General features: G+C 63.2%; 217 protein-coding genes, 2 tRNA genes and 2 pseudogenes (2 of these 221 running past the window's edge). 85 read left to right on the top strand and 136 right to left on the bottom strand.

Annotated features, from left to right (window positions below):
- The 6 genes from PSAL_RS09205 to PSAL_RS09230 form a co-directional block, all read left to right on the top strand.
- Window positions 1-721, top strand: the final stretch of a protein-coding gene (locus PSAL_RS09205) for an ABC transporter ATP-binding protein (protein WP_119837555.1). It extends 941 nt beyond the left edge of the window; the window shows 721 of its 1,662 coding nt (coding positions 942-1,662); the start codon falls outside the window, past its left edge; the stop codon is at window positions 719-721.
- Between the two features lie 543 nt (window positions 722-1,264).
- Entirely contained in the window at window positions 1,265-4,258 is a 2,994-nt protein-coding gene (locus PSAL_RS09210; RefSeq protein WP_147407577.1) for a cytochrome P460 family protein, read from the top strand.
- A 76-nt stretch (window positions 4,259-4,334) separates the two neighbouring features.
- Complete coding sequence (locus tag PSAL_RS09215) at window positions 4,335-5,579, top strand: serine hydrolase domain-containing protein (protein ID WP_231388473.1); 1,245 nt, start codon at window positions 4,335-4,337, stop codon at window positions 5,577-5,579.
- Between the two features lie 542 nt (window positions 5,580-6,121).
- Entirely contained in the window at window positions 6,122-6,538 is a 417-nt protein-coding gene (locus tag PSAL_RS09220) for a CopG family transcriptional regulator (protein WP_119837552.1), read from the top strand.
- Between the two features lie 26 nt (window positions 6,539-6,564).
- A complete protein-coding gene (locus tag PSAL_RS09225) occupies window positions 6,565-7,644 on the top strand; it encodes an extracellular catalytic domain type 1 short-chain-length polyhydroxyalkanoate depolymerase (protein ID WP_119837551.1) in 1,080 nt (359 codons plus the stop codon).
- 384 nt (window positions 7,645-8,028) lie between these two features.
- Window positions 8,029-8,190, top strand: a complete 162-nt coding sequence (locus tag PSAL_RS09230; RefSeq protein ID WP_196222666.1) for a hypothetical protein — start codon at window positions 8,029-8,031, stop codon at window positions 8,188-8,190.
- 373 nt (window positions 8,191-8,563) lie between these two features.
- Here the strand turns inward: PSAL_RS09230 and PSAL_RS09235 are convergent, their stop codons facing one another.
- From PSAL_RS09235 to PSAL_RS09280, 10 genes and pseudogenes are all read right to left on the bottom strand, one after another.
- The gene (locus tag PSAL_RS09235; protein ID WP_119837550.1) at window positions 8,564-9,595 is read right to left on the bottom strand and encodes an ATP-binding protein; all 1,032 of its coding nucleotides are present in this window, start codon (window positions 9,593-9,595) and stop codon (window positions 8,564-8,566) included.
- The gene (locus PSAL_RS09240) at window positions 9,592-11,835 is read right to left on the bottom strand and encodes a Mu transposase C-terminal domain-containing protein (protein ID WP_119837549.1); all 2,244 of its coding nucleotides are present in this window, start codon (window positions 11,833-11,835) and stop codon (window positions 9,592-9,594) included. The genes PSAL_RS09235 and PSAL_RS09240 overlap by 4 nt, the downstream gene beginning before the upstream one ends.
- Window positions 11,832-12,572: a hypothetical protein gene (locus PSAL_RS09245; protein WP_119837548.1), complete on the bottom strand. Its 741-nt coding sequence runs from the start codon at window positions 12,570-12,572 to the stop codon at window positions 11,832-11,834. The genes PSAL_RS09240 and PSAL_RS09245 overlap by 4 nt, the downstream gene beginning before the upstream one ends.
- 341 nt (window positions 12,573-12,913) lie before the next feature.
- Window positions 12,914-13,417, bottom strand: coding sequence for a DUF6634 family protein (locus tag PSAL_RS09250; protein ID WP_196222665.1), 504 nt, complete (start codon window positions 13,415-13,417; stop codon window positions 12,914-12,916).
- A 659-nt stretch (window positions 13,418-14,076) separates the two neighbouring features.
- A pseudogene (locus PSAL_RS09255) lies at window positions 14,077-14,232 on the bottom strand (IS3 family transposase); the annotation flags it as partial.
- Between the two features lie 170 nt (window positions 14,233-14,402).
- Complete coding sequence (locus PSAL_RS09260; RefSeq protein ID WP_231388474.1) at window positions 14,403-14,903, bottom strand: hypothetical protein; 501 nt, start codon at window positions 14,901-14,903, stop codon at window positions 14,403-14,405.
- Window positions 14,900-16,489, bottom strand: coding sequence for a hypothetical protein (locus tag PSAL_RS09265; protein ID WP_196222664.1), 1,590 nt, complete (start codon window positions 16,487-16,489; stop codon window positions 14,900-14,902). The genes PSAL_RS09260 and PSAL_RS09265 overlap by 4 nt, the downstream gene beginning before the upstream one ends.
- Before the next feature lie 230 nt (window positions 16,490-16,719).
- Window positions 16,720-18,042, bottom strand: coding sequence for an AbiJ-related protein (locus PSAL_RS09270; protein ID WP_119837545.1), 1,323 nt, complete (start codon window positions 18,040-18,042; stop codon window positions 16,720-16,722).
- A complete protein-coding gene (locus PSAL_RS09275) occupies window positions 18,032-18,913 on the bottom strand; it encodes a hypothetical protein (RefSeq protein ID WP_119837544.1) in 882 nt (293 codons plus the stop codon). Before PSAL_RS09275 ends, PSAL_RS09270 begins: the two co-directional genes overlap by 11 nt.
- A 538-nt stretch (window positions 18,914-19,451) precedes the next feature.
- Window positions 19,452-20,213, bottom strand: coding sequence for an SDR family NAD(P)-dependent oxidoreductase (locus tag PSAL_RS09280; RefSeq protein WP_119838775.1), 762 nt, complete (start codon window positions 20,211-20,213; stop codon window positions 19,452-19,454).
- A 223-nt stretch (window positions 20,214-20,436) separates the two neighbouring features.
- Between PSAL_RS09280 and PSAL_RS09285 the strand changes: the two are divergent.
- Window positions 20,437-20,640, top strand: a pseudogene (locus tag PSAL_RS09285) (transposase domain-containing protein); the annotation flags it as partial.
- A 293-nt stretch (window positions 20,641-20,933) separates the two neighbouring features.
- On the opposite strand, the gene PSAL_RS09295 reads toward PSAL_RS09285, so the two are convergent.
- The gene (locus PSAL_RS09295; protein ID WP_119838130.1) at window positions 20,934-24,890 is read right to left on the bottom strand and encodes an AAA family ATPase; all 3,957 of its coding nucleotides are present in this window, start codon (window positions 24,888-24,890) and stop codon (window positions 20,934-20,936) included.
- Window positions 24,891-25,616: 726 nt separating this feature from the next.
- Here PSAL_RS09295 and PSAL_RS09300 point away from each other — a divergent pair.
- The 3 genes from PSAL_RS09300 to PSAL_RS09310 all read left to right on the top strand — a co-directional run bounded on the left by PSAL_RS09300 (window position 25,617) and on the right by PSAL_RS09310 (window position 30,013).
- Window positions 25,617-27,014 (top strand): MATE family efflux transporter, encoded by a 1,398-nt coding sequence (locus PSAL_RS09300; RefSeq protein ID WP_119838131.1) that lies wholly within the window; start codon window positions 25,617-25,619, stop codon window positions 27,012-27,014.
- A complete protein-coding gene (locus PSAL_RS09305; protein WP_119838132.1) occupies window positions 27,011-27,439 on the top strand; it encodes a glyoxalase superfamily protein in 429 nt (142 codons plus the stop codon). The genes PSAL_RS09300 and PSAL_RS09305 overlap by 4 nt, the downstream gene beginning before the upstream one ends.
- A gap of 717 nt (window positions 27,440-28,156) precedes the next feature.
- The gene (locus PSAL_RS09310) at window positions 28,157-30,013 is read left to right on the top strand and encodes a TniQ family protein (RefSeq protein WP_119838133.1); all 1,857 of its coding nucleotides are present in this window, start codon (window positions 28,157-28,159) and stop codon (window positions 30,011-30,013) included.
- Window positions 30,014-30,270: 257 nt separating this feature from the next.
- On the opposite strand, the gene PSAL_RS09315 is transcribed toward PSAL_RS09310, so the two are convergent.
- On the bottom strand, window positions 30,271-32,562 hold the full coding sequence (locus PSAL_RS09315; RefSeq protein ID WP_119838134.1) for an adenosylcobalamin-dependent ribonucleoside-diphosphate reductase: 2,292 nt from the start codon (window positions 32,560-32,562) through the stop codon (window positions 30,271-30,273).
- A gap of 135 nt (window positions 32,563-32,697) precedes the next feature.
- Between PSAL_RS09315 and PSAL_RS09320 the strand changes: the two genes are divergently transcribed.
- Both PSAL_RS09320 and PSAL_RS09325 read left to right on the top strand, forming a co-directional pair.
- Window positions 32,698-33,129, top strand: coding sequence for a DUF1489 family protein (locus tag PSAL_RS09320; protein WP_119838135.1), 432 nt, complete (start codon window positions 32,698-32,700; stop codon window positions 33,127-33,129).
- A gap of 180 nt (window positions 33,130-33,309) precedes the next feature.
- The gene (locus PSAL_RS09325) at window positions 33,310-33,558 is read left to right on the top strand and encodes a hypothetical protein (RefSeq protein ID WP_147407602.1); all 249 of its coding nucleotides are present in this window, start codon (window positions 33,310-33,312) and stop codon (window positions 33,556-33,558) included.
- Between the two features lie 9 nt (window positions 33,559-33,567).
- Here PSAL_RS09325 and hisG read toward each other — a convergent pair whose 3' ends face one another.
- From hisG to hisS, 3 genes are read right to left on the bottom strand one after another with little or no spacing between them, the layout of a single operon-like run.
- Entirely contained in the window at window positions 33,568-34,263 is a 696-nt protein-coding gene (gene hisG, locus PSAL_RS09330; protein WP_119838137.1) for an ATP phosphoribosyltransferase, read from the bottom strand.
- Window positions 34,260-35,369 carry an ATP phosphoribosyltransferase regulatory subunit gene (locus PSAL_RS09335; RefSeq protein WP_119838138.1) on the bottom strand — a complete coding sequence of 370 codons (1,110 nt, stop codon included), beginning with the start codon at window positions 35,367-35,369 and terminating at the stop codon, window positions 34,260-34,262. Before PSAL_RS09335 ends, hisG begins: the two co-directional genes overlap by 4 nt.
- Window positions 35,369-36,889, bottom strand: a complete 1,521-nt coding sequence (gene hisS / locus PSAL_RS09340; RefSeq protein WP_119838139.1) for a histidine--tRNA ligase — start codon at window positions 36,887-36,889, stop codon at window positions 35,369-35,371. Before hisS ends, PSAL_RS09335 begins: the two co-directional genes overlap by 1 nt.
- 217 nt (window positions 36,890-37,106) lie before the next feature.
- Between hisS and PSAL_RS09345 the strand changes: the two genes are divergently transcribed.
- Entirely contained in the window at window positions 37,107-37,301 is a 195-nt protein-coding gene (locus PSAL_RS09345; RefSeq protein ID WP_119838140.1) for a SlyX family protein, read from the top strand.
- 56 nt (window positions 37,302-37,357) lie between these two features.
- On the opposite strand, the gene dnaE is transcribed toward PSAL_RS09345, so the two are convergent.
- Complete coding sequence (gene dnaE / locus PSAL_RS09350; protein WP_119838141.1) at window positions 37,358-40,864, bottom strand: DNA polymerase III subunit alpha; 3,507 nt, start codon at window positions 40,862-40,864, stop codon at window positions 37,358-37,360.
- Window positions 40,865-41,038: 174 nt separating this feature from the next.
- Here dnaE and PSAL_RS09355 point away from each other — a divergent pair, with 174 nt between their 5' ends.
- The 9 genes from PSAL_RS09355 to PSAL_RS09395 all read left to right on the top strand — a co-directional run bounded on the left by PSAL_RS09355 (window position 41,039) and on the right by PSAL_RS09395 (window position 51,494).
- A complete protein-coding gene (locus tag PSAL_RS09355) occupies window positions 41,039-41,437 on the top strand; it encodes an ArsR/SmtB family transcription factor (RefSeq protein WP_196222716.1) in 399 nt (132 codons plus the stop codon).
- Window positions 41,434-41,898 (top strand): SRPBCC family protein, encoded by a 465-nt coding sequence (locus PSAL_RS09360; protein ID WP_119838142.1) that lies wholly within the window; start codon window positions 41,434-41,436, stop codon window positions 41,896-41,898. The genes PSAL_RS09355 and PSAL_RS09360 overlap by 4 nt, the downstream gene beginning before the upstream one ends.
- Window positions 41,899-42,050: 152 nt before the next feature.
- A complete protein-coding gene (gene xdhA / locus PSAL_RS09365; RefSeq protein ID WP_119838191.1) occupies window positions 42,051-43,418 on the top strand; it encodes a xanthine dehydrogenase small subunit in 1,368 nt (455 codons plus the stop codon).
- Window positions 43,415-45,841: a xanthine dehydrogenase molybdopterin binding subunit gene (gene xdhB / locus PSAL_RS09370; protein WP_119838143.1), complete on the top strand. Its 2,427-nt coding sequence runs from the start codon at window positions 43,415-43,417 to the stop codon at window positions 45,839-45,841. Before xdhA ends, xdhB begins: the two co-directional genes overlap by 4 nt.
- Window positions 45,783-46,769 (top strand): xanthine dehydrogenase accessory protein XdhC, encoded by a 987-nt coding sequence (gene xdhC / locus PSAL_RS09375; protein ID WP_119838144.1) that lies wholly within the window; start codon window positions 45,783-45,785, stop codon window positions 46,767-46,769. Before xdhB ends, xdhC begins: the two co-directional genes overlap by 59 nt.
- Window positions 46,766-48,286, top strand: coding sequence for an ABC transporter ATP-binding protein (locus PSAL_RS09380; RefSeq protein WP_119838145.1), 1,521 nt, complete (start codon window positions 46,766-46,768; stop codon window positions 48,284-48,286). Before xdhC ends, PSAL_RS09380 begins: the two co-directional genes overlap by 4 nt.
- 78 nt (window positions 48,287-48,364) lie before the next feature.
- Complete coding sequence (locus PSAL_RS09385) at window positions 48,365-49,447, top strand: ABC transporter permease (protein ID WP_119838146.1); 1,083 nt, start codon at window positions 48,365-48,367, stop codon at window positions 49,445-49,447.
- Entirely contained in the window at window positions 49,447-50,367 is a 921-nt protein-coding gene (locus PSAL_RS09390) for an ABC transporter permease (RefSeq protein WP_119838147.1), read from the top strand. The genes PSAL_RS09385 and PSAL_RS09390 overlap by 1 nt, the downstream gene beginning before the upstream one ends.
- A gap of 29 nt (window positions 50,368-50,396) precedes the next feature.
- Window positions 50,397-51,494: a BMP family ABC transporter substrate-binding protein gene (locus PSAL_RS09395; protein WP_119838148.1), complete on the top strand. Its 1,098-nt coding sequence runs from the start codon at window positions 50,397-50,399 to the stop codon at window positions 51,492-51,494.
- 126 nt (window positions 51,495-51,620) lie between these two features.
- Here the strand turns inward: PSAL_RS09395 and PSAL_RS09400 are convergent, their stop codons facing one another.
- Window positions 51,621-54,116, bottom strand: coding sequence for a GcvT family protein (locus tag PSAL_RS09400; RefSeq protein WP_119838192.1), 2,496 nt, complete (start codon window positions 54,114-54,116; stop codon window positions 51,621-51,623).
- Window positions 54,117-54,543: 427 nt separating this feature from the next.
- Between PSAL_RS09400 and PSAL_RS09405 the strand changes: the two genes are divergently transcribed.
- Both PSAL_RS09405 and PSAL_RS09410 read left to right on the top strand, forming a co-directional pair.
- Window positions 54,544-55,302: an electron transfer flavoprotein subunit beta/FixA family protein gene (locus PSAL_RS09405; protein ID WP_119838150.1), complete on the top strand. Its 759-nt coding sequence runs from the start codon at window positions 54,544-54,546 to the stop codon at window positions 55,300-55,302.
- Entirely contained in the window at window positions 55,302-56,228 is a 927-nt protein-coding gene (locus PSAL_RS09410; protein ID WP_119838151.1) for an electron transfer flavoprotein subunit alpha/FixB family protein, read from the top strand. The genes PSAL_RS09405 and PSAL_RS09410 overlap by 1 nt, the downstream gene beginning before the upstream one ends.
- A 191-nt stretch (window positions 56,229-56,419) precedes the next feature.
- On the opposite strand, the gene PSAL_RS09415 is transcribed toward PSAL_RS09410, so the two are convergent.
- On the bottom strand, window positions 56,420-57,343 hold the full coding sequence (locus PSAL_RS09415) for a DUF6473 family protein (protein ID WP_331274425.1): 924 nt from the start codon (window positions 57,341-57,343) through the stop codon (window positions 56,420-56,422).
- A gap of 151 nt (window positions 57,344-57,494) precedes the next feature.
- Here PSAL_RS09415 and PSAL_RS09420 point away from each other — a divergent pair, with 151 nt between their 5' ends.
- Complete coding sequence (locus tag PSAL_RS09420) at window positions 57,495-58,370, top strand: 3-hydroxybutyryl-CoA dehydrogenase (RefSeq protein ID WP_119838153.1); 876 nt, start codon at window positions 57,495-57,497, stop codon at window positions 58,368-58,370.
- A gap of 47 nt (window positions 58,371-58,417) precedes the next feature.
- Here PSAL_RS09420 and PSAL_RS09425 read toward each other — a convergent pair whose 3' ends face one another.
- From PSAL_RS09425 to ccrA, 3 genes are all read right to left on the bottom strand, one after another.
- Window positions 58,418-59,950, bottom strand: a complete 1,533-nt coding sequence (locus PSAL_RS09425; protein ID WP_119838154.1) for an ATP-dependent DNA helicase — start codon at window positions 59,948-59,950, stop codon at window positions 58,418-58,420.
- A gap of 178 nt (window positions 59,951-60,128) precedes the next feature.
- The gene (locus PSAL_RS09430) at window positions 60,129-60,395 is read right to left on the bottom strand and encodes a hypothetical protein (RefSeq protein ID WP_119838155.1); all 267 of its coding nucleotides are present in this window, start codon (window positions 60,393-60,395) and stop codon (window positions 60,129-60,131) included.
- A 101-nt stretch (window positions 60,396-60,496) separates the two neighbouring features.
- Entirely contained in the window at window positions 60,497-61,783 is a 1,287-nt protein-coding gene (gene ccrA, locus PSAL_RS09435; RefSeq protein WP_119838156.1) for a crotonyl-CoA carboxylase/reductase, read from the bottom strand.
- Window positions 61,784-62,121: 338 nt separating this feature from the next.
- Here ccrA and PSAL_RS09440 point away from each other — a divergent pair, with 338 nt between their 5' ends.
- The 3 genes from PSAL_RS09440 (at window position 62,122) to PSAL_RS09450 (ending at window position 65,279) form a co-directional block, all read left to right on the top strand.
- Window positions 62,122-64,104 (top strand): methylmalonyl-CoA mutase family protein, encoded by a 1,983-nt coding sequence (locus PSAL_RS09440; protein ID WP_119838157.1) that lies wholly within the window; start codon window positions 62,122-62,124, stop codon window positions 64,102-64,104.
- A gap of 76 nt (window positions 64,105-64,180) precedes the next feature.
- Window positions 64,181-64,471 carry an acylphosphatase gene (locus PSAL_RS09445; protein ID WP_119838158.1) on the top strand — a complete coding sequence of 97 codons (291 nt, stop codon included), beginning with the start codon at window positions 64,181-64,183 and terminating at the stop codon, window positions 64,469-64,471.
- Window positions 64,449-65,279: an urea carboxylase-associated family protein gene (locus PSAL_RS09450; protein WP_119838159.1), complete on the top strand. Its 831-nt coding sequence runs from the start codon at window positions 64,449-64,451 to the stop codon at window positions 65,277-65,279. The genes PSAL_RS09445 and PSAL_RS09450 overlap by 23 nt, the downstream gene beginning before the upstream one ends.
- A gap of 35 nt (window positions 65,280-65,314) precedes the next feature.
- On the opposite strand, the gene PSAL_RS09455 is transcribed toward PSAL_RS09450, so the two are convergent.
- The 5 genes from PSAL_RS09455 to PSAL_RS09475 form a co-directional block, all read right to left on the bottom strand.
- The gene (locus PSAL_RS09455; RefSeq protein WP_119838160.1) at window positions 65,315-66,307 is read right to left on the bottom strand and encodes an aldo/keto reductase; all 993 of its coding nucleotides are present in this window, start codon (window positions 66,305-66,307) and stop codon (window positions 65,315-65,317) included.
- Window positions 66,304-67,008 (bottom strand): purine-nucleoside phosphorylase, encoded by a 705-nt coding sequence (deoD, locus tag PSAL_RS09460; protein WP_119838161.1) that lies wholly within the window; start codon window positions 67,006-67,008, stop codon window positions 66,304-66,306. The genes PSAL_RS09455 and deoD overlap by 4 nt, the downstream gene beginning before the upstream one ends.
- Before the next feature lie 169 nt (window positions 67,009-67,177).
- Window positions 67,178-68,194 carry a hypothetical protein gene (locus tag PSAL_RS09465; RefSeq protein WP_147407603.1) on the bottom strand — a complete coding sequence of 339 codons (1,017 nt, stop codon included), beginning with the start codon at window positions 68,192-68,194 and terminating at the stop codon, window positions 67,178-67,180.
- A 227-nt stretch (window positions 68,195-68,421) separates the two neighbouring features.
- Window positions 68,422-69,600, bottom strand: a complete 1,179-nt coding sequence (locus PSAL_RS09470) for a type III PLP-dependent enzyme (RefSeq protein ID WP_119838193.1) — start codon at window positions 69,598-69,600, stop codon at window positions 68,422-68,424.
- A 289-nt stretch (window positions 69,601-69,889) separates the two neighbouring features.
- Window positions 69,890-70,108, bottom strand: coding sequence for a hypothetical protein (locus tag PSAL_RS09475; RefSeq protein WP_119838163.1), 219 nt, complete (start codon window positions 70,106-70,108; stop codon window positions 69,890-69,892).
- Between the two features lie 661 nt (window positions 70,109-70,769).
- Between PSAL_RS09475 and PSAL_RS09480 the strand changes: the two genes are divergently transcribed.
- Together PSAL_RS09480 and PSAL_RS09485 are read left to right on the top strand one after the other, a co-directional pair.
- Window positions 70,770-71,600, top strand: coding sequence for an SHOCT domain-containing protein (locus PSAL_RS09480; RefSeq protein ID WP_119838164.1), 831 nt, complete (start codon window positions 70,770-70,772; stop codon window positions 71,598-71,600).
- 160 nt (window positions 71,601-71,760) lie between these two features.
- Entirely contained in the window at window positions 71,761-71,928 is a 168-nt protein-coding gene (locus tag PSAL_RS09485) for a hypothetical protein (RefSeq protein WP_196222717.1), read from the top strand.
- A gap of 94 nt (window positions 71,929-72,022) precedes the next feature.
- On the opposite strand, the gene PSAL_RS09490 is transcribed toward PSAL_RS09485, so the two are convergent.
- The 8 genes from PSAL_RS09490 to PSAL_RS09525 form a co-directional block, all read right to left on the bottom strand.
- Window positions 72,023-72,802: a succinate dehydrogenase iron-sulfur subunit gene (locus PSAL_RS09490; RefSeq protein WP_119838165.1), complete on the bottom strand. Its 780-nt coding sequence runs from the start codon at window positions 72,800-72,802 to the stop codon at window positions 72,023-72,025.
- A 12-nt stretch (window positions 72,803-72,814) separates the two neighbouring features.
- Entirely contained in the window at window positions 72,815-74,620 is a 1,806-nt protein-coding gene (gene sdhA, locus PSAL_RS09495; protein ID WP_119838166.1) for a succinate dehydrogenase flavoprotein subunit, read from the bottom strand.
- A 14-nt stretch (window positions 74,621-74,634) separates the two neighbouring features.
- On the bottom strand, window positions 74,635-75,006 hold the full coding sequence (gene sdhD, locus PSAL_RS09500; RefSeq protein ID WP_119838167.1) for a succinate dehydrogenase, hydrophobic membrane anchor protein: 372 nt from the start codon (window positions 75,004-75,006) through the stop codon (window positions 74,635-74,637).
- Window positions 75,007-75,016: 10 nt separating this feature from the next.
- Window positions 75,017-75,406 carry a succinate dehydrogenase, cytochrome b556 subunit gene (gene sdhC / locus PSAL_RS09505; RefSeq protein WP_119838168.1) on the bottom strand — a complete coding sequence of 130 codons (390 nt, stop codon included), beginning with the start codon at window positions 75,404-75,406 and terminating at the stop codon, window positions 75,017-75,019.
- A 367-nt stretch (window positions 75,407-75,773) separates the two neighbouring features.
- Entirely contained in the window at window positions 75,774-76,805 is a 1,032-nt protein-coding gene (locus tag PSAL_RS09510) for a MaoC family dehydratase (RefSeq protein ID WP_119838169.1), read from the bottom strand.
- A complete protein-coding gene (locus PSAL_RS09515; protein ID WP_119838170.1) occupies window positions 76,802-77,008 on the bottom strand; it encodes a DUF1737 domain-containing protein in 207 nt (68 codons plus the stop codon). The genes PSAL_RS09510 and PSAL_RS09515 overlap by 4 nt, the downstream gene beginning before the upstream one ends.
- Window positions 77,009-77,017: 9 nt before the next feature.
- Window positions 77,018-77,572, bottom strand: a complete 555-nt coding sequence (locus tag PSAL_RS09520; protein ID WP_196222718.1) for an NnrU family protein — start codon at window positions 77,570-77,572, stop codon at window positions 77,018-77,020.
- Between the two features lie 43 nt (window positions 77,573-77,615).
- A complete protein-coding gene (locus PSAL_RS09525; RefSeq protein WP_119838172.1) occupies window positions 77,616-78,464 on the bottom strand; it encodes an HpcH/HpaI aldolase/citrate lyase family protein in 849 nt (282 codons plus the stop codon).
- A gap of 488 nt (window positions 78,465-78,952) precedes the next feature.
- On the opposite strand from PSAL_RS09525, the gene PSAL_RS09530 reads away from it, so the two are divergent.
- The 14 genes from PSAL_RS09530 to PSAL_RS09595 all read left to right on the top strand — a co-directional run bounded on the left by PSAL_RS09530 (window position 78,953) and on the right by PSAL_RS09595 (window position 92,980).
- Window positions 78,953-79,258, top strand: coding sequence for a hypothetical protein (locus tag PSAL_RS09530; protein WP_119838194.1), 306 nt, complete (start codon window positions 78,953-78,955; stop codon window positions 79,256-79,258).
- Window positions 79,259-79,552: 294 nt separating this feature from the next.
- Window positions 79,553-80,515, top strand: coding sequence for a malate dehydrogenase (gene mdh / locus PSAL_RS09535; RefSeq protein WP_119838173.1), 963 nt, complete (start codon window positions 79,553-79,555; stop codon window positions 80,513-80,515).
- 397 nt (window positions 80,516-80,912) lie between these two features.
- Window positions 80,913-82,106, top strand: coding sequence for an ADP-forming succinate--CoA ligase subunit beta (gene sucC, locus PSAL_RS09540; protein WP_119838174.1), 1,194 nt, complete (start codon window positions 80,913-80,915; stop codon window positions 82,104-82,106).
- 13 nt (window positions 82,107-82,119) lie between these two features.
- Window positions 82,120-82,635, top strand: coding sequence for a hypothetical protein (locus tag PSAL_RS09545; RefSeq protein WP_119838175.1), 516 nt, complete (start codon window positions 82,120-82,122; stop codon window positions 82,633-82,635).
- 80 nt (window positions 82,636-82,715) lie between these two features.
- Window positions 82,716-83,597 carry a succinate--CoA ligase subunit alpha gene (sucD, locus tag PSAL_RS09550; RefSeq protein ID WP_119838176.1) on the top strand — a complete coding sequence of 294 codons (882 nt, stop codon included), beginning with the start codon at window positions 82,716-82,718 and terminating at the stop codon, window positions 83,595-83,597.
- A 48-nt stretch (window positions 83,598-83,645) separates the two neighbouring features.
- Complete coding sequence (locus PSAL_RS09555) at window positions 83,646-84,221, top strand: DUF805 domain-containing protein (protein ID WP_119838177.1); 576 nt, start codon at window positions 83,646-83,648, stop codon at window positions 84,219-84,221.
- 121 nt (window positions 84,222-84,342) lie between these two features.
- Window positions 84,343-87,303, top strand: a complete 2,961-nt coding sequence (locus PSAL_RS09560) for a 2-oxoglutarate dehydrogenase E1 component (RefSeq protein WP_119838178.1) — start codon at window positions 84,343-84,345, stop codon at window positions 87,301-87,303.
- 6 nt (window positions 87,304-87,309) lie between these two features.
- The gene (odhB, locus tag PSAL_RS09565; protein ID WP_119838179.1) at window positions 87,310-88,827 is read left to right on the top strand and encodes a 2-oxoglutarate dehydrogenase complex dihydrolipoyllysine-residue succinyltransferase; all 1,518 of its coding nucleotides are present in this window, start codon (window positions 87,310-87,312) and stop codon (window positions 88,825-88,827) included.
- A 99-nt stretch (window positions 88,828-88,926) separates the two neighbouring features.
- On the top strand, window positions 88,927-89,301 hold the full coding sequence (locus PSAL_RS09570) for a cupin domain-containing protein (protein WP_119838180.1): 375 nt from the start codon (window positions 88,927-88,929) through the stop codon (window positions 89,299-89,301).
- 15 nt (window positions 89,302-89,316) lie between these two features.
- The gene (locus PSAL_RS09575) at window positions 89,317-89,550 is read left to right on the top strand and encodes a hypothetical protein (RefSeq protein WP_119838181.1); all 234 of its coding nucleotides are present in this window, start codon (window positions 89,317-89,319) and stop codon (window positions 89,548-89,550) included.
- Window positions 89,551-89,552: 2 nt separating this feature from the next.
- The gene (locus PSAL_RS09580; RefSeq protein WP_331274401.1) at window positions 89,553-89,948 is read left to right on the top strand and encodes an MAPEG family protein; all 396 of its coding nucleotides are present in this window, start codon (window positions 89,553-89,555) and stop codon (window positions 89,946-89,948) included.
- On the top strand, window positions 89,948-90,376 hold the full coding sequence (locus PSAL_RS09585) for an MAPEG family protein (RefSeq protein ID WP_119838182.1): 429 nt from the start codon (window positions 89,948-89,950) through the stop codon (window positions 90,374-90,376). Before PSAL_RS09580 ends, PSAL_RS09585 begins: the two co-directional genes overlap by 1 nt.
- A 169-nt stretch (window positions 90,377-90,545) precedes the next feature.
- Window positions 90,546-91,940, top strand: coding sequence for a dihydrolipoyl dehydrogenase (gene lpdA / locus PSAL_RS09590; protein WP_119838183.1), 1,395 nt, complete (start codon window positions 90,546-90,548; stop codon window positions 91,938-91,940).
- 203 nt (window positions 91,941-92,143) lie between these two features.
- Window positions 92,144-92,980, top strand: a complete 837-nt coding sequence (locus PSAL_RS09595; RefSeq protein ID WP_119838184.1) for a glycosyltransferase family 2 protein — start codon at window positions 92,144-92,146, stop codon at window positions 92,978-92,980.
- Here the strand turns inward: PSAL_RS09595 and PSAL_RS09600 are convergent, their stop codons facing one another.
- The 4 genes from PSAL_RS09600 to PSAL_RS09615 are packed head-to-tail and all read right to left on the bottom strand — an operon-like array spanning window position 92,981 to window position 95,889.
- The gene (locus PSAL_RS09600) at window positions 92,981-93,586 is read right to left on the bottom strand and encodes a pyridoxamine 5'-phosphate oxidase family protein (RefSeq protein WP_119838185.1); all 606 of its coding nucleotides are present in this window, start codon (window positions 93,584-93,586) and stop codon (window positions 92,981-92,983) included.
- Entirely contained in the window at window positions 93,555-94,310 is a 756-nt protein-coding gene (locus PSAL_RS09605) for a lysophospholipid acyltransferase family protein (protein WP_196222719.1), read from the bottom strand. Before PSAL_RS09605 ends, PSAL_RS09600 begins: the two co-directional genes overlap by 32 nt.
- Window positions 94,310-95,215: a cell division protein FtsX gene (locus PSAL_RS09610; RefSeq protein ID WP_119838187.1), complete on the bottom strand. Its 906-nt coding sequence runs from the start codon at window positions 95,213-95,215 to the stop codon at window positions 94,310-94,312. The genes PSAL_RS09605 and PSAL_RS09610 overlap by 1 nt, the downstream gene beginning before the upstream one ends.
- A complete protein-coding gene (locus PSAL_RS09615; protein ID WP_119838188.1) occupies window positions 95,212-95,889 on the bottom strand; it encodes a cell division ATP-binding protein FtsE in 678 nt (225 codons plus the stop codon). Before PSAL_RS09615 ends, PSAL_RS09610 begins: the two co-directional genes overlap by 4 nt.
- Before the next feature lie 269 nt (window positions 95,890-96,158).
- On the opposite strand from PSAL_RS09615, the gene PSAL_RS09620 reads away from it, so the two are divergent.
- On the top strand, window positions 96,159-97,028 hold the full coding sequence (locus tag PSAL_RS09620) for a zinc-ribbon domain-containing protein (RefSeq protein WP_196941840.1): 870 nt from the start codon (window positions 96,159-96,161) through the stop codon (window positions 97,026-97,028).
- A 102-nt stretch (window positions 97,029-97,130) separates the two neighbouring features.
- On the opposite strand, the gene PSAL_RS09625 is transcribed toward PSAL_RS09620, so the two are convergent.
- From PSAL_RS09625 to argH, 5 genes are read right to left on the bottom strand one after another with little or no spacing between them, the layout of a single operon-like run.
- Window positions 97,131-99,728: a TIGR02302 family protein gene (locus tag PSAL_RS09625; protein WP_119837838.1), complete on the bottom strand. Its 2,598-nt coding sequence runs from the start codon at window positions 99,726-99,728 to the stop codon at window positions 97,131-97,133.
- 33 nt (window positions 99,729-99,761) lie between these two features.
- Window positions 99,762-101,027, bottom strand: coding sequence for a diaminopimelate decarboxylase (gene lysA, locus PSAL_RS09630; RefSeq protein WP_119837839.1), 1,266 nt, complete (start codon window positions 101,025-101,027; stop codon window positions 99,762-99,764).
- Between the two features lie 47 nt (window positions 101,028-101,074).
- Entirely contained in the window at window positions 101,075-101,389 is a 315-nt protein-coding gene (locus PSAL_RS09635) for a DUF2834 domain-containing protein (protein WP_119837840.1), read from the bottom strand.
- Window positions 101,389-101,580, bottom strand: coding sequence for an argininosuccinate lyase (locus PSAL_RS09640; protein WP_196222696.1), 192 nt, complete (start codon window positions 101,578-101,580; stop codon window positions 101,389-101,391). Before PSAL_RS09640 ends, PSAL_RS09635 begins: the two co-directional genes overlap by 1 nt.
- Complete coding sequence (gene argH, locus PSAL_RS09645) at window positions 101,559-102,950, bottom strand: argininosuccinate lyase (protein WP_119837841.1); 1,392 nt, start codon at window positions 102,948-102,950, stop codon at window positions 101,559-101,561. The genes PSAL_RS09640 and argH overlap by 22 nt, the downstream gene beginning before the upstream one ends.
- A gap of 160 nt (window positions 102,951-103,110) precedes the next feature.
- Here argH and PSAL_RS09650 point away from each other — a divergent pair, with 160 nt between their 5' ends.
- A complete protein-coding gene (locus tag PSAL_RS09650; protein ID WP_231388476.1) occupies window positions 103,111-103,566 on the top strand; it encodes a TlpA disulfide reductase family protein in 456 nt (151 codons plus the stop codon).
- A gap of 29 nt (window positions 103,567-103,595) precedes the next feature.
- On the opposite strand, the gene PSAL_RS09655 is transcribed toward PSAL_RS09650, so the two are convergent.
- A complete protein-coding gene (locus PSAL_RS09655; protein WP_231388477.1) occupies window positions 103,596-104,183 on the bottom strand; it encodes a DNA-3-methyladenine glycosylase I in 588 nt (195 codons plus the stop codon).
- 62 nt (window positions 104,184-104,245) lie between these two features.
- Here PSAL_RS09655 and PSAL_RS09660 point away from each other — a divergent pair, with 62 nt between their 5' ends.
- From PSAL_RS09660 to yddG, 4 genes are all read left to right on the top strand, one after another.
- Window positions 104,246-105,067: an EAL domain-containing protein gene (locus tag PSAL_RS09660; RefSeq protein ID WP_196222697.1), complete on the top strand. Its 822-nt coding sequence runs from the start codon at window positions 104,246-104,248 to the stop codon at window positions 105,065-105,067.
- Window positions 105,068-105,245: 178 nt separating this feature from the next.
- On the top strand, window positions 105,246-106,421 hold the full coding sequence (locus PSAL_RS09665; RefSeq protein ID WP_119837909.1) for an acetyl-CoA C-acetyltransferase: 1,176 nt from the start codon (window positions 105,246-105,248) through the stop codon (window positions 106,419-106,421).
- 145 nt (window positions 106,422-106,566) lie between these two features.
- Window positions 106,567-107,289 carry an acetoacetyl-CoA reductase gene (gene phbB / locus PSAL_RS09670; protein WP_119837844.1) on the top strand — a complete coding sequence of 241 codons (723 nt, stop codon included), beginning with the start codon at window positions 106,567-106,569 and terminating at the stop codon, window positions 107,287-107,289.
- A 129-nt stretch (window positions 107,290-107,418) separates the two neighbouring features.
- Window positions 107,419-108,300 (top strand): aromatic amino acid exporter YddG, encoded by an 882-nt coding sequence (gene yddG, locus PSAL_RS09675; RefSeq protein WP_119837845.1) that lies wholly within the window; start codon window positions 107,419-107,421, stop codon window positions 108,298-108,300.
- A 195-nt stretch (window positions 108,301-108,495) separates the two neighbouring features.
- On the opposite strand, the gene PSAL_RS09680 is transcribed toward yddG, so the two are convergent.
- The 3 genes from PSAL_RS09680 to PSAL_RS09690 form a co-directional block, all read right to left on the bottom strand.
- Window positions 108,496-108,666 (bottom strand): YdcH family protein, encoded by a 171-nt coding sequence (locus PSAL_RS09680; protein ID WP_119837846.1) that lies wholly within the window; start codon window positions 108,664-108,666, stop codon window positions 108,496-108,498.
- Between the two features lie 158 nt (window positions 108,667-108,824).
- Window positions 108,825-109,613 (bottom strand): tRNA1(Val) (adenine(37)-N6)-methyltransferase, encoded by a 789-nt coding sequence (locus PSAL_RS09685; RefSeq protein ID WP_196222698.1) that lies wholly within the window; start codon window positions 109,611-109,613, stop codon window positions 108,825-108,827.
- Entirely contained in the window at window positions 109,594-109,806 is a 213-nt protein-coding gene (locus PSAL_RS09690; RefSeq protein WP_119837847.1) for a putative signal transducing protein, read from the bottom strand. The genes PSAL_RS09685 and PSAL_RS09690 overlap by 20 nt, the downstream gene beginning before the upstream one ends.
- A gap of 59 nt (window positions 109,807-109,865) precedes the next feature.
- Between PSAL_RS09690 and PSAL_RS09695 the strand changes: the two genes are divergently transcribed.
- The gene (locus tag PSAL_RS09695; protein ID WP_231388478.1) at window positions 109,866-110,861 is read left to right on the top strand and encodes a polyprenyl synthetase family protein; all 996 of its coding nucleotides are present in this window, start codon (window positions 109,866-109,868) and stop codon (window positions 110,859-110,861) included.
- A 61-nt stretch (window positions 110,862-110,922) separates the two neighbouring features.
- Here PSAL_RS09695 and PSAL_RS09700 read toward each other — a convergent pair whose 3' ends face one another.
- Both PSAL_RS09700 and greA read right to left on the bottom strand, forming a co-directional pair.
- Window positions 110,923-111,822 carry a hypothetical protein gene (locus PSAL_RS09700; RefSeq protein WP_119837848.1) on the bottom strand — a complete coding sequence of 300 codons (900 nt, stop codon included), beginning with the start codon at window positions 111,820-111,822 and terminating at the stop codon, window positions 110,923-110,925.
- Between the two features lie 113 nt (window positions 111,823-111,935).
- Window positions 111,936-112,406, bottom strand: a complete 471-nt coding sequence (gene greA / locus PSAL_RS09705; RefSeq protein WP_119837849.1) for a transcription elongation factor GreA — start codon at window positions 112,404-112,406, stop codon at window positions 111,936-111,938.
- Window positions 112,407-112,761: 355 nt separating this feature from the next.
- Here greA and PSAL_RS09710 point away from each other — a divergent pair, with 355 nt between their 5' ends.
- The 4 genes from PSAL_RS09710 to PSAL_RS09725 all read left to right on the top strand — a co-directional run bounded on the left by PSAL_RS09710 (window position 112,762) and on the right by PSAL_RS09725 (window position 117,717).
- Window positions 112,762-114,408 carry an electron transfer flavoprotein-ubiquinone oxidoreductase gene (locus PSAL_RS09710; RefSeq protein WP_119837850.1) on the top strand — a complete coding sequence of 549 codons (1,647 nt, stop codon included), beginning with the start codon at window positions 112,762-112,764 and terminating at the stop codon, window positions 114,406-114,408.
- A gap of 109 nt (window positions 114,409-114,517) precedes the next feature.
- A complete protein-coding gene (locus PSAL_RS09715; protein WP_119837851.1) occupies window positions 114,518-116,227 on the top strand; it encodes a tetratricopeptide repeat protein in 1,710 nt (569 codons plus the stop codon).
- A 31-nt stretch (window positions 116,228-116,258) separates the two neighbouring features.
- Window positions 116,259-117,131, top strand: coding sequence for a 4-(cytidine 5'-diphospho)-2-C-methyl-D-erythritol kinase (locus tag PSAL_RS09720; RefSeq protein ID WP_119837852.1), 873 nt, complete (start codon window positions 116,259-116,261; stop codon window positions 117,129-117,131).
- A 94-nt stretch (window positions 117,132-117,225) separates the two neighbouring features.
- Window positions 117,226-117,717: a lytic transglycosylase domain-containing protein gene (locus tag PSAL_RS09725; protein ID WP_119837853.1), complete on the top strand. Its 492-nt coding sequence runs from the start codon at window positions 117,226-117,228 to the stop codon at window positions 117,715-117,717.
- Here the strand turns inward: PSAL_RS09725 and mobA are convergent.
- Complete coding sequence (mobA, locus tag PSAL_RS09730; protein WP_408004180.1) at window positions 117,709-118,335, bottom strand: molybdenum cofactor guanylyltransferase MobA; 627 nt, start codon at window positions 118,333-118,335, stop codon at window positions 117,709-117,711. The genes PSAL_RS09725 and mobA overlap by 9 nt on opposite strands.
- Window positions 118,336-118,474: 139 nt before the next feature.
- On the opposite strand from mobA, the gene PSAL_RS09735 reads away from it, so the two are divergent.
- The gene (locus tag PSAL_RS09735; protein WP_119837912.1) at window positions 118,475-119,203 is read left to right on the top strand and encodes an AzlC family ABC transporter permease; all 729 of its coding nucleotides are present in this window, start codon (window positions 118,475-118,477) and stop codon (window positions 119,201-119,203) included.
- Window positions 119,200-119,526, top strand: coding sequence for an AzlD domain-containing protein (locus PSAL_RS09740; RefSeq protein WP_119837855.1), 327 nt, complete (start codon window positions 119,200-119,202; stop codon window positions 119,524-119,526). Before PSAL_RS09735 ends, PSAL_RS09740 begins: the two co-directional genes overlap by 4 nt.
- Before the next feature lies 1 nt (window position 119,527).
- Here the strand turns inward: PSAL_RS09740 and PSAL_RS09745 are convergent, their stop codons facing one another.
- The 5 genes from PSAL_RS09745 to PSAL_RS09765 all read right to left on the bottom strand — a co-directional run bounded on the left by PSAL_RS09745 (window position 119,528) and on the right by PSAL_RS09765 (window position 123,886).
- Window positions 119,528-120,154: a hypothetical protein gene (locus PSAL_RS09745; protein WP_119837856.1), complete on the bottom strand. Its 627-nt coding sequence runs from the start codon at window positions 120,152-120,154 to the stop codon at window positions 119,528-119,530.
- Window positions 120,155-120,376: 222 nt separating this feature from the next.
- Window positions 120,377-120,511, bottom strand: a complete 135-nt coding sequence (locus PSAL_RS09750; RefSeq protein WP_119837857.1) for an aa3-type cytochrome c oxidase subunit IV — start codon at window positions 120,509-120,511, stop codon at window positions 120,377-120,379.
- An 88-nt stretch (window positions 120,512-120,599) separates the two neighbouring features.
- Window positions 120,600-121,055 carry a hypothetical protein gene (locus PSAL_RS09755; protein ID WP_119837858.1) on the bottom strand — a complete coding sequence of 152 codons (456 nt, stop codon included), beginning with the start codon at window positions 121,053-121,055 and terminating at the stop codon, window positions 120,600-120,602.
- Window positions 121,056-121,118: 63 nt separating this feature from the next.
- Window positions 121,119-122,162, bottom strand: a complete 1,044-nt coding sequence (locus tag PSAL_RS09760) for an MBL fold metallo-hydrolase (RefSeq protein WP_231388480.1) — start codon at window positions 122,160-122,162, stop codon at window positions 121,119-121,121.
- A complete protein-coding gene (locus tag PSAL_RS09765; RefSeq protein ID WP_119837859.1) occupies window positions 122,159-123,886 on the bottom strand; it encodes an acyl-CoA dehydrogenase in 1,728 nt (575 codons plus the stop codon). Before PSAL_RS09765 ends, PSAL_RS09760 begins: the two co-directional genes overlap by 4 nt.
- Before the next feature lie 293 nt (window positions 123,887-124,179).
- Between PSAL_RS09765 and PSAL_RS09770 the strand changes: the two genes are divergently transcribed.
- On the top strand, window positions 124,180-125,154 hold the full coding sequence (locus tag PSAL_RS09770; RefSeq protein WP_119837860.1) for an L-threonylcarbamoyladenylate synthase: 975 nt from the start codon (window positions 124,180-124,182) through the stop codon (window positions 125,152-125,154).
- Between the two features lie 21 nt (window positions 125,155-125,175).
- Here the strand turns inward: PSAL_RS09770 and PSAL_RS09775 are convergent, their stop codons facing one another.
- A complete protein-coding gene (locus PSAL_RS09775; protein WP_231388683.1) occupies window positions 125,176-125,706 on the bottom strand; it encodes a YqgE/AlgH family protein in 531 nt (176 codons plus the stop codon).
- 201 nt (window positions 125,707-125,907) lie between these two features.
- Between PSAL_RS09775 and PSAL_RS09780 the strand changes: the two genes are divergently transcribed.
- A complete protein-coding gene (locus PSAL_RS09780) occupies window positions 125,908-126,714 on the top strand; it encodes a protein-disulfide reductase DsbD domain-containing protein (RefSeq protein WP_119837862.1) in 807 nt (268 codons plus the stop codon).
- An 82-nt stretch (window positions 126,715-126,796) separates the two neighbouring features.
- Here PSAL_RS09780 and PSAL_RS09785 read toward each other — a convergent pair whose 3' ends face one another.
- The 5 genes from PSAL_RS09785 to PSAL_RS09805 form a co-directional block, all read right to left on the bottom strand.
- Window positions 126,797-130,198 (bottom strand): efflux RND transporter permease subunit, encoded by a 3,402-nt coding sequence (locus tag PSAL_RS09785; RefSeq protein WP_119837863.1) that lies wholly within the window; start codon window positions 130,196-130,198, stop codon window positions 126,797-126,799.
- Window positions 130,199-130,201: 3 nt separating this feature from the next.
- Window positions 130,202-131,662: an efflux RND transporter periplasmic adaptor subunit gene (locus PSAL_RS09790; RefSeq protein ID WP_119837864.1), complete on the bottom strand. Its 1,461-nt coding sequence runs from the start codon at window positions 131,660-131,662 to the stop codon at window positions 130,202-130,204.
- Window positions 131,663-131,767: 105 nt separating this feature from the next.
- On the bottom strand, window positions 131,768-132,328 hold the full coding sequence (gene moaB / locus PSAL_RS09795) for a molybdenum cofactor biosynthesis protein B (protein WP_119837865.1): 561 nt from the start codon (window positions 132,326-132,328) through the stop codon (window positions 131,768-131,770).
- An 18-nt stretch (window positions 132,329-132,346) separates the two neighbouring features.
- Entirely contained in the window at window positions 132,347-132,973 is a 627-nt protein-coding gene (locus PSAL_RS09800; RefSeq protein ID WP_119837914.1) for a LysE family translocator, read from the bottom strand.
- Between the two features lie 8 nt (window positions 132,974-132,981).
- Window positions 132,982-133,800, bottom strand: coding sequence for a uracil-DNA glycosylase (locus PSAL_RS09805; RefSeq protein ID WP_119837915.1), 819 nt, complete (start codon window positions 133,798-133,800; stop codon window positions 132,982-132,984).
- Between the two features lie 112 nt (window positions 133,801-133,912).
- Here PSAL_RS09805 and PSAL_RS09810 point away from each other — a divergent pair, with 112 nt between their 5' ends.
- From PSAL_RS09810 to PSAL_RS09830, 5 genes are all read left to right on the top strand, one after another.
- Window positions 133,913-134,860 (top strand): aspartate carbamoyltransferase catalytic subunit, encoded by a 948-nt coding sequence (locus PSAL_RS09810; protein WP_119837866.1) that lies wholly within the window; start codon window positions 133,913-133,915, stop codon window positions 134,858-134,860.
- A gap of 204 nt (window positions 134,861-135,064) precedes the next feature.
- The gene (locus tag PSAL_RS09815; RefSeq protein WP_119837867.1) at window positions 135,065-135,646 is read left to right on the top strand and encodes a hypothetical protein; all 582 of its coding nucleotides are present in this window, start codon (window positions 135,065-135,067) and stop codon (window positions 135,644-135,646) included.
- Window positions 135,647-135,744: 98 nt separating this feature from the next.
- A complete protein-coding gene (gene pyrC / locus PSAL_RS09820) occupies window positions 135,745-137,040 on the top strand; it encodes a dihydroorotase (RefSeq protein ID WP_408004181.1) in 1,296 nt (431 codons plus the stop codon).
- 5 nt (window positions 137,041-137,045) lie between these two features.
- A complete protein-coding gene (plsY, locus tag PSAL_RS09825; RefSeq protein WP_408004211.1) occupies window positions 137,046-137,651 on the top strand; it encodes a glycerol-3-phosphate 1-O-acyltransferase PlsY in 606 nt (201 codons plus the stop codon).
- A 34-nt stretch (window positions 137,652-137,685) separates the two neighbouring features.
- Window positions 137,686-138,078, top strand: coding sequence for a DUF805 domain-containing protein (locus PSAL_RS09830; RefSeq protein WP_119837869.1), 393 nt, complete (start codon window positions 137,686-137,688; stop codon window positions 138,076-138,078).
- A gap of 86 nt (window positions 138,079-138,164) precedes the next feature.
- Here PSAL_RS09830 and PSAL_RS09835 read toward each other — a convergent pair whose 3' ends face one another.
- The 3 genes from PSAL_RS09835 to PSAL_RS09845 all read right to left on the bottom strand — a co-directional run bounded on the left by PSAL_RS09835 (window position 138,165) and on the right by PSAL_RS09845 (window position 141,003).
- Window positions 138,165-139,535, bottom strand: a complete 1,371-nt coding sequence (locus PSAL_RS09835) for a glutamate--cysteine ligase (RefSeq protein WP_119837870.1) — start codon at window positions 139,533-139,535, stop codon at window positions 138,165-138,167.
- 112 nt (window positions 139,536-139,647) lie between these two features.
- Complete coding sequence (locus PSAL_RS09840) at window positions 139,648-140,196, bottom strand: hypothetical protein (RefSeq protein WP_119837871.1); 549 nt, start codon at window positions 140,194-140,196, stop codon at window positions 139,648-139,650.
- Between the two features lie 60 nt (window positions 140,197-140,256).
- Entirely contained in the window at window positions 140,257-141,003 is a 747-nt protein-coding gene (locus tag PSAL_RS09845) for a 16S rRNA (uracil(1498)-N(3))-methyltransferase (RefSeq protein ID WP_119837872.1), read from the bottom strand.
- Between the two features lie 11 nt (window positions 141,004-141,014).
- Here PSAL_RS09845 and ubiA point away from each other — a divergent pair, with 11 nt between their 5' ends.
- The 3 genes from ubiA to PSAL_RS09860 all read left to right on the top strand — a co-directional run bounded on the left by ubiA (window position 141,015) and on the right by PSAL_RS09860 (window position 144,579).
- Window positions 141,015-142,016 (top strand): 4-hydroxybenzoate octaprenyltransferase, encoded by a 1,002-nt coding sequence (ubiA, locus tag PSAL_RS09850; RefSeq protein ID WP_119837873.1) that lies wholly within the window; start codon window positions 141,015-141,017, stop codon window positions 142,014-142,016.
- A gap of 61 nt (window positions 142,017-142,077) precedes the next feature.
- A complete protein-coding gene (locus PSAL_RS09855) occupies window positions 142,078-144,108 on the top strand; it encodes an OmpA family protein (RefSeq protein ID WP_119837874.1) in 2,031 nt (676 codons plus the stop codon).
- 141 nt (window positions 144,109-144,249) lie between these two features.
- A complete protein-coding gene (locus PSAL_RS09860) occupies window positions 144,250-144,579 on the top strand; it encodes a hypothetical protein (RefSeq protein WP_119837875.1) in 330 nt (109 codons plus the stop codon).
- Between the two features lie 46 nt (window positions 144,580-144,625).
- Here the strand turns inward: PSAL_RS09860 and PSAL_RS09865 are convergent, their stop codons facing one another.
- Genes PSAL_RS09865 through pgsA form a run of 3 tightly spaced genes read right to left on the bottom strand, consistent with a single transcriptional unit; the run spans window position 144,626 to window position 146,024 of the window.
- On the bottom strand, window positions 144,626-145,105 hold the full coding sequence (locus PSAL_RS09865; protein WP_119837917.1) for a molybdenum cofactor biosynthesis protein MoaE: 480 nt from the start codon (window positions 145,103-145,105) through the stop codon (window positions 144,626-144,628).
- 11 nt (window positions 145,106-145,116) lie between these two features.
- Window positions 145,117-145,362 (bottom strand): molybdopterin converting factor subunit 1, encoded by a 246-nt coding sequence (gene moaD, locus PSAL_RS09870; protein ID WP_119837876.1) that lies wholly within the window; start codon window positions 145,360-145,362, stop codon window positions 145,117-145,119.
- A complete protein-coding gene (gene pgsA / locus PSAL_RS09875) occupies window positions 145,362-146,024 on the bottom strand; it encodes a CDP-diacylglycerol--glycerol-3-phosphate 3-phosphatidyltransferase (RefSeq protein ID WP_119837877.1) in 663 nt (220 codons plus the stop codon). Before pgsA ends, moaD begins: the two co-directional genes overlap by 1 nt.
- Before the next feature lie 211 nt (window positions 146,025-146,235).
- Between pgsA and PSAL_RS09880 the strand changes: the two genes are divergently transcribed.
- The 4 genes from PSAL_RS09880 (at window position 146,236) to uvrC (ending at window position 151,133) form a co-directional block, all read left to right on the top strand.
- Entirely contained in the window at window positions 146,236-147,036 is an 801-nt protein-coding gene (locus PSAL_RS09880) for a S49 family peptidase (RefSeq protein WP_119837878.1), read from the top strand.
- A gap of 168 nt (window positions 147,037-147,204) precedes the next feature.
- Entirely contained in the window at window positions 147,205-148,152 is a 948-nt protein-coding gene (locus PSAL_RS09885; protein ID WP_196222699.1) for a calcium/sodium antiporter, read from the top strand.
- Between the two features lie 12 nt (window positions 148,153-148,164).
- Complete coding sequence (locus PSAL_RS09890; RefSeq protein WP_119837879.1) at window positions 148,165-148,944, top strand: SDR family oxidoreductase; 780 nt, start codon at window positions 148,165-148,167, stop codon at window positions 148,942-148,944.
- Between the two features lie 311 nt (window positions 148,945-149,255).
- Window positions 149,256-151,133: an excinuclease ABC subunit UvrC gene (gene uvrC / locus PSAL_RS09895; RefSeq protein WP_119837880.1), complete on the top strand. Its 1,878-nt coding sequence runs from the start codon at window positions 149,256-149,258 to the stop codon at window positions 151,131-151,133.
- A gap of 141 nt (window positions 151,134-151,274) precedes the next feature.
- On the opposite strand, the gene PSAL_RS09900 is transcribed toward uvrC, so the two are convergent.
- From PSAL_RS09900 to PSAL_RS09935, 8 genes are all read right to left on the bottom strand, one after another.
- Entirely contained in the window at window positions 151,275-152,036 is a 762-nt protein-coding gene (locus tag PSAL_RS09900) for an ABC transporter permease (RefSeq protein WP_119837881.1), read from the bottom strand.
- Window positions 152,033-152,971, bottom strand: coding sequence for an ABC transporter ATP-binding protein (locus PSAL_RS09905; protein WP_119837882.1), 939 nt, complete (start codon window positions 152,969-152,971; stop codon window positions 152,033-152,035). The genes PSAL_RS09900 and PSAL_RS09905 overlap by 4 nt, the downstream gene beginning before the upstream one ends.
- Window positions 152,972-153,190: 219 nt before the next feature.
- Window positions 153,191-153,646, bottom strand: coding sequence for a CoxG family protein (locus tag PSAL_RS09910; RefSeq protein ID WP_119837883.1), 456 nt, complete (start codon window positions 153,644-153,646; stop codon window positions 153,191-153,193).
- Window positions 153,647-153,815: 169 nt separating this feature from the next.
- Window positions 153,816-155,240 (bottom strand): alanine/glycine:cation symporter family protein, encoded by a 1,425-nt coding sequence (locus PSAL_RS09915; protein ID WP_119837884.1) that lies wholly within the window; start codon window positions 155,238-155,240, stop codon window positions 153,816-153,818.
- Window positions 155,241-155,376: 136 nt separating this feature from the next.
- Window positions 155,377-155,754 (bottom strand): hypothetical protein, encoded by a 378-nt coding sequence (locus tag PSAL_RS09920; RefSeq protein ID WP_119837885.1) that lies wholly within the window; start codon window positions 155,752-155,754, stop codon window positions 155,377-155,379.
- A gap of 205 nt (window positions 155,755-155,959) precedes the next feature.
- Entirely contained in the window at window positions 155,960-156,715 is a 756-nt protein-coding gene (locus tag PSAL_RS09925; protein ID WP_119837886.1) for a hypothetical protein, read from the bottom strand.
- A gap of 605 nt (window positions 156,716-157,320) precedes the next feature.
- Window positions 157,321-157,397, bottom strand: a tRNA-Arg gene (locus PSAL_RS09930).
- A gap of 72 nt (window positions 157,398-157,469) precedes the next feature.
- Window positions 157,470-158,870, bottom strand: a complete 1,401-nt coding sequence (locus PSAL_RS09935) for a sensor histidine kinase (protein ID WP_119837887.1) — start codon at window positions 158,868-158,870, stop codon at window positions 157,470-157,472.
- Window positions 158,871-159,444: 574 nt separating this feature from the next.
- On the opposite strand from PSAL_RS09935, the gene rpmH reads away from it, so the two are divergent.
- From rpmH to yidD, 3 genes are read left to right on the top strand one after another with little or no spacing between them, the layout of a single operon-like run.
- A complete protein-coding gene (rpmH, locus tag PSAL_RS09940; protein WP_048599009.1) occupies window positions 159,445-159,579 on the top strand; it encodes a 50S ribosomal protein L34 in 135 nt (44 codons plus the stop codon).
- Between the two features lie 37 nt (window positions 159,580-159,616).
- Window positions 159,617-160,132 (top strand): ribonuclease P protein component, encoded by a 516-nt coding sequence (gene rnpA, locus PSAL_RS09945; RefSeq protein ID WP_119837919.1) that lies wholly within the window; start codon window positions 159,617-159,619, stop codon window positions 160,130-160,132.
- Complete coding sequence (gene yidD / locus PSAL_RS09950) at window positions 160,129-160,350, top strand: membrane protein insertion efficiency factor YidD (RefSeq protein WP_119837888.1); 222 nt, start codon at window positions 160,129-160,131, stop codon at window positions 160,348-160,350. The genes rnpA and yidD overlap by 4 nt, the downstream gene beginning before the upstream one ends.
- 19 nt (window positions 160,351-160,369) lie before the next feature.
- Here yidD and PSAL_RS09955 read toward each other — a convergent pair whose 3' ends face one another.
- Complete coding sequence (locus PSAL_RS09955) at window positions 160,370-160,528, bottom strand: hypothetical protein (RefSeq protein WP_196222700.1); 159 nt, start codon at window positions 160,526-160,528, stop codon at window positions 160,370-160,372.
- Between the two features lie 286 nt (window positions 160,529-160,814).
- Between PSAL_RS09955 and ttcA the strand changes: the two genes are divergently transcribed.
- The 5 genes from ttcA (at window position 160,815) to yihA (ending at window position 166,860) form a co-directional block, all read left to right on the top strand.
- The gene (ttcA, locus tag PSAL_RS09960; protein ID WP_119837889.1) at window positions 160,815-161,693 is read left to right on the top strand and encodes a tRNA 2-thiocytidine(32) synthetase TtcA; all 879 of its coding nucleotides are present in this window, start codon (window positions 160,815-160,817) and stop codon (window positions 161,691-161,693) included.
- Window positions 161,694-161,750: 57 nt separating this feature from the next.
- Entirely contained in the window at window positions 161,751-163,313 is a 1,563-nt protein-coding gene (locus PSAL_RS09965; RefSeq protein ID WP_119837890.1) for a putative bifunctional diguanylate cyclase/phosphodiesterase, read from the top strand.
- A 305-nt stretch (window positions 163,314-163,618) separates the two neighbouring features.
- The gene (gene yidC, locus PSAL_RS09970; RefSeq protein WP_119837891.1) at window positions 163,619-165,472 is read left to right on the top strand and encodes a membrane protein insertase YidC; all 1,854 of its coding nucleotides are present in this window, start codon (window positions 163,619-163,621) and stop codon (window positions 165,470-165,472) included.
- Window positions 165,473-166,210 carry an MOSC domain-containing protein gene (locus tag PSAL_RS09975; protein ID WP_119837892.1) on the top strand — a complete coding sequence of 246 codons (738 nt, stop codon included), beginning with the start codon at window positions 165,473-165,475 and terminating at the stop codon, window positions 166,208-166,210. It abuts the gene before it with no gap.
- Complete coding sequence (gene yihA, locus PSAL_RS09980) at window positions 166,207-166,860, top strand: ribosome biogenesis GTP-binding protein YihA/YsxC (protein WP_119837893.1); 654 nt, start codon at window positions 166,207-166,209, stop codon at window positions 166,858-166,860. The genes PSAL_RS09975 and yihA overlap by 4 nt, the downstream gene beginning before the upstream one ends.
- Before the next feature lie 87 nt (window positions 166,861-166,947).
- Here the strand turns inward: yihA and PSAL_RS09985 are convergent, their stop codons facing one another.
- Window positions 166,948-167,478, bottom strand: a complete 531-nt coding sequence (locus PSAL_RS09985; protein ID WP_119837894.1) for an outer membrane protein — start codon at window positions 167,476-167,478, stop codon at window positions 166,948-166,950.
- A 154-nt stretch (window positions 167,479-167,632) separates the two neighbouring features.
- Entirely contained in the window at window positions 167,633-168,220 is a 588-nt protein-coding gene (locus PSAL_RS09990; RefSeq protein ID WP_231388481.1) for an outer membrane protein, read from the bottom strand.
- A 322-nt stretch (window positions 168,221-168,542) separates the two neighbouring features.
- Between PSAL_RS09990 and argB the strand changes: the two genes are divergently transcribed.
- From argB to PSAL_RS10005, 3 genes are read left to right on the top strand one after another with little or no spacing between them, the layout of a single operon-like run.
- On the top strand, window positions 168,543-169,409 hold the full coding sequence (gene argB, locus PSAL_RS09995) for an acetylglutamate kinase (RefSeq protein WP_119837896.1): 867 nt from the start codon (window positions 168,543-168,545) through the stop codon (window positions 169,407-169,409).
- Window positions 169,399-170,064 carry a ferredoxin gene (locus PSAL_RS10000; protein WP_119837897.1) on the top strand — a complete coding sequence of 222 codons (666 nt, stop codon included), beginning with the start codon at window positions 169,399-169,401 and terminating at the stop codon, window positions 170,062-170,064. The genes argB and PSAL_RS10000 overlap by 11 nt, the downstream gene beginning before the upstream one ends.
- Complete coding sequence (locus PSAL_RS10005) at window positions 170,064-170,576, top strand: SixA phosphatase family protein (protein ID WP_119837898.1); 513 nt, start codon at window positions 170,064-170,066, stop codon at window positions 170,574-170,576. The genes PSAL_RS10000 and PSAL_RS10005 overlap by 1 nt, the downstream gene beginning before the upstream one ends.
- A gap of 51 nt (window positions 170,577-170,627) precedes the next feature.
- Here PSAL_RS10005 and PSAL_RS10010 read toward each other — a convergent pair whose 3' ends face one another.
- From PSAL_RS10010 to crcB, 8 genes are all read right to left on the bottom strand, one after another.
- Entirely contained in the window at window positions 170,628-171,425 is a 798-nt protein-coding gene (locus PSAL_RS10010; protein WP_119837899.1) for an amino acid ABC transporter ATP-binding protein, read from the bottom strand.
- Between the two features lie 14 nt (window positions 171,426-171,439).
- On the bottom strand, window positions 171,440-172,756 hold the full coding sequence (locus PSAL_RS10015) for an amino acid ABC transporter permease (RefSeq protein ID WP_119837900.1): 1,317 nt from the start codon (window positions 172,754-172,756) through the stop codon (window positions 171,440-171,442).
- A gap of 1 nt (window position 172,757) precedes the next feature.
- Entirely contained in the window at window positions 172,758-174,014 is a 1,257-nt protein-coding gene (locus PSAL_RS10020) for an amino acid ABC transporter permease (protein WP_119837901.1), read from the bottom strand.
- Window positions 174,015-174,137: 123 nt separating this feature from the next.
- Entirely contained in the window at window positions 174,138-175,157 is a 1,020-nt protein-coding gene (locus PSAL_RS10025) for an amino acid ABC transporter substrate-binding protein (RefSeq protein WP_119837902.1), read from the bottom strand.
- Window positions 175,158-175,427: 270 nt separating this feature from the next.
- Window positions 175,428-176,138: an ATP12 family chaperone protein gene (locus tag PSAL_RS10030; protein ID WP_119837903.1), complete on the bottom strand. Its 711-nt coding sequence runs from the start codon at window positions 176,136-176,138 to the stop codon at window positions 175,428-175,430.
- The gene (locus PSAL_RS10035) at window positions 176,135-176,827 is read right to left on the bottom strand and encodes an HAD-IA family hydrolase (RefSeq protein WP_119837904.1); all 693 of its coding nucleotides are present in this window, start codon (window positions 176,825-176,827) and stop codon (window positions 176,135-176,137) included. The genes PSAL_RS10030 and PSAL_RS10035 overlap by 4 nt, the downstream gene beginning before the upstream one ends.
- Window positions 176,824-177,879, bottom strand: a complete 1,056-nt coding sequence (locus PSAL_RS10040; protein ID WP_119837905.1) for an RluA family pseudouridine synthase — start codon at window positions 177,877-177,879, stop codon at window positions 176,824-176,826. The genes PSAL_RS10035 and PSAL_RS10040 overlap by 4 nt, the downstream gene beginning before the upstream one ends.
- Window positions 177,876-178,259 carry a fluoride efflux transporter CrcB gene (gene crcB, locus PSAL_RS10045; RefSeq protein WP_119837906.1) on the bottom strand — a complete coding sequence of 128 codons (384 nt, stop codon included), beginning with the start codon at window positions 178,257-178,259 and terminating at the stop codon, window positions 177,876-177,878. Before crcB ends, PSAL_RS10040 begins: the two co-directional genes overlap by 4 nt.
- Before the next feature lie 335 nt (window positions 178,260-178,594).
- Here crcB and PSAL_RS10050 point away from each other — a divergent pair, with 335 nt between their 5' ends.
- Complete coding sequence (locus tag PSAL_RS10050) at window positions 178,595-179,818, top strand: replication-associated recombination protein A (protein WP_231388482.1); 1,224 nt, start codon at window positions 178,595-178,597, stop codon at window positions 179,816-179,818.
- Between the two features lie 22 nt (window positions 179,819-179,840).
- On the opposite strand, the gene PSAL_RS10055 is transcribed toward PSAL_RS10050, so the two are convergent.
- From PSAL_RS10055 to rplJ, 41 genes are all read right to left on the bottom strand, one after another.
- Entirely contained in the window at window positions 179,841-181,250 is a 1,410-nt protein-coding gene (locus tag PSAL_RS10055) for a trypsin-like peptidase domain-containing protein (RefSeq protein ID WP_119839490.1), read from the bottom strand.
- Window positions 181,251-181,396: 146 nt separating this feature from the next.
- A complete protein-coding gene (rplQ, locus tag PSAL_RS10060; RefSeq protein WP_119839487.1) occupies window positions 181,397-181,807 on the bottom strand; it encodes a 50S ribosomal protein L17 in 411 nt (136 codons plus the stop codon).
- A 244-nt stretch (window positions 181,808-182,051) separates the two neighbouring features.
- Window positions 182,052-183,068: a DNA-directed RNA polymerase subunit alpha gene (locus PSAL_RS10065; RefSeq protein WP_119839489.1), complete on the bottom strand. Its 1,017-nt coding sequence runs from the start codon at window positions 183,066-183,068 to the stop codon at window positions 182,052-182,054.
- Window positions 183,069-183,183: 115 nt separating this feature from the next.
- Window positions 183,184-183,576 (bottom strand): 30S ribosomal protein S11, encoded by a 393-nt coding sequence (gene rpsK, locus PSAL_RS10070; RefSeq protein WP_068289152.1) that lies wholly within the window; start codon window positions 183,574-183,576, stop codon window positions 183,184-183,186.
- 15 nt (window positions 183,577-183,591) lie between these two features.
- Window positions 183,592-183,960: a 30S ribosomal protein S13 gene (gene rpsM, locus PSAL_RS10075; protein ID WP_119839486.1), complete on the bottom strand. Its 369-nt coding sequence runs from the start codon at window positions 183,958-183,960 to the stop codon at window positions 183,592-183,594.
- Window positions 183,961-184,313: 353 nt separating this feature from the next.
- Window positions 184,314-184,958, bottom strand: a complete 645-nt coding sequence (locus PSAL_RS10080) for an adenylate kinase (protein ID WP_119839485.1) — start codon at window positions 184,956-184,958, stop codon at window positions 184,314-184,316.
- Window positions 184,955-186,316, bottom strand: coding sequence for a preprotein translocase subunit SecY (gene secY, locus PSAL_RS10085; RefSeq protein ID WP_119839484.1), 1,362 nt, complete (start codon window positions 186,314-186,316; stop codon window positions 184,955-184,957). The genes PSAL_RS10080 and secY overlap by 4 nt, the downstream gene beginning before the upstream one ends.
- 105 nt (window positions 186,317-186,421) lie before the next feature.
- Window positions 186,422-186,898 (bottom strand): 50S ribosomal protein L15, encoded by a 477-nt coding sequence (rplO, locus tag PSAL_RS10090; protein ID WP_119839483.1) that lies wholly within the window; start codon window positions 186,896-186,898, stop codon window positions 186,422-186,424.
- Window positions 186,899-187,093: 195 nt separating this feature from the next.
- Complete coding sequence (locus PSAL_RS10095) at window positions 187,094-187,351, bottom strand: hypothetical protein (RefSeq protein WP_196222804.1); 258 nt, start codon at window positions 187,349-187,351, stop codon at window positions 187,094-187,096.
- 245 nt (window positions 187,352-187,596) lie between these two features.
- Entirely contained in the window at window positions 187,597-187,782 is a 186-nt protein-coding gene (gene rpmD / locus PSAL_RS10100) for a 50S ribosomal protein L30 (RefSeq protein ID WP_119839481.1), read from the bottom strand.
- A gap of 12 nt (window positions 187,783-187,794) precedes the next feature.
- On the bottom strand, window positions 187,795-188,367 hold the full coding sequence (rpsE, locus tag PSAL_RS10105; RefSeq protein WP_119839480.1) for a 30S ribosomal protein S5: 573 nt from the start codon (window positions 188,365-188,367) through the stop codon (window positions 187,795-187,797).
- Window positions 188,368-188,576: 209 nt separating this feature from the next.
- Window positions 188,577-188,936, bottom strand: a complete 360-nt coding sequence (rplR, locus tag PSAL_RS10110; protein WP_119839479.1) for a 50S ribosomal protein L18 — start codon at window positions 188,934-188,936, stop codon at window positions 188,577-188,579.
- 11 nt (window positions 188,937-188,947) lie between these two features.
- Window positions 188,948-189,481 carry a 50S ribosomal protein L6 gene (gene rplF / locus PSAL_RS10115; protein ID WP_119839478.1) on the bottom strand — a complete coding sequence of 178 codons (534 nt, stop codon included), beginning with the start codon at window positions 189,479-189,481 and terminating at the stop codon, window positions 188,948-188,950.
- 10 nt (window positions 189,482-189,491) lie between these two features.
- On the bottom strand, window positions 189,492-189,884 hold the full coding sequence (rpsH, locus tag PSAL_RS10120) for a 30S ribosomal protein S8 (RefSeq protein WP_119839477.1): 393 nt from the start codon (window positions 189,882-189,884) through the stop codon (window positions 189,492-189,494).
- Window positions 189,885-189,897: 13 nt separating this feature from the next.
- Complete coding sequence (gene rpsN, locus PSAL_RS10125) at window positions 189,898-190,203, bottom strand: 30S ribosomal protein S14 (RefSeq protein ID WP_119839476.1); 306 nt, start codon at window positions 190,201-190,203, stop codon at window positions 189,898-189,900.
- Between the two features lie 21 nt (window positions 190,204-190,224).
- Window positions 190,225-190,788: a 50S ribosomal protein L5 gene (gene rplE, locus PSAL_RS10130; protein ID WP_119839475.1), complete on the bottom strand. Its 564-nt coding sequence runs from the start codon at window positions 190,786-190,788 to the stop codon at window positions 190,225-190,227.
- On the bottom strand, window positions 190,781-191,092 hold the full coding sequence (gene rplX, locus PSAL_RS10135; RefSeq protein ID WP_119839474.1) for a 50S ribosomal protein L24: 312 nt from the start codon (window positions 191,090-191,092) through the stop codon (window positions 190,781-190,783). Before rplX ends, rplE begins: the two co-directional genes overlap by 8 nt.
- Window positions 191,092-191,460, bottom strand: a complete 369-nt coding sequence (gene rplN, locus PSAL_RS10140) for a 50S ribosomal protein L14 (protein WP_007118848.1) — start codon at window positions 191,458-191,460, stop codon at window positions 191,092-191,094. The genes rplX and rplN overlap by 1 nt, the downstream gene beginning before the upstream one ends.
- A gap of 119 nt (window positions 191,461-191,579) precedes the next feature.
- Complete coding sequence (gene rpsQ, locus PSAL_RS10145; RefSeq protein ID WP_119839473.1) at window positions 191,580-191,810, bottom strand: 30S ribosomal protein S17; 231 nt, start codon at window positions 191,808-191,810, stop codon at window positions 191,580-191,582.
- A gap of 12 nt (window positions 191,811-191,822) precedes the next feature.
- A complete protein-coding gene (gene rpmC, locus PSAL_RS10150; RefSeq protein WP_119839472.1) occupies window positions 191,823-192,029 on the bottom strand; it encodes a 50S ribosomal protein L29 in 207 nt (68 codons plus the stop codon).
- A gap of 216 nt (window positions 192,030-192,245) precedes the next feature.
- Window positions 192,246-192,866 carry a TIGR02466 family protein gene (locus PSAL_RS10155; protein WP_119839488.1) on the bottom strand — a complete coding sequence of 207 codons (621 nt, stop codon included), beginning with the start codon at window positions 192,864-192,866 and terminating at the stop codon, window positions 192,246-192,248.
- Window positions 192,867-193,068: 202 nt separating this feature from the next.
- A complete protein-coding gene (rplP, locus tag PSAL_RS10160; protein WP_119839471.1) occupies window positions 193,069-193,482 on the bottom strand; it encodes a 50S ribosomal protein L16 in 414 nt (137 codons plus the stop codon).
- 12 nt (window positions 193,483-193,494) lie between these two features.
- Window positions 193,495-194,208 carry a 30S ribosomal protein S3 gene (gene rpsC / locus PSAL_RS10165; protein WP_119839470.1) on the bottom strand — a complete coding sequence of 238 codons (714 nt, stop codon included), beginning with the start codon at window positions 194,206-194,208 and terminating at the stop codon, window positions 193,495-193,497.
- Window positions 194,208-194,588, bottom strand: a complete 381-nt coding sequence (gene rplV, locus PSAL_RS10170; protein WP_119839469.1) for a 50S ribosomal protein L22 — start codon at window positions 194,586-194,588, stop codon at window positions 194,208-194,210. The genes rpsC and rplV overlap by 1 nt, the downstream gene beginning before the upstream one ends.
- A 3-nt stretch (window positions 194,589-194,591) precedes the next feature.
- Window positions 194,592-194,870 carry a 30S ribosomal protein S19 gene (gene rpsS / locus PSAL_RS10175; RefSeq protein ID WP_119839468.1) on the bottom strand — a complete coding sequence of 93 codons (279 nt, stop codon included), beginning with the start codon at window positions 194,868-194,870 and terminating at the stop codon, window positions 194,592-194,594.
- Between the two features lie 3 nt (window positions 194,871-194,873).
- Complete coding sequence (rplB, locus tag PSAL_RS10180) at window positions 194,874-195,713, bottom strand: 50S ribosomal protein L2 (RefSeq protein ID WP_119839467.1); 840 nt, start codon at window positions 195,711-195,713, stop codon at window positions 194,874-194,876.
- 233 nt (window positions 195,714-195,946) lie between these two features.
- Window positions 195,947-196,501: a Swt1 family HEPN domain-containing protein gene (locus tag PSAL_RS10185; protein WP_119839466.1), complete on the bottom strand. Its 555-nt coding sequence runs from the start codon at window positions 196,499-196,501 to the stop codon at window positions 195,947-195,949.
- A 31-nt stretch (window positions 196,502-196,532) separates the two neighbouring features.
- Window positions 196,533-197,186: a DUF5343 domain-containing protein gene (locus PSAL_RS10190; protein ID WP_119839465.1), complete on the bottom strand. Its 654-nt coding sequence runs from the start codon at window positions 197,184-197,186 to the stop codon at window positions 196,533-196,535.
- A gap of 62 nt (window positions 197,187-197,248) precedes the next feature.
- Window positions 197,249-197,929, bottom strand: coding sequence for a spermidine synthase (locus PSAL_RS10195; RefSeq protein ID WP_119839464.1), 681 nt, complete (start codon window positions 197,927-197,929; stop codon window positions 197,249-197,251).
- 130 nt (window positions 197,930-198,059) lie between these two features.
- The gene (locus PSAL_RS10200; RefSeq protein WP_119839463.1) at window positions 198,060-198,356 is read right to left on the bottom strand and encodes a 50S ribosomal protein L23; all 297 of its coding nucleotides are present in this window, start codon (window positions 198,354-198,356) and stop codon (window positions 198,060-198,062) included.
- Entirely contained in the window at window positions 198,353-198,970 is a 618-nt protein-coding gene (gene rplD / locus PSAL_RS10205) for a 50S ribosomal protein L4 (RefSeq protein WP_119839462.1), read from the bottom strand. The genes PSAL_RS10200 and rplD overlap by 4 nt, the downstream gene beginning before the upstream one ends.
- On the bottom strand, window positions 198,967-199,809 hold the full coding sequence (rplC, locus tag PSAL_RS10210; RefSeq protein ID WP_119839461.1) for a 50S ribosomal protein L3: 843 nt from the start codon (window positions 199,807-199,809) through the stop codon (window positions 198,967-198,969). The genes rplD and rplC overlap by 4 nt, the downstream gene beginning before the upstream one ends.
- Window positions 199,810-199,823: 14 nt before the next feature.
- A complete protein-coding gene (gene rpsJ, locus PSAL_RS10215; RefSeq protein ID WP_010137465.1) occupies window positions 199,824-200,129 on the bottom strand; it encodes a 30S ribosomal protein S10 in 306 nt (101 codons plus the stop codon).
- A 293-nt stretch (window positions 200,130-200,422) separates the two neighbouring features.
- Window positions 200,423-201,598, bottom strand: a complete 1,176-nt coding sequence (tuf, locus tag PSAL_RS10220; protein ID WP_196941842.1) for an elongation factor Tu — start codon at window positions 201,596-201,598, stop codon at window positions 200,423-200,425.
- An 86-nt stretch (window positions 201,599-201,684) separates the two neighbouring features.
- Window positions 201,685-203,808, bottom strand: a complete 2,124-nt coding sequence (gene fusA / locus PSAL_RS10225) for an elongation factor G (RefSeq protein WP_119840825.1) — start codon at window positions 203,806-203,808, stop codon at window positions 201,685-201,687.
- Between the two features lie 30 nt (window positions 203,809-203,838).
- Window positions 203,839-204,309 carry a 30S ribosomal protein S7 gene (gene rpsG, locus PSAL_RS10230; RefSeq protein ID WP_119840826.1) on the bottom strand — a complete coding sequence of 157 codons (471 nt, stop codon included), beginning with the start codon at window positions 204,307-204,309 and terminating at the stop codon, window positions 203,839-203,841.
- Window positions 204,310-204,321: 12 nt separating this feature from the next.
- Window positions 204,322-204,693 (bottom strand): 30S ribosomal protein S12, encoded by a 372-nt coding sequence (rpsL, locus tag PSAL_RS10235; RefSeq protein ID WP_097145475.1) that lies wholly within the window; start codon window positions 204,691-204,693, stop codon window positions 204,322-204,324.
- Between the two features lie 701 nt (window positions 204,694-205,394).
- On the bottom strand, window positions 205,395-209,618 hold the full coding sequence (gene rpoC, locus PSAL_RS10240; protein WP_119840827.1) for a DNA-directed RNA polymerase subunit beta': 4,224 nt from the start codon (window positions 209,616-209,618) through the stop codon (window positions 205,395-205,397).
- 73 nt (window positions 209,619-209,691) lie between these two features.
- Window positions 209,692-213,828, bottom strand: a complete 4,137-nt coding sequence (gene rpoB, locus PSAL_RS10245; RefSeq protein WP_119840828.1) for a DNA-directed RNA polymerase subunit beta — start codon at window positions 213,826-213,828, stop codon at window positions 209,692-209,694.
- Window positions 213,829-214,120: 292 nt separating this feature from the next.
- Window positions 214,121-214,498: a 50S ribosomal protein L7/L12 gene (gene rplL / locus PSAL_RS10250; RefSeq protein ID WP_119840829.1), complete on the bottom strand. Its 378-nt coding sequence runs from the start codon at window positions 214,496-214,498 to the stop codon at window positions 214,121-214,123.
- A 72-nt stretch (window positions 214,499-214,570) separates the two neighbouring features.
- Complete coding sequence (gene rplJ, locus PSAL_RS10255) at window positions 214,571-215,086, bottom strand: 50S ribosomal protein L10 (RefSeq protein WP_119840830.1); 516 nt, start codon at window positions 215,084-215,086, stop codon at window positions 214,571-214,573.
- A 477-nt stretch (window positions 215,087-215,563) separates the two neighbouring features.
- Here rplJ and PSAL_RS10260 point away from each other — a divergent pair, with 477 nt between their 5' ends.
- On the top strand, window positions 215,564-216,322 hold the full coding sequence (locus PSAL_RS10260; RefSeq protein WP_119840831.1) for a YkgJ family cysteine cluster protein: 759 nt from the start codon (window positions 215,564-215,566) through the stop codon (window positions 216,320-216,322).
- A gap of 842 nt (window positions 216,323-217,164) precedes the next feature.
- Here the strand turns inward: PSAL_RS10260 and rplA are convergent.
- The 8 genes from rplA to PSAL_RS10300 all read right to left on the bottom strand — a co-directional run bounded on the left by rplA (window position 217,165) and on the right by PSAL_RS10300 (window position 223,365).
- The gene (rplA, locus tag PSAL_RS10265; RefSeq protein WP_119840832.1) at window positions 217,165-217,863 is read right to left on the bottom strand and encodes a 50S ribosomal protein L1; all 699 of its coding nucleotides are present in this window, start codon (window positions 217,861-217,863) and stop codon (window positions 217,165-217,167) included.
- A gap of 1 nt (window position 217,864) precedes the next feature.
- Window positions 217,865-218,290, bottom strand: coding sequence for a 50S ribosomal protein L11 (gene rplK / locus PSAL_RS10270; RefSeq protein WP_119840833.1), 426 nt, complete (start codon window positions 218,288-218,290; stop codon window positions 217,865-217,867).
- Window positions 218,291-218,464: 174 nt separating this feature from the next.
- Window positions 218,465-218,995: a transcription termination/antitermination protein NusG gene (nusG, locus tag PSAL_RS10275; protein WP_119840834.1), complete on the bottom strand. Its 531-nt coding sequence runs from the start codon at window positions 218,993-218,995 to the stop codon at window positions 218,465-218,467.
- Between the two features lie 250 nt (window positions 218,996-219,245).
- Window positions 219,246-219,437, bottom strand: a complete 192-nt coding sequence (secE, locus tag PSAL_RS10280) for a preprotein translocase subunit SecE (RefSeq protein WP_196222895.1) — start codon at window positions 219,435-219,437, stop codon at window positions 219,246-219,248.
- Window positions 219,438-219,654: 217 nt separating this feature from the next.
- Window positions 219,655-219,730 (bottom strand) — tRNA-Trp (locus PSAL_RS10285).
- Between the two features lie 92 nt (window positions 219,731-219,822).
- A complete protein-coding gene (locus PSAL_RS10290; protein WP_119840836.1) occupies window positions 219,823-220,935 on the bottom strand; it encodes a CorA family divalent cation transporter in 1,113 nt (370 codons plus the stop codon).
- Between the two features lie 267 nt (window positions 220,936-221,202).
- Complete coding sequence (gene tuf, locus PSAL_RS10295) at window positions 221,203-222,378, bottom strand: elongation factor Tu (protein ID WP_196941842.1); 1,176 nt, start codon at window positions 222,376-222,378, stop codon at window positions 221,203-221,205.
- A 192-nt stretch (window positions 222,379-222,570) separates the two neighbouring features.
- On the bottom strand, window positions 222,571-223,365 hold the full coding sequence (locus PSAL_RS10300; protein ID WP_196222692.1) for a hypothetical protein: 795 nt from the start codon (window positions 223,363-223,365) through the stop codon (window positions 222,571-222,573).
- Window positions 223,366-223,682: 317 nt separating this feature from the next.
- Between PSAL_RS10300 and PSAL_RS10305 the strand changes: the two genes are divergently transcribed.
- Window positions 223,683-225,044, top strand: coding sequence for a cytochrome P450 (locus PSAL_RS10305; RefSeq protein WP_196222695.1), 1,362 nt, complete (start codon window positions 223,683-223,685; stop codon window positions 225,042-225,044).
- Between the two features lie 146 nt (window positions 225,045-225,190).
- On the opposite strand, the gene PSAL_RS10310 is transcribed toward PSAL_RS10305, so the two are convergent.
- Window positions 225,191-226,713, bottom strand: partial view of a DNA topoisomerase IV subunit A gene (locus PSAL_RS10310; RefSeq protein WP_119837809.1) — the 3' portion only. 847 nt of this gene lie beyond the right edge of the window; the window shows 1,523 of its 2,370 coding nt (coding positions 848-2,370); its start codon lies beyond the right edge, outside the window — the gene reads right to left on this strand; the stop codon is at window positions 225,191-225,193.

Raw genomic sequence — 226,713 nt, forward strand, 5'->3', positions numbered from 1 at the left:
CCGTGGCGAGACGCTTGGGCTGGTCGGGGAATCGGGCTGCGGCAAATCCACCCTCGCGCGCTCGATCCTGCGGCTGATCGAACCGACCTCGGGCGTGATCGACCTTGAGGGCACGCCGATCACCGGCCTGTCGCCCCAGGCGCTGAAGCCCTACCGGGCCCGCATTCAGATGGTGTTCCAGGATCCCTATGCCTCGCTCAATCCGCGCATGAGCATTCGCGACCTGGTCACCGAACCCGCCTTCCTGCACGGCGTGGCGCGCGGCGCCGACCGCAGCGCCCTTGCCGCCAATCTGCTTGCCCGTGTCGGTCTGCCCCCGGACGCCGCGGACCGCTATCCGCACCAGTTCTCCGGCGGTCAGCGACAGCGGATCTGCATCGCGCGCGCCCTGTCCGTGCGCCCGGCGATCATCGTTGCGGACGAAGCCGTCTCGGCGCTCGATGTGTCCAACGCCCGGCGGATCACCGACCTGATGGCGGATATCCAGCGCCGCGAGGGCCTTTCGTTCCTGTTCATCAGCCACGATATCGCCGTGGTCGAACGCGTCAGCCATCGCATCGCCGTGATGTACAAGGGCGAAATCGTCGAAACCGGGCCGACCAACGAAGTGCTCGGCGCACCGCAGCATCCCTACACCCGCCGTCTGCTGGCCGCCGTGCCCAAAGGCGCGCCCGAACGCCTGATCCAAGCGCCATCCCCGGAGCTGGTCGATGCCTCTTGAGGGGTATCGGCTAACCTCATCCACGGCCCCTCCGGGCCAGTCTTGGGCAGACCGCCCCCATCCTGCAGCATAGTTTCACGAACTGCGCGCAGGTCCGGCGGATGGCCGGGCCGTTGTCACGCCGGAAGTCGGCGATGGTTTCATGGTCGGGCGCCAGGCGACCCCAGGGGCGACAAGCTATCGTTGACCCCGGAGCGGCATCGCCGAATATGCCGATCGAGGAGCGTAAATCATTTCCGGCCGAAGGCCCGAGCGCAGGGCAGCGAACCTGCTGCCTGCGGATCAGTCCACTTGTCAGCGTGATCCGCACTGCATGCTGGCGGAATTGGTCCACCGGTTTCAGCCCCATAGGTCACCTCCCTTGTTGCATAAAACGCTACCAAAGGAGAGGCGTCAAACCGCGGCAGGTCCAGACCAGGGCCCGGCGTGTGCGGGAAGAAAAGTGACAGGATCGTGCGAAATTTGCCAATCCTGTGCTATGCCGGACCCGTTCAGGGCCCGACGGCCCGGATGAACGATGCCAGGCTGGGAGGGGAGCTTATCATGCGTCATCACATCGGGGCCTTCGGCCTATGTCTGTGTCTTTTGCCCTTCGCGGCCACGGCGCGGGACGATGCGCTGCCGCTGCCGTCCTCCCTGCCGCTGCTGGATTACCAGTCGCAGCTTTACCCCTTCATCGCCGGGCGCGCGTTTGCTGCCCAAGGCTGGACCCGGGACAAGCGCTGGCGCGATACCGGGCCTTTCGTCATGGGCACCTCCTATGGCATCCACCCGGCCGTGCGGATCTATTATTCGCCCGAGGTGATCGCCTGGCTTGAAGGTGGGCGGCTGGGGACGGTGCCGGACGGCGCGATGGTGGTCAAGGAAATGGCGACCCCTCCGGCGGCTCGTTACATAACCTACCGCGAGATGCTGGAATACCTGCATCCCGACGATCCCGAGGCGGTCGAGGCCGAGATGCTCGACTTCCTGCGCAAGGACGGGGGCCTGAACTGGACCGTCATGGTCAAGGACAGCGCGGTGTCCTACGGCGGGTGGTTCTTTGCCTCGGTCGACGCCTCGGCCAAGGTCGACGATTTCGCGCCTCCCTTTGCGCCGGCCTCGGGGCAGGCCGGGGATGGCATGTGCATGCGCTGCCACGCCTCCGCCGCCGAAGAACTGGTCTTCTCGGCGCTCGACAATGTCGAAGGCTATCCCGGCGAGCCGCTGAACTTTCGTGTGGACGAGACCTGGCGGAACATGACGGACCAGCCGCCCGGCAGAATGAACCTGCCGATCCAGCAACGCCCCGCCCGAGGACAGTCCGAGGCGGCATTGATCGAGGACTACTTTCACAACGATAACGCCTTCGACAAATCCAACGCGGAGGCAGGGGGCGATCCTGTCCGGCGACCCACCGCGAACCCGGATTTCGTTCGGACGTTCCCGCCCGTGGACGGGATCGCGGTCGAGGCAAGCGCGGTACATCCCATGCCCAGCCAGTGGCTTGACCATGTGCCGTCGCGCCCGGATGGTCCGCAACATTTCCTGACCTCGGACAATTGCCTTGGCTGTCATGGTGGCCTTGGCGGCGCGCCTTCGGGGATCGCCATGTTCCTGCAGACGGGGCCGGACTATGGCGAAGGCTACGACATCTCGGAATATAGCGAATGGCGCTGGTCCCCTATGGGTCTCGCGGGGCGCGATCCGGTCTTCTTCGCGCAGCTTGAAAGCGAATTTGCCCTGCTGGAGAAGGCAGGCACGGGCGATTTGTCCGATGCGCTTGGCACGACCTGTCTGTCCTGCCATGGCGCGATGGGGCAGCGGCAGTTGCAGATCGACGCAAAGGCCAGCCCCGAGGCCGGCCTGGATCCGAATGCCTTCAAGCTTGATTACATGGCGCTGCATGCACCGCTGACCAAGGCCGAGGAAGCCCGGCAGAAGGCCGAGGGCACCTTTGACTATCACCAATACGGCAACCTTGCCCGCGAAGGGGTGTCCTGCGCGGTCTGTCACCATATCGCCCCGCCTGAGCGGGCCGAAGGGCAGCCGGATTACAACACGCTCGACACCTACCTGATGAACGGCACCACCGGTCGCTTTCGCATGACCGAGGCCGACCGCCTGATCGGGCCCTATTCCGACGTGCGCACGACGCCGATGGAACATGCCATGGGGATCACCCCGGTGCAGGACGACTACATCAAGGACAGCGAGCTTTGCGGGGCCTGTCACACGATCAACCTGCCCAACGTCGATGCCGATACAGCGGTGCCGCTGGACGGCTATACCGAGGCCGATCAGAAGGTCTTCAACCAGGCGGCCGGCAATGGCGCGAATTTCCTGAAGGACAGCTATGGGGTGACCTACCCCGAGGGGCTGACGGACTTCCAGCATTCGGTGGAACAGGCGACCTATCTTGAATGGGTCAACAGCAGCTACAGCGAAGACGCGACCGCGCAGTCCTGCCAGGATTGCCACATGAAATCCGACTTCCGCAGCGCGGATGGCACGGTGTCGCTGGACGGGATCACCACGCAGATCGCCACCATCCAGGACACGACCCTGCCGGAGGTGGCCAACCTCCTGCCGCAGGACGAGGTCAACGTGCCGATGCGCGACGGCTATCGCAGACACAGCTTCGTCGGGCTGAACGTCTTCATGGTCGAGATGATGCGCCAGTTCCGCACCGAAATGGGCCTGGCCCAGACCCAGCCCATGACCTACGCCACGAATGGCGCGCAGCTTTCGATCGACACCATGGCACAGCAGGCGCGCGAGGAAACGGCAGATATCGGGCTGTCGCTCAGCACGGGCGGCGACGGGATCGTGGCCGATGTCACCGTGACCAACCTCACGGGGCACCGGCTGCCCTCGGGTGTGGGGTTCCGGCGCGCCTTTCTCGAACTGCGCGCGCTTGATGGGGCGGGCAAGACGCTCTGGTGCTCTGGCTGCACCGACGGTGCAGGGGTGATCGTGGATGGCGATCAGATGCAGCTCAGCACCGAATTCCTGGACCAGCAGCCCGAAGGGGCGGAGACCCCGCTGTTCCAGCCGCACCACCGGGTGGTCACGTCACAGGACCAGGTGCAGATCTACGAGGAACTGACCCGCAACGCCGAAGGGGCCTTTACCACAAGCTTCGTGCATCGTGTCTCGCACCCCAAGGACAACCGCCTGTTGCCCCATGGCGCGCTGACACCGGGCACGCCTGCCTTCGCCGCCAAGTTCGGCGAGAGCGAGGTCACATCCGCTTTCATGAAGGCCACCCTTCCTGAAGGCGGTGCCGTCGAAGATCCGGATTTCACTGCCGGGTCGGATCGGATCGAATATCGCATTCCCCTCGGCGCGGGCATTGATCCGACCGATGTCACAGTGACAGCGACGCTCTATTCGCAGGCTATCCCACCCTATTACCTCAAGCAGCGGTTCGAGACGGCGCCCGAGGGACCCGCCACCCGGCGTCTCTATTACCTTGCCAGCCACCTTCAGACCGAGGGCACGCTGATCGAGGACTGGAAACTGGCCACCGGCAGCGCCACGGCAAAGCTGCCCTGATGTGCCGCCGTGCGTCCGCCGGGCACTCAAGGCAAGGCGCTGTTCGGCCTACTATTCGTCCCGGAGGATCACTACATTGAACCTCTTTCGATTTCCGACGTTCCTCGCGGCAGCCCTTGGGGGCGCGGCGCTGACCTTTGCCTCCATCGCGATTGCCGATACCGGGGCCTGCATTCCGGATCCTGCAGCCCTGATGAAGATCCCCCGCGGACCGGATGCGCCGCTGCCGGATGCGTTGGCCGCGCGATTGGATGCGGTCGTACGCGCGGTCCTGCCACTGGCCGCCGCGCCGGGGATCATCGCCGGTGTGCAGACCCCCGAGGGCCGGTGGAGCGCGGCATACGGCATGGCGGATCCCGCGGTGGGGACGGCGATGCAGACAGGCCTGCACACCCGGATCGGCTCGCTTACCAAGACCTTCACCGCCACCTTGCTGATGAAGCTCGCGGACAACAGCGCACTGTCGTTGGACGACCCGATCTCGGCCTATGTCGAGGATATCCCGAACGGAGAGCACATTTCCCTGCGCATGCTGGCCAACATGACCAGCGGGCTGCCGAACTACACGCTGACCGAGGCTTTCTGGACCGATTTTGCTTCCGACTCCGGGCGCGTCTATGCGCCGGAGGACCTGCTTTCCTACATCGCTACCGAGCCGCCGCTGTTCGAACCGGGCACGCAGTTCGATTATTCCAACACCAACACCGTGCTGCTGGGGATGGTGATCGAACAGGTCAGCGGACAGCCCATCGGCGATACCCTGCGGGCCGAGATCATCGAGCCGCTCGGCCTTGGCGCGACGGTCTGGCCGGGCCGGTCGGCCAGGATGCCCGAGCCGCTGGCGCATGGCTTCACCCTGCAGGGCGAGAATGTTTCGCCCGACGCGCCGTTGGATGCGACCTTCTGGAACCCGTCCTGGGGCTGGACGGCGGGCGAGATGATCTCGACCCTCGACGACCTGATGATCTACGGTCAGGCGCTGGCCAGCGGGCAGGGTCTGCTGCGCGAGCCGGCGCAGGCAGCGCGGCTGTCCTCGATACCCGAGCACGGCGGCTACGGCATCGGGCTGGTCTGCGCAGGCGGCTGGATCGGCCATACCGGCGCATTGCCCGGCTACAACACGACGCTTTACCACGACGCCAACAGCGCCACGACGGTGGTGGTCCAGGCCAACAGCGACATCCCCGCAAGCGATTGCGGCGACATGGATGTGCTGCCCGACAACCCGGAAGGCGTCGTTTGCGCCTTGCCGGCGACACGGGTTTTCACCGCGCTCTCGGCAGCACTAGGTAATGAATTCGTCCAGTCCTCGGCAGACTAGGCCGACGACAGGGTGCGGCGGCAGCCCCCCACCCGCGAAGCATCGGCAAGCGGCGCGGACGGCAATGAAGAACGCCGGACGACGCCCTGCCCTGCCCTGCGGACTGCGGACTGCGGACTGCGGACTGCGGACTGCGGACTGCGGACTGCGGACTGCGAGAACTTTTCCTGAACAAACTCAGTTGAATACATGAAAGGTTTGTCAGACGACGTGCTTTGTAGAAGACCTGCTTCGGCTGACGCGCCTCGATTGGGACGTGCCTGCCTCCACCACCATCTGCCGACGTCACAGGACGCTTGCGCTCTGTGCAGCGAACCCTCCTCCCTGCCGGCCCGACGAACCATCATGCCCGGACAGATTGCAAATTCCTGCACAGATATTTGGCTCAGGCTCAGGCTCAGGCTCAGGCTCAGGCTCAGGCTCAGGCTCAGGCTCAGGCTCAGGCTCACGGAAGTGTGGCAAGTTCGAGGCAAGTCCGTCAATCGGTCTTGAATAACCCCGTATACCATCCATATAACATCCATATAGATGGAGAAAAGATAATGGCCGAAGTAAGACAGTTCCGGGAGAAGCAACCCGACAACGAGAAAATCACCATAAATCTCGGATTTGTTGACCTCGGCCGCATCGATCTGCTGGTGCAGGAGGGGTTCTATTCGAACCGTAGCGACTTCATCCGCACCTCGATACGCAAACAACTCGACACGCATGGAGAGGCCGTCGACCGCTCCATCGAGCGCCATACTATGGAGCTCGGCCTCCGGGACTTCGGCCGGGCTGAACTCGAGCAGCTTCGCGCGGCCGGCGAGGTTCTGCATATCAAGGTTGTGGGCCTTGCCCGCATCCACTCAGACGTCACGCCCGACCTTGCCCGGGCGACCATCGGCTCGATCACCGTTCTCGGCAGCCTTCAGGCTTCCCCGGACATCAAGAAGGCCCTGGCCGACCGCATACGGTAGCGCCCCCTCTCACAAGGACAGAACAGATGATCAACTTCAACGCCGGCGCCTGGCGCCGGGCGGCGGGGCAAACGCGCGCTGCGCAGCTTGCATCCGCCAACGACCTGGTAAACCGCACCCTGGCCCAGCATGGCCTCACGGCTGGGCCGGTGGCCGCGCCGCCCGCCGGTGATGGCGGTGAAACGCTGACCTCGGCGCTTTCCGGGCTGATGGCGCGCCTTCAACCCGAAGCCCGCCCCGCAACGCGGCCCGCCGATCTTCCGGAAGGCGCGCGATTTGACGAGGGCAGCTTCTCTTGCGCTGCCGGCACGCGCCGCTATCGCACCTATGTCCCGGCCTCGGCGCAGGAGGGGGTCACCGGTCTCGTGGTCATGCTGCATGGCTGCACTCAGACGCCCGAAGACTTTGCCACTGGAACAGGCATGAACGCCCTCGCCGAAAAGCACCGCTTCGTCGTCGTTTACCCACAGCAGGCGCGCGGCGACAACGCCCAGTCCTGCTGGAACTGGTTCAGCCGTGGTGACCAGAAGCGTGATCGCGGCGAACCCGCGATCCTTGCCGGCCTGACGCGAGAGGTCATCGCGCGCCATGGCGCCCCCGAGGACAGCGTCTTCGTCGCGGGCCTGTCGGCCGGGGCGGCCATGGCTGTTATCCTTGGCGGAACCTATCCGGACCTCTTCAAGGCCGTGGGCGCCCATTCGGGTTTGCCTGCCGGCGCGGCGAACGATATCCCCTCCGCCTTCGCGGCCATGGCCGGACACGCGGCCGACAGCGCCACGCGCAGGGAAACCACGCGCACGATCGTCTTCCATGGCACTGCCGATTCCACCGTTCACCCCTCCAACGGTGAGCGCATCATCCGGCAGGCGCTTGAAGGCGGACCGGTGCAGAGCGTTCAGAGCGAGAGTGCAGGCACTGCGGGCGATCGATCATACCGGCGCTGCACGACCTATGACGAGGCCGGTGTGGAAGCGGTCACACACTGGGTCGTAGAGGGCTTGGGGCACGCATGGTCCGGCGGACATCCGGCGGGAAGCTACACCGATCCGAAAGGCCCCGATGCGAGCGCGGAGATGGTCCGCTTCTTCTTCAGACCATCTACCTGATCGTCAGGTTGCCCAGTCCCGTTGCTGACATCGCCCGCAGCAATCGTCGTTCTGAAGATTGCTGCGCGGATCTGGCAGGGGAACAGGCTTCAGCAACAAGCCCTTCTCTTGCCGGGCGCAAGCACAGGGCAACCTGATCGGCGGCCTCTTCAGAATGAAGGTTCCATTCTACGCCGTCTCGCAGCGCCGATTGCGACAGGTTCGAACTTCCCACGATTGCGGCGCCCCGTTGATCCGCAGCGCGGAACAGCCAGGCTTTCGGGTGGAAGCTGAGCCCCTTGATCTCAAAGACATGGAGTTCCGCGCCATCGAGGTCGTACAGTCTGGCCAGCGCGGTTGGGTCCGTTGTATCGAGGTAATCCCCAAGATCCAGAGGTCATCGTCATGGCCGACGTAGCCCTGGAAATGCCGGATGAGCGCAGCATTCATCTCGTCCGTCGAGACGAATGGACGCTTGCAGAACCCGATGATGCGTTGGTGACCAAGGTGAAGGTCAGCCGAATACCAGTTGGCCATGACCCTCCCTTTCCGGCCGTTTCCCTTTGATAGGAAGCCGGTGCGTCAAATGCAATCAGCGGGGCAAGAACCCCGCTGATCCAATGCCGATGGCAGCTCTTTCAGGCCAGAGTGGCAGTTTTCAGTGCCAAAATGGCAGAACTATGGGTGCCCCCACAACAGTCAGAGAAAGCAGATGAATGCGCAAAATCAATCGCTTCCGATTCGGCGCAAAGAATCCATAAACATTTTCAATAACTTGCCGCGCATGGCTTTCAGGTTGAAAGCATAAGCTTGCGCAGAAACCAAAAACCTGCGCAGCATCGAAGGCTTATCTCATGAGGTCATCCAGGCGGCAGCATCCGGGCATGAAAAAACCCGCGCCGAAGCGCGGGTTTCTCGAAGACTGAATTGCCCAGGAAGGTCAGGTGCCGATGGCGGCCCGGAACGGCTTGTCCCTCCGGAACATTCGCTCGTAGCTGCCGTGGGTAAAGGGCGTCGCCAGTTCGTTCATTCCGGTTTTGTCACACCATGCCTCCACGAAATCCAAGCGCTCTAGCGACCCTTCCCCCCTGACAACCGCAAGTGCCACCGCATCGACAACCATGTCGATGACGAGGCCCCATCGATATGCCCCTGCTGTCGCCAGGCGGTGCAGGAAATCTCCCGTCGGCAGGTCAGCATCGACATCGAGGCCTGCGCTGACCGCGTAACTGCCAACGATCTCGTTGAGGGTTTCGTAATCCTGCGCCGGATGCCCGCCCGTGCTGTTCAGATCGATTTCACCGAACTCGATCCTGGCCATCAACCGATCAAGCTGCTCCTCGCGTTGCACATAGTCACCAAGTTCCGGGACTCCGGACAAGATCGGCATGAGCGGCCAGTCGTGGGACGGCATAAAAGTTTCGCCACTCTTCGTGTCACGCTTGTCTACCTTCATGAGGCCCTTGAAGGCGTCCAAGACAGCTTCAACCTCCTTATCCGATTTGCCCCGCATGATGTGCTGAGCCTCATCGTAGTGGATTCCAACAATGCCCTGGAGCTTCGCCTGCTTGATCACGAGATCCCAGATTTCGAACTGTGTTCGGCGCGTATTGCTGGTGATCGGATAGCCCAGAGCCTGCAGCGTTTTGCGGCCAAGATCCTTCCAGGTACCCTTCGCGCCGAGTACGCAACATGCAAAGCGCGCCGGCTTGCCATCAGGCAAGAGAACGGCGCTTTCGTTGAACTGGTCCAGCATGTCCGAGATCTCGGCAGTCTTACCGGAGCCGGACAGCCCTGTGATCAAGAGGCTGCGCCCCTCAAAGCTCTTCCCGGACCGAAGGCGGCCAAGGTGACGGCTGAAGAGCTTAGAGAATTTGCGCTGGAGCTTCTCGCCCCTGGCGAGCGGGAAATGCCGCTGGGCGAGATCCGCATTCAGATCTGCCAACGAGGGAATGATGAAGGGGTTGGTCACAGTTTACTATCCTTTATGGCGTCGAAGGTCATGGTCTTGATGTCGTCAGGGTCTGTCGCGGAAGTGCTCCCCTTCCTTGGGGGTGCATCCATCGGTCCAGCGGACTGTGGCGGAGGTGCGCTTGCCCTGGGAGGCGTCGCTGCGGACGGCGGTTTGGACGGAGCCGCACCGGCCGGGCGTGCCGGCACCACACCCGACATGCGCCCCCTGCTCATGAGATGGCCGGGTGCAGCAGCCGCGCCGACATAGGCGGCAGGTCGCGTTTCGACCCGAAGCAGTTTGCTCGCGCGAGCCTCGAGCTGTGCGAGCGTCTGGTAGCTCGACGGATCGCGGGAATCCGGAAAGAAACCGGATTCAAGCGCACGGCGCTTCATCGCTTCGCCCAGGTGCCGATCATGGAGTTCCCGCAAGCTCGGATTGGACTTCGTCGCAGCCTCCATGATCTCGATGGCTTCTTCGAGCGTCTGGTCCTTGAAGACCGTCATGGTCAAACGGGCCTCGATCACGGCTTCCAAGCCCTCCGCGGTGACATAGACCTTGCGAAGGTCATCGGGGTCGAGATGAACGGTCACCGCCTTCGAAGCCCCCCCGGCAAAGCGCTGAAGCTCCGTGGAATTGAAAGGAATGTTGAAAGCCCTGACGCCTTCCGACGTCGTGGTCACCCGGGCTTTTGCACCAAGATGCAGACACCTGTCCCGCTGCGAGGGCGGATCGATGGCGCCATAACGCTTCAGCGCTTCGTCTCGCTTCTGACGAGGGGTCGCCCCGGACATCCCGGTGCCACGATGCGGCCGGAAAGGATACTCGTCGACGAAGTACCGCGTGATCATGCCGTAGAGCTCGTCATGGCTAATCCTGGCGGCGGTCTTCGGATCGTAGCCGGTAAGCTCACCCGGGCGGCTACCGGTATACCCTGGCCGGAAGTTCAGAACCTGCCATTGCAGCGTCCCGAAGACCCGCTCGACCACTTGCTTGTCCAGAGGCTGATAGGCACGTGCAGTCATCACGGTCATGCCCATTCCGAGCTGAGAGGCGTAGACGGCCGCATTCCGGGTGGCTGTACCATTATCCGCCAGTGACAGCCCGAGCCGGACCGGGGGTACCGGCTCCTGCTTGCACCCGTAGCGGACCTTCTCCTTCGTCTTGTCACGCGTCGCCATGCGCAGCAGCGCTTTGGTATGGTCGGCGTCTGCTGTCTCGGAAATAACCCAGCCAAGCACCTCGCGGGTCGCCACGTCGATAATCAGGTGAAGCCAGCAGCGTCGGACCTCGTTGTCCGCAAGCTCTTGTGGTGCCTGTTTGGGATCGATCACCTTCGCTCTGACGACGCCGTCGCCGGAAGTGAAGATCGACAGCAGGCACTGATCAGTTTCGAACTTTTCACCGAACGCCAGGGCGCGCACGTCCGTTGACCCAGGCCCCTTAACATTCATGGCGTATCGTTTCCCGCCACGGCCAATCGTTCGCACGACTTCCGAAATTGCCTTGATCCGGCTCCTTATGGTCGTGATGCTGGGGAAGTCGACACATTGCGCGATCTCTTGCGGTGAACGTTCGAACACCTCCTTCGCATGGTTCACAATGGTGGTGAGCTTTGCTTTCTGAGGCTTCATCCACTTTTCAATCACGTACGAGATGTACACTTCCTGCCACTCGCAGAGTCTCGGGGACCGACGCCCCTTCTTGTGATCACGGTCAGCCAGAACGACGGGGTTCTGGGCGAAACGATGGTAGACCTCATGATAGCTGGCGAGAGTGCGCCCCTGCGGAACATCGAAGCCGGATGCCAGCTTGCCGCCCCGCCGCGTTCCAAGAAAATTGAACCCAGGTGCAATCCCTTCCGCCCGCGTCAACAGAAGGCGGCGATGCTTGCCGGCCTTGTCCATACTGCGTTGCGTGAGCTTTTCACCTTCCTGGCGCAGGGTGTCCTGGGCCAGCACAAGGGCAAGACGACCCTGAATAATGCTCCGCGTTTCCTCGCAAAGCTGCTCGACGCGCTCGATACCGCCGGTGTGCGCCAGCAAGGCCCGCCGCTTTTCAGCATCTGCCGGATTGGTGACTTCGCAATCCCGCGACCGGATCGCGTCATCGACCCGCTTGGTGGGCAGCGTGAAGCACTCACCCGACTCCAGACATTCCACCGCATAGCCGCTCTCTTCGCGAACCGACACCATCAGTTCACGGCCATCCAGCTTGAGGATGGATCCCTTGGGGATATTGTAGAGCGGCTGCGTGGTCATACGTTCAGCCCGACACGCGAGGGATAGTCAATGACGCCGTGCATGTCCGTCCAGAGCACATTCTGGCCGATGAGCCGCATCGCAGCCTTGTAGCAGCGCCACGGCTCCATGTCGCAATTCGCGATCAGGTCGTTCAGATACCAATAGCTGGAATTGCGTGCGGCATCCTCGACGAGCGCATCCGCCTCGTCGTCCTTTACCTGCAGGTAATCCCAGATACGGCGGAGGTTATCGCGGTACGCACGCGTGTAGTCATCCGTGCAGACGACCATGGCGTCGTCAGCGAAGTCCTCGGTAACTGCGGCGAAGATGTCGTCGATTTCATCCTGGGTTTCGCGCCTCGCCAAGCTCGTCGCGTTGCGGACGAAGACCGCGCGCCGGTACCCGTCCCGGAAGGTCAGCCGCAAGTCGAACCGATGGGTCCGCACCTTGCGCTTCTGCCGACAGTAGAAGCTGAGTGGATGAAGCTGCACCTCCAGCCCATAGAGCTCGGGGCTGCGAAGCGCATCCAGGGCGACGGCGTATTCGGACTCGCCATCGAAATGATAAACCTGCCGGATACCGCCCGTCATCGGAGTTGCGATCGCGGCCGAAACACGCTTGACCGTGTCGCTGCGCGTCAGGGGATTTCGGTCACCTGCATAGGGGAGCACCCCGTGGATCGGCGAGACTCCCAGGGCGGGCTGCTTCTTCGTGACAGCCGGTTGATCCTGCAACCAGTCTTCATAATTCGACATGACGTCTCCGTTCCCGGAACACACAATGTTTCCGGGTTGGCCTCTTGTTCTCTTGAAGATCAGACCGTGCTTACCTGGCCATTTCCGGCCTTTTCGCGGCAAGTGATCCACGGGCGATCCTGTCCCCACCTTCCAGTGGCGCATCTGCGGGGCACCGTGGCGCCTTCCAAGGCGCCACGGTCGGTCGGATCGATATCAGGGGATCCCGGTATTCATTGCAGTCCGCTCCTCTTGTTCCTGTCTTCCTGATCAAGAGGTAAGAGGAGGTCGTGAAAGTTCTGAGCGAAAATCTTCAAGAAATTTCACTCTTTATTTCTTACCTTCTTTCAATCAGTTACAAGTCACCTTCTCTGCGGCGGCCAGCTTTCGGCGATCGCGGATAGGCTCTCCGACAGTTCGATCAAGCCCTTCTCCATGGCGCTTCGTGACAAACCTGTCGGACCCTGCTCCATAAGGCGACGCGCCAGATGAAGCGGAATACTGAAGCCATCCGGGGTCATCGGGACGCAATACCCCGCGAGCTCGATATCCGGTGAAAGCTGCGAGGTATCGAGCCGTTGAGGCCGCCCCAGACGATACCAGCGGGACAGCGTCCTTGCCCATCTTCGGTCAGGGGTCACATGGATCAGCTGCGATGTCGTGACGAAGGCCGCGCCAAGCCTCGGGTGACCAGACGCCCAGCCATGGAGCTTCATCCGCCGCCCCTGCAGGACAGTCAGGTAATCATTCAGGATCGGCGCATCTCGATCATCGCCATCAGGATCCGGTCCAATCAGCGCAGCCCGGAACGCGGTGACGCTGCGCATGAGAAACTCTTGGTTCAGATAGTCGTGTGTCATGTTCATCTTGCCATACAGGGCGTCGCCTGGTCTCAGGTATGCTCTGAGACCAGGCGACATTTAAGGTTCCCAGGATGAACGCGCGTGTTCGGAGGCGGCTCTAACGGCGGCGCCCAACAGGCCGCAACCAGAAAGCCTTGCGAAAAAGACCGCAGCGGAATCAGTCAGTTGCATGAATCCCAAGGGTCGACGGGGCAAAGGCAGGAATATGATGGTATTCTCGCAAGTCGTTTTGCGACCCTGAGCGGCGCAGAAGGGCTTGCAACTCGCGCTCACCCCCTACCCCTTCCATAGAGAACATTGGGAAAAGTTGGGCATACCGCGATCCGATCGCCTGATGACGATTCGCGAGGAGCGCCCATGGAGGTGTTAGACGCTTACCTCGCGGGCGGAAGACGGCTTACTCATGCAGCCTTTGAAAGCGCATGGGTTCGCGACGTGAATCCTCAGACGTCAGAGTTCTGCAACGACGCAGCATCCGAGGGCAAATCACCGAGCATCGCGCCTCGAGCTGGCCGCACCAGGATCTGGGAGATCTGTGAATATGAAAACCCAACCAGGGCTTCGGCGATCTCCGGTCGGATCATTATTCCGTCCTAGCTCGAAGGAATTCTTACTGTACAACAAACAGGTGGCATGACCACAACTGACCTGCCACGGAACTTTCATCCAGTCCTGACCGGAGCCCAGTTGGTTGTTACGCCAATCGGCGCAGGTTGAACCATCGCCCGAAGCGCAGAGCTTTCATCTCGTGCAGCGGGGCGGGCGGTTGCGGTGGTCAGGGTTCGGGCGTAGCCGGCCGGCGTATGGTAATCCAAGGCCGGAAGTGCAGATCGACATCAAGGGCGGGAAGCCGACATTCGCCTCCAGTGCGAAATTCCTCTTGCCAAGCTCAGTATGCAGACGTTCATCGACGGTGGGAAACTTCGCTTTTGGTTGCGAATTCCTAGGCGGACGAACCAATCTGGCGGAAGCCGAGTCTTTGGTGCCGTCAAGCTCCTAACTGCCCATGCCTTTCGAGGAGCCGTATCAAAACGGCATTAGCGTGGGTGAAATTGGAGTGCTGGCCCTGGAGCTGATACGCCCACTTCTCACCGTGGAATAGATTGTTGCGAAAGCGCCAAACGATCATCAGCACGGTCAGCAGCCGGTCGCGCGGGTCGTTTCTGCGCCCGTCGAGGACCGACCGAACGAGGTCGGGCTGATCTGCCGGGCGCAGATGCAGGTGGGCGAAGTGGTGGGTAAAGTCCCCGTTGGCGTAGTAGCGCTCCCGAAAATAGGCCAGCTCCCCATCGTACTGGTCAGCATCGAGCGTTCCGGCGTCACTCCATTTGTCAACTTTCGCACGGATCAGATCGGCGCGTGCGAAATTTCCCATAACTTGGGCCTCGAAAAGGCTCCATAAGAAAGTGAAATTGAAGATCGCCGCTCGATCCGCTTCGGGTAGCACCTGAAATCCCGGCGCTTTTGCCAATAGCCATTGTATACTCATTTGGCCAGGGTTCCTGAGGCGCTGCTGGGCCGCTCGGGGGTGTCGCTCCGAGGCACTAATATTATGTTATTCGGGTCGATTAAGAGCTTCAAATCGTATGCGGTGGCCTGTTCCGTTCCATACTCTTTAAGATCGTCGACCTTCGGTTGAACATCGAGCGCTTTGAAGCCCACCGACCGATACCGCCATTCCGGATCGTCGGTTTTCTCAAAGAAAACCTTCGCACTGAAAGTCAGGCTGGTGTCGGCAAACGATGAGCTGTTGAAATAAAGGCCTTCTGGCAACGGCGACGATTCTTCAATTTCGAGCGTCTGGAACTCGAAGCGAGCCTGTGATTTCGGATTAAGCAGGATGTTCACGGCCATACGTGCCTCGTTTGCCTCCCAGAACGCATCGAACTTGAATACATCGGTGGAGCGGAGACCTGCGTTAGTAAGAAGCTGCAGCCACCCATCCGCAAATGCGGAGATGAGCGGTAGCTCCTCTAGGTATGGTCCGGTGATGGGTTGATCGACCGGAAAGGTAATCGGTGGAATCCATTCGTTGCCAGCGATCGTTAGCGTTGATCGGCCGGTTGCCATGAGCGTGAGCGCACGCAGCAGCTCCGCCCACTCCTCTAGGGAATGCTCCATGTCATCGATCGAACTGACACTCTCGAACTTGAGCGCCGGGGGCGTCAGCCGGATGTTGAAATCTGCGGTGCGGATGAGAAGCTCCGTGCCATGCGGCCCGGCCATCTGCGGTCCGATAAACATTTCGCCTTGGAACCGCGCCGCTTGTCCAAAACCAGGTCCGCGGATCGAGATCTCGCAGGAGCCCAGCGTAGGGGGCGTGAGATGTAAGTCATTGAGGTCGTCGAACAAAGTGCCTTGGTAGGGAAGTCGTATGCCAAACCGGCTATCGAACACGCGAAGTTGGTGCGGTTTCAGGGGCGACAGGCCAAGCAATAGATTGCTGAAATGCTCCGGACCCTCGATCTGGATGAGTGCCTCGACCTCAAATTGGCCGCTCTCATAGCCAAGTTCGGCGAGCTGTCGTTGCTTCTCGATCGTGTAGGCGCCGGGGTTCTGTCCGCAAGCCGCAATCAGGGCTGCCAATAGGCCAGCTGGCGTGGGCTCGAAGCGCACCCCGCTCTTCACATAGTCGTAGCTTATATCAGTGTGGTTGATGTCGCGAGCCTTGCGGGCCTCCGCCAGTCTCAATCGCTTAAGAACGCGCGCCAGCTCACTCCCGACAAGATGGACAAGATATGCGGATTGCAATTCGCCATCAGCGAGCAGCCGAAACACGACGATGAGCGCCGGCCGAGGGTCTTTCGCCAGGCGGTCGATCGCGGACAAACTGAGACGAATGCGATTGCCGCCGTGACCGAGTGTCGATTTCAACTGCACCTTCGCGGCATTGGTCGGCCGCTGATCGAGTGGTAGCGCCGGACCGGCAGACGTTACCGGGAACTCCACGATGAAATCCCATCCCATCACGTCGATGACGCTCTTGTTGCAATAGAAGCCTGCGCGCTCACAGAGCAATTTGAACTGGTCTTCGCCGATGCGGCCGATGCGATCGGGATCTAGTTTGCCATTCATCTCGCCGTCTGACCTTGCCTGCCTGCCAATCATTCCGCCACCTGTTTCGAGAACCGAGCTTCCACAGCAGCCCGCTCAAAGTCTGTAGTGTAGCATGCAGGCGGTCGACTGTAGGTACCCTTCAGCGCATCGCAGACAAAATATTGGTGCAGCTTGGAGTCGCGATCAGTTTACGATGACCAGGACAATGCTGCCGTCAAGCTTTACTTCCTAAAGAGCGCGTTTCAAGTTCACTGCCGAATATTATGCAGACGAATAAGTTTGTCGAAGAAATCCGTGATCCTCGCCTCGGCGTTGTCACCAACGAGTTCATTCGCCCCGAACCGATAGACTTCATATCCAGAAAGTCGCAATTCGCGGTCAGCCGACACCATGTCGGCATAGACCTTCAACGATGGGCGGCCATTCTCCGAGAAGTGGTGTTTGCCATCGACCTCGATCACAATGCGCTGACGGTTGGGAAGCAGCAAAAGGAAGTCCATGCGCTGACGGGGAAGCGGAAGCCGGTGGCGCAGGGTTTTCACGATGGCAGGATCATAGTGAAGGTAGACCTGCGGCAGGAGCGCAGGCAGCGCCTCACCGAGAGCTGAGCGATAGGCCTTGAAGTAGGTCGCGAAAAGCTTGCGTTCAGCGTCCGAAGCCAGGGATTCCTGGAGGCGAGCGCCGAGATCTGCAGCATCGGCTCCCGGCGTAGCCTCTCCCCACCAAGCAACGAGTTCGGACCACACCAGGCCGCTTGCGCCGATCGGTCGGTCGTAGACCAGACAGCTTTCTTCTCCGGACAGGATGACAAGGTCGTTGTTGATCGCGTCGGCGAAACCGATCTCCGGCTTTGGCCCCCGCGAGGCGAAGATCAGGTTCTTCGGTCGACCACTGACACCGCGCGCCAAGGATCGAAAACTGAATAGCGGATGACCGGAGATTTCGCCTTCCTGCGCCAGCTCGTAGCCGTCCCGCGCGAGGACTGCGTTCAGGGCAGCGACCGTTTTCGTCTGATCATCGCCCGATCGAGTAAGAGGGTGAACAGTTTCTTCCAGCAAGGCGCCGAACCTAGCTTTGGAACAATCGAAGGCCCCGATTTCTCCGAACAGATGCTCCACCGACCAATCGCCCTGATTGTGATCCATGTACCGGGTGATTTGGTTGCGCAGGCTTTCGCCACCGCTTCCGAGGAAGTCTTCAAGTGGCGAGGAAAGCGGGAAGTAGCCCTCGACCACCTCTACGGTGCTGCGCTCGCCAGCAAGATCGTCTCCGAGGATCCGCGCAACGTCTCGTCTTGTGATCTGTGTCAACGGCGGGTCGCCAGCCTCGAGCACCTTGCGACCCGCCTCATCGAGTAGGATGTCGTGGCGAACTGCAGCGAATTTGAGCGCCAGCTGTGCCAGGTCCTCCTGCGTGAGGTTCTCGAGCACAGCTTCGATACGCTGCCGCTTCGAGAAACCCTCCCGGGCAGGCACGACCAGCCCGGCGACCCGCTCGGGCTCTTGGCTCAATTGGGCGTGGCTCATTCCCTGCAGAATCCCGGAGAGAAGCCGGTAAAGCTCATCCGCCACGCCCGGTCCCCTTTAGGATCACGCGCACGAATGCAAACATCCGCGTAAACAGATAGTCGATCTGATCCAGAGAGGTCAGCGCTTCCTGCGTTGTCTCGGAATGACGAATGCGAAGGCTGTTGCCTATAGTGGTCAGCTCAGAGGCCTCCCGCCCAAGGGCTTTCCGAAATCCAGAGCCCGGCGGTGCGACGTGGTCCAGCAGCGCATCAGCCTGCACGCGCTTATTGGCGCCGGGCTCCAGCGTCTTAAGTCGTTCAAAAGCGTCCCACAGCTTCTCGAGTGCGTCCTGACGATCTTCAGGCTTTGGCGAAAGAAATCGTTGGCGCGCGGCTTCAAGAAACCGGTCCGTCTCCGCATCTCCGGTCTGAAACAAGGCCCCAAAAATTGTATTAGCGATTGCCTCCGGAAGAAGGCGGCGGGCCTGTCCGGCCGCTGTCAGCTCGTATGCGACGGCGTTCCGGCGCAACAGGAGGTTCACATCCCCTACAAATCGCGCAAGTCCGGCGTCTCGGTTCCAACTCAGGTGATGATGACGGTGGAAGGAATGATAAGCGCCTTGAATCGGCTCCCCTACGGCCTTTGCACAAAACTCGAGTAAATCGAGGATCACTGGCGTGTCGGGCACTTCACCCGCAGAGAGTGGCCATTCGATCCACGGCACCTCGGCGCCAAGCATCTGGCGAAAGGCCTTTTCGTCGCATCCGCACGGCCCGTTTCCGTCGGGGCACTGTTCGGGGAAGCGCCACCCGAATGAATCGTCGCCTATTCCTGTCTGGATCAAGCTGTAGAGGCCAGCCCACAAGCGCTCATCGATGACTTCGATTGTTTGAGGTCGTGCCCCATGCTTACGATCTGTAAAATAATCGGACACCCTTTATCCCCACCATAAATTAAAAAAAACGGCTCAACCTCTTGGCGATTCGAAGCACGCTCGGTTGTCGCCGCGACAAGGTTCGGATTAGAAGGTGCTGTCAATAAACTCCAAGTTTTTTGAAGAATTTCTCATTCCTACTTCCCGAATAATCTTCGACCAGCTTAAAACCTCCATATCGAGATTATTGTTCCCAAACCACCGGGACCATCCGAGATCATCTAGCATAGGTGTGCAATCCTCTCCACATGACCGGCGATCAGGATACTAAGAAATGCTGCGGCGGGGATGAATGGCCGCTTCGGTGACGCTGCGTTGCCGCACCATCGGTCGCATCGAACGACCGGAGTGGGCCGTCCATGTCGATCAGTTGCCTAGTTCGGGCGAGAACGTGGCGGCGCCGCCGCGTGACGTCCTGGAGCCGGTAGTGTTAGCAGCACTAGGGGCGGAGAGCGGCCGTTCGCTGCGTTTTCCAGCAAGGACCGCTTCGCGGGACCAAGCTGCCGTCCGTGCCTCTGTAATCAAGGTCTGCTTTTATTCATCTGACGTAGCTTGCACCGTTCACGTCCAAGGTCGCGCCACTTAGCGATTTTTGTTCAGGGCGAAGGGCAAAGCACACAAGTTCTGCAACTTCGCTTGGCGCAACCATTTCTCCGATAGGAACATCTCCAACGGCAGCATCTTTGCCTTTTGCGCGGATAAATTCCTCAGCCATCTCCGTCCGCACAAAGCCCGGCGCAATCGCGATGGCGATAATCCCATCAGCACCAAAAGAACGAGCAATCGTCTTGGTTAGATTGATAAGCCCAGCTTTGGACGCGCCATAAGGCATGTGATCTTCTGTGTATCCCCGCTGCGCCGCGCGGCTGGCAATATTCACAATTCTCCCCCCGTCAAAGGCGCAGAAGTGCTGGATTGCCATGCGACATAGATCAGCAGGAGCCCGGAGATTGACACGCAAATCAGCCTCCCATGCGGCTGACCAAACGTTGAAATCATCCTCAATCCGTGCAGTGGCGCGGATCCCTGCGTTATTCACGAGCGAGTGGATCCGACCTACACGATCCTCTGCCGCCTCCCAAAGCCGCTGCGCACCGTCATTCTCTGTTAAATCGGCCTGAACGAGCGTTCCTTGACCACCCATCGTTTCCAGAAGTGCCTGTGCCTCGTCTTCATGGCTGCGGTAATGTAGGATTGGGTGTCCGCCCAATTCTGCGAGGCGCAGGGCTATGGATCGTCCGATCCCTCCGGTAGCACCGGTGACAAGAACAGTTTGGCCACTTAAGGGCAAATCAACCATATCTTTAAAGCCCTTTAGTATTTGTCCAACGCGATGGTGTGATTTGCGACTGAAGTTCTGTCATTATCTGACTGCCTTTTGTGAGGTAACGTTTCCCTATTGCCGATTTTCGCTGCAATGCAGAAACCTGTCAATGAGGGCTCGAACCGGTCATTCGCCGCACCCCGCGCGAACGGCCGCAGTCGGCTTAGCGTAGGATTCCACACTCTCCCGCAAACGACCCCTCAATCGCAAAAACGCATTGTTCGCCGGTCATGACGAAGGTGGTGGCACGTGGGGCCGCATCGCCTCGCTGATCGAGACATGCAAGATCAACGGCGTGGAGCCCTTTGCCTACCTGAAATCTACACTCGAAGCGATAGCGGCAGGTCATCCAAACAACCGCATCGACGACCTGCTCCCCTGGAACTTCAAGCCCTCAAGCTGAAAGCCACGCGCTGCCCAGACAGCGCTTACGATCGACGAGCTGATGCCTTGGAACTTCACCACGTCAAGCTGATCCCGCGTGGGGCGCAGACAGCGCTTACGTCCGTCCGAACTATCTTGTGGTTTATAGTGAGAACCCGGAAGTCGTAACAGTGCTGCGCGTGCTGCACGCTGCTCAGTTGTGGCCATGAGAATGGGTGGTGAGCTACACTATCATCTGGGATATCATCACTAATACTAATGATTTGGGCAATATTTGCCGCTCTAAAGACCTTGGCTTGATCTATCGGTACGCTAGAAAAGCGTTCCTAGGACTTTCCACGTCTGATCGACCATCGGAACCGCAGCAACCGGCGCGACACCCTGTACGGGGAACTGAACGAACCCACCTTCACCTGTCTGGCCGACGTTTTCGAGGTAATAAATGCTTCGCGATCCGGGCATCGGTTTACCAAGCCGCTTTAGGTAGGCGAAGTGCTCGCTTGAAAACTCGTCGGCACGCGTCACGACCGCGAGAATTCGCCCATCTAGAAGGGATAAGTCAGAAGCGGCGCCGAGCAACACATGGCCGCGGTCGAGCGCGACGGGATAGGCGCTGTCGCCAACGACCTCAGCCGCCGCAACAACCTGTTCGAAGATCGGTGAGTGGTCTGTCTCGACAGCTTCATCTCGTGATTTCGAGGCGGCAGTTTTGTCGAAAAGGACACCGATTACCTTGCTTAAATGCGAGCTGCTACGCTGGACGAAATGAGATTGCGGCACTCGAGGATTGGTCGACGGTATTGTCTCAAGCGAAATTCGCGACAGGTCCGCTCTATCAATGCCGATGCGGCGCGCGTAGACCTTTCCTGGCGTACGCACGATTGCGAGGTCGCCATTCCGTACTTCGGCGGTGGCGGACACGATTAGAGTTTGACCTGGGAAGGCTACCAATCCCATTGTCGGCGCGCGCAAGGTGAAGAGCGACACGTCACCCAGCGAGGCAAGGTCCAGGCGATCGGTCGCCTCTTCGATCGTTGTTAAGGGAGCCCCGGACGCGCGGGCTGCCAAACGACCTACGACACAGATTGGCGTACTCGGAAGCGCCACCAGTTTGAGGCTTGGGGCCGCCCTTTGCGCCTCCGACAACGCCTGTTCGGACGGGAGGCGTCCCATGAACCGCGCGTATGCGAGCCAGCAGGCATCGATAGCGGAGAATACCTCCTCATAACCTTGCCGAACGGTCTCGGCCTCGATTGGGGTGATTTGATCGGCGCGTCCGTGATGCGCCTTGTTGATGACGTCGCGAAACGCCGCGCCGGCCTTTAGTGCAGGCAGGTCGAGCAGCCGCCGGAACGGTTCTTCGTTGAAGGGACGCTCACCACGGTTTCGGGCATTGGCAATCTTGCCAAGCAGGTCGCCCATCGTCGGGTCATGGAGGACTGCCGGATCGGAGGCGAGGAGATCCCATAGTTTGATCTCGATTCGGACGCGAACGGGATGGACGAATGCCCGCGCGAGGTTCGTGTCGTTGGGATCGGTCCTTTGCCACTCTGCACAGCGGAGATGGACCTCATCCGCCACCGGCGCGAGGCTCACGGTGCATTTCGACGTCGAGATTGCTGAAAATTCCCAGGTTTCGGTCCGTGGGACACTTGATGGTGAGTTGGCAGCAACGAATGATTCGATAGTTGGGATAAAACCGAAATCGTTGCTGACGATGACCGGATTCATGCCCTCAGCAATCAGCGTCGGCACGGTCGCCGCGAGGTTCGCGACATTTCCCGGATCTAGGAGATCTTGTGGGTCATCCATAAGAAAGGCTGAAATGCCGCCTGAACGCGCCCATACTTGTTGCCAAAGGGCCAGCACAAACGCCGACAGAAAGGCGCGCAGTGCGGACGCGTTCATTACATGATGCGCTTCGACAAGATGCTTTCCCTGCGCCGCTAGGAATGTGAACCCGTCGCTTTTTCCGGAATCAAGACCTGCATATTCTGGTGCCTGGATGAAGTGAGCTCGATACATGCGACGCGACCACGCGGTCGCCTTTTCCTGCAAATCCGTGACCAAGCCCGCGACCTGATTATGGACGAGGTCGGGAAACTCTTTGAACGGCTCGACGGCTTTCGCCGCGCGAGCGAGTTTCTCAATCCTTGTACGGGCTTTGGACCAACGCTCGCAGCTATCCTTAATCTGCGCCAGCTGCCGCCGGATGCCGACGAAAGTAGTCGCGACCTCCAAGTGGCTACGCAACACTACTAGCTGGCCTTTGATGGTTCGCTCATTTGCGGCGTTCGCTGTCTCGTCGTCATCGGTGCGCAGCACCGTGAGGATCGCGGCACGTGCAAACTCAGCATGCGTGGCACGATAACGCGCCAGCGCTATTGCCCTCCGCACACCACGGATGGCGGCACGCAGACTTTCGTTGTCTGGAATTTCCTCCGGCAGCGTTACGCCTGGCAGTGGCTCGCGGATGGGGGCCTTGCTCCAAGCTGCCTTGCAGAGTCCATCGACGGAAATCGCCATTGGTTTCAGCAAATGTGGGAAATCGGACAATTGGAACACTTCGAGAGCTAACGCCGATTCGTACACTGACGCGAGATCATCAGGCACTACTTCGTCTATGAACCTTCGCAGCTTCACCGGAATTCGGCTGCGTAAGCTATGTTTAGTGTCTCGCTCCCATTCTGCTGCGGTCTTCAGCATTGCCTTGTCCGATTGGCGAGCGTCCTCTAGGGCTTGCGCCACCGACTTGTCCAGCAAGGCATCCGTGGGGACTGCGCCGGGCGGAGTTAGATCGCGCTCGCAAACGGGGCAGGCGGTGAAGGCTTGACCGGGGTGCGATGCTTCGTGCCATTGCGCCACCAAGCCATACAGGCGAAGACGGGCGGCGCGTCCGGCATTGGCCAATTGCGTAACTAAGGTCGATGCCTCACGTTCGATATCGTCCAATATCGCTTCCGCATCGGTAAGCTCCGCCTCGCTCATCTCCCCGAGCGTTTGGGCAAGCTGCATCGACGGCAAACCTTTGAGCGCCGCATTGCTGAAGCAATTTTCGGCCGCTTTGATCGCTGCTTCGAAACGCTTGATGTCGGCTTCACCGGTCAGCGGCGGCAGCGCTCCCAAGATTGACCGCGCATCGGCCGCAGCTTGATCCTCGGCCGCTTTGAGAAGTGTCTCTGCGCTGGTTAGACCGTCCCGCCAGGCGTCCGGCGTCGCTTCCTCTGGCAACACCACACAACCAAGATCTGGGAGACCTTCACTATCCTTCAAAAGGTCCTGTAGTGTCTGCAGCTGTCGGAATGCGTTGGTTTCGCAGACCTTTTTCTCGTCGCTGGCAGCCTTTGGATATTTGTTCGTCAAGCGCTCGTGCAGACGCACGCTTCGCGCGCCAAAATGCGCGAGAGGGCGTAGGCCCGTTAGAGTCGAGACTGCTTGGGAGAGCGTTGTTTTGTCATCGAAGCGCGTCGCCGCTGCGATCCCAGGCATCAATGTGCCGACTTGCAGAGCAAGGTCCGACAGGCCAAGATTTTCCAACCCGCTTGCGCTTGCCTTGTAGTTTTTCTTACCGTCCCGTTCGAGGCGACGTTCGACCTCCACCTCGCTACCATCAACAAGCGACCGAAACCTGAGGCGGACCCATGTGTCGACCTTTGGCTGTCCATCGACCGCGAGTAGTTCCGTCTCGGTTGGGATCGGCACGATAGGCGGCAATTCGAATCCGGCATTGGTGCCAGTGTCGTCGTCGCTAGGGACTTGAATATTGATCGGAATATGTAGGGGAGATGGAAGCCCTTGGGAACGATGTCCATATCCAGTTAGGCACCAGCAGATCGCGCTGATTAGAGACGTTTTTCCCGCGCCATTGAAACCCCGGAACAGTATCGCGTCGCGTGAAAAATCCAGTGTGAATGCGACCGGATCGCCGCCGGCCTCGTCGCAGTGACGATGGAGGCCGCGAAATCGATGGGCGGAGATACCAATCAATCGCCAGAGCTTGTGCGAAGAGGACGGTCGCACTGGCGGTGGAGTTGCGACGACCGATTTGTCCAGCGTATCGAGCAGCCGATCAATTTCCCCGTCCAAGATGTTGGTGTCTTTGTCCGGGTTCCAGTAGCCTTGGCGATTTTGATTGTAGAAGTCGAGGACGGTTCTGCTGTCCGGCAGTGGCAACGAGAACTCGACACCGCCAGCGACCTGCAAAGCGTCACCTGCAATCAGATGCCTAACGACTTCGTCCAAAGTTAGATCTGCGATATCAATTGCCACGAGCTACCTCTTCTGAAACCTGCCGACTTGTTCGTTGCGTACTGGATAAGGCCTGCATTCCTCGCTCGGCAGCTTAGACACGAATGTTTCCCGCGTCCGCTAATTATTTATGGGGTTCGCCTAGGATTGCGCTGGAAATGGGGCGGTCGTTGAATGCCTGCTTTTGCCATGTTCGAAGTTGTAAGCAGACTGACTTCTGACGGCCGCGAAGCCGTCATTGCCTCGCGTACGACGGATGGCCGCTTGGTCACCCAGCTGACGCGCGCGTCCGTGTCGAACGTCGCGCATCTTTGACTCTAGGATGCGGATTTTCTGAATCCTGTCAGTGAGCCGCGTCAAGCAATCTTGACCCAATCGTCAAGCATTTCCGACCCGAACCGGCCCTTCGACGCGGGACGCGCGAGGGGCCGCTGTGCGGACAAAGTGAGCTTTCGCTGCGGTTGCGCCAATGACCGGTTCGGTGAACTGTTCATCAAACGGTAGCATTTGAAGCGGCCTGTGTGGGTGCCGGGAAAGCAAGATGTTGGTCGATGGTCGCGTGTCAGGTCCTGCTTGACACTTTCAATACCAAAACCGTAAGACGAGGGCAGGTATTGGGCACCTGCCGCCTGCGGACGCAAGTCTCGGTGAAGCTCAAATTGACAAAGACATACGCCCTCGAAGCATTTCGCAGGTGGCAACGCAGGCTCCCATCCCATCAGAAATGCCTCATATGAGGAGTGAATGATGTCGTCTCAAAACGCATCCGAGAATCGATTTTTAACGACTACGCCGAAGCGGCTTTTTGTCGCCAATGCTCTGCCTATGATGCTTATCATGGTGATGAGCGGTCTTTTGACCGTCGTAGATGCTGTGTTTCTGGGCCACTTCGTCGGGGCTGATGCCCTTGCGGCCGTCAGCGTCGTATTCCCTGTTATCATGATCACAATAGCACTCTCGACCCTTGTCGGCGGGGGAATGTCCAGCCTTCTCGCACGCCATTTGGGGGCAGGAAACCACAGTGATGCGGTTGCTGTATTCGCGCAAGCGCATGGTCTGGCGCTGTTTCTGTCACTTTTGCTCATATCGGCCTTTGGTGTCTTCGGCGGGGTCGTCATAGACGCGCTTGCGGACGGCCAGCCTGACATTGGACACATGGCTTATACCTATCTGGCTATCATGATCTTTGCGACGCCTGGGCAACTGCTCTTGAGCGTCCATGCAGACGCGGGGCGCAACGAAGGGCGTGCGGGCCTGATGGCGTTGATGTCAGTCGGCGTCACACTCGCCAATATCGCATTGAATTACGTGTTGATCGTGCGCCTCGACATGGGCGTTGCGGGGTCAGCTTGGGGAACGGCAATTGCACAGGGGGTAGGTCTTGCACTTCTTTTAGGCTTGCGTTTGCCCAAGCAAGAAATCTTGTCCCTTCCGGCCCTTAGAAACGCACGTTGGGTTGGGAAATGGAAAGCGATATTGGCCCTTGGAGCCCCTGTCAGTCTTAGCTTCATCGGGATAGCGCTGGTTTCAGGAACGGTGATCTCGACGCTGCGACTGACGTCCGACACCGGCTATGTCGAGGCGGTTGCCGCTTACGGCATAGTGACCCGAATTTTTAGTTTCACATTCATGCCGCTTATGGCCATTGCATTGGCAACCCAAAGTATTGTCGGAAACAACGTGGGCGCAAAGCTTTACCACCGCTCAAATGCTGTCCTGCGGATCGCACTCACTGTTGCCGTTCTTTATTGTGCTGTCATTGAGGTGATCTTGCTTGCCGGAAGTGGTTGGATTGGTCGAGGCTTTGTCAGCGATCTGGACGTGATCTCACAGGTTGGGGTCATTTTGCACCCAATGTCGTCCCTTTATCTGTTTTCTGGTCCGGTTCTTGTGCTCGCCCTCTATTTTCAAGCTATTGGAAAACCCGTACATACCGCCGCTCTAACGTTGATTAAGCCCTTTGTGTTCAGCCCTCTGCTGATCGCCATTTTGGGCATTTTTTATGGCGCACAAGCGATCTGGCTTGCCTTCCCAATTGCTGACGGGATCGTGGTTAGTATCGCCATTTGGATTGTGATCGCGTCCCAAAGGACGGGCAAAGGCAACATTGGTTTTGGATTGTCGGGTCAGGAGGTAGCACGATGAACCTACAATCTGTGATAGAGGCTAAATCCCAAGCTAAGGCCTTGCGCGCATCACTCGCCGCGCAAGGCACAACCATCACCCATGCGCGGGCACTGGAACTCGTCGCCCATCAGAATGGTGCCCGAGATTGGAATACGCTTCAAGCCAAGCTGTCACGGGCAGAGCCGCAGCTTTTTCATCTCAATGACCAAGTTAGCGGGCACTATCTGGGGCAGGCCTTCACTGGGCGGATCGTAGCTCTTTCAAAAGTGGGCGCAAACACGCAGGTTTCGCTTCAGCTGAACGAACCTGTTGATACGGTGCAGTTCGAAAGCTTCTCAAACATGCGCCGACATATCAGAGGCATGGTTGGGCCCAACGGCCGATCACCCCGCAAAACGTCAGACGGCACGCCGCACTTGGTCATAGATATTCCGAGCAGGTGATCTGAAATTTCTGAACGGCAACCAATTTCGGGTGGTTGCCGTTCATGCGCGCAACCTAAATCGGACTTTCGCGCAGCTTGCAGCATCGGTGAGTATGGGCTCGAAGCCGACCTTAGCTGCGCAGCGTGTGAAGGTCCGGTCCGGGCCGTTCGTGCTCTTGACTTGTCAGGCCAAGCGCCTTGAAGAAACGACATTCCCGCGCCCTTCGATCCGGGAGGGCAGATGACACTGATCCGGGCGCAGATCGAGCTCCCATTCGAGCGCAGCCTCGCGCCAGAGTCACGCCGGCGCAGAGCCGCCATGGAAAACTGCCCGGGGTCCTGTCGCGCATCGAAAAGATCGTCGAACCAGAAAGCCTCGAATGCCCGGTGTGACTGCGGGAGATCGCCACCATCCACCCGAAATACGCTTGTCGCATCTGCATCGACTGCGTCAGTCAGGCACCTGTGCCGACGGCCTTCATCGAAGGCGGCCCGACCGCCGAGGGCGCCATCGTCCATGGTCTGGTCAGCAAGTACCCTTCCCGCCCTTAGATCATGAAAGATCCCGCACGCCCCGCACACGCTTTGCCAATAGCGGACCCGTTTCCGGCCAGGCAGGTTGGGGCAGCTTGTCCGCTCACTCCCCCCAGCTACAACTTCGGATTGCTCGGATGACCCCTTGCAGGATTTGCGCAGCAGCGCCTATCGTCATCCCAGAACCTGCATTTCGAGGCCCATGATCACCAGCATCCCCCTCCGCCCGAGAGAAACTCTGGCCTCTTTCATATCCCGGAAAGCGGCGTCCTTCGAAGTGAACGCTTCCAACTTCGCAGTTGATATAGGCACGTCGTTCCAGAAGCTGATTGCAGGAAAATCGGAGGCGATTGAAACTCTTTCGGATGTCAGGATCATCATTCCTGAAGAGGTCATCGCCTGGTCGCCGACATCCGATGAGACCCCAAGGGGGCACCGCTTCCTGCGTCAGCACCTGTTTCCCACGAAGGCTTTGCAGGGGGCTGCGATGCGTGGATGCCCGGCATGCCTTCGCGACGACCTGGCGGATTGTCATGACCCTGGAACCAGCATGGCAATGCGCGGCCACTGGATGGTCCCCCATTTGATGCTCTGTCTCAAGCATCAAATGCCTCTGGTCACCCTCTGGAAAGAGAGCGCCGCCCTGAGCCGGTTCGACTCCGCCGTTCACTTCTCGAAACTCGCCGACGACATCGTCGCCGGGACTCTCGATGCAGAGCTACGGGAAGAGACCGATTTCGAAATTTGGCTCGATGCCCGGCTCGAGGACCCGCAGGGCGGCCTGCCGGAACAGCACTGGCTGGACCAGTTCTCCCTGCATGCAGCCTGCAACTATTGCCTGATGCTGGGCACCTCGCTGCTGCGGCATGAAATGAGCGCGCCGTCGTCAGTCCTTCCCGAAGACAATTGGGCCGTTTATCAGATGGGCTTCGAGATCGCGCGAGGCGGAGAGGCTGCCATTCGCGACGCCCTCATGGGCCTCCAGATGCTGCCGGGCTCGCCGCAGGACGGCCCCAGGAAGATCTTCCCGAAGATGTACGACCGGCTGGCCTACGACAGCATGGACGACCCCGACTACGATGTTTTCCGGTACATTCTGCGGTCACACATGGCCGCGACATGGCCGCTCGGTATCGGAGACGAACTGCTCGGAGAACCGATCACCGCGCGCCGCCTTCACTCTGTCCGAACCGCGGCCCGGGCAACCGGGATCGACCAGCGCCGGCTTCGCAAGATTCTCGCCGCAGAAGGCATCGTTCCCGAAGAGGGCCTGCCCGATGCATGGGAAGTCTTCGATGCGGAACGCGCGGACACAGTTCTGAGATCCGCAACCACCCTGATCACCGCCAAGGATTTCGCCGAAGCGATTGGCGCGTCGAGATCCCAGTTCGATCTGCTCGTCGCAGGCGGCATCCTCGCACCACATCTGTCATCCTCCGGGGATGCGGCTGGAACCAGGACAATCTGGGACCCCGCCGATGGCGTCCGGTTCCTCGACAGCGTGTTCGTCGGGGCGTCTCCCCTCCGCCAGGCGCAGCACGGATGGGAGCACATCTCGAAGTCGGCGGCGCGTTTGATGGTCGGCCCTGAAACCCTCATCGAGGCGATCCGGGACCGGCGCATCGTCAGGATCGGCAATCACGCCGACTTCGACGGCTACGCCGCCCTCTATGTTTACCATGACGAAGTCTGCTCGGTTTTGTCGCCGGAGCCGTCGTCCAACCAGACCATCGAGCTGTTCTCGAAGTCGGTTGGCCTCGCGCAGCCCATCCGCATGCGACGTCTCGTAATGAACGGCCACACCCCTGCGACAGAGATGATCCACCCCAAGCTGAAGAAGAAACAGTTCTACATCACGCGGGACGATGCCGATGCGTTTCACCAGCGCTTCTACACCTTGCGCACCATGGCACAGGCCCATGGCAAGAGCTGGCAGTCCATGACGGCAAGGCTGCGGGCGGCCGGGGTGGAGGTGTTCTCACCCGATGGTGAGGACTACGGCACCCTCTACGAACGGGACCGCGTGGACCACGTGCTATCGCAAGTCACTGAGATCTAGCTAAATAGTGAGGGGCCGCGCAATTGCGCGGCCCCTGCTTTCTGTCTCCAGGAAATCGTCAGGTTACCAATCCGGAAATCCGATGAGGTAGCCGACACCGCCGTACTTATTGCACCGGCATCCGTTCACATTGCTCAGATGTCAGGTGTCAGCCCCAGAAGCGCCGCGACGAGTTTTTACCCTTGACACCCCTTGCGCAGACTTATGCTTTCGTTTGCGCATTCATCTGCTTTCTCTGACTATTTACACCCAGTCCCTCACCCACACTTACTATGACCGCAGCTCGTGCAGGTCATGCATCCTTCGACCATCTGCAGGGAGTATTGCCCACAGCTGGGGCAGGCCTTGCCGCGGTTCATGCCGGTCGAGCCACCAGAGGAGGCCTCCAGCCCGACGACCTTGGCCGCGGGGTCTGTCTTCAGTCCCAGGCCTTCGCTTTCCATGAAGCCGGTCGCCACCATGTGACGCTCGATAACGCCGCCGATAGCCGCCAGGATCGACGGAATGTACTTGCCCTGGATCCAGGCCCCGCCACGCGGGTCGAAGACGGCTTTCAGCTCCTCGACCACGAAGGACACATCGCCCCCGCGCCGGAACACGGCCGAGATCATCCGCGTCAGCGCGACGGTCCAGGCGAAATGCTCCATGTTCTTAGAATTGATGAAGACTTCGAAGGGCCGCCGGTGACCGCCCATGACGATATCGTTGATCGTGATATAGATCGCGTGCTCGGAATCCGGCCATTTCAGCTTGTAGGTGTTCCCCTCAAGCGCCTGCGGCCGGTCGAGCGGTTCGGACATGTAGACGATTTCTCCGCCCTCTTCCGGGATCGGCGCCTTGGCCTCTTCCTTCTCGTCCGAAACGCTCAGGACCGAACCGGTGACATCGTTCGGGCGATAGGTCGTGCAGCCCTTGCAGCCCGTGTCCCAGGCTTCCATGTAGACTTCCTTGAAATCGTCAAAGCCGATGTCCTCGGGGCAGTTGATGGTCTTGGAAATGCTCGAGTCGATCCATTTCTGCGCCGCGGCCTGCATCTTGACATGCTCCAGCGGGGCCAGGGTCTGGGCGTTGACGAAGTGATCCGGCAGGGGCGCGTCGCCCTTCAGGTCTTTCCACATCTTCACCGCGTAATCGACAACCTTCTCCTCGGTCCGCGAGCCGTCCTTCTGAAGCACCTTGCGGGTGTATTCATAGGCAAAGACCGGCTCGATCCCGGACGAGACATTGCCTGCGAACAGGCTGATCGTCCCAGTGGGCGCGATCGAGGTCAGCAAGGCGTTGCGGATACCATGTTCGGCCACGGCGGCCCGCACGTCCTCGTCCATCGTCTGCATGGTACCGGAGGCCAGGTAGGCGTCCTTGTCGAACAGCGGGAAAGCGCCCTTCTCCTTCGCCAGGTCGACCGAGGCGAGGTAGGAGGACCGCGCGATGGCCCGCAGCCAATCTTCGGTCTGCTGGGCGGCCTCGTCGCTGCCATAGCGCAGACCCAGCATCAGCAGCGCATCGGCCAGACCCGTAACCCCGAGGCCGATCCGGCGCTTGGCCTCGGCTTCACGCGCCTGCGCTTCCAGCGGGAAGCCAGAGGCATCAACGGTGTTGTCCATCATCCGGATCGCCATGCGCACCAGCTTGTCCAGCGCGGTCAGGTCCAGTTCGGCGCCCTCGCCAAAGGGATCGCTGACCAACCGGGCCAGGTTGACGCTGCCCAGCAGGCAGGCGCCATAGGGCGGAAGGGGCTGTTCACCGCAGGGGTTGGTGGCCGCGATGGTCTCGCAGTAGTTCAGGTTGTTGGCCTTGTTGATGCGGTCGATGAAGATCACGCCCGGTTCGGCGTAATCATAGGTCGCCTGCATGATCTTGTTCCACAGATCGCGCGCCGGAAGGGTGTGATAGACCTTGCCGTCGAACAGCAGTTCCCAGGGGCCATCGGCCTTGACCGCTTCCATGAAGGGATCGGTGACGAGAACAGACATGTTGAACATGCGCAGACGGGCCGGATCGGACTTCGCCTCGATGAATTTCTCGATATCGGGGTGATCGCACCGCATGGTCGCCATCATCGCACCACGTCGCGAGCCAGCGGACATGATGGTCCGGCACATGGCGTCCCAGACATCCATGAAGCTCAGCGGGCCGGAGGCATCGGCCGCCACGCCCTTCACATCCGCGCCGCGCGGCCGGATGGTGCTGAAATCGTAGCCGATCCCCCCGCCCTGCTGCATGGTCAGCGCGGCCTCCTTCAGCATGTCGAAGATGCCGCCCATGCTGTCGGGCACGGTGCCCATGACAAAGCAGTTGAACAGGGTCACCCGGCGGGCGGTTCCGGCCCCGGCGGTGATCCGGCCTGCAGGCAGGAACTTGAAATCCTCGAGCGCGCCGTAGAACTGCTCTTCCCAATGAGCGGGGTCCTTTTCGACGACGGCCAGGGCGCGGGCGATTCGCCGCCAGCTGTCCTCGACAGATCGGTCAATGGGGGTGCCATCCGCCTCTTTCAGGCGGTATTTCATGTCCCAGACCTGTTCGGCGATCGGGGCGGCAAAGCGGCTCATGGCAAATCCTTTGGCAGAAGGGGCGGGTTGAAGCTGACAGAGAACAGTCTACTATTGTCGACAGGCGCGAGGGGCAAGCCCTCACACCACATTTAGCGCACATTGCGACACACACTACCGCACCTAGAGATTTAAATGCCTCAGACCCATCTTATCAAGCTAAGCGTCGGCACCGAAAAAGTCGAGGATCTTGAAGCCTGGCAGGCCTCGGGCGCACAGCGCACACAGGATGGTTTCCCGGTCCACGTAACGCGGATGTGGCCCCGCCGCGAAGCTGATCTGCTTGCCGGTGAAGGCTCTATCTATTGGGTGATCAAGGGCCAAATCCAGGCCCGCCAACGCATCCTCCGGCTGGACGAAGCTGATCGTGGCGATGGCGTCCGGCGCTGCGCCATCGTCCTGGAACCGAAAATTCACCGGGTCGCGCCGACGCAGAAACGCCCCTTCCAGGGCTGGCGCTATCTTGCCCCGGAAGACGCCCCCCGCGATCTTGCCCGCACCCGCGCGTCGGATGACGCGCTGCCTCCCGAACTGAATGCGGCCCTCTCGGAGCTCGGCCTGATCTGAGACGCGCCGGGCAAGGGGGCGCTGCCCCCGCCTCCTGCGGAGACTCCCCCGGAGTATTTGCGGCCAGATGACAGGGAGCGACGCTCTTCATCATCTGGCCCAAAATACTCCCGCCGGAGGCATCCAAGATCCCAAATTCTTGCACCCAGCCGATCACCGGACACTGATCGTTCCGCGGGAATGACAGAACCTGCTTCGCTCCGGCTGACTGGGACAAGCCAGCAAGAGGTCGCGATGTTCCCCTCGCCCAATCTTTTCGCGCTTTGGAAAGCGCCGTTTTCCGGCGATGTCTCGCAGCAAATCGAGCCCCGGCTCTTGTCCGACGATATCGCCGGAGAGCCGGAGGTCGAGGAACTTATCCACTGCCATGTTGCGAGCTATGAGACGCTGCCGGCGGCGCGGCGGGCAGAACAGGACGCGCCGCGCTGAAGTCCTGGCTCAGTCGAGACCGAGCTTGCGGATCAGCAAGCTCAGAGTCTGGCGATCGGTATCCGACATCTCGGCTGTGCGGGCGCGGAACAGGGTCGCCTGGCTTTTCAGCATCAGACCGTCGCGCAGGATCTTCAGGTGGTTGGCCTTCAGCGTTTCCCCGGTCGAGGTGATATCGGCTATTGCCTCGGCGGTGCCGTTCTTCACCGTGCCTTCGGTCGCGCCCTGACTGTCGACCAGCTGGTAATCGGCCACGTCCTTTTCCCGCAGGAATTCCCGCACCAGACGGTGATATTTTGTCGCAATCCGCAGGCGGAACCCGTGTCGCGCCCGAAAGGCCGCCGCCGCCGCGTCGAGATCATCGAGCCCGTCCACATCGACCCAGGCCGCCGGAACCGCAAGGATCAGGTCCGCGAAACCGAAACCGAGTTCGGCCAGAGTTTCGACCCGCTGTTCCCATTGCCCCAGCTTTTCCCGCACGAGGTCCGTGCCCGTGACGCCCAGATGAATGCGGCCGGCATTCAGTTCGCGCGGGATCTCTCCGGCGCTCAGAAGCACCAGTTCGACGCCCTCGATCCCTTCGACCTTGCCGGCGTATTCACGCTCCGACCCGGTGCGGCTAAGACCGACACCATGCTGGCCAAACCAATCGAAGGTTTTTTCCATCAAACGGCCCTTGGAGGGCACACCCAGCTTGATGCTCATGCCCAGCCTCCCAACTCGATCACCATGCCCGGGCGGATCACGCCGCCGACGGCAGGGATGCCTTCGGGGCGGCCCTGGGTCGCACCGAGGACGCGGGTCAGCGCGTCATAGCGCCCCCCCGAGGCCACCGCCGGAAGATCGGGCCGGTTTTCGACCACGAAGCCGAAGACGAAACCGTCGTAGTATTCCATATGCGTGCGCCCGTAGGTGGCTTCGAATTCCAGCGCCCAGGTGTTGACGCCCCGCGTGGCCAGCGCCTCGTTCCGGGCGGCAAGGCGTTCGACGGCGAGGTTGATTGCGGGCAAATCCACCGCGATGTCGCGCAGCCGCTCCAGCGCATTGGGCAGCGTCGCGCGGACCTGCAGGATGGCCTCGATCAATTGCACGTCGCGTTCGGGGATCAACGGTTCGGCCAGATCGGCGCGCAGCGCCTCGATCCGGGCCGAGACCTCTTCGCGGCTGCGCAGCCCGATTTCGGGGGCCGCACCGGCAAAGGGATCCGCAGCGTTCAGCAGCGCAAGCCGCGCCGGCGGCGCAGGCACCCGGCCCGCATAGCGATCAAGCAGCGCCTTGAACCGGGTCGGGCGCCAGATATGACGGCGCAGCGCAGCCTTGCGGACCTCGCTGGTGCGCAGCCCGTCGACAGCTGCCATCAGTATGCCGATATCGCCGGTCATCGCCTTCAGGTTCAGCGGCAGGACCGCGGACTGGATGCGGGCGAAGACCTCGGCATCGGCGCCGACAGGGTCGCTGCCATCGAAGATCTCGAACCCGACCTGGACGTATTCGTTGGCCCGGTCCTCATCTTCTTCCTGGCGGCGAAAGACCTCGCCCGAATAGGTATAGCGCGCTGGCTCTGCGGCTTCGGACATGTGCATCTGCACCACCGGAACAGTAAAGTCCGGGCGCAGCATCTGTTCGCCGCGCAGCGTGTCGCTGGTTGTATAGGCCCGCGCGCGCAGGTCTTCGCCATAAAGATCCAGCAGCGCGGCGGCCGAGACCAGCACCGGGGTTTCCACCGGCAGGGCGCCGGCGGCTTCGAACTGGCCACGCAGGGCGGCCGCACAGGCCTTGATCCGGGCCTTGTCGGGACTGCGATAGGCCATCAGTCCGCGCCTTGCCCCAAAGGAGCCTGCCCCGACGTGTCGTGGCTCGCAATGATCTCGCGGATCTTCGCGACCAGTTCGGACCTGGGGACTTCGTACTGCGAAGGGCGGTCCTTCCACTCTTCCAGCGTCGCGTTTTCGGCGATCTGCGCACCCAGCACCAGGTCCTTGACCTGGACCACGCCATTGGCCTTTTCCTCGGCCCCTTCGATCACGGCCACCGGGCTGCCGCGCTTGTCGGCGTATTTCAACTGGTTGCCGAAGTTCTTCGGATTGCCCAGGTAGACCTCGGCGCGGATGCCGGCCTGACGCAGGTCGGACACGATGGCCTGATAGTCGGCCATGCGGTCGCGATCCATCACGGTCACGACCACCGGCCCTTCGGCCTTGCCACCCAGCCGTCCCTTGGCGTGCAGCGCCGCCAGCAGGCGGTCGACACCGATGGAGACCCCGGTTGCCGGCACTTCCTGCCCGGTAAAGCGTTTGACCAGCCCGTCGTAACGTCCGCCGCCCGCAACCGAGCCGAACTGCCGCTTGCGGCCCTTTTCGTCCAGGATTTCGAAGGTCAACTCGGCCTCGAAGACCGGGCCGGTGTAATAGCCCAAGCCGCGCACGACCGAGGGGTCGATGACGATGCGGTCCGGGCCATAGCCCTGAGCCAGCAGCAGCGACGAAATCGTTTCCAGCTCATCGACGCCTTCTGCACCGATCTCGGACCCGCCCACGGCGGCGCGCAGGTTGGCCAGCGTCTCGGCCGCATCCGCGCCTTGGGAGGTCAGGAAGGCGATCACCGGCTCTGCCTGCGCCTCCTCCAGGCCCACACCGTCGATATAGGCGCCCGAGGCGTCCAGCCGCCCCTTGCCCAGAAGCTGGCGCACGCCCGCTTCGCCAACCTTGTCGAACTTGTCGATGGTGCGCAGGACATCGGCCTGCTGGGTTTCGTCCGCGACACCCATCGCCTCGAGCACGCCATTGAGCACCTTGCGATTATTGACCCGGATCAGGTAATCGCCGCGCGGAATGCCGACCACCTCGAGGCAATCGGACAGCATGGCGCAGATTTCCGCGTCCGCCGCCACCGAAGGCGCGCCGGCCGTATCCGCATCGCATTGATAGAACTGGCGAAACCGCCCCGGTCCGGGCTTTTCGTTGCGCCAGACCGGGCCCATGGCATAGCGCCGGTAGGGAGTCGGCAGGTCGTTGCGGTGCTGGGCATAGACGCGGGCCAGCGGCGCCGTCAGGTCATAGCGCAGGGCCAGCCAGTCGCCCTTGCCCTCTTCCTCGCCGTCCTGCCAGCCAAAGACCCCGGCATTGGGGCGATCCACATCCGGAAGGAACTTGCCAAGCGCCTCGACCGTCTCGACCGCGCTGCTTTCCAGCGCGTCAAAGCCGTAGCGATGGTAGACGGCGGCGATCTTCGACAACATCTCCGTCCGTTCCGTCACCTCTGCGCCGAAGTAGTCGCGGAACCCCTTGGGGGTCTCCGCCTTCGGGCGAGGCGCTTTCTTTACCTTGGCCATCGCTTCATCCTTGCCATTTGGATTGCGACCGGGGCATAGCCCATGGGGCCCGAGGGGGCAAGCGCGGCAACGGGCCGATGCCGCCGACCACCGCCCCCGGGGATCGGCGCAGACAATCGGCGGTGCCCCGCCTTCCCTGGTGCCGAGCGGCCGAAACGACACAGATGGCCGGGTCCGGAACCGGATCAGGGCGACCGAACCCCAGACGGAGGCGGTGATGCAGGAATACGAAGAACGGATTGCCCATCTGACGCGGGCCGTCGATGACCTGTCCGAAGCGGTGGCGCGTCAGCAGGGCGAGATCATGATGCTGACCCGCCGGGTCCAGATGCTGATGGAACGCGAAGCCGCGCGCGAGGCCGAAGGCGGCGATGGCATTTACCTTGGTGACGACCAGCCGCCGCATTACTGATCCCGGCCTCGGAGCCGCGCCCGGCTCAGGCCCGATACAGGCCCGGCACGGCCGCTTCAGATTTCTTCGACCGCCAGGATACCGGGCAGACTTTTCAGCGCGCCCTTGATTTCCGGCGTGACAGGGTAGCCTTCGTTCGCCTTCATCTCGACCTCGCCCCCGCCGGGCAGCGAGGCATTGACCAGGCAGAAATGGATCGGCCCCTTCTGCACACCGCGGACGGTGTCGTTGGCGCGTTTCAACACTTCTTGCACGGCGCTGACCCCGTCGGTTTCCGACAGGAAGATCTTCAGCCCGATGGCACCCGCATCCGCGACAACCCCGTCCATCGGCACGATGCCACGCGCCAGCAGGCGCAACTGGTCGCTTTCCATCGTCGCCTCGACCGTCAGCACCACCTTTTCGCCGTTTTCCAGGAAGTCGCGGCACTGGTCGAGCGTGTCCGAAAAGATCGTGACCTCGTAGGCGCCGGTGGGATCGGACAATTGCGCAAAGGCGAAACGGTTGCCGCGCGCCGACTTGCGCTCCTGCTTGCCGGTGACGATGCCCGACAGCTTGGCGACCAGCGCGCCGCCCTCGGCCAGCTTGGCGACCTCGTCCAGGGTCTTCACCTGCTTGCGGCGCAGCGCGCCCATGTAGTCGTCCAGCGGGTGGCCCGACAGGTAGAAACCGATCGCCTTGAATTCCTCGGCCAGGCGTTCGGCGGGCAGCCAGTCGTTCACCGGGCTCAGCCGCGGTTCGGGCAGGTCGTCGCCCGCCTCGCCGAACAGGCTGACCTGGTTTGAGTTCTTCTGCTCCCAGATCGCCGCCGAATAGGCGACCAGCGCATCGAGGCTGTCAAAGACCCGACGGCGGTTGCGGTCGAGTTCATCAAAGGCCCCTGCCCGGGCCAGCATCTCGAGCGGGCGCTTGCCGACCTTCTTCAGCTCGACCCGGCGCGCGACATCGTAAAGCGTCGCGAAGGGTCGGCCATCGCGCCCCTCGACCACCAGCTTCATCGCCTCGACGCCGACGTTCTTCAGCGCCCCGAGCGCATAGACCAGCGCCCCGTCGCGCACCTTGAAGGTCGCATCCGAACGGTTCACGCAGGGCGGCGTATAGGGCAGGTCCAGCGCCTTCTTCACTTCCTGGAAATAGATGCCCAGCTTGTCCGTCAGGTGGATATCGCAGTTCATCACGCCGGCCATGAATTCGACCGGGTGGTTCGCCTTCAGCCAGGCGGTCTGGTAGCTGACCACCGCATAGGCCGCCGCGTGGGACTTGTTGAAACCGTAGTTGGCGAATTTCTCCAGAAGGTCGAAGACCTCGGTCGCCTTCTTCTTGTCGACGCCATTGGCCGCCGCACCCTTCTCGAATTTCGGGCGTTCGGCGTCCATCGCCTCCTTGATCTTCTTGCCCATGGCGCGACGCAACAGGTCGGCGCCGCCAAGCGAATAGCCCCCCATGACCTGGGCAATCTGCATCACCTGTTCCTGGTAGACGATGATGCCCTGGGTTTCCTCCAGGATGTGGTCGATGGTGGGGTGAACCGAGGTGATCTCGCGCTTGCCGTTCTTGACCTCGCAATAGACCGGGATGTTTTCCATCGGGCCGGGCCGGTAAAGCGCCACAAGCGCCACGATATCCTCGATGCAGGTGGGCTTCATCTGCTTCAGCGCATCCATCATGCCGGTGGATTCCACCTGGAACACGGCGACGGTCTTGGCGCGGGCGTAAAGGTCGTAGGTCTTTTCATCCTCCAGCGGGATGAGGTTGATCTGGTTCTCCGCCCCCGGCGCGGGTTCGTAAAGCTGGGTACCGTCTGCGGCGACATGCAGCGGGCGCCCGCTTGCGTGGATCTGTTCGATCGCGTTCTGGATCACGGTCAGGGTCTTCAGGCCAAGGAAGTCGAACTTCACCAGACCGGCCTGTTCGACCCATTTCATGTTGAACTGCGTCGCCGGCATGTCGGATCGCGGATCCTGGTAAAGCGGCACCAGGTGGTCCAGAGGGCGGTCCCCGATCACCACCCCGGCCGCGTGGGTCGAGGCGTTGCGCAACAGCCCCTCGACCTGCATGCCGTACTTCAGCAGCCGGTCGACGACCTCTTCGTTGCGGGCCTCTTCGGCCAGGCGCGGTTCGTCCAGCAGGGCCTTTTCGATGGAAACGGGTTTCACGCCCTCCACCGGGATCAACTTGGACAGCCGGTCGACCTGGCCGTAGGGCATCTGCAACACGCGCCCGATGTCACGCACGGCGGCCTTGGACAGCAGCGCACCGAAGGTGATGATCTGACCGACCTTGTCGCGGCCGTACTTCTCCTGCACGTAGCGGATCACCTCTTCGCGGCGGTCCATGCAGAAGTCGATGTCGAAGTCGGGCATCGAGACCCGTTCGGGGTTCAGGAACCGCTCGAACAGCAGGCTGTAGCGCAGCGGGTCAAGGTCGGTGATCGTCAGCGCATAGGCGACCAGCGAGCCCGCACCCGACCCCCGCCCCGGCCCGACGGGAATGTCGTGATCCTTGGCCCATTGGATGAAATCCGCAACGATCAGGAAGTAGCCGGGAAAGCCCATGCCCTCGATGATGCCCAGTTCGAAATCGAGGCGTTTCTGATAGTCCTCGACCGAAACCGCATGGGGGATCACGGCCAGGCGCTTTTGCAGGCCCTCGTTGGCCATGCGGCGCAATTCAGCCACCTCGTCATCGGCAAACTTCGGCAGGATCGGGTCGCGGCGATAGGCCATGAAGGCGCAGCGTCTGGCGATCTCGACCGTGTTCTCGATGGCTTCGGGCAGATCGGCGAACAGGGTCGCCATTTCCTGCGGACTCTTGAAATAATGCTGCGCGGTCAAGCGGCGGCGCGGCTGCTGCTGGTCGACATAGGCGCCATCCGCGATGCAGATCAGCGCATCATGGGCCTCGTACATCGCGGGTTTGGGGAAATAGACATCGTTGGTCGCCACCAGCGGCAGATCCATCGCATAGGCCATTTCGACGAAACCGCGTTCGGTCTGGCGTTCCGCCAGCGGCAACCCGTCTTCTTCGGGGTGGCGCTGCAATTCGACATAAAGCCGATCCGGGAAGGCGGCGGCAAGGCGGCTCATAAGCGCCTGCGCCTCGGGGCGGTTGCCGTTCTGCAGCAATTGCCCCACCGGGCCCAGCGCCCCGCCCGACAGGCAGATCAGCCCGCCCGCGTGGGCTTCAAGCTCTTCCAGCGTGACATGGGGCAGCTCTCCGCGATGCGCGATATAGAGGCAGGAGTTCAGCTTCATCAGGTTTTCGTAACCGGATTCGTCCTGGGCCAGCAGAACCACCGGCGCGGGGGGCCTGGGACGTTCGCCCGGCTCGGGGCGGTGCCATTGCAGATCGACCTGGCAGCCGATGATCGGCTGCACCCCGGCCCCGGCAAGGGTGACGGAAAACTCAAGGGCCGCGAACATGTTGTTCGTGTCGGTCATGGCAAGGGCCGGCATCCCGGAGGCTTCGCAAAGCGCCGGCAGCTTCTTCAGCCGCAGGGCGCCTTCCAGCAGGGAATATTCGGTATGGGTGCGGAGGTGGATGAATCGGGGGGCGCTGCTCATCGCGCGACCCTATGCCCGGCCCGGCAGCGCGGCAAGATCGCAGACCGGCGTTTTCGGCGCGCCCTTGTGGCGGGCCAGGGTCACCGTTAACTCAACCCCTTGAAAACAAGTATGCCTACCTTTCGGGCTAAGTTTTCCTTGCGGCATGTCCGCGCCGGGGGCAAGGTCGGTCGCATGGCCAATCTCGACCTGACCTTACTCTTGTCCGCGCTTTCCGATCCGACCCGCCGGGCGGTGGTTGAACGGCTGACCCACGGGCCGGCAGCGATCAAGGAACTGGCCGCCCCGTTCGACATGGCCCTGCCGTCATTTCTGAAGCATATCGATGCGCTGGAACGCGCCGGGCTGCTGACCAGCTGGAAGGAAGGGCGGCAAAGGTTCTGCCGTCTGAACCGCCTGTCGCTGGATCCGGTCAGCGACTGGCTGGCCGATCAGCAGGGCCGTGTACGTCCCTATGACCGGGAAGGCATGGAAATGCCGGAAGGCGACAGCCCGGCCCCGGATGCCGATTCCGCCCACGATGCAAACCCGCCCCCCCCGAACCGCCGCAACCCAAGGAGGGCCCTGCCATGACTTCGGATCTCGACCTCACGCTGACCCGCATCATCCCGGCCCCGCCGCTGACGGTCTGGCGCTGTTGGATCGAAGCCCCTTTGTTGATGAAATGGTTCACCCCGGCCCCGGTGCGGACCCTGGCGGCGGATGTCGATCCGCGCCCCGGCGGGCGGTTCCACACCCGGATGGGCCTGCCCGACGGCACCGAGGTGGATTCCGAAGGCTGCATCCTGACTGCCGAACCGGGCCGCAGCCTGATCTTCACCGATACCATGTCGCAGGATTACCGCCCCAATACCCAGCCCTTCATGTCCGCGCGCCTGTCCTTCCGCCCCGCCCCCGGCGGCACCATCTACGAAGCGCTGATCCTGCATGCCGATGCCGAAACCCGGCAGCGGCACGAGGAGATGGGCTTTCATGAAGGCTGGAGCCAGGCCACGGACCAGTTGAGCGACCTGGCAGCATCGCTTAACAATTAGGCCATTTCCCGGCGTCAGATCAAAAATTCGCCACATCAGACCTTGCAAGGACAGGGTTGCATGTCTTTGATGGGTCGAACTGTTTCGCCGCCCCCCTTCCGCCGCATCGGGGGGGCCTTGCTGGCTGGGGTAACGCGGTGGATGATATCTGCATGACACTCTCCTTTCACCTGAACGGAGACCGGGTGGACCTTCGGGACGTTCCGCCCACGACAACGCTTCTGGACTGGCTACGGATCGATCGGGGGCTGACCGGGACAAAGGAAGGCTGCAACGAAGGCGATTGCGGCGCCTGCACGGTGATGGTCACCGGCGAGGACGGGCCGAAGGCGCTGAACGCCTGCATCCTGTTCCTGCCGCAACTTCAGGGCAAATCCGTGACCACCGTCGAAGGGCTGACACCGGCCGAGGGCGGCCTGCATCCCGTCCAGCAGGCCATGGTCGACGAACATGGTTCGCAATGCGGGTTCTGTACCCCCGGTTTCGTCATGTCGATGGCCACGGCGCAGATCACCGGCGAAGCCGATCACGACCTGACGCTGGCGGGCAACCTGTGCCGCTGCACGGGCTATGCCCCGATCATCCGCGCCGCGGACAAGGCCGTGACGGCGCCGGTGCCCGCCCATCTGCCCGCCACCTTCCGCATGCCGGTCGAGCCCGAGGGCACGGCGTTCCAGCCCGAAACCGCAGACGATCTGGCAGCCTGGTACGCCATGCACCCGCAGGCGACGCTGGTCGCCGGGGCCACCGACCTTGGCCTGCATGTCACCAAGGCCATGCGGGACCTGGGCGAGGTCGCCTTCCTGAACCGCTGCGCCGATCTGAAAGGGATCGAGGTCACCGAGACCGAGATCCGCATCGGTGCCATGGTCACCTTTTCCGAGCTTCTGCCGGTCATCACGCCCATCCACCCCGGTTTCGCGACCATGCTGAAACGCTTTGCCTCCGTTCAGGTGCGCAATGCCGCGACCGTGGGTGGAAATATCGCCAATGGTTCGCCCATCGGGGACAGCCCGCCGGCCTTCATCGCGCTTGGCGCGCAGGTGCATCTGCGCAAGGGCGAGGAAAGGCGCAGCCTGCTGGTCGAGGAGTTCTTCCTTGAATACGGCAAGCAGGACCGGGCGCCCGGCGAATTCGTCGAGGCGATCAGCATTCCGCGCCAGCCCGACCGGCTGGCCTGCTACAAGCTGTCCAAACGCGCCGATCAGGATATCTCGGCCGTCTGCGGCTGCTTCAACATTACGGTCGAGGACGGCGTGGTCACCGACGCGAAAATCGCCTTTGGCGGCATGGCGGGCGTGCCCAAGCGCGCGACGGCGGTCGAGGCCGCCATCACCGGCCAGCTCTGGAACGAGACGATCCTTGCCACCGCCGCCCCCGCCTGGGCGCAGGATTTCCAGCCGCTCAGCGACATGCGGGCTTCGGCGGACTACCGGCTGACCTCGGCGGCCAACATGCTGGAACGCTACCTGCTGACCGACATGGGACAGATGACGACCCTTGCGGAGGTTTCGGCATGAACGATCAGGTTCGCAAACCCCTGCCCCATGACGCCGCCCCCCTGCATGTGACGGGCGAGGCGCGCTATGTCGACGACATCCCGATGCCGGCGAATTGCCTGCACCTGGCCTTCGGCACCTCGCCCGTGGCGCGGGGCGTGCTGAAATCCATCGACCTCGCCCCGGTGCGCGCCGCGCCGGGTGTCGTCCGGGTGATGCTGGCCGAGGATCTGCCCTTTGCCAACGACACTGCCTCGGCCCCGGTGCATGACGAGCCCCTGCTGTCGACCGGCAGCCTGAATTTCGTCGGTCAGCCGGTCTTTGTCGTAGCCGCCACCAGCCACCACGCGGCGCGCTTCGCGGCCCGGCAGGCGGTGATGGAGATCGAGGAAGAGACCCCGATCCTGACCGTGGACGCGGCGCTGGCCGCCGAAAGCTATATCGAACATCCGCCGCTGACCTGGACCAAGGGCGATGCGAGCGCCGCGATTGCCGCGGCGCCGCTGCGCCTTGAGGGGCGCTGCGAGATGGGCGGGCAGGAGCATTTCTACCTGGAAGGCCAGGCCGCGCTGGCCCTGCCGCAGGAGGGGGGCGACATGATCGTCAATTCCTCGACCCAGCATCCAACCGAGATCCAGCACAAGGTGGCCGAGGCGCTTGGCCTGCCGATGAATGCCGTGCGGGTCGAAAGCCGCCGTATGGGCGGCGGGTTCGGTGGCAAGGAAAGCCAGGGCAATGGCCTGGCGGTGGCCTGCGCGGTGATGGCGCGGGCGACCGGACGTCCCTGCAAGATGCGCTATGATCGCGACGACGACATGCAGATCACCGGCAAGCGACACGATTTCCGCATCGATTACGAGGTCGGCTACGACGAGACGGGGCGCATCCTGGGTGTGGATTTCCGTCAGTACACCCGCTGCGGCTGGTCACAGGATCTGAGCCTTGCGGTGGCAGACCGGGCGATGCTGCATGCGGATAACGCCTATTTGCTGGAAAACGTGCGGATCGAAAGCCATCGCCTGCGGACCAACATGTGTTCGGCCACTGCCTATCGCGGGTTCGGCGGGCCGCAGGGGGTCGTGGGGATCGAGCGGGTGCTGGATCATCTGGCCCATGCCCTCGGGATGGATCCGGTGGCGGTGCGGCAGGTGAATTACTATGCCGATTACACGCCGGAGAGCGCAATTGGGGGCGCTGCCCCCGCGCCTGCGGCGCCCCCCCGGGATATTGTCGACAGGGAAACGGATCTGACGTCTCGCGGCGCGGTCGGCGCCTTGTCCGAGGGCGCGGCCGTGGCGCCACCGCCGGGGGCGCAGACAACGCCCTATGGGATGCCGATCGAGGATTTCTGTCTTGGGCGGCTGACGGAGGCCCTGCTGGAGAGCAGCGAATACGCCGCGCGCAAGAGGGCGATTGCGGAATGGAACGAAGCCAACCCGGTCCTGAAGCGCGGTCTTGGGTTTTCGCCGGTGAAGTTCGGGATTTCCTTCACACTGAGCCATCTCAACCAGGCCGGGGCATTGGTGCATGTCTATCAGGATGGCTCGGTCCATCTGAACCATGGCGGGACCGAGATGGGACAGGGTCTGTTCCAGAAGGTCGCTCAGGTCGCCGCAAGCCGGTTCGGTATTTCGATGGAGATGGTGAAGATCACCGCCACGGATACCGCCAAGGTGCCCAATACTTCGGCCACGGCGGCCTCGAGCGGGTCGGATCTGAACGGCATGGCCGTGAAGGCCGCCTGCGACACCCTGCGCGACCGGATCGCGGGCGTGGTGGCCGAGTTGCACCAGGTGCGTGTTGAAGAGGTCGTTTTTCAGGGTGGTGAGGTTCTGGCGGGTGGCAATGCCCTGAGCTTTGCCGAGGCGGCGCAGCTGACCTATCAGGCGCAGGTCAGCCTGAGCGCCACGGGGCATTACCGCACCCCGGATCTGAGCTGGGACCGGATGAAGGGGGCGGGCAAGCCGTTCTTCTATTTCGCCCATGGCGCGGCCCTGACCGAGGTGGTCGTTGACCGGCTGACCGGCGAATACCGCATCCTGCGCGCTGATATGCTGCATGAAGCGGGCGAAAGCCTGAACCCCGCGCTGGATCTCGGTCAGGTCGAGGGCGCCTATGTGCAGGGCGCCGGCTGGCTGACCACCGAGGAGCTGGTCTGGGACGGCAAGGGCCGGCTGCGCACCCATGCGCCTTCGACCTACAAGATCCCGGCCGTGTCGGACCGACCGAAGATCTTCAACGTCGCCCTGTGGGACGAACCGAACCCGGCCGCGACGATCTATCGGTCGAAAGCGGTGGGGGAGCCGCCCTTCATGCTGGGGATCTCGGCCTGGCTGGCGTTGTCGGATGCGGTCGCGGCCTTTGGGACCGCCTATCCGGTGCTGGATGCGCCGGCGACGCCCGAGCGCGTGTTGGCTGCGATCAATCGGGTGCGCGGTGTTTGACCGCGATGCCCTGGCCGATGCGCTGACCCGCGCGCCGCGCGTGGTGCGGGTGGTCGTCGCCTCGGCTCGTGGATCGGTGCCACGCGGGGCGGGGACGGCGATGATCGTCGGCCCCGATTTCCTGATCGGCACCATTGGTGGCGGCACGCTGGAACACGAGGCCATGGGGCGGGCGCGTGGCCTTGTCACCGATCTGCTGGAAAAGCGCGCGCTTGGCCCGGACCTTGGCCAGTGCTGTGGCGGGGCGGTGAGCCTGCTGTACGAAATCTACGATGCCGCGCGGCTGGCGACCCTGCCCGAGACGGTGATCGCGCGGCCCCTGCCCGGGGGCAGCGACGCGATGCCCTTTGCGGTCAAGCGGGTGTTGGCGGGCGCACGCGGCGCGGGTGATCTGCCGCACCCCGGGATCATCGCGGGCTGGATGGTCGAATCTGTTCTGCGCCCGACGCGCCAGATCTGGGTCTGGGGCGCGGGCCACGTTGGTCGGGCTGTGGTTTCCGTACTGGCGCCCCTGCCCGGCTTCGCCCTGACCTGGGTTGATACGGGGGCGGAGCGGTTTCCGGCGTCTGTCCCGGCTGGTGTCACCGCCCTGCCCGCCGCCGATCCGGTGGTGCTGGCGCAGCATGCGCCACCGCAGGCAGAGCATCTGATCCTGACCTATAGCCATAGCCTTGACCTTGCGCTGTGCGATGCGCTGCTGACACGCGGCTTTTCGGCCTGCGGGCTGATCGGCTCGGCCAGCAAATGGGTGCGGTTTCAGCGCCGGTTGCGGGACCTCGGCCATGCCCCTGCCCGGATAGCGCGCATTTCCTGCCCGATCGGCGATCCGTCCATCGGCAAACATCCGCAAGAGATTGCCGTAAGCGTCGCGGCAGAGATACTTGGACGACAGGCGCATCAAGACGCCATCAGGGAACGGGAAGCGTGACGCGAAGTCTTCTTTCAATCAGGGGCCTGACCAAGGCCTATCCGGGGGTCGTCGCCAACGACGATGTCTCCTTCGAGATCCAGCCGGGCGAGGTACACGCGTTGCTGGGGGAAAATGGCGCTGGCAAGTCCACGCTGGTCAAGATGATCTATGGGCTGGTGAAACCCGATCAGGGCGAGATGGTCCTGGGCGGCACGGTCTACAGCCCCGGCGAACCGCAGGAAGCGCGGGCGCGGGGCGTGGCCATGGTGTTTCAGCATTTCAGCCTGTTCAACGCGCTGAACGTGGCCGAGAATGTCGCGCTTGGCATGGCCGAACCGCCCGGGACGCGGGAGCTGGCGGAAAGGATCCGCACCGTTTCGGAACAATACGGGCTGCCGCTGGATCCGTGGAAGCTGGTCGGTGATCTGTCAGCCGGAGAACGCCAGCGGGTCGAGATCATCCGCTGCCTTCTGCAGGATCCCAAGCTGCTGATCATGGACGAGCCGACCAGCGTTCTGACCCCGCAGGAAGTCGAGATCCTGTTTGCCACCCTGCGCAAGCTGAAGGCCGAGGGGACCTCGATCCTGTACATCTCGCACAAGCTCGAGGAAATCCGCACGTTGTGTGACGAGGCGACGATCCTGCGGCTGGGCCGCAAGGTGGCGACCTGCACACCGCGCGAAGTGACGGCGGCGCAGATGGCCGAACTGATGGTGGGCTCCGAATTGCACCGCCCCGAACGCGCGGCAACCACGGTGCCCGGTGAGGTACGGCTGGCGCTGAATGGGCTGTCGGTCGCCTCTCCGGGCCAATTCGGCACCGCATTGAAAGATGTTACCCTGACGGTGCGCGCCGGTGAGGTCCTGGGCCTTGCCGGGGTTGCAGGCAACGGGCAGGACGAACTGCTGGCCGCCCTGTCGGGCGAGATCATCGCGAAACCCGGCATGGTCGTGCTGGACGGGCGGGAAATTGGCAACAAGGGGCCGGGGCAGCGCCGCCGTCTGGGATTGCTGACCGCGCCCGAGGAACGGCTGGGACATGCGGCCGCCCCGGACATGAGCCTGACGGAAAATGCCCTGCTGACCGGGGCCGAACGCGAAGGGCTGATGTCCAACGGGTTCCTCAACTGGCCCAAGGCGCGGGATTTCGCGGCGCGGATCATCGAGCGGTTCGATGTGCGCACACCGGGCACCGAAACCGCCGCGCGGGCCCTTTCGGGGGGGAACCTGCAGAAATTCGTCATTGGCCGGGAAGTCATGCAGCGCCCGGACGTCCTGGTGGTGAACCAGCCGACCTGGGGTGTGGATGCCGCCGCAGCGGCGACGATCCGGCAGGCATTGCTGGACCTCGCCGCTGGTGGCGCCGCCGTGGTGGTGATCAGTCAGGATCTGGACGAACTGATGGAGGTCTCGGACAACTTCGGCGCGCTCAACGAGGGCCGTCTGTCCGAGATCCTGCCGGCGGCGGGTCTGACAATGGAGAAGATCGGGCTGATGATGGGCGGGGCCCACGGAATGGAGGTGGCCCATGTCTGAATTTGATCGGGCCGTATCGCGGGTGGAAAACTGCGCCTCCGGCGGGAGTATTTCCGGCCAGATGACAGGGAACCGCGCATGCTGAGGCTGGAGAAGCGGCCGCAGCCGTCGCGCACGCTGAGCTATGTGACACCGGTGCTGGCGGTGCTGATCACCATGGTCGCCGGGGGGCTGCTGTTTGCGCTGCTCGGCAAGGATCCGGTGGCGGCGATCCGCACGATCTTCTGGGATCCGTTGTTCGGGGAGTTTGCCTTTTACTATCGCCCGCAGTTGCTGGTGAAGGGCGGGCCTTTGATCCTGATCGCGCTTGGGCTGAGCCTTGGGTTCAAGGCCGGGATCTGGAACATCGGCGCAGAGGGGCAGTATATCATGGGCGCCATTGCCGGCGCCGGGGTCGGGCTGGCCTTCTACCCGCTGGAAGCGTGGTGGCTGTTCCCGCTGATGGTGATTGCCGGGGCGCTTGGCGGATGGGCCTGGGCGATGATCCCGGCCCTTCTGAAGGTGCGGTTCGGGACCAACGAGATCCTGGTGAGCCTGATGCTGGTCTACGTGGCCGAGAATTTTCTGGCGTCGATGGCGATCGGGGCGATGAAGAACCCCGAGGGCTTCGGGTTTCCGGGGTCGCGCAATCTTCAGCAGTATCCGTCGGCCCATAACGCCGAAATCATCGCCGGGACCGGCATGCACTGGGGGGTGGCTGCGGCCTTCATCGCCGCGATCATGGCCTATGTGCTGATGAACCGGCACATCCTTGGCTACCAGATCCGGCTGACCGGGGACGCGCCACGGGCTGCGAAGTTTTCCGGCGTGAAGCCGGCGAGGCTGGTACTGTTCTGCTTGGGGACCGCCGGGGCGCTGGCCGGGCTCGCGGGGTTCTTCGAGGTTGCGGGGCCGGCGGGCCAGATCACCACCGGGTTCAATGTCGGCTACGGGTTCACGGCAATCATCGTCGCCTTTCTTGGCCGGCTGCATCCCTTCGGGATCGTGCTGGCCGGGCTGCTGATGGCGCTGACCTATATCGGCGGCGAAGCGGCACAAAGCACGATGCAGCTGCCGGCGGCGGCAATCCAGGTTTTCCAGGGCATGTTGCTGTTCTTCCTGCTGGCCGTCGATCTGCTGACCAATTTCCGGGTGCGCCTGGACAAGAGAGAGGCCGCCTGATGGACCTGGGTGCAATCAATCCGCTGCTGCTGGCGGCCTCGCTGATGGTTGCGGCCACGGCCGTGATGATCGCGGCCGTGGGCGAACTTGTGGTCGAGAAGGCCGGTGTGCTGAACCTTGGCGTCGAGGGCATGATGATCACCGGGGCGATCTGCGGCTTTGCCGCTGCGGCCACCACCGGGTCGCCGATGATCGGCTTTGCCGCGGCGGCCGGGGGCGGCGCGCTGCTGGCGCTGCTGTTCGCGCTGCTGACCCAGGTTGCCCTCGCCAACCAGGTTGCCAGCGGGCTGGCGCTGACCCTGTTCGGGCTGGGCATGTCGTCGCTGATCGGGCAGAGCTATGTCGGGGTCAAACCTCCGCCGACGCCCGATCTTGACATCCCGCTGCTGTCGGACATCCCGGTTCTGGGACCCGTGCTGTTCAGCCATGACCTGATGGTCTATTTCGGGCTGGCGCTGGTTGCGGCCGTCTGGGCATTCCTGAAGTACACGCGCGGCGGGCTGATCCTGAAAGCCGTGGGCGAGAACCACGCCGCGGCCCATGCGCTTGGCTACAAGGTAGTGCGGATCCGGGTGCTGGCGATCCTGTTCGGCGGCGCCTGCGCCGGTCTGGGCGGCGCTTACATCAGCCTGATCCGCGTGCCGCAATGGACCGAGGGCATGACCGGCGGCGCCGGCTGGATCGCCCTTGCACTGGTCGTCTTCGCCAGCTGGAAACCCTGGCGGGTCCTGCTGGGCGCCTACCTGTTCGGCGGCGTCACCGTGCTGCAGCTGAACCTGCAGGCTGCAGGACTTGCGATTCCCGCAGAATACCTTTCCATGTCACCATACCTGATCACCATCCTCGTGCTGGTCATCATGTCGGCAGACCGCAGCGCAGCCCCGGCTTCGCTCGGGCGCACTTTCCACGCCTCGCAATGACGCGGCGACAAAACCAAGGGGAGCAAGTAATGCTTATCAAGAAAAGAACCTTCCTGACCGGGGCGGCAACCGCGCTCGGGATGACGGCACTGGCCAGCGGCGCGGCCTTTGCGCAGGACGACAAGACGAAGGTCGGCTTCATCTACGTCGGCCCGATCAACGACGGCGGCTGGTCCCAGCACCACCACGAAAGCGCGCTGAAGATGATCGAGGAGATCGGCGCCGACAAGGTCGAGATGGTCTACCAGGAAAACGTGCCCGAGGGCCCGGATTCCGAACGGGCCATGACCCAGATGGCGCTGAACGGGGCGGATATCATCTTTTCCACCTCCTTCGGCTACATGGACCCGACGCTGAACGTCGCGACCAAGTTCCCGGACGTGAAGTTCGAGCACGCCACCGGTTACAAGACCGCGCCGAACATGTCCGCCTATTCCGCCCGCTTCTATGAAGGGCGCGCCGTCCAGGGCACCATCGCGGGCAGCATGACCAAGAGCAACACTATCGGCTACATCGCCTCGGTGCCGATTCCCGAAGTCGTGCGCGGCATCAACTCGTCCTACATCCACGCCAAGAAGGTGAACCCGGATGTCGAGTTCAAGATCATCTGGCTCTACACCTGGATGGACCCGGCGAAAGAGGCGGACGCCGCCCGGACCCTGATCGAACAGGGCGCAGACGTGATCCTGCAGCACACCGATTCCACCGCCCCCCTGGCTGCGGCACAGGCGGCTGGCGACGTTATCGGCTTCGGCCAGGCGGGCGACATGGCGGAATACGCCCCCTCGCCCCGGGTCTCTTCCATCATCGACAACTGGGCGCCCTACTACACCGCGCGCGTGCAGGCGGTCATGGACGGCACCTGGGAAACCCATTCGGTCTGGGAAGGCATCAACACCGGCATGGTCGGCATCGGCGAGATCTCCGACGTGGTGCCCGAGGACGTGAAAGCCGCCGCGCTGGAGATGAAGGACGCGATCTCGGCCGGGGAATACCATCCCTTCACCGGTCCGCTGAACAAACAGGACGGCACGCCCTGGCTGGCCGAAGGCGAAGTGGCGGATGACGGCACCCTCGCCGGCATGAGCTTCTACGTTGAAGGCCTGGAAGGCGACATCCCGCAATAAGCGCGGCGTCTTTCACAAGATTTAGCCCCGTCGGAGAGATCCGGCGGGGCTTTTTCATTCCCGGCAAAGGTGCCGCGCGCGTGGGCTGCGCGGTCACCGGACCCCGAAGGGTCCGGTTCGGGGCGCTCAGGCGTCCAGGCGGATGGTGGTGTTCTTCGGATCATAAGGGCTGTCTTCGGTGATCTCCGCATCCCAAAGCTCATTGAACATCTTCACCTTCAGCTTCGTCCCCGGCACCGCAAGCGCAGGCGCGACATAGCCCATGCCGATACTTTTCCCGAAGGCCACCGAATAGCCGCCCGAAGTCAGGCGCCCGACCTTGGTCGCACCGTCGTAAAGCGCCTCGCGGCCCCAGGGATCGGCGTCGTCGGGGCCGTCGATCAGCAGGGTGACGCATTTCGACCGCACGCCCAGCGCTTCCATCGCCGCCTTGCCGTGGAAATCCTTGGACAGGTCGATGAAGCGCGGCAGGTCAGCTTCGGCCGGTGTCGCGTCGCGGCCAAGCTCGTTGCCGAAGGCGCGGTAGGATTTCTCCTGACGCAGCCAGTTCTGAGCGCGGGCGCCGACCAGCTTCAGGCCCAGCGGCTCACCGGCCTTCATCAGCGCATCCCATAGATGGTTCTGCATTTCCATCGGGTGGTGCAGTTCCCAGCCCAGTTCGCCTGTGTAGGCCACGCGGATGGCGTTGACGGGCACCATGCCCAGTTCGATCTGGCGGGCCGACAGCCAGGGGAAGCGCTTGTTCGACAGGGCCGTTTCCGGGTCCGCATCCCGGATAAGGGTCTTCAGCAGGTCGCGGGATTTCGGCCCGGCGATGGCGAAGACGCCCCATTGGGTGGTGACATCCTGCACGATGACCAGCTTGCCGGTCTTCGCCATGAAATCCTCCGCCGACTTCAGCAGGTAATCCTGGTCATAGGCGGTCCAGGCCCCGGCGGAAACAAGGTAATAGCTGTCTTCGGCGTTGCGCACGATGGTGTATTCCGTGCGCGTGGTGCCGGCGCTGGTCAGCGCATAGGTCAAGTTGATGCGGCCCACCTTGGGCAGCTTGTTGCAGGTGAACCAGTCCAGGAATTCGGTCGCGCCGTTGCCCTTGACCGTGTGCTTGGTGAAGGCCGTGGCATCCACCAGCCCGACGCCTTCGCGGATCGCCTTGGCTTCCTCCACCGCATATTGCCACCAGCCGCCGCGGCGGAAACTGCGCGCGGCGTGGTCGTCGAAGCCTTCGGGCGCATAGTAGTTCGGGCGTTCCCAGCCGTTGACGTGGCCGAACTGCGCCCCGGCCGCCTTCTGGCGATCATAGGCCGGCGAGGTGCGCAGGGGGCGGGCCGCCGGGCGTTCCTCGTCCGGGTGGTGCAGGATGAAGACATGCTCGTAGGCTTCTTCGTTCTTGGCCACGGCGTACTCCGTGGTCATCCAGTTGCCGTAGCGCTTGGGGTCAAGGCTGGCCATGTCGATCTCGGCTTCGCCGTCCACCATCATCTGCGCCAGGTAATAGCCCGTGCCGCCCGCCGCCGTGATCCCGAACGAGAACCCTTCGGCCAGCCACATGTTGCGCAGGCCCGGCGCGGGGCCGACCAGCGGGTTGCCATCCGGCGTGTAGCAGATCGGACCGTTGAAATCGTCCTTCAGGCCCACGGTTTCGGAACTGGGCAGACGGTGGATCATCGACATGTATTCCTCTTCGATCCGGTCCAGATCGAGCGGGAAGAGGTCGGCGCGGAAACTGTCGGGCACACCATAGGCAAAGCGCGCCGGGGCGTTGCGTTCATAGGGGCCAAGGATCCAGCCGCCGCGTTCCTCGCGCACGTACCATTTCGCATCGGCATCGCGCAGAACCGGGTGCTCTGCCCCGCCCTGCTGGCGGTAGGCGACCAGCGCGGGGTCGGGTTCAGTGACAATGAACTGGTGTTCGACCGGGATCGCCGGGGTCTTGATCCCCAGCAGCTTTGCGGTGCGCTGCGCATGGTTGCCGGTGGCAGTGACGACGTGCTCGGCAGTGATGACGGCGGTTTCCTCGGAGGGCACCAGGTTGCCGCCCTTCTCGACCATCTTCGTGACGCCGACCTGCCATTCCGACCCGGTCCATGTGTAGCTGTCGACCTGCCATTTGCGTTCGATCACCACACCGCGCTGACGCGCGCCCTTGGCCATGGCCATGGTGACATCGGCAGGGTTGATATAGCCATCGGTCGGGTGGAAGATCGCGCCCTGCAGCCCCTCGACATTGACCAGCGGCCAGCGCTCCCTGATCTGCGCCGGGGTCATCCATTCATAGGGCACACCAGCAGTTTCGGCAGTGCTGGCATATAGCCTGTATTCGTCCATCCGCGACGTGGTCTGGGCCATGCGCAGGTTCCCGACCACGGAAAAGCCCGCGTTCAGCCCCGTTTCCGCCTCGAGCGTCTTGTAGAAATCGACCGAGTACTTGTGGATATGGGTGGTCGCGTAGCTCATGTTGAACAGCGGCAACAGTCCGGCCGCATGCCAGGTCGATCCGCTGGTCAGCTCGTCCCGTTCCAGCAGCATGACATCCTGCCAACCCGCCTTTGCAAGATGATAGGCGATCGAGGTCCCGACGGCACCGCCGCCGACAACCAGGGCCTTGACGTGGGTTTTGATGGCGGAATTCATGGCGCACCTTTCCTGATGGAGGCCGGATCCTGTTGCAGGCCCGAGACTATGAGACATCCCGGTCGTGCCGGGTTCAGGAAAGAGGTTTAGCAGCAATTGCAGACGGCGCAGGGTCCAGCCGACCAAATCCACGCCGAAACCGACCTTGGCAAAGATTCCGCCCCGGACACCGGAGATGCCGGCGGATCGACGTCGGATTTCCCGCGCGATGCGGTGAAAAAAGCCGCCTTGCGCGCGGTTTGCCCCGGTCTTCGTGCAAGGACGGCGGATCTGTGGATCAAAACGTGACGTTGCCCGGCTGTAGAAAGTCTGTTTTGGGCTGTCATGCCGGCGATCAGGATTATATCAAGCTCCGGAGTGGATGCGCGCGGCCCAAATCCGCCGCGGCACCGGACAACAGAGGGAGTGACCGCCAATGAAGGTACTTGTACCTGTCAAGCGCGTGATCGATTACAACGTGAAAGTCCGCGTCAAGGCGGATGGAACGGGCGTCGATCTTGCCAATGTGAAAATGTCGATGAACCCGTTTGACGAGATAGCCGTCGAAGAGGCCATCCGTCTGAAAGAAGCCGGCAAGGCCGATGAGGTCATCGCGGTTTCCATCGGTGTGAAACAGGCGCAGGAAACCCTGCGCACGGCCCTGGCCATGGGTGCGGATCGCGCGATCCTGATCGTGGCCGCCGACGATGTGCATCAGGATATCGAGCCGCTCTCCGTGGCCAAGATCCTGAAAGGCGTCATCGAAGCCGAAGAGCCGGGCCTGGTGATTGCCGGGAAACAGGCGATCGACAACGACATGAATGCCACCGGCCAGATGCTGGCCGCGCTGACCGGCTGGGCCCAGGCGACCTTTGCCAACAAGCTGGACATCGATGGCGACAGCGCCGTCGTGACCCGCGAAGTGGACGGCGGCCTGCAGACCATCAAGGTCAAGCTGCCCGCCATCGTGACGGCCGACCTGCGCCTGAACGAACCGCGCTATGCCAGCCTGCCCAACATCATGAAGGCCAAGAAGAAGCCACTGGATGAAAAGACGCCCGCCGACTATGGCGTGGACGTCACGCCGCGGCTTCAGGTGGTCAAGACCTCTGAACCCGAAACCCGCCAGGCCGGCGAGATGGTTGGGTCGGTCGATGAACTGGTGGCGAAACTCAAAGAGAAGGGGATCGTCTGATGGCCGTTCTTCTGCTTGCTGAAATCAACGATGGCGTCCTGGCGATGGATGCCACTGCCAAGACCGTCACCGCAGCCCAGAAGCTGGGCGAAGTGACGCTGCTTTGTGCCGGTGCCAAGGTGGCGGATGCCGCAGCCGAAGCTGCGGGCATTGCCGGTGTCGCCAAGGTGCTGGTGGCCGAGGATGCGCTGTACGGTCACCGTCTGGCCGAACCCGTGTCGTCGCTGCTGGCCAAGCTGGGCGCGGACTACGATCACATCGTGGCACCGGCGACCACCGACGCCAAGAACATCCTGCCGCGCGTCGCCGCGCTGCTGGACGTGATGATCCTGAGCGACGTGACCGGGGTCGTCGATGGCGATACCTTCGAACGCCCGATCTATGCCGGCAACGCGATACAGACGGTCAAGTCGCTGGATCCCAAGAAGGTGATCACCTTCCGGACCTCGACCTTCGACGCGGCCGGCACCGGTGGCTCCGCCCCGGTTGAAAGCGTGGAAAGCGCCGAAGATCCCGCACTGTCGGAATGGGTCGAGGACAAGGTTGCGACCAGCGACCGCCCCGAGCTGACCAGCGCCGGTGTTGTCGTTTCGGGTGGCCGTGGCGTCGGATCCCAGGAAGATTTCGCGCTGATCGAGAAGCTGGCCGACAAGCTGGGGGCCGCTGTCGGTGCCTCGCGTGCGGCGGTGGATTCGGGCTTTGCGCCGAACGACTGGCAGGTGGGCCAGACCGGCAAGGTCGTGGCGCCCGAGCTCTACGTGGCCGTCGGCATCTCCGGTGCGATCCAGCACCTTGCAGGGATGAAGGACAGCAAGGTCATCGTGGCGATCAACAAGGACGAAGAGGCGCCGATTTTCCAGGTGGCCGATTTCGGCCTGGTCGCTGACCTGTTCGAAGCCGTGCCTGAGCTTATCGAGAAGCTTTGAGGCCCGCCAAGGCCTGAGCCAAGATTGAAAGGGTCCGCCGGTATGGCGGGCCTTTTTTCGTTGTCCTCTGAGGGACCGAGGGCAATGCGGTCGGGTTTGGCGCCGGGGGCTCTGCCCCCACGCCCGGTGACCGCTCGAGGCGGTCGCCGGGCGTTCCCCCGGGATATTTTCAACAGGGAAACCATGGGGAACTAGCGGGCACGGCGCGTGCGTTTGTCGGACAGGATCGCAGTCAGGGGGTCGATCAGCATTTCGGCCGCCAGTTCGTGTGCTGCGGGGGGAAAGTGGCGGGCCGCCGTGGCGGCTTCGTCCGGGGCGAAGAACATGCCCTGGGTGCCACGTTCAAGGAGCGCGGAACTGGGGATCGTATAGGCGAAGCCTTTGGTCAGGGTGGAAATCCGGGTCAGCATGGCTTCGGTGACAAGTGCGGCTGACAGGCTGGGAAGGAGATCAGGCCGGGGTTCTGGCAACGCCGCCGATTGTTTCCGAGGGGCCTGCGCGGCGAACCAGAAGCCGAGGACCGGTGGGGCTATCCGGTCGAGGAGCATTTCCATCTTGAGCACCCATGTCTCCTGCAATTCTCGGCGCAGGCTGGCAAAGGCGTCGGCGTCGCAGGCGCACAAGGTGGTCAGCATCTGCCCGACATGGTGGAAGCCGGTGAAGTCGAAGTTCGGGAACAGGCCCTGCAACAGGCCGGTCGCATTCAGAAAGCGGTCATTGCGCATAGGATGGACCGAATAGTACCTGTTTGACATATTCAGCGCCCCGGGCATGCGCAGCACCACCGCCCGCGCGCAATTGACGATTTCCAGCAACGCCGGATCCGACAGGAAGACATCCGGGCCGGCATTGGCGATGCCGAGGTTCACCACAGGCAGACCGAAGTCTTCTTCCAGCATCCCCGGGAAGGGCCGCGCGATGTAGCGGCCATATGTCTCGTCTCCGCCAAGGCAGGCCAGGTAATCGCCCTTGAGCGCCCGCGCCGGACCGCGAAACATCTGTCGCGATGCCCCGTAGCGACAGGGAAAGTAAGCAAGCCCGCCATGGCCCGGCTGTTCGATCGCGATGATGCACCCCCCGACATGCTGTCTGAGGCCAAAGGGTGACCGAGAAATCTTGCTCTTTGCCTAAACGCTGCATTTTAAGGGTTTACGCCGCGCTCCGACCGTTGGTGCCAGTCAAGACTGAGGCTGCGCATGCGGTGAAGGCTTGCGGGGGGCGACGCATTTCTCCACATTGCGCGCAAGGCAGCAGCAGGAGAGCCCGATGGAAATCAACAGGATCGGTGTGATCGGCGCGGGGCAGATGGGCAATGGCATTGCCCATGTCATGGCGCTTGCAGGCTATGAAGTGCTTTTGAACGACATCAGCCAGGAGGCGCTGGATCGCGCCGTGGCAACGATTTCGCGCAACCTGGACCGTCAGGTCAGTCGCGAGAAGATCTCTCAGGAGGCAAAAGACGCCGCCATGGGGAGAATCTCGGTGACGAAGGTGCTGGCGGACCTCGGGCCCACCGACCTGGTGATCGAGGCGGCCACGGAACGCGAAACCGTCAAGGAAGCGATCTTTCAGGATCTCTTGCCGCACCTCGCACCGCATACGATCCTGACCTCGAACACCTCTTCGATCTCGATCACGCGGCTGGCCAGCCGCACGGACCGGCCCGAGAAATTCATGGGGTTCCATTTCATGAATCCCGTGCCGGTGATGCAGCTGGTCGAGCTGATCCGGGGTATTGCCACGGATGCAGAGACCTTTGAGGCCTGCCGAAAAGTCGTCGAAAAGCTGGGGAAATCGGCCGCGAGCGCCGAAGATTTCCCGGCTTTTATCGTCAACCGCATCCTGATGCCGATGATCAACGAAGCGGTCTATACGCTTTATGAGGGCGTCGGCTCGGTCCAATCCATCGACCTGTCCCTGAAATTGGGGGCGAACCACCCGATGGGTCCATTGGAGCTGGCAGATTTCATTGGTCTTGATACCTGCCTGGCGATCATGAACGTGCTGCATGACGGGCTGGCGGATACCAAGTATCGCCCCTGCCCCCTGCTGACGAAATATGTCGAAGCCGGCTGGCTGGGACGCAAGACTGGGCGTGGGTTCTATGATTATCGGGGCGAGACCCCGGTGCCGACGCGCTGACGCTTTTCCGCCGGGGCCCCTGACGACAGGGCGCCCGGTGGCCTTTGCTATTCTTCTTGCGCGGACAACTCCAACGGCGCGCTCTTGCGCAAGGCGCGCAGATCCTCGACCCCAAGGGGGCCTGCGGGTTTCGCCAGCCGCGCCCTGGTGACCCAAAGCAGCCGCTGTTCGGCCCGGGTGATCGCCACATAGGCCAGCCGTTTCCACATCGGTTGCCCGGCTTCGGTCCGACCGGCCCGGAAGGCGGCGTAGATGTCCGGGGCAAAAACCTGCACGTCGGACCACTGCGAGCCCTGCGCCTTGTGGATCGTCACGGCCGCCCCGTGCAGGAAAGTGGCGCCCATTCGGGCGGCAAAGGGGATGAAGGGTTCTTCCTCCTCGGGGCGTTCGATCTTGACGATCGAAGCCGCCGAGACCTGCGGATTCTCTGCTCCGACCACGTGAAGACGTGAAAAGCCGGGCTTTGATCCCGGGCCGAGGTAGATCACCTGAGCGCCCTTGATCAGCCCGCGCGCCTCGAGGTCCAGACGTTTCTTGCGGTGCTTCAGCGGCAGTTCGATCCCGTCGCAGATCAGCGGCTCGCCCGGCAGCAAGGCGTCTTCGGGGGCGCCATGGACATTGCGGAAGGCGTGGATCAGGCGGATGCGCGTCGCATTGCGCCAGACCAGCACCGGAGAGCGCGCCATCAGGTCGGATTCCACCCGCGAGGCCCAGACCACGCGCTCGTCCCGCGCGGCGGCCTCTTCGATCATCCGTTCGAAACGGTAGAAATCGACCTGCGGATCGGCCAGCGCATGGGCCAGGTCCAGGATCGGGTTGTCGGCGTCCTGCCGGTGCACCCGGCTCAGTTCCAGCCGCGCCGGTTCGGGCAGGCTTTCAAAGACCATCTGGCCCGATTGCCCAACCGGGGCCAGCTGCGCCGGGTCCCCGAACAGGACCAGATTGGGAAAGATCTCTCGCAGGTCGTTGAACTGCTTTTCGTCCAGCATCGAGGCTTCGTCGACGAAACCAAGGTCCAGCGGGTCATCGCGGCGCTTCCAGCCGGTTATGAAATCTGACCCGCGCAGCCCCGCCATCGCCAGCGCCGCGGGGACCGAACGGTGCGTCTCGTAGCTGAGCTTGGCGCGATCCAGTGCCTCTTCGGTCAGGCCCTCGATCTCGGGCTTTTCACCGCGGCCTTCCAGCCATTCGGCGATCTTTTCGTATTCCGGATCGTAGACCGGCGTGTAGAGAATGCGGTGGATCGTCGTCGCCGGAACGCCGCGCAGCCGCAAGACCGAGGCGGCCTTGTTGGTCGGGGCAAGGATGGCGATGCTGCGTGCGTCCTTGGCCCGTTTAGGCTCGTAGTCGCCCGAGACCAGCGCGAGGCCCGCAGCCTCGGCGGCGCGGGCAAGTTCGCTCAGCAACAGGGTCTTGCCGGAGCCCGCCTTGCCGATAACCGCCAGCACGCGCGAGCGGCCCTCCTGCAAAGGCTGGGTCGTGCCGTTTTCCAGATCGATACCGGCCCCGCGCAGGGTTTCGGCGATCCGGTCGAAGGCTTCGGCCTGGTCATGGGAAAAGGTCACGGCGGGCAGCGTCATGGTCGGACGCTACAACCTGCCGCCCAAAAGCGCCAGAGAGCCGGGGGGCTGTCCGGGCAGGTTCTGACGGCTTCCGTCCCGGACAAGAGCGCTCCCTTGCGCGCGCGGCGAAGGGCGCAGGCCAAGCGACCGTTCAACGCGCGGGGAATTGCCCCCCCCGCGCGGCGTCACTCATCGGTCAGTGTTTGCGATACCCCGCCGGAGGGGAAGACGGATAATACTCGGGTACAGTGCGCCGCGAACCGCTGGCTTCGGTTCGTTTGCGCAGGATCTCTTCCTGCGTGACCCGCGTCGCGATGGCCAACTGGTCCACCACCCGCGTCATGCCGCGATCCTTGGCCGCCTCCTGAAGATCCGCCAGCACATCGACCATCCATTGATCCAGCGCCACCCTGGGAAAGGGAGACGGATTGATGTCGATCCCGTAGTCATTGCCAAGTCCCATAACATCTCTCCACCATGTCGGGGAAACGGCCCCCTGCCCTGCAGCCCGTGCAGTATCCCCGACTCGGCCATCAGTCTTGGCCCCTCCGGCTTAACAAAAAGTTAGGACCGGGCCTCCAGAACGTCTTCAACTGTTCTCAACCCGGCGCGGGGGGCCTGGACCAGAACCGCCATGTTGCCCGGTTTATGCTGATTCTGGCGCATCTTGGTATGGGCACGCGGGATGTCGTCCCAGGAAAAGACCTCGGACATGGCCGGGTCGATCCGGCGTTCGATCATCAGCCTGTTGGCGGCGGCGGCCTGTTTCAGATGGGCGAAATGGCTGCCCTGAACGCGCTTCTGATGCATCCAGAGGTAGCGCACGTCGAAGGTGCAGTTGAACCCCGAAGTCCCGGCGCAGATGACGATCATGCCGCCCTTCTTGCAGACCAGGGTCGAAACCGGGAAGGTCGCCTCGCCCGGATGCTCGAACACGATATCGACATTATTGCCCTTGCCGGTGATGTCCCAGATCGCCTTGCCGAACTTGCGCGCCTCGGTGAACCAGGCCTTGTACTCGGGCGTATTGACCGTGGGCAATTGCCCCCAGCAGGAAAAATCCTTGCGGTTGATGACGCCCTTGGCCCCCATCCCCATGACGAAATCACGCTTGTCCTCTTCCGAGATCACGCCGATCGCATTGCCCCCCGCCGCGTTGATCAACTGGATCGCGAAGGACCCGAGCCCGCCGGACGCCCCCCAGACCAGGACGTTCTGGCCCGGCTTCAGCTCATGCGGGTGATGGCCGAACAACATCCGGTAGGCGGTCGCCAGGGTCAGCGTGTAACAGGCACTTTCCTCCCAGGTCAGGTGCCTGGGGCGCGGCAGAAGCTGCTGCGCCTGGACGCGGGTGAATTGCGCGAAACTGCCATCGGGGGTTTCGTAGCCCCAGATCCGCTGGCTGGGCGAATACATCGGATCGCCGCCATTGCATTCCTCGTCGTCGCCATCGTCCTGATTGCAATGGATGACGACCTCGTCCCCGACCTTCCAGGTCCTGACGCTGGACCCGACCGCCCAGACCACGCCGGACGCATCGGAACCCGCGATATGATAGTCCGCGCCATGCCCGTCGAAGGGAGAGATCGGTTCCCCGAGACCCGCCCAGATGCCGTTGTAATTGACCCCTGCAGCCATGACGAGCACCAGCACTTCGTGGCTGTCGAGGCTTGGCGTATCGACGACCTCTTCCTGAAACGAGGTTTCGGGTTCGCCGTGACGGTCGCGCCGGATTGCCCATGCGTACATCTTTGCCGGCACATAGCCGAGCGGCGGCAGTTCCCCCACCGGGTAAAGATCCTTTTCCGGTGCGTCATAGGGCGCGATGCCCCGATCCGTATCCAGTGCCATGGGCCTCTCTCCTCAAGCTCAGAATGCCGCGATGCAGAATCGGCGGATTAACTTGGGGATATTATCCTACACGCAACTTTGCAATAAATTTTTATACTATTACGAAATATTGTGTCTTGTCTAATTTCCCTGTCGGGGCGGTTTTGCCTTTTTTCATGGCTTGCCACGGCTTCACTGACCACCGTATGTCTGCCGGCTGGCCAAACTGCGCCGCAGGATATGGTATGCTTTCCCGACCCAGCCGCTGCCGCGCCGCAGCGAATTGACAGGGGTCTTTTCTTTCCTGTATGTGCCATAATTGATAATTAAGTTTCACGCATAATAGGGCGAGGCACGACATGACTGAGACATCGCAGCGGGATCGTCCCTGGCTGATCCGCACCTATTCCGGCCATTCCACGGCCGCGGCCTCCAACGCGCTCTACCGGGGCAACCTGGCACGCGGACAAACCGGGCTTTCGGTGGCCTTCGACCTGCCGACCCAGACCGGCTATGACAGCGATCACGTGCTGGCCCGGGGCGAGGTCGGCAAGGTCGGGGTGCCGATCTGCCACCTCGGCGACATGCGCGCGCTTTTCGATCAGATCCCGCTGGCAGAGATGAATACCTCTATGACGATCAATGCCACGGCGCCCTGGCTGCTGGCGCTCTACATCGCCGTCGCCGAGGAACAAGGCGCCGATCCCGCCGCGCTTCAGGGCACCGTCCAGAACGACCTGATCAAGGAATACCTCAGCCGGGGTACCTATATCTGCCCGCCCGAACCCAGCCTGAAGATGATCGCCGACGTGGCCGAATACTGCTATGCCCATGTGCCCAAGTGGAACCCGATGAACGTCTGTTCCTACCACCTGCAAGAGGCCGGCGCGACGCCCGAGCAGGAGCTGGCCTATGCCCTGGCCACCGCCATCGCGGTGCTGGATGCGCTGCGCCCCCGCGTGGCCGAAAAGGACTTTCCCGGCGTCGTCGGGCGCATCAGCTTCTTCGTCAATGCCGGCATCCGCTTTGTCACCGAGATCTGCAAGATGCGCGCCTTCGTCGATCTCTGGGACGAGATCACCGCCGAACGCTATGGCATCGAGGATCCGAAATTCCGCCGCTTCCGCTATGGCGTGCAGGTCAATTCCCTTGGGCTGACCGAACAGCAGCCGGAAAACAACGTCCCCCGCATCCTGATCGAGATGCTGGCCGTGGTGCTGTCCAAGAACGCCCGCGCCCGCGCCGTGCAGCTTCCGGCCTGGAACGAGGCGCTTGGCCTGCCGCGTCCCTGGGATCAGCAATGGTCGCTGCGGATGCAGCAGATCCTGGCCTATGAAACCGACCTGCTGGAATACGAGGACCTCTTTGACGGCAACCCGGCGGTGGACGCCAAGGTCGCGGCGCTGAAACAGGCCGCCCGCGCCGAGCTTGCCAATCTGGGCGCCATGGGCGGGGCCATCGGGGCGATTCCCTACATGAAGGCGCGGCTGGTCGAAGCCAACGCCGAACGGATCGCCCGGATCGAATCCGGCGAAACCACGGTCGTCGGCGTCAACCGCTGGCAAGAAGCCGAGCCTTCGCCGCTTCTCGGCAGCGATGGCGGCATCCTGACCGTGGACCCCGCGGCAGAGGCCGATCAACTGCACCGTCTGGCAGGGTGGCGCCGTCAGCGGGACGCTGACGCGCTGCGGGCAGCGCTCGATGCGCTGCGCGCAGCGGCTGAGGCGGGTGAAAACATCATGCCGGCCTCGATCGCCGCCGCCAAGGCAGGTGCCACGACCGGCGAATGGGCCGCCACCATGCGTGCCGTGCATGGCGAATACCGCGGCCCCACCGGGGTGGCAGCCGGCCAGTCCAACCGCACCGAGGGCCTCGAAGACATCCGCGCCGAAGTCGACGCGGTCAGCGACCGCCTGGGCCGCCGCCTCAGCTTCGTGATCGGCAAGCCGGGACTCGACGGCCATTCCAACGGTGCCGAACAGATCGCCTCGCGGGCGCGTGATTGCGGGATGGAGATCGGCTATGACGGCATCCGCCTGACGCCTGAGGAAATCGTGGCCCGCGCCCGCAACGCCCATGTGCTGGGACTGTCGGTCCTGTCCGGCTCGCATCTGCCCCTGGTCGAAGAGGTCCTGACCCGCCTGCGTGCCGAGGACCTTCAGATCCCGGTCGTCCTCGGCGGGATCATACCGGAGGCGGACGTGGCACGGCTGACCGCGCTTGGTGTCGCGGCAATCTACACGCCGAAGGATTTCGAGCTGAACCGCATCATGCGCGATGTCATCACCCTGGCCGACCCGGACGCCGGCCCCGATCTCAACCCGGTCAAGGCCTCGGCCTGACCCTCCCCGCCGGAATAGCGCACCCGGCTGGAAGGCCCTGCTATCCGTGCTATCCTTGCGGATGGGAGGAACCGGGATGAAGCACCAACCAGGCGGCCCGAGCAGCCGACAGATCCGCGTGACCGGCCGGGTGCAGGGCGTCGCCTTTCGCGCCTGGACCCGTGGGCAGGCCCGCAAGCTCGGCCTTGCGGGCTGGGTCCGCAACGACGCCGACGGTTCGGTCACTGCCCTGCTGCACGGCGAGGCCGCTGCCGTCGAAAACATGATCAACGCCTGCTGGACGGGCCCCGGCGCGGCCGAAGTCCGTGACGTGCAGGCCACCCCCGCCACGCCGCCCGAATGGGATGATTTCCGCATCCTGCGCTAAGGCACCTTGCATCCGGCCCCCGGTCACGCTTCCCTTGCCGCAGCCCGAACTTGCGCTCTACCGCGCCGCGCTGGTCACGGCGCAGGTCACCGGCACCACCCGCGTTCCCCCGCGCGATGCGGCCACATTCCGGATTCCGGCAGGCAGCTTCTTTCGCATTTCCAGCATCGAAGGGGCGCAGGTCGGGGATCTGAACCTGTGGAACGCCAACGACCTGTCAGAGCGGTTCTATTCCGGCAAGACCCGCGCCCTGCACGGCACCCATGTCGGAACCGGAGACCGGCTCTGGACCAGCTTTCCGGCGTTGCGCCCCATGGCGACCATCGTCGAGGACAGCCTTGGGTGGTACGGGATCGACCCACATGGCGGTTCGGTGCATGACGTGATCGGCACCCGCTGCGATCCCTATACCGGCGCGCTGCTGTCAGGCGGACACTACCATCATTGCTGCCATTCCAACCTGACCCGTGCGCTGGCACAAGCGCTCGGGCTGCCGCTGGCCGAGGCGGAACAGCATGTGCATGATGTGCTGAATGTCTTCATGTGCACCGGCTTTACCCGCGACACCGGTCAATATTTCATGAAGGCCAGCCCGGTGCGCCCCGGCGACCAGATCACCTTTTTCGCGGAAATCGACTTGCTGGGGGCCCTGTCGGCCTGTCCGGGGGGCGATTGTTCGGCCGAACATTCCAGCGACAGCGCGCCCTGTTACCCGCTTCAGGTGGACTGCCTGACGCCAGATCCCACCGCGCTGGAAGGATGGACCAGCCCCGCGCCGTCAAGCTATGATCGCAGCCACGGGGTCTGATGCGACGCCCCAGCAAGCGGGGCGCCGCGATGGCGTCAGCAGTACCGTTCGACCGCCACAAGCTGGCCATCGCCATAGCGGTCGCCATGGGCGAAACCGGCGGGCAGCAGGCGGTCTATTTCAGCCAGGTCTTCGGCGCTCAGCGTAATGCGCGCGGCATCAAGCCATTCCGCCAGGTGCGCCGCCGTCCGGGTCCCCGGGATCGGCACCACGTGGTCGCCCTGCGCCAGAACCCAGGCCAGCGCGGCACCGGCCACGGACCAGCCCTTGCCCTGCGCCCAGTCGCGGAAGCCGTCGATTGCCGCAAGGTTGGCGGCGTAATTGGGCGGGGTAAAGCGCGGGTTGGAGAGGCGGAATTCGCCCTCCTTCATCTGCGCGGGATCGACCGAAGCCTCGCCGAACATGCCCCGCGCCAGCGGCGAGAAGGCGACGAAGGTCACGCCCAGCCGGGCGCAGGCCTGAATGACACCCAATTCCGGCTGGCGCGACCAGAGCGAATATTCGTTCTGCACCGCCGTGACGGGATGCACCGCATGGGCGCGGGCCAGCGTATAGGGGGCGATTTCCGACAGGCCGTAGCCTTTCGTCAGACCTTCCTCGATCAACCGGGCCATGGTCTCGGCCAGTTCCTCGGGCGGGGTCTCGGGGTCGTGACGATGAGCGTAGAACAGGTCCACGCTGTCCAGCCCCAGCCGTTCAAGCGAGCTTTCCAGTTCGGCCCGCAGGTAATCGTAGCTGTTGTCGATCCGGCGCGGCGGACCGGGGACGATCGACGCCTTGGTCGCGATCACCAGATCCTCGGGCCGCTTGCCCCCAAGGAACCGCCCGATGATGTTTTCCGAGATCCCCATGCCATAGATATTGGCCGTGTCCCAAAAGGTGATCCCGGCGTCGAGCGCGGCCTGAAGCGTCGCCTGCGCGGTCTCTTCATCGGTGGGCCCGAACATGCCGGAAATCGACATGGCGCCGAAACCGACGCGGGGGATCATCAGGCCCGTGCGGCCCAGTTCGATCTTGTCAAAGCTCATGCGAATGCGGCCTCCAGGGCGATTTCGACCATGTCGCCAAAGGTCTTTTCGCGATCCTCGGACGGCAGGGCCTCGTGGGTCAGAAGGTGGTCGGACACGGTCAGCACGGCCAGCGCGCGGCAGCCGTGACGGGCGGCCAGATTGTAAAGCTCGGCCGCTTCCATTTCGACGCCGAGGATACCGTGGCGGGTCATCTGTTCGTTCAGGTCGGGGCGTTCGTCATAGAAGACATCCGCCGAATAGATCCCGCCGGCATGGACGGCGACATCCCGCGCCGTGGCCGCGCGGTGAGCCGCCGCCAACAGGCTGTAATCGGCGCAGGGGGCAAAGTTCATTTCCTTGAAGATGCCGCGCGACGGGGTCGACAGGGTAGTCGCGGTCATCCCAAGGATGATGTCGCGCACCTTGACGCTATGCTGCATGCCGCCACAGGACCCGATACGGATCAGGGTCTTGGCGCCATAGTCGCGGATCATCTCGTTGACGTAGATCGACAGCGACGGCATCCCCATGCCGGTGCCATGAATGGTGACGCGATTGCCCTTCCAGGTCCCGGTAAAGCCCAGCATACCACGCACTTCGTTGACCAGTTCGACATCGTCCAGAAAGGTCTCGGCGGCCCAGCGGGCGCGATAGGGGTCGCCGGGCAGCAACACGGTTTCGGCGATCTGGCCGGGGGCGGCTCCGATATGGATGGTCATGACTTGGCCTCTCAAAACGAATAGACGCGCCAATGCGCGCCGGGATCTGCCGCGCAGAGTAAGGCCTTTGACCGGAGGCGCAAGAGAGGGGGCGCTGGCTGCGCCGGCTTTTCCTGCGCCCTCGGGAGCCCACACTGGCCAGAGGTCCGCAGGGCGAGACTGAGAGGGTTCAGGGCACGTAGAAACCGCCATAGCCAAGGCGGCGTTCCGGCGCGGGGACCGAAACCGTGGCTTCCGGTTTTACACCTTCCGTCTCGTAGACCTCGTGCTTGGCCGGGGCGCGGTAGCGGGCGCGACCGCAGTTCAGCCGCTCGAGCCGGGTTTCCCCCTCGACGATGCGGCAATTGCGCGACGGGCTCTGCGTGCCGGTGGTGATCTTTCCCTGCGCCGGGGGCGGCACGAGGTCCTGTCGGTAGGCCAGTTCGAACCGCGGCGCGAGGTCTTCGCCCGGCGTGTAGCGTCCCGTCAGATCGGCCGTCACGGCGGATCCGGTCGGCAGGCCACGGGTCACCTCTCCGGTCAGGGAAAAGGTCCCGATCCCCTGCGCCGGGCGGCTTTCGCTGGCCGGGTAGTGGAAAATACTGAACCGCGTGCCGTAGCTGAAGCCCATCCGCCCGCGTCGTGTCCAGGAAACATAGCTGTCCATGCCGGGACGCGGCACGGAGGTATCGTCCAACCCAAAGCGTGTCGCGGTATAATCGGCGAACGGCAGGTAGAGGTTGCTGCCAAAGACAAGGTCCCCGTTGCCGAGGCCACTATTGGCAGCGCGTTCGTATTCCACCCCGAGGCTGACCTGGCTCAGCACCTGGTCCGAGGCTGCCTTGCGCCCGAAATCGAGATAGGCGTTCAGCCCGAAAACGCTTTGCCCCGACAACGCGCTGCGCCAGGCCTGCCCGAGGCTGAGCGTCACGTCGTTGCTTTGGGTGTTGCCGCTATAGCCGAGACTGACATGGGTGAACCCCTGCCCCAGCCCGAGGCCGCCCAGCCGGGTCCGCCCCTGCGGCGCCAGCAGATCAAGGTTGAGGCTGGCCCAGTCGCGCTGCATCACCAGCGAGGAACTGCCGCTTGGCGCATAGGAGATGGCTCCGGGCCGCAGCAGGATCGTCCCGGTCTCCTGGGACAGCGCCGCAGAGCCGAGGAACATCGCGCAACAGCTGGCCAGAAGGGAGGAGGCTTTTGGCAGCATGGGACAGTAGATGGGGCACGAGATGCAAAAGCCAAATGAACGGCCGCACTTTCCCGTGCAATTTTGGCAGGGAATTGCTGAATCCCCGCCGGGCTGGGGGCGCTGCCCCCGGCGCGCGGGGCGCGCGCCATCCCCCGAAGTATTTCCGACAGGGTGAAGCCCGACATGCAAAGGGCCCGCGCCTTTTGACAGGTGCGGGCCCTTTCATGTCGGAGTGCCGGTATCAGTCAGTCGCCCAGGACGACCACATCCAGCGGCGGGAAACCGTTGAAGCCGATCGAGGCATAGGTCGAGGTATAGGCGCCGCAATTGCGGATGATGAACCGGTCGCCTGCGCGCAGCCCCAGCGGCAGATCGACCGGGCGCTTTTCGTAAAGCACATCGGCGCTGTCGCAGGATGGGCCGGCCAGGATGCAAGGGCCGGACAGCTCGTGGTCTCGCTCCGTCAGGAACTGGTAGCGGATTGCTTCGTCCATGGTTTCGGCGAGGCCCGAGAACTTGCCGATATCGAGGTAAACCCAGCGGTGCATGTCGTTGTCGGACTTGCGTGACACCAGCAGCACTTCGGCTGCGATGGCACCAGCTTCGGCAACCAGACCCCGGCCGGGTTCAGCCATGATTTCAGGCACATCGCCGAAACGCTCGGCGATCAACTGCATGACGCGGGCAGCGTAAGAGGTCGGGCCCTGGATTTCCTCGCCATAGAAGGCCGGGAAACCGCCGCCAATGTTGAGCAGGCGCAGGTCGTGGCCAGCGTCGCGGGCAGCCTGCCAGACAGCGGCAACCTGATCGAGCGTGGCGGTCCACATCTCGGCGCGCTTGGTTTGCGAACCGACGTGGAAGGACAGGCCGACCGGCGCGAGACCAAGCGAAACCGCGTAATCCATCAGGCGGATGGCGCCTTCACGGGCCACGCCGAACTTGCGCGACAGCGGCCAGTCGGCCTCGGAGGCATCGACGATCAGGCGGATGTAGACGTCGGCGCCGGGGGCGTGCTCGGCGATCTTTTCCAGCTCCTGCTCGGCATCGGCGGCGAACAGGGTGACACCGGCATTCCAGGCAAAAGCGATGTCGCGGGCCTTCTTGACGGTATTGCCGAAGGAAATGTGGTCCGGATGCGCGCCAAGGCTGAGGCAAAGCTCGATTTCCGCCCGCGAAGCGGCGTCAAAGCCCGAGCCAAGGTGGACCAGACGTTCGATGATCTCGCGCTGCGGGTTGGCTTTCACGGCATAGTGGATACGCGCGCGGCCCAGGCCTGCTTTCAGCGCGTGGAACTGATCGGCCACACGATCAATGTCGAGCACCAGCGTGGGGCGATCGAAGTCGTTCTGACGGATGAAGGTTTCGACACGGGACTCGCGGCGCACGGAGTCGCGAGCCGGGAATTCGGCTACGTAGGCGTTCATGGTCATCTCCAATAGACCCGGCCATATATGACCGCTCACTTCCAAGGGAGACGTTACCGTCGCTACGTAACCGCAGGGGAGTTGAAACCCCTCTCGCCAGAGGCGCGTGCGTTGGCGTCTTGGAGCCGCATATCAGGCCAATCGCGGATTCGATCAAGAGGGAATTTTGCCGGACGGCGAATTTTTTCCGACAGTTTGCCGGAATGCGCGAACACCTGCTCGACAGGGATGCCCTGCGGGTCACCGCGCGGTCTCCCCCTGCCCGGTTCAGCGGTCCGGTCTGGTCGCTTCAGTCTTGCGGTTCCGCTTGACCCGCAAGGCAGACCTTGGGCGGCGCGCCGTCTTCGGTCATGACTTCGACCCCGCAGGTGACACAGCGCTGATACGTCTTGCCGTCCTTGTTCAACGCCCGGTTCAGGCGCCAGCGGCAATTGCGGGTCGAGGGGCTGTACATCTTCCAGGCGACGAACAGGAAGAGCACGATGAAGATCGGGGCGAAAATGACCATGCCTCGTCCTGCCTTTCGTTGGCCCAAATGGCAACCGGCCGAACAGGCCCCCTGCCTGTGCAAATGCACACAGCCCTGAACGACGCCGCGCCATGAGCGCCCTTGAAGAAAGGAAAACCGCGCAGCCGAGGGACTGCGCGGCCGACGGCTCCGGATGGGACAGCAAGCGAACCGCGGTTGGGGACAGCGGTCAAATCGCCGGGGGAGAATGGCCGGGGCCGACGAGACTTTCCTGTAGGAGACCAACCGCGGGGAGACGGTGGCCTTGGGCGGGTCAAGCGGCCGCGGGACTGACGGCCAGGTCGATCAGACCGGAATCCGCCCGGACAGCGGGGGCCTTTGGTTCAGGGAGCCGAGCGCTGCCTCAAGGCCGCGCAACGACAGTCGTCCAGTTGGTCTTTCGGGCAGCACCCTGACGCTGTCCTTGACTGATTCTAATCGATGCTTGCGGCAATGAGGCGTCTGAATACCTCAAGGGCGCTATGCCCGACGTGCAACGTTACCCGCAGATTCCCTTATGGGGAGAGCCAGATAGCAGGAGGAGCGGCCAGAGAATCATGAAACATTGATGTTTTTGAAACGGACTGGTGGCGGCGAGACACCGGTCGTGGTAGCTGCCGCGCGACGACTGCACGATGCAACCCCGCGAAAGGGGACATTCATGAATACTTTGACAGACCACGGCGCCGCCCTTCAGGCCGATCTAAGCCAGCGTTATGGCGTCAGCCAGGACGCGGTTCGCTGCCTCATGGATGCGGTCAGCCGCGGTGGCGGAACCCAGGCGCAATTCAGCCATAACGAACTTGGCGGCATGGGCCAATGGTCTTCTGGCGGCATGACCATGGTTGGCGACATGTTCAACTCCGGTCTGCAGGCGCTGGTGTCGAACCTCTGCGGCGAAATCTCCAACGGGTATTTCCAGGGCGCCTTCTACCCCCCTGCCCCGCAGCGCAGCGGATCCTACCAGGGTCAGCAGCAGGGTGGCCCGTCGATGAGCTTCGGCAATGGGTTCGGTGGCGGCAACTGGTGGCCGGACGAGCTTGGCTCGCCGTCTTCCTCGGGGTCACAGAACAACCTCAGCTACGCGATTTTCCCGAACATGCGCCGCCTTGCGGTCAACCTGAACGGTCAGGTCACGGTCTATGACACCGGCGATCACATGATCGGTGGCGTCGGCCAGCAACAATCGGGTGGGGCCGACTGGACCTTTACCAGCCAGTTCGGAACTGTCTACGTCAGCCAGCTGCGCGTGGTCAGCGGCGGCGATCAGCAGCAACCCGAACCTGCCCCCGCCCCGATGCAGCAGCAGCCGGTGATGCCGGCCCCGGAACCGATGCAGGAACCGGCCCGCGCTCAGCAGGCCTACGGCGCTTCCGGTGACTCGGACGCGATCTTTGCCGCGCTGGAAAAGCTCGGCTCGCTACGCGACATGGGTATCCTCAGCGACGATGAATTCTCGGCCAAGAAATCCGAGCTGCTCGCCCGCCTCTGACCCCGGCACCCCCCAAGCGGGGCCGCGCGCGCCTCAAGCAATACTTGTGCGCGTGACCCAGCCGGGGTAATGGCTCGGCCCTTGGCTGCCGCACCGGACCCGCACGGGGTCCGGTCAGGGCGGCATCAGCGGCGCCGATGCGCCATACGGGAGACCACCCATGGATTACGGCAAGCACGGCGCGCCCAAGGTCGGCAAGAACACCCCCCGCTTCAAGGGCGACACGTCGCGCGACACGGACAAGATCCCCGGCGGGCGCGAAACCAAGGCCGCGCTGCTGGCGCGCATGAAGGCGACCGCCGAAGCCAAGAAGGCCGACAAGGACTGACCTTCGCGCGGCGGTACCGGCCCGCCACCGACCGAAACGCAGAAGGCCCCGGAGGTTTCCCTCCGGGGCCTTTTCGTATCCATGCGGCAAAGCCTCAGACGGTGCGTTCGACCATCATCTGCTTGATGTGCGAAATCGCCGCCGCCGGGTTCAGACCCTTGGGGCAGGTCTTGGCGCAGTTCATGATCGTGTGGCAGCGATACAGCTTGAAGGGATCCTCCAGCTCGTCCAGACGCTCGCCCGTGGCTTCATCGCGGCTGTCGATGATCCAGCGGTAGGCGTGCAGCAGGGCGGCCGGGCCGAGGTAGCGATCGCCGTTCCACCAGTAGCTTGGGCAGGAAGTCGAGCAGGATGCGCACATGACGCATTCGTAAAGACCATCAAGCTTCTTGCGGTCCTCGATGGACTGCTTCCATTCCTTGGCCGGCTTGTTGGTCTTGGTTTCCAGCCAGGGCATGATGCTGGCGTGCTGCGCGTAGAAGTGCGTCAGATCCGGGATCAGGTCGCGGATGACCGGCATGTGCGGCAACGGGTAGATCGTGACATCGCCCTTGATCTCGTCGAGACCGAAGATGCAGGCCAGCGTATTGGCCCCGTCGACGTTCATCGCGCAGGACCCGCAGATCCCTTCGCGGCAGGACCGGCGGAAGGTCAGCGTGGGGTCGATCTCGTTCTTGATCTTGATCAGCGCGTCCAGAACCATGGGACCGCATTTGTCCATGTCCAGGAAATAGGTGTCGACCGTCGGGTTGGCTTCGTCATCCGGCGACCAGCGATAGATCTTGAACTTGCGGACGTTGGTGGCACCCTGGGGTTTGGGCCAGGTCTTGCCGGTCTTGATCCGGGAGTTCTTGGGGAGTGTAAGCTGTACCATATGGCGTCCTCCTTAGAACGTCCGCGCCTTGGGCGCGATTTTCTTGAGCGAGATGCCGCCCTCGTCTTCGGTGGTGAGCGGGTCCAGGACCACCGGACGATAGCTCAGTTCCACCTTCGGGCCGTCGATGCGCGAAATGGTGTGAACGCGCCAGTTGTCGTCGTCGCGGGTCGGGAAATCTTCGTGCGCATGGGCGCCACGGCTTTCATGACGGGCCTCGGCGCCGACGATGGTCGCCATGGCGTTCGGCATCAGGTTGGCCAGTTCCAGCGTTTCCATCAGGTCCGAGTTCCAGACAAGGCTGCGGTCGGTGACATGGACATCCGGAAGCTTGGCCGCGATGGCTTCCATCTTGTCGACACCCTCCTTGAGCGTCTCGGAGGTCCGGAAAACCGCCGCGTCGCTTTGCATGGTGCGCTGCATTTCCAGCCGCAGTTCCGCGGTGGGAATGCCACCCTTGGCGTTGCGGTAGTAATCGAAACGATCAAACGCCGCGTCCACCGAGGCCTGGTTGAGCACAGGGTTGGGCGCTTCGGGATCGACGACCTTGCCGGCCTTGATCGCGGCGGCGCGGCCGAAGACCACGAGGTCGATGAGCGAGTTGGACCCGAGGCGGTTCGCACCGTGAACACTGGCACAGCCCGCTTCGCCCACGGCCATCAGGCCGGGCACGACGGCATTGGGATCGCCTTCGGAGGGGTTCAGAACCTCGCCCCAGTAATTCGTCGGGATGCCGCCCATGTTGTAGTGAACCGTCGGCAGAACCGGGATCGGTTCCTTGGTCACATCGACACCGGCAAAGATCTTGGCGCTTTCCGAGATCCCCGGCAGGCGTTCAGCCAGGGCTTCGGCCGGCAGGTGGCTGAGGTTCAGGAAGATGTGATCCTTGTGCTCGCCCACGCCGCGGCCTTCGCGGATCTCCATGGTCATGGAGCGCGAGACATAGTCGCGCGGCGCCAGGTCCTTGTACTGGGGCGCGTAGCGCTCCATGAACCGTTCGCCTTCGGAGTTGGTCAGGTAACCGCCCTCGCCCCGCGCGCCCTCGGTGATCAGGCAGCCCGAGCCGTAGATGCCGGTCGGGTGGAACTGCACGAACTCCATGTCCTGCATCGCCAGACCTGCGCGCGCCACCATGCCGCCACCGTCACCGGTGCAGGTATGGGCGGAGGTCGCGCTGAAGAAGGCGCGCCCGTAGCCGCCGGTGGCCAGGACGACCATCTTGGCGTTGAAAATATGCATCGTGCCATCGTCGAGTTTCCAGCAGACGACGCCCTGGCATTGCCCGTCTTCCGACATGATCAGGTCGATGGCGAAATATTCGATGTAGAATTCCGCGTTGTTCTTCAGCGACTGACCATAAAGCGTGTGCAGGATCGCGTGGCCGGTCCTATCGGCGGCGGCACAGGTCCGCTGCACGGCGGGACCTTCGCCGAATTCGGTGGTGTGACCGCCGAAGGGCCGTTGGTAGATCTTGCCCTCTTCGGTACGCGAGAACGGCACGCCGTAGTGTTCAAGCTCGTAGACCGCCTTGGGGGCGGAACGGGCGAGGTATTCCATCGCATCCGTATCACCCAGCCAGTCCGAGCCCTTGACGGTGTCGTACATGTGCCACTGCCAGTTGTCCGGGCCCATGTTGGACAGCGATGCCGCGATACCGCCCTGTGCGGCCACGGTGTGGGACCGCGTCGGGAAGACCTTGGTCACGCAGGCGGTGCGCAGGCCCTGTTCGGCCATGCCGAGCGTGGCGCGCAGACCCGCGCCTCCGGCTCCGACAACGACCACGTCATAATCATGCGTTTCGTATTCGTAAGCAGCCATGGGAACCTCGGGTCTTAAAGGGCGATGCGGACCAGCGCGAAGACGCTGACCGCGGCGATGGCATAGGAAAGGCAGGTGACGAAAATCACCAGCAGACGACCGGTAAGGCCGTGCACGTAATCTTCCAGCGCCATCTGGCAGCCATTCTTGAAGTGCATCATGCCGACCACCATGGTCAGCGCCGCGATCACCGCAGGCAGGGGACGCGAATAATAGGCGACGATCTCTTCATAGGTGCCGCCAAGGATGGGGCCAAAGGTGAAGACGAACAGCGGCACCAGGAAGATCAGGGCCACGGAAGACACCTGCATGAACCAGTGATGCTGGGTCCCGGTCTTCGAGGCCCCCATGCCCACGGCGCGCTTGCGGTCGGTCAGATAACGCATGGCTGGCTCCTCAGACGAAGATGATGGTGATGAAGGACAGCACGCCGGTGCCGATGATCACGGCCCAGCCCAGCTTGTCGGCGGATTCGACATCCAGGCAATAGCCGTTGTCCCAGAGCAGATGCCGGACACCCGAAAGCGAGTGAAACCAGAGACCGATCATCGAGAAGAACAGGATCAGGTCACCGATCCAGCTTGTGATCACGTAATCCGCGGTGGCGAAATACTGGGGTCCTGCGGCGGCGGCCAGCAGCCACCATGCGATCAGGAAAGCTTCCACGACCAGCGCATTCCCGGTGATCCGGGTCAGGATGGATGTGACGGAGTTGAGCTGGAACTTGTAGTACTTCCCCAGCATGAAGGGAGAAAGCGGGCGGCTGCCCCGATTCACATCGGCCATGACATGTCCTTTCGGTTTGCCTTGGACAAAACTTCTACCAAAGTTTTCCCCGGTGTCATCCTTTCACGGCGTCGCACCGGCCATTTTCTGCCCCTGAATAGGAGGCATTCTTCCCATCTGTGATCACAAGCCCAAAAGCCGTGATCACAAAACCCGCGAAGGTTAAATCCGACTGATTTGCTTGGTTTTGCCATTGATTCTGCATCCTTTTCGCCTTCGGCAAAAACCGCGCGCCTCCGGTGGGAGTATCTGAAACAGGATGTAGCCGCGCAGGTTGTGCCTTCTCCCGCCCGCTCCAAGCCGGGCCCGAAAGGCGCGACCTCCGCCCATTTCACCCTGTCGAAAATGCTCCTGCCGGAGTCACCCGTCAGAGCGGCATGAGCGCCCAATAATCGAGATCGAGCAGGACGTCCGGCAGGTACTTCCCGTTTTCGCCTTTCAGGGCAAAGGCTTCGCCCCTGCTGATGGCCACCAGGCGCAGCCGGATCGCGCCGACACCCGGCGCATCCACCTCGGCCTTGTCGAGGACCTCGGACCAGGCCCGGATCGTCGTGCCCGCGAAACAGGGGTTGGCATGGGCACCCGCATTCAGCCCCACCACCATCTGCGCATTTGCCAGCCCATTGAAGCTGAGCGCACGCGCCATCGAGATCACATGGCCGCCATAGATCAGCCGTCGCCCGTCCTCGCGCAGGGTGGCGTCGAAATGCACCTTGGCAGTGTTCTGCCACAGGCGGGTGGCCAGCATGTGTTCGGCCTCTTCTACTGTGACGCCATCGACATGGTCGATCTGCTCACCGATCTCGTAGTCCTTCCAGCGATGCGCCTCGCCCGACAGGGTGAAATCATAGCCGGTGAAGTCGATCCCCGGTGGCAACACCAGATCATCGGCGCCAAGGGCCGGCGCCAGATCCGGCACCACGGCCTGGGGCGCGGGGGCATCGGGGTCGCGCTTGCGCAGCATGACCCAACGCACATAGCTCAGCACCGCCTCGCCGTGCTGGTTGCGCCCGGTAGTGCGGACCCAGACCACCCCGGTCCGCCCGTTGGAGTTCTGCTTCAGACCGATCACCTCGGAGGTCGCCCTTAGCGTATCGCCGGCCCAGACCGGCTTCAGCCAGCGCCCCTCGGCATATCCAAGGTTGGCAACCGCGTTCAGCGACACATCCGGCACAGTCTTGCCGAAGACCATGTGAAAGGCTGCCCAGTCTTCCAGGGGCGCCTGGGACAATCCGCAACTGCGCGCGAACTCATCCGAGGAATACAGCGCGTGCCGGGCCGGGTAGAGCGCCTGATAAAGCGCCCTTTCCCCGCCCGAGACAGTGCGCGGAACCGCATGGGCAAGCACTTCGCCCAGTTGGTAATCTTCGAAAAAACGGCCCGGATTGGTTTTCATCAATAGCTGCCGAGCTTGATGTCGGGGGAATAGGTTTCTCCCGCGACATCCTTCACCACGGCCTGGCCACAGCGCATGGTGCCATTGGCCGCGTCAAAGGCATAGGTCGGGTCGCCATGCAGCGCCCAGCCCGCGTTCAGCGCCTTGGTGACCTTGTGGCAGAAGGCCGAGGTGTCGTCTTCGGAGAGGAATCGGTAAAGTTTCATCTGGGGTCCTCAGGATATCTGAAAGGGTTGCGGCCCGAGCCAGCCGTGGATCAGCACGATGACGACGAACAGCACCAGGGTGATCACCGCAAGGCGCAGATCGCCGGCCATCGATCCGCCTGTGGGCGGGCTGTATTCGGGGTGGCGCGCATTGGTCACCACCCAACCGGCAACGGCCCAAAGGATCATGCCACCGAACAGCAGAACCGAGGCAAGGTCGCCGCGCACAAGAAGGTGGGCGGTTCCCCAGAGGATGGCGCCGGTGAACATCGGATGCCGGATCCAGCGTTTCAGCCGCGATTTCGAATGCCCCAGCCCCATCGCCGCCACGGCAAGCACCATCAGAAGGTAGGTCGCGTGGCGCGCGCCAGCCGGCGGGTCGTAGACGGGGATATAGTCGGCGCCCCGGTAGCCGATCACCATCAACACGATGGCCAGAAGGGCGATGATCGCCACCAGTGGGCGCGCCTTCTTTTCGCTGAGGCCGGCGCGCAGGCCGGGGGTATATTCCGACATCAGATGCGGCCAGGTCCAGAGGACGAGGCCAAGGACGATCAGTGCCATCTCGGTGCCTTTCGCAAAGTGGGTCGGACGCAGGTTGATCGCTTCAGCCGCGCGCCGCAATGGCTTCGGCCCGCGCGAGGGTCTTTTTCGCCGTTTCGACATGAAGGTTCTCGACGATCTTGCCGTCGACGACCGCGACCCCCTGCCCGGCGGCTTGGCTTTCGGCAAAGGCAGCGATCTGGCGGCGGGCCAGCGCAATCTCTGCTTGCGCCGGGGCGAAGACCGCATTGGCGATGGCGATCTGCGCCGGGTGGATCAGCGTCTTGCCATCAAACCCAAGGTCGCGGCCCTGTTCGCATTCGGCCCGCAGACCATCTTCGTCCTTGAACTGGTTATAGACTCCATCTGCGGCGATCACCCCATGGGCCCGCGCGGCCATCAGCATGGTCTGCAGCGCCATCTGCATCGGCAGGCGGTCGGAACGGGACCGGCACCCAAGCTCCTTTGCCAGGTCGTTGGTCCCGGCGACGAAGCCTTCAAGCCGCGGATGCGCGGCGATTTCCAGCGCATTGAAGATGGACAGAGGCGTTTCCATCATCGCCCAGATCGGCAGGTCGCACAGCGCCGCCAGGGCGTCGATATCCGCCGCACTGTCGACCTTGGGCAACAGCAGCGCCTCGGCTCCGCAGTCCTTCAGGGCCGCCACATCGTCCGCGCCCCATTCCGTCGCCAAGCCATTGATGCGCACGATCCGCGCGCGATTGCCATACCCGCCCTCGGTCAGCGCCGCGGCCAGGGTTGCGCGGGCCTCGACCTTGGCGTCGGGCGATACCGCGTCCTCAAGGTCGAACAGGATCGCATCCACGTCCAGCCCACGCGCCTTGTCCAGCGCGCGCGGTTTGGAGCCGGGAATATATAGCAAAGAGCGGTAGGGCCGGGTCAACGGATCCATATCACCATCCATCAGGTAAGAATATGTCGGATAGATGGATCAATTTGAGGGAAAAGTACAACCGGAATTCCGCGGTGCCGGGGAATTTCCGGAATCCGACTGGCGCGCGCGGAATAGGGCGGCACTTGGGAACTGATCTTGAAGGAAATTCCGGCTCGCATTCGAGCTGCCCTCAGGAACCTGCCTTGCGTTAACCGGATTTCAGGCTCTGACAGCGCAGACTTGTCCTGCCGGGGTGCCCCGGACCGACAGCTCCGGCGACGGCACGGCATCCCCGACACCTGAACTGCGACCAATGGGCGGACTGTTCCCGAAACCCTGACTACCCGAACAGCAGACCCGTCCCAAAACACCGGCACGCGCGGCGCCGCACCTGAACGGGGAATGACATGGACCTGACGACCCTCTTTTGCCTCCGCCTCAAGTCCATGAAACCGCTTGGCAACCCGAGCCCCCTTCCTGTCCCCCGCCGGGGTCGCGCCGCCCCAATGGCCACCGCGATTGGGGCGCTTGCCCTGGTCCTGATCGGAGCCCCTGCCCTGCGGGCGGAAGACAGCCGCGCCTGCGCGCCCCGGGATGTGGTCCTGAAACGTCTGGCCAGCGGCTATGGCGAGACCCGGCAATCCATCGGTATCGGCAGCAACAATTCGATGATGGAGGTCTTTGCCTCACCGGAAAGCGGAAGCTGGACCATCACCGTCACCTCGGCCAAGGGCATCACCTGCCTGATCGCAAGCGGCCAAAGCTTCGAAACCCTTGCCGAAGCCTTGCCCAACCTCGATCAGGACGCCTGACTCGCGCACACTTGACAGGATACGCGGTCAGCCGACCAGCCCCCTGCCAGAATCGCGGCGCGTCAGATCCCGACGGTCAAAAGGGGCCATGGTTGCCCAACCTCACCCCGGATGTCTGGGCCGGGATTGCCGGGCAAACAGGCGGCTATCCCCATAATTTTGATGAAAAATCAGCCTTATCAGCGGTCTCTGCTGTCCGCTCATAAGGCCATCCGCGCTCTGCAGACTTGCGTCCGCCCGGCAAAAGACCTACGCCTGCCGGCGACGTTTCATAACCGGACCGGAGACATATTCATGGCCAGACCCAAGATTGCTTTGATCGGCGCAGGCCAGATCGGCGGCACGCTCGCCCATCTCGCAGCCCTGAAGGAACTCGGGGACGTCGTCCTTTTCGACATCGCTGAAGGCACCCCCGAGGGCAAGGCGCTCGACATCGCCGAATCCGGCCCCTCGGCCAAATTCGATGCCTCGCTGAAGGGCACGCAATCCTATGCCGACATCGCGGGCGCCGACGTGTGCATCGTGACCGCCGGCGTCCCCCGCAAGCCGGGGATGAGCCGCGACGACCTGCTGGGCATCAACCTGAAGGTCATGAAGTCCGTTGGCGAAGGCATCCGCGACAACGCTCCCAACGCTTTCGTCATCTGCATCACCAACCCGCTCGACGCGATGGTCTGGGCGCTGCGTGAATTCTCGGGCCTCCCGCACGAGAAAGTCTGCGGCATGGCCGGTGTGCTGGATTCCGCACGCTTCCGCCATTTCCTGGCCGAAGAATTCGCCGTTTCCATGAAGGACGTCACCGCCTTCGTGTTGGGCGGCCACGGCGACACCATGGTGCCGCTGTCGCGCTATTCCACCGTCGCCGGCATCCCCCTGCCCGATCTGGTGGAAATGGGCTGGACCACGCAGGAAAAACTGGACGCGATCATCCAGCGCACCCGTGATGGCGGCGCCGAGATCGTCGGCCTGCTGAAGACCGGCTCTGCCTTCTACGCCCCCGCCACATCGGCGATCGAGATGGCCGAAGCCTATCTGAAAGACCAGAAGCGCGTCCTGCCCTGCGCCGCCTACGTGGAAAACGCGCTTGGCCTTAAGGGCATGTATGTCGGCGTGCCGACCGTCATCGGCGCCGGTGGTGTCGAAAAGGTGGTCGAGATCAAGATGACCAAGGACGAGCAGGCGATGTTCGACAAATCCGTCGACGCCGTCAAAGGTCTGGTCGAAGCCTGCAAGGGTATCGACTCCACTCTGGCGTAAGACCGGCAAGCCGGGTGCCCCTGCGGGCGGCGAGCGGTAGCACGGATCAGACAGAACAGAAGGGCCGGAGGTTTCTCCGGCCCTTTTTGCATGTCGGGGCCAGCGACGCGGAAACGACTCGGATTGTCGCCATTTGACACAAGTGCCTTCACCTGATCTTCAAAATCCCCTGAAATTCTGCGGGCCTACCCCCCTTGCTGCCTTTGGCAAGGGCGCCGCCTGCCTGTTTGGGTCGCTGCCCTGCAGCGATTTGACGAAATGTGATCACACGAAATCAGCGTGTGATCACAAACCGAAGAAAATCGGCAAAATTTGTCTTACCGGGGCAAAAATCAGTTCATCGGTCATGAAACCTGTGCCAAACCCGATGGCAATCGTAGCAACGAGGGATGGATTCATGAATATCCATGAGTATCAGGCGAAGGCTATTCTTCGCGAATATGGCGCTCCGGTGTCGGACGGTCGTCCGGTCACCAAGGCCGACGAGGCCAAGACCGCCGCTGGAGAACTGGACGGGCCGCTCTGGGTCGTCAAGGCGCAGATCCATGCCGGTGGTCGCGGCAAAGGCTCCTTCAAGGAAGCCACGGCTGGCGAAAAGGGCGGTGTCCGTCTGGCTAAGTCGGTCGAGGAAGCCGCCGAGGAAGCCAAGAAGATGCTTGGCAAGACCCTGGTGACGCACCAGACCGGTCCGGCCGGCAAGCAGGTCAACCGGATCTACATCGAAGCCGGCTCCGACATCTCGACCGAACTCTACCTGGCGCTGCTGGTCGATCGTCAGACCTCGGCCGTTTCCATCGTCTGCTCCACCGAGGGCGGCATGGACATCGAGGAAGTCGCGGCATCGACCCCCGAGAAGATCATCAGCTTCTCCGTTGATCCGGCAACCGGCTTTGCGCCCTTCCACGGCCGTCGCGTTGCCTTTGCCCTCGGCCTTGAAGGCCAGGCGGTGAAGCAATGCGTCAAGCTGATCGGTGATCTCTACCGTGCCTTCATCGAGAAGGACATGGAGATGCTGGAGATCAATCCGCTGATCGTCATGCCCGACGGCAACCTCAAGGTTCTCGATGCCAAGCTGAGCTTTGACGGCAACGCGATGTATCGCCACGCCGACATCGCCGCCCTGCGCGACGAGACGGAAGAGGATTCCAAGGAACTGGAAGCCTCCAAGTACGACCTGAACTATATCGCGCTCGACGGTGAAATCGGCTGCATGGTGAACGGCGCAGGCCTGGCCATGGCGACGATGGACATCATCAAGCTCTACGGTGCGGAACCGGCGAACTTCCTCGACGTTGGCGGCGGCGCCACCAAGGAGAAAGTCACCGAAGCCTTCAAGATCATCACATCGGATCCCAACGTCAAAGGCATCCTGGTGAACATCTTTGGCGGCATCATGCGCTGTGACGTCATCGCCGAAGGCGTGATCGCCGCGGTGAAGGAAGTCGGCCTGCAGGTCCCGCTGGTCGTCCGCCTGGAAGGCACCAATGTCGAGAAGGGCAAGGAGATCATCGCGACCTCCGGTCTGAACGTCATTGCCGCCGACAATCTCAGCGACGGCGCCGAGAAGATCGTGAAAGCGGTCAAGGGCTGACGGAGACAGCGGCGTGGAAAGCAAGGTCATCAAGACAAAAGGCATCGGATGGCAGCCCATCATCTTCGGATTGGTGGTCTGCTGCATCTCCGGTCTTTTCGCTTCCGGTCTCATCAGCCTCCGTGGACGCGGAGGCGATGAGGCCGCGATGATCGTCGGATCGGCCTTCATGGTCATCGGGCTGCTGCCCATCCTCTGGGGCCTTCGGCTTTTGTTGATCCGCCCGAAGGGGCTTTATCTGACGCAAACCGGCTTTTCGGATCGTCAGCTCTTTCGGAATGAAATCCCCTGGACCGCGCTCAGCGCCGTCCGCTCGGGCAAGGCGGTCGACGGCAGGAATGCCGCCGTCTGGCTTGATGTCCCGCCAGAGGCGCTTGCCTCTGCGCGTGCCACCGGGGCGGGCCGTCTGCTGAGTATCCGCAAGGGCCAGGGGGTCTCCTACACGACCAAGATGATCGACATCCCTCTGAAGGACTTCGCGGACACCGTCCACGCCTATGCCAACGCCGCCTTGCGCCAAGGCCGATAAGAAATCACGCGGGCCGCACCGCCCGCGCCTCTCAGTTCACGCGGGACATGCCCGCGAAACCAGCAAGGAGAACGCCGCCAATGGCCGTACTCGTAGATGAAAACACCAAGGTGATCTGCCAGGGCTTCACCGGCTCGCAAGGCACCTTCCACTCTGAACAGGCCATCGCCTACGGCACCAAGATGGTTGGCGGCGTGACGCCCGGCAAGGGTGGCATGACCCACCTGGACCTGCCGGTCTTCAACTCGGTCCACGAAGCACGTGAGATCACCGCAGCCAATGCGACCGTGATCTACGTTCCGCCCCCCTTCGCGGCCGATTCCATCCTGGAAGCCATCGACGCCGAGATGGAACTGATCATCTGCATCACCGAAGGCATTCCCGTGCTCGACATGATGAAGGTGAAGAAGGCGCTGCAAGGCTCCAAATCGCGCCTGATCGGCCCGAACTGCCCCGGTGTGATCACGCCGGACGCCTGCAAGATCGGCATCATGCCCGGCCATATCCACAAGCGTGGGTCCGTCGGCGTCGTGTCGCGTTCCGGCACGCTGACCTATGAAGCGGTGAAGCAGACCTCGGACGCGGGCCTTGGCCAGTCGACCGCCGTCGGCATCGGCGGTGACCCGATCAAGGGCACCGAACACATCGACGTGCTCGAAATGTTCCTGGCCGATCCCGAAACCCAGTCTATCATCATGATCGGCGAGATCGGCGGGTCCGCCGAAGAAGAGGCCGCGCAATTCCTCGCGGACGAGAAGAAAAAAGGCCGCTGGAAGCCCACTGCGGGCTTCATCGCCGGCCGTACGGCGCCTCCGGGCCGCCGCATGGGTCACGCCGGTGCTATCGTTGCCGGCGGCAAGGGCGGCGCGGAAGACAAGATCGAGGCCATGAAGTCGGCCGGAATCGTCGTTGCCGACAGCCCTGCGGGCCTTGGCGAAGCGGTGCTTAAAGCCATCGGTTAACCGGGTTGGGGGATCTTTTCCCCCGCCCCCTTCGGAGCAAGCAGGATCATGGGATTCGCTGAATCGATCAAAACCTGCTTTCGCAATTACGTGACCTTTTCGGGGCGGGCCGCCCGCCCCGAATACTGGTACTTCATGCTTTTCGTCATCCTGTGCAGCGCCATCCTTGGCATGCTGGACAATGCGCTGTTCGGATCCGGCGGGTTCCGGACCAGCAGCCAGACCAGCCCCGGCAGCCTCAGCGCGACGGCAGGCTATGGCAACGGCCCGCTTGGCAGCCTGTTCAACATCGTGACCCTGTTTCCGATCCTTGCCGCAGGCTGGCGCCGGATGCATGACACCGGCCGCTCGGGCATCTTCCTGTTCTATCCTATGATCGTCATGTTCGGCACCCTGACCTTCGGCGTGCTGTTCGGCGGCCTGGTCGGCGCGACCGACGCGCTGTTGTCCGGCGACATCGTGACGGCGCTGTTCGGCGGGCTTGGCGGCCTGATGCTGGCGCTCTGCATCCTGGTGCTGCTGGTCTCTCCGCTGGTGGTGATCTGGTGGCTCTCGCGCCCCAGCCAGCCCGGACCCAACCGCTGGGGCCCTGCCCCACTTCAGACGGAGGTCCCCCCGGCATGAGACCAGACCGCGCCCATCCGCCCCCTGTTTGCCGCCCGCGCCTATCCGCCGCCGCCCGTCCGATTTCCCTCTTTCAACCCGGCCCCGCCCCATTTGGCCACAGCCCCAACGAGGTCTCGCAATGACCGAACAAAGCCCGAATGACATTTTCCATGCTTCCAGCTTCATGCAGGGGCATAATGCCGAATACCTCGAACAGCTGCAGGCCCGTTGGGCTGCCGACCCCTCTTCGGTCGATGAAGGCTGGGCCGAGTTCTTCCGCCAGTTGGGTGTCAGCGAAACCGACGCCCGCGCCGAGGCGGCGGGCCCGTCCTGGGCGCGCGCCGACTGGCCGCCGGCAGCAGACGATGACCTGACCGCAGCGCTGGACGGCATGTGGCCGGCCCCCGCAGAGGCCAAATCCACCGGGAAGAAGATCCAGGACAAGGCCGCCGAAAAGGGCGTCGCCGTTTCCGACGAGGCGCTGAAACGCGCGGTGCTGGATTCGATCCGCGCGCTGATGCTGATCCGCGCCTACCGGGTGCGCGGCCATCTGGTTGCCGATCTAGACCCGCTTGGCAGCCGGGACGAGAAACCCCACCCCGAGCTTGATCCGGCCACCTACGGATTTACCTCGGCGGACATGGACCGGCCGATCTTCATCGACAATGTCCTTGGCCTTCAGGTCGCATCGATGCGCCAGATCGTCGACATCGTGAAACGCACCTATTGCGGCACCTTTGCGCTGCAATACATGCATATTTCCGACCCGGAGCAATCGGCCTGGCTGAAGGAGCGGATCGAAGGCTTCGGCAAGGAGATCACCTTTACCCGCGAAGGCCGCCGCGCCATCCTGAACAAGCTGGTCGAGGCCGAAGGCTTTGAAAAGTTCCTGCATGTCAAGTACATGGGCACCAAGCGTTTCGGTCTGGACGGGGGCGAGGCACTGATCCCCGCGATGGAACAGATCATCAAGCGGGGCGGCAACCTGGGCGCACAGGAAGTCGTCATCGGCATGCCCCACCGGGGCCGTCTGTCGGTGCTGGCCAACGTGATGTCCAAACCCTATCGCGCGATCTTCAATGAATTCCAGGGCGGTTCCTACAAGCCCGAGGATGTCGATGGATCGGGCGACGTGAAATACCACCTCGGGGCGTCTTCGGACCGGACCTTCGATGACAATCAGGTCCACCTGTCGCTGACCGCCAACCCCAGCCACCTTGAGGCCGTCAACCCGGTCGTCCTGGGCAAGGCCCGCGCCAAACAGAACCAGTTGAACGACGCAGAGCGGATTTCGGTCATCCCGATCCTGCTGCACGGCGATGCGGCCTTTGCCGGTCAAGGCGTCGTGGCAGAATGCTTTGGCCTGTCGGGGCTGGTCGGTCACCGCACCGGAGGCACGATCCATATCATCGTGAACAACCAGATCGGCTTTACCACCGCGCCGCACTTCTCGCGCTCCAGCCCCTATCCCACCGATCTTGCCCTGATGGTCGAGGCGCCGATCTTCCACGTCAACGGCGACGATCCCGAAGCCGTGGTGCATGCCGCAAAGGTGGCGACGGAGTACCGCCAGAAGTTCCACAAGGACGTGGTCATCGACATCTTCTGTTATCGCCGCTTCGGCCATAACGAAGGCGATGAGCCGATGTTCACCAACCCGATCATGTACAAGAAGATCAAGGGTCACAAGACGACCCTGTCTCTCTACACCGAACGGCTGGTCAAGGACGGTCTCATCCCCGAGGGCGAGATCGAGGACATGAAGGCCGCCTTCCAGTCCCACCTCAACGAGGAATTCGAGGCCGGCAAGGAATACAAGCCCAACAAGGCCGACTGGCTGGATGGCAAGTGGTCCGGTTTCGAGCGCGAGAAGGAAGACTACCAGCGCGGAGAAACCGCCATCTCGAAAGAGATGATGGCAGAGGTCGGCAAGGCGCTGGTCACGGCCCCCGACGGTTTCCCGCTACACCGCACCGTGGGCCGGCTGCTGGACTCCAAGCAGAAGATGCTGGACAGCGGCGAAGGCTTCGACTGGGCAACGGGCGAGGCACTGGCCTTCGGATCCCTGCTGGCCGAAGGCTACCCTGTCCGTCTGGCGGGTCAGGATTCGACCCGCGGCACCTTCTCTCAGCGCCACTCGGCTTTCATCAACCAGGAAACGGAAGAGCGGTACTATCCGCTCAACAACGTCAAACCCGGTCAGCCCCGCTACGAAGTCATCGACTCGATGCTGTCGGAATACGCGGTGCTGGGCTTTGAATACGGCTATTCGCTGGCCGAGCCCAATGCCCTGGTGATGTGGGAAGCGCAGTTCGGCGATTTCGCCAATGGCGCCCAGATCATGTTCGATCAGTTCATCAGTTCGGGTGAAAGCAAATGGCTGCGGATGTCGGGCCTGGTGATGCTGCTGCCGCATGGCTACGAAGGCCAGGGGCCGGAGCACTCCTCGGCGCGTCTGGAACGCTTCCTGCAGCAATGCGGGCAGGACAACTGGATCGTCGCCAATTGCACCACCCCGGCGAACTACTTCCACATCCTGCGCCGCCAGATGCACCGGACCTTCCGCAAGCCGCTGGTGCTGATGACCCCGAAATCCCTGCTGCGCCACAAGCTGGCCGTCAGCCGGGCCGAGGAATTCACCACCGGCTCCAGCTTCCACCGGGTTCTGTGGGATGACGCCCAGCAAGGCAATTCCGACACCACCCTGGTGGCGGACGACAAGATCAAGCGCGTCGTCATTTCTTCGGGCAAGGTCTACTATGACCTTCTGGAAGAACGCGATTCCCGCGGGATCGACGACGTGTACCTGATGCGTCTCGAACAATTCTATCCTTTCCCGGCGATCACGCTGGTCAAGGAACTTGAACGTTTCAAGGGCGCCGAAGTCATCTGGTGCCAGGAAGAACCGAAGAACCAGGGCGCCTGGACCTTCGTCGAACCCAATCTCGAATGGGTGCTCGGCCGCATCGGTGCCAAGCATTCCCGCCCGCGCTACGTGGGCCGTTCCGCCTCGGCCTCTCCGGCCACCGGCCTGGCCTCCCAGCACAAAGCACAGCAAGCCGCCCTCGTCGACGAGGCGCTGACCATCGAAGGAAACTAAGGACCCATGAGCACCGAAATCCGTGTCCCCACCCTGGGCGAAAGCGTCACCGAAGCCACCGTCGCAACCTGGTTCAAGAAACCCGGTGACACCGTGGCCGTCGATGAAATGCTGTGCGAGCTGGAAACCGACAAGGTGACCGTCGAGGTCCCCGCACCGGCCGCTGGCACCCTTGCAGAAATCGTCGCCAAGGAAGGCGATACCGTCGGCGTCGATGCCCTGCTCGGCAATATCTCGGAAGCCGGCAACGCCGGCCCCGAAGAAGTGAAACCCAAATCCTCGGCCCAGGCCGAAACCTCCGAAGCGCCTGCCGCGTCGGGCGGGGAAACCATGCCCATCATGGTCCCCACCTTGGGTGAGTCCGTGACCGAAGCCACCGTGGCCACCTGGTTCAAGAAAGAAGGCGAAAGCTTTGCCGCAGACGAGATGCTGTGCGAGCTGGAAACCGACAAGGTCTCCGTCGAAGTCCCGGCACCGGCCGCCGGCACCATGACCAAGATCCTCGCCGCCGAAGGCTCTACCGTCGAAGCCGGCGGGCAACTGGCCGAAATGACCACCGGCGAGGGTGGTGCAGCCACCGCGCCCAAGGAAGACGCCCCCAAGGCCGAGGCCACCCCTGCCAAGAGCGGCGGCAAGGACGTGGAAGACGCGCCCTCGGCCAAGAAGGCGATGGCCGAAGCGGGTCTTTCCGCGGATCAGGTCACCGGCACCGGCAAGGACGGTCGCATCATGAAGGACGACGTGGCCAAGGCGCTGTCGGCGGCGAAATCCGCTCCTGCTCCCGCCGCCGCCGCCCCGCGCGCGCCGGTCTCTGCCGACGATGCCTCGCGCGAAGAACGGGTGAAGATGACCCGCCTGCGCCAGACCATCGCGCGCCGCCTGAAGGAAAGCCAGAACACCGCGGCCATGCTGACGACCTACAACGAGGTCGACATGACCGAGGTCATGGCCCTGCGGAACGAATACAAGGACCTGTTCCTGAAGAAACACGGCGTAAAGCTCGGCTTCATGTCCTTCTTCACCAAGGCCTGTATCCACGCCCTGAAAGAGGTCCCGGACGTCAACGCCGAAATCGACGGCACCGATGTGGTTTACAAGAACTTCGTCCACATGGGCATTGCCGCCGGCACGCCCACTGGCCTTGTGGTTCCCGTTATCCGCGACGCCGACCAGATGTCCTTCGCCGAAATCGAAAAGGCCATTGCCGAAAAAGGCGCCCGCGCCCGTGACGGCAAGCTGTCGATGGCGGAAATGCAGGGCGGCACCTTCACCATCTCCAACGGTGGTGTCTACGGCTCGCTGATGTCCTCGCCGATCCTGAACCCGCCGCAGTCGGGCATCCTCGGCATGCACAAGATCCAGGACCGTCCGATGGCCATCAAGGGGCAGGTCGTGATCCGCCCGATGATGTACCTCGCGCTCAGCTACGATCACCGCATCGTCGACGGCAAGGGCGCCGTGACCTTCCTCGTGCGCGTCAAGGAAGCGCTGGAAGACCCCCGTCGCCTGCTGATGGACCTGTAAGAACCGACCGGTCGGCCCGATACGGGCCGACCACCCCACCGCCTGCGGCAGATCCATCCACGCCCCGGCGGCCCATCACCGCCAGAGAGTTTCCGGCCAATGTCCCAGAGCCCCACGCATATCACCGACCGCTCGACCGATCTTCTCGACATGCCCGGCGTCCCGGGCATGCAATACCGGTTGCTGATCGACGCCGACACCGTGCCCTCTGCCAATCTGTGCCATGGGATCTTCTACATGGCCCCGGACAGCGAAGAGGCCCCCCATACCCACCAGGTCGCGGAAACGATCTACGTTCTTTCCGGGTGCGGTCATGTGCAACTGGGCGACGAGGAACTGAAACTGGAAACCGGCGACATGGTCTTCATCCCCGCAGGCTGCCCGCATGGCTTTCACGCGGTGGACAGGATGGAAGTCCACTTTACCTTTCCGGTCGACCGCTTCGAAGACGTCACCTACCATGACGCAAGCTGACCGGAGGCCACGCCCATGACCCAGCAACTGCTTTTGCGATACGACACTTTCGATCCCGCCGCCCATGACGCCGGGGCCGAATCCCGCGCCGCTGCCGGGTTGACCCAGCTGCAACTGTGGCGCGAAGGCGCCGGCAGCCACTGGGCCTTGTTTTCGCTGAGCGATACAGCGCGGGCCAAGGCCTGGCTTGCTACGTCCGGCAGCCTCGGACAGGCCCCTTGCGAACATCACCTGCTGGAGACGCTCTGAGCATGGCCATGCCCCCCGAACTCATCGCCCTCGCCCTTGTGGCGCTGGAACATGTCGCCCTCGTCGGCTGGTCCCAGGCCCTGCTGACAAAGGACGTCGGCCCGGATGGCAATGCCTCGCCCCGGGATGACTTGCCGCCGCTCTCGCAGCGGACCAGCCGGCTGCGCCGCGCGCTCGCCAATCATACCGAAAATTTCCCGCTGTTCATCGGTGCCGTGGTCGTCGTCCTGCTCTCGGGCAACGCCAACGGCTTCTCGGCTGCCTGCGCCTTCCTCTATGTCGCGGCGCGCGCGCTCTATATCCCGGCCTACGCCTACGGCTGGGCCCCCTGGCGGTCGCTGATCTACACGGTCGGCTTCATCTCGACGATCGCCATGTACCTGGCGGCCTTCATCTGATGACCGACCTCGTCTCCCTACCCCAGGAAATCCGCGTCCTCGCACTCGCCGGCCTGCTCCAGGTCCTGCAGATCGCCGCCATGGCGATCCCAGCCAACCTCGAACTCGGTCCGGGCAAGACCCTCTCGCCCCGCGACCCGGACCGCCTCGGCAAACCGCTGATGGAACAGGTCCGCCCGATCACCGGCCGCCTTCACCGCGCCATGTCGAACCATTTCGAAGGCCTGATCCTCTTCACCCTCGCGGTCGTCACGGTCACGCTTTCGGGCAACAGCTCGGTCTTCACCCAGACCTGCGCCTGGACCTACCTCGCCGCCCGCATCCTCTACGTGCCCGCCTATGCCTTCGGCTGGATGCCCTGGCGCTCGTTCATCTGGCTCATCGGCCTTCTCGCCACCGCCCTGATGATCCTGGCCAGCCTGACATGACCCAGCCCCACCAAACGATGCCCCACCAATCGTTTCCCTGTTTCAAATATCCCGGGGGAGAGCGGCCTGCCGCTCGGGGGCAGCGCCCCAATACCTTCGCCCGCCCTGAAGCCTCATCCCGACACAACCCGACGTGCTAGAGACGCCGAACAAGACCAAGGAGACCCCAATGTCCCAATATGATGTGATCGTCATCGGCGCAGGCCCCGGCGGCTATGTTGCCGCTATCCGCTGTGCCCAGCTCGGCCTCAAGACCGCCTGCGTCGAAGGCCGCGAAACCCTCGGCGGCACTTGCCTCAACGTGGGCTGCATCCCCTCCAAGGCACTGCTGCATGCCACCCACCAACTACATGAGGCGGAACACAACTTCGCAACCATGGGCCTCAAGGGCAAATCCCCCTCTGTCGACTGGCCGGTGATGAAGGAATTCAAGCAGTCGGTGGTGGATTCCAATACCAAGGGCATCGAATTTCTGTTCAAGAAGAACAAGATCGACTGGATCAAGGGCTGGGCCTCCATCCCCGAAGCCGGCAAGGTCAAGGTCGGTGAGGACACCTACGACGCCAAGAACATCATCGTCGCCTCCGGCTCCGTCCCCTCGTCCCTGCCGGGGATCGAGATCGACAACGCCGCCGGGATCGTCGTCGATTCTACCGGCGCCCTTGAACTGCCGAAAATCCCCAAGAAAATGATCGTTGTCGGTGCCGGCGTCATCGGCCTTGAAATGGGATCGGTCTATGCCCGCCTCGGCGCCGAGGTGACGGTGATCGAATTCCTCGACAAGATCACCCCCGGCATGGACGGCGAAGTGCAGAAGAACCTGCAGAAAATCCTCGCGAAACAAGGCATGAACTTCATCATGGGCGCCGCCGTGCAGGGTGTCGAAACCACAAGGACCAAGGCCAAGCTGACCTACAAGGCCCGCAAGGACGACAGTGAACACCAGCTTGACGCCGATGTCGTCCTGGTCGCCACCGGCCGGCGCGCCTATACCGACGGCCTCGGCCTTGCCGATCTTGGCGTCGAACTGACCGAACGCGGCGTCATCAAGACCGATGGTCACTGGGCGACCTCAGTCAAAGGCATCTATGCCATCGGCGACGCGATCCCCGGCCCGATGCTGGCCCACAAGGCCGAAGATGAAGGCATGGCCGTCGCCGAGGTCATCGCCGGCAAGGCGGGTCACGTGAACTACGACGTGATCCCCGGCGTGATCTATACCCACCCCGAGGTCGCCTCGGTCGGCAAGACCGAAGAGCAGCTCAAGGAAGAGGGCCGCGCCTACAAGGTCGGCAAGTTCTCGTGGATGGGCAATGCCCGCGCCAAGGCGGTCCTCTCCACCGACGGGTTCGTCAAGATCCTCGCTGACAAGGAAACCGACCGCATTCTGGGCTGCTCGATCATCGGCCCCTCGGCAGGCGATCTCATCCACGAGATCTGTGTCACCATGGAATACGGAGGTTCCGCCGAGGATCTGGCCCTGACATGCCACGCCCACCCGACCTTCTCCGAAGCGGTGCGTGAAGCCGCCCTCGCCTGCGGAGACGGCCCGATCCACATGTGATCTTGGCGAAGGCTGCCCCCGACGCCTTCGGCGAGAGAGTATTTTTGGCCAGATGAGAGAGCCCGCTCTTTATCATCTGGCCGGAAATACTCCGGGGGAGCCTCCTGAAAGGAGGCGGGGGCAGAGCCCCCTCCTTATCTGTCGCAACAGTCCCCAGGCCCCGCATCCCTTGCGGGGCCTTTTCCCTGGGGATAGAAATAATCATGAACCAACCGCTCGTCTCCGTGATCCTGCCGGCTTTCCGTGCCGAGGCGACCCTGCCCGAGGCACTGGTGTCTATCCGGGCCGCAATGCTGGATGCGGGGATGCCCGACGAGGCGCTGGAAGTCATCATCGCCTCTGATGACGGGCGGGACTATGCATTGGCTCAGGTCCGGAACATGCCGTTCCTGCGTTTCACGCCGCCGGGTCCGATCCGCAGCGGTGCAGGGGCGGCGCGCAATCGGGGTCTGGCCATGGCCGGTGGGCAGTTCATTGCTTTCCTCGACGCCGATGACACCTGGGCGCCCAATTACCTGGCCGCCACGTTGCCGCTCGTGCGGCGCCATGGCGCTGTCTTCACTCACAGCCGTGTTCTTGATGGTGTGCGTCCGGTGTTGACCCTGCCCCGACACAAGGGTCCGCTCACGCTCGAGGATTTCGGAGTCACCGGGGCCAGCTTTCACCCCGTGCTCGTGCGGGACCAGTCGCGCATCTTCACCGATCATCTGAGCCAGGACGTCCGCCATGCGGCCGAAGTGCTGGCCCGGTTCGGTGGCACGGCCCCGCTGGCCGATACATTCTATGAAATCCGCCTGAACCGCGGCAGCACAACCGCGGGGGCGCACTTTGCGCCCCGTGTCGCCCTCGCCTATGACGCCCACGAAGCGGAAATCCTTGCTGGTCAGGGCGACATGCCCGAGGTGATGCGGGCGCGGGTCGCGCAGCTGTTCCGGGACAAGGCCGCCTTGAACGCCGCCTTTGCCGCTGGGGCTCCCCCCGGACAAGGGTTTTACGATTTTGTGGCCGACCGTCTTGGGGCAGGACACACGACTGCCTGATCACCACATGGTGCGGGCCGCACGAGCGTCCCAAGTAGAATCGTAGGAGGCACCGCCTTCTTCGCCATCGGTCATCGCGGCAAGGATCTCGCCCGCGGTGGGAAGGTCGGCGCTTTCGTCTTCTCCCGACCAGATCCGGGCGCGGGCCATGGCGCGGGCGCATTGAAAATAGACTTCGTGTATCTTGATGACAATGACCGTCGCGGGCTGTCGGCCATCCTTTTCAAAGCGGGCGCGCAGGGCGGCATCATCGCTTACACGCGCTTCGCCGTTCACCCGCACCACGTTATGCGATCCCGGTATCATGAACATCAGCGCAATGCGCGGATCCCGCAGGATGTTGCGCAGGGTATCAAGCCGGTTGTTCCCGCGCCAGTCCGGCAGGGCCAGCGTGTTTTCATCCAGTTCCGTCACCACGGGGCCGTCATCCCCGCGCGGCGAGCCATCCGCGCCCTCGGGGCCGATGGTCGAGACCACACAGAACCGGCTGGCCCCGATCCAACGCCGGTATTCCGGCGTCAGTTGCGATGCCACCTTCCGCAACGAGGGCGCACCGGCCTTTCCATAGAGCGCCTCAAGCGCCTCGATCGAGGTCAGGTAATTCATCTTCGGGAAACCCTCCTTCCAGCATGAGCTTGTTGGAGGCCGTCTCGACCTCGCTTTCCAGCCGGGCGCGGAAGGATTCGCGGGTCAGGCCGGGCGGGATTGGGTCAAGGAACTCGACGATGGCCTTTCCCGGCTTGCGCAGCAGCCCCTGACGCGGCCAGAACAGCCCGACATTGACCGCGACCGGGTGGCAGGTCTGGCCCGTTTCCTCATAGATCACCGCCGCGCCGACCTTGTAGGGCAAGGCGGCACCGGGGGCGGTCCGGGTGCCCTGAGGATATATGATCAGCTGGCCGGGTGCCGCAGACCCCGCAGTCACATCCCGCATCATCCGGCGGATCGCCTCGGCTCCGCGGCCCCGATCGACCGGCACGCAGCCCATGCGCAGGGCATACCAGCCCAGGAACGGAGCATGGCGCAGGCTGGCCTTCATGATGAATTTCGGTCGCGGCAACTGGCTGACCATGATGATGATGTCGAGAAAGCTTTGATGCTTGGCGCAGATCAGCACCGCGCCTTCGGGCACCCTGCCGCGCAATTCCGTGTCGAGCCCGCAGATCAGGCGCAGCGACCAGCGCACATAACGGCAATAGACCCGCGCCCCCTGAGATGCACCATCCTTGCGGAGCACGGCCCAGGGCAGGAACAGAACGCCGAGGATGGCCATGACCAGATACATCTGGATCACGAAAATCAGCGATCTGAGGTATTGCAAGGCCAGCATCACGCCAATCCCCGCAGGTTGCGCCGGGCCGCCGCGCGAGTGGCAAAGAAGGCCGCCGTCGCGGCCGTGACCGGCAGGGTCAGACACCAGAGCCAGTTGGCCCCGTCAAAGCCGATCCCGCTCAGCAGGTTGCCATCACTGGGCGTGCCCGGCAGCATCAGGATCGCGCCGACGCCGACCAGGGTCCCGATCACCGCCCCCCAGAAGGCACGCAGGGTAAACCGGCGCACGAAGGCACGGGCGATGAAGGCATCCCGCGCGCCCACCAGCCGCAAAACAGTGACAACCTGGGCATTGGCCGAAAGCGCGGCATGGGCGGCCAGGGTGATCATCGCGGCCATGACCCCGCCGATCAACACCAGCGACAACAACCCGAGCGCCCGGATCCGTTGCGCGGCCTGCACCACGGGGCGGCGCCAGCGGGCGTGATCGTCCAGCACCGCGCCCGGCACCTCGGCGCCAAGGCGCAGACGCAGGCCTTCGGCATCGAAACCACTGCGGGCCTCGCGAACCTCGATCAACTGGGGCACCGGCAGGACATCCAGCGGCAGGTCGCTGCCGAACCAGGGCTCAAGCAGCGCCTGTTGTTCTTCAGTGCTGAGGGCGCGCGCGCTGGCCACGCCTTCGGTGCTGTTCAGGACCCGCAGGGCAGCTTCGGTCAGCGCGGCCAGTTCATCGACCGGGGCGGAAATGCGGACGGTCGCGGTTTCGGCCAGTTCTTTGCTCCAGTCGCTGGCGATGCGGCCCGTGGCAAGGGACAGGGCCAGTGCAAAGACCGCCAGAAAGGCCATGGCCGCCGCCGCGATCAGCGTCAGCCGCGCAGCCATGCCCGAGGGCGGGACGACCCGGTCGGCCCGCACGTCGCCGCGCAGCAGGTCGGTAACCTGTTCGGAAAACCGGCTCACAAATCGGCCCCGGCAAGCTGCAGGCGGCGATTGGCGATGCGTAACACGCGCGCCTGCACCCGCGTCTTGGCCATGCGGATCAGCGCCAGGTCATGGGTCGCGATCATCACGGCCTTGCCCATGCGGTTCAACTCGGTCAGCAGGGCCAGCAGGCGCTGCGACATTTCCCAATCGACATTGCCTGTCGGCTCATCCGCCAGGATGATGTCCGGGCTCATGATCAGCGCCCGCGCAAGGGCGGCGCGTTGACGTTCGCCCCCCGAAAGCTCAGGCGGCAAGGCATCAGCGCGATGGGTCAGCCCGCACCAGCCCATAAGATCCGCAAGGTTCTGGGATTCCGCCGCCGGGCTGCGCCCCGAAACGGTCAGCGGCAAGGCGATATTCTCGGCCAGGCTGAGGTGATCCAGAAAGCGGCAATCCTGATGCACCACGCCGATGCGGCGGCGCAGCATGGCGATGTCGTCGCGGGTCATCTGCGCCAGATCGCGCCCGTACAGACGGGCCTGGCCCTCGGTCGGGATCAGCTCTCCGTAGCAGAGCTTCAGGAAGGTCGTCTTGCCCGCGCCCGACGGGCCGGTCAGGAAATGGAAGCTGCCCGGAGACAGAGAAAGGGAGACATCGCTCAGCAAGTCTCCGCCGCCATAGGAATAGGCGATGTTTTCCAGTTCGATCACTCGGGGCCCCGCTTTGCTCGGCTCTTTTTGCACAGGCCAGACCTGCGTTGCAATCGCCGCGAGAGGCCGAAATAGCGCTTTTCCGCTTGATCCGCAGCCCTTATGTTTGCGCGAAACGGGCCATGGGATATGGATCGGGCCAGCCGGCGGCGGCGGGCGGTTCCGGACCCGGCAAGCGGAGGTATCGGCTTGGGCCTTGGGCCTGCCAAGCGCAGCACGGATCGGGGGCCGCCAGCGGCGGTCGCGGCCGGGAAGGAAATGGGGACGGAATGCGGCTGACTTGCCCGAATTGCGGTGCACAATATGACGTGCCGGGGGATGCGATCCCTTCGGCAGGGCGCGATGTGGAATGCTCCAACTGCGAAGAGATCTGGTATCAGACCGGCCCCGGTCAGGCGACACCGGGCTTTGCCGAAGCCGCCGCCGCCCTTGCCGTACCGGCGCCACGCCGTGAAATTGATCCGGCCGTACGCGATGTGCTGATGCAGGAAGCCGCCCGCGAAGCCGAGGCACGGGCAGAGGAACTGGCCGCGCAGGCCTTTGCCCAGGCCAGCCTTCCGACAGCCGGTGATGTCCCACCCGCGCCCGAAAACCTTGCGCCTGCGGATCTACTGCCGGACGAGGACGCCTTGTATGAACCGCCCTCGGTTCCGGAAACGGCGCATATCACGGCGCCTGAAACGCCGCCCGTCCCCGACGCCCCGCCCCCGCCGGTTGCCGAACCGGCATTGCCGCAGCCACGACCCGAGCGGATTGCGCAAAACGAAGCCGATCGTCGCCGCGCCGAGGCCGCGTTGCGCGCCGCGCGTCTGCCTGCCCGCGATGAGCTTGCGTCCGCGACGAAAACACCCGCCCGCGCCGCCCCGGCGCGCGCCCCGTCACGGACGCCCCTTGCACCGACCGGGATGCGGCGCAAGCAGGCCCGTGAGCGCAAGGCGCGCGGCTACGCCATGGCCCTGCCGATTGCTGCCGCCCTCGGCGCGATCTTTGTCTATGGTCAGGCCGCCCGCATCACCCAGTCGGTACCGGTGATCACCTCGGAAATCACCGAATATGTCGAAACGATGGACGCCCTCCGGGACAGCGTGACGGTCAATGGACGCGCCTTCGTGACCTGGATGACAGGCCGCACCGGATAATCTTTTCCCCGTTGATGATGAAAAAGGCCTCTCGTAATCCGAGAGGCCTTTTTCGGGGTCGAACATGGCGATCGTCAAAGACAGCCGCGGCGGAAAAGAGCGTCAGAACCGGTCCAGCAGACGTTTCAGGTAATCCCGCTCGGCTTCGCTGCGACGGTTCTCGCCAGAGCGGCGGCGGATTTCGTCGAGCAGGTTTTGCGCCCGGCGGTAGACGTCGTCGCCCTGAAGCATGTCACGTGAATTCCCCAGATCCCCGTTGGTGCCCGTACTGCGCCCCAACGGATCATTCTGCTGACCGGGGTTTTCTCCTTCGCTCTGACCTTGCTGGCCAGCCATCTGATTTTCCTGCTGCGCCATCGCATCGCCCATCTGGCGCATGCCTTCGCGCAGGGCTTCCATGGCCTGGGACTGTCTGTCGATCGCTTCAGCAAGGTCTCCGTCGCGCAGCGCCTCTTCGGCACCGCCCATGGCGCGGTCCGCATCCTCGAGGGACTCCCGGGCGGCACGCCCCTCGGCACTGCCCGCACCGGGCAGGTTCCCGCGCTGGCGCTCAAGCTCGCGGCGCAACTCCTGCTGGCGCTGCGCCAGGGACCCGGCATCTGGGCCGGTCTGATCACCGCTGCCCGGCTGTCCCTGCCCGGGTTGGTTTCCCTGCCCCTGTTGGCCGGGCTGCTGACCCTGGCCCGGCTGTTGCTGACCTTGTTGCTGGCCCTGCCCTTGCGGCTGCTGACCCTGACCTTGCTGGCCGTTGAATTGTTCCTGCAATTCGCGGAAGGCTTCGTCGGACAGGCCCTGCTGATCGCGCAGCGTCTCGGCGAGCCCTTCCATGGCCTGCTGGCCGGGGCTTTGCTGACCCTCGCCACCCTGGCCTTGGGTGACCTGCATGTTTTCCATCAGGCGTTGCAGTTCTTCCAGCGCCTGCTGTGCCTCGGCCATGCGACCTTGTTCCATCAACTCCTGAATGCGGTCCATCATCCGCTGCAGGTCGCCCTGGTTCATCTGCATGGCGTTATCCATGCTCATGTTGGGCTGATCCGGATTGGCCTCGGAGTCGCGCGCCGCCTGCTGACTAAGCTGGCGCATGTAATCTTCGGTCGCGTCGCGCAGCTCTTGCATAAGCCGGGCGATTTCCTGATCGGAGGCCCCATTGCGCATCGCCTCGCTCAGCCGTTCCTGGGCGCGGTCCATGCGTGCCTTCGCATCGTCAAGGTCGCCATCCTCGATCTCGATGGCAAGGTCCCAGAGGGCCTGCGTGATTTCGGCGACCTGATCGTCGGTCATCCGGGTGAATTCCGAAATCGCCCCGATCCGCCGCATCAGCACACGGGCCCGCAGATAGGTCGTCTCGGTATCGAAAAGCCCCTGCCCCTGCCAGGTGATCGCCCGCATGACCTGCGCGACCCGAGGCGCATTGTCGCGATTCCAAAGCAGATCGCGCCGCATCTCGATCAGCGCCGTGGCAACCGGATCAAAGAAGCGCCGCGCGTCCAGCAGCATCTTGTAGGGGTCGCTATGTCCCTCCTGTCCGATTGAATCCGTGACCGTCAGCGAGACGGTGACCGGCATGTTCGCCCAGGGGTGCTGCGAGAAGTTCTCGATCATCACCTCGGAAAACGCCTCCCGCGACCCCGAGATCGGCATTGGCAGCGGCACTTCGATGGCCTCCCGCGCCTCCGGCTCGAGCGTCAGTCCATAGCGGCGGTCCACGGCTTCGAGATCCAGCGAGATCCGCGCGATCCCGCGTTCCACGCCGTAGTCATCCGTCACCGAGAAGGGGATCGAGATATCGCCATCGACGCTGGCCTCGCCGGGGCCGTCGATCGTGGCGGTGGGGGCAAGATCGGGCACCATTGCCACCTGCCAAACCCGACCGCCTGGCCCGTCGATGGAAATTTCTCCGTCACGACGGATGCTGAATTCCTGTGCAGGATCAGTGGCGGCAGGCAGCTCCCCGACCCGGCCAGAGACCGATTCCGCGACGTTCAGCCGCCCTTCGGGACCGTAAAGACGCAAGGTGACCTCGGCGCCTTCGGGGGCGGAAAGGGCCCCGGCACCGATATCGGGCAGGTAGAGAGTCGGCAGGCCGGTGTGCGGCGGCGGCGATACCCAGCCTTCCCAACTGGGGCCCGCAGCGGCATTCGCCGCGCCGCCGGGCGCCATGCCCCCGACCGACCCGACACGCCAGAAAGACCCGAACAGCAGCGCCACCATCAGCCCCAGAAGCGCGACGTAGCGCAGGCCAAAGGGATCGCGCGCCGAGAGCTTCAGATCAGGCTGAACAGGGCGTGCGGCGCCTGCACGGTCCGCCATGCGGGCCTGATGCGCAGCCCAAAGCGCCGAGGATCCGGCATCCTGCGCGCCAATCGCCTGATCATCCGCAAGGGATTGAATCGGGTTGCCTTTCAGCGACCCGTCAAGACGGCGGATGGCCTCTTCACGGCGGGGGAAACGGAACCGCAGCGCCCCGAACACGAGGCAGAAGATGATCCCCAGCCCTGCCGCCGCGGCCAGCGCCCAGACCAATTCGATGGAGGTCGAATCCTGCACCCCCAGCATCAGCAGGGCCAGCACCGCAATGCAAAGGGTCCAGAGCGGCCAGAAGGCGCGCGCCATGCGTTCTGCCAGCATGCCCGTGCGGGTCAGGAAAAGAGGCCACCTGAGGCGGCGCAAGAGGGCGTCGTATCTGGTCGTATCAGCCATGCGCTTTCCAATGGGCGCAGCACGTGGGTCGCACTACAGCCATGGGGGTATCGTATCGCGGTTAATGATCTCCTCATAGGAGGGTCTTTTTCGGATGACGGCAAATTGATCGCCATTCACCAGGACTTCGGGGATCAGGGGCCGGGTATTGTATTCACTCGACATCGCCGCGCCGTAAGCCCCGGCAGAGCGGAAGGCGACCAGATCGCCCTCGGCAAGGGGCGGCATCATGCGCTGGCGGGCGAATGTATCGCCGCTTTCACAGACAGGGCCGACGATGTCATAGGCGGATTGCTCGACACCCGGAGCGGCCTCGGTCACCGGGACGATATCGTGCCATGCTTCGTACATCGCGGGGCGGACAAGATCGTTCATCGCCGCGTCGAGGATCAGGAAATCCCGCCCCTCGCCCTGTTTCAGGTAGACGACTTCGCTGACCATCAACCCGGCATTGCCGGCGATCAGGCGGCCTGGCTCGATCTCGATCTCGCAGCCCTTGTCGCCAAGGACCTCCTGCACGACGGCGCCATATTCCAGCGGCAGAGGTGGCGCCTGATTGTCACGCGCGTAGGGAATCCCGAGGCCGCCGCCCAGATCCAGTCGCGTGATTTCGTGACCATCGGCGCGCAGGGTGTCGACCAGTTCCCCGACCTTGGCGAAAGCCAGCCGATAGGGTTCGAGGTCGGTCAGCTGGGACCCGATATGCACGTCGATCCCCACCGCCTTCAGCCCCGGCATCCGGGCGATGCGGGCATAGACCTCGCGGGCGCGGGAAATCGGAATGCCGAACTTGTTCTCGCTCTTGCCCGTGGCGATCTTGGCATGGGTCTTGGCGTCCACATCCGGGTTGACCCGCACGGTGACCGGCGCGATCAGACCCATGGAGAGCGCCACGTCGTTCAGGCGCGCCATCTCGGGTTCGGATTCAAGGTTGAACTGGCGCACCCCCCCGGACAGGGCGTCGCGCATTTCTTCGCGGGTCTTCCCGACGCCGGAAAAGACGATCTTTTCCCCCGGCACACCGGCGGCGATCGCACGCGCGTATTCGCCGCCCGACACCACGTCCATCCCCGCGCCAAGATCCGCCATCACCTTCAGGATCGCCTGATTGCTGGCGGCCTTCATCGCGTAGCAGATCACGTGATCCATGCCGGAAAGCGCCTCCTGAAACAGCTTGAAATGCCGGGTCAGGGTCGCGGTGGAATAGACGTAGAAAGGGGTGCCGACAGCCGCCGCAATCTCTGCAACGGGCACGTCTTCGGCGTAAAGGGCACCGTCACGGTACAGGAAATGGTCCACGGGCAAGTCTCCGGTAAGGGCGCGGCTCCGGCAGGGAGCGCCCCGACTTACACCGGACGGCTGCGAAGGAAAAGATAGAGCGGCAGCCCGAACCCCGGCCCCAGGACCCATGCCCCCGCCACAGCCCAGAGCGCGGACCAGTTGCGCCGCGCCCAGGTCTCGGCAAGCGCCCAGAGGGTCAGCGCGGCAGAGACCGCCACGAGATCCCAGAACAGCCCCGCAGCGGCGGGACCGTCGCGAAAGGCACCCAGCAACCCGGCCAGCCCCCCGTCAAGTCGCGCCAGCCACAGGCCGAACAGCCCCAGAGGATGCACCAGCCCCCAGAGCGCCAACGCCAGGTAGCCGACGCGCAGGGCGGACATCAGACCGAAAGCCCGTAAAGCTCGTCATCCGGTCCGATACTGGAGCCATCCGTCGGGCTGATATCCAACCCTGGGGCCGGCAGGGTGTTGTCCTGCGGTGTGATCGGTTCGCCGTCGATGCCACAGGCCGCCAGCAGCGCCATCAACGCCGCGCCGGCCAGGACCGCAATCAGCCGAGCTTTTCTTTCCATGCCGCCACCTGTTCACGCACGCGCTGCGGTGCCGTGCCACCATAAGACATACGGGAAGCCACTGAATTATGCACCCCCAGAACCCCGAAGACCGCGTCGGTGATACGGGGTTCGACCTGCTGCATGTCGGCCAGCGAAAGTTCAGGCAGGTCGCAGTTCTTGCTCTCGGCCATTGCGACAAGGCTGCCCGTGACGTGGTGCGCGTCACGGAAGGGCATGCCCAGCACCCGCACCAGCCAGTCGGCCAGATCGGTCGCCGTGGAAAAGCCCGCGCCGGCGGCGGCTTCCAGTGCCGGGACATTGGCGCTCATGTCGCTGACCATGCCGGTCATCGCGGCCAGGGCCAGCATCAGGTTGTCGGCGGCGTCAAAGACCTGTTCCTTGTCTTCCTGCATGTCCTTGGAATAGGCCAGCGGCAGCCCCTTCATCACCATCATCAGCGCCACGTTGGCCCCGAAGATGCGCCCGATCTTGGCGCGGATCAGCTCGGCCGCATCGGGGTTCTTCTTCTGCGGCATGATGCTGGATCCGGTGCTGAAGCGATCCGACAGCACGACGAAACGGAACTGGGCACTGGACCAGATCACCAGCTCTTCGGCGAACCGGCTAAGGTGCATGGCACAGATGCTGGCCGCGCCAAGGAACTCCAGCGCGAAATCCCGGTCACTGACCGCATCGAGGCTATTGGCGCAGGGCCGATCGAAGCCAAGCGCCTCTGCCGTCATCTGCCGGTCGATGGGAAAGCTGGTGCCGGCAAGGGCGGCGGCGCCAAGCGGGCTTTCGTTCATCCGGGCACGGGCATCACGGAAACGGCCCAGATCGCGGCTGAACATTTCCACATAGGCCATCATGTGATGGCCCCAGGTGACCGGTTGGGCGGTTTGCAAATGGGTGAAGCCGGGCATGACCCAATCGGCACCGGCCTCCGCCTGCACCAGAAGCGCCTTCATCAGCGCCTCGAGCCCACCGATGGCGGCATCGGCCTGATCGCGCACCCAAAGCCGGAAGTCGGTCGCCACCTGGTCATTGCGCGACCGGCCGGTGTGCAGACGGCCTGCGGGTTCACCGATGACCTCCTTCAGGCGGGCCTCGACGTTCATGTGGATGTCCTCGAGTGCTGCCGAAAAGGCGAAATCCCCACGCTCGATCTCTGACAAGATCGTGAGCAGGCCTTCCCTGATCGTCCCGGCATCGTTATCCGAGATGATACCCTGCGCGGCCAGCATCGCCGCGTGGGCACGCGAACCTGCGATATCCTGGGCTGCCATACGCTTGTCGAAGCTGATCGAGGCGTTGATGGCCTCCATGATCGCATCGGGGCCTTCGGCAAAACGGCCGCCCCACATCTGGTTTGCGTTGTTCTCGGTCATCGGGCCACCTGTCACGGAATCATCAGAGGGGATCATGAGGGAAAGACTGCAAAAGCGCCTTCGGTCCGCGCTCGTTTATACGGCGCTCGGCATCAGTGCAATCTCTGCCCCGGTCGCGGCATGGGCAGAACCGTTGAGTCCGGGCCTGATTACCGGGGAAATGCGAAAGCTGACCCTGTCGGACCCGGCCAAACCGCTGGCGACCGATCTGGTCTGGGAGTCCGACAGCGGCCCCGGCAGCCTGGCGGATTACGCGGGCAAATGGGTCGTGCTGAATTTCTGGGCCGTCTGGTGCGGCCCCTGCAAGGAGGAAATGCCGACCCTCGCCGCGCTGGAAACCGCCCGCGGGGGGGATGATTTCGCCGTGGTGACCCTTGCCACCGGGCCGAACCCGCCCGTCGCGGTGGCGCATTTTCTGGAAAGCAACGGCGGCGCCAACCTGCCCCGCTGGCGCGATCCCAAAAGTGCGCAGGGCCGGCAGGCCGCCGTTCTGGCCATGCCGGTAACACTGATCGTGAACCCGGAAGGAGCCGAGGTCGCCCGCCTGATCGGTGGTGCGGACTGGAACGCCCCCGAAGCCCATGCGGTGCTCGACGCCCTGGCCGCCGGCCGCTAACCCGGCCCGCGCCGCAACGGATCGGCGTCTCAGGCCGTTTTCAATGCCGCCACCCTGTCGTGACAATGACAGGAAGTCAGGTGATCGTTGACCAGCCCCGTTGCCTCCATGAAGGCATAGACGATGGTTGGCCCGACAAAGCGGAAGCCCGCTTTCTTCAGGTCCTTGGACACCTGAAGCGACAGGGCGGTCTGCGTCGGGACCTCGACATGGGTGGCATATCGCGGCTGCAACGCCTCGCCATCGACATAATTCCACAGAAACTGATCGAAACCACCATTCGCCTCGATTTCCAGATAGGCGCGGGCATTGCCGATCACCGCTTCGATCTTGCCGCGATGGCGTATGATCCCGGCATCGGTCAATAGGGTCGCGACCTCGTCTTCGCCCCAGGTGGCGATGACGGCGGGGTTGAAATCGCAAAAGGCGCGCCGGAAATTACCCCTTTTCTTCAGGATGGTAAGCCAGCTTAATCCAGCCTGGAAACCATCCAGGATCAGCTTTTCCCACAGCGCCTGGCTGTCGCGTTCCGGCACGCCCCATTCGGTATCGTGGTAGGCCAAGTATAACGGATCGGCCGAGACCCAGGAACAGCGCGGCAAGTCGGTCGAATGCAAGATTTATCCCCCTGTTAAGATGCGGGCCCTATGCCTCGATGGCAGTCAGGAGGCACGAAGACATGGTGGGTATCAAGGCCAATTGGTCCGATCTCGAACCGGGATTCGAGGATCCCTTGCGCTCGGCCCTGACCCTGGATGCCGAAAGCATGCCGAACGAGATCGCCAAAGCCCTCTACAAGGGCAATGTCGCCATGGCGTTCCAGCCGGTCAGCCGCTGCGACGACCCGTCTCGGATCGCCTACTACGAAGGTCAGTTGCGCCTGTTCGACGAAAGCGACCGGGTTCTGCCCCTGCGCGACTACAAGGCCCCGGTCGCGGGAACGCTGACGGCCCGGCAGCTGGATTGCAAGGCATTGGAAATCGGCCTGGCGGCATTGCGCGACAACAGCGACATCCGCCTGTCCATCAACATGTCCGCGCGCTCCGTCGGTTTCCGGGAATGGATAGCGACCCTTCAGTCCCATTTTACCGCCTCGCCGCATATCGGCGAGCGGCTGATCTTCGAGGTGACGGAAAGATCGGCCATGCTGGTCCCGGAACTGACCGCCGCTTTCATGCATGACCTGCAGAACGAGGGCGTCTGCTTTGCCCTGGACGAATTCGGCTCTGGCGCGGCCGAATTGCGCCACATGCGGGATTTCTATTTCGACATCGTAAAGCTGTGCGGGGCCTATGTGCCGAACATCTACAACGATGCGGATAACAAGGTCCTGGTCCGCGCGCTGGTGATGATCGCTCAGCAATTCGAGATGGTTATGGTGGCCGATCAGGTTTCGGACCCGCGGGAATCCGCCTGGCTGGCGGCGAATGGCGTGGATTACATCCAGGGTAATCTGGTCGGACCGGCCACGCTCTATCCGCCCTGGGCGCCGCGCAAATAGGCAGGGGCGCAGGCCACCCCTGCTGCCTGCGCCCCTGCCCGAAGCAAAGGCAGGCCCGAGCGCATAGACGCGCGCCAAAGCGGTTTGACGCAGGCGGCCTTGTTGAGACGCCCCGGGGAATCCTATATCCACCATAGGGAAGGGCGGTGAGTGAGCGCCCAAAATGGTGGAGGACCCCATGACCAATGTCGTAATTGCATCCGCAGCGCGCACGCCTGTCGGATCCTTTCTGGGCGCCTTCGCGTCCACCCCGGCCCATGACCTGGGCACCGCGGTTCTGAAGGAACTCGTGGCGCGTGCCGGGATCGAGGGGACCGAGGTCTCCGAAACCATTCTCGGCCAGGTTCTGACGGCCGGCCAGGGCCAGAACCCGGCGCGCCAGGCCCATGTGAACGCGGGCTTTCCCATTGAGTCCGCGGCCTGGGGTCTGAACCAGGTCTGCGGGTCGGGCCTGCGGGCCGTCGCGCTTGGCGCACAACAGATCCTGCTGGGGGATGCCTCCATCGTCGCGGCCGGTGGCCAGGAAAACATGTCACTCAGCCCGCATGTGGCGCATCTGCGCAACGGCACCAAGATGGGCGATGTGAAATACATCGATTCGATGATCCGCGACGGTCTCTGGGATGCCTTCAACGGCTACCACATGGGTCAGACGGCCGAAAACGTCGCCGCCAAATGGCAGATCAGCCGCGACATGCAGGACGAATTCGCCGTCGCCTCGCAAAACAAGGCCGAAGCCGCCCAGAAGGCCGGCAAGTTCCAGGACGAGATCATTCCCTTCGTGGTCAAGACCCGCAAGGGCGACATCTCGGTCGATGCGGATGAATACATTCGCCACGGCGCCACCATCGAAGCCATGCAGAAACTGCGCCCCGCCTTCGTGAAGGACGGCACGGTCACGGCGGCCAATGCCTCGGGTCTCAACGATGGCGCCGCCGGTGTCCTGCTGATGAGCGCGGATGAAGCCGAAAAGCGCGGTATCGAGCCGCTGGCGCGCATCGCCTCTTACGCGACCATCGGGCTGGACCCGTCGATCATGGGCGCAGGCCCGATCTATGCCAGCCGCAAGGCGCTGGAAAAGGCGGGCTGGAAGGCCAGCGACCTGGACCTGGTCGAAGCCAACGAAGCCTTTGCCGCTCAGGCCTGCGCGGTCAACAAGGACATGGGCTGGGACCCCGAGATCGTGAACGTGAACGGCGGCGCGATCGCCATCGGCCACCCGATCGGCGCCTCCGGCGCAAGGGTCCTGAACACGCTGCTGTTCGAGATGAAGCGGCGCGGCGCCAAGAAGGGCCTCGCCACGCTTTGCATCGGTGGCGGTATGGGCGTCGCGATGTGTATCGAGCGCCCCTGATCACGGATCTGGAAAAGGCACCTTCGGGTGCCTTTTTCGTATTCCGCAAAAGATGTGCTTTCAAATCACGTACGAAATATTGTTGCGAGTGCAAATACGATTGTGCAATAGTATTTCAAAATATACAGATGGCTGGGAGAAGAGAATGGCACGGACAGCTCTCGTGACAGGAGGGTCCCGCGGGATCGGCGCTGCAATTTCCAAGGCGTTGAAGGCAGCAGGTCACACTGTGGCAGCCACCTACGCGGGCAATGACGAGGCAGCTGCGAAATTCACTGAAGAAACAGGGATTTCGACTTACAAATGGAACGTGGCGGATTACGCCGAATCCAAGGCCGGCATCGAAAAGGTCGAAGCCGATATCGGCCCGATCGAGATCGTCGTTGCCAATGCCGGGATCACGCGTGACGCGCCGTTTCACAAGATGACGCCCGAACAATGGCATCAGGTGATCGACACCAACCTGACCGGCGTCTTCAACACCATTCACCCGGTCTGGCCGGGGATGCGCGAACGCAAGTTCGGGCGCGTCATCGTGATCTCCTCGATCAATGGTCAGAAGGGCCAGTTCGCGCAGACGAATTATGCCGCCACCAAGGCCGGGGACATCGGCATCGTCAAATCCCTGGCCCAGGAGGGCGCGCGCTACAACATCACCGCCAATGCAATCTGTCCGGGTTATATCGCTACGGAAATGGTCATGGCCGTGCCTGAAAAGGTGCGCGATTCGATCATCGCACAGATCCCCACGGGCCGCCTTGGCGAACCCGAAGAGATCGCCCGCTCCGTGGTCTTCCTGGCCTCGGACGATGCGGCCTTCCTCAACGGCTCGACACTGTCGGTCAACGGCGGCCAGCATTTCGCCTGACGATTGCGTCGCTGGCGATTGCGCTGCTGCCGGCGTGGCCTGAAGCCTCTGCCTTATCACGAAGGGCCGCTGCCATCCGGCGCGGCCCTTTCCGGTTGACGCCACCGCAGCCCTGTTCCAACAGAGTGCATGACGCGCAGCCAATCCACTACGATCGGTTTTTCGGCCATCCTGCTTTGGGCATTGCTGGCGTTGTTCACGGTCGGAACCCTGCCGGTTCCGCCCCTGCAACTGAACGCGATCTGCTTTGCCATTGGCGGAACGATTGGGCTGATCTGGACCGGGGCGACCGGACAGTTTTCGGCGCTGCGGGGGCTTCCGCCTGCAGCCTGGTTACTGGGGGTGGTGGGGCTTTGCGGCTATCACGCGCTGTATTTCGCGGCCCTGCGTCGGGCCCCGGCGGCCGAAGCCGGGTTGATCGCCTATCTATGGCCGCTGCTGATCGTGTTGTTTTCCGGTCTGCTGCCAGGCGAACGGCTGCGCGCCGGACATCTATTGGGTGCCTTCATGGGCTTTGCCGGGGCGGCGCTGATCATCCTCGGGGGACGGGGTGGCTATGACCCCGCCTATCTGGATGGTTATCTTCTGGCACTGGCCTGCGCGCTGGCCTGGTCGGGGTATTCGGTGCTGTCGCGTCGGTTTTCCGAGGTGCCGACAGCGGCCGTCACCGTCTTCTGCCTTGCGACATCGGTGATCTCGGCATTGCTGCATCTGGCGTTTGAGGCAACTGCCTGGCCTGCGCAAACCAGCGGCTGGCTGTCGATCCTGGCCCTTGGGCTGGGGCCTGTGGGCCTTGCCTTCTACACTTGGGACATCGGGGTAAAGCGGGGCGACATTCAGCTATTGGGCGTGGCATCCTATGCCGCCCCGCTTCTGTCCACGCTGGCGCTGGTCCTGGCCGGGATCACTGATCCCAGCTGGAAAATCGCCCTCGCGGCGGCTTTGGTGACAGGCGGCGCGGCCATCGCCGCACGCGCCAGTTTTCGCAAGTCAGATCGCCCGAACAGCTAAGACTGCTGGCTGCGCGGTCGCCCTTTACCGGTGGGTGCAGGCCGGCCTACATCGACCGACATTCCTTGAATGTCAGAGGCTTGCGGTGGTTCTGGACGGGACGTCGCAGGTTGACTGTCCTGTGCTCTTTCACGGGGGTCTGCGGAATCAGGGTGCGAATTCTCCGCCCCTCATCCCGGTGTTATGCGGTGGGTATCAGTTGACTTCGGCCAGTCGGGAAATTTCTTCCTTCAGGCGCAGCTTCTGTTTCTTCATCGCAGTAATTTCCAGGTCGGACATGCCGGGCGATCGCTGTGCTCTGTCTACAGCGACCGAGAGAGATTCGTGTTTCTTCTTCAGTTCAGCAACATGGGAACTCAAGCTCATGATCGTCTCCTCTCTGGGGTTAGAGTAGCTTCAGTGCAGCACATTTTTACATTCCTGTCACCGTGCTGATACAAGGCTCTCGCTAAGACGTTACCGAAACGTAAAAATTTGGCCGTCAGAGGCCCCCGGCGCGGCCCATCACGCGGAAACCCGCCGCCTCACCCCGTGAAAATGAGCGATTCTCCGTCACGTAGAATGCGACTCGCTTCCCGCGTGTAGTCGCTGTGGTCGCTGGTATGGCTGGCATTCTCATGCAGCAGCAGGCCCGCATGCAGGCGAAAGGCCCCGCGACCCTCCTTGCGGCCCCGTAACAGAATCAGCTGCGATTCCCGCCCCCGGCGCGGGATCAGCGGTTTCAGTTCCAGCGACCCCAGCCGGGCATCGAAGGCGGCCATCAGTTCCGGCAGGCGTTCGGCGCGGTGGATGAAGGTCACGAAACCGCCGGGCGCACAACGCCGCGAGGCCGCATCGACCCACAGGTCCAGCGGAGTTTCCTCGCCCAGGGCGCCTTCGCGGTCGCGAATATGGGAGGGGATCGAGGCGTTGCGGCGGAAATAGGGCGGATTGGCGATGACATGGTCAAAGCGTTCCTGCCGCAGGTCCGGCGGCATCCGGGTCAGGTCGCCTTCGTGAATTACCATTTCCAGACCGTTCTCGCGGGCGTTGCGGCGGGCCAGCGCGGCATAGGGCGCCTGACGTTCCAACCCCGACAGGCGCAGCCCCGGCACCCGTGTGCCCGCACATAGCGCCGCCGTGCCGATACCGCAGCCGATGTCGAGCAGGCTTTGTCCCGCACTGGCAGGAATGGAGGCGGCCAGCAACACCGGGTCGACCCCGGCCCGATAGCCGGCACGCGGCTGGTTCAACCACAGCTTGCCGCCCAGGAACCGATCGCGGCTGAGGCCCTCAGGGGATTGCAGGCCCAGGTCAGTCCAGTTCGAATCCATTGTCCAGCAGCACCTTCCGGGCCGCGTCCAGATCCCTGTCCAGCACCATGAGCCTGCGCGGCAGGATCCCGATCGATCCTTCGAGCACGCTCATATTTACGTCCATTTCAAAGCAGTCTATATCCTCGCCCTGAAGCAAAGCCTGAGCAAAGGCGAGGCGGGTCGGATCGGTTGTGCGCATAAGCTGTCTCATCGTTCTGCAGATAAGAGCAGCCTGCCCGCTTTGTCGAGGCCGTATACGGGAGAGACGGTTTGGATCAGTTCGCCACCAAGCCCCATGACGCATTGGCCGGGGCCCTGCACAGCGAGCTTGACGCGGTCAATGCCCTGATCCGCGAAAAGATGGTGTCGCAGCATGCGCCGCGCATCCCCGAAGTGACCGCGCATCTGATCGAGGCCGGCGGCAAGCGCCTGCGCCCGATGCTGACCCTGGCTGCGGCCAGGCTCTGTGGCTACGAGGGCGGATTTCACATCCATCTCGCCGCGACAGTGGAGTTCATCCATACCGCGACGCTGCTGCATGACGACGTGGTGGACGAAAGCGAACAACGCCGCGGGCGCCCCACGGCCAATCTGCTCTGGGACAACCAGAGCTCGGTTCTGGTCGGGGACTACCTGTTCGCCCGCGCCTTCCAGCTCATGGTGGAACCGGGCAACCTGCGGGTTCTGAAGATCCTTGCAGGAGCCTCTGCCACCATCGCCGAAGGCGAAGTGCTGCAACTGACCGTGGCGCAGGATGTCAGCACCTCGGAAGACACCTATCTGCAAGTGATCCGGGGCAAGACCGCGGCGCTGTTTTCCGCCGCAACCGAATCCGGAGCCGTCCTTGCCGGCGCGCCCGAAGACCATGTCCGCGCGCTGACCGAATACGGCGACGCGCTTGGCATCGCCTTCCAGATGGCCGATGATCTGTTGGATTACCTCGGGGATTCCGGCCAGACCGGCAAGAACATCGGCGACGACTTCCGCGAACGCAAACTGACCCTGCCGGTCATCCGTGCCATCGCCAAGGCCGACGAGGCCGAGCGCAGCTTCTGGGAACGCACCATCGGGCGGGGCAGGCAGCAGGACGGCGACCTGGACACGGCCCTGTCGATCCTTGCCCGACACAAGGCGCTCGAAAGCACGCGCGACAGCGCCTACGCCTGGTCCGACAAGGCCCGCGCCGCGCTCGAAATCCTGCCGGAAAGCGAATTGCGCGACATCCTGTCCGATCTCGCCAGCTACGTGGTTTCGCGCCTCAAGTAAGCCCGGCGCCCCCTGCCCTGTTCCGCCTGATTGATCGTGATTTCGCCTGAACCGACCCGGTTCAGGCGGGCGCCACTGCGCGCTGCGCCTGCCGGGGGGTCTGCGGCGCGGTGCCGAAGCTGTCGAAGGCCTTGCCAAGCAGCATGAAGGCCCGCGCGGTCCGTGTCTGGGCCAGAGCGGCGAAATCGGCTTCGCCCGCCTCTTCCGAGAAATCCGGCAGCATCTTGTCGAAACGGCGTTGGAAATGATGCGCCGTGTCACGGAACACCGGATCCTTGCGCAGGCGCTCCTGAATCCTGGCTTCGGCCTCGGGGGCCGAGATCGCCGCCAGAGCCTCCACGGCGGGGCCGCGCTGCCCGGCGGCATAGGCGCGCCAGGCCTCGGCCGGGGTGGTGACCGGTGTCAGGTCGTCTGTATAGATACCGTCCTGGCTCAGCAGGGTCAGGATGTCCTGTGCGGCCTGGATCAGCAGGGCAATGCCCGGCTCTTTCAGCATCTTGCGCAGGGCGGCAAAGCCTTCGGTATCGTCAGCGGTTTCGGGGAAGTTCAGCGCGCGCACGAAATCGCCCCGAGTCGGCGGCGCATTGGAATCCACCAGCGGCAGATCCAGTTGCGGCGCCTCGCTGTTGCCACGCGCGGCGGGAGAGGCATCCTCTTCGGTCTCGTCTGGTTCGGCCCGCATCACGCTGCGTTCGCGAATCGCGGTCAGCGTCATCAGGGCCACCTCGGAGCGGCGCTGCGTCTCGGCCAGATCGTCGAGCTTGCGCAACACCGCCCCGGACAAGGAATCACCGCCTGTCTGTGCGGCCGGCATCTGCTGCGCCTTGCGCAGGGCCTCGACCGCCAGTGTCAGTTGCGCCATTTCCCGGCGCATCTCGGATCGGCTTCGGGCCGCCACCAGCGCAAGGGCGACCAGTACCAGAAGCAGACATCCTGCAATTCCGGCGAAAATCATGTCCATTCCGGAATCCTCCTTTTCGTCACGACTCAGTCAGGCCGCGGGGCAGCGGACAAACGCCCGTCGGCCCGCGACGCAAAGCGGCGCAGGCCCAGTGAAGGCGCGTCAGCCGCCCCCTATTGGTAAACGATTTTCAGGACTTCGTAAGACCGTTCCCCACCGGGTGTGCGGACTTCCACCGAGTCGCCCTCTTCCTTGCCGATCAGGGCACGGGCGATCGGCGACTTGATATTGAGCAAGCCGCCTTCGATGCTGGCCTCGTGTTCCCCGACGATCTGCCAGGTTTTCTCTTCGTCGGTGTCCTCGTCGACAAGGGTCACCGTGGCGCCGAACTTGATCGCGCCGCGCAGCGTCTTGGGGTCGATCACCTCGGCCAGCCCCAGCACGCCCTCCAGTTCCTTGATCCGTCCCTCGATGAAGCTCTGCTTTTCGCGGGCGGAGTGATATTCGGCGTTTTCCGAAAGGTCACCGTGTTCGCGTGCTTCGGCAATCGCCTTGATGATCTCGGGGCGTTCGACGGATTTCAGCTGCTTCAACTCGGCTTCCAGCTTTCGAGCGCCGGTGCGGGTCATCGGTATCTTTTCCATTGCAGCCCTCCTCGGCATGCAGAAAGGGGCCGCATGGCCCCTCTCGTTCGGTCTTCAGTCGGGATACCTGACCCAAAGCCGGGCCCAAATGCAAGCGATTTGCCGAACAAGCCGCGAACGTTCGCTCGCCGCCATGTCCCGCCCGATCGGAACGCCGATCTGCGCCCAATCCCCGAATTGAGCGTACCTCTGCGTCCCCCGATCACCAGGGTACCGTCAAACTGACTCCCCCTTCAGCCTATCGCCCCGCCATGTCAAAAAGCCGCTGACGTATCGTTGCAATTGCCTCTGGGACAGATAGAACGTTACGCTGTACGCAACAAAATTACCCGTCCCGCCACCGGAGAAGCCAGACATGTCCGAGACGCAGCGTGAAACCATGGAATACGATGTGGTCATCGTCGGTGCAGGCCCCGCTGGCCTGTCGGCCGCGATCCGCCTCAAGCAGCTTGACCCCGATCTGGAGGTCGTGGTGCTGGAAAAGGGCTCGGAAGTCGGGGCGCATATCCTGTCGGGCGCGGTTCTGGACCCTTGCGGGCTGGACGCTCTGATCCCGGACTGGAAGGCAAAGGGCGCGCCGCTGAACGTGCCGGTCAAGCACGACAATTTCTACCTGATGGGCGAAGCCGGCGAAATCCGCATCCCCAACTGGCCGATGCCCCCGCTGATGCACAACCATGGCAATTACATCGTCTCGATGGGCAATGTCTGCCGCTGGATGGCCGAACAGGCCGAGGAACTGGGTGTCGAGGTCTTTCCCGGCATGGCCTGTTCCGAACTGGTCTACGGAGAAAAAGGTGCGATCAAGGGCGTGGTGGCCGGTGAGTTCGGCAAGAACCCCGATGGCACCCCCGGACCCGGCTATGAACCCGGGATGGAGCTGCACGGCAAATATGTCTTCCTCGGCGAAGGCGTGCGCGGCAGCCTGTCCAAGGAAGTGATCGAACGCTACGGCCTGTCGGACGACAAGCAGCCGCAGAAATTCGGCCTTGGCATGAAGGAAATCTGGGAGATCGACCCGGCCAAGCACAAGCTCGGCACGGTCACTCACACGATGGGTTGGCCGCTGGGGTCGAACGCCGGCGGCGGCAGCTTCATCTATCACCTTGAAAACAATCAGGTCTATGTCGGCTTCGTGGTGCACCTGAACTACAAAAACCCGCATCTTTTCCCTTACATGGAATTTCAGCGGTTCAAGCATCACCCGATGGTGGCTGAGCTTCTGAAAGGCGGCAAGCGCGTGGCCTACGGCGCGCGGGCAATTTCCGAAGGCGGGTATCAGTCGATGCCGCAGATGGTGGCGCCGGGCGTCGCGCTGCTTGGCTGCTCGGTCGGCATGGTCAACGTGCCCCGCATCAAGGGCAACCACAACGCCATGCTGTCGGGCATCGCCGCAGCCGAAGCCGCCCATGCCGCCATCGGTGCGGGGCGCGCCGGGGACGAACTGCATGCCTACGAAGATGAGGTCCGCTCGGGCCCCATCGGCAAGGATCTGAAGAAGGTCCGCAACGTGAAGCCGCTCTGGTCGAAATTCGGCCTCGCCGCCTCGCTGGCGTTTGGGGGTCTCGACATGTGGACCAACAGCTTCGGCTTCTCGCTGCTCGGCACGCTTAAACACGGCAAGACCGATGCCGCTGCCACCGAGCCCGCCCATAAACACAAGCCGATCGACTATCCCAAGCCCGACGGCAAACTCAGCTTCGACCGGTTGACCAACGTGTCCTTCTCGATGACCAATCACGAGGAAAGCCAGCCCTGCCACCTGAAGCTGGCCGATCCGGATGTCCCCGTCGAAGTCGGCCTGCGCGACTATGCCGGGCCCTCGGCCCGCTATTGCCCTGCCGGAGTCTATGAATTCGTCGGTGAAGGCGTGGATGCGAAATTCCAGATCAATTTCCAGAACTGCGTCCATTGCAAGACCTGCGACATCAAGGATCCGGCGCAGAACATCACCTGGACAACCCCGCAGGGTGGGGACGGTCCGAATTATCCCAATATGTAAACTTCGCGAAGAATTTATGTTGCCGGCCCTCCGGGGCCGGGGACGTTGCATTGCTTTCGTAAGGACTGCCCCCTAGGCTCGGTGCACATACGCAGTCCGGGAACACGCCATGAACTTTCTGAAAGCCTCCGCACTGGCCCTCGCGACCTTGGCGCCCCTTGGTGCCATGGCCCCCCTGCCGGCCCTGGCCGACAGTGCCGCCGGGGACTACCTTGCCGGCCGACAGGCGCGTGCGACCGACGATTTCGACAATGCAGCCTATTATTACCGCCGGGCGATGCAGAGCTTGCCGGACGATCCCCGCGTTCTGGAAGGCCTCGTGCAATCCGAGGTTTCGGTTGGTCGCTTTGCCGATGCGATCCCGGCTGCGCAACGGCTGGAGGATCTGGGCGGCGAAAGCCAGCTGGCCCGCATGGTCCTGGTGGTCGATGCCCTGAAACATGAAGACTACGACGGGTTGCTCACCCGGATTTCAGCGCAGGAAGGCGCCGGGCCGCTGGCCGATGGGCTGCTGACCGCCTGGATCCGCCTTGGCCAGGGCAACATGGACGCCGCGCTTGCCGCCTTCGACAAGGTCGCCTCGGAAGACGGGTTGGCCTATTTCGCGCGCTATCACAAGGCGCTGGCGCTCGCCTATGTCGGTGATTTCGCCGCCGCAGAGGCGATCTATGCCGACCCCGAAGGCGGTCAGCTGGAAATGACCCGACGCGGTGCCCTTGCCCGGATAGAGGCGTTGTCGCAACTGGATCGCGATGAAGAGGCGCTGACGCTTCTGCGGTCCCTGTTCGGCAGCGATCTGAACCCAGAATTGCAGCAGATCAAGGCCCGCCTCGACGCGGGCGAGACGCTGGACAATACCCATGTGACCTCGATCACGGACGGCGCAGCCGAAGTCTTCTATTCCATCGCCGCCGCGCTGCAAAGCGAAGCCAGTCCGCAATACACGCTGCTGTTCACCCGTCTGGCCAGCGCCCTGCGGCCCGACCACGTGGATGCTCAGCTTCTGGCGGGCCAGCTGCTGGAATCCCTCGACCAGCCGGAATTGGCAACCGCGGCCTACCGGTCCGTGTCGCGGGATGACCCGAACTTCTACCTTGCCGAACTGGGGCGTGCCGACACGCTGTTCCAGTCCGAACGCGATGATGCCGCGCTCGAGGTGCTGAATTCCCTGGCCGTGACCTATCCCGACCTTTCCGAGGTGCAGGCAGCACTTGGCAGCATGCAGCGGCGGCTTGGCAATCACCGCGCTGCGGTAGAGGCCTATTCCCGCGCCCTTGACCTGCGCACCCCGGATGACCGGGGCAATTGGCTGCTGCTCTACAACCGCGCCATGTCGCGCGAACGCCTGAACGACTGGCCCGGCGCCGAGGCTGATTTCCGCGCCGCGCTTGACCGCAACCCGAACCAACCCAACGTGCTGAATTACTTCGGCTATTCCCTTGTCGAGCAGAATGAAAACCTTGACGAGGCGCTCGAGATGATCGAACGGGCCGTCGATCTTAGCCCGGATTCGGGCTATATCGTGGACAGCCTCGGCTGGGTCCTATTCCAGCTCGGTCGCGTCCAGGAGGCCGTGCCGCAGATGGAACGCGCAGCCGAACTGATGCCGGTGGATTCGGTGGTGAACGATCATCTTGGTGATGTCTACTGGAGCGTCGGACGCAAGCTTGAGGCGCAGTTCCAATGGACCCGCGCCCTGTCCCTTGATCCCGAAGACGACGAGGCGGACCGGATCAGGCGCAAGCTGAAGGTCGGCCTTGATGCGGTTCTGGCCGATGAAAAGGCCGTATCCGGTCAGGTCGCCAGCGACGACGGCTAAACCCCGGCGCGCGAATTTCAGGATGACAGCCATGGCTTCTTCGACCGCGCAGTCCCGCGCCGTTTTCCCGGATGCGCAGGCCGGGCTGACCCTGCTGGCTCCGGCCAAGGTCAATTTGGCACTGCATGTGACCGGGCAGCGGGCAGACGGCTATCACAGCCTCGACAGCCTGGTGGTCTTTGCCGATGCAGGTGATCAGGTCTCGCTGGCCCCCGCCCCGGACTTCAGCCTGCGTGTCACTGGCCCCCGCCGTGCGGGCGTCCCCGAGGATGACCGAAACCTTTGCCTGCGCGCGGCGCGGGCGGCGGGTATTCCGGTCGCGATCACGCTGGAAAAGCACCTGCCAAATGCCGCCGGTCTGGGTGGGGGCACGGCGGATGCCGCCGCCGTCCTGCGTGGACTTCAGCAGATGACCGGCGCGGCCCCGCTGGAAAACCCGGAACGCATCGGCGCCGATCTGCCCGTCTGCCTGTTCAACCGCCCCGCCCGCATGCAGGGCGTCGGAGAGCGTATTTCCCCGGTCCCGCCCCTGCCGCCCCTGCCCGCGCTTTTGATCAATCCCGGCGTCGCCCTGTCCACGCCTCAGGTCTTTTCCGCCCTGAAACGCCGCCACAACGGGGCGATGGACGACATCCCCCGAGGCCTGCAAACCCCGGCGGAAACCGCCACCTGGCTCAGGGAACAGCGCAACGATCTGCAATCCGCCGCGCTGTCCTGTGCCCCCGAAATAGGCACGGCCCTCGCGGCCCTCGACGCGCTGCCGGGGTGCCTTCTGGCGCGCATGTCGGGATCGGGCGCCAGTTGCTTTGCCCTGTTCCCGGACCGCGAAATGGCGGAAAAAGCGGCAGGTATCCTTGCCGCGCGGCACCCGGCGTGGTGGATCTGCCCTGTAACCCTTGGTTGACCGGCAGTCTTCTGCCGATCGCGGAATCCGTTCATTTGCCGAAAAGGCTTTTTCGCATAAGGCAATTGCAGCGAAACAGTTCCGGAGATGGTCCATGCGGTGGACACGGCTTGCAGCATTGGCATTGTGCTTTCCCATCCTCGCCTGTTCCGGCGGACAGGGAAGCGAACCTTCGGCAAGCCGCGCCTCGATGGCCTTCGTCGACCCCGCACCGCTCTATCCGAATGAGACACCTCAGCTGCGCCATCTTATCGAGAGATACTCCGCGCTGTATCAGGTGCCTGTGAAGCTGGTCCAGAAGGTGGTGATCCGCGAAAGCACCCATCGCCCCACCGCCCGCAACGGTCCCTATTACGGGCTGATGCAGATCCTGCCGGCCACGGCCCGCTCGATGGGCTTTCAGGGGCAATCGACGGATCTTCTGGATGCCGAGACCAACCTGAAATACGCGGTCAAGTACCTGCGCGGCGCCTGGCTGGTGTCGGATGGCGACCTTGATACGGCAGTCGGATGGTACGCCAAGGGCTATTACTACGAGGCCAAGAACCGCGACATGCTGGTCGAGACCGGGCTTCGGTCACATTGACGGTTCCCGGCCCGCCAGAAGGGTCCGCGCCCGGTCAAGGTCTTCGGGCCGGTTGATATTGAAGAACGGGTCCCCCCGGTCGGAGGGAAACACCGCCCGCGCTGTCCGTTCCGGCAAGGCCCAATCCCGCATCCGGCGCAAACCGCCCTCCAGTGCCGCACGCAGGGCGTCGCGCTGTGACACGGGCCAGAGGCCAAAGGTCGGATGGTCCCGGATCTCGCCGCCTGCATCCGCACTGGCGGCAATGGCGCAATCGCAGCCCGCCATTTCGGCCGCCAGAAACAGTTGCGGCACCAGGTCCGCGGGCAGGAACGGCGTGTCGGCGGCGACTGTCACCACCCTGTCGCCCCCTGTCGCCGCCGCCCAGTCCAATGCCGCCAGAACCCCACCGAGTGGTCCCGCCGGCTGCGCCGTGCTGTCGGCCAGCACCGGCAAGCCGAAACGTGCCAGACGGGTCGCATCGCCATTGGCGTTGATCGCCAGATCCGCCACCTGCGGGTCAAACCGCGCGATCACCGCATCCAGCAGGCAACCGGAGCCGAAACTCAGCAGCCCCTTGTCGCCGCCGCCCATGCGACGGGCCTCGCCCCCCGCAAGGATGACACCCCGGATTTCCATCAGGTTCCTCCTGTTTCAGGACGCATCGGCCGCGCCCCCGGACAATCTCGAAAGGCCGCTTGCACCCTTGCATGTTTGCAGTCCGGGCTGTGCGCAGGACCCGATTGCCACCGCCATGGCTTGGCGGTAGATGCGCTACATGACAACTTACGCAGACACCCCGGCCGAGGCCAGCGAGAAACCGACCTATTGGCGCGGCGTCCGGGATGGCGCGCCCTTCCTGCTGGTCGTCGTGCCCTTCGCCATGCTCTTCGGCGTGGTGGCGACCGAAGCCGGGCTGAATGTATTCGAGTCGCTTTTCTATTCCGTGGCCGTGATCGCGGGCGCCGCGCAATTCGCGTCTCTTTCGCTGCTTCAGGATGGGGCGCCGGTGTTCATCGCCCTGGCCTCGGCGCTGGCGGTCAATCTGCGGATGGCGATGTATTCGGCTTCTCTGACGCCCTACATGGGGGCTGCGCCGCTGTGGCAGCGGGCGCTGGCCGCCTATCTGATTATCGACCAAAGCTATGGTTGCGCAGTCCAGGCATACGAACAGAACCCCGCCTGGAGCATCCGCCAGAGGATGAGCTATTTCTTTGGCGTGGTCTCTCCTATCATCGTGCCCTGGTATATCGCGACGGTGGTCGGCGCCCTTGTGGGCAGCGCGATCCCCCCTGCCCTGGCGCTGGATTTCGCCGCTCCGATCACCTTCATCGCCATGGTGGCCCCGATGATGCGCAGCCTGGCGCATATCATGGCCTGCCTGGTCGCCGTCATCCTGTCCCTGGCGCTGGCCTGGGTGCCCTATAACGGCGGGCTGATCCTGGCCGCGATTGCCGGGATGATGACCGGGGCCCAGGTCGAGGTCATGATGGAGAAGCGCAAATGATCGACCGCAGCGATCTCTGGATTGTCATCATCGGGCTTGGCATCGGCAGCTACCTGCTGCGCTTCGTCTTTCTCGGCATCATAGGCAGCCGGCCAATGCCGGTATGGCTGATGCGGCACCTGCGTTACACCGCCGTGGCCGTGCTGCCGGCGCTGGTCACCCCGATGGTGGTCTGGCCCGCCGGCACCGACGGCAGCTTCGACATGGCGCGCCTGCTGGCGGCGCTTACCACCTTCGGCATCGGGTTGTGGTTCCGAAACACCCTGGCCGCCATCATCGGCGGGGCCGCGACGCTGTATCTGATGCTTTGGGTGCTGGGCTGACCTAGCTGCCAGTGGCCGGCGAAGGGGTCTCCGCGACAGAGCCGGGCGGCGTGAAATCTTCGTAGAGCACCGTTCCCTCGACCCCGGTCAGGTCGGCGAATTCATCCGACAGGGTGACCGGAAAGAAGGTCACGCCGATGGATTCAAACCCCGGCAACTGGCGCAGGATGCTGGACGTCGAATTGGCGCAATAGGCCGAGCCGACCCGCCCCCGCGCCTTTGCCAGTGCCAGTGCGCGAGAGGCAACTTCGGGTGACACCTCGACCCGCTGGGTCAGGACGTTGAAGGTCTCGCGGGCATGCATGCTCTTGTAGGCCTCCCACCAGGTGGGATCGATACCGATCAGCACATCGCCTTCGCGGCGGATCTGTTCATGGTGAAAGGATCCGGCCGGATCAAAGATCACGGTTTCCTCAGCGACGATCTTCAGCGCCGTATGACCGCCATTGCCCGTGCTGTTGTTGCGCACGGTCACCAGCGTCAGCGACGGTGCCTCGTCATCATGCCAGGGCCCCCGCGTAACCGCATCGCCAGAGGTCGGCACATCGACAGGTGCAGGACCGGGGGCGCAGGCCGACAGGGTGATGCCCAGTGTCAGCGCTGCGAGAATCGTGAACAGGCGTGGCATGGGAACCTCCGCAGGGGCCGGGCCGGGCAGACAGCTTGTGCCACCCCGGCTTGAAAACGTGACGGATTGTCAGGAAAACTGCGTCGCCGGATCGGGCCATCGGGCGAATGCGATGCTACCGGATGGGATGGTCCTTCTGCACAGGATCAGCGGACAGCAGCCCGCCCGCATTCACCTGCGCCATGTTCGGGCAAACACCGGCGATACCGGGGTCGTCCGCGGTCAACTGTTGAAGATCGCCAGGAAGACCAGAACGAAGATCGACACTCCGGCCACGATTGCCGAGGCGCGGATGAACCCGTCAAAGGTCGATTCCTGGGTCGAGATATCCATTTCGCCGTGCTTGTGCTCAGCCATGCTGCCTGTCCTTCAACAACGTTGGGTTTCCCTGCAAATACCGGATCGAAACAGCCATGTCACCCGGTTACACGCACCTTGCGACCATTCATCCCTGGCTGCGTTCCAGGTCGGCGCGCAACTGGAAGCCGATGCGGCGCGGGGCGGCCTGTTCGGGCTGCTTGGGCAGGGCGCGCAGCATCACCGACAATTGGGTCACGTGCTGGATCAGTTGGGTTTTGCGCCCCTCGGTGTCGGTGCCGTAGAAGGTCACGATATCCGGGTCGAAAAAGCCCATGCCTTCGATCTTCAGTACGCCCGCATCGCCCCCGGCAAAGCCCATGGCGACCTCTTGTTCGCTATCAAGGGTCTCTTCGAAGCTCTGGATATACAGCACCAAGCGTTCATAGGCCCAGGCGGCCGGGCTCTTGGTGGCCAGCGGTCGGTCGATGACCTGTTCAGGTTCCTCGCCCGTGGGGGCGCCATCGGTGCGCACCTCGTGGCGGCGACAGGACAGGACCGCGTTTTCGGCGTGCTCCGCGCTGGTGTCGACCTTGTTATCCATCATCGCGTCTTCCCCTCGTCGCGGTGCCCCGGAACGGTTTGTCCGTCCGGGCCGGGGGATCTGCTATGCCCCGTCCGCTATCTGCCAAAGCCAGGCGCCATCGGCGCGCAGGCGACGGGTGATCTGCCCGCGCCTGTAAAGATAATTTAGGTGCGCGACGGTTTCGGCAAGGGCCAGGCCGAAGGTTCCGGCATTTATGCGCCGCTTGAACAACACCGGAAAGCAATCGACAGCCACCTGCGGCTCGGTCAGCAGGGCGCGCAGGCGGTCCAGCGCGGAATGGTGGTTCTCCGCCATCTGGCGCAGCCGGATCGGCAGCCCCGTGAAAGGCAGGTTGTGACCGCCCAGCACAAGCTGGTCTTCCCGCGCCACCTCGGCAAACCGCGCCGTCGCCGTCAGCCATTCGCCCAGCGGATCGGCCCCCGGTTCGGTGGGGTGGACCCCGATATTGGGGCTGATGCCGGGCAAAAGCTGATCCCCGCCCAGCACCAGATTGTCGTCGCGGGACCACAGGGTCAGATGTTCGGGCGCATGGCCGTGGCCGACCCGCACGTCCCAATCCCGCCCCCCGGCGTGAAAGCTGTCACCATCCTGCAAGCGGGTGAAACCGACCGGGATCGGCTGCACAACATCCGCGAAATTGAACGGACGTTCCCCGGCGCGCTTTGCGATCTGCTCGGGGCTCATCCCGGCGCGTTCCCAGAAGCGCAGCGCCTCGGGCACCGGGCGGTCCTGTTCGTCCAGCAGCAGCATCCGCGCCATCAGCCATGCCGTGCGAGAGGTGACAAGCTCGGCCCCGCGCTGCTGGAACCAGCCGACCATCCCGCAGTGGTCCGGATGATGATGGGTCAGCAGGATGCGACGCACAGGCTTGGCGGCCAGCGGACCATCCAGCAGATCCTGCCAGATCTCGATCGTCTGCGGCGTGTTCAGCCCGGTGTCGACCAGCGTCCAGCCGTCCCCGTCATCCAGCGCGTAGACATTGACGTGATCCAGCGCCATCGGCATCGGCAGGCGGATCCACAGCAGGCCCGGCGCAACCTCGACAGGGGTCCCAAAGGCGGGCGGGACTTCCCATGGAAAGCGGATCGGGCCCAACTGGGTCACGCCCCGAGATCCTCGAGGCTGAGCGCGTAAAGATCCGCGTCCCCGACGACCGCATGGCTCAGCAGGCCGACATGTTCAGGCAGCAGACGCGCGATGTAGAAGGCCGCAAGACGCGAGCGCGGCCCATTGCCGCCCTCGGCCATCGCGGCCTTGAGGTGGGCAAAACCACCAAAGACACGGGCAAAGCCCATCAGGTAGGGCATCGATCCGGCAAAACGGCGGTTCACGTCGTCTTGCGAGACCATCCATTCCGTCGCCTCGCGCAGGGTCTCGACTCCCTGCCAGAGCGGCTCTGCCAGGGCGTCGAAATCGCCGCGCCCGGCTTCGGCCAGGGCCTGCATCTCGTCTATCAGGGCAAAGGCGGCCTCGCCCCCATCGGCCAGCTTGCGGCCCACAAGGTCCATCGACTGGATGCCATTGGTGCCCTCGTAGATCGCCGTGACCCGCACGTCGCGGTAGAATTGCGAGGCTCCGGTTTCCTCGATGAAGCCCATGCCCCCATGGACCTGAACACCGGTTTCCGACACCCGCATCCCGGTTTCGGTGCCAAAGGCCTTGGCGATCGGCGTCAGGAAGGCGGCGCGGGCAGACCAAGCGGCCTCGCCCGTGGCCTCGGCCATGTCGATGGCTGCGGCACAGCTCAGGGCGATGGCGCGGGCGGTAAAGATATCGGCGCGCATGGTAGCCAGCATCCGGCGCACGTCGGCGTGGTCCGCGATGGCCCCGGTGGCCCCCGGCTTGCCCTCCAGCACGGTGCGGCCCTGAGTGCGCTCCTGCGCAAAGGCCAGCGCCTGCTGATAGGCGCCCTCGGCGGCGCCGATGCCCTGGATGCCGACACCGAGCCGGGCGTTGTTCATCATCGTGAACATCGCCGCCATGCCCTTGTGCGGGGCCCCGACCAGCCAGCCGGTTGCGCGGTCGTATTCCATCACCGCCGTGGGCGATCCGTGCAGGCCCGTCTTGTGCTCGAGGCTTACCACCCGCAGGCTGTTGGCCGCCCCAAGCGAGCCATCTTCGTTCGGCAGGTATTTCGGCACCAGAAACAGGCTGATCCCACGGGTCCCCGCCGGGGCCTCCGGCAACCGCGCCAGCACCAGGTGGCAGACATTGCCGCCGAAATCGTGATCCCCCCAGGAAATATAGATCTTCTGCCCCGAAACCGCGTAGGTTCCATCCTCCAGCGGTTCGGCGCGGCTGCGCAAAGCCCCCACGTCGGACCCGGCCTGCGGTTCGGTCAGGTTCATCGTCCCGGTCCACTCCCCCGAGATCAGGCGCGGCAGGTACATCGCCCGGATGTCATCCGAGGCATGATGCGCCAACGCTTCGACCTGGCCCTGGGTCAGCAGCGGGTTCAGCCCCAGCGACAGGCAGGCCGCCGACAGCATGTCGTTCATCGCGCTGGTCAGGGTGACGGGCAGGTCCATGCCGCCATGGGCTTCGGGTGCGGACAGGCCCAGCCAGCCACCATCGGCCAGGGCGCGGAACCCTTCGGCAAAGCCCTTTGAGCAGCGCACCGCACCGTTTTCCATCCGCGCCGGATCAAGATCGCCGGAGCGTTGCAGGGGCGCCCATACATCCTGGGCCAGGCGGCCGATCTCGACCAGGATGGCATCGACCGTGTCGGGCGAGGCTTCGGCAAAGCGGTCCGAGGCGGCGATGCCGTCAAACCCGATCACATGGTCGAAAAGAAAGCGGAATTCCCCAATGGGCGCGCGAAACGGCATGGTCTTGTCTCCTCCGTGGCCATGGCAGGTCAGCTGGGCCGGGTCGTTTGAGCCCTTGTCCCGGGCCGGTGCGGGCAATGCCCGCCTGGCCGCCGGTGGGGCGAATGCAATCTGTCGCGCCAGTCCCGCGCTGGCCCCTTGCGGTCGTTCAGGGGCCGGCCAGCTTGGCAAGACGGGGCCGCCGCGCTATGGCACCCCCATCCGAAGTGATACCGTACCCCGGTCGCTTCGCCTATCAACCTGAACGCCGCGTCACGAATTTCCGACGGGGCGACGTCACGCGGAAAGACGATATGGTCCAGACCCGCCTTCTTGACGCCAGCGACGCCGCGCTGGACGCGGCCGCCGCGATGCTGCGCGCCGGGCAACTTGTCGCGATGCCGACCGAAACCGTCTATGGCCTGGCCGGGGACGCCACTGATGACCATGCGGTCGCCGCGATCTACGCCGCCAAGGGCCGCCCCTCCTTCAACCCGCTGATCGCCCATGTCGTGGACCTCGACATGGCGCGCAGCCTCGTGGAAATGCCGGGCCCTGCCGGGGATCTGGCCGCCGCCTTCTGGCCCGGTCCCCTGACCCTTGTATTGCCGCTGAAACCGGGCGCGCGGGTCTCGGCGCTGGTGACGGCCGGGTTGCCGACCCTGGCGATCCGCATTCCCGCCCATCCACTGGCGCGCGGGCTGATCGCCCGCGTCGGCAGACCGCTTGCGGCGCCCTCCGCCAACCCGTCGGGTCGGATCAGCCCGACAGAGGCGCAGCATGTGGTCGATGGCCTGGGTGGCCGGATCGCGGCCGTGCTGGATGGCGGACCGTGCCGTGTCGGCGTGGAATCGACCATCGTCGCGGTGGATGCAGCGGGCGCGGCACGGTTGTTGCGCCCGGGCGGCATCCCCGCCGCACAGATCGCCGCGTGCCTTGGGCAGGACAGCCTGACGCAGACCGAAGCGGATGGCTCCGGCATCGAATCCCCCGGCCAGATGCTGTCCCACTACGCACCGCGCGGGACCCTGCGCTTGAATGCATCTGCGCCGCGCCCCGGCGAAACCTACCTTGGTTTCGGCCCTGATTCGGGGCGGACATCTGAAGAAACCGGGCTGAACCTGTCCCCCGCCGGTGACCTGACCGAAGCGGCGGCCAACCTGTTTCGCCTGATGCATGTGCTGGATGACAGGGGTGCCGACTCCATCGCCGTGGCGCCGATCCCCGAAACCGGACTTGGGCAGGCGATCAACGATCGGCTACGCCGGGCCGCCGCACCGCGCGACTAGCCCGCCCGCGGCCCAAGGACGTCACGCCCGGCCGGCAACCCCGGACAGGACCAGCGGATCCAACCCTTCTTCGGCCAGCGCACGGGTCCATTTGCGGGCATCATCGACGCCGAATATCGTCTCGGTGTCCGCCGCGCCGATCAGCCAGCCATTCTGGCCGATCTCGGCCTCCAGTTGCCCCGGGCCCCAGCCGCAATAGCCAAGCGCAAACAGCACCCGACGCGGGCCGTCGCCCATGGCGATGTCTTCGAGGATATCCAGCGTCGCGGTCATCCTCAGGTCTTCGCTCACGTCGAGGCTGGACAGGGCGGAATCGTAATCGGCGGAATGCAGGACGAAACCGCGCTCGCGTTCCACCGGGCCACCGGAATGGACCCGGCCGGCCAGTGCCTCGGCGCAACCTTCCACGCCAAGCTGCTCGAACAGGTCGGCCTTCACCATGCGGTCCACCGGCTTGTTGACCATCAACCCCATGGCCCCGTCGTCGGAATGGGCACAGAGCAGGATGACCGAATTGGCAAAGCGGGGATCCTCCATGGCCGGCATGGCCATCAGGATCTTGCCTGTGAGATCGAAGGGTTCCGCCAAAATGGAGCTCCGGAGGTTGCTGCATGTTTCGGACAGGGACAGAGTGATGCGCATTTGCGGCGCAATCAACCTGAAAGATGCAACCGCGCGTCAGCGAGGGTAAATCGCGCAGCCATCGCCGCTTTGTGAATTGGATTTTTACCGGCAGGGGGGCATCAGTAAGCCATGACATTCCCCTTCCGCATGGTGGCGCTTGCCACGGCCCTGTCCCTTTCGGCGCTTTCGGCGGCGGCCAATCCCTATGCCGAGTATATCTCTGCCCGGCTGCTTCCCGGCTGGCGGGCCGCAGACGGCACCCATATGGCCGGGCTGGAACTTGACCTCGCCGATGGCTGGAAGACCTACTGGCGCCAACCCGGCAGTGCCGGCATCCCGCCCAGTTTCGACTGGACCCGTTCGGGCAACACCCAAATGGTCGAAGTCATCTGGCCCAACCCCGAGATCTTCGAGCTCAGCGGCATGCGCTCCATCGGGTACAAGCATCGCGTCGTGCTGCCGCTGAAGATAACGCCCGGCGATCCGTCGGAAGATGTGCACCTGTCGGGCCAGATCCACCTTGGTATCTGCGAAACGGTCTGTGTGCCGCTGAGCCTTGAGGTTTCGGCCGATCTGTCGCGCCAGAAATCCGGCCGTGATCCGGCCATCGTCGCCGCCCTTGCCTCCCGTCCCTTTACCGCCAAGGAAGCCCGCCTGACCCGCGCCACCTGCCGGTTCGAGCCGCAGCAGAACGGCGTCGGGATCGAAGCACGGCTGACCCTGCCTTCTGCCGGACAGGATGAAACGGCTGTTTTCGAGCTGCCGCAGCCGGAAATGTTCATCACCGATGCGGTCACCCGGCGGGAAGGCGACACGCTGATCGCCCGTGCGACGCTGCTGAACGGTGGGCCGATGCTGCTGGACCGCTCGCAATTGCGCATCACGGTACTGGGCGGCGATCACGCAGTGGAAATCACCGGATGCAGCGCCGGCTGACTGCGACCCTAAGCGGTTTGGCAGGCTGGTCTGACCGCCCTGCCCCCGATTTCAAGACGGCCCCCGGACGGCGCGCCTCCTGTCAGCCCTGTGGCGCAGGCCGGGCGCGCATCTGCATGACGATCCCGATTGCGAGCAGCAGGCCGATCACCAGCAGCATACCCGTCAGGAAGGCCAGCAGGGCCGCGCTCATCACCGGCAGCGCGGCAAGGGCGGGCAGCGCGCCAATCAGCGCCGACCAGAGCGCGCCTTGCCAGATCGCCACCCCCAGCGTTGCCGCGAACCAGACCAGCATCAGTGCCAGCCCGGCGCGCGACAACCGCCGCATGCCGATGGCCCGACGACTGCGCAGCGCCCGGCGCAGGGCCAGTTGCATCCGCGACAGATCGTTCTGCATCGCGACCAGCGCGGGGACCACCAGCAGCACCAGCACCATGCCGAAGCCCAGCCCGTAGACCAGTGTGATCACTGTCGGCTTCAGGAACTGCGCCTGGCTGGAGCGTTCGTAGAGCAGCGGCGCCAGCCCCAGCACCGTGGTCAGCGTGGTCAGCACAACCGGGCGCAGCCGGTCCGCCGCCCCGTCGATGATCGACGGGACAAGACCCCGTTCGGCGGCATATTCGTCGATGGTCGTCACCAGCACGATGGAATCGTTGATGATGATCCCGGTCATGCCCAGCATGCCGACCACCGTGAACATCGACAGCGGTACATCCCAGATCGCATGGCCATAGAAGGTGCCGACCAGCCCGAAGGGGATGATCGCCATGACCACCAGCGGCCGCGTCCAGCTGGAAAACACCCAGGCCAGCACAAGATAGATCCCGGCCAGCACCATCACCATGCCGCGCAGCGCATCGTTCAGGAAATCATCCTCCTGTTCGGCAAGACCGGAGAGGCGGAATTCGATCTGCATTTCGCTGGCGATGGTCGGCAGGATCTCGGTCTCCAGCGCATGGATGATCTCCTGCGCGCGGGCCGGATCGTCTTCTGAAATGTCGCCGGTGACCGAGATAACCCGCAACCCGTTTTCCCGCCGCACGGTGGAAAACCCGCTGCGCTGCTGGACCCGGACGATATCGGCCAGCGGGACATAGGTGCCGCTGGGGCTGCGCAGCAACATCCGTTCCAGGAAATCCGCCGTCAGTTCGGCTTCGGGCAGTTCGACCCGGATCTCGGCGCTGCGCGGCCCGTCGGGATAGGTCGCGGCCTCGAGCCCGTTCAGACGGTGGCGCAGCACCCGGCCAAGCTGGTCGATGGTGAAGCCAAGCGCCTGGCCCTGCGGGGTCAGGTCCAGGATCAGCTCTTCCTTGTCGTAGGACAGGTTGTCCTCGACCGCCGAAACCTCCGGATAGCGCAGCAATTCCGATTTCAGCCGTTCCGAGGCCGCCTTCAGCGTATCGGCCGTGCCCCCGTGGAACTGCACGTCCAGGGCATCTCCGCCCGGTCCCGACCGCCAGCCCCGGAAGGAAACGACCTCGGCCATCGGATGGGCCTGCACGGCCTCTTGCAGGTCGGCGACGAAAGCGAAGCTGGAATAGGGGCGCAGATCCGCATCGACCATCTCGATGGTGACGGACCCAAGCTGCTCGGGGTCCTTGCTGTCCGATCCGGCAAGGTCGGCGCCGGAATTACCCCCGATCTCGGCGATCACATAGGCGATCGGATTGACCCCGTAGCGGGCCTCGTAATCAGCGGCGACCGCATCCGTGGCGCGCTGGATCTCGCGCATCATGGCAAGGGATTCGGCCCGCCCGGCGCCCGGCGCCATCATGAAGTTGCCGGTCACCGATCCCTGTTCGGGCGCGTTGAAGAAGCGCCATTGCAGATCGCCCCGGATGAACAGCGCCACCTGGCTGGCCAGCACCACGACGACCAGCGCCAGCACCGGATAGCGCGCCCGGATCACCCCGGCCATCATGGGGCGGAACAGGCGGCGACGCACCATGTCGAACCCGAGGTTGAAATAATACGACGGCTGGTCGTACCAGCGCCGCCCGCCCGCGTGGGCCAGGGCGTGGCTCATGTGATTGGGCAGGATCAGGAAGCATTCCACCAGCGAGGCGATCAGCACGGTGATGACCGTAAAGGGAATGTCGGCGATCATGTCACCGAATCGCCCTTCGATGACCGTCAGACCGAAGAAGGCGATCACCGTGGTCAGGGTGGCAGAAAACACCGGCATGGCCATGCGTCCGGCAGCGGATTCAGCGGCCTCGATCGGACCGAAGCCCCGGCGCCGCACCTGGCTGTCGGCATATTCCGCGACCACGATGGCATCATCGACAACGATCCCAAGGGTGATGATCAGCGCGAAGATCGAAATCATGTTCAGCGTCAGCCCGAAGGCATACATCAGCGCGATGGCCGTCAGCATAGACACCGGAATACCGACGGCGACCCAGATCGCTGCGCGGGCGTTCAGGAACAGGAACAGCAGCCCCACCACCAGCAACAGCCCCGTTGCGCCATTGGCCAGCAACAGGTCGATCCGCCCGGAAATACTTTCGGCCCGCGTGCGGATCAGGTCCAGCGTGGTGCCCGCCGGCAAGGTCGCCTGCATCTCGGCCGCGACCTTTTCGACCTGTTCCTGAATTCGGATCGCATCGCCCTTGTCCGAGCGGTCCACCCGGATCGAGATCGCCGGGTTTTCGCCCACGAAATAGGTGCGCTCGCGGTCGACACCCTCGACACGGATACGCGCCACGTCCCCGACCATCAGGGCCGAGCCGTCGTCGTTCGAGCGCAGCACGATCCTCGAAATCTCGTCAGCGGTCCGTTTCGCCGTGCCCGTTCGGACCCGCGCATTGGCCCCCGCCACGTCGCCAGCCGGATTGCCATCGACCTCGGCCCCGATGGCCGTGGCGATCTGTTCCAGCGTCACGTCATGGGTCACGAGGCTGAGCGAGGGGACCTCGATCACCGTGCGCGGGGCGGCCAACCCGCGAATGGTGCTGCGGGTGACGCCTTCGGCGAAAAGGCGGGCGGTGAATTCATCGGCAAAGCGGGCCAGCTGGTCGACCCCCACCGGGCCGGTCAGGATCACATCCGTTACCCGGTCGCGCCAGGCGGTGCGGCGGATCTCGGGCAGATCGGCGTCTTCGGGCAGGTTGGTGACCCCGTCGATTGCGGCCTGCACGTCATCCCCGGCGCGGCCCATGTCCCAGCCAGGTTCGAACTCCAGCTCTATCCGGGCGCGGCCTTCGATGGAATTGGCCTCGGATTCCGCCACGCCTTCGACCGTCAGCAGTGCCGGTTCCAGAAGCTGCACGATGGCGCGGTCGACGTCTTCAGCCCCTGCCCCGTCCCAGTTTACGGTGACGCGGATGTCGTCGACGATCACGTCCGGGAAATACTGCGCCCGCATCTGCGGCAGGGCGGCGATCCCGGCGCCCAGCATCAGCACCAGCAGCAGATTGGCCGCCGTGCGATGCCGGGTGAAATAGCTCAGCAGGCCCGTGGCCCGTCCCGGAACGCCGCGCATGTCCTACCCCCCCATCCGGCTTTCCAGCCGCTGCACCATCTCGGCCGGGACCTCGGCCTGTTCAAGCTGACCCAGCATCCGGGTCTTTACCGCGTCGGGAAGAAAGCTGTTGGCCTCGACAAAGGCGACCAGCCGGGCGCGTTGTTCGGGCGACAGCGCAATAACCTCGGTCGCAACCGACGCGGCCTCGGCGGCTTCGGCGCGGTTGGGACGCACGAGGATACCTGCACCCAGAAGCGGGGTGCGTTCGGTCACGACCTCTTGACCGTCAAGGTCAGGCCCGCGCACCAGCACCGCGTCGCCCTGACGCCGTTCAATGGTGACGGGCATCACCGACAGGCGGTTGTCGGGGCCGACCACCAGCACGGTGCCGGCGGCGTCAATGGCGGTGGCGGGCAGGCTGATCACATCCGAAATCGGGTTTTCCTGCACCCGCACGGTGACGAAATCGCCGGGCTTCAGCCCCTGGGCGCGACCCAAGGTGGCCAGGATCAACCGCCCGGTCAGCCCTTCGCCCACGGCGGCACTGTCGCGGCTGATCTCTCCGACGGCGGTCAGGGCCGAGCCGAAGCTTTCCAGCGCCACCTCGACGGGCAGGCGCAGCAGGCGGCCATCCGGGTCCAGCAGCCGGGTGTATTGCCCGGTCGAAACGCGGAAGGCGACCTCCAGCGCGTCGGGGTCGACCAGTTGGGCGAGGACTTCGTTTTCCGAAAGCAGGCGGCCCTGGACAAGGGTGACACCCGACAGCGTGCCGTCAAAGCCCGCGCGGATCACCGTATCGGCCAGATCCCGTGCCGCGTCTTCGCGCACGATCCGGGCGCGGGACAGGGCAGTGGCGGCGCTGTCGATCCGCGCCTCGGCCTGGGCCAGATCACTGCGCGCCGACAGCACCGACTGGCGGGCCGCGGCGGCGGCAAGCTCGGCGATCTCGACCGATGTGGCGGACCCGATGCCGCGTTCGACCAGTTGCGTCTGGCGATCAAAGGCGCGTTCCCGGATACCGGCCTGATCCCGCGACGCCGTCAGCGTATCCATCGCGATGACAAGACCGCGCTCGGCATCCCGCGCCTCGGCCAGGGCGTCGGCCAGATCGGCCTCGGCCCGGTCAAGCGCGCTTTGGGCCTGGGTGGGGTCGATTTCCAGCAGCACCTGCCCCTGTTTCACGTCTCCGCCTTCGCGGAAATCCGGAGCCAGCGTCACCAGCGTTCCGGCGGCCGAGGCGCGGATGTCCAGCGTGCGGCGGCTGCGGATTTCGCCGAAGACAGTCAGCACCGGGGCGATCTGCTGGGCGCGCGCCGTGATCACGTTGACTGCAAAGACCCGTTCGCGCGCCGGGGGCACGAAAGGTGCCCGCGCCAGGCGATCCTGCACGGCGCGCTGCACCAGGCTGCCGGCAAGCGCCAGCAGGCCAAGCGTCACCGACAGCAACAACAGGCCGGAAAGGCTTCTGGCAAGAAATCTCATCCGCAATACATCCGTTCGGTCCCCGATGGGATGATACATCCAAAGATCGCATCATCGTGGCGTGCATTCATCCAGCCAAGCCACAAAACCGTTATGATAGCGGTATCATTTGCGCCGCAGATGCTCATCGAGACGCGGCATGATCTCGACGAAATTACAGGGCGCGTGGCGGTAGTCGAGCTGCTTGACCAGGATTTCATCCCAGCCATCCTTGCAGGCGCCGGTGCTTCCGGGAAGGGCAAAAAGGTAGGTACCCCCCGCAACCCCACCGGTTGCACGACTTTGCACCGCCGAGGTGCCGATCTTCTGCATCGAGACGATGGTAAAGACCGTCCCGAAGGCGTCGATTTCCTTTTCGTAGACATCGCGATGCGCCTCAACGGTGACATCGCGTCCCGTCAGCCCCGTCCCCCCGGTCGAGATCACCACGTCGACGCCCGGATCGGCCACCCAGGCACGCAACTGATCCGCGATTTCGGCCCGGTCATCGGGCAGCAACCGGCGGTCCGCCAGCAGGTGCCCGGCCGCCGCGATCCGCGCCACCAGCGTATCGCCGGAGCGATCCTCAGCCAGGCTGCGGCTGTCGCTGACCGTCAGAACCGCGATGCGCACGGGCACGAAGGCGCGGTGATTGGTCGCTGTCGGCTGGGGCGTTTTCTGGGTCATGGCGGGCTCCGGCAAGGGTCAGCTACGGTCGATCAGGACCAGGCGCAGGGCAAGGGTGGCAAAGATTCCGGCCGAAATGCGGACAATCCAGCGTCCGGCCTTGCCGCTGCCGTCGCGTCGGGCAAGCCGGGTCTGCAATCGTCCGGCCAGCGCCCCGGCCAGCCCGTTGATGAAAAAGCCCCCGGCGGCCAGAACGGCCCCGAAGGCCAGGAATTGCGCCAGCACGGGGCGGGCGGGGTCAATGAACTGCGGCACGAAGGCCAGGATGAACAGGATCACCTTGGGGTTGGTCAGATTGACCAGCAGCCCGTCGCGAAAGGGTTTCGCGGGTTTGGCCGCCGGTCCTTCGCCGCCAACGCCCGCGCGCAGGATCTGCACCGCCAACCACAGCAGGTAGCCCGCGCCGAACCAGCGAATGACCTCGAAGGCGACAGGGTGGGTCGCGACCAGCGCGCCGACGCCCAGCCCGGCGATCAGCGCATGGGTCATCCCGCCGACCGCCACGCCCGCACTGGCACGCCAGCCTGCGGCAGGCCCGGCGCGCAGCCCCTGCCCGGCGCAGAACATCATGTCCGCCCCCGGTGTCAGGTTCAGCGCCAGCGCCGCCGGGATAAATGTCAGCAGGACCAGCAGATCGACCGGCATCAGATCCATCAGCCGGCCTTTCCCGTTCCGGAAGCAGGCGCGCCGGCAGACCGCGAGCCCAATTTGGCGCGCAACGACAGCAGGTCGGCCCAGGCCTCGCGCTTGGACTCGGGCTGGCCCAGCAGGCTGGCGGGATGTGCCATCGGCAGCACCGGCAGGCCAAAGGCCTCGCCCCACTGACCACGCAGCTTCAGGATGCCGCGTTTGCCCAGCACCGCCTGACAGGGGGTATTGCCCATCAACACCAGAACCTCGGGCCGGGCCAGCGCCACGTGTTTTTGCAGAAACGGTTGCAGCATCGCGATTTCCTCGGGGCGGGGATCGCGGTTTTGCGGCGGGCGCCAAGGCAGCACATTGGCGATATAGACTGCGTCGCGCAGGTCTTCGGCGTCCCGCGACAGGCCGATCGCCGCGAGCATCTTGTTCAGCAGCGCGCCCTCAGGACCGACAAAGGGTGTCCCTTCGCGGTCTTCTTCGCGGCCCGGCGCCTCGCCCAGGATCATCACCCGCGCGCCGGGCTGGCCATCGCTGAACACCAGATTGCGCGCGCCATTGCGCAACTCGCAATGCTCATAGGTCGCCAGGGCCTCGCGCAGTGCATCGAGGCTGCGGGCGCCTTCGGCGGCGATGCGCGCGACGTCGACCGCATCGACCTCAACCCGTTCGCGGGGGGGATCGCCGGGCTTGTGCGCCGCGACCTTGCGGCTGGGTTCGGGCGTGACCTCGAACCGGTTCACCGGGGCATCCCCAATGGCTTCGTCCACGCCCATCTCGACCTGCCATTCCAGCAGGCTGCGCGCCAGATCCCAGTCGAGTGCCGATTCCATGCCCGTATCCATGGCCGCACCCTAACGCCCGCCGCGCCGGGGCGGAAGCGCCGCTTGTGGCCTGCCCCCGCCCGCGCCTATAAGCGGGGCCAGGACGAACCGGAGGCATGTCATGAGTTTTCGCCAGAACCACCTGCTGGGCATAGAGCCCCTCGCCCCGGACGAGATCACCGCGATCCTGGACCTGGCGGATGATTACGTGACGCTGAACCGGTCAGAAGCCAAGGATGCCGATGCCCTGAAGGGGCTGACCCAGGTCAACATGTTCTTCGAAAACTCGACCCGCACGCAGTCGAGCTTCGAGATCGCGGGCAAGCGTCTTGGCGCCCATGTGATGAACATGGCGATGGAGGCGTCTTCCATCAAGAAAGGCGAGACGCTGATCGACACGGCCCTGACGATCAACGCCATGCACCCGGATCTTCTGGTGGTGCGCCATCCCCATTCCGGCGCCGCCGACCTGCTGAGCCAGAAGGTCAATTGCGCGGTACTGAACGCGGGCGACGGGCGGCATGAACACCCGACGCAGGCGCTTCTGGACGCGCTGACCATCCGGCGCAGGAAGGGGCGGCTGCACCGGCTGACCGTGGCGATCTGCGGCGACATCGCCCATAGCCGGGTCGCGCGGTCCAACATGATGCTGCTGCACAAGATGGAAAACCGCGTGCGTCTGATCGGGCCGCCGACCCTTGTGCCCTCGGCCTTTGGGGAACTCGGCTGCGAGGTCTACGAGGACATGCAGGAAGGCCTGCAAGGTGCCGATGTGGTTATGATGCTGCGACTTCAGAAGGAACGCATGGACGGCGGCTTCATCCCGTCGGAGCGCGAATATTACCACCGCTACGGGCTCGACGAGGCCAAGCTGGCCTGCGCCGCCGAAGATGCCATCGTCATGCACCCCGGCCCGATGAATCGCGGGGTCGAGATCGACGGGACCATCGCCGACGACATCAACCGGTCGGTCATTCAGGACCAGGTGGAAATGGGTGTCGCCGTGCGCATGGCGGCGATGGAACTGCTGGCCCGCAACCTGAAAGCCCGCCGCACCGAAGCCGCCTGAGGCCCGCGCGCTGCCGGCGGCCCCTGATCGGGCGGCCTCTGATCGGGCGGCCTCTGATCGGGCGAGGCATGACTGGGCAAGGCATGATCGGGTAAGGCATGACTGGGCAAGGCCGGGCCTGCCAGGGGAACCGGGATGCCCCCTGAACGGTTGATCCCCTGACGGCCTGCCGCGGGAACGGCAGCGTCCAGGAAAGGACTCACCATGGCCACCCGTGACCCCAACATCGAAAAGCTGGGCCTTCAGCCCGCCGACCGCGACGCGGTCTTCGTGCTGGCCGCCGATCCCGAAGCCCCCGCCATGGCCGCCCTGCTGGCGCCCGAGCGGCTGGAGGGCGGCACCGGCCCCACCCTCGCCCGCCTGCTGGGCCTGCCGGAAACCGAAGCCGGCGCGGTGGATCTGATCAACCCGAGCGACCTCGAAGGCGTCGGGCTGGCCACCTACCTGATCGACGGCATGGGTCTGGAGGCAAAATCCGTGAACGCCGACCGCGCCACACTGGAAGCCCTGCAAGGGCCTGTCGTGCTGCTGCGTCCCCGCTTCCTTGAGGGGGAGCCGCGTATCCTGCAGATGTCGCGCGGGCTCTCCCTTGTGGGGCGCTACGATGCGCCGCGCCAGCCCATAGGGCTGACACCGCTTAGGGCTGTCGCGGCCTCGGGCATCGGAGGGCCGACATCGGTGCCCCCCGCAGGACCGACGCCGCGCAGCATGGCCTGGCTGGCCATGCTGGTGCTGGGGATCGGGATGGTGCTGGCGCTTCTGGCTCTGGGGCTCTGGCTGCTCTAGGCGGGGCCCTGGCTGTCAGGGGCCGTTATTTCGCGCCTACCAGAGGCGGAAATCTTGGTTTATAGCGGGCAGGTAGAGCATCCCGACGAAGGCCCCCCATGACCCAACCGCTGACGACCTTCCTTCTGAGCAATGCGCGCCTGATCGACCCCGAAGCCGGGACCGAAGAGCCGGGCAGCCTGCTGATCGGGGGCGGAAAGATCCTGGCAACCGGGGCCGAGGCCGAAGCCACCCTCGCCGGGGAGGTCATCGATTGCCGGGGGCTGTGCCTGGCACCGGGGATCGTCGATATCGGGGTGAAGGTCTGCGAGCCCGGCGAACGCCACAAGGAAAGCTTTGGTACCGCCGGGGCCTCGGCTGCGGCAGGCGGGGTAACCACCATCGTCACCCGTCCCGACACCGACCCGCCAATCGACAACCCCGAAACCCTGGAATTCGTCTCGCGCCGCGCGCGCGAGGATTCTCCGGTCAAGGTGCTGCACATGGCCGCCCTGACGCGGGGCCGCGAAGGCCGCGTGATGACCGAGATCGGGTTCCTGCTGGATGCTGGCGCGGTCGCCTTTTCCGATTGCGACCACGTCATCACCGACACCAAGGTCCTGAGCCGCGCCCTGACCTATGCCCGCGCCCGTGGCGCGCTGGTCATCGGGCATATCCAGGAGCCGGGCCTGTCCGCAGGCGCCTGCGCCACCACGGGCAAGTTCGCCGCGCTGCGCGCCCTGCCCGCGGCCTCGCCCATGGCGGAGCGGATGGGGATCGACCGCGATATCTCGTTGCTGGAAATGACCGGGGCCAGCTATCATTTCGACCAGGTGACCACCGCCCGCGCCCTGCCGCCGCTGGAACGGGCCAAGGCCAACGGGCTGGACATCACGGCGGGCGTGTCGATCCACCACCTGACGCTGAACGAATACGACGTGGCCGACTACCGCACCTTCTTCAAGGTGAAGCCGCCCCTGCGCGCCGAAGAGGACCGCAAGGCCGTGGTCGCCGCCGTCGCCAGCGGGTTGATCGACATCATCTCGTCCATGCACACGCCGCAGGACGAGGAAAGCAAGCGCCTGCCGTTTGAAGAAGCTGCCTCCGGCGCGGTGGCGCTGGAAACCCTGCTGCCGGCGGCGATGCGCCTGGTTCATGCCGGAGATCTGAGCCTGCCGGTGCTGTTCCGCGCCCTGTCGCTGAACCCCGCCAAGCGGCTCGGCCTTGATTGCGGGCGGCTGGCAAAAGGCGCCCCGGCGGATCTGGTGCTGTTCGACCCGGATGCGCCCTTCGTGCTGGACCGCTTCAAGATGAAGTCGAAATCCAAGAACACCCCCTTTGATTCCGCCCGGATGCAGGGCCGCGTCCGCGCCACCTGGGTCAACGGGGTGCAGGTCTTTGGGGACAAGCCATGAGCCTGCTGCCCGCGCTGACCTCGGCGCCCCTGATCCTTGGGCTGGCGGCGGTGCTGGGCTATCTTCTGGGCTCGGTGCCCTTCGGGATTGTCATCACCCGTGCGCTCGGGCTGGGCGATCTGCGTCAGATCGGGTCCGGCAATATCGGCGCCACCAATGTGCTGCGCACCGGCAACAAGCCTGCGGCGCTGGCAACCCTGATCCTCGATAGCGGCAAGGGGGCGGCGGCGGTTCTGATTGCACGGGCCGTGGCGCCCGAGGACGCGGTGCAACTGGCCGGTTTCGCCGCATTCCTGGGGCATTGTTTTCCGGTCTGGCTGCGCTTTCAGGGCGGCAAGGGCGTTGCGACCTACATCGGTACGCTGCTGGCCCTGTTCTGGCCGCTTGGCCTGGCCTGCTGCGCGACCTGGGCCGTGACGGCGGCACTGCTGCGCTATTCCTCTCTTTCGGCGCTGGTGGCGGCGGCACTCAGCCCCGTCTGGGCCGTTCTGCTTGGCCGGGAAGAGACCGTCGTGCTCTGCATCCTGCTTGCCCTGTTGATTTTTATTCGCCACCGGACGAACATCTCGCGGTTGATCGCGGGCCAGGAACCCAAGATCGGCAAGAAGTAAGAGCCTTCAGAACCGGTCCAGGGAGATACCGTCCATGACTTTCGCCGACTCCATCCGCACCGTCTTTTCCAAATATGCCACCATATCGGGCCGCGCCGCGCGGTCGGAATATTGGTGGTTTCTCCTGTTTACATGGGGTGTGAACGTCCTGTTCGCGATCCTGGGTGCGGAGGCCTCGGGGTTCAGCCTGATCGATATCCTGAGCATCATCTTCGGGCTGGTCGTATTGTTGCCGGCGATCTGCGTCGGCGGGCGGCGCCTGCATGACCGCGACAAGTCCGCATGGTGGCTGCTGCTTGCGGTGATCCCCGTGATCGGCACGATCATCCTTCTCATCTGGATGGCAATGAAGGGCACCGACGGCCCGAACCGCTTTGGCGCCGACCCGCTTGGCGGCAAGGGCGTTCCCGAACCCGCGCCGGTCTGATTTCATTCACCACCGCAAGCAAAAGGGGCAGAGACCATCACCGGTCCCTGCCCCATTTTTTCTGCCTCACCTCACCCGACCATGGGTCAGTAGCTGTAATCGCCGAAGATCCGTGTCACGTCGCCACCCCAGGGACCGGCGTATTGCTCCATCAGCTCGTCGGACAGGACCTTGCCGCTGTCGACGCTTTCATGCAGGGCGTTCAGGAAATGGGTCTCGTCCGGGATCAGGCCACCGGCACCGGGGCGGGCGCGCGCCTTCAGGCCCGCTTCGGCGATGCTCAGAACCTCGCGCGCAAGGTCGTGCATCTTCAGCCCGTCGATGCTGGCCTGCAGGCCCTGATCGGCGGCGGCAACCCGCATGGCTTCGCGCTGCGCCGGGGTCCAGCCCTTCACCAGGTCCCATGCCGCGTCGAGCGCCCCTTGGTCGTAGGTGAGCCCGACCCAGAAGGCCGGCAGGGCGCAAAGACGTCGCCAGGGGCCGCCATCGGCGCCGCGCATCTCGATGAATTTCTTCAGGCGGGCTTCGGGGAACAGGGTCGTCAGGTGGTCCGCCCAATCGCTGAGCGTCGGATATTCCCCCGGCAGCGCAGGCAGCTGACCCTTCAGGAAATCACGGAAAGACTGGCCGAGCGCGTCGATGTATTTGCCATCGCGGTAAACGAAATACATCGGCACATCGAGCGCATATTCAACCCAGCGTTCAAACCCGAAGCCCTCGTCGAAGACAAAGGGCACCATGCCGGTGCGCGCGTCGTCCAGGTGCCGCCAGACCCAACTGCGATAGCTTTTCATGCCATTGGGCTTGCCCTCGAAGAAGGGTGAATTGGCAAACAGCGCCGTCGCCACGGGTTGCAGGGCGATGGCCACCCGCATCTTCTGCACCATGTCCGCCTCGGACCCGAAGTCGAGGTTGACCTGCACCGTGCAGGTGCGCCGCATCATGGTCTGGCCAGCCGTGCCGACCTTCTGCATGTAGCTGTCCATCAGCTTGTAGCGGCCCTTGGGCATCAGCGGCATCTCGTCGTGCTGCCAGATCGGCGCAGCCCCAAGACCGATGAAGCCGACGCCGATCTCGTCGGCGATGTCCTTCACTTCGCGCAGGTGGATGTTCACCTCGTCACAGGTCTGGTGAATGGTCTCCAGCGGCGCACCGGACAATTCCAGCGCCCCGCCCGGTTCAAGGCTGACGTTGGCGTCGTCCTTGGTCAGGCCGATCAGCTTGCCGCCCTCTGTCACCGGCGCCCAGCCATAGCGGTCGCGCAGCCCTTCCAGCACGGCCTCGATCGACCGCGCGCCCTCGTAGGGCAGCGGCTTCAGGCTGTCCTTGCAATAGCCGAACTTCTCGTGCTCGGTGCCGATCCGCCAGTCTTCCTTGGGCTTGCAGCCCTCGGCGAGGTATTCCGCCATTTGCTCATGGCGTTCGATCGGACCGCCGCCGGTTTGGGGAATGGACATGAGGGGAGCTCCGCGTCTTGTTCTGGATCAGCGACCGCAGGGCCACATGAAGAACCAACGATCAAAACCGAATTGCGGGCGGTGTCAATGCACAGTGCCCGCGCGCCGGTGATCAGTTCAGCCGCAATTGCGACCGGTCCCAGATCACCACCGGAGCGGTGTCGAGGGGGGCCTGCGTGCCCACCTCGGCGGCATCATGGGCGATGACGCGCTGCACCTCGGAAACCAGCCGCCCGGTGCGGATGCCCGGCAGGGCGGCGAAGATGTCGAACAGGCCATCCGCGCCTTCCGCCGTCAGCGGTATCATCAGATCGTCCTGGCCATATTGGCTGAGCCGCCAGCAGGGCGGGTCCTGACCCGGGTCAAGCGCAAGGCGGGTCATCTCGCTCAGGGCGACAGCGCCCCCGGTGAAGGGACCGAAATAGCCGATCTGGCCTTCGCGGATCTCGACCACGCCGGGACCACCGGAATCGCCGCGAAAGCGCCCGCGCTGCACCCCGGCAAAGACCATGGCCGCACCGGCCAGCGTCACTACAAGGCCGATCCAGCGCAGCAGCCCGAAGCTGGTCATCAGCCACCACAGCCCCGGCAGCATCACGGCCAGACCCACCAGCGCCTCGCGCCAGCGGCGGATCTGCTGTTCAATTTCCGGGCGGATCATCGGGCCACCCGCGGGGCGGGGCGATCTGCCCCTGTCGCCAAAAATCTCATCTGCTTCCCCCTACCAATCGCCAAGGTGCAATTGCCACAGGGTCAGCGCCGCCACCGCCGCCGTATCGGCACGCAGGATGCGCGGACCCAGTTGCACCGGCCAGGCGAAGGGCAAGGCGTGCAACCGCTTGCGCTCTGCCTCGGAAAACCCGCCTTCGGGGCCGATCAGCACCGCCCAGGGCCCGCGCGGCGCATCGCCCAGCGGGCGCGGCGCACCGTCGGGCGTGCCGTAGGAGGCCTCGGCAAAGGCTTCGTCGCAGAACATCAACTGGCGTTCTGCGGGCCAATTGGCCAGCAGCCGGTCCAGACGGGCAAGGTCGTTGACCTCGGTCACATAGGTGCTGCCGCATTGCTCTGCCGCCTCGACCGCATGGGCCTGCAACCGGTCGCGGCGGATGCGTTCGGCATTGGTGAAATCGGTCTGGACGGGCTGAATGCGCGCCACGCCGATCTCGGCCGCCTTTTCGACGATGAAATCGGTCCGCGTCTTCTTGATCGGCGCGAACAGCAGCCACAGGTCCGGCGGCGCCGCCTGAGGCCGTGACTGGCTGCGGCAGGTCAGTTCACCGCCGCGTTTGCCCGCCGATGTCACCTCGGCCTGCCATTCGCCGTCGTGTCCGTTGAACAGGGCCACGGCGCTGCCTTCGGTCAGTCGCATGACGCCGAAAAGGTAATGCGCCTGGTCGCGCTCCAGCGGAACGGTTTGCCCTGAGGCCAAGGGGTGCTCTACACAGAGCCTGATCTTTGCTGCATCCATGGGGACTACATATGACCGACCGTGACACGACACCAGAGGCGAGACCCGCTGCGGGCGCGACAGCTTCGGCCGGGACATCGGATGGTCAGGTCTCGGATGCGGTCCGCGGCAATTGGGTCGACACCCATGCGCCGGCGGCGACGCGGCCCTACCTGCGGCTGGCACGGGCAGACCGGCCCATCGGCACATGGCTGCTGCTGCTGCCCTGCTGGTGGGGGCTGCTTCTGGCCATGGCGTCGGACGGCCAGCCGCGCTGGCAGGATCTGTGGATCTTTGTCGGCTGCGGTCTTGGGGCCTGGCTGATGCGCGGCGCGGGCTGTACCTGGAACGACATCACCGACCGCCATATCGACGGCGCGGTCGAACGCACCCGGTCGCGGCCCATCCCATCGGGGCAGGTCACGACCAAACAGGCCGCCGGCTGGATGGTGGCGCAGGCGCTGGTCGCCTTCCTGATCCTGCTCACCTTCCCGCCCATGGCGATCCTGCTGGGGGTGCTGTCGCTGGTCACCGTGGCGATCTATCCCTTCGCCAAGCGCTTTACCTGGTGGCCGCAGATCTTCCTGGGCCTTGCCTTCAACTGGGGCGCCCTGCTGGCCTGGACCGCCCATACCGGCAGCCTTGGATGGCCCGCCGTGCTGCTTTACGTGGCCGGGATCTGCTGGACGCTGTTCTACGACACGATCTATGCCCACCAGGACAAGGAAGACGATGCGCTGATCGGGGTGAAATCCACCGCCCGCCTGTTCATGGACGCCACGCCGGCCTGGCTGGCGCGCTTCCTGATCGGGACGATGGTCCTGCTCGGCATCGCCGTGCTGGCCGCCCTGCCCGGCGCGCCGCTGGCCGCCCTCGTCGCGCTGGCCGGTGTCTATGTCATGGGGGCGCATATGCTTTGGCAACTGCGGACCTATGACGGCGCAGACAACGATATCCTGCTGATGCTGTTCCGCGCCAACCGCAATGCCGGCCTGCTGCCCCTGCCGTTTTTCGCCTGCGCCATCCTGCTTTGATTGCAACAATGCCCCCGGCGCTCTAGACACGATCCGATCAACAACGACCAGGGCCTCAAGTATGCGCCTCGTAACGTTCGCCGTTCTTACCGGAACCTTCGCTCTTGCCGCCGTCGGAAGCCTGGTTGCTGCCGGCTTTGCCGTGACGCAGGTCGAGGACGCCTCGGAAATCGGGATTCGCACCGCCCTGGACAAGGCGGATCTGGACTGGGCCGAGGTGCAGGCCAATGGGTTGCAGGCGATCCTGTCGGGCACCGCCCCCAACGAAGCGCAAAGGTTCCGGGCCAAGACCGCCGCCAGCACGGTTGTCGATGCCTCGCGGGTCATCGACGATATGAACGTCGAGGCCCGCACCGCCCTGAGCCCGCCGCATTTCTCGATCGAGATCCTGCGCAACGACAGCGATATTTCCCTGATCGGGCTGATCCCGGCGGAGATGGACCGCGAGGCGCTGCTGCGCAGCATCGCCCGGCTGCGCGGCGTCAGCGAGGTCTCGGACCTGTTGCAGACCGCCGATTACCCGGTGCCCCGCGGCTGGAAGGACACCATCGCCTTTGCCGTCGCCGCACTGAACGATCTGCCCCGCTCCAAGGTGTCGATTTCCGCCAACGAGGTCGCGATCACCGCGATGAGCGAATCGATCCCCGAAAAGCGCCAGCTTGAAAGCAGCCTGAAGGCCAAGGCCGGCCCCGACATCCGGCTGACCACCGAAATCTCGGCCCCCCGCCCCATCATCGCACCGTTTACCCTGCGCTATGTCAGTGACGCGGGCGGCGCGCGCTTCGATGCCTGTTCCGTCGACACCGAGGCCGCGCGCAGCCAGATCCTGGCCGCCGCGCGCGACTCCGGCTTGCCCGAAGGCACGACGCCGCGCTGCACCATCGGCCTTGGCGTACCCTCCTCGGAATGGGGCCGCGCCACGGCCCTGGCGATCCGCGCCGTGGGCAAGCTGGGCGGCGGCAGCGTGACCTTCTCGGATGCCGATATCAGCCTGCTGGCGCTGGAAGGCACATCGCAGTCGACCTTTGACGAGGTGCTGGGAGAGCTGGAGAACCGCCTGCCGGATGTCTACGCGCTGCATGCGGTGCTGCCCGAGACCCCGGATCGGGACGAAGAAGAAGGCCCACCGGAATTCATTGCCACCCTCAGTCCCGAGGGTCTGGTGCAATTGCGCGGCCGGATCTCCGACGAGGTCATGCGCAATGCGGCCGAGGCGCTGGCCAAGGCGCGCTTTGGCGCCGAGCGGGTCTATACCTCGGCGCGACTGGACGAAGATTTGCCCGAAGGCTGGTCCCTGCGCGTGCTGACCGCGCTCGACGCCTTGTCGCGGTTGTCCAACGGGGCCGTCACCGTGACCCCGAGCAGCGTCGGCATCCGGGGCAATACCGGCGACCAGAACGCCAATGCCGACATCGCCCGGCTGTTCGGCGACAAGCTGGGCCAGACGGCGGATTTCGACATCGACGTGACCTATCATGAAAAGCTCGATCCGGTCGCCGCCCTGCCCAGCCCCGCGGAGTGCATCAGCCAGATCAACGCGCTTCAGGAGGATGCCAAGATCAACTTCGACCCCGGATCGACCAATGTCGAAACCGGCAGCCGCAAGATCCTGGATTCGATCGCCGAAGTGCTCAAGACCTGCCCGGAACTGCCGCTCGAGATCGCCGGCTATACCGACAGCCAGGGGCGCGAGGAAATGAACCTGGCGCTGTCCAAGAACCGCGCCCAGACGATCCTGGACGAATTGCGCATGCGCCGGGTGCTGACCCGGACCTTCCAGGCCGACGGCTTTGGCGAGGATGACCCGATTGCCGACAATGGCACCGCCGAGGGCCGCGAAGCCAACCGCCGGATCGAATTCCGGCTGATCACCGAAGCCCCCGCAGAAGACGCATCTGCCCAAGGCGATGGCGAGGGCGATGGCGATGGCGGTGGCGAGGATCCGGCTGCGGAAGAGGCCGACAACGGCAGCGGGGCAGAGGATGAACCCGTCGAAGGCGCGGGCGACGACACCGTCTCAGAAGAAGCCGGGCCAGAGGAGACTGGGCCAGAGGAAACCGGGAACATCGAAGAAGGCTCCGGCGACGAATAGGCATACCTTTTGCCAGGGCAGCCGGTTCCGTGGGGACAGGACCGGCAAACGACGGGCAATCGGGACGAACCCCTTGCATCATGGCACCGGGTCAGGGAAATACTCCGGCGAAGACCGGACAGATGTCAGGGGACGGCATAGGTGAACAGAAACGAATTTATCATTGCCACGGCGATCATCCTGTTCGTGGCCTTCTGCATGGGCTGGTTTGCCTACTGGCTGATCCATCGCTTCACCCGCGTCGATGTCGGCGAGGTCGCGGAGCTGGACCGGATGGCGCAGGAACTGCATGACGCCGAAGAGACCCGCGATCAGGCGATCAGCTATCTGCAACAACGTGAAGCCGAGTTGAACAGCCAGTTGGGCCAGTCGGAGGCCGAATTGCGCGCCACCATGGACGGGCTGCGTGAAGCCCGCACGGAAGCCGAGGAACTGCGCGCCTATATCGACCGGGCGAACCCTTCGGATTGATCGGTTCAGGCAGGATGGGGGCCAAAGCGGCCGTCACCAGACCCTGTCACCCCTTGGTCCAGCGCTCCAGTGCCGCTTCGTCGCTGTCTTTTGCCGCTACCCAGTCTTCGCCGCGGCTGGTCTTTTCCTTCTTCCAGAAGGGTGCACGGCTTTTCAGGTAATCCATCAGGAAGTCGGCCGCCTCGAAGGCGTCCTGCCGGTGTGCCGAAGCGGTCGCCACCATCATGATCGGCTCTTCGGGGCGCAGCGCGCCGAACCGGTGCAGGATCAGGACCGGCCCCAGCGACCAGCGCTGCGCGGCCTCGGCGCCAATGGCTGCCAGCGCCTTTTCGGTCATGCCCGGATAGTGCTCGATCTCCATGCAGGACAGACGGTCGGCGCCGGGAAGGTCGCGCACGAGGCCGGTGAATGTGACCATTGCCCCGGCGCCGGAATGGGCGGCGCGGGCGGTGAATTCCGACAGGACCGCGCCGGGATCGAAGGGTGCAGGCTGTACCCGGATCTCTACAGCGGTGTCTCCGGTCATGGCCATGCCCCTCAGCCCCCGGTCATCGGCGGAAAGAACGCCACTTCGCGCACGCCAGCCAGGGGCGCGTCGAATTCGGCAAGCTCCTGGTCCAAGGCCACGCGCAGGGCCGTCAGATCGGAAAAGGCCAGGTCATAGCGGTCTTCGCGGGCGCGCAGTTCTGCCACCAGATCGGCAACTGTCGCGGCCTCGGTCTCGACCCGTTCGCGCGGCAGGCCAATGCGTTCGCGAACCCAGGCGAAATAGAGGACATCCATCACGAATCCTTCAGGTGCGGCCGGGCCTTGAGGAAATAATCCATCCCGGTAATCACGGTCAGCACCGCCGCCAGCCAAAGCAACAGGATCCCCCCGACAGAGGCCCATTCGCTGAGATGGATCATCAGGCCAAGGTGGCCCTGATCCTCGATCGCGCCGCTCAGCACGCCCTGGACCATGTGGTTGTCCATGCCGAAGATCGCGGCACCCAACTGGTTCTCCAGGATGCCTTGCGCGAACAGCACGGCGATGGCGACCATCTGCGACGTTGTCTTCCACTTTGCCAGCTTGGTGACCTTCAGCAATCCGGCCGTGTCCCCGAGGAATTCGCGCAGCCCCGAGACAAAGACTTCGCGGAACAGGATCAGCGCCGTGGGCAGCACCAGCCATTCGGCGACCGAGGAATAATGCATCAATACCGCCAGCGCGATCACCACCATCGCCTTGTCGGCGATCGGGTCCAGCATCGTGCCCAGGCGGGTCACCAGATTGAGGGACCGCGCAAGGTAGCCATCGACGTAATCGGTCAGCGAGGCAATAACGAACAGCGCCATCGCGCAGCTGTCGGCAAAGGGGCGCGGCAGCAGCAGGAAGCAAAGCGCGATTCCGGGGGCGGCGAGAAGCCGCAGGAGCGTCAGCATATTCGGCAAGGTGATGGTCATGACCTCTATCTATCCTTCCTCGGCGTCGCGGGAAAGCGGGATTCCTGCGCGAAAGCGCCGGACCGCCGGGCCGGATTTCGGGGTCGGCGCAGGCCCGACAGCCCGGTTCCGGGGCAGGCCCGGACCCCCACCTGCCGCGACCGGCGCTTTCTGCCCGGTTTGGGCCGTCGTGGCCTTGCTAGGCCCCATGGCGCGGCTTACATGCAAGGGCATGAAAAGCTGGCTTCCCTTCAAATCCCGCAAGAAACCCTGTGTCGCCGTCATCCGTCTGAACGGCATGATCGCCGCAGGCAAACGTGGCGCGCTTAGCGACGAATCCCTGGCGCCGGTCATCGAGCGGGCCTTCAGCAAGGGCAAGCCGAGCATGGTGGCCCTGCGGATCAATTCGCCCGGCGGCTCGCCCGTGCAGAGTTCGCTGATCGCGGCGCGGATCCGGCGCCTGTCCGAGGAAAAGCAGATCCCCGTGATCGCCTTTGTCGAAGATGTCGCGGCCTCGGGCGGCTATTGGCTGGCCTGCGCGGCGGACGAGATCTATGCCGACGAAAGTTCGATCCTCGGCTCGATCGGGGTGATCTCGGCGGGCTTCGGGGCGCATGTCTTCCTGGCGCGGCAGGGGATCGAGCGTCGCGTCCATACGGCCGGCGAAAGCAAGAGCATGCTCGACCCCTTCCGCCCCGAGGACGAAGAGGACGTGGCCCGACTGCGTGGCCATCTGGGCGAGATCCACAAGGCCTTCATCGCCTATGTGAAACAGCGGCGCGGCGACAAGCTGGCCCCTGAACCACGGCTATTCACCGGCGAGATATTTCTTGGCGCCCAGGCCCCTGAAATGGGGCTGAGCGACGGCATCGGCCACCTGGTTCCGATGATGAAAGAACGCTTTGGCGACAAGGTGCGGTTCCGCGATTATGGGACCAAGCGCAGCCTCCTGACCCGCTTCGGCGCGTCCGTGCTGAACGAAAGCCTTGCCGGGATCGAGGAACGCGCCGCCTTCGCGCGCTTCGGCCTCTGACGTGATCCTGAAAGTCGTCATTCTGTTTCTTGTCGTCATGGCGGGGCTTTCCATGATCGGAAAGCTGCGCCTGCCGGGCATCAAACCCAAGAAGACCGTGACCTGCCGGTCCTGCGGCCGCCACCTGATCGGCAAGGGCCCCTGCCCTTGTCGCGGAAAGCGCCGGACATGATGCCATGGCTTATGGCCGTCGCGGGCCTCGTGCTGTTGATCGTTGCCGGAGACCTGCTGGTCCGGGGGGCGGTCAACCTGTCGCTGCGCCTTGGCGTACCGGCCCTGGTGGTCAGCCTGACGGTAATCGCCTTCGGGACCTCGGCGCCGGAACTGCTGATTTCCATCTCGGCGGTGTTTGACGGCAAGCCGGGGCTGGCGCTTGGCAATGTCGTCGGCTCGAACGTGGCCAATGTCCTGCTGGTGCTCGGCCTGCCGGCGATCCTGGCCGGGTTGCAGACGCGGGATCACGATGTCCGGGAAAGCTATCTGGCGATGCTGGCGGCTTCGGCGGTCTTCGTTACCCTGGCCTTCCGGGGGGATTTCGACCTGATTTCTGGTGTGATCCTGCTGGGGATGCTGGCAACTATTCTGACATGGCAGACCCTCGGCGCGCTGAAACACCGCCGCGAAGGAATGGCCACCGAAGAGGATCTTCCCGAAGGCGCCGACCCCGGCATGCGCGGGCTCTGGATCCTGCTGTTCCTGGCCCTTGGCCTGATCGGCCTGCCCATCGGCGCCGACCTTCTGGTCCGGGGTGCGTCGATCATCGCCCGCGATGCCGGGGTCAGCGATACGGTCATCGGCCTGACACTGGTTGCAATCGGCACGTCGCTTCCCGAACTGGCCACAACGGTCATGGCCGCGCTGCGGAGGCAAGCCGATGTGGCGCTTGGCAATGTCATCGGGTCGAACATGTTCAACCTGCTGGGGATCATCGGCATCACCGCGCTTTTCGGCGATCTGCCGGTCGAACTTGGCCTGCTGCGCTTTGACCTTTGGGTGATGCTGGGGGCCAGCCTGCTGCTGATCCCCTTCGTTTACCTGAAAAGGAACATCACCCGGTATACGGGTTTGGGGCTTGCCGCGCTCTATGTGCTCTATATCGGACTCGTTCTCAGCTAGGGAGGAATGGCCATGCGCCGCGCACTCGTAACAGGAGCCGCCCATCGGCTTGGTCGGGCCATGGCCCTGGCCCTTGCGGAAAACGGCCACGACGTGGCGCTCCACTACAACGGCTCCGAAGAGGCGGCCGAGGATCTGGCCCAGATCATCCGAGCCCAGGGCGGCAGTGCCATCACCCTGCAGGCCGATCTGACCGTGGAGGCCGAGGTCAACACCCTGATCCCCCGCGCGGTCGATGGCCTTGGCGGGGCGCTGACCTGTCTGGTCAACAATGCCTCGGTGTTTGAATACGACAATATCCGCAGCGCCAGCCGCGAAACCTGGGACATGCATATGGAGGCCAACCTGCGCGCGCCCTTCGTGCTGACCCAGGCCTTTGCCGCACAGGCCCCCGAGCCGGACATGGATGCGCGCGGCGAACCAGAGGCGCGCGGATTGGTGGTGCAGCTCCTTGACCAGAGAGTGCACAAGCTGACGCCCGAATTCATGAGCTACACGATCTCGAAAATGGGCCTCTGGGCCTTTACCCAGACTGCCGCCCGCGCACTGGCCCCCAAGGTTCGGGTCAATGCCATCGGTCCCGGCCCGACCCTGCAGGGCGCCCGGCAAAGCCGCGACCATTTCCAGATGCAGCGCGACAATTCCGTGCTTGAGCGGGGTTCCAACCCCGAGGACATCACCGGCGCACTGCTGTATTTCCTCGCCGCCCCTTCGGTCACCGGGCAACTGATCTGCACCGACGGCGGCCAGCATCTGGCATGGCAGACCCCCGATATACAAGGGCCGGAATAGGCCCAATCGCCCCGTGAACCGCACGTCATGTTCAAAGTTTTGCACCCGTCTCCCGCGCGTTACATTTTCGTTACTAAATTCTCAATGTTTTCAGATGTTTGCCGGAGCTTATTTAAATTCCGTTTGTTTTCAATGCATTACAAATTCGCTCAATTTTTGGACAGGCCAAGGAAAGCGCCATGAAACAAGGGTTTTTTCGCGTTCCCCATTTACTACCCACAAGGTTATCCACAAATAACGGGGACAGCTTTCTTCTTGTACAAGAGGGTGGAACTTTGCAGCCAAGGCAAAGAATCGGGCAAAGATAACGCATGGCCGAAAACGAAGATTCCGAATCGCAGCCCACACTGACCGGGCATGCCCTGATCCAGTCCTACCTGCGGCGGCTCGAGACCTCCCCGGGGGTCTACCGGATGCTCGATGCCCAGGCGCGGGTGCTCTATGTCGGCAAGGCCCGCAACCTTCGGGCCCGGGTGTCGAATTATGCCCGCCCCTCGGGGCATTCGGCGCGGATCGCGCGAATGATCCGGGAAACCGCGTCGATGATGTTCCTGACCACCGTCACGGAAACCGAAGCGCTGCTGCTGGAACAGAACCTGATCAAGCAACTGAAGCCGCGCTACAACGTGCTGCTGCGCGACGACAAGAGCTTTCCCAATATCCTGGTGGCCAAGGATCACCCCTTTCCCCAGATCCGCAAGCATCGCGGCGCCAAGAAGACGCCCGGTGATTACTACGGACCCTTCGCCAGCGCCGGGGCGGTCAACCGGACGCTGAACCAGTTGCAGAAGGTGTTCCTGCTGCGCAATTGCTCTGACGCGATGTTCTCGGGGCGGACGCGGCCCTGCCTGCTGCACCAGATCAAGCGCTGCTCGGCTCCCTGTACCGGCGAGATCTCCGAGGCGGATTACGCCAGTTCGGTCCGGGACGCGGAGCGGTTCCTTCAGGGGCGCTCGACCGGGGTGCAGGAAAAGCTGGCCTCCGAAATGGCGCTGGCCTCAGAGGCGATGGAATTCGAACGCGCCGCTGCCCTGCGCGACCGCATCCGCGCGCTGACACAGGTGCAATCCACCCAAGGCATCAATCCCCGCATCACCGCCGAGGCGGATGTGGTCGGCCTGCACATGGACCACGGCCAGGCCTGCGTGCAGGTCTTCTTCATCCGCGCCCATCAGAACTGGGGCAACCAGGACTTCTACCCCCGCGCCGGGGTGGATGTGGAAGAGGCCGAGGTGCTGGAGGCCTTCCTCGGCCAGTTCTACGACGGCAAGCAACCGCCGCGGCAGATCCTGCTGTCCCACCCTATCGAGAACGCCGACCTGATGGCCGAGGCCCTGTCGGACAAGGCAGGGCGCAAGGTCGACCTGCTGGTGCCCCAGCGCAGCGAGAAAGCCGAGCTTGTCGCCGGTGCGGTCCGCAATGCCCGCGAAAGCCTTGGCCGCCGCATGTCGGAAAGCGCGACCCAGACCAAGCTGCTGAAGGGCCTCGCAGAGGCCTTCTCCCTCGACGCCCCGCCGACCCGGATCGAGGTCTACGACAACTCGCACATCCAGGGCACCAATGCGGTCGGGGCGATGATCGTCGCCGGTCAGGAAGGCTTCCTGAAGAACCAGTATCGCAAGTACAACATCCGTGGCGATGACCTGACGCCGGGCGACGACTTCGGCATGATGAAAGAGGTCCTGACCCGGCGCATCGCCCGCCTTCAAAAAGACGACCCCGACGGCGACAAGGGCCTCTGGCCGGACCTTCTGCTGATCGACGGTGGGGCCGGTCAGGTCTCGGCCGTGCAACAGATCCTCGACGAAATGGGCGTGCCGGGTCTACCGATGGTCGGCGTCGCCAAGGGCGTCGACCGCGATCACGGCAAGGAGGAATTCCACCGCCCCGGCCAGCGCCCCTTTGCCCTGCGCATGAATGATCCGGTACTTTACTTCATCCAGCGCCTGCGCGACGAGGCGCATAGATTTGCAATCGGCACCCACCGGGCGCGGCGTTCAAAACAGATATCGGCCAATCCGCTGGATGATGTCGCCGGCGTCGGTGCCACCCGTAAACGCGCGTTGCTGTCCCACTTCGGCTCGGCCAAGGCCGTGAGCCGAGCGAATCTGGCCGACTTGAAAGCCGTGGAAGGTATCTCGGACAGTCTGGCGGAAACGATCTACAATCATTTCCACGCCAGCGCCTGACACCCCGGTCGGAGCCTCCGGCGGGAGTATTTACGGCCAGATGATAAAGAGCCGCAGCTCCCTGTCATCTGGCCAGAAATACTCCGGGGGATGAATTGGGCCCCAAGGGCCCAAGAGGGGGGCAGCGCCCCCCGCCCGGCCTCAGTCGCGGATCCGCCAGCCAGTCCGGAAGATCCACCAGATGATGGTCAGACAAACCACGAAGAACAGACAGATCGCCCCGAGGCTGATCCCGATCGGCACATCTGCCACGCCGAAGAAGGCCCAGCGGAAGCCCGAGATCAGGTAGAGCACCGGGTTCAGGTGGGTGACGCCCTGCCAGAACGGCGGCAGCATGGTGACCGAGTAGAAGGACCCGCCGAGGAAGACCAGCGGGGTCACGATCAACAAAGGCACCAGTTGCAGTTGTTCGAAGTTCTTCGCCCAGATCCCGATGATGAACCCCATCAGCGAGAAACTGAGGCAGGTGAGCACGAGAAAGGCCATCATCGCCAGTGGGTGCTGGATACTGAGGTCGACAAACAGCGATGCCGTCCCGAGGATCACCAGCCCGATGAAAAGCGATTTCGTCGCCGCCGCCCCAACGTAGCCCAGCACGATCTCCAGGTAGTTGACCGGAGCGGAGAGCACCTCGAATACCGTGCCGATGAATTTCGGGAAGTAGATCCCGAAGGACGCGTTGGAAATCGACTGCATGATCACCGACAGCATGATCAGCCCCGGCACGATGAAGGCGCCGTAGGGCACGCCTTCGACCTCTTGGATGCGGGAACCGATGGCGGCGCCGAAGACCACGAAATAAAGCGAGGTGGAGATCACCGGCGAGATGAAGCTTTGCCCGATGGTGCGGAAAAAGCGCGACATTTCGTTCAGATAGATCGCCTTCACGGCCATAACGTTCATGCGTCTTCTCCTTCTTCTTCGGCCACCAGATCCACGAAGATATCCTCGAGCGAGCTTTGCCGGGTCTGGATGTCCTTCAGGACGATGCCATTGTCCGACAGCGCCCGCATCAGCCCGGCAATCCCGGTCCGTTCAGCCTGCGTGTCATAGCTGTAGGTCAGGGCCAGACCGTCCGCCGCAAGGGCAAGGTCGTATGCGCCCAGCGCCTCGGGCACAGCGGCAAGGGGTTCGCGCAGATCGATGCGCAATTCCTTGCGCCCCAGGCGCCGCATCAGTTCGGCCTTGGGTTCGACCATCAGGATCTCTCCCTTGCGGATCACCGCGACCCGGTCGGCCATGGCTTCGGCCTCTTCGATGTAGTGGGTGGTCAGGATGATCGTCACCCCATCCGCCTTCAGCTGGTCGACAGTTTCCCACATGTCCTTGCGCAGGGCGACATCGACCCCGGCGGTGGGTTCATCCAGGAACAGCACCCGCGGCTCATGCGCCAGCGCCTTACCGATCAGCACCCGGCGTTTCATGCCGCCGGACAACTCATGCACCCGACTGCGCCGCTTGTCCCAGAGCGACAGTTGCTTCAGCACCTTCTCGACCACGGCGGGGTCACGCGGCTTGCCGAACAGCCCGCGCGAGAAATGCAGGTTGTCTTCAACGATCGAGAATGGCTCCAGGTTGATTTCCTGCGGCACCAGCCCGATTTCCATCCGCGCCTGCCTGAAATCCCGCAGAATATCGTGTCCCGAGACCGAAGCACTGCCCGATGTCGGCACGGTGATGCCGCAGATGGTCGAAATAAGCGTGGTCTTGCCAGCCCCGTTGGGGCCGAGCAGAGCAAGGATCTCGCCCTCTTCGATGTCGAGGGTCACGCCTTTCAGCGCCTGGAACCCTCCGTCATAGGTCTTTTTCAGATCGCGGATCTGCAGAATGGCAGCCATGGTGCCCCCCTCGGGTTCAGGCCGGCAGTGGCGGACCGGCGCGTTCAGGCAAGGCGCCCGCGCGGCGCCGATAATGCACTTATGCCGCGAGCGGCCGGATTGCATTGCGCAAATCCACACAGCCGGGTCGGCGCCCTTGCAGAATTAGCGGATTGCCAGGGTCTTCCGGACCGTTGCCTTGCCTGCACCCCTGCCGCCCTCGGGCGATAAGTGCGACCATCAGGCGGCCGGGTTTTCGCCTTCGACCGCTTCCTGGAAGCGGGTAAAGAACTGGTCCGCCATCTTGCGGGCAAAACCGTCGATGATCCGGCTGCCCAGTTGCGCCAGCTTGCCGCCGACCTTGGCCTGCACGTCATAGCTTAGCTCGGTGCCTTCGGGATGATCGGCCAGCCGGACAGACGCGCTGCCCTTGGCAAAACCGGCCGCGCCGCCCTTGCCTTCGCCAGTCAGGGTCAGGGCCTCGTTTTCGACCATGTCCGACACGGTCACCACCCCCTTGAAGGTCGCCTTCACCGGGCCGACCTTCTGCACCACGGTGGCGCCGAACCCGTCTTCGGGCGTTCCCGTCACCTCTTGTGCGCCGGGCACGCTGGCCTGCAGGGTCTCGGGCGACAGCAGGGCGGCAAAGACGGTGGCACGGTCGGCGCGGATCACGCGGCTGTCGGTCATCTCCATGAAGGGTCCTTTCTGGGATCAAATGTCGAGCCGGACGCTAGACCATCGCAACGCCCGCGCCAAGCGCGCGCCAACAAGAAGGCCCCCGTCGCGACCGGACGTGGACCAGCGGCAACGGGGGCCTTTCAGGCAGCACCGCACCAGCACGGCGCGGCGCTGTCAAGCGAGCTTACTTCGCATCCGGCCAGGCCGTGGGATCGGTGTCGAGATCCGGAAACTTCCTGGGATCGAAGATCGGTTTCTCCACCCCCGCGGCAAGCTGTTCGCGGAAATCCCGGATCAGGCGCATGGCCACCGGGAACAACATCATCAGCGCCAGCAGGTTGACCACCGCCAGGATGCCCATCATCGGATCCGAGAAGGAGAACACCACCGTTGCCCCCGGCGCCACCGCCCCGAGGAAGACGATGCAGATGATCACCACGCGCAGCACATGGATCGCCAGCGGGTTGGAGGTCATGAAGTCCAGCGCGTTCTCACCGAGGTAGTAGTTGTACATGATCGACGAGAAGGCAAAGAGCAGGATCGCCGCCGTCAGGAAATACTGCGCCCATTCGCCAAGATGCCCGACAATGCTTTGCTGGGTCAGGACCACGCCATCGACCCCTTCGGCGCCCGGTTGATAGACATCGCCGAGCAGGATGACGAAGGCGGTGCAGGAACAGATCAGGATCGTGTCGATGAAGACCGAGAAGCTTTGCGTGATGCCTTGGCTGACCGGGTGGCGCACATAGGCCGTTGCGGCCACGTTCGGGGCGGACCCCAGCCCCGCTTCGTTCGAGAACAGGCCGCGCCGCAGACCCTGGGCGATTGCCGCGCCCATACCGCCTGCCACCGCTTCGCGGAAACCAAAGGCGTTGGCGACGATATCGATCAGGACGCCGGGCAGTGAGGTCAGGTTCAGCACCATGATCAGCAGCGCCATGCCGATATAGCCGATCGCCATGACCGGGATGATGACATCCGCCGCCTTGGCGATCCGGTGAATTCCGCCGTAGACGATAAAGCCGGTCGCGATTGCCAGCACGATGCCGGTGTAGATGCGCGGGATCGCAAGGCTGTCCAGCGCCGCCCCGGCCACGGTATTGCCCTGAAAGGCATTGAAACCGATGGCGAAGGAGGCGATCAGGCAGATCGCATAGACGACAGCCAGCCAGCGGTATTGTTCGCCCAGGCCATGGGTGATGGCGCGCGCCGGGCCGCCCCGGTAGTCGCCGTTCGGCTCGGTCCGCTTGTAAAGCTGGGCCACCGTGGCCTCGATCAGGGCCGAGCACATACCGATCATCGCAATCGCCCACATCCAGAAGACCGCGCCCGGCCCGCCCGCCGTGATCGCCACCGCGACGCCGGCGATATTGCCGCCGCCGACCCGGCCGCCGACGGAAACCAGAAGCGCCTCTCGGGCGCTGATCTTGCTGGGGTCGGCATTTTCGTCGCGGCCTGTCAGCACGCCGAACATGCGCTTGAAGAAGCGGAACTGGACGAAGCCGCTGGCGATGGTGAAGAAGACCCCGAGCACAACCAGGAACGGGACAAGCGCCCAGCCCCATGTCAGGTCATTGATCAAGTTGAAGATTGAGTCGATGAAGCCCATGAATCGTCCCCGAAATCTGATGTTTCATATTCAACGGGGCGCTTCGGAAAGGCCCCTAGGTCACAGTGACAAAAGGCCTGGCCGCAAGACACCAAAAATTAACGTATATTTGTCACGGCGCGGCTGAAATGCCACGTCACGCCGGCTTCTGCGCATGGCTGGGGCAAAAAACCGACCGCCTCCCCCGCCTCGACGAGGTTCTTGGCGGGGGGAAGCACGTGGCGCGTTGCAGGGCAGTCATGCCATTGTCCAGTTCGGCTCCGATAGCGAGCCGGGCCAGGAAGGTGTTTTCATCCAGCGCTGAAATCAGGTCGCCGCCTGAGGATGGCACCACGGGCACCGTCAGATCAGAAGGGTCGAAGGCATGCCCATAGGTCACCTCTGCGAAACCGAAGACCAGGCCCTCCGCGGTCTGCTTGCGCAGGGTGCTGCGCACCCCAAGACGGGCCGAAACGATATCCTCTTCGAAATCGGAAACGACGGCGCCGCCACTGTCCTCGGAGAAGTCCGACACGGCGCGCTGAACGGCGCCACGATGCGCCCCTGGTTCAGGATCACCACCTGTTGCACGTCGCGGTACACATTCAGGAACAGGTCATGCCCCGAGCTACCGCCCGAGGGCAGCGGCGCCACCGCGGCGGCCTGAACGCATTGCAGGAAATCACCGACAAGGCCGTCGCGGCATCCTCGCCCGAGCGCAGGAGATCCAGATCCGCGGCTCAGCCCGCCTGGGCGGCCAAAGCCAGAGCCACGTAGTCCGCAACAGTCATATCGGAAGAAACGACGGTGTCGAAAGGTACCGCTGTAAATGTAGTACCCGATTGCACCAATACATCCGTACCATCGGCCGAAAGCCCGGCGACCCCACTGAGCGCCAGGATATGCGCCTCCGTCAATGCGACGAGAGAAATGTTCTGACTTTGCAGATCCGCCAGGACTGAACTGTAGTCCAATGACGCATTTCCATTATCCCGATCTTCATCCGTGACCAGCACCTGTGTAACTGACGCCCCCGGCGTGAAGCTATAGGTGCCAAGCGCGTAGTTTATTGCCGAGTAACCATCTTCGAATGACCCGGATCGTCGCAGCCCCCCTGCCGCACTGCCGAATTCAGCGGCCGTACCCGACAGACCGCTTCCTATGGCAAAGGCGTGGCCAAGGTTGTCGGTGCCCCCGCCCCCATATCCTGTCAGCCCGAAACCGGGCGTGAACCCCGAAGACATCAGAAAGGTTTGCACGTTCGAGACAGAGCCCGGAAGAAATCCGTGCTCTTGCGCCATTGAACCGGATTCATCGACCACAAAGACGATATCGGCAAAGGACCGGGCCGTGCCATTCGTCGGGATACTTGCTGCACCGACGCCGGACACAATAGCCGTCACCGCAGCGTCAAATGTTCTCTGGACTTTCATGGGGATCGCCCTGAAATGAGAAATTAAAATCGCCTTCGGGAAGGGGATCGAAATTGCCTCCACCTTACCCCTGGTCCTCGGCGAGGACCCCGATCAAAACGACCGGCGCCAATTCCATACGAACAAGACCGGAATATTTTTGCCTATTGGGATGGAGTTGCCTTAAGTTGACTATCGCATATTAGATTACCCAAATCAGATGAACGCGATCAATAAACCTCTTCGTATTAAAGATTTATTTTTGTCCCATCCCAAATTGCAGGGGGCACCCCGAAGCTCCAACCCGATCAGACGGCTTCGGGTGCGGACGACACAAAAAATGCGCTCAACCTAAAGAAAGCATTCGATAAATCGTTTATCGCAAAAGGTGTTACCCGCAAGAAGACTGCAGGACCGTCCGGCTGGTGCTGGACACATCTGACGCAGACCGGCGAAGCGGCAGCTTTCCTCCGACCCAAAGGGGAAGTCGCGCAAAGACCCCCGATCAGACGCCAAGAAACGTCAATTGCCGTGTCGTTCAGGCCACTCAAGACAGTGATATCTTCTGGAAAGCGGCCCGGCCCCGCCCGGTTGATCAAATCGAAACCGTTCGAGCGCACGGGAAAAGACCAGGCAAACAGCCGACGTCGTGGCGTCGTCTTACTGCTGCAAAGCTGGATATGGGAAAGTGGTGCACCGAGGAGGATTCGAACCCCCGACCCCTTGATTCGTAGTCAAGTACTCTATCCAGCTGAGCTATCGGTGCATCTGAGGGGCGATTTAGCCCGTGGCCGAAGCCGATGCAAGGGCAAAAACGACATTTCCGTAACGTGACTTTTCAGCGATCCGCAATGCCGAGATGTGTGATCTCCTTGGGCAGGCGGACCAGAAAGACGGTGCCATCGGCATCGGTACGTTCCAGCTCGATCTGGCCCCCATGACCGCGCACCAGTTCGGCCGAGATCACCAGACCAAGGCCGGTGCCGCCCTTGCGCGCACCGCCCTGGAACGGCGTGAACAGGTTCTCCCGCGCCTTGGGCGGCAGGCCCGGTCCGGTGTCGCAGACCCGGATCAGCCAGTCGCAATCGCTCTCCTCGGCCGCGACTGAGATCTCGCCGGCCGCGCCGCTGATTTCGATGGCCTGGCGGGCATTGCGCACCAGGTTGAAGATCACGCGGAACAATTGCTCGGGGTCGGCCCGCAGGCGCAGGGTGGCGGGGATATCCTCGGCAAAGGAGATATCGTAGTCGCCCACCGCCAGGCGTTCGCTGTCGATCACGTCGCCGACCAGTTCAATCAGTGCGACCTGGGTCAGACGCGGCGCGGGTTCTTCGGCACGCCCGAAGGCCAGCGTCGCTTCGCACAGATTGACGGCGCGGGCGACCGAGGCCACGACCTTGGGCGCCAGACGCTTGACCGTGGGGTCGTCGCTACCCTCAAGACGGTCGGAGAACAGCTGCGCCGAGGTCAGGATATTGCGCAGGTCGTGGCTGATCTTGGCCACGGCAGAGCCAAGCTGCGCCAGCCGGTCCTTCTGACGCAGGGCCGCCGTCAGCTGGGTTTGCAGATCGTGCAGCGCGACCTCGGCCTCGCGCAGATCCCGGACGGAAGCCGAGGGTTCGATGATCCGCCGGGCGTCCTCGGGGTCTTGCGCATAGGTCTGCATATGGCCGATGACCCCCTTGATCGGCTTCAGGATCACCCCGCGCACGGCAAAGAACAGCAGCAGCGCGGTCACCACGGAAAAGATCGCCGACAGCAGAAAGATACTGCCCGCGTTCTCTATCATGGCGGTGCGCAGCGGGCCGGTGGACATCGTGACCTCGATTACCAGCCCGGCTTCGCGGACCGGGTTGCCGATCACCCGGATGACGCGGTTTTCGGGTTGAAACAGCTGACGGATGGAATCGCGGATCAGCTCCACCGCTGCCGGGTCGCGCAGATCATAGGTGGCGGCCACGGGTCCCGGCACCTCGGAAGACAGCACAAGCTGACGCGCCTCGTCCCGGCGCAGCACGACGTTGTAGACGCCCGCGTTGCGCAACAGTTCCGTTTCCAGGTCCGGGCCGATCATGTCATCCGCCAGCAGCGCGAGCGAGGCAATCTGTGCCCGTTCCAGCCGCGACAGCAGGTAGTCTTCACGATACCGGGCAACCGAGGGCACGAGAATCAGCAATTCGGCCAGGATCACGAAGATCGCCGTAAGGATCAGGAACCGGCCGGAGAGAGAGCGAAGCATCTTGCGCAGCCTAGCGAAGCGAGGGGGCCGCACCGTCCCGAAGTCCCCCTTTGCGGCGGCTCGAAGCGGATTTTGACGGCATATCGTTTCGGAACTTAGTGGTTCCTCACGACTTTGCCAATTTCCGTGAGGCCTGCCTAGGGCAATATACCGCCGGAAAGATGCGGTTTTTCCGCTGGAACCGGGCAGGCTTAGCTGAAAACCTCGATTTCGCGACCTGAGCAAAAAAATCCGCGCATGCATCATGATCCCGCGGGAAATCTGAGCGAGGGGCTTTCGAACCGGTCCCGATGGGGCTAAGTCCGCCCTGCCCGCGCGGGTCATGCGCCGGGATCGCCGCCTGCTGTCCGACCTTGGCAAAAAACTCCGCCCCGGTGGCCTCTCGGGTTTGACAAGGGCGCGGGGTCTACTTATAGAGCGGACTTCTAATACGCGCGGGCCTCGGGGCGATTCCCGGATTGCTCCCGCTTTGCCCATTGCCCCGCTGCGCAGGCCGATCCGAAAGGGTCACTGCATGTCGGGGTGGAGATCAATCCGCGGGACAGCCCTGCGGCAATGAAACGGAGACGGAGCGATGAAACGCACCTATCAACCTTCGAACCTGGTCCGCAAACGGCGCCACGGGTTCCGCTCGCGCATGGCAACCAAAGCCGGTCGCAAGATCCTGAACGCCCGTCGCGCACGCGGCCGGAAGTCGCTGAGCGCGTAAGCACGCCTTGGCCCTCTTCCCCGAAGAGGCAGAGATGATGACACCGCCGAACGCCCCACCTCTGACCGCACCTGCGGAAATGACGGTGACGGCATCGGCGGTTTCTTCATGTCCGAACGACGATGTGCTGCCCGGCAGTCGCCGGTCGGGTGTGTTGAACATTCTGACCAAGCGGGCCGATTTCCTGGCAGCGGCCCGGGCCAAACGGCAGGCCTGCCCGTCGATGATGGTGCAGGCGCGCCAGCGCGACCGGAATGCGCCCGCCGATACGGACAGCGGAGACCCGGTCCGGGTCGGTTTTACCTGCTCCAAGAAGGTCGGCAATGCCGTCGCCCGCAACCGCGCCAAGCGCCGGTTGCGCGAAGCCGCGCGCGCGGTGTTGCCGCAGCATGGCCAGCCCGGCTGGGATTACGTGCTTATCGGGCGCAACGGCGTGACCGCCGCGCGGGATTTCGCCCTGCTCAAGGCAGATCTGGAACAGGCCCTGCGCCGCATCCATGCCCCGAAGGGCGATGCGCCAGCAAGACCGTCAGTGGCAAAGCCCACCCCATGAGATTTCTCGCATGGCTCCTGTCGCTGCCAATCCGGGCCTATCGGCTGATATTTTCGCCCTGGGTCGGATATAACTGCCGGTATGATCCGACCTGCTCGGCCTATATCCTCGAGGCGCTGAACCGGCATGGCCCGATCCGGGGCAGCTGGCTGTCGATCCGCCGGGTTGCCCGCTGCCACCCCTGGGGCGGCATGGGCGTGGACGACGTTCCGGACTGACCCCTGACCGCCCGAGCCTTCAGATCATCACCGGGTTGACCAGATCCCCCTGCGAGCGCCCCGGCATGTCATGGCGGTCGATCTCTCCTCTCACGGTGTGCAGCAGATCCTGCATGAAGCGCTCGTCGGGAAAATACCAAATATGCGAGGCATTCGGCAGGTCCGTGAACCGCGCCATATTGGCCTTGAAGCAAATGCCGACGCTGACCTTGACCGCCCTGCCCGGCCCCCCCCCGACAGGCAGGGCGATCCGACCGGCCCGCGGCCGGCGTCTTTCTGGACCTCGCGAAATCAGTCCGTCTTTGGGATCGCATCGCCAGGGTCCGGGGCGAAGGCGCCCTTGCGCACCGATCAGACGCAGAAGATATAGTCCACTGTCTCTCTCCAATCCAATTTGCTAAATAGGCACGACCATACAGGCACCGCAGCCTGCCTTCCCAAGGATTATTCGAGGATCCCGGCCCATGCTGGACGACGGCGACGATATTCATCCGCTATTTCACGGGGCCCCGGCCACGACCGAGTTCCGCAAGCTGCGCAAGCGGATCGTGCGCCAGACCCGCGAGGCGATCGAGCAATACGGCATGATCGAACGCGACGCCCGCTGGCTGGTCTGCCTGTCGGGCGGCAAGGACAGCTACACCCTGCTTGCCGTCTTGCACGAGCTGAAATGGCGCGGCCTGCTGCCGGTCGATATCCTCGCCTGCAACCTCGACCAGGGTCAGCCCGGCTTTCCGGCGACGGTATTGCCCGAGTTTCTGGAAAAGATGGGGGTGCCGCACCGGATCGAATACCAGGACACCTATTCCATCGTGATGGACAAGGTGCCCGCCGGACGGACCTATTGCGCACTGTGTTCTCGGCTGCGGCGCGGCAACCTCTACCGGATCGCGCGCGAAGAAGGTTGCAGCGCCGTGGTGCTGGGCCATCATCGCGACGACATCCTGGAAACCTTCATGATGAACCTGTTCCATGGCGGCCGGCTGGCGACCATGCCGCCCAAACTGGTGAACGAGGAGGGCGATCTGTTCCTCTACCGCCCGCTGGCCCATGTCGCCGAAGAAGACTGCGACCGCTTTGCCCGCGCCATGCGCTATCCGATCATCCCCTGCGATCTTTGCGGCAGCCAGGATGGGCTGCAACGTCAGCAGGTCAAGCAGATCCTCGACGGCTGGGAACGCAATGCGCCGGGCCGCCGGCAGGTCATGTTCCGCGCGCTGATGAATGCCCGCCCCTCGCATCTGCTGGATCCGCAACTGTTTGATTTCGCCGGTCTGACGCGGGCACCGGAAAAGACCGGCGCGGGAACCGACAATGACGGGGATATTCCGAAGCTGCGTTAAACCGGTGTTGAACTTCTTTCCCTAGCGTCCCCCTCGACTGGATTGGGACAGGCTTAGATGTTCAGACTGTGGCGCAAGGATCTTTCAAGCTTTCTGACCAGCCTGCGACGGGTCCTGTCGCGACCAAGGATGCTGGCCCTGCTGCCGGCGCTTTGCCTGCTGGCCTATTTTCTGGCCGGAGAGCTGGCGCTGATCCTTGTCGCCCTGACCCTGCCGGTGGTCCTGATGCTGGTCGCGGAGACGCGCGACGAAGCCCTTTCTCCGCCCCGACCACGCGATGCGGTGACAGGTCTGGGCCTGCGGGATTCGCTGGAACGGTCACTGGACCATGCCCTGCACCTTGAAGAAGTCACACCACGCAAGACCGCCTGCCTCATGGTGCAGATCGATGATTTCGACGTCTTTATCGACCGGTACGGCCAAGCTGCCGGGGACAATGTGCTGGCCCGCACCGCCACCCGCCTGCACCGGATGCTGCGCGACGGCGATCAGGTCTGCAAGACCGGGCCAGCCGTCTTCGGCATCAGCATTGCCCCGGTCACCCAGCTTGATCTCGAGGAAATGATCCAGATGGCGGCCCGTCTGCAGACCGAGGTCGAGGAACCCCTGTCGCTGGATGCCACCACTGTCTATGTCTCATGCTCCATCGGCTTCTGCCTTGGAGCACGCAGCCCCGGCCCGACCGGATCGGACCTGGTCACCGCGACGCAGACGGCGCTGAGCGAAGCGATGCGCTTTGCCCCCTCCGCGATCCGGTCGTTTTCCACCGACATGCGCAAACGGCAACAAAGCCGGTCAATCCTGGCGGACGAGGTCGCGGCCGCCTTGGAAAGCGACCAGTTCCTCCCCTTCTTCCAACCGCAGGTCTCCTGTGACACCGGACTCGTCACAGGGTTCGAGGCGCTGGCCCGCTGGTGCCACCCGGACCGCGGCATCATTTCCCCGGCCGAATTCCTGCCCGTGGTCGAACAATCCGGCCAGATGGAGCGCCTGGGCGACGTGATGCTGGTGCAGGCGCTGACAGCCCTGCGACGCTGGGACGATCTTGGGCTGAAGGTACCGCAGGTCGGGGTCAATTTCGCCACCGAGGAACTGCGCAATCCACGCCTGATGGAGAAGGTGCGCTGGCAGTTGGATCGCTTCGGGCTGACCCCGGACCGGCTGTCGGTAGAGGTTCTTGAAACCGTCGTTGCCGCTTCGCCCGAAGACGTGGTGTCGCGCAATATCAATTCACTGGCAGCCATGGGATGCCGCATCGACCTTGACGATTTCGGCACCGGCCATGCCTCGATTTCCTCGATCCGGCGCTTTTCCGTCGAACGGCTGAAGATCGACCGCAGCTTCGTGATGAAGGTCGACAGGGACATCGAACAGCAACGCATGGTGTCGGCGATCCTGACGATGGCCGAACGGCTTGGGCTGGCCACACTGGCCGAAGGCGTCGAGACCCAAGGCGAACATGCGATGCTGGCGCAACTGGGCTGCGACCATGTGCAAGGCTATGAAATCGCGCGGCCCATGCCTTTCGATCAAACTGCCGAATGGATCCGCCTCTATCATGCCGGGCTGATCGAGGCGCCGAAATTCGGCCGCGGCACCGGGACCGGACCGACCGGTTGACCTTGCCGCAGTCGCGTGCTTGCCACCATGACTGCTCCGGTCGGGCAGAGACCCAACCATTTCGCCGCGCGCCCTCCAGTCAGTTGCCAAGGTTAGTCGCGCCCCCTGCTGTTCCCGACTCACTGAAGATCCACCTTTGAACCGGGCGCTGCTGGCCGTCCTCGGCCCGTAACAGGTGGGCCCAAGTTCATTTTCCTGTGTGCCCCACCCTATGGAAAGACCTTAGCCCCTTGACCTTTGGCCCCGCGAACGGTTGAACCCCCCAAGACCAACCCATACGGCAATTCCAAAGGTGGCGCAGCGCGATGGACGATCAGAACAAGAACCTAATCCTGGCCACGGTGCTCAGCTTCATCGTGGTCATCGCCTGGTTCCTTCTCTTTCCCCCTGCGGAACAGGCGCCCGACCAGACGGCCGAACTGACTGCGGCACAAAGCGAAGGCACCGCGTCCACGGGTGCCCAGGGCGGCACCGGCACGACGCTGACCCCGAGCGGTGAAGCCGGCGCGAACAGCAGCGCCACCACCGCCGTCGGCTCCACCCCGTTGGCCGACAGCCCGCGCATCGATATCGACACGCCGAGCCTCTCGGGCTCCATCGCCCTGACCGGCGGACGGATCGACGATCTGACCCTGAAGAATTACCGGCAGACGCTGGACGAGGATTCCCCCAACGTCCGTCTGTTCAGCCCGCAGGGCACGCCGGACGCCTATTACACGATCTACGGCTGGGTGGCCGGCACCAACGTGGCCGCCGATGCCGTGCCGGGCGCCGACACACCCTGGCAGCTGGAAAGCGGCGAGACGCTGAGCCCCGACAGCCCGGTCACCCTGGCCTGGGACAATGGCGCCGGGCTGATCTTCCGCCAGACCTATGCGGTGGACGACAAGTTCATGTTCACCATCCGCCAATCGGTCGAAAATACCGGCGATGCCGCCGTGTCCATGCGCCCCTACGGCCTGCTGCGCCGCCATGGCCTGCCCTCTGATCTTCAAAGCTACTTCGTCGTCCACGAAGGCATGATCCGCATGTCGGACGGCACCCTGGAAGAAGAAGCCTACAAGAAGATGGACGACCTCGATTTCGACAACCGCGAAGGCGCCCCCGCCAGTCGGATTGAAGTCTCGGAAAGCGGTTGGATCGGCTTTACCGAACACTACTGGATGTCGACACTGATCCCCGGCGACACGCCCTTCCGCTCGACAGTGAAATACTACCCCAGCCAGGACGTCTACCAGACCGAAGCGGTGCTCGGCTCGGCAGAGATCGCGCCCGGCACGACGCTCGACGTGGACACGATGCTGTTCTCGGGTGCCAAGGAATGGGAAACCATCAAGGAATACGAAGCCGCCGGCGTCACCCGGTTCATCGACGCAATCGACTGGGGCTGGTTCTTCTTCCTGACCAAGCCGATCTTCTGGCTGATCCACTGGCTGCACAGCTTCATCGGCAACATGGGCTGGTCGATCATCGTGATGACGATCTTCCTCAAGGCGCTGCTGTTCCCGCTGGCCTACAAATCCTACGCGTCGATGGCCAAGATGAAGGAACTCCAGCCGCAGATGGAGAAACTGAAGGAGCGCGTCGGCGATGACCGCGCCAAGCTTCAGAAAGAGATGATGGAGATGTACAAGCGGGAGAAGGTGAACCCCGCTGCGGGCTGCCTGCCGATCCTGATGCAGATCCCGATCTTCTTCTCGCTCTACAAGGTGATCTTCGTCACCCTCGAACTGCGCCAGCAGCCCTGGATCGGCTGGATCCGCGACCTGAGCGCGCCGGACCCCTCGTCGATCCTGAACTTCTTCGGCCTGTTCCCCTGGGGCGTGCCGGCGATCGACAGCCCGATCCACATCATCAGCATCGGTATCCTGCCGATCGTGCTGGGCCTGTCCATGTGGCTGCAACAAAAGCTGAACCCGGCGCCCACCGATCCCGCGCAACAGATGATCTTTGCCTGGATGCCCTGGGTCTTCATGTTCATGCTGGGCGGTTTCGCCAGCGGGCTGGTGCTGTACTGGATCACCAACAACACGATCACCTTCACGCAGCAGTACCTGATCATGCGCAGCCACGGGTTCAAACCGGATGTCTTCGGCAACATCAGGGGCTCGTTCAAGCGCAAGAAAAAGGCCGACGCGGCCGAGAACGGCAAGAAGTAAGTGACCCGCGTCGCGCAGATCTGGCGGCATCCGATCAAGGGGATCGGGGCCGAGAGCCTGGAAAGCGTGATGCTGGCCGCGAACCTGCCCATGCCCGGAGACCGGGCATGGGCGTTCGGCGTCGGGGACACCCAAGATACCGGGGCCTGGCAGCGTTGCAGCAACTTCGCGCGCGGCTGCCACGGGCCACAACTGATGGCTATCACCGCGCAAAGCCTGGACGATGGCCGCATCGCGTTGGATCATCCGCAGGCCGGTCCGCTGACCATCAACCCCAGCCAAGACACTGCCAAGCTGACCGCCTGGCTGACCCCGCTCTGGCCTGCGGCACGCCCTGCCCTGAGCCGGCTGATCCCCGCCCCTGCCGAGGGGATGAGCGATGCAGATTACGCTTGCCTCTCTGTCCTAGGCACGGCCTCGCTTGCGGCCCTGTCGCAGGATTGTGGCAAGCCGCTTGACCCGCGACGCTTTCGTGGCAACCTTTGGCTGGACGGTCTCGCGCCTTTTGACGAACTGGACCTGATCGGCCGACGTCTGCAGATCGGGACGGCGGTGCTGGAAGTCGTCGAGCCGATCGACCGCTGCCGCGCCACCCAGGTTGACCCCGAGACCGGGGAAGAGGATACCGAAGTGCTTCGGACCCTGCGCAAGACGCGCGGACATATTGATTTCGGCGTCAAGGCGCGGGTTCTGGAACCCGGCCATGTCGCCCTTAACGCGGAGGTCGGGATCCTGTGAACCAGATCGCATTCAACATCGCCGAAGAACCCGACACCGCCACCGCGGAAAAGGGTCGTATCCTGTTTGCCGGCGAGGTCGAGTTCCTCAAGGGCGTGGTCGCCATGGACGGCCTGCCCGGTTCCGACCGGATCGAGGTCTGCTTCGCCGGTCGCTCCAACGTCGGGAAATCGACGCTGATCAATGCGTTGACGGGCCGCAAGGCCATCGCACGGGCGTCCAACACGCCCGGCCGGACGCAAGAGATCAACTATTTCACCCTCGGCGCCGAACGCTATCTGGTCGACTTGCCGGGCTATGGCTATGCCAATGCGCCCGTGGCAGTCGTCGAGAAATGGCAACGCCTGCTGAAAAACTACCTGTCGGGTCGTCAGAACCTGCGCCGCGCCTTCGTGCTGGTCGATTTCCGCCACGGTGTCAAACCGGTCGACGAAGAAATCATGCGCCTTCTCGACAGCTCTGCCGTGACCTTCCAATGCGTGATGACCAAGGCCGACAAGGTCAAGGAGGTCGACCGCGCCGCCGTGCTGACCCAGGTGCGCGCCGCTCTGGCCAAGCACCCCGCAGCCTACCCCGAAATCGTCCTGACCTCGTCCGAAAAAGGCATGGGCATCCCGACTCTGCGGTCGATCATTGCCGGGCTGATCTGACCGGCCTGCCGCAGGGAAACCGATCAATCAGGGAAAGTGTCTCACTGAGCCACGGTCATCGACAGTCGCCGAAAGGCGACCCCGGCGTCAGAAGTTCAGCGTCGCCCGCAGCGTCAGGGTATTCACACCCAGGTTGTCGCCCGCGTCGTTGAAATCATTGATGATGTGGTGCAGGAATTCCGCCCCGATCGAGATATCGCGGCCGATGTCGTAATCCATCCCGACACCGAGGACGGTCGCGTCTACCTTGCCGAAAAAGCCCTGCACCTCGGCCACGCCGGCCAGTCCGTAATAATAACTGCGCCCCTCGGCGTAGCCTGCGCGCATCTTGACGCGCGTGACCTCGGAGATGTGACCCCGCGAGGTGCCAATATCGGTGCGGCTTTGCTCAAGCTCTGCGCCGACCACAAGGCGGTCGATCTGCATGTTGTAGCCCAGATGCAGGCTCTTGCCGATGCCGCCATCCGCATCAAGCACCCAACCCAGATTGCCACCCAAATAGAAACCGTTCCAGTGGCTGTCCCGCGCCATGGCAGGGCCCGAGGCCGCAAGAATCACCGCCATCGCCGGAAGCACCGGGCTGAACAGGGCAAATCTCTGGCGGACAGCAGTGAACATGCCTCATTAACGCAGGGACAGGCAAATAGTTCATTGATGGATCGAAGTTTTTCGCCGTCTTACCTAAAATGCCGCGTGAAACACGGCTCCGCAGGCATCAGGGCAAGAGGGCCCGGACCGTTGCCGGTCCGGGCCCCGCTTCCAGATGGGGAGATCAGAAGCGGTAGTTCACACGTGCGGACACGGTGTTGGCGCTGTAGTCGGAGCCGGTGCCGTTGAAGTCGGAGATCTCGTCATAGAGATATTCGCCGGCGACGCTGACGGTGTCCGTCACCATGTATTCAACGCCTGCACCAAGGGTGTAACCGGTATCGGAACCCAGGTTGCTGTCGGCATTCACTGCACCGACAACACCGTAGATCAGGGCCGGGCCAGCGTCATAGCCAGCGCGCAGCTTGGCGCGTGTTGCGGAATCAAGGTCGACACCGCCGGTCGAATCGAAATCATTGGCTTGGTACTCAAGCTCGCCACCAAGAACGAAGTTGCCGAAGTCGTGGTCGTAACCACCCTGGATACCGTAGACCATGCCGTCGTTGGATGCGGAGCCGGCGTCGTAGTCGCCGTAGCCGAGGTTCAGACCGATGTAGCCACCCGTCCAGTCGTTACCGGTGTAGGCCGGGACGATGGGGGCCGGAGCCACGACGATCGGCTCGGCGGGAGCGGGGTCCATGGAACCGGCAAATGCGGGAACGGCCATGGCGCAGGTTGCCGCGGTGGCGGCGAGAATCTTGGTGCGAAGCATTGTAGTCTCCTTCGTTATGTTAGGGCTGCTCGCCCCTCTCAACGGGTTGGCCCGTTGCTGGTTTAACGCGGGTTCATTCGCGTTCCGTCGCATAAACCTCGCGAAAGAGGGGAAGTTCCATGGGCCTCGTGGCCTTCCCCGGGGCATCGGCCAGATCAAGCCGGAGGCGGGGCCGAATCTGGGCGACGATCTGCCGGGCATTGAAATGCTTCGCCCCGACCGCTTGAGCACCCCTTGAATTCGACCTGAGCAAACCAGATGGCGGCCTTGGCAGCGCCAACCGCAGCGCGTATCAAGTTGCCGAACGACCGGAGCCCCGCAGATGAAGAAGCAGACCGCCATGAACCAAGACTGGATCGCCACCGCCCGCACCCTGTCCGAGGCCCTGCCCTATCTGCAGCGCTACGAAGGGGCCATCGTGGTGGTCAAATTCGGTGGAAACGCCATGGGAGACCGCGAAGCGATGCAAAGCTTCGCCCGTGACATCGTCCTGATGCGCCAGGTCGGCGTGAATCCGGTGATCGTCCATGGCGGCGGTCCGATGATTAACGAAATGCTACAGAAGCTCGACGTCGAGAGCCATTTCGTGAACGGCAAGCGGGTCACCGACGAACGCACCATGGAAGTGGTCGAGATGGTCTTGTCCGGTCAGGTGAACAAGCGAATCGTCCAGGCGATCAATGAACAGGGCGGCAAGGGGGTCGGCCTGTCGGGCAAGGACGCCAACCTGATGATCTGCCGTCAGGACAATCCCGAGCTCGGCCTTGTCGGCACTCCGGACGAAATGGATACGACGATCCTGCATTCGATGTTCCGCAGTGACATCATCCCGGTCATCGCCCCCATCGGCATGGGCCGCAACGGCGAGACCTTCAACGTGAACGGCGACACGGCCGCCGGTGCCGTCGCCGCTGCGCTGCGCGCCGATCGCCTGCTGCTGCTGACCGACGTGGCCGGCGTGAAGAACGCCGAAGGCGAGGTCGTGACCGCCCTGACCGCCGCGCAGATCCGCGAAATGACCACCGATGGCACCATCGCAGGCGGCATGATCCCCAAGACCGAAACCGCCCTTGCCGCCATCGAAGGTGGCGTGCGGGCCGTCGTCATCCTGGATGGCCGCGCCTCCAACGCTGTCCTGCTGGAGCTGTTCACGGAACATGGGGCCGGCTCGATGATCCGTGCCGACTAGGCCGGATTTCGCGACCCTCGAAGCCGCGGCGCAGGCCCGGCACCTGACGATCCTTTGCGCGCTCGACCGGGCGGCCTGCGCGTCCTCGGGCGGGCTCGATGCCCGGACGGGGACGCTTCTGCTGCTGTCCCCGGTCGAGCCGGGTTTCTTTATCGCCTTCGAAGCTTCCAAAGAGTTTTGCGACGGCCTTCCCGATCCCCTCGACCGCTATACGCAGCGCATTGTCGAGCCGTTCGCCGCCGAGTTCGGGGGGACGGCCTATTACCCGAACGACCCCACTCGCCCCTTTCTGAGCTGGGCACTGGGAAGCGGTTTCGCTCATAGCTCCCCGGTCGGGATGTTGGTGCGCGAGGACAGCGGCCTCTGGCTGTCGTTCCGCGCCGCGCTCGGTCTTCCGCATGCGCTCGACCTGCCCACCCCGAGCCCCGCGCCCTGCCCCAGCTGCGCAAGACCCTGCCTCACGGCCTGCCCTGTCGGGGCGCTGACAGCGGATGGTTACGACGCGGCGCTTTGCAAGGATTGGCTGCGTCGTCCCGAAGGGACCGACTGCCTGACCCGCGGCTGCGCCCTGCGCCGCAGCTGCCCGGCCGGACAGGATGTGCCACGCCTCCACCGGCAATCGGAATTCCACATGCGCGCTTTTCTGGAGGCCTGATGCCACGATTGATCCTGATGCGGCACGCGAAGTCCAGCTGGGGCGACCCGACGCTGGATGATCACGACCGGGTGCTGAACCCGCGCGGGCGTCGCGCAGCCAAGGCGCTTGGCCTGTGGTTGCGCGACCGGGGCTACCTGCCGGATGTGGCGCTGGTGTCCAGTGCTGCGCGGACGCAGGAAACCTTTGACCGGCTGGGCCTTGGTCCTTCGGTCGTGCATCGCTGCCTGCCGCAGCTTTACCACGCCGGCCCCGCCCGCCTGATGCAGGGGCTGCGCAGCGGCTCCGGCGCGACCCTGCTGCTGGTAGCGCATAACCCCGGTATCGCCGAATTCGCGGAACGCATCCTGACGGACGCCCCCGCCCATCCCCGCTTTGCCGACTACCCGACCGGCGCCACGCTGGTCGCGGATTTCCCGGCCCCCGACTGGGCAAGCGTCGACTTCGGCGGGGCCATCCCTGTCGATTTCATTGTGCCGCGCGATCTGACCGACGAGAGCAGCGCCATGTAAAAACGGCGCGGAAGACCCGCGCCGTTTCAATCCATGCCTGTCCGAGGCGGCCTAGTGGCCCAGGATCTGGCTGAGGAACAGTTTCGTACGCTCGGACCGCGGGTTGTTGAAGAACTCCTCGGGCTCGTTCTGTTCGACGATCTGGCCCTGGTCCATGAAGATCACGCGATTGGCGACCTGACGGGCAAAGCCCATCTCGTGCGTCACGCAGATCATGGTCATGCCCTCCTGCGCCAGCTCGATCATGGTGTCGAGCACCTCCTTGATCATCTCCGGATCCAGCGCCGAGGTCGGTTCGTCGAACAGCATGATCCGCGGCTTCATGCAAAGCGACCGCGCGATGGCGACCCGCTGCTGCTGACCGCCCGAAAGCTGGCCGGGAAACTTGTTCGCCTGCTCGGGGATCTTCACCTTTTCAAGGAAGTGCATCGCCGTCTCGATGGCTTCCTTCTTGGGTGTCTTGCGCACCCAGATCGGCGCCAGCGTGCAGTTCTCCAGGATCGTCAGGTGCGGGAACAGGTTGAAGTGCTGGAAGCACATGCCGACCTCGGACCGGATCTTGTCGATGTTCTTCAGGTCCGAGGTCAGCTCGGTCCCGTCGACGATGATCTTGCCTTGCTGATGTTCCTCCAGCCGGTTGATGCAGCGGATCATCGTCGATTTCCCGGACCCCGAAGGCCCCGCGATGACGATCCGTTCGCCCCGGTTCACGGTCAGGTTGATGTCGCGCAGCACGTGGAAGGTGCCGTACCACTTGTTCATGTTCGAAATCTCGATGGCCACTTCATCAGAGACCTTCATGGCCGTGGGATCGACAGCGGGCGCGGTTTGGAAAGCGGTGTCAGTCATTGGTCAGACCCTTTCTAGCGGTGCCCGGTCTGCAGCTTGCGCTCCAGATACATCGAGTAGCGGGACATGGAGAAACAGAAGAGGAAGAAGACGACACCGATGAACAGGAACAGTTCCCAGTAGATGCCGTTCCAGTCGGTGTCGGCGCGGATCGCGGTGGCCAGACCCAGCGGATCGAGAAGACCGATGATCGAGACCAGCGTGGTATCCTTGAACACCCCGATGAAGGTCGAGACGATGCCGGGAATCGAGATCTTCAGCGCCTGGGGCATGATGATCAGCCGCTGTGCCTGCCAGTAGTCGAGGCCAAGCGAATCGGCGCCCTCGTACTGACCCTTCGGCAGTGCGGCCAGACCGCCCCGGATCACTTCGGCCATGTAGGCCGAGGCAAAGAGGGTGGTCATGATCATCACCCGCAGGATGATGTCGAAATTGGTGCCCGGCGGCAGGAAGATGTTCAGAAGGACCGAGGCCACGAACAGCAGCGTGATCAGCGGCACGCCGCGAATGAACTCGATGAAGCCGACGCAGAGCCATTTGACCAGCGGCAGATCCGACCGGCGACCAAGCGCCAGGACGATGCCGATGGGCAGCGAACAGGCAATGGCCACGACCCCGATGGTCACCGACAGCATGAAGCCCCCGAATTGCCGCGAGGCCACGGGTTCCAGCGCCAGCGGCAGGACAGAGGCCAGCCCATTGGCAATCGGCCCGGTCAGGTAGAGCCACCAGATGATGGTGCCGAAGGCGGCGATGATCACCGCGAACCCATCGGGCACCGCGCGCAGCGCCAACTTGTAGACCCCGTAGCCGACCGCGAAACCGGCCAGCGTCACGACCGAGACCCAGACCGTGCCGCCCCAAAGCAGCCAGGGAAGGATGAACGGATAGATGACCGAGAAGATCATCACCCGCGACGGCACCAGGTGCGCGAACAGCACCGGCCCAAGGGCCACCAGCAGAAGCAGCAGCGCCAGGATCGGCCGCCAGTAAAGCTCGCTCGGGTAGAAGCCGAACATCAGCTGTTGCCAGCGATCCCGGATGACCCCCCAACAGGCGCCTTCGTGATGCCGCGCGATCCCGACAAAGATCTCTCGGCATTCGCTTAGCGAATCGGCGTGCCAGGTCGGCGCGATGAACCAGGGCAGCAACCGCTGCAGCAGGAAAGCGACAAACAGGATCGACAGGATCGTCAGCAACGTGTTCGCCCAGCCCGAGAACAGGTTGGTCTTTGCCCAGCCGACAGGCCCGACGGTCGATGATGGTGGCTCTTCCTGCGGCAACATCGTGTCGCGGACGAAAAGCACCGTATCTGCATGCGTATTGCTCATCTCAACGCTCCACCAGTTTGACGCGATTGTTGTAGAGGTTCATCACGCTCGAAATACTCAGGCTGATGGCGAGGTAGACCAGCATGCCCAGCAGAACCGTCTCGAGCTCGCGCCCGGTCTGGTTCAGGGTGATGCCCATCAGGGTCCCGGTGATGTCCATGTAGCCCACGGCAATGGCCAGCGACGAGTTCTTGGTCAGGTTCAGGTATTGCGAGATCAGCGGCGGGATGATGACCCGCAGCGCCTGGGGCAGGATGACCAGCGACATGATCCGGTTGGACCGCAGGCCAAGCGCCGCGGCGGCTTCGCTCTGGCCGCTGGAAATGGCCAGGATGCCGGCGCGCACGATTTCCGCGATGAAGGCGGCAGTATAAAGCGACAGCGCCAGCCAGAGCGCGATCAGCGAATTGCGCATATGGGTGCCGCCGGCGAAGTTGAAGCCCTTGAGCTCGGGATAGCCGAAATGGAAGCCGAGAAGGCCCAGCAGGACGATCACCGGCAGCAGAAGGACGCCGGTGCGGATATGCCAGGTGCGGGGCCGGATGCCGGTCGCTTCCTGGGTGGCATCGGCCTTCTTGCCGATCCGGCGGGAGACGAAGATCGAACCGCCCAGCACCAGAAGGATCGCGATCAGGTCGAGACTGATGTCGAAGGCGCCAAAGACGCTGATATCGCCAAGGCCCCGCGCGAACAGCGGTTCAGGCACGTAAACGCCCCGGTTGGTGATCGCGACACTGTCGAACAGTTTCATGGTCGAAGCGGGATCATCGCCGCGGAAGGCACTTGGCGCCGGCAGGCTTTCGATCAGGATCGCCATGCACAGAACGATCCACATCAGGACCGGGACGTTGCGGAACATCTCGACATAGACCGTCATCAGGCGGGCGATCAGCCAGTTGCCCGACAGGCGCAGGACGCCGACGATCACGCCGACGATCGTGGCCGTGATACAGCCCAGCACCGCGACAAGCAGCGTGTTCAGCAGCCCGACAAAGGCGGCGCGCAAGTGGCTGGATTGAGAGGAATAGTCGATAAGGCGCTGGTTGATGTCATACCCGGCCGGCTCGAACATGAAGCCGAAGGAAGGCTCCTTGCCGAGATCCGCGAGGTTCTGGATCGTGTTGTTCGCCAACCAGCCCACAAGGGTCAGGAAGGCGATCAGCGCAATGATCTGGAAGGTGATCGCGCGATACCGCGTGTCGTAGACAAGCATGGATAGCTTGAAAGACTCCGCCGGCGGATCGGAAAGCGTTGTCATGGTCTGATGTTCCCCGTGATCCGGCCCATTCTGTGGGTGCGTCTGCGCGCGGCGGGCCGGTCATTCTGGCCCATGGGCCGTATTGAAAGAGGGCGCGGAAATCTCCGCGCCCTCTTCTGCATCTTAGCGGAAGGGCGGCGTGTAGAGCAGCCCACCGTCGGTGTATTGCGCGTTCAGACCACGCGCGAGACCGATCGGGGTGTTCTCACCGATGTTCTTCTCGAAGATCTCACCGTAGTTGCCGCCGGCGGTGATCGCCATCAGCGCCCAGTCGTTGCCCAGGCCAAGCATCTCGCCCAGGCTACCTTCGGTGCCCAGCAGACGGTTGATCTCGGGGTTGTCGGTGGCAGCGGATGCCATGTCCTTGGCGTTGGCCGAGGTCACGCCAAGTTCTTCGGCAGCGACGAGAGCGTTCAGCGTCCAGGTGACGATGTCACCCCATTCGTCGTCGCCATGGCGGACGAGCGGGCCGAGCGGCTCTTTCGAGATGATCTCCGGCAGGATGATGAAATCGCCGGGGGTCTCGAAGGTGGCACGCGTCGCGGCCAGACCGGAAGCATCCGTCGTGTAGACGTCACAGGCGGAAGCAAGGAATTGCTGCTGCGCTTCGGCGTTGGTTTCGATCGGAACCGGCTCGTAGCTCATGTTGTTCACACGGAAGAAGTCCGCGAGGTTGAGCTCGGTCGTGGTGCCGGTCTGGATGCAGACGGTCGCGCCATCAAGTTCCTTGGCCGAGCTGACGCCCAGTGCCTTGGGGACCATGAAGCCCTGACCATCGTAGTAGTTGACGCCGGTGAAGGTGAACTTCAGGTCGACATCGCGCGAGAAGGTCCAGGTGGTGTTCCGGGCCAGCATGTCGACTTCGCCCGAAGCGAGCGCGGTGAAGCGGGTTTTGCCGGTGGTCGGCACGAACTCGACAGCGGTCGGGTCGCCAAGAACGGCAGCGGCCACGGCGCGGCACAGGCTTACATCGAAGCCGGACCATTCGCCGTTGTCGTCGGGGGCTGCAAAGCCCACGAGACCGGTGGAGACGCCGCAATTCAGGGTGCCGCGTGCCTTTACGTCATCCAGAGTGGCTGCACCGGCAGCGCCGGCGGCCAGACCTGCAACGGTCAACGCGCCAAGAAATACGGTTGTTTTCATGTTTACCTCTTCCTGATTGTCCGTCTTTGGAGTCAGACGGTTCTCTGGCCCCTTGGGACCGAGGACGATACTCGCCAAGGGTACTCCCCCTCAACAATGCCTAAACTGTGGGCTTAATCATCGCATCGGGTCAAGTAGATCATAACGAAAACTGAATGATCACGCTCGCGGAACGGGTGGAATCAAGGCCGAAAACACGGCCGGACTGTCCCGTTCCGCGGCCCGCTTCGGGCCGGAAAAATCCCTGGCGGGCAGGAAACTGAGGCAAATTCAGCCGTGAACGAGGTCCAGAAACTCTTTCGCATGGAGAAAAGCGACTTTTTTGCCGTCGGCAACGGCTTTCGCTTCGTCATCCAGGCCCCATTGCTCGGCCTGCCAGTCCTCATCGACGCGGGACATGTCCCATATTTCTGGCGTGGCGGCAGCGTCCAAAAATGCGGCAAAACCCAGCACCAGCGACCCCGAGAGGCTAACGAGATCGTGGAAGGCGGCCAGTTCGAAGGGCGAAAGTGCGGCGACCTGCGCCGACAGCCGCGACAGGGCCTGCGGATCCTGAGAATCGTGAATCACGCCCTGACGCGGTTCCAGTCGTGCATCCAGCCGGGTCGCGGCCCAATCCAGCATCGGATCCCAGACGGCGGCCTGTCTTTCGACCAGTTCGACCGGGCTTGTGGCGCGATAGCAGACAAGGTCGCTGTCGCCATAATCGGCCAGCAATTGCGCAACTTCGCCGTGCTGGGTCGCCACCTTGTCGATGGCGGAATTGGCCGTCCGCATGAAGGGCATCGAGGTGGGATCGATGGCGTCTTCCTGCGCTTGCCATTCGGCGGCGATGCGGTCGGCCAGCGCCCGGCTGGGCAGGGCCAGCGCGGCCTTGGCCGGGGTCTTGACCGGGCGGCCGTCAAGCTGAACGGAAAAGCCTTGGGGCGTTTCCACGACATCGGCGGCTTTCCAGAACCGGCGGGCTTTCCATTCGCTCATGCGGCAGTTTCCTTCGTCAGGCGGTCGATTTCGGCCAGCAGGGTCGCGGGGGTGCCGGCCTGCCCGGCCGCATGCGCCAGCGCGCCGGTCGGATGATAGCCCCAGTCGACGGCAATCGCAGCGACACCAGCAGCATGGGCCATGTCGATATCAAAGGTCGTGTCACCGATCATCACCGCGCGCTCTGCTGCGACGCCGGTTTCCGCCAGCGCGGTCAGGATCATCGAGGGATGCGGTTTCGACGGGTGATCGTCAGCCACCTGGATGGTCTGGAAGACGCCGGTCAGCCCGTGGTTTTCCAGCAGCGCGACCAGGCCACGACGGGATTTTCCGGTGGCGATGCCCAGAAGGGTGCCGGGCTGTGCCGCCAGGGTTTCAACCAGCTCGCGCATTCCGGCATATAGCGGCGAATGTGACGCCCCAGCCGTGACCCGGCGCTGCATGTAGGCGACCTTGTAGCCTTCGACCAGACGGACGCAGGTCGCGGCATCGACCTCCGGCGCAAGGTGCGGCATGGCAACGTCCAGCGACAGGCCGACGATGCCCAGAATCGCGTCCCGCGCCGGCGGCGTCAGCCCTTCGCCGTCAAAGGCATCGACCATCGAGCCGATGATGTCGCCCTGGCTGTCCGACAGGGTCCCATCCACGTCGAAGATGACCAGGCGGGGCAATGCGGCGGTATCGTTCAAAGAGGCTCGTCCATGTCGAAGGGATCCTTGCGCACGTCCTTTTCGGACCACTGGAAATGATCCCAGCTGCGCTTCATGTGGTCGGGCAGTGGCGCTTCCAGTTCCAGCGGCTTTCCAGTGATCGGATGCGGCAGGCGCAACAGGCGGGCATGCAGGTGCAGCTTGCGGCTGATGTCGCCGCCCAGCTGGGCGCCCCAGCCGTCGCCCAGGTTTTCCTGACCCGAACCGCCGTACTTGCCGTCCCCGATGATCGGATGCCCGATCTCGGCCATATGGGCGCGCAGCTGGTGGGTCCGCCCGGTCACGGGCACCAGTGCGACCCAGGTCGCCCGCTGGCCCAGCCGGAACAGGTTGGCGTAGTCGGTCACGGCGCGCTTGGCACCGGGGGTCTTGTCGACCTCGCGCGGGTGCACGCAGATCATCTTTTCGCCCTCGCCGCCCGAGCCATGGCCCGGCGCCTTCACCAGGCCGAAGGAAATCGTGCCCATGTAGGGCACCGGCACACCGGCGACGAGCGCCCAGTAGATCTTGCGCGTATCCCGGTGGCGGAAGGCCTCGGTCAGCTTCTGCGCCGCCAGACGGTGACGCGCCAGCAGCAGCAGGCCCGAGGTGTCCTTGTCCAGCCGGTGCACCAGCCGGGGCTTTTCATCCAGCCCGAACTTCAGCGCCTCGGCCAGCCCGTCGACGTGGCGCGTGGTCTGCTTGGACCCGCCCTGAACGGCCAGGCCGGCGGGCTTGTTCAACGCGATGATGTCATCGTCCTTGTAGAGCACGCAGGACTGGATCATCCGCTCGTCTTCGTAGCTGATCCTGGACTCGCGCGGGGCGAAGGCGCTTTCGTCCACGGCGGGAACCGGCGGGATGCGCAGTTCCTGCCCCGGCTCGAGGCGGTGGTTGGATTTCACCCGCCCGCCGTTCACCCGGATCTCGCCCTTGCGGCACATCTTTTCGATGCGTCCCTGCGTCAGATGCGGGAAACTGCGCCGCATCCAGCGGTCCAGCCGCATCTCTGCATCCCCGTCAGGGATGGTAACCGTCTGCACACCGCTCATGCGATAAGCCCCCGCATTGCATATGTCCCTGCCACGATGGCCGCGAGGGAGATCACCACGTTGATGCCGACATAAAGCGCGGCAAGCGCGGGCTGGCCGCGTTCGTAAAGGGTGAAGGCCTCAAGCGAGAAGGACGAAAAGGTCGTGAAGCCCCCAAGGATCCCCGTCGCAAGGAAGGGGTTCAGATGGGACCAGCCCCGGTCACCGACGATGACCACAAGGCAGCCCATCAGGAAGGAGCCGAAAATATTGACGAAGATCACGCCAAGCGGCAGCGGCGCACCCGGCCCCACCAGGCGCAGGATCACCACGCCCGACAGGTAGCGCAGCGACGCCCCGATGGCACCGCCCGCAGCAACTTGAAGAACCGTTGTAAACATGGCGCGTCTGTCGCCCGCCACGGGCAAGGAGTCAAGCGGCACAAGGGTCTGGCGACGCAGCGCAATCGGGCCGGGCGCCCCGGCGGGCCTGAGTGTGCGGGCGATGGGCGGCCCTGCGCACCACACGGGCAGGTTGTCGCGCGCCCCTGATCCGGCAAGCGAAGGCGCAATTGGTCCCGCAAGCTGCGGGAAGCGATTTCCAATACCGCTTCGGCACCCTAGATTGGCCCCATGACAGATCTCTTCGGCGACACCCCCCAAGCCCCTGCCCGCCCGGCCCCCGAGGCCGCGGACCGCCCCTTGCCGACCGGCTGCGCCCGGCGCTGCTGGACGAGGTGATCGGGCAGGACCACATCCTGTCTGCCGACGCGCCCCTGGGGCGGATGCTTGCGGCGGACAAGCTGTCTTCGCTGATCCTCTGGGGGCCGCCCGGGGTGGGCAAGACCACCATCGCGCGGCTGCTGGCCGACGCCTCGGACCGGCATTTCGTGCAGATCAGCGCGATCTTTTCGGGCGTGCCGGAACTGCGCAAGGTCTTCGATGCCGCCAAGACCCGGCAACGCACCGGTCAGGGCACCCTGCTTTTCGTCGATGAGATCCACCGCTTCAACAAGGCCCAGCAGGACGGGTTCCTGCCCCACATGGAAGACGGCACCATCGTGCTGGTCGGCGCGACAACGGAAAACCCGTCGTTCGAACTGAACCGCGCGCTGCTGTCCCGCGCCCAGGTTCTGGTGCTGCATCGCCTCGACGCGGGCGCGCTGGCCGAGCTGCTGGATCGGGCCGAGGCCGCCACGGGCCGCCCCCTGCCCCTGACCGAAGACGCCCGCGCCGCGCTTGTGGCCATGGCGGATGGCGACGGGCGGGCGATGCTGAACCTCGTGGAACAGGTCGCCTCGATCGACGTCAGCACGCCGCTGGATGCCAAGGGGCTGGCCGGGCGGCTGCAACGGCGCGCGGCGCAATACGACAAGAATGGCGACGAGCATTACAACCTGATCTCGGCGCTGCACAAATCCATTCGCGGGTCCGACCCCGATGCCGCGCTGTACTGGTTCGGGCGGATGCTGGAGGGCGGCGAAGACCCGCGGTATCTGGCCCGTCGTCTGGTGCGCATGGCGGTCGAGGATATCGGCCTTGCCGATCCCCAGGCCCAAAGCCACGCCCTGCATGCCTGGGAAATCTACGAACGCATCGGCTCGCCCGAAGGCGAGCTGGCCCTTGCGCAATCGGTGATCTACCTCGCACTGGCACCGAAATCCAACGCCGGCTACGTCGGCTACAAGCAGGCCCGCGCGGCGGCGAAACAGACCGGATCGGCCCCGCCGCCGCATCACATCCTGAACGCCCCGACCACGCTGATGAAGGAACAGGGCTACGGCGCCGGCTATGCCTATGACCATGACGCCGAAGACGGGTTTTCCGGGCAGGATTACTTTCCCGAAGGCACCGGGCGGCTGTCCTTCTACGATCCGCCCGACCGGGGTTTTGAACGCGAGATGCGCAAGCGGCTCGACTGGTTCGACAAGCTGCGCGAAAAGCGGCGCAGCGGGGCCTGACCCCAGCCGCCGCCACCCGGCCTTACAGGCGGAAGCGCATGGTCACCTTGCGCCCGCCACGCAGCACGTCCAGCTGCAGGGACCGCGAGGCGCGCGACAGCGCCTTGTCCGCATCGCGCGAGGTCTCTGTTTCATCGCCATTGACCGCCAGCAGCACGTCCCCCGGTCGCAACCCGGCCCGCTGCCCCACCTGCCCCGGTTCCTGTACCATGGCGCCGGTGGTCGTCAGAGGCAGCTGATATTCCGCGATGACGGCCGGGTTCACGGTGACCAGCGTCATGCCGGGGATCGGCCCCTTGTCGGTGGTTTCGACAGGATCGCGTGCCGGTTCCTCGGGGGCCGTGGTCATGGGCACCGCAATCGTGCTGCGCTCGCCGTCGCGCAGACGCTCGATCTGCGCCTTGCCACCCATGCCCTTGACGGACATGCGGAAAACCATCTCGGCCGGGCTCGAGATCGGGTTGCCATCCACAGCCAGGATCACGTCCCCCGGTGTGAACCCAGCCGCCGCAAAGGGGCTGTCCTCGTGCAGCGCATCGATCACGATGCCTTCGGGATGATCGAGGCCAAGCGCCCCGGCCATGTCGGTATCCACGCCATGCCCGGTCATCCCGGCCCAGGGGTGCCGAAAGACCGCCGCCCCGTCGCGTGCCTGCGCCACGAATTGTTCGATAAGCGCGGCGGGAATCGCAAAGCCAATGCCGTTCGATCCGCCCGAGCGCGACAGGATCGAGGTATTGACCCCGATCAGATCGCCCTTCACGTCGATCAGGGCGCCCCCCGAATTGCCCGGATTGATCGGCGCATCGGTCTGGATGAAATAGCCCCGTTCGCTGCCCGCCGCCGCGCCGGACCGCGCGAGGCCGGACACGATGCCGGAACTCACCGTCTGTCCGACCCCGAAGGGGTTGCCGATGGCCAGCACCAACTCACCGACTTCGACATCGTCGCTGTCGCGCAGGGCGAGGTAGGGCAGATCATGGGCATCTTCCAGCTTCAGGATTGCCAGGTCCGCCGCGGCGTCCGCCAGCAGCACCTCGGCGTTGAATTCGCGCCGGTCGTTCAGCACGATGCTGATCTCATCCGCCTCACCGACGACGTGGTAATTGGACACCACGATCCCGTCGTCCGACAGGATCACCCCGGAGCCAAGCGAGTTCTGCACCTGCGGCCGCGCCTGACCGAGGTTGCCAAAGAATTGGGAAAAGAACGGGTCATTGGCAAAGGGGCTCTGGCGGCTCGGCACGATGGTCTTGGCAAAGATATTGACCACTGCCGGGGCGGCCTTTTTCACCAGCGGCGCGAAGCTGAGCGAGATTTCCGCCTGACTTTCCGGGACGCGGTCCTGCGCCAGGGTGGGCGACAGGCCACCAAAGGCGGTCAGCAGGGCAATCAGGGATGCGGTCAGAACGGGGCGGTGAAACGTTTGCATCTTGGGCCTTTCCCGGAACATGGACATGCCGCCTGCATGGCCGAAGCGGCAGGCGCAAAGCACTCCCATAGACCGGAAAAAGCAAGACCCCCGGCCTTTGAAAAGGCCGGGGGTCCCGGTAACCAGCGGTCAAACCGACGTGAAGCTTACGCTTCGACGGCTTCCAGACGGGCCTTGTCGGCTGCGCCCTTGGCGTCCAGATCGCGGTCGACGAATTCGATGATGGCCATCGGCGCCATGTCACCATAGCGGAAGCCCGCTTTCATGATACGGACATAGCCGCCCTGACGATCCGCATAGCGCGGGCCGAGGACTTCGAAAAGCTTGATGACCAGGGCGTCCTGCTTCAGCTTGGAAGCGGCCTGACGGCGGGCGTGCAGATCGCCACGCTTTGCCAGCGTGATCATCTTTTCGATGATCGGGCGCAGTTCCTTCGCCTTGGGCAGGGTGGTCTTGATTTGCTCATGTTCGATGAGCGAGCCGGCCATGTTCGAGAAGAGCGCCTTGCGGTGCTCATGGGTACGATTCAGGCGGCGGTAGCCTCGTGCGTGACGCATGTGTCTTACTCCGAATTGCCCTCTACGGGCTGTTTTGCTTTGTCCGGCAGCCCTGCGTAGGAACTGCTCTCCTTGGGGCGGAATGCCCAGTCGATGAGCGGGGCTGATAGCCCCGAATTGCGCGCCGGTAAAGGGGTTTTACCGGATGCCTTGCCGCGGTTGGCGCAAGAATTCTTGTCCCTGTCCGCGGTGCGAGAAGGGGGCCGAAGCCCCCGTCCCTGATCATTCACTGTCCGAAACCGGCTCAGAAGTGGTCTTCGAACTTCTTCGCCAGATCTTCGATGTTGTCTGGCGGCCAGTCTTCGACATCCATGCCGAGGTGCAGGCCCATGCCCGAAAGCACTTCCTTGATCTCGTTCAGGGATTTCCGGCCGAAGTTCGGGGTGCGCAGCATCTCGGCTTCGGTCTTCTGGATCAGGTCGCCGATATAGACGATGTTGTCGTTCTTCAGGCAGTTTGCCGAACGGACGGACAATTCCAGCTCGTCCACCTTCTTGAGGAGGAGCGGGTTGAATTCCAGACCGTCGTCATCATCCTGCCGCGAGGCACTTTCCGGCTCTTCGAAGTTCACGAAGATCGAAAGCTGGTCCTGCAGAATGCGCGCGGCATAGGCCACGGCATCGTCCGGGGTGATGGAGCCGTCGGTGTCGACCTTCATCGTCAGCTTGTCGTAATCCAGCACCTGGCCCTCGCGGGTGGGCTGAACGTCGTAGGAAACCTTCTTGATCGGCGAATAGATCGCGTCGATCGGGATCAGGCCGATGGGGGCATCTTCGGGCTTGTTCTTGTCAGCCGAGACATAGCCCTTGCCGGTGTTGACCGTCAGTTCCATGTACAGATCCGCGCCCTCGTCGAGGTGGCAGATCACGTGATCCTTGTTCAGGACCTCGATACCGGTGCTTTCCGAGATATCGGCAGCGGTGACCGCGCCCGGACCCTTGGCGGTGATCGACAGGCGTTTGGGCCCTTCGACTTCCATCTTCAGGGAGACGCCCTTGAGGTTCAGCACGATGTCGGTGACATCCTCACGCACACCGGCCACGCTCGAGAACTCGTGCAGGACGTTGTCGATCTGGACGCTGGTGATGGCGGCGCCCTGAAGGGACGACATGAGAATGCGGCGCAGCGCGTTGCCGAGCGTCAGGCCGAAGCCCCGCTCGAGCGGCTCTGCGACGACGGTAGCCTGGCGCGCCGGGTCATTGCCCGGTTTGACGTCAAGCTGCGTCGGTTTGATAAGTTCTGCCCAGTTCTTGTGGATCATGCGTCCCTCCATGCTTGCCCCGTCCCCATGATCAGAAGGTCAGGACTCCCGAGGTTAAAATGACGAAATGGAGGCCGCGCACGGGCGCGCGGCCTCCACAATAGACCAGTGTGGATCAGACCCGGCGACGCTTCGGCGGACGGCAACCGTTGTGAGCGATCGGGGTCACATCACGGATCGAGGTGATGTTGAAACCGACAGCCGCCAGGGCGCGCAGAGCCGATTCACGACCCGAACCGGGGCCCTGAACTTCGACTTCCAGCGTCTTGACGCCATGCTCTTGTGCCTTCTTGCCAGCGTCCTCGGCAGCCATCTGAGCGGCGTAGGGAGTCGATTTACGCGACCCCTTGAAGCCCATGGTCCCTGCGGAGGACCATGCGATGGCGTTGCCCTGAACGTCGGAGATCAGGATCTTGGTGTTGTTGAAGCTGGAGTTCACATGTGCGACGCCAGCTGCGATGTTCTTGGAGACCTTCTTTTTGCCTCCGCGACGGGTATCACGTGCCATATCTGTGCGCTCCCCTTACTTCTTCTTGCCGGCAATGGCCTTTGCGGGGCCTTTGCGGGTACGAGCATTGGTATGGGTACGCTGACCGCGAACCGGAAGGTTGCGACGATGGCGCAGACCGCGGTAGCAACCAAGGTCCATCAGACGCTTGATGTTCATCTGCGTCTCGCGGCGCAGATCGCCTTCAACCGAGAAGTTGGCGTCGATGTGCTCGCGGATGGCGAGGACTTCGGCGTCCGACAGTTCGTTGACGCGACGGGTGACATCGATGTTGACGGCTTCGCAGATCGTCTTTGCGGAAGCCGGACCGATACCGGTGATATAGGTGAGGGCGATGGGAACCCGCTTTGCAGTCGGGATGTTAACGCCGGCAATACGTGCCAATGTATGTCTTTCCTCTTGTTGCGGTTCCGTAGCACCAGAACCTTTTTTCACAACTCATGGCCCGAGGATACATCCTGCGGGCCAGGGTCATTTTCGACGAAATCGAAAGTGCCGATGGAATCGGCATACCTCCGAGATAGGGCTGGGTATGTGGGATTGGCGTCAAGGTCAACCCCACATGGCGCGAAACGCCAGCTGAAACCAGCCGGCGATCCTTACGGGTACCAGCCGCCCCTGCCCCGCGACGTTATCCTCCGGTTCCCGCATCCGAAATCCACCGTGCCAGCAGATTGATCGGCGCCCGGTCGCGGCACGGTGGCGCCCCCCCTCAGGGCCGCGCCACCGTGCCGCGGTCAGTCTTCGAGGATCGCGCCGATCGAGGCCTTGACCACGTTCATCTTCGCCAGGCCATCGACCCGCTGAAGCTTGCCCTTGGCGTGATAGTAGCCAAGCAGCGGCGAGGTCTTCTTGTAGTATTCCATCAGGCGGGTCTTGAGGCTGTCCTCGTTGTCATCCGCCCGGCGCTTGAACTCGGTCCCGCCACAAGTGGTGCATTTACCGTCTGCCGGAATCGGCTTGGTCTTGTCGTGGTAGACATCACCACAGTTGGCGCAGGTGGACCGCCCGACAATCCGGTCGACCAGAACGTCGTCCCGCACCCGCAGTTCAATCACCGCATGCAGGTCTTCGCCCATGTCGGCCAGCAGACCTTCCAGCGCGTCAGCCTGAGCCAGCGTCCGGGGGAAGCCATCGAAGATGAAGCCGCCCTTCTTGTCGCCTTCCAGCTTTTCGCGGATCAGGCCAATGACGATCTCGTCCGTGACCAGACCCCCATTGTCCATGACCTCGGCGACCTTCTGGCCCATTTCCGTGCCGGAACTGCGGGCTTCGCGCAGCATGTCCCCGGTCGAAAGCTGGATCATGTTGCGTTCTTCGACAAGAACGCGTGCCTGGGTGCCCTTGCCGGCGCCCGGCGGTCCCATAAGAATAATGTTCATCGGCGTGCTGCCCCCCTCTTCGTGCGGCGTTTGCCTTTGCCGCGCAGCTGCGATTTTTCAATCAACCCTTCGTACTGGTGTGCCAGAAGGTGCGATTGAACCTGCTGAATCGTGTCCATCGTAACAGAGACCACGATAAGCACGGACGTGCCGCCGAAATAGAAGGGAATTGCAAACTGCGACCTTAGGACCTCCGGCAGCAGGCAGACGGCAGCCAGGTAGGCCGAGCCGAGCACCAGGATCCGGTTCACCACGTATTCAAGGTAGGCCGCGGTTTTCTGACCCGGACGGATACCGGGAACAAAGCCGTTCTGGTTCTTCAGGTTGTCCGCAACGTCTTCGGTCTTGAAGGCGACGTTATGGGTGTAGAAGTAGGCGAAGAAGACGATCATCGCGATGAAGAACAGCATGTACAGCGGCTGTCCCGGGCCGAAATAGGCCAGGATCGTCGACATCACGGCGCCGGTATCCGAACCCGAGAAGGTCGACAGCGTCGCGGGCAGCAGCAGCAGCGAGGACGCGAAGATCGCCGGGATGACACCCGCCGGGTTGACCTTGATCGGCAGGTGCGACGATCCGCCGTCATAGACCTTCATGCCGACCTGGCGGCGCGGGTACTGGATGTGGATCTTGCGCAGGGCGCGTTCCATGAAGACCACGAAGGCAATGACGCCGACCACCATGACGATGACGCCGACGATCACCGCCGGGGAAATCGCACCGGAGCGACCGGAGGCAAAGAACTGTGCCAGGGCTGCGGGGATTTCGGCGATGATGCCGACGAAGATGATCAGAGAGATACCGTTGCCGATACCGCGCGCGGTGATCTGTTCACCGAGCCACATCATGAACATCGTGCCGCCAACCAGGGTGATCACGCATTCGATGCGGAAGAAGATGCCCGGGTCGGACACCAGATCGCCCGCTTCCAGCGACACGGCCAGACCATAGGCCTGCAAGGTCGCCAGGACGACTGTTCCGTAGCGGGTGTACTGGTTGATCTTCTTGCGACCCTGTTCGCCCTCTTTCTTCAACTGCTCCAGCGCCGGAACCATGGAGGTCATCAGCTGAACAATGATCGAGGCCGAAATATAGGGCATGATGCCCAGGGCGAAGATCCCCATGCGGCCAAGCGCGCCACCGGTAAACATCGACAGCATGCCGCCGATGCCCTGGCCCGCGCCTTCCATGAACTGACGCAGCGCGGCGCCGTCTATTCCGGGAACGGGGATATAGGTGCCGAGGCGGCAGATGATCAGCAGGCCGAGGGTGAAGAGGATCCGCTTGCGCAGATCCGTCGCCTTGCTGAGCGCGGCCCAGGACGTGTTGGCCGCCATCTGTTCTGCTGCAGATACCATAAGGCTCTCTCTTATGTAAAAACGCCGCCGGGGCCGTTTCCCGGCTCGGCGGCGTGTCTGGAAAACTCGGAAGATATGTAAGCGGCGCGATGGCCGCCCACAACCTTATTCCGCGGCGACGGCTTCTGCTGCCACCTTGAGCGACCCGCCTGCCTTCTCGACGGCTTCGACAGCCGACTTGGAAGCACCGGTCACTTCGATGTTCAGAGCGGAGGTCAGTTCGCCCTTGTTCAGCACGCGAATGCCGTCCAGCTTGCGACGGACCAGGCCGGATGCAACCAGCACGTCTTCGGTGATCGCGGCCGAGCCGTCGATCTTTTTCTCGTCAACGAACTTGGCGATCAGGCCAAGGTTGACGACGGCAAATTTCTTGCGGTTCGGCTTGGTGAAGCCACGCTTGGGCAGACGCTGGTAGAGCGGCATCTGGCCGCCTTCGTAGCCGGCAATTGCCACGCCCGAACGCGACTTCTGACCCTTGATACCACGGCCACCCATTTTACCTTTGCCCGAACCCGGGCCACGGCCAACGCGCTGGCGTCTCTTGGTTGCGCCGGGATTGTCATGCAGTTCGTTCAGTTTCATCTTGCTTCTCCTTATGCCGGAAATGCCCCCCGAAGCAGATGGGGCATACGCGGCTTTTCTTGCTTTTGATTCCATGGCCCGCATGGCCACCGGGGGCGTATAGAGGCTGCGCCGTCATGATGCAAGACTTGTGCAGGGGCAGGAGCTCCCGCCCCTTTCGCACATCAGGCCGACAAGCCCCTCGGCGCATCCGGCCTAGCAGTAGACCCCACCGCCCACGGGCCCCAAAAGGCCGCCGAGCGAGACATGGAAGGGGCTGCGATTGTTGCAGACCGAGACCCCTACCCCGACATTGGGCCGCACCCCGTCCGGCGTGACCGCCACACCCGCCGTGCCCGAGACCTTGGGTTGACTGCGTACCAGGCCCTCGTTGCTGCCCTGCCCGCCGTTCTGGCCGCCGGGGGCCGTGCCCTGCGGCTTGGGCGCGCAGGCCGCCAACACGAGACAGGTCATCAGCGGGGGGACAATTCGCAGGAAAGTGATGGCGCAGGGCAAGGCAATGTCTCCTAAGGGCTGGGTCACAGGGTCCGCCATCCGATCTCCGGGGTCAAGCGGCTGGGCTGCGGCAACAGGCCGGGGTGTGGCAAGACCGCGCGACAGACAGGTTTCCCCGTGCCCGATGACAAAACGCCCCAGCCTTGCGACCGGGGCGTTTCAATATTCAGATCAACCGAAACGGCTGGCACAAGGCCCGTCGTTCAGGGTTTCTCTTCGATGATCTCGACCAGGTGCGGAATGGACCGCACCATGCCGCGCACGGAAGGAGTGTCTTCCAGTTCGCGGGTCTTTTGCATCTTGTTCAGACCCAGGCCGACGAGCGTAGCACGCTGTTTGGCGGGGCGGCGGATCGGCGAACCGATCTGTTTCACGACGATAGTTGCCATATGCTGGATTCCTTACGCCTCTTCAGCCACGAGCGAAGATTCGGCCGGAGCCTCGTCACGCTTGGGCAGGATGTCAGCCACTTTTTTGCCGCGACGTTGGGCGACGGAACGCGGCGAAGCCACTTTCTGCAGGCCTTCGAGCGTGGCGCGGATCATGTTGTAGGGGTTCTGCGAACCGATCGACTTGGCGACCACGTCTTGAACGCCGAGCATTTCGAAGACGGCACGCATCGGGCCACCTGCGATGATCCCGGTACCGGTCGGTGCGGAACGCATGACCACTTTACCGGCGCCGTGACGGCCTTCCATGTCGTGGTGCAGCGTACGACCTTCGCGCAGCGGCACGCGGATCATCTGACGCTTGGCTTGCTCGGTGGCCTTGCGGATGGCCTCGGGGACCTCCTTGGCCTTGCCCTTGCCAAAGCCGACGCGACCCTTCTGGTCGCCAACGACGACGAGCGCTGCGAAGCCGAAGCGCTTACCACCCTTGACGGTCTTGGACACACGGTTGATCGCGACCAGGCGATCCGCAAACTCCGGAGATTCGTCGCGGTCGCGGCGTCCCCGGTTGTCATCTCTTGCCATTAGGCAATTCCTTTTCACTTCAGGACGTGTCCGTTGACCGCCCAAGTTGTCCAATCCAGGTGAGGCGCGCGGGTAAAAGCGGCGTCTCCCGGATCATCGGGGCCCGTGAAGGCCCTCTCTTTCTTCAGCCGCATCGGATGATGCAGCAAACGGGGCGCCGTAGCGCCCCGCCGGGACCGTAGGGTGCGTGATTGCACGCACCGCCGCGATCAGATCTTCAGACCACCTTCACGCGCGGCATCGGCCAATGCTTTGACCTTGCCGTGGTAGAGGAAGCCGCCGCGGTCGAAGTATGCTTCTTCGACACCGGCCTTTTTCGCACGTTCTGCAATCGTGGCACCCACCTTGATGGCGGCCTCGATGTTGTTCTTGCCGACCACGCCCAGATCCGCCTCGAGAGACGAGGCCGATGCGAGGGTCACGCCCTGAACGTCGTCGATCAGCTGTGCGCTGATGTTCTTGTTCGAACGATGGATCGACAGGCGCAGGCGCCCTGCGTTCACTGCACGAAGTTTGTTCCGAACGCGCAGGCGGCGTTTCAGGAACAGATCCCTTTTGCTTTTTGCCATTGTAGCGTTCCTTACTTCTTCTTGCCTTCCTTACGGAAGATGAACTCGCCTTTGTAGCGGATGCCTTTGCCCTTGTAGGGCTCGGGCTTGCGCCACTCACGGATGTTGGCCGCAACCTGGCCGACGAGCTGTGAATCGGTGCCTTCGACCGTGATTTCCGTCGGCTTCGGCGTCGTGACGGTGACCCCATCAGGAACCTGGAAGTTCACTTCGTGCGAGAGGCCGAGGTTCAGCTTCAGGACGTTGCCCTGAGCCTGCGCCCGATAACCCACACCAGTGATCTCCAGCTGTTTCTTGAAGCCGGTCGAGACGCCCTGAACGAGGTTCGACACAACAGTACGGGACATGCCCCATTGTTGCAGCGCACGCTTGGACGACCCGCGAGGAGTCACGGTGATCACGTTTTCTTCGATGACGATGTTGACATCGTCGGTGGCGGTGAAGCTGTGGGTCCCTTTCGGGCCCTTCACTTCGACGGTCTGACCCGAGAGACTGGCGCTGACGCCAGAGGGCAGCTCGACCGGTTTCTTACCAATGCGAGACATTCAGACCTCCTTAGAAGACGGTGCAGAGAACTTCGCCGCCAACTTTTTGGCTACGAGCTGCTGCATCCGACATCACGCCTCTGGACGTGGAGACAATCGACACACCCAGACCCTGACGGACCTGCGGAATGTCATCGACACCCATGTAAACGCGGCGACCGGGCGTGGAAACACGCTTGATCTCGCGGATGACGGGGGTGCCTTCATAGTACTTCAGGCTGATTTCAAGGGTCGGGTGACCGTTGACATCAGTGCCCTTTTCGTAGCCGCGGATGTAGCCTTCGTCGGCAAGTACATCCAGGACCCATGCACGCAGCTTGGAAGCCGGGGTCGAAACCACGGATTTGCCACGCATCTGGGAGTTGCGGATACGGGTGAGCATATCGCCGATAGGATCGTTCATATCTCTGCCCTCCTTACCAGCTCGATTTCACGAGACCGGGGATCTGGCCGTTCGAGCCCAGTTCCCGCAGCATGATCCGCGACACCTTCAGCTTACGGTAGTAAGCGTGGGGACGGCCGGTCAGCTGGCAACGGTTGTGCAGCCGGGTGGCCGAGCTGTTGCGCGGCAGTTTCGCAAGCTTCATGGACGCGCGGAAACGCTCTTCCATCGGCTTCTCTTGGTCGTAGATGATCGCTTTGAGAGCGGCACGTTGGTCGGCATACTGCTCGACCAGGTGCTGACGCTTCTTCTCGCGCTCGATCATGGATTTCTTAGCCATTCCTAAATCTCCCTCGCGCGATCAGCTGTTGAAAGGCATGTTGAACGCTTTCAACAATGCCTTCGCTTCTGCGTCGGTGGCGGCGGTGGTGCCGATGACGATATCGAGACCCCAGGATTCATCGATCTTGTCGAAGTTGATCTCGGGGAAGACGATATGTTCCTTGATGCCCATGGCGTAGTTGCCACGACCGTCGAACGACTTGCCCGATACGCCGCGGAAGTCGCGGATACGGGGCATGGCGATCGTGATCAGGCGATCGAGGAATTCGTACATCTGGTCGCCACGAAGGGTGACCTTGGCGCCAAGCGGCATCTCTTCACGGACGCGGAAGCCAGCGATGGACTTCTTGGCGATCGTGATGACAGCTTTTTGACCGGCGATGGTCGACAGGTCTTCCTGGGCCGATTTGGCCTTCTTGGAATCCCGGACGGCCTCTGCGCCACAACCAATGTTCAGAACGATCTTGTCCAGACGCGGGATCTGCATGTCGTTCTTGTAGCCGAACTCTTCTTTCAGAGCAGGCTTGATCGTTTCCGCAAAGGCAGCCTTCAGCCGCGGGGTATAGGTTTCTGCATCAAGCATCGATCACGTCCCCCGTGGTCTTGGCAAAGCGGACCTTCTTGTCGCCTTCAACTTTGAAACCGACGCGGGTCGGTTTGCCGTTGGCATCGACAAAGGCCAGGTTGGACAGCGCGATCGGCAGGGCCTTGGACAGGCGGCCACCTTGGCTGGTCTGGGTTTGGCGGGTATGACGAATGGCCATGTTCAGACCGTCGACAATGGCTTTTCCGGCTTTCGGATCAACAGTCGTGATCGTGCCTTCCTTGCCCTTGTCCTTACCGGCGAGAACGACGACCTTGTCGCCTTTTTTAAGTTTCGCAGCCATCAGAGCACCTCCGGCGCCAGCGAAATGATTTTCATGAAGTTCTTGGCGCGCAGCTCGCGAACAACCGGGCCGAAGATACGCGTACCGACGGGCTCGTTGTTGTTGTTGAGGATCACGGCGGCATTCCGGTCGAAGCGGATTGCGGTGCCGTCATCGCGACGAACTTCCTTGGCGGTGCGTACGACGACGGCCTTGCGGACGTCCCCTTTCTTAACGCGACCGCGCGGGATGGCTTCCTTGACGGAGACGACAATGATGTCGCCCACGCTAGCGTACTTACGCTTGGAACCACCCAGAACCTTGATGCACTGCACCCGGCGAGCGCCGGAGTTGTCAGCGACATCCAGATTGGTCTGCATCTGGATCATGTGGTTTTCTCCCGACCTTCGGGGTTGGCCCGCTCGGGCGCCCCTCGGTTTCGATTGATCCGGTCAATGTTGCCCGGCTTTCACGGTGAAGGATCTGCGGTGCGGATCCCGGTTTCCGATCAGCTGGCGATCACTTCCCAGCGTTTCGTCTTCGATTTCGGTGCGCATTCCTGAATGCGGACCGCGTCACCTGTCTTGAAGGTGTTTTGTTCATCGTGCGCCCGATATTTCTTGGACTTACGAATGGTCTTCTTCAGAACCGGGTGCGTGAAACGACGTTCGACGGACACGGTAACGGTCTGAGCGTTGGCGTCGGAAGTCACGACACCTTGAAGGATACGTTTGGGCATCTGGATCTTCCCTTATTCCGAAGCGGCTGCGGAGGCAGCTTTTTCATTCAGCACGGTGAGGACGCGGGCGGCCTGACGGCGCGCTACACGCATCTGTGCGGGGTTTTCCATTTGGCCGGTCGCCTGTTGAAAACGCAGGTTGAACTGTGCCTTCTTCAGCGAGGCCAGCTCTTCCTTGAGCTGGTCAGGCGTTTTGTCGCGGAGCTCTTGAATGCTCATCGCTTCCCTTTCCTTCCTGGCACCGGCGGGCCCCGTGAGGGGTAACCCGCGAATCCGGTGGGTTATGTCACTACAATGAACGGTGCCTATACGGGGTTGGAAGGGGTCTGGCAACCCTTAAGAAACGGAATAGAGGCGAGAGTGGAAGGGGGCTCTGCCCCCGACGCCTGATCGGCGCCTCCCCCGGGATATTTGGAACAGGGAAACGGGGGAAGGTCAGGTCCAGGCATAGTTGAAGCTGACCGAGATGCGCTCTTCTTCAGCGAGGTTCATCGGAACCTCGTGGCGCAGCCAGCTTTCCCAGAGCAGCACATCGCCGACCTTGGGGGCCTCGTAGATGAAGCTTTTGAGGTCCTCGCGGACATCCTTGCGGCGGGGCGGGGCGGCCATCATCATCGGCAGGCGCGGGTCTTCGAGCTTGAGGGCCGAGGCGCCGTCGGGCATGGCGACATAGGTGGTGCCGGAGATCGCCGAGTGCGGGTGGATATGGCTGGAATGTGTGCCGCCCTCGGGCAGGATGTTGATCCAGATGTCCTCGAGCTTGAGCGCGCGATCACCGAGGTCGAAGCCGAGGTCTTCGGCGAAGGCCGCCACATGGGCGTCCAGCAGCGTGACGAGGTCGGCAAAGATCGGAAAGCGCCAGGGCAGATCGGTGAGCGAGGCATAAGAGGTGTAGCCGGGATAATCGTTCTCTTCGCACCATTCCTGGCCGGCATCGTCATCTTCGGCAATGGAATAGCAGCTTTCGGTCAGTTCGGCGGCATCCGGGGCCGTACCCAGTTCGGAGAGCGCGGCACGGTAGAGGCGGGTGGCGAAGAGGGAGCGGATCTGGGGCATGGGATGGCCTTCGCGGAAGAGGAGAGGATTGGGGAGCCTGAACAGGGTGGTAGCGCGGTGGGGCCGGCTTGGGAAGGCTTCCGGGAAGAAGCGGGGCCCCCTGCCCGGCCAAGCGAAAGCCCCCGCCGGAAGACCGACGGGGGCTTTCAGTTCGATATCGAAGCCGGGGCGCGCCACCAGGGCAGCGCAATCCCCTGCCGGATTACCAGTCTTCGCGAACGACGACGCGGGTCTTGATCGGCAGCTTCATCGAAGCAAGACGGAGCGCTTCGCGCGCCACTTCTTCGGTGACACCGTCGATTTCGAACATCACGCGGCCGGGCTTGACCTTGGCGGCCCAGTAATCGACCGAACCTTTACCCTTACCCATCCGGACTTCGGTGGGTTTGGAGGTCACGGCCACATCCGGGAAAATCCGGATCCAGACACGGCCCTGACGCTTCATGTGGCGCGTCATGGCACGGCGGGCTGCCTCGATCTGCCGGGCGGTGACCCGCTCGGGCTGGATCGCTTTCAGGCCGTAGGTTCCGAAGTTCAGGTCGGAGCCGCCTTTGGCATCGCCCTTGATCCGGCCTTTGAACTGTTTCCGGAACTTTGTGCGTTTCGGTTGAAGCATTGTTTTGTCTCCTTACCGGTCGCGGCGGCCACCGGCACCACGGGGTGCAGGGCCGTCTTGCAGCTCTTGAGCCTTACGCTCGCGGGCCGACGGATCATGTTCCATGATCTCGCCTTTGAAGATCCAGACCTTGATCCCGATGATACCATAGGGGGTCATTGCTTCGGCGTGAGCATAGTCGATATCGGCACGCAGGGTATGCAGGGGCACGCGGCCCTCGCGGTACCATTCGGTCCGGGCGATTTCGGCGCCGCCAAGGCGGCCCGCGACGTTGACCCGGATCCCGAGGGACCCCATGCGCATCGCGCTCTGTACGCCGCGCTTCATGGCGCGACGGAAGGACACACGACGTTCCAGCTGCTGCGCGATGTTCTCGGCAACCAGTTGGGCGTCAAGCTCGGGCTTGCGGACCTCGACGATGTTGAGGTGCAGTTCCGAATCCGTCATGCTGGCGAGCTTCTTGCGAAGCACCTCGATGTCGGCGCCTTTCTTGCCGATGATCACGCCCGGACGTGCAGTGTGAATGGTCACACGGCATTTCTTGTGGGGGCGTTCGATGATCACGCGGGCAATACCGGCCTGCTTGCACTCGGTCTTGATGAATTCACGGATCTTGATGTCTTCCAGAAGAAGATCACCGAAATCCTTGGAATCGGCGTACCAGCGGCTGTCCCAGGTGCGATTGACCTGGAGGCGCATACCGATAGGATTGACTTTCTGACCCATTAGGCTTGCTCCTCGACCTGACGCACCTTGATGGTGAGTTCCGAAAACGGCTTCATGATCTTGCCATAACGGCCACGTGCCCGCGGACGGCCACGTTTCATCACGAGGTTCTTGCCCACGTAAGCTTCGGCGACGACGAGTTCGTCGACGTCAAGCTGGTGGTTGTTCTCGGCATTGGCGATGGCGGACTGAAGGCACTTCTTCACATCCTGGGCGATCCGCTTCTTCGAGAAGGTGAGATCGGTCAACGCCTTGTCGACCTTCTTGCCACGGATCATCGCGGCGACAAGGTTCAGTTTCTGCGGGCTGGTCCGAAGCATGCGCAGTTTTGCCATGGCTTCGTTGTCTGCCACGCGGCGGGGATTCTTATCCTTGCTCATGGCTTACTTCCGCTTCGCTTTTTTGTCGGCGGCGTGACCGTAATAGGTCCGGGTCGGGGAATACTCACCGAACTTCTGACCGATCATGTCTTCCGTGACGTTGACAGGAATGTGCTTGTGGCCGTTGTACACGCCAAACGTCAGACCCACGAATTGGGGCAGGATCGTCGAGCGACGCGACCAGATCTTGATTACTTCTTTACGACCGCTTTCGCGAACCGCTTCGGCCTTTTTCAGGACGTAAGCGTCAACGAAGGGGCCTTTCCAAACAGAACGTGCCATAGATTAGCGACCCTTCTTCTTCGCGTGACGGCTACGGATGATGTACTTGTCCGTGGCCTTGTTCTTGCGGGTTTTGTAGCCCTTGGTGGGTTTACCCCAGGGCGTAACCGGGTGACGACCACCAGAGGTCCGGCCTTCACCACCACCATGCGGGTGGTCGATCGGGTTCATGACCACACCACGGACGGAGGGGCGGATGCCCTTGTGCCGCATGCGGCCCGCTTTACCGTAGTTCTGGTTGCTGTTGTCGGGGTTCGAGACGGCGCCGACGGTGGCCATGCATTCCTGGCGAACCATGCGCAGCTCGCCCGAGGACAGGCGGATCTGTGCGTAGCCACCATCGCGACCGACGAACTGGGCGTAGGTGCCCGCCGCGCGTGCGATCTGGCCGCCCTTGCCGGGCTTCAGTTCGATGTTGTGGACGATCGTACCGATCGGCATGCCCGAGAAGGGCATTGCGTTACCGGGCTTGATGTCGGCCTTCTGGGACGAGACGACCTTGTCGCCGATCGCCAGACGCTGCGGTGCCAGGACATATGCCTGTTCGCCATCGACATACTGGATCAGTGCGATGAAGGCGGTACGGTTCGGGTCATATTCGATCCGCATCACGACGCCTTCGACGTCGAATTTGTTCCGCTTGAAGTCAACGATCCGGTAGAGGCGTTTCGCCCCGCCACCACGACGGCGCGATGTGATACGTCCGGTGTTGTTCCGGCCACCCGATTTCGTCAGACCCTCGGTGAGGGCTTTGACGGGGCGACCTTTCCACAGCTCCGAACGGTCGATCAGCACCAGCCCGCGCTGGCCCGGCGTCGTCGGCTTATACGACTTGAGTGCCATGCTTTCTGTCTTCCGTTTAGCAAGCGCCGCCTTCGTTTGCCTGCGATCAGGCACGTGGAGCGGCTATGTATTGGGTATTTGCCGGACGGTTGGAAGGACCATCGCTGACAGACTACCCGAAGTTTAGGGCCCCGAAGGTCCCCGGCTCAACAAACACGAGACCCCGGAACGAATCCCGGGGCCGCGTGGATTTGGCGCGTATAGCAGGGGGGTGGTGGGGTGGCAAGGGGGCGCTACGAGATCAATTTGAACCACGAGCGAACCGCCAAATTCAGCCGTTCTTGCTCCAGTTCATCTGTAGGATTGCAGTGGGCTATTGGGCCTCGCAATAGATTCAGTTGATTGGTTACATTGCTGACGGCCGACTTCGACGTAAAAACTGCTCCAAATATGTCCCAATTGCCAGTAATCAATTGAGAAAGCTCACCGAAGGTCGTGTAGTCGATGAGCAGTTCAGACCTCGGAGTGACAGCATTATCAATCTCTTTCTTACGGCGGGATTCACATGGCTTTTTTATGCGCTCGTCATGGACCCGACCACTGTTCCACCAGTCAGAACCCTCGGCATCGACCAATGCGTCCTTCACCAGATTTCTGATAGAGTTCTCCAGGCAGTAAAAAACTTCATAAAACTCCGACATTCGCGCTGCGTCAGCGCGCAAGTCCGATTCAAATTGTGCATACTGCGACAGACGACGCTCAACCTTCTTCGATGGTTCTATCTGTAGGTCAACCGCATGATCCTTCTCTACCTTATGGAGGTCTGACACCATTTGCAGACCACTCATACCAAATGCCCGGATCAGTCCGTCAGGTCTTTTAGACATCATCGTCCCTCAACAGGTGCTCTTTAAGGCTCTTAAAAATGGCGTTAAAGACAGCTGGATCGGAAGATGCAGGAAGGTTCAGGTTGATAGTGTAGCCGACGTTCAGGCCTATTGACTTACTCGCAACCTCGGGCGGAACGCGTCCCTGCGCTCCTGACGGCTGCTTAAAATCATGGCCTAAATCCAAAAGGTCGTCCTTTTCATCTGCGGGAGCGCCTGCGGAAGAGAAGTCAGCGACCCCAAGAAGCGCCTTTAACGAGCTAAAGGCCATCCTCACAGTGTTCGCATCATGCGCGGCTTCGGTCTCTTCTACAATCAGCCCCAACAGTTCATTATCTGGCAACTCGTGCATGTACTCATTGCGCACATAGAGTGGCGCGTAAGCTCGACGGATCGAAGCTGCGATTGCCTCACCCGATGTCGTAGGGTTGCGGAACTTCCGGTAGAGTTCGGACGGCCGACCATCGGAACTGGCAAAGCCGATCTTTTTAAGAAATGAAGTGATTTGGTTCCCGGATCCGCCTTTGATCTTCAAAACGGTCTTTACAAAATCCTGCGTTACCAAATCAGGAACCTGCGCGGCCCTTATACCTTCGAGTGCCTTCGCAATATTTCCAGGCGAGGTTACATACGGTAGACTAGCCATTCATTTCTCCTTCTAGAAAAAGGATAGCCTTGGGTAATTATAATTAGAAGCCCCTTTGAACCTCACCGCCCCTTCCGCACCGCCGTCCAGACCGTATGTCGGGAGCCGCGCTTGCTGCGCCCTGCCCTGACGCTCTCGACCTTCACGTCGAAATTCGCCCGCGCAAGGCGCTTCGTGAAGGCCGGGTCCGGGTGGGCCGACCAGATGGCCAGGACACCTCGGGGGGTCAGCGCGCGGTGCGCGGCGGCCAGCCCCTCTTCGCCGTAAAGCGCGTCGTTGCCGTCGCGGGTCAACCCGTCCGGACCGTTGTCCACGTCCAGCAGGATCGCGTCATAGGCGGGCTTGGCATTGGCGATCTCGGCCACCACGTCTCCGGCGCGGACCTCGACGCGGGAATCCAACAGGCAATCCCCGAAGACAGGGCGCATGTGCGCGCTCGCCCAGCCGATAAGCTCCGGGACGATCTCCGACACGATCAGCCGGGCGTCCACAGGCGCGACCTCCTGGGCGGCCCGCAGGGTGAAGCCCATGCCAAGGCCGCCGATCAGCACTCGGGGCGCGGGACGGGTCCCTAACCGGGCGAAGGACAGCGTGGCCAGCGCGATCTCGGACCCGCCAAGACGGCTGTTCATCAACTCGTTGCCATCCTGCAAGCGGATCGAGAATTCCTCGCCACGCCGGAACAGGCGCAGGGTGTCACCTTCTGGCGCCTGGGCGCTTGCCAATTCTTCCCACGGGATCATGCCATCTTCCTTATCTGTTCAACCCGGCCTGCCAAAAGCCCTGCCCCAGCGAGCTTGGCCCAAGGGCCCCGCCCAACGAAAAAGGCCCCCGCATCCGCGAGGGCCCCTTCCCAATCTTGAAGACCAGCGATCAAAGTCCGGTGGAGACGTCGATCGTGTTGCCCTCTTCGAGGGTCACATAGGCCTTTTTCACGTCTTTACGCTTGCCGAGCTGACCCTTGAAGCGCTTGACCTTGCCCTTGGTGACGGTCGTGTTGACGGCCTTCACCTTGACGTTGAACAGGGCTTCGACGGCTTCCTTGATCTGCGGCTTGTTCGAGTCGATCGCCACTTCGAAGACAACCGCATTGGCTTCGGACGCCATGGTTGCCTTTTCGGTGATGACCGGCTTGCGGATCACGTCGTAATGTTGTGCCTTCGCGCTCATTTCAGTCGAGCCTCCAGTGCTTCGACACCCGCCTTGGTGAGCACCAGGGTGTCACGCTTGAGGATGTCATAGACATTGGCGCCCATCGAAGGCAGCACGTCCAGACCGTCGATATTCGCGGCGGCACGGGCGAAGCCTTCATTGACGGCAGCGCCGTCGATGATCAGGGCGCGTTTCCAGCCAAGGCTTTTCACCTGTTTGGCCAGGGCGGCGGTCTTGCCATCCGATTCCGCGATGTCGATGATGACCAGCGAACCGTCCTTCAGCTTGGACGAAAGCGCGTGCTTCAGACCCAGCTTGCGGAACTTCTTCGTCAGCTCATGACCGTGGCTGCGGGGAGTCGGACCCTTGTAGATACCACCCGAACGGAAGATCGGCGCCTTGCGGGAACCGTGGCGTGCGCCGCCGGTACCTTTCTGGCGATAGATCTTCTTGGTCGAGTAGGACACTTCCGAACGACCCAGAACCTTGTGGGTGCCGGCCTGCGCGTTGTTACGCTGCCAGCGCACCACGCGGTGCAGGATGTCGGCACGGGGCTCGAGGCCGAAGATCTCGTCGTTGAGATCGACGGAATCGGCAGTGGTGCCGTCCAGTTTGATCACGTCGAGTTTCATTCGTCGCCTTCCTTCTTCTCGGCTTCGATCGAAGCTTCGGCGTCTTTGAGAGCGGCCTCTTCGGCTGCGGCGGCTTCTTCAGCTGCTGCGGCTTCGGCGGCTGCGGCTTCGGCGGCTGCGGTCGCAGCAGCTTCGTCAGCAAGACGCTTGGCTTCTTCAGCGGCGGACTTCAGGGCTGCCGGCAGGATCGCGTTCTCGGGGAACGGTTTCTTGACGGCGTCCTTGACGGTCACCCAGCCACCCTTGGAGCCGGGAACGGCGCCCTTGATGAAGACCAGGCCACGTTCGCTGTCGGTGCGGACGACCTGCAGGTTCTGCGTGGTGACACGGGCAGCACCCATGTGACCGGCCATCTTCTTGCCTTTGAAGACCTTGCCCGGATCCTGACACTGACCGGTCGAACCATGCGACCGGTGAGAGATCGAGACGCCGTGCGATGCGCGAAGACCACCGAAGTTGTGGCGCTTCATGGCACCGGCGAAACCCTTACCGATCGAGGTGCCCGACACGTCGACGAACTGGCCTTCGAAGTAATGGTCGGCAGTGATTTCTTCACCAACGCCGATCAGGGCGTCGGGGTCGACGCGGAACTCGGCAACCTTGCGCTTGGGTTCCACTTTCGCCACGGCGAAGTGGCCACGCATGGCCTTGGAGGTGCGTTTTGCCTTGGCAGTGCCGGCGCCCAGCTGGACGGCGGTGTAGCCATGTGCGTCAGAGGTCCGCTGCGCAACAACCTGCAGGCTGTCGAGTTGCAGAACGGTGACGGGGATCTGCTTGCCATCTTCCATGAAGAGACGAGTCATACCCATTTTCTTAGCGATGATACCGGAACGGAGCATCAGTTGGACCCTCCTTAAACCTTGATCTCGACATCCACGCCGGCGGCGAGGTCGAGCTTCATCAGCGCGTCCACCGTCTGCGGGGTCGGATCCACGATATCCAGGAGCCGCTTGTGGGTGCGGATCTCGAACTGGTCGCGGGATTTCTTGTCAACGTGAGGACCACGGAGAACCGTGAACTTCTCGATCTTGTTGGGCAGCGGGATCGGGCCACGGACGGTTGCGCCGGTGCGCTTCGCCGTGTTCAGGATTTCCTGCGTGCTGGAATCCAGGACGCGGTAATCGAATGCCTTCAGCCGGATGCGAATAGTTTGGCTCATGTTGTCAGCCTTTCGCGGCGTAGGAGTTGATAGGACGAGCAGAGGTCATCTCTGCCCCTCGTCGAACCCACGGCGGACCCTTGCAAACAAGGGCGGCCCGCCGTTTGGAATTGGCGCGGAATAATGGGGATCCGGCGCGCTGTCCAGACCCTATTTTCCTTTTTCGCGGGATGAGAGACGGCGGGGTTTCCCCCGCCGTTTCAAAACCCTTGTACCTGGCCTGTGCACCTGATCCGGGACCCTGTGCCGCTGCCCTGTACCGGGCGGGTTCGCCTTGCGGCGAAGACCCGTCCTTACTCGATGATTTTCGAGACGACGCCCGACCCGACGGTCCGGCCACCTTCACGGATGGCGAAGCGCAGGCGCTCTTCCATCGCGATCGGGGCGATCAGTTCGACTTCGAACTTCAGGTTGTCGCCGGGCATGACCATTTCCGTGCCCTCGGGCAGGTTGACGGTGCCGGTGACGTCCGTGGTCCGGAAGTAGAACTGCGGGCGGTAGTTGGCGAAGAACGGCGTGTGACGGCCGCCTTCATCCTTCGTCAGGATGTAGGCTTCGGCTTCGAACTTGGTGTGCGGGTTCACCGACTTGGGCTTGCAGAGAACCTGACCACGTTCGACACCTTCACGGTCGATGCCGCGCAGCAGAACGCCGACGTTGTCGCCCGCTTCCCCACGATCCAGCAGCTTGCGGAACATTTCCACACCGGTGCAGGTCGTTTTCTTGGTGTCCTTGATGCCGACGATTTCCAGTTCGTCGCCGACGTTGACAACGCCACGCTCGACACGGCCGGTCACAACCGTACCACGACCGGAGATCGAGAACACGTCTTCGATCGGCATCAGGAACGGCTGGTCGATCGCGCGCTCGGGCTGCGGGATGTAGTCATCCACGGCCGCCAGCAGTTCACGGATCTTGTCTTCGCCGATCGCGTTGTCGCGGCCTTCCAGAGCGGCCAGGGCCGAACCGGCGATGACCGGGATGTCGTCGCCCGGGTATTCGTAGGCCGACAGCAGCTCGCGGATTTCCATTTCGACCAGCTCGAGAAGCTCTTCGTCGTCGACCTGGTCAACCTTGTTCATGAAGACGACCATGGCGGGGATACCCACCTGGCGACCCAGCAGGATGTGCTCGCGCGTTTGCGGCATGGGGCCGTCAGCGGCGTTCACGACCAGGATCGCACCGTCCATCTGGGCGGCACCGGTGATCATGTTCTTCACGTAGTCGGCGTGGCCGGGGCAGTCGACGTGCGCGTAGTGACGGTTTTCCGTCTCGTATTCCACGTGCGCGGTCGAGATCGTGATGCCACGGGCCTTTTCTTCCGGCGCGCCATCGATCTGGTCGTAGGCCTGGAAGTCGCCGAAGTATTTCGTGATCGCAGCCGTCAGCGTCGTCTTGCCGTGGTCAACGTGACCGATCGTGCCGATGTTGCAGTGCGGTTTGCCGCGTTCGAACTTTGCCTTGCCCATTATAGGACTCCTGTCTTTCTGGCGGTGCGTCAGCGACGCACCCTACTGGATGGTGTAGGGTGCGGGGATCAACCCCGCACCGCTGCTTATGCGTATTTCGACTGGATCTCTTCCGAGATGTTCGACGGAACCGGATCGTAGTGGTCGAACTGCATCGAGAACTGCGCGCGGCCCGAGGACATGGAGCGCAGGGTGTTGATGTAGCCGAACATGTTGGCCAGCGGCACGAAGGCCTGGACCGCAACGGCGTTGCCGCGTTGATCCTGACCGGACACCTGACCGCGACGCGAGGTCAGGTCGCCGATGATCGAACCGGTGTATTCTTCCGGCGTGATCACTTCGACCTTCATCATCGGTTCCAGCAGTTTCGCGCCAGCTTTGCGCATGCCTTCACGCATGCACATACGGGCTGCGATCTCGAACGCCAGGACCGAGGAGTCGACGTCGTGGAACTTGCCGTCGATCAGCATCACCTTGAAGTCGATCACCGGGAAGCCTGCCAGCGGACCGGAGTCCATGACCGACTTGATCCCTTTTTCGACGCCGGGAATGTATTCCTTGGGCACCGAACCACCGACGATCTTGGATTCGAACGAATAGCCTTCGCCCGGCTCTGTCGGGGTGATGATCAGCTTGACCTCACCGAACTGACCCGAACCACCCGACTGCTTCTTGTGGGTGTAGGTGTGCTCGACCTCGTGACCAATGGTCTCGCGGTAAGCAACCTGCGGGGCGCCGATGTTGGCTTCGACCTTGAACTCGCGCTTCAGACGATCGACCAGGATGTCGAGGTGAAGTTCGCCCATGCCCTTCATGATGGTCTGACCGGACTCGATGTCGGTCTCCACGCGGAAGGAGGGGTCTTCAGCTGCCAGACGCTGCAGACCTGCAGACATCTTTTCCTGGTCGTTCTTGGTCTTCGGCTCGATGGCAATCTCGATCACGGGATCGGGGAAAGTCATCGTTTCGAGCACGACGGGAGCGTTCTGTGCGCAGAGCGTGTCACCGGTGGTGGTCTCTTTCAGACCAGCCAGCGCGATGATGTCGCCTGCGAAGGCTTCGTCGATCTCTTCGCGATCGTTCGAGTGCATCATCATCATACGACCGACGCGCTCTTTCTTGCCCTTGGTCGCATTCAGGATGCCGTCGCCCTTCTTCATCACGCCGGAGTAGATCCGGGTGAAGGTCAGGGTGCCGACGAACGGGTCGTTCATGATCTTGAACGCGAGGCCCGCGAAGGGTGCCGCATCGTCTGCCGAACGGGCGATGTTACGGGTTTCCGTTTCATCATCCGGTGCAAAGCCCATGTAGGCCGGCACGTCCAGGGGACCGGGCAGGAAGTCGATGACGGCGTTCAGCAGGGGCTGGACGCCCTTGTTCTTGAACGCGGAGCCACCGAGAACCGGCACGAAGGACAGCGAGAGGCAGCCCTTGCGGATCAGCTTGCGCAGGGTCGGAACGTCGGGCTCTTCGCCTTCCAGGTACGCTTCCATGGCCGCGTCGTCCATTTCGACGGCGTTCTCGATCATGTTGGCGCGCCACTCGTCGGCGAGATCCTTCAGCTCTTCACGGATTGGTTGACGAACCCAGCCTGCGCCGAGGTCTTCACCAGTCCAGACCCATTCTTCCATGGTGATGAGGTCGATCGTGCCTTCCAGCTGATCTTCCGCACCGATGGGCATTGCCACGGGAACGGGGATCGCACCGGTACGGTCTTTGATCATCTTCACGCAGTTGAAGAAGTCGGCGCCGATCTTGTCCATCTTGTTGACGAAGACGATCCGCGGAACCTTGTACCGGTCGGCCTGACGCCAGACGGTTTCGGTTTGCGGCTCGACACCGGCGTTGCCGTCCAGAAGGCAGACAGCACCGTCGAGCACGGCCAGCGAACGTTCGACTTCGATGGTGAAGTCGACGTGACCGGGGGTGTCGATGATGTTGAAGCGGAACTTCGTGTCATCGGTACCTTCTTCGGTCGGATCTTCCTGCCACTGCCAGAAGGTGGTGGTCGCAGCGGACGTGATCGTGATCCCGCGTTCCTGCTCCTGCTCCATCCAGTCCATGGTGGCGGCGCCATCGTGGACTTCACCGATCTTGTGCGACCGGCCGGTGTAGTAGAGGATACGTTCGGTCGTCGTCGTCTTGCCGGCATCGATGTGGGCCATGATGCCGAAGTTACGGTAACGCGTGAGCGGATATGCGCGTGCCATTTTGTGCCTCTGCCTTTCGGGCTTTGGAGATTACCAGCGGTAGTGGCTGAACGCCTTGTTCGCGTCGGCCATCTTGTGGGTGTCTTCACGTTTCTTCACGGCAGAACCGCGCGAGTTCACGGCGTCGAGCAGCTCGCCTGCGAGGCGCTCTTCCATCGTGTTTTCGTTCCGGTTGCGCGAGGCGATGATCAGCCAGCGGATGGCCAGGGCTTCGCGGCGCTCGGGACGCACTTCAACGGGTACCTGGTAGGTGGCACCACCCACACGGCGCGAACGGACTTCGACCGAGGGTTTGATGTTTTCGAGGGCTTCGTGGAAGATTTCCACGGGAGCGCGCTTGACCTTGTCTTCAACGCGACCGAGCGCATTGTAGACGATTCTCTCTGCGACCGACTTCTTGCCGTCGATCATCAGGTTGTTCATGAACTTGGTCAGCACACGATCGCCAAATTTGGCGTCGGGCAGGACTTCGCGTTTTTCTGCGGCGTGGCGGCGGGACATCTGTTGATCCTCTTACTTCGGACGCTTCGCGCCGTACTTCGAACGGCGTTGCTTACGATCTTTGACCCCATGGGTATCCAACACACCGCGCAGGATGTGGTAACGGACACCCGGAAGGTCTTTCACCCGGCCGCCGCGGATAAGCACAACCGAGTGCTCCTGCAGGTTGTGGCTTTCACCCGGGATGTAGGAAATGACTTCGTAGCCATTGGTCAGACGGACCTTGGCCACTTTCCGCATAGCGGAGTTCGGCTTCTTCGGGGTCGTGGTGTAGACGCGCGTGCAGACGCCACGCTTCTGGGGGCATTGCTCCAGGTGCATGGATTTCGAGCGTTTCACTTTGGGCTGCCGCGGCTTGCGGATCAGCTGCTGGATCGTAGGCATAGGGTTAACTTCCCGTCTCTAACACATGTGTTGCATGAGGGGCGGCCCCATGCGGTTCCTTCCATGGCCCGTGGCGCGTCCGCCGGGACCGGTTCCTTTCGCGTTTTCACGCGAGATGTTCCTGTGGCGCTCATCACGCCACGAAACTTACGCCACACTTGCGCGCAACGTAAAAAACCGCATCCGCCCCTTGGTCACGGGGATCGACGCGGTGGGTTTTCCAGAGGATCGGGGCGTACACCCGGATCTTGACCACTTCAAACCTGGAAGGCAAAGGGGCGGCCCCCTCGCCTGATTGGGGCGCGTATAGGGGGAGTCGGCAGGGTTGTCAACAAGACCTGAACGTGACGCGCGCCTGCGAGCCATCGGGCGGGCCGCTGCGGTGCGCTCCTGCCGTAACGTCGCCGTGCCCTGCCCCGGCTTCCGGGGATCGCAGCCCCTGCCCGGCAACAGGCGGTCACAGCGGGCGATCCCGTGGCGATCCCGCCCAGGTAGCGGGCCGCAGGCAGAGCCGCTCTTCACCGGCCCTGTCACGCGCTCCCTCTAATGCCTCAGTCGCGCCGTGGCAACGACTACCCTGCGCAGACCCTGAGTCAGCATGCCCGGGCCCGCGCGACGGCATCCCCCCGGGCCAGGGCCCGGCAACGTAAAAGGCCCCCGGCATGCGGGGGCCTTTCGTGTCTTCATCCGTGAAGGTCGGCTTATTCGCCGGCTTCCGAAGTCGCGGAGGCGCTTTCGATCTGCGGTTCTTCTGCCGAGGGGGCCGCAAGGGCCGCCGCGGCTTCGTCCCGCCGCGCTTCGACGACGACATTGTCGCGCTCCGAAGCGATCCGACGCACCCGCTGGGTTGCCCCACCCGTACCCGCCGGGATCAGGCGCCCGACGATGACGTTTTCCTTCAGGCCGACAAGCTTGTCGCGCTTGCCCTGTACCGAAGCCTCGGTAAGGACCCGCGTGGTCTCCTGGAAGGAGGCCGCCGAGATGAAGGACCGCGTCTGCAGCGAGGCCTTGGTGATCCCCAACAGGATCGGCTGACCGGAAGCAGGGCGCAGACCCTTGTCCTCGGCCTTCTGGTTGGCGGTGTCGAATTCGATCTTGTCGACGTGTTCGCCCTTCAGCAGCGTCGTCTGGCCGCTGTCGAGGATCTCCCACTTCTGCAGCATCTGGCGAACGATCACCTCGATGTGCTTGTCGTTGATCTTCACACCCTGCAGTCGATAGACGTCCTGGACCTCGTCGATCATGTAGTCCGCCAGCGCTTCGACACCCATGATGGCAAGGATGTCATGCGGCGCCGGGTTGCCGTCCATGATGTAGTCGCCCTTCTGAACGAAGTCGCCTTCCTGAACCGGGATGTGCTTGCCCTTGGGCACCATGTATTCCACCGGATCCATGGACTCATCCGCAGGCTCGATCGTGATCCGGCGCTTGTTCTTGTAGTCGCGACCGAAGCGGACGTAGCCGTCGATTTCCGCGATGATGGCGTGGTCCTTCGGACGACGCGCCTCGAAGAGTTCGGCCACACGCGGCAGACCACCGGTAATGTCCTTCGTCTTCGCACCTTCACGCGGGATCCGCGCGACGATGTCACCGATCTTGACGTCCTGGCCGTCTTCGACCGACAGGACCGCATCCACGGACATCGGGTAGGTCACCGGGTTGCCCGCATCGTTGCGGACGGGTTCGCCTTCCGCATCGACGATCAGGATCTCGGGCTTGAGCTCGTTCCCTTTCGGGGCAGCCCGCCAGTCGATCACGATCTTCTGGGTCATGCCCGTCGCGTCATCGGTCTCGTCCCGGACGGCAAGCCCGGAGACAAGGTCGACATAACGCGCGGAACCCGCACGCTCGGCGATGATCGGCAGGGTATAGGGATCCCATTCGAACATCTTGTCGCCGCGCTTGATCGTCTCGCCATGCTTGACGAACAGCTTGGTGCCGTAGCCCAGCTTGTGGCTGGCGCGTTCCTCGCCATGTTCGTCCATGATGCGCAGCTTCATGTTCCGGCCCACAATCAGGATCTCGCCGGCGGCGTTTTCCAGAAGGTTGGCGTTCTCGAACTCGACAATCCCGTCGACCGAGGCCTCGAGGAAGGACTGCTGGCCACCCTGTGCAACGCCGCCGATGTGGAAGGTCCGCATCGTCAGCTGTGTACCGGGTTCACCGATGGACTGGGCCGCGATGATGCCGACGGCCTCGCCCTGGTTGACCATGGTCCCGCGCGCAAGGTCACGACCGTAGCAGGCCGCGCAGACGCCATCTTCGGCTTCACAGGTCAGCGGCGACCGGATGCGCATGGACTGGACGCTTGCGTCCTGGATCATGTCCGCCATCCGTTCGTCGATCAGCTGGCCCTTCTTCAGAAGGACCTCTTCGGTCCCCGGACGCAGCACGTCATCTGCCGTGACACGGCCCAGGATCCGTTCGCCGATCGTCGCCACGACTTCACCGTCGTTGACCGCGTTGGACACGGTGATCGCACGGTCGGTGCCGCAGTCATGCTCGCGGATGATGCAATCCTGCGCCACGTCGACCAGACGACGGGTCAGGTAACCCGAGTTCGCGGTCTTCAGAGCGGTATCCGACAGACCCTTACGGGCGCCGTGGGTCGAGTTGAAGTATTCAAGAACGGTCAGACCTTCCTTGAAGTTCGAGATGATCGGCGTCTCGATGATGTCGCCGTTCGGCTTCGCCATCAGGCCGCGCATCCCGCCCAGCTGCTTCATCTGCGTGACCGAGCCACGCGCACCGGAGTGCGCCATCATGTAGACAGAGTTCGGTTCCATTTCGGCGCCGGACTCGTCGTACTTGGTCGACGAGATCGTCGACATCATGGCTTCGGTGACCTTGTCGTTGCACTTGGACCAGGCATCGACGACCTTGTTGTACTTCTCACCCTGGGTGATGAAGCCGTCCATGTACTGCTGTTCGAAGTCGGTGACCTGACCGCGGGTTTCCTCGACGATCTCCCACTTGTTGTCGGGGATGACCATGTCGTCCTTGCCGAAGGAGATCCCGGCCTTGAACGCTTCGCGGAAGCCCATGCGCATGATCTGGTCACAGAAGATGACCGATTCCTTCTGACCGCAATAGCGGTAGACGGTGTCGATGATCTGCTGGACTTCGCGTTTGCGCAGCAGACGGTTCACCAGGGCGAAGGGTGCCTTGGCGTTCATCGGCAGCAGGGCCCCGAGGCGGACACGACCGGGGGTCGTCTCGAAGCGGACGGTGATCTCGTTGCCTTCTTCGTCGATCTGCTGGATGCGCGCCGTGATATTGGCGTGCAGGTGCACCGCACCGGTATCCAGCGCGTATTGCACTTCGTCGATCGAGGAGAAGACCATGCCTTCACCCTTCATGCCTTCGCGGGCAATCGTGGTGTAGTAGAGGCCAAGGATCATATCCTGCGACGGAACGATGATCGGTGCGCCGTTTGCGGGCGACAGGACGTTGTTCGTCGACATCATCAGGACGCGCGCTTCCAGCTGGGCTTCCAGCGAGAGAGGCACGTGAACAGCCATCTGGTCACCGTCGAAGTCGGCGTTGAAGGCCGAGCAGACCAGCGGGTGCAGCTGAATCGCCTTGCCTTCGATCAGGATCGGTTCGAAGGCCTGGATGCCGAGACGGTGCAGCGTGGGCGCACGGTTCAGCATGACAGGGTGTTCGCGGATCACCTCGTCCAGGATGTCCCAGACTTCGGGGCGTTCCTTTTCGACCAGCTTCTTGGCCTGCTTCACGGTCGAAGACAGACCCTTCGCTTCAAGGCGCGAGTAGATGAAGGGCTTGAACAGCTCCAGCGCCATCTTTTTTGGAAGACCGCATTGATGCAGCATCAGCTCCGGGCCCGTCACGATGACGGACCGACCCGAGAAGTCGACGCGTTTGCCCAAAAGGTTCTGACGGAAACGACCGTGCTTACCCTTCAGCATGTCCGACAGGGACTTCAGCGGGCGCTTGTTGGCACCGGTGATGACCCGGCCACGACGGCCGTTGTCGAACAGGGCATCGACGGATTCCTGCAGCATCCGCTTTTCGTTGCGCACGATGATGTCGGGCGCACGAAGGTCGATCAGACGCTTCAGACGGTTGTTCCGGTTGATGACCCGGCGATAGAGGTCGTTCAGGTCAGAGGTCGCGAAGCGGCCACCGTCCAGCGGCACCAGCGGGCGCAGCTCGGGCGGGATGACCGGGATCACGGTCATGATCATCCACTCGGGGCGGTTGCCCGACTCGAGGAAGGATTCAACGACCTTCAGACGCTTGATGATCTTCTTGGGCTTCAGTTCGCCGGTGGCTTCCGCCAGATCCGCGCGCAGGGTATCGGCTTCGGATTCCAGGTCGATCTGGGCCAGCATCTCGCGGATGGCCTCGGCGCCGATGTTCGCCGTGAAGGCGTCCATGCCGTAGACATCCTGAGCTTCCATGAACTCTTCTTCGGTCATCATCTGGCCATAGGTCAGATCCGTCAGACCGGGTTCGATCACGACGTAGTTCTCGAAGTAGAGCACGCGTTCCAGGTCGCGCAGGGTCATGTCCAGCATCAGGCCGATGCGCGACGGCAGCGACTTGAGGAACCAGATATGCGCCACAGGCGAGGCCAGTTCGATGTGGCCCATGCGTTCGCGGCGGACTTTTTGCAGCGTGACTTCAACGCCGCATTTCTCGCAGACGACGCCGCGATACTTCATCCGCTTGTACTTGCCGCAAAGGCATTCGTAATCCTTGATCGGGCCAAAGATCCGGGCGCAGAACAGGCCGTCGCGCTCGGGCTTGTAAGTCCGGTAGTTGATGGTTTCCGGCTTCTTGATCTCGCCGTAGGACCACGAGAGGATACGCTCGGGAGAGGCCAGCGATACCTTGATCTCGTCGAAGACTTTCGGCGGGGTCAGCGGGTTGAACGGATTGTTCGTCAGTTCCTGGTTCATGTCGTCTTCCTAAATGACAGGGCGGGGAGAGAGGTTGGGGCGGCCTTCGCCGCCCCGGAGTAACGCCAGGCGCTTACTCCTCCTCCTCCGCGTCCAGGAGTTCCATGTTCAGGCCGAGGCCGCGGACTTCCTTCACGAGAACGTTGAAGCTCTCGGGAACGCCCGCTTCGAAGTTGTCTTCGCCCTTGACGATCGACTCGTAGACCTTGGTCCGGCCGGCCACGTCATCCGACTTGACCGTCAGCATCTCCTGCAGGGTGTAGGCGGCGCCATAGGCCTCGAGGGCCCAGACTTCCATCTCACCGAAGCGCTGACCACCGAACTGCGCCTTACCACCCAGCGGCTGCTGCGTGACGAGCGAGTACGGGCCGGTGGAGCGTGCGTGGATCTTGTCGTCGACAAGGTGGTGCAGCTTCAGCAGGTACTTCATGCCCACGGTCACCTTGCGCGCGAACTGCTCGCCCGTCCGGCCATCGAAGAGAACGGACTGGCCGCTTTCGTCGAACCCGGCGCGGCGCAGCGCGTCGTTCACATCGGCTTCCTTGGCGCCGTCGAAGACCGGAGTCGCGATCGGCACACCGCTGGTGACGTTGCCCGCCGCTTCCAGCATCTGGTCGTCGTCCATGACCGAGAAGCCTTCTTCGTAGACATCGTCGCCGTAGGCAATCCGCAGCGCTTCACGCACCGGGGACATGTCGCCCGAGCGACGGTAGTCCTGCAGGGCATCGTCGATCTTCAGGCCGAGGCCACGCGCGGCCCAGCCGGTGTGGGTCTCGAGGATCTGACCGACGTTCATCCGCGACGGCACGCCGAGCGGGTTCAGACAGAAGTCGACCGGGGTCCCGTCTTCGAGGAACGGCATGTCCTCCATCGGAACCACGCGGGAAACAACACCCTTGTTCCCGTGACGACCGGCCATCTTGTCACCCGGCTGAAGCTTGCGCTTCACGGCAATGAAGACCTTGACCATCTTCATCACACCCGGCGGCAGGTCGTCGCCACGACGGACCTTTTCGACCTTGTCCTCGAAACGGGCATCCAGGGCACGCTTCTGCGCCTCGTACTGCTCGTTCAGGGCTTCGACGATCTGGGCTTCCTGGTCGTCTTCCAGGGCAAGCTGCCACCACTGACCACGGCTGAGCATGCCCAGCAGGTCCTCGGTGATCTCGGACCCGGCCTTGACGCCTTTCGGGCCTTTGACAGCCTTCTTGCCAAGCAGCATGTCCTTCAGACGCGCATAGATGTTGCGGTCCAGGATCGCCAGTTCGTCATCGCGGTCACGCGACAGCTGTTCGACTTCTTCGCGCTCGATCTGCAGGGCACGTTCGTCCTTTTCGACGCCGTGACGGTTGAAGACCCGCACTTCGACGACAGTGCCGTAATCGCCCGGCTTCACGCGCAGCGAGGTGTCACGAACGTCCGAAGCCTTTTCACCGAAGATGGCGCGCAGAAGCTTTTCTTCCGGCGTCATCGGGCTTTCGCCCTTCGGCGTGATCTTCCCGACAAGAATGTCGCCCGGTTCCACGTCCGCACCGATGTAGACGATGCCAGCCTCGTCGAGGTTGCGCAGCGCTTCTTCACCGACGTTGGGAATGTCGCGGGTGATTTCTTCCGGACCCAGCTTCGTGTCACGGGCGGCAACTTCGAATTCCTCGATGTGGATCGAGGTGAAGACGTCGTCGCGCGAGATACGCTCGGAGATCAGGATGGAGTCTTCGTAGTTGTAGCCATTCCACGGCATGAAGGCGACGATGATGTTCTTGCCCAGGGCCAGTTCGCCCATGTCCGTGGACGGACCATCGGCAACCACTTCGCCCTTCACGACCTTGTCGCCCACCTTCACCAGCGGACGCTGGTTGATGCAGGTGTTCTGGTTCGACCGCTGGAACTTGCGCATCCGGTAGATGTCGACCCCGGCATCGCCAAGCTCGAGATCCTCGGTTGCACGGATCACGATCCGCTGCGCATCCACCTGGTCGATGATCCCGCCGCGTTTGGCCATGATGGCCGCGCCGGAATCCCGTGCCACGACTTCCTCGATCCCGGTGCCGACCAGCGGCGCCTCGGCCCGCAGAAGCGGAACCGCCTGACGCTGCATGTTCGAGCCCATAAGAGCGCGGTTGGCGTCATCGTTTTCAAGGAACGGGATCAACGAGGCAGCGACCGAGACCAGCTGCTTCGGCGAGACGTCGATCAGGTCCACGTTTTCCGTCGGGGTCAGCGTGTATTCGCCGGCCTGACGGGTGTTGACCATCTCGTTCGTGAAGACGCCGCCGTCATCCAGCGATGCGTTGGCCTGGGCCACCACGTGACGCTGTTCCTCCGTCGCGGACATGTAGTGCACCTCGTCGGTGACCTGCTTGTCCTTGACGACCCGGTAGGGGGTCTCGATGAAGCCGTACTTGTTCACCCGCGCGAAGGTCGCGAGGCTGTTGATCAGACCGATGTTCGGGCCTTCCGGCGTTTCAATCGGGCACATCCGGCCGTAGTGGGTGGCGTGAACGTCACGCACTTCGAAGCCGGCACGTTCGCGGGTCAGACCACCCGGGCCAAGCGCCGAAAGGCGGCGTTTGTGCGTCACTTCGGACAGCGGGTTGGTTTGGTCCATGAACTGCGACAGCTGCGAGGAGCCGAAGAATTCGCGGACGGCCGCGGCCGCCGGTTTGGCGTTGATCAGATCCTGGGGCATGACCGTGTCGATTTCGACGCTGGACATACGTTCCTTGATCGCGCGCTCCATGCGCAGCAAACCGACGCGGTACTGATTTTCCATCAGTTCGCCGACCGAGCGCACACGACGGTTGCCGAGGTGGTCGATGTCGTCGATTTCGCCCTTGCCGTCACGCAGTTCGACCAGCGCCTTGATGCAGGCGACGATGTCTTCGCGATCCAGGGTCCGCTGGGTGTCGGGCTTTTCAAGCGCCAGGCGCATGTTCATCTTGACGCGGCCGACGGCGGACAGGTCATACCGCTCGCTGTCGAAGAACAGCGTGTCGAACAGGTTCGACGCGGCTTCGACGGTGGGCGGTTCACCCGGACGCATGACGCGGTAGATGTCCATGAGCGCGGTGTTGCGGTTCATGTTCTTGTCCATCGCCATGGTGTTCCGCATGTACGGGCCCACGGTGATGTTGTCGATATCCAGCACGGGGATCTCGGTGATCCCGGCATCGATCAGGTCCTTGACGGTCCCGCCGATGATCTCGCCTTCCTTGTCGTATTCCAGGGTCAGTTCGTCCCCGGCTTCGACGTAGATGGCGCCGTTGTCTTCGTTGATGATGTCCTTGGACACGAACTTGCCGACGATGCGGTCGAAGGGCATCAGCAGGTTCTTCACCGCTTCTTCGTCGATCAGCTTCTTGACGGCGCGCGGGGTCACCTTCTTGCCGGCTTCGGCAATGATCTCGCCCGAGTCGGCATCGACAAGGTCATAGGTCGGGCGCGTGCCACGAACGCGCTCGGGGAAGAACTTGGTCACCCAGCCCTGGCCGCGACGGTAGGTGTAGTCAACCGTGTTGTAATAAGCGTCCATGATCGATTCCTGGTCCAGCCCGAGAGCATAGAGCAGGGTCGTCACCGGCAGTTTGCGACGACGGTCGATCCGGGCATAGACATTGTCCTTGGCGTCGAATTCGAAGTCGAGCCAGGAGCCACGGTAGGGAATGATCCGGCAGGCGAACAGCAGCTTGCCCGAGGAGTGCGTCTTGCCCTTGTCATGGTCGAAGAACACGCCGGGCGAACGGTGCATCTGGGACACGATCACACGTTCGGTGCCGTTCACGATGAACGTCCCGTTATGGGTCATCAGGGGCATGTCGCCCATGAAGACATCCTGTTCCTTGATGTCCTTGACCGACTTGGCGCCGGTATCTTCGTCGATATCGAAGACGATCAGACGCAGCGTGACCTTCAGCGGTCCGCTGTAGGTCATGTCGCGCTGCATGCATTCTTCGACGTCGTACTTGGGCTTTTCGAGCTCGTATTTCACGAACTCCAGAACAGCCGTCTCATTGAAATCCTTGATCGGGAACACCGACTGGAAAACACCCTTGATCCCTTCGCCATCGGCGGGGTCAATCTGGTCTCCGGATTTCAGGAAGAGTTCGTAGGAGCTTTTCTGAACCTCGATAAGGTTCGGCATTTCAAGAACTTCGCGAATTTTACCGTAGTATTTGCGAAGACGTTTCTGACCAAGATAGGTCTGAGCCATGACAGAAGTCACCTTTCGTTTCTCATCGGAAGCGCGCGCCGTCGGGGCACCAGCGCACACGTCCCTGCGAGACAGGAGTTCGGATCAATGCCTGACCACCGGCCCAATGGTGGTCTCCCGATTCCGAACCTCCCTGAGGAAGAACCCGGCCGCTCCGACATCGGATAGCGACTGGCCCTTGCTGAGAAAGGTTCGGCTGAACGCGGAATCTCCGCGTTCAGCCCTTTCTTTGCTACCGTAGAAGGAGAACCCCTGCGGTGACAATCCCGTAAGCAGAGCTTCGGGAAGCCAATTACTTGACTTCGACCTCGGCGCCAGCTGCTTCCAGCTTGCCTTTGACTTCTTCGGCTTCTTCTTTCGAGACGCCTTCTTTGACGGCTTTGCCGCCGGCTTCAACGAGCTCTTTGGCTTCTTTGAGGCCCAGGCCGGTGATGGCGCGGACTTCTTTGATGACGTTGATTTTGGAAGCGCCGGCCGATTTCAGGATCACGTTGAATTCGGTTTGCTCTTCCTCGGCAGCGCCACCGGCGTCTGCCGGGCCGGCCATCATGACAGCGCCGCCAGCAGCGGGCTCGATGCCGTATTCGTCTTTGAGGATGGTTTTCAGTTCTTGTGCTTCGAGCAGCGTCAGACCAACGATCTCTTCAGCAAGTTTTTTCAGATCAGCCATTGTGACTCTTTCCGTATATCTAGATGTGTTCCAACGTATGGGTGTGCAACCCTACGCCGGTCTCTTGATTGCTTACGCCGCCGCCTTGTCCTCGATCGTGGACAAGATGGAGGCGATATTCGAAGCAGGGGCGCCAATGGCACCGGCGATGTTGGAAGCGGGTGCGCCGATGCAGCCGACGATGGAAGCGATAAGCTCCTCGCGCGACGGCATTTTCGACACGGCCGCAACACCGGCCCGGTCCAGAGCGTTCTCACCCATTGCGCCGCCAAGAATTTCGAACTTCTTGTTCTCTTTGGCGAAGTCCTCGGCCACCTTGGCTGCTGCCACGGGGTCCTCGGAGAAGGTAAGCACGGTCATGCCCGTCAGGAGGTCAGCAATGCTTGCGCAGGGCTTGTCTTCCAGGGCGATCTTGGCGAGCCTGTTCTTGGCGACACGAACACTGGAACCTTGCTCACGAGCTTTGGCACGCAGTGTCTGCATCTCGGCAACCGTGAGACCGGTGTAGTGGGCAACCACCACAACGCCAGAGCTTTCGAAGATCTGGCCGAGATCGTCGACCACTTTCTCTTTCTGGGCTCTATCCACAGTTTCACTCCAAGTAGGGAGGTTTGACCCTCCGGCTCAATTTTGCCGGAACGAACGTCCCGGCAAGCGGGTCCGTAACGGGTCCGTCCAAGGTCGCCCCAGGTGCCGCATGCGGTTACCTGAAGAAATCTGGTTCTTTCCCGTCTCAGGCAGGAATTATGGATGCAAAAGCGCAGCCACCCACCGTCTTGGACGAATCGCCAAGCCAACCGAATCCCGGATGGCCTGACAGAGCGCGTATCTAAGCGCTTTATCGGCAGATGTGAAGTGTAAATTTTGGATGACCGATACGAACCGGACCCACGGCCACGCTGGACTGCGTCGCCATGATGTCTATTCTGTCGAACCGGGATCAGTGTAATCCGCTTCGCCGCGCGAGACAAGCGGCAGTGCATCCCCCGGCACCGCCCGGTATGATGGACAACAGGATGCGACAAGCAAGCGGCGCGGGGCACCGCAGCCAAAGGGGACACGGGCATGAGGAAAACCACAGGCTCCAAGGGCAAGGTCACCGACATGGCGGCGCTGCGGCGCAAGCTGGCGAAATCCCGCGCCCGCGGCATGCCGAAGTTCCTCGAAGACCGGGGGCGCCGGTTGCTGGATGCCTATCTTGCCACCTCGGATACCGATGGCCGCCCCTTTCGCGCCATGCTGGGCGAACTGGCCTCAGGCGAGGCGGCGCGCAAGCTGGCCGCGATGACGGGCGCCCAATTGCGGTCCGAACGCCCGGAGGAGCTGGAAAACGCCGCCTGCACCACGGGCTGCGCCTTTTGCTGCATCCTGCTGGAAGGCGATGGCGGGCTGATCACCGAAGCCGAAGCGACCACCCTGCACACCGCCCTGGCCCCGCTGACCGGACAGCCCGATGGTCGTGCCTGGAACGCCCATGCCTGCGCCGCGCTCGACCCCGAAACCCGTCTGTGCCGCGCCTATGACGCCCGGCCAACGGTCTGCCGGTCCTTCATCAGTGTGGATGTCGACGCCTGCCGCGAAAACGCCGAGGGCGGCGACGAGGACGGATCCGGGATGCTGGGCAATCACCTCGACTACCTCGCCGTGCTGGCCCTGTCCCGCGACCTGATGCGGGGCACCGCGCTTGTCACGACCTACAGCATGCAGCAGATCACTTCGGCCGCCGTGGACGGAGCTCCTCTGGACACGGCCATGAAGCGCGCCCGCCACAAGAGTAGCGAACTGGAAGATACCTGCGCGGATATTGGCAATTCGCCAAGTTGACGGGGTGAACTGGGCGGCCCCTGCCCCTTGGCCTCTCCGCCTATTCATCACCGCAACAGAGCTAAAGCCATTCTCCTCAGGTTCGATCAGTGTCAGCTTGGAGCCCGTCCCCCCTTTTGCGCAACGCCGACCCGGCTCTTAGAATAACATCTTGTAGACATTACCGTTCGTGTCCTTGGCGATCCCATACCCATTGGCGGTGCCACTACCGGTGAAAAACTCAACGTCAAACCTTGTATTGTCAGAACAGGTAGCGAAAGCCTGTCCTTTATTCACGCCCGGCACGCTTCCGACGGTCGTGGAGTAGCCAGCTACTGCGCCATATTGGGCGAAGAGCGTTCCGGTTGACACGCTCGCATACTGGGGTGCCACGGAGGACCACTTCCCCGAACAAGCAGCTCCGTTTGGCATCGAAAAGTTAAAGTTCCCGGTGTTTCCAGCTATTCCGTCAACCGTCGCGACCAGAGTTGGCACTGGGTCTTTTTCGGTCAGAGGTCCCGAGACTGGATACAGGTTCGCCGTTGTCGAACACGCTGCTAGGCCAAGAAAAAACGCACACGAAAGTCGATTAATCATCAGAGTTCCTTTTCAAATAAACCTCCCTCCAAAGCGCTCCTTCTGCACCAAAGGATGGATTTCCCGAAATTGCATCATCTTTACTTGGGATTACCCGACTGCCTGCATTCGATCAACAAGGCCGACACTTTACGAAAGCTATGTACCGGCTCTCAGTTTTGCCCCGCACAGCCAGCCGTCCCGCGCCCATTCAGGAACCCTTCCCCCCGCGAAACGAAAAAAGGCGGCCCCAAAGGACCGCCTTTTCCAATTCTATCCGGGTCGGATCAGTTGCCGGTGGCCGAGCTGATGTCGACCGAGACGCCCGGGCCCATCGAGGAGCTGAGCGAGACCTTTTGCAGATAGGCGCCCTTGGCACCGGTCGGCTTGGCCTTGGACACTGCATCCACGAAGGCACGGATGTTTTCGACCAGCTTGGCTTCGTCGAAGGAGGCCTTGCCGACGCCGGCGTGCACGACACCGGCTTTTTCCGCCTTGAACTGGACTTCGCCGCCCTTGGCCGCTTTCACGGCGTCAGCGACGTCCATGGTCACGGTGCCGACCTTGGGGTTCGGCATCAGGTTGCGCGGGCCGAGGATCTTGCCGAGACGACCGACGACGGGCATCATGTCCGGGGTGGCGATGCAACGATCGAAATCGAGCTTGCCGCCCTGGATGGCTTCCATCAGGTCTTCCGCGCCGACGATGTCTGCGCCAGCCGCGGTGGCTTCGTCTGCCTTGGGGCCACGGGCGAAGACGGCAACGCGCACGTCCTTGCCGGTGCCGTTCGGAAGACCGACCACGCCACGGACCATCTGGTCCGCGTGACGGGGGTCAACGCCGAGGTTCAGCGAGATTTCAACGGTTTCGTCGAATTTCGCGGTGGCATTGGCTTTCACCAGGGCCACGGCTTCCTCGACGGTGATGTCTTCCTTGCCGGCGAAGGCTTCGCGAGCGGCGCGGGTACGTTTACCGAACTTTGCCATCTTACTTAACCTCGATGCCCATGGAGCGGGCGGAGCCCAGGATGATCTGCATTGCGCCTTCGATGTCGTTGGCGTTCAGATCTTTCATTTTCGCCTCGGCGATTTCCTTCACCTGGGCTGCAGTCACCGTACCGGCGGTCTGCTTGCCGGGGGTGTTGGCACCGGACTTCAGCTTGGCGGCCTTCTTCAGGTAATAAGACGCGGGAGGCGTCTTGATTTCCATGGTGAAGGACTTGTCCTGGTAATAGGTGATCACGGTCGGGCACGGCGCGCCGGGCTCCATTTCCTGCGTCTTGGCGTTGAACGCCTTGCAGAATTCCATGATGTTGATACCGCGCTGACCGAGGGCGGGACCCACGGGCGGCGACGGGTTTGCCTTACCGGCAGGCACTTGCAGCTTGAGGCTGCCTACGAGCTTCTTGGCCATGAGCCATCTCCTTTGTCATCGGTGCATGAAATCACGCACCCTACGAGGCAACCGACGCGTCGGCGCCTCGTCTGCTAGCGCGGTGCGGTCCGGACACGCGTGCCCTCGCCTCCCGCGAACGATGCCGGCCCTGCCCCGGCGGGACGCGTCACTGAGGACGCGTCGTGACGCAGGTCATTGCTTGCCGACCTGCGTGAATTCCAGTTCGACCGGGGTTTCGCGGCCGAAGATCGAGACCGAGACCTTGAGACGCTGGTTGTCCTCGTCGACCTCTTCGATCATGCCGTCGAAGCCTTCGAACGGCCCGTCGTTGACCTTCACCTTTTCGCCGATCTCGAAGTGGATCAGGGTCCGGGGGGCGTCTTCGCCTTCCTGGACACGGTTCAGGATCTGGTTCACCTCTGCATCACGCATCGGCATCGGGCGCCCCTGCGGACCAAGGAAGCCCGTCACGCGGTTGATCGAGTTGATCAGGTGATAGCCCTGATCCGACATCTCCATATGCACCAGCACGTAGCCGGGCATGAAGCGGCGCTCTGCGGTCACTTTCTTGCCGCGGCGCACTTCGATCACTTCTTCGGTCGGTACGAGCACTTCGTCGATCTGGTCTTCAAGACCTTTCTCCTCGACGCTCGTCCGGATCTGCTCGGCGATCTTCTTTTCGAAGTTCGAGAGGACCGAGACCGAGTACCACCGTTTCGCCATGTCGCAACGACCCTTGTATTCCGTTCGGCCCTGCGGCCGGTTTCTGTCTTGTCGGACGAGAGGTTCCCGTCCTGTCCCGAACGGGTCACCCCATCCGCAATCTGCCTTGCCCCAATAGAAAATCGGCGCGAGGCTCGAATCGCCGCGCGCCATATTGAGGGAACAGGGCGTCACATACAAAGATGCGCCGCCGCTTGCAAGCCTGTCGACCGGTGATCACCGCGCCAGCCGGCCTGCCTGTTGCCCGGTGTCAGCCGAACAGGCCCAGGATACCTTGCAGACCGGCGCGGATGCCGACGTCGACCAGGGCAAAGAAGACCGCCGTCAGCGCCGCCATGACGAAGACCATGATCGTCGTCAGCAGCACCTCGCGCCGGGTGGGCCAGGTAACCTTGCCGATCTCGGCACGGGTCTGCTGGATGAATTGCAACGGGTTCGCCATGGGTGGCATCCTCGGATCATTAAATCTCGGGGCACGGGGCCGGCCCGCGCGGTTCGGGGTGACATACGCCGCCCGCCCGCGCTTTTCAAGCCATCCGCTACGGTGACGGGGACGCGACGAGGTGCCGCGCGCAACGGGACCGGAAAACACCCCCTGCGCCACAAGGCAACATCCCCCGGAGGGCGGTGCGTTCAACAATGCCTTGAAGGAGGCGGACTGGCAGGGGCTGAGGGACTCGAACCCACGACCCTCGGTTTTGGAGACCGATGCTCTACCAACTGAGCTAAACCCCTAGTCCGTGGCCGGGGATAGGCCAGCGGCGCGCGAAGATCAAGAGGCCCCACGCCCCGGACCCCGGATTTTTCGCCTGCCCTCGCGCCAATCATCACTCCATCCAGTGGAACCAGCGCAGGATCACCACCAGCACGCCGGCAAAGGCCACCAGCCCGGCGGTCACGAACCAGAAGGCATCGACTTCGCGGGCGCCGGGAATGCCTTCGACGTTGATCCCCAGCAAGCCGGTCACGAAGGTCAGCGGCAGGAATACCCCCGAGATCACCGCGAGGATGTACATGTGCCGGTTCAGCCGGTCCGACAACTGCCCGGTCAGGTCGTCGCGCAGCACGACAAGGGAATCCCGCAGCTCGTCCACGTTTTCCGACAGGCGGCGCATGCGGGCGTGATTCTCTGATATCTGGCGCAGGTCGCGATCCAGCAGCAGCGGACTGCCGCTGGACAGCAGCGCCCCGAGCGCCTCTGCCTGAGACGGCGCATGGCGGCGCAGTTTCACCACGCCAAGGCGGCGTGCGGCGATCTCCCGGCGCAGGGCCGGGTCGGGCTGTTCGACCACATTGGCCTCCAGCGCGTCGACCTGATCTTCCAGCGCCTCGACCACCGGTTCCAGCTGGTCGGCAAGGCGACGCACGATCGCGGCGATGAAGGCCCCCGGCGTGGTCGGCGCATCGCCATGGGCGACCAGATGCGTTACTTCGTCCAGGGCATGCACCGGGTCGTTGGACAGGGTCACGATTGCCTTGTCGTCGACCCAGATACGCAGGGCGATCATGTCGAGCGGATCAGCCCCGGCGATGACATTGATGCTGCGCAGGACGATGAACAGCCCACCGCCGACCCGTGTCGCACGGGAATGGGCATCGGGACGGGTCAGCCCGTCGATCACCCAATCCTCCAGATCCGGCAGATGGGCGCGCAGCCAGTCGCGCGCACCCGGAGACCGGTCGTCCAGATGTGCCCAGGTAAAGACCGGGCTGGCCAGGTCCGAACCGATGCCGATGGGATCCAGCGCCCGCCCCCTGTCCTGCCCGGCCAGCACATAGGCGCAATGCAGGCAGTCCTGCGGCAGGCCGTCTGGGGCTTCGGGTATCGTGTGTTGCGGCCGAGGTGTCGATGTGTCGCCGGACACCAGATTTTCGGCGGTATCGGCATCGGCGGTTTCGGGATCCGCCCTGCGGTCGTCGGAAGACTTTTCTGTGGTCATATTCCTCCGCCCCGGTTGCGGGACGCCCCCTGATGCGGAACGCAATTTGCGGCAAGTTATCGCATGACCGCCCCGAAATCGCGGGCTTATTCCATGTCGGTACGCGAAAATCTCCCCCGATCGCCTGGCCGCGCAAAAATGGGAAGATCCGGCATCGAGGGCCGCGCTCAAGACGGCGAAAAGAAAACGAGCGGCCCTTTTCAGGAACGCTCGTCTGATCTTGCCAGGCAAAGGCACGCGCTCCGGGACCGGAGCGCGCCAGAGGCCTTACTCGATGATTTTCGAGACGACGCCCGACCCGACGGTCCGGCCACCTTCACGGATGGCGAAGCGCAGGCGCTCTTCCATCGCGATCGGGGCGATCAGTTCGACTTCGAACTTCAGGTTGTCGCCGGGCATGACCATTTCCGTGCCCTCGGGCAGGTTGACGGTGCCGGTGACGTCCGTGGTCCGGAAGTAGAACTGCGGGCGGTAGTTGGCGAAGAACGGCGTGTGACGGCCGCCTTCATCCTTCGTCAGGATGTAGGCTTCGGCTTCGAACTTGGTGTGCGGGTTCACCGACTTGGGCTTGCAGAGAACCTGACCACGTTCGACACCTTCACGGTCGATGCCGCGCAGCAGAACGCCGACGTTGTCGCCCGCTTCCCCACGATCCAGCAGCTTGCGGAACATTTCCACACCGGTGCAGGTCGTTTTCTTGGTGTCCTTGATGCCGACGATTTCCAGTTCGTCGCCGACGTTGACAACGCCACGCTCGACACGGCCGGTCACAACCGTACCACGACCGGAGATCGAGAACACGTCTTCGATCGGCATCAGGAACGGCTGGTCGATCGCGCGCTCGGGCTGCGGGATGTAGTCATCCACGGCCGCCAGCAGTTCACGGATCTTGTCTTCGCCGATCGCGTTGTCGCGGCCTTCCAGAGCGGCCAGGGCCGAACCGGCGATGACCGGGATGTCGTCGCCCGGGTATTCGTAGGCCGACAGCAGCTCGCGGATTTCCATTTCGACCAGCTCGAGAAGCTCTTCGTCGTCGACCTGGTCAACCTTGTTCATGAAGACGACCATGGCGGGGATACCCACCTGGCGACCCAGCAGGATGTGCTCGCGCGTTTGCGGCATGGGGCCGTCAGCGGCGTTCACGACCAGGATCGCACCGTCCATCTGGGCGGCACCGGTGATCATGTTCTTCACGTAGTCGGCGTGGCCGGGGCAGTCGACGTGCGCGTAGTGACGGTTTTCCGTCTCGTATTCCACGTGCGCGGTCGAGATCGTGATGCCACGGGCCTTTTCTTCCGGCGCGCCATCGATCTGGTCGTAGGCCTGGAAGTCGCCGAAGTATTTCGTGATCGCAGCCGTCAGCGTCGTCTTGCCGTGGTCAACGTGACCGATCGTGCCGATGTTGCAGTGCGGTTTGCCGCGTTCGAACTTTGCCTTGCCCATACTGAGGCGCCTCTATGCTTGGGGGCCATCGGCCCGATTTCACTCCGGGCGCGATTTATTAAGTCCGGGCAGGAAAATCAAGCGTCTCTTGATCGCTTTCCGGTCTCCTGGGCCTTGTCTGTCACGGTCCGACACGCGGGACCCCAGCGGCAGTCCTGCCTTGGGGTCCGGCCGTGGCACCAACCAGATGGCCTAGTTCGCCAGTGCGCCCGCCGCTTCGTCGGACACGTCCGGGCTCACGGTCTCGGCCAGGGGCGCCGGGGCATCGACGCCCGCCGCAGCAGCCGCAAGATCACCGGCATCGGTCAGGCTGCCCTCTTCGGGGACCACCGCGCCACTTTCAGTGGCTTCGGCTGCGGCATTGGCGGCTTCCATTTCCTTGACGTCATAGACCACGCCCTCGCCGAAATAGCGTGGTGTTTCAGCCACTTCGACATCTGCCGTCGTCGCGGCTATCGCCTCTGTGCCGGGTTCGGGGGTGAACCATTCGGGGTTTTCCTGCAGCCAGTTCTGAATTTCCTTGGCGACATTGCGGGTCAACTCGTGCAGCTGTTCTTCCTTGGACATCGTCAGCCCGGTGCCCAGGATGAAGGAATCCCCACCGAAGCTTTCCAGCACCTCGATGGTCTTGGGAACCTCGTTCAGCTTCGCATTGGCCTGATCGTCCCAGACCGTCACCTTGGTGATCAGCGCCGAACGTGGTTTCAGCAGCAGCGGGATACCGGCCATGGCGACAACATAGCCTTCGACGGAAATCCCGATGTGGTAAAGACCCGTGCCGTCATAGCGGCGGAAACGTTCTTCCATTGCGCCGGTAAGCGCCTGGATCATCTCCTCTTCGCCGACATCGCGGGAAAACGGTCCCTTGCGCATCTTCGAAGCCACCACGACGTCATGGCCAAGTCGGAAATCCCCAAGATCCACCATCGGCTCATGCAGGTCGTTCGCATTGGTGCAGGCGCTCAGGACAAGCAGCGTCGCGGCCATGATGGCAGCAGGGAATCGACGGACAGAGCGGATGCGGTGCATTGGACCCCCGGAAGTGTTTGCGCGTCCGTCGGGCATAGCCGATAGGCGTACCCTTTTCAATTGAATGGGACGTCAATCGCGCAGGATCTCCGCCGTCATGTCCTGCTCGCTTCAGGAACCTGCTGCGCGGCGCGCGCCCCTGCCCGGAATTGCCCCGCCGGACCGTCCGGCCTAGGCTGCTGTGAACGCGATGGAAGGAAAGCCCCATGTCCGACAAAGCGGCCCCGCACGATGCAGAGAACGACCGCCCGGATGCCTCGACCGTTGCCGGGGACATGGGTGACGCCCCACGCCTGCCTGTCCGCGTTCCACTGGTGACACAACCACTGGGGCTGCTCGGTTCGCTGCGTGCTGCCCGGCGCAACGTGCTGGAAATCCTGCCCGAGCTTGCGGTGAAACAACCCATCGTCTCCGGAAGGATGGGGATCCGCTGGCACATGGTGATGGATCCGGAGGCCCTGCGCCGGGTGCTGATCGAAAAGCTCGATGATTATCCGAAATCCGATGTCACCAAGAACCTGCTGCGCCCCGCTATCGGGGAAAGCCTGTTCATTTCAGAAGGCGCCCACTGGCGTTGGCAGCGCCGGGCCGCCGCGCCGGTCTTCTCGCACCGCAATGTCGCCGGCCTCGGCCCGGTGATGACCCGGGCAGCGGAATATGCCTGCCGACGGATCGCCGCCCAGGGGACGGCCCCGGTGAACCTTGCGGACGAGATGGTACGTGCCACCTATGAAGTGATAGCCGATGTGACCTTTTCCGGCGGAAAGGCCTTTGACCGCGACGCCGTCCACCGCGCGATCGAAACCTATATCGCCGAAGCCGGGCGCGTCAGCCTGTTCGACATCCTCGGCCTGCCCGGCTGGATCCCGCGACCGGGACGGCTGTTCTCTTCGCGAACCTTGAGGCAGATGAAAGCGGTGGCCGACGACGCGATCGACAGTCGCCGCGCGCGCGACACCCCGCCAGGGACCCCGGATCTGATGGACCTGCTACTGGCCGCCGAGGACCCGCAAACCGGGCGGCGCATGAATGACCGCGAACTGGCCGACAATCTGCTGACCTTCATTGTCGCGGGACATGAGACAACGGCACTGACCCTTGGCTGGGCCCTCTACCTCTGCGCCTTCGACCCCGCGATCCAGAAGGCGGCCGCGACCGAGGCCATCGCCGTCCTGCAAGACCGCGCCGCCACCCCCGCTGACCTCGACGCCCTGCCCCTGACCCGCCAGATCATAGATGAAACCCTGCGCCTCTACCCGCCCGCCGGGATCATTTCGCGCAGTGCGCAAGCACCTGACAGGCTGTGCGACCGCGACATCCGCCCCAAAGACACGATCATCCTCCCGATCTACGCCCTGCATCGCAACCGGCTACTCTGGAGGGATCCAGACCGCTTCGACCCCGCACGCTTTGCGGATCGCAAGACCATCCCGCGCTTTGCCTACCTGCCCTTCGGCGATGGCCCCCGCGTCTGCATCGGCGCCACCTTCGCCCTGCAGGAAGCGGTCATCCTTCTCGCCACCCTGTTGTCACGATTCCGCTTTTCCGAGATCCCCGGCCGCAGCCCAAATCCGGTGATGATCCTCACCCTGCGCGCCGAAGGCGGTGTCTGGCTGAACGTCAGCCCCCGACACTGACCTGCATCGTTTCCCTGTCCCAAATATCCTCGCCGAAGGCTCGTTCCGAAGGAACGACTTGCCCCGGACAAGGTCCGGGGCAACGCTCCGCGGGGGATATTTGAAACAGGGAAACGGGCGCGAGGCGGACCGGTGCGCCTCGCGGATCAGTTGAAGCGATTGTCCCGTGGGAAGCCGCGGGGCGCCATGCGGCCAATTCCGGCGCGCTTGCCGATCCATTCCCCAAGCTCGGTTTCCGTGCGGGTTCGGCCGGCGGGGTCGTGCCAGGACAAGCCGTCGGCCAGCGGGAAAGTGGTCAGGTCCGAAAGGCCGCCGTCCTTGTATTTCTGCAGCCGCACGCCCTTGCCGCGGCCAAGCTCGGGCAGCTCTTCAATAGGGAAGACAAGCACCTTGCGGTTTTCGCCCACACAGGCGACGTGATCGCCCCAGACGGGTTTGGCAAGCAGTGCGCGGACGCCGTCCTTGACGTTCAGGACCTGGCGGCCGGTGCGGGTCTGGGCCAGGACTTCATCTTCGGACACGAGGAAGCCGTCCCCGGCAGTGGAGGCGACCACGAGCTTGGCGCCGGGGCGGTGGATGCGGATCTCGACGATCTCGGATTCGTTAGGCAGGTCGATCATCAGACGCAGGGGTTCGCCCATGCCGCGCCCGCCGGGCAGGTTCGAGGCCTGCATCGTGTAGAAGCGCCCGTTGGAGCCGAAGACAAGCAGTTTGTCTGTGGTTTCCGCATGGAACAGGAACCGTCCTTCGTCACCGTCCTTGAACTTCAGCTTTTCGGTCTGAGACAGGTCGATATGCCCCTTCATTGCCCGGATCCAGCCCATTTTCGAGCAGACCACGGTGATCGGTTCCCGCTCGATCATCGCCTCGACCGGGACTTCCTCGGCCTCGGCGGCGGCTTCGATCAGGGTGCGGCGGGCACCGCCGAAGTAATCCTTGCCAAAGCTCTTGCGGGTCTCGCGGATCTGCTCGGCAATCCGGGTCCACTGGCGCTCCGGGCTGGCCATCAGGTCTTCGAGACCGGCACGTTCGGCCATCAGCGCGTCGCGTTCCCGGACAAGTTCAAGTTCCTCAAGCCGCCGCAGGGAGCGCAGGCGCATGTTCAGGATGGCTTCGGTCTGGACCTCGGTCAACTCGCCTTCGGTATCGATCCCGACGGGTGTGACGTAATCGGCCTCGTCCCGTGCACGCCCCCGCTTGAGGCTCCAGTTTTCCAGCATCAGCGCGGTCTTGGGTTCGTCGTCATAGCGGATGATGTCGATCACCCGGTCGAGGTTCAGGAAGGCGGTGATGAAGCCTTCCAGCACTTCCAGCCGGTGGTCGATCTTGGCCAGCCGGTGCGCGCTGCGCCGCTGCAGCACGTCGCGCCGGTGGTCGAGGAAGGCGCGCAGCACTTCCTTCATCGAGCAGACCTTGGGCGTCAGCCCGTCGATCAGCACGTTCATGTTCATCGAGAACCGCGTTTCCAGATCGCAATTGCGGAACAGCAGGTTCATCAGAACCTCGGGATCCACGGTCTTGGCGCGGGGTTCCAGCACCAGGCGGATGTCCTCGGCGCTTTCGTCACGCACATCCGCCAGAATCGGGATGCGCCGGGTCTGGATCAGATCCGCGATCCGCTCCACCAGCTTGGATTTCTGCACCTGGTAGGGGATCTCGGTGACCACGA

It is taken from the genome of Pseudooceanicola algae (genome assembly GCF_003590145.2).
GTDB lineage: Bacteria > Pseudomonadota > Alphaproteobacteria > Rhodobacterales > Rhodobacteraceae > Pseudooceanicola > Pseudooceanicola algae.

Excerpts from the sequence above, each read along its gene's own strand:
- PSAL_RS09210 (WP_147407577.1), top strand. The coding sequence starts at position 1,265 with ATGCGTCATCACATCGGGGCCTTCGGCCTATGTCTGTGTCTTTTGCCC.
- PSAL_RS09220 (WP_119837552.1), top strand. The coding sequence starts at position 6,122 with ATGGCCGAAGTAAGACAGTTCCGGGAGAAGCAACCCGACAACGAGAAA.
- PSAL_RS09225 (WP_119837551.1), top strand. The coding sequence starts at position 6,565 with ATGATCAACTTCAACGCCGGCGCCTGGCGCCGGGCGGCGGGGCAAACG.
- PSAL_RS09230 (WP_196222666.1), top strand. The coding sequence starts at position 8,029 with ATGGCCGACGTAGCCCTGGAAATGCCGGATGAGCGCAGCATTCATCTC.
- PSAL_RS09240 (WP_119837549.1), bottom strand. The coding sequence starts at position 11,835 with ATGACCACGCAGCCGCTCTACAATATCCCCAAGGGATCCATCCTCAAG.
- PSAL_RS09245 (WP_119837548.1), bottom strand. The coding sequence starts at position 12,572 with ATGTCGAATTATGAAGACTGGTTGCAGGATCAACCGGCTGTCACGAAG.
- PSAL_RS09250 (WP_196222665.1), bottom strand. The coding sequence starts at position 13,417 with ATGAACATGACACACGACTATCTGAACCAAGAGTTTCTCATGCGCAGC.
- PSAL_RS09260 (WP_231388474.1), bottom strand. The coding sequence starts at position 14,903 with ATGAGTATACAATGGCTATTGGCAAAAGCGCCGGGATTTCAGGTGCTA.
- PSAL_RS09265 (WP_196222664.1), bottom strand. The coding sequence starts at position 16,489 with ATGAATGGCAAACTAGATCCCGATCGCATCGGCCGCATCGGCGAAGAC.
- PSAL_RS09280 (WP_119838775.1), bottom strand. The coding sequence starts at position 20,213 with ATGGTTGATTTGCCCTTAAGTGGCCAAACTGTTCTTGTCACCGGTGCT.
- PSAL_RS09300 (WP_119838131.1), top strand. The coding sequence starts at position 25,617 with ATGTCGTCTCAAAACGCATCCGAGAATCGATTTTTAACGACTACGCCG.
- PSAL_RS09305 (WP_119838132.1), top strand. The coding sequence starts at position 27,011 with ATGAACCTACAATCTGTGATAGAGGCTAAATCCCAAGCTAAGGCCTTG.
- PSAL_RS09310 (WP_119838133.1), top strand. The coding sequence starts at position 28,157 with ATGATCACCAGCATCCCCCTCCGCCCGAGAGAAACTCTGGCCTCTTTC.
- PSAL_RS09315 (WP_119838134.1), bottom strand. The coding sequence starts at position 32,562 with ATGAGCCGCTTTGCCGCCCCGATCGCCGAACAGGTCTGGGACATGAAA.
- PSAL_RS09320 (WP_119838135.1), top strand. The coding sequence starts at position 32,698 with ATGCCTCAGACCCATCTTATCAAGCTAAGCGTCGGCACCGAAAAAGTC.
- PSAL_RS09325 (WP_147407602.1), top strand. The coding sequence starts at position 33,310 with ATGACAGAACCTGCTTCGCTCCGGCTGACTGGGACAAGCCAGCAAGAG.
- hisG (WP_119838137.1), bottom strand. The coding sequence starts at position 34,263 with ATGAGCATCAAGCTGGGTGTGCCCTCCAAGGGCCGTTTGATGGAAAAA.
- PSAL_RS09335 (WP_119838138.1), bottom strand. The coding sequence starts at position 35,369 with ATGGCCTATCGCAGTCCCGACAAGGCCCGGATCAAGGCCTGTGCGGCC.
- hisS (WP_119838139.1), bottom strand. The coding sequence starts at position 36,889 with ATGGCCAAGGTAAAGAAAGCGCCTCGCCCGAAGGCGGAGACCCCCAAG.
- PSAL_RS09345 (WP_119838140.1), top strand. The coding sequence starts at position 37,107 with ATGCAGGAATACGAAGAACGGATTGCCCATCTGACGCGGGCCGTCGAT.
- dnaE (WP_119838141.1), bottom strand. The coding sequence starts at position 40,864 with ATGAGCAGCGCCCCCCGATTCATCCACCTCCGCACCCATACCGAATAT.
- PSAL_RS09355 (WP_196222716.1), top strand. The coding sequence starts at position 41,039 with ATGGCCAATCTCGACCTGACCTTACTCTTGTCCGCGCTTTCCGATCCG.
- PSAL_RS09360 (WP_119838142.1), top strand. The coding sequence starts at position 41,434 with ATGACTTCGGATCTCGACCTCACGCTGACCCGCATCATCCCGGCCCCG.
- xdhA (WP_119838191.1), top strand. The coding sequence starts at position 42,051 with ATGACACTCTCCTTTCACCTGAACGGAGACCGGGTGGACCTTCGGGAC.
- xdhB (WP_119838143.1), top strand. The coding sequence starts at position 43,415 with ATGAACGATCAGGTTCGCAAACCCCTGCCCCATGACGCCGCCCCCCTG.
- xdhC (WP_119838144.1), top strand. The coding sequence starts at position 45,783 with ATGCGCCGGCGACGCCCGAGCGCGTGTTGGCTGCGATCAATCGGGTGC.
- PSAL_RS09385 (WP_119838146.1), top strand. The coding sequence starts at position 48,365 with ATGCTGAGGCTGGAGAAGCGGCCGCAGCCGTCGCGCACGCTGAGCTAT.
- PSAL_RS09390 (WP_119838147.1), top strand. The coding sequence starts at position 49,447 with ATGGACCTGGGTGCAATCAATCCGCTGCTGCTGGCGGCCTCGCTGATG.
- PSAL_RS09395 (WP_119838148.1), top strand. The coding sequence starts at position 50,397 with ATGCTTATCAAGAAAAGAACCTTCCTGACCGGGGCGGCAACCGCGCTC.
- PSAL_RS09405 (WP_119838150.1), top strand. The coding sequence starts at position 54,544 with ATGAAGGTACTTGTACCTGTCAAGCGCGTGATCGATTACAACGTGAAA.
- PSAL_RS09410 (WP_119838151.1), top strand. The coding sequence starts at position 55,302 with ATGGCCGTTCTTCTGCTTGCTGAAATCAACGATGGCGTCCTGGCGATG.
- PSAL_RS09420 (WP_119838153.1), top strand. The coding sequence starts at position 57,495 with ATGGAAATCAACAGGATCGGTGTGATCGGCGCGGGGCAGATGGGCAAT.
- PSAL_RS09425 (WP_119838154.1), bottom strand. The coding sequence starts at position 59,950 with ATGACGCTGCCCGCCGTGACCTTTTCCCATGACCAGGCCGAAGCCTTC.
- PSAL_RS09430 (WP_119838155.1), bottom strand. The coding sequence starts at position 60,395 with ATGGGACTTGGCAATGACTACGGGATCGACATCAATCCGTCTCCCTTT.
- ccrA (WP_119838156.1), bottom strand. The coding sequence starts at position 61,783 with ATGGCACTGGATACGGATCGGGGCATCGCGCCCTATGACGCACCGGAA.
- PSAL_RS09440 (WP_119838157.1), top strand. The coding sequence starts at position 62,122 with ATGACTGAGACATCGCAGCGGGATCGTCCCTGGCTGATCCGCACCTAT.
- PSAL_RS09445 (WP_119838158.1), top strand. The coding sequence starts at position 64,181 with ATGAAGCACCAACCAGGCGGCCCGAGCAGCCGACAGATCCGCGTGACC.
- PSAL_RS09450 (WP_119838159.1), top strand. The coding sequence starts at position 64,449 with ATGATTTCCGCATCCTGCGCTAAGGCACCTTGCATCCGGCCCCCGGTC.
- PSAL_RS09455 (WP_119838160.1), bottom strand. The coding sequence starts at position 66,307 with ATGAGCTTTGACAAGATCGAACTGGGCCGCACGGGCCTGATGATCCCC.
- deoD (WP_119838161.1), bottom strand. The coding sequence starts at position 67,008 with ATGACCATCCATATCGGAGCCGCCCCCGGCCAGATCGCCGAAACCGTG.
- PSAL_RS09465 (WP_147407603.1), bottom strand. The coding sequence starts at position 68,194 with ATGCTGCCAAAAGCCTCCTCCCTTCTGGCCAGCTGTTGCGCGATGTTC.
- PSAL_RS09470 (WP_119838193.1), bottom strand. The coding sequence starts at position 69,600 with ATGAACGCCTACGTAGCCGAATTCCCGGCTCGCGACTCCGTGCGCCGC.
- PSAL_RS09475 (WP_119838163.1), bottom strand. The coding sequence starts at position 70,108 with ATGGTCATTTTCGCCCCGATCTTCATCGTGCTCTTCCTGTTCGTCGCC.
- PSAL_RS09480 (WP_119838164.1), top strand. The coding sequence starts at position 70,770 with ATGAATACTTTGACAGACCACGGCGCCGCCCTTCAGGCCGATCTAAGC.
- PSAL_RS09485 (WP_196222717.1), top strand. The coding sequence starts at position 71,761 with ATGGATTACGGCAAGCACGGCGCGCCCAAGGTCGGCAAGAACACCCCC.
- PSAL_RS09490 (WP_119838165.1), bottom strand. The coding sequence starts at position 72,802 with ATGGTACAGCTTACACTCCCCAAGAACTCCCGGATCAAGACCGGCAAG.
- sdhA (WP_119838166.1), bottom strand. The coding sequence starts at position 74,620 with ATGGCTGCTTACGAATACGAAACGCATGATTATGACGTGGTCGTTGTC.
- sdhD (WP_119838167.1), bottom strand. The coding sequence starts at position 75,006 with ATGCGTTATCTGACCGACCGCAAGCGCGCCGTGGGCATGGGGGCCTCG.
- sdhC (WP_119838168.1), bottom strand. The coding sequence starts at position 75,406 with ATGGCCGATGTGAATCGGGGCAGCCGCCCGCTTTCTCCCTTCATGCTG.
- PSAL_RS09515 (WP_119838170.1), bottom strand. The coding sequence starts at position 77,008 with ATGAAACTTTACCGATTCCTCTCCGAAGACGACACCTCGGCCTTCTGC.
- PSAL_RS09520 (WP_196222718.1), bottom strand. The coding sequence starts at position 77,572 with ATGGCACTGATCGTCCTTGGCCTCGTCCTCTGGACCTGGCCGCATCTG.
- PSAL_RS09525 (WP_119838172.1), bottom strand. The coding sequence starts at position 78,464 with ATGGATCCGTTGACCCGGCCCTACCGCTCTTTGCTATATATTCCCGGC.
- PSAL_RS09530 (WP_119838194.1), top strand. The coding sequence starts at position 78,953 with ATGGCCACCGCGATTGGGGCGCTTGCCCTGGTCCTGATCGGAGCCCCT.
- mdh (WP_119838173.1), top strand. The coding sequence starts at position 79,553 with ATGGCCAGACCCAAGATTGCTTTGATCGGCGCAGGCCAGATCGGCGGC.
- sucC (WP_119838174.1), top strand. The coding sequence starts at position 80,913 with ATGAATATCCATGAGTATCAGGCGAAGGCTATTCTTCGCGAATATGGC.
- sucD (WP_119838176.1), top strand. The coding sequence starts at position 82,716 with ATGGCCGTACTCGTAGATGAAAACACCAAGGTGATCTGCCAGGGCTTC.
- PSAL_RS09555 (WP_119838177.1), top strand. The coding sequence starts at position 83,646 with ATGGGATTCGCTGAATCGATCAAAACCTGCTTTCGCAATTACGTGACC.
- PSAL_RS09560 (WP_119838178.1), top strand. The coding sequence starts at position 84,343 with ATGACCGAACAAAGCCCGAATGACATTTTCCATGCTTCCAGCTTCATG.
- odhB (WP_119838179.1), top strand. The coding sequence starts at position 87,310 with ATGAGCACCGAAATCCGTGTCCCCACCCTGGGCGAAAGCGTCACCGAA.
- PSAL_RS09570 (WP_119838180.1), top strand. The coding sequence starts at position 88,927 with ATGTCCCAGAGCCCCACGCATATCACCGACCGCTCGACCGATCTTCTC.
- PSAL_RS09575 (WP_119838181.1), top strand. The coding sequence starts at position 89,317 with ATGACCCAGCAACTGCTTTTGCGATACGACACTTTCGATCCCGCCGCC.
- PSAL_RS09580 (WP_331274401.1), top strand. The coding sequence starts at position 89,553 with ATGGCCATGCCCCCCGAACTCATCGCCCTCGCCCTTGTGGCGCTGGAA.
- PSAL_RS09585 (WP_119838182.1), top strand. The coding sequence starts at position 89,948 with ATGACCGACCTCGTCTCCCTACCCCAGGAAATCCGCGTCCTCGCACTC.
- lpdA (WP_119838183.1), top strand. The coding sequence starts at position 90,546 with ATGTCCCAATATGATGTGATCGTCATCGGCGCAGGCCCCGGCGGCTAT.
- PSAL_RS09595 (WP_119838184.1), top strand. The coding sequence starts at position 92,144 with ATGAACCAACCGCTCGTCTCCGTGATCCTGCCGGCTTTCCGTGCCGAG.
- PSAL_RS09600 (WP_119838185.1), bottom strand. The coding sequence starts at position 93,586 with ATGAATTACCTGACCTCGATCGAGGCGCTTGAGGCGCTCTATGGAAAG.
- PSAL_RS09605 (WP_196222719.1), bottom strand. The coding sequence starts at position 94,310 with ATGCTGGCCTTGCAATACCTCAGATCGCTGATTTTCGTGATCCAGATG.
- PSAL_RS09620 (WP_196941840.1), top strand. The coding sequence starts at position 96,159 with ATGCGGCTGACTTGCCCGAATTGCGGTGCACAATATGACGTGCCGGGG.
- PSAL_RS09625 (WP_119837838.1), bottom strand. The coding sequence starts at position 99,728 with ATGGCTGATACGACCAGATACGACGCCCTCTTGCGCCGCCTCAGGTGG.
- PSAL_RS09635 (WP_119837840.1), bottom strand. The coding sequence starts at position 101,389 with ATGTCCGCCCTGCGCGTCGGCTACCTGGCGTTGGCGCTCTGGGGGCTG.
- PSAL_RS09640 (WP_196222696.1), bottom strand. The coding sequence starts at position 101,580 with ATGGAAAGAAAAGCTCGGCTGATTGCGGTCCTGGCCGGCGCGGCGTTG.
- argH (WP_119837841.1), bottom strand. The coding sequence starts at position 102,950 with ATGACCGAGAACAACGCAAACCAGATGTGGGGCGGCCGTTTTGCCGAA.
- PSAL_RS09650 (WP_231388476.1), top strand. The coding sequence starts at position 103,111 with ATGCGAAAGCTGACCCTGTCGGACCCGGCCAAACCGCTGGCGACCGAT.
- PSAL_RS09660 (WP_196222697.1), top strand. The coding sequence starts at position 104,246 with ATGGTGGGTATCAAGGCCAATTGGTCCGATCTCGAACCGGGATTCGAG.
- PSAL_RS09665 (WP_119837909.1), top strand. The coding sequence starts at position 105,246 with ATGACCAATGTCGTAATTGCATCCGCAGCGCGCACGCCTGTCGGATCC.
- phbB (WP_119837844.1), top strand. The coding sequence starts at position 106,567 with ATGGCACGGACAGCTCTCGTGACAGGAGGGTCCCGCGGGATCGGCGCT.
- yddG (WP_119837845.1), top strand. The coding sequence starts at position 107,419 with ATGACGCGCAGCCAATCCACTACGATCGGTTTTTCGGCCATCCTGCTT.
- PSAL_RS09680 (WP_119837846.1), bottom strand. The coding sequence starts at position 108,666 with ATGAGCTTGAGTTCCCATGTTGCTGAACTGAAGAAGAAACACGAATCT.
- PSAL_RS09685 (WP_196222698.1), bottom strand. The coding sequence starts at position 109,613 with ATGGATTCGAACTGGACTGACCTGGGCCTGCAATCCCCTGAGGGCCTC.
- PSAL_RS09690 (WP_119837847.1), bottom strand. The coding sequence starts at position 109,806 with ATGAGACAGCTTATGCGCACAACCGATCCGACCCGCCTCGCCTTTGCT.
- PSAL_RS09700 (WP_119837848.1), bottom strand. The coding sequence starts at position 111,822 with ATGGACATGATTTTCGCCGGAATTGCAGGATGTCTGCTTCTGGTACTG.
- greA (WP_119837849.1), bottom strand. The coding sequence starts at position 112,406 with ATGGAAAAGATACCGATGACCCGCACCGGCGCTCGAAAGCTGGAAGCC.
- PSAL_RS09710 (WP_119837850.1), top strand. The coding sequence starts at position 112,762 with ATGTCCGAGACGCAGCGTGAAACCATGGAATACGATGTGGTCATCGTC.
- PSAL_RS09715 (WP_119837851.1), top strand. The coding sequence starts at position 114,518 with ATGAACTTTCTGAAAGCCTCCGCACTGGCCCTCGCGACCTTGGCGCCC.
- PSAL_RS09720 (WP_119837852.1), top strand. The coding sequence starts at position 116,259 with ATGGCTTCTTCGACCGCGCAGTCCCGCGCCGTTTTCCCGGATGCGCAG.
- PSAL_RS09725 (WP_119837853.1), top strand. The coding sequence starts at position 117,226 with ATGCGGTGGACACGGCTTGCAGCATTGGCATTGTGCTTTCCCATCCTC.
- mobA (WP_408004180.1), bottom strand. The coding sequence starts at position 118,335 with ATGGAAATCCGGGGTGTCATCCTTGCGGGGGGCGAGGCCCGTCGCATG.
- PSAL_RS09735 (WP_119837912.1), top strand. The coding sequence starts at position 118,475 with ATGACAACTTACGCAGACACCCCGGCCGAGGCCAGCGAGAAACCGACC.
- PSAL_RS09740 (WP_119837855.1), top strand. The coding sequence starts at position 119,200 with ATGATCGACCGCAGCGATCTCTGGATTGTCATCATCGGGCTTGGCATC.
- PSAL_RS09745 (WP_119837856.1), bottom strand. The coding sequence starts at position 120,154 with ATGCCACGCCTGTTCACGATTCTCGCAGCGCTGACACTGGGCATCACC.
- PSAL_RS09750 (WP_119837857.1), bottom strand. The coding sequence starts at position 120,511 with ATGGCTGAGCACAAGCACGGCGAAATGGATATCTCGACCCAGGAATCG.
- PSAL_RS09755 (WP_119837858.1), bottom strand. The coding sequence starts at position 121,055 with ATGGATAACAAGGTCGACACCAGCGCGGAGCACGCCGAAAACGCGGTC.
- PSAL_RS09765 (WP_119837859.1), bottom strand. The coding sequence starts at position 123,886 with ATGCCGTTTCGCGCGCCCATTGGGGAATTCCGCTTTCTTTTCGACCAT.
- PSAL_RS09770 (WP_119837860.1), top strand. The coding sequence starts at position 124,180 with ATGGTCCAGACCCGCCTTCTTGACGCCAGCGACGCCGCGCTGGACGCG.
- PSAL_RS09775 (WP_231388683.1), bottom strand. The coding sequence starts at position 125,706 with ATGGCCATGCCGGCCATGGAGGATCCCCGCTTTGCCAATTCGGTCATC.
- PSAL_RS09780 (WP_119837862.1), top strand. The coding sequence starts at position 125,908 with ATGACATTCCCCTTCCGCATGGTGGCGCTTGCCACGGCCCTGTCCCTT.
- PSAL_RS09785 (WP_119837863.1), bottom strand. The coding sequence starts at position 130,198 with ATGCGCGGCGTTCCGGGACGGGCCACGGGCCTGCTGAGCTATTTCACC.
- PSAL_RS09790 (WP_119837864.1), bottom strand. The coding sequence starts at position 131,662 with ATGAGATTTCTTGCCAGAAGCCTTTCCGGCCTGTTGTTGCTGTCGGTG.
- moaB (WP_119837865.1), bottom strand. The coding sequence starts at position 132,328 with ATGACCCAGAAAACGCCCCAGCCGACAGCGACCAATCACCGCGCCTTC.
- PSAL_RS09800 (WP_119837914.1), bottom strand. The coding sequence starts at position 132,973 with ATGCCGGTCGATCTGCTGGTCCTGCTGACATTTATCCCGGCGGCGCTG.
- PSAL_RS09805 (WP_119837915.1), bottom strand. The coding sequence starts at position 133,800 with ATGGAATCGGCACTCGACTGGGATCTGGCGCGCAGCCTGCTGGAATGG.
- PSAL_RS09810 (WP_119837866.1), top strand. The coding sequence starts at position 133,913 with ATGAGTTTTCGCCAGAACCACCTGCTGGGCATAGAGCCCCTCGCCCCG.
- PSAL_RS09815 (WP_119837867.1), top strand. The coding sequence starts at position 135,065 with ATGGCCACCCGTGACCCCAACATCGAAAAGCTGGGCCTTCAGCCCGCC.
- pyrC (WP_408004181.1), top strand. The coding sequence starts at position 135,745 with ATGACCCAACCGCTGACGACCTTCCTTCTGAGCAATGCGCGCCTGATC.
- PSAL_RS09830 (WP_119837869.1), top strand. The coding sequence starts at position 137,686 with ATGACTTTCGCCGACTCCATCCGCACCGTCTTTTCCAAATATGCCACC.
- PSAL_RS09835 (WP_119837870.1), bottom strand. The coding sequence starts at position 139,535 with ATGTCCATTCCCCAAACCGGCGGCGGTCCGATCGAACGCCATGAGCAA.
- PSAL_RS09840 (WP_119837871.1), bottom strand. The coding sequence starts at position 140,196 with ATGATCCGCCCGGAAATTGAACAGCAGATCCGCCGCTGGCGCGAGGCG.
- PSAL_RS09845 (WP_119837872.1), bottom strand. The coding sequence starts at position 141,003 with ATGGATGCAGCAAAGATCAGGCTCTGTGTAGAGCACCCCTTGGCCTCA.
- ubiA (WP_119837873.1), top strand. The coding sequence starts at position 141,015 with ATGACCGACCGTGACACGACACCAGAGGCGAGACCCGCTGCGGGCGCG.
- PSAL_RS09855 (WP_119837874.1), top strand. The coding sequence starts at position 142,078 with ATGCGCCTCGTAACGTTCGCCGTTCTTACCGGAACCTTCGCTCTTGCC.
- PSAL_RS09865 (WP_119837917.1), bottom strand. The coding sequence starts at position 145,105 with ATGACCGGAGACACCGCTGTAGAGATCCGGGTACAGCCTGCACCCTTC.
- moaD (WP_119837876.1), bottom strand. The coding sequence starts at position 145,362 with ATGGATGTCCTCTATTTCGCCTGGGTTCGCGAACGCATTGGCCTGCCG.
- pgsA (WP_119837877.1), bottom strand. The coding sequence starts at position 146,024 with ATGACCATCACCTTGCCGAATATGCTGACGCTCCTGCGGCTTCTCGCC.
- PSAL_RS09880 (WP_119837878.1), top strand. The coding sequence starts at position 146,236 with ATGAAAAGCTGGCTTCCCTTCAAATCCCGCAAGAAACCCTGTGTCGCC.
- PSAL_RS09885 (WP_196222699.1), top strand. The coding sequence starts at position 147,205 with ATGATGCCATGGCTTATGGCCGTCGCGGGCCTCGTGCTGTTGATCGTT.
- PSAL_RS09890 (WP_119837879.1), top strand. The coding sequence starts at position 148,165 with ATGCGCCGCGCACTCGTAACAGGAGCCGCCCATCGGCTTGGTCGGGCC.
- uvrC (WP_119837880.1), top strand. The coding sequence starts at position 149,256 with ATGGCCGAAAACGAAGATTCCGAATCGCAGCCCACACTGACCGGGCAT.
- PSAL_RS09900 (WP_119837881.1), bottom strand. The coding sequence starts at position 152,036 with ATGAACGTTATGGCCGTGAAGGCGATCTATCTGAACGAAATGTCGCGC.
- PSAL_RS09905 (WP_119837882.1), bottom strand. The coding sequence starts at position 152,971 with ATGGCTGCCATTCTGCAGATCCGCGATCTGAAAAAGACCTATGACGGA.
- PSAL_RS09910 (WP_119837883.1), bottom strand. The coding sequence starts at position 153,646 with ATGGAGATGACCGACAGCCGCGTGATCCGCGCCGACCGTGCCACCGTC.
- PSAL_RS09915 (WP_119837884.1), bottom strand. The coding sequence starts at position 155,240 with ATGGGCTTCATCGACTCAATCTTCAACTTGATCAATGACCTGACATGG.
- PSAL_RS09935 (WP_119837887.1), bottom strand. The coding sequence starts at position 158,870 with ATGCTTCGCTCTCTCTCCGGCCGGTTCCTGATCCTTACGGCGATCTTC.
- rpmH (WP_048599009.1), top strand. The coding sequence starts at position 159,445 with ATGAAACGCACCTATCAACCTTCGAACCTGGTCCGCAAACGGCGCCAC.
- rnpA (WP_119837919.1), top strand. The coding sequence starts at position 159,617 with ATGACACCGCCGAACGCCCCACCTCTGACCGCACCTGCGGAAATGACG.
- yidD (WP_119837888.1), top strand. The coding sequence starts at position 160,129 with ATGAGATTTCTCGCATGGCTCCTGTCGCTGCCAATCCGGGCCTATCGG.
- PSAL_RS09955 (WP_196222700.1), bottom strand. The coding sequence starts at position 160,528 with ATGGCGCGGTTCACGGACCTGCCGAATGCCTCGCATATTTGGTATTTT.
- ttcA (WP_119837889.1), top strand. The coding sequence starts at position 160,815 with ATGCTGGACGACGGCGACGATATTCATCCGCTATTTCACGGGGCCCCG.
- PSAL_RS09965 (WP_119837890.1), top strand. The coding sequence starts at position 161,751 with ATGTTCAGACTGTGGCGCAAGGATCTTTCAAGCTTTCTGACCAGCCTG.
- yidC (WP_119837891.1), top strand. The coding sequence starts at position 163,619 with ATGGACGATCAGAACAAGAACCTAATCCTGGCCACGGTGCTCAGCTTC.
- PSAL_RS09985 (WP_119837894.1), bottom strand. The coding sequence starts at position 167,478 with ATGTTCACTGCTGTCCGCCAGAGATTTGCCCTGTTCAGCCCGGTGCTT.
- PSAL_RS09990 (WP_231388481.1), bottom strand. The coding sequence starts at position 168,220 with ATGCTTCGCACCAAGATTCTCGCCGCCACCGCGGCAACCTGCGCCATG.
- argB (WP_119837896.1), top strand. The coding sequence starts at position 168,543 with ATGAAGAAGCAGACCGCCATGAACCAAGACTGGATCGCCACCGCCCGC.
- PSAL_RS10005 (WP_119837898.1), top strand. The coding sequence starts at position 170,064 with ATGCCACGATTGATCCTGATGCGGCACGCGAAGTCCAGCTGGGGCGAC.
- PSAL_RS10010 (WP_119837899.1), bottom strand. The coding sequence starts at position 171,425 with ATGACTGACACCGCTTTCCAAACCGCGCCCGCTGTCGATCCCACGGCC.
- PSAL_RS10015 (WP_119837900.1), bottom strand. The coding sequence starts at position 172,756 with ATGAGCAATACGCATGCAGATACGGTGCTTTTCGTCCGCGACACGATG.
- PSAL_RS10020 (WP_119837901.1), bottom strand. The coding sequence starts at position 174,014 with ATGACAACGCTTTCCGATCCGCCGGCGGAGTCTTTCAAGCTATCCATG.
- PSAL_RS10025 (WP_119837902.1), bottom strand. The coding sequence starts at position 175,157 with ATGAAAACAACCGTATTTCTTGGCGCGTTGACCGTTGCAGGTCTGGCC.
- PSAL_RS10030 (WP_119837903.1), bottom strand. The coding sequence starts at position 176,138 with ATGAGCGAATGGAAAGCCCGCCGGTTCTGGAAAGCCGCCGATGTCGTG.
- PSAL_RS10040 (WP_119837905.1), bottom strand. The coding sequence starts at position 177,879 with ATGAGCGGTGTGCAGACGGTTACCATCCCTGACGGGGATGCAGAGATG.
- crcB (WP_119837906.1), bottom strand. The coding sequence starts at position 178,259 with ATGTTTACAACGGTTCTTCAAGTTGCTGCGGGCGGTGCCATCGGGGCG.
- PSAL_RS10055 (WP_119839490.1), bottom strand. The coding sequence starts at position 181,250 with ATGCAAACGTTTCACCGCCCCGTTCTGACCGCATCCCTGATTGCCCTG.
- rplQ (WP_119839487.1), bottom strand. The coding sequence starts at position 181,807 with ATGCGTCACGCACGAGGCTACCGCCGCCTGAATCGTACCCATGAGCAC.
- PSAL_RS10065 (WP_119839489.1), bottom strand. The coding sequence starts at position 183,068 with ATGATCCACAAGAACTGGGCAGAACTTATCAAACCGACGCAGCTTGAC.
- rpsK (WP_068289152.1), bottom strand. The coding sequence starts at position 183,576 with ATGGCACGTGATACCCGTCGCGGAGGCAAAAAGAAGGTCTCCAAGAAC.
- PSAL_RS10080 (WP_119839485.1), bottom strand. The coding sequence starts at position 184,958 with ATGAACATTATTCTTATGGGACCGCCGGGCGCCGGCAAGGGCACCCAG.
- secY (WP_119839484.1), bottom strand. The coding sequence starts at position 186,316 with ATGGTATCTGCAGCAGAACAGATGGCGGCCAACACGTCCTGGGCCGCG.
- rplO (WP_119839483.1), bottom strand. The coding sequence starts at position 186,898 with ATGAAACTGAACGAACTGCATGACAATCCCGGCGCAACCAAGAGACGC.
- PSAL_RS10095 (WP_196222804.1), bottom strand. The coding sequence starts at position 187,351 with ATGACCTGTCTCGTGTTGGCGGCCTGCGCGCCCAAGCCGCAGGGCACG.
- rpmD (WP_119839481.1), bottom strand. The coding sequence starts at position 187,782 with ATGGCAACTATCGTCGTGAAACAGATCGGTTCGCCGATCCGCCGCCCC.
- rpsE (WP_119839480.1), bottom strand. The coding sequence starts at position 188,367 with ATGGCAAGAGATGACAACCGGGGACGCCGCGACCGCGACGAATCTCCG.
- rplR (WP_119839479.1), bottom strand. The coding sequence starts at position 188,936 with ATGGCAAAAAGCAAAAGGGATCTGTTCCTGAAACGCCGCCTGCGCGTT.
- rplF (WP_119839478.1), bottom strand. The coding sequence starts at position 189,481 with ATGTCTCGCATTGGTAAGAAACCGGTCGAGCTGCCCTCTGGCGTCAGC.
- rpsH (WP_119839477.1), bottom strand. The coding sequence starts at position 189,884 with ATGAACGATCCTATCGGCGATATGCTCACCCGTATCCGCAACTCCCAG.
- rpsN (WP_119839476.1), bottom strand. The coding sequence starts at position 190,203 with ATGGCTAAGAAATCCATGATCGAGCGCGAGAAGAAGCGTCAGCACCTG.
- rplE (WP_119839475.1), bottom strand. The coding sequence starts at position 190,788 with ATGCTTGATGCAGAAACCTATACCCCGCGGCTGAAGGCTGCCTTTGCG.
- rplX (WP_119839474.1), bottom strand. The coding sequence starts at position 191,092 with ATGGCTGCGAAACTTAAAAAAGGCGACAAGGTCGTCGTTCTCGCCGGT.
- rplN (WP_007118848.1), bottom strand. The coding sequence starts at position 191,460 with ATGATCCAGATGCAGACCAATCTGGATGTCGCTGACAACTCCGGCGCT.
- rpsQ (WP_119839473.1), bottom strand. The coding sequence starts at position 191,810 with ATGCCCAAACGTATCCTTCAAGGTGTCGTGACTTCCGACGCCAACGCT.
- rpmC (WP_119839472.1), bottom strand. The coding sequence starts at position 192,029 with ATGAGCATTCAAGAGCTCCGCGACAAAACGCCTGACCAGCTCAAGGAA.
- PSAL_RS10155 (WP_119839488.1), bottom strand. The coding sequence starts at position 192,866 with ATGCCCCAGATCCGCTCCCTCTTCGCCACCCGCCTCTACCGTGCCGCG.
- rplP (WP_119839471.1), bottom strand. The coding sequence starts at position 193,482 with ATGCTTCAACCGAAACGCACAAAGTTCCGGAAACAGTTCAAAGGCCGG.
- rpsC (WP_119839470.1), bottom strand. The coding sequence starts at position 194,208 with ATGGGTCAGAAAGTCAATCCTATCGGTATGCGCCTCCAGGTCAATCGC.
- rplV (WP_119839469.1), bottom strand. The coding sequence starts at position 194,588 with ATGAGCAAGGATAAGAATCCCCGCCGCGTGGCAGACAACGAAGCCATG.
- rpsS (WP_119839468.1), bottom strand. The coding sequence starts at position 194,870 with ATGGCACGTTCTGTTTGGAAAGGCCCCTTCGTTGACGCTTACGTCCTG.
- rplB (WP_119839467.1), bottom strand. The coding sequence starts at position 195,713 with ATGGCACTCAAGTCGTATAAGCCGACGACGCCGGGCCAGCGCGGGCTG.
- PSAL_RS10185 (WP_119839466.1), bottom strand. The coding sequence starts at position 196,501 with ATGAGTGGTCTGCAAATGGTGTCAGACCTCCATAAGGTAGAGAAGGAT.
- PSAL_RS10190 (WP_119839465.1), bottom strand. The coding sequence starts at position 197,186 with ATGGCTAGTCTACCGTATGTAACCTCGCCTGGAAATATTGCGAAGGCA.
- PSAL_RS10195 (WP_119839464.1), bottom strand. The coding sequence starts at position 197,929 with ATGATCCCGTGGGAAGAATTGGCAAGCGCCCAGGCGCCAGAAGGTGAC.
- PSAL_RS10200 (WP_119839463.1), bottom strand. The coding sequence starts at position 198,356 with ATGAGCGCGAAGGCACAACATTACGACGTGATCCGCAAGCCGGTCATC.
- rplD (WP_119839462.1), bottom strand. The coding sequence starts at position 198,970 with ATGAAACTCGACGTGATCAAACTGGACGGCACCACTGCCGATTCCGTC.
- rplC (WP_119839461.1), bottom strand. The coding sequence starts at position 199,809 with ATGCTCCGTTCCGGTATCATCGCTAAGAAAATGGGTATGACTCGTCTC.
- rpsJ (WP_010137465.1), bottom strand. The coding sequence starts at position 200,129 with ATGAGCCAAACTATTCGCATCCGGCTGAAGGCATTCGATTACCGCGTC.
- tuf (WP_196941842.1), bottom strand. The coding sequence starts at position 201,598 with ATGGGCAAGGCAAAGTTCGAACGCGGCAAACCGCACTGCAACATCGGC.
- fusA (WP_119840825.1), bottom strand. The coding sequence starts at position 203,808 with ATGGCACGCGCATATCCGCTCACGCGTTACCGTAACTTCGGCATCATG.
- rpsG (WP_119840826.1), bottom strand. The coding sequence starts at position 204,309 with ATGTCCCGCCGCCACGCCGCAGAAAAACGCGAAGTCCTGCCCGACGCC.
- rpsL (WP_097145475.1), bottom strand. The coding sequence starts at position 204,693 with ATGCCTACGATCCAGCAGCTGATCCGCAAGCCGCGGCAGCCCAAAGTG.
- rpoC (WP_119840827.1), bottom strand. The coding sequence starts at position 209,618 with ATGAACCAGGAACTGACGAACAATCCGTTCAACCCGCTGACCCCGCCG.
- rpoB (WP_119840828.1), bottom strand. The coding sequence starts at position 213,828 with ATGGCTCAGACCTATCTTGGTCAGAAACGTCTTCGCAAATACTACGGT.
- rplL (WP_119840829.1), bottom strand. The coding sequence starts at position 214,498 with ATGGCTGATCTGAAAAAACTTGCTGAAGAGATCGTTGGTCTGACGCTG.
- PSAL_RS10260 (WP_119840831.1), top strand. The coding sequence starts at position 215,564 with ATGAGGAAAACCACAGGCTCCAAGGGCAAGGTCACCGACATGGCGGCG.
- rplA (WP_119840832.1), bottom strand. The coding sequence starts at position 217,863 with ATGGCAAAGTTCGGTAAACGTACCCGCGCCGCTCGCGAAGCCTTCGCC.
- rplK (WP_119840833.1), bottom strand. The coding sequence starts at position 218,290 with ATGGCCAAGAAGCTCGTAGGCAGCCTCAAGCTGCAAGTGCCTGCCGGT.
- nusG (WP_119840834.1), bottom strand. The coding sequence starts at position 218,995 with ATGGCGAAACGGTGGTACTCGGTCTCGGTCCTCTCGAACTTCGAAAAG.
- secE (WP_196222895.1), bottom strand. The coding sequence starts at position 219,437 with ATGGCGAACCCGTTGCAATTCATCCAGCAGACCCGTGCCGAGATCGGC.
- PSAL_RS10290 (WP_119840836.1), bottom strand. The coding sequence starts at position 220,935 with ATGACCACAGAAAAGTCTTCCGACGACCGCAGGGCGGATCCCGAAACC.
- tuf (WP_196941842.1), bottom strand. The coding sequence starts at position 222,378 with ATGGGCAAGGCAAAGTTCGAACGCGGCAAACCGCACTGCAACATCGGC.
- PSAL_RS10300 (WP_196222692.1), bottom strand. The coding sequence starts at position 223,365 with ATGGCCGCGACGCTGCTTGTCCTGAGCGCCTGCACCAATGCGAACGAC.
- PSAL_RS10305 (WP_196222695.1), top strand. The coding sequence starts at position 223,683 with ATGGGTGACGCCCCACGCCTGCCTGTCCGCGTTCCACTGGTGACACAA.